The following is a 227390-nucleotide window of genomic DNA, read 5'->3' on the forward strand; positions in this document are numbered from 1 at the left end:
CCCTGGTACTCGGAAAAGCGGACCGAATACACCAACAAGTTCCTGTCCGCCTAAGGCCTCTCCGGCTTTCTCTATGGCGGGTGCCGGGCGCAATGCGTCCGGCGCCAGTCCGCCCTTTTTCCGTCCCCCTTTCCCGCCGTCCTTCTGAGAGCGCCATGGCCACAAAAGATATTGTTCTGGATCACGTTTCCATTCGTTTTGGGGCCTATACTGCGGTCGACAATGCACATCTCGTCATCAAGGGCGGTGAGTTCTTCTCCTTCCTGGGGCCGTCCGGCTGCGGCAAGACCACCTTGCTGCGGTGTATTTCCGGCTTCTCCGATCCGTCCGAAGGCCGGGTGCTGATCGGCGGACAGGACATGAAGGGCATCGGCCCGAACAAGCGCCCGACAGCGCTGATCTTCCAGAACCTTGCTCTCTTTCCGCTGATGAGCGTTGCCGACAACATCGCCTTTCCACTGGAGGTCCGGGGCATCGGCCGCAAGGACCGGCGCAAGCGGGCAGACGAACTTCTGGACATGATCGCGCTTCCCGGTGTCGGCGACAAAAAGGTGCACGAACTTTCCGGCGGTCAGCGACAGCGCGTGGCGATTGCCCGTGCGCTGGCGGTCGAGCCGGATATTCTGCTTCTTGATGAGCCGCTGTCCGCGCTCGATCTGAAGCTGCGCCACCACATGCGCACCGAATTGCGCGCGATCCAGCAGCGCGTCGGGCTGACCTTCATCTATATCACCCACGATCAGGGTGAGGCCCTGACGATGTCGGACCGTGTCGCGGTCATGAACTCCGGCGTTATCGAGCAGGTCGACCCGCCGGAAACCATCTACAATCGGCCGAAAACTTCGTTTGTCGCCTCATTCGTGGGCGAGACCAATGCCATCGAAGGCAAGGTTGCTCAGCAGTCGGAAGCGCTGGTTTCGGTTGAAACGCCACTCGGCCGCCTGCAGGGAAGGGCAGCAGGCGGGCGCCAATACAAGGCGGGCGAAGACTGCATCCTGTTCATTCGGCCCGAGCAACTGAGCCTTGGCGAAGGCGCTCCCAACAGCCTGACAGCGAACTGGGTGAAGGAAGAGTTCGAAGGCAATTCACGGCAGATGTTCCTGGAAGCGAACGGTGTCCAGCTTCGGCTCACCCGGGTGAACCTCGGTGGTGCGCCGGACAATCTCTCCGGTGGTGCCGTTTCGCTCGGCTTCACGCCTGAGCAGGCAATTGTCCTGCCGCATGGCGCACTTGCGGGAGCGTGAGGATGAAAGCGCTTCAAAACGTATTCAGGGAAATTTCCGGCAAGCATGGTCTTGGCGCTGCATCGTTCGTCGCCGTGGCGGTCCTCTTCTGGGTCATCTGCCTGATCACGCTGCCGCAGGTGGCAATGCTTGACTATTCCTTCCGGTTCAACCTGCCGGCAGCTGAAGTCGGTGGACCGCAAGATGTCTATACTCTTGAAAACTACTCTTATTTTTTCCAAGGCAATGACGGCACGGTCAACACGCTCGATATCGGTATCCTGTTCAAGACCCTGATCGCCGCAGTGTTCGTCACCTGTATCGACATTCTTCTGTGCTACCCGATCGCCTTCATCCTCGCTCATTCGGCCACTGGCGTGGCGGCGCGGATGATGGTCATCGGCCTGATCGTGCCTTTCTGGGTCAACGAGATCCTGCGTGCCTTCGCCTTCCGTGTCCTGTTCGGCTCCACGGGCCTCATCAACGGCATCGGCATGTCGGTGGGTCTGTGGGATCAGCCTGTCGATTTCATCCGGGCTGACGTCGCGCTCTATTCCGGGCTGACCTACGCCTACATCCTTCTGATGGTGTTCCCGATCTTCAATGCCGTCGAGGCGCTTGACCGCAACCAGATCGAAGCGGCACGGGACATGGGCGCAAGCTGGTGGCGGGTGCATTGGCGGGTGGTGCTACCGGTTGCCAAGCCGGGCATCGCCTCCGGGGCAACCATGGTGTTCATGCTGACGGCAGGTGCGCTTGCAGCACCCCAGATCCTCGGCGGTCCTTCCAATCTCTGGTTCACCCAGCTCATCTACCAGTGGTTCAACGAGAGCGCCAACTGGCAACGCGGTTCGGCCTATGCGGTGATCCTGCTGATTGTCTGCATCTCCTTCGTCATGATGCTGATGCGGATCTTCAAGGTCTCCATCGGGGAGATCGGCCGATGAACCGGGGCACAGGCGGCGGCGTGGTAGCGGCAGGCTTCTCCCTGCTTTTCTTCACCTTCCTGTTCGGGCCGCTGATCATCATGGTGATCACGGCGTTCAATTCGTCCTCTTTCCCGCGGATCACGCCATGGGAATGCTTCACGACGGATTGGTTTGGTGTCCTCTTCGCCAATGACCGTCTTATGAGCGGGCTGGCCAACAGCTTGGTGATCGCCATCAGTGTGGTGGTCATTGCCGTGCCGATCGGGCTGGCGGGAGCGCTTGCGCTATCGGAGCTCGGACCGCGCCTGCGTGCGGCGCTCTACACGGTGCTGATCACGCCTATCCTTATTCCGGGCGTCGTTCTCGGCATCTCGACCATTGTCTTCTGGGGGGCTTTCGGCAGGTCCGTCGGGGCGGACTACGGTTCGATCTTCTACAACGGCATGTTTCTGACGCTTGCCGGTCAGGTCACCTTCATTTCCGCCTATGCAATGCTGGTGTTTCTCGCAAGACTGCAACGCTTCGATCCGATCCTGACGGAAGCCGCGCTCGATCTCGGCGCGACGCCGGGACAGGCCTTCCGCAAGATCCTGTTGCCGTTCCTGTGGCCGGCCATCGGCTCTGCCGCGTTCCTGACCTTCCTGGCATCCTTCGAGAACTACAACACCACCGTCTTCACGATCCTCTCCGGCAATACGTTCACCACGGCACTGGCTTCCAAGGTCCGTCATGGGACAGACCCTTCCTTGTCGGCGCTCGCGGTCATCATCATCGGCATTACGCTGATCGGGGCAGTGGTCCACGAAGCCCACATGCGGCGGAAGGAAGTGATGCGGACCGGCACTGCTGCGCGTTCCCGCATTTACGGCAACCCGGTTCTGCGGACGCTCGTCCACCCGCTGACGATCTTCGTTATCCTACTGGGTGTTGCAGGCTTTGCCACCTATCAGGGTTCGCAGCACGATGCTGGCGTATGCAAACAGCAGATCCTCGACGACAAGCGCGCTCGTCAGCAGGAACTTCTGGAGGAACAGCGTCGGAAGATGGAAGCACAACAGCAGAACCAGGCACCTGCGTCCACGGCGCCGGTTGAAGCGCCGGTGAAAGCCAATCCGTCGCCCTTCGGCGGGGCCTTCAAGCCCAATGGTTTGAAACCAGGCGAGTAACAAGCGAACAGAAGCGTGCCGTCTATTGTCCGGAAAGCCGGGACAGCAGCACGGCAACGCTTTTGACCTGAAACTTCTTCAACAGCCGCGCGCGCACATCCTCAACGGTTCTTGGAGACAGGCTCAGGACGCGGCCCATTTCCTTGCTGGTCTGTCCCTGGGAAAGAAGCAGCAGGACATCGCGTTCGCGCGGTGTCAGCTTCGGCCCGGCGGCAGCATTGTCGATCAGGGCGAAACTCAGGACGATCCGTGCCAGCGGTGTTTCCGGCGTCAGGGTTCGCGCCCGAAACCGGCACCAGATTGGCGTTCCATCGGACCGGCGCATCAACCGCTCGTCCGTGTAGGGCAGGGAACGTCGCAAGGGCTCCAGGCCAATGTCGCGGATCTGGTGAAATTCCTGATCCGTGCCGTAGAGCAACCGGAAACTCTGCCCGATCAGCTGAGACTTCTTGAACCCGAACATCTCAAGGAATGTCTGATTGCAGGCACGAATGATCCGGTTTTCGGTCAGCGCCAAACCCATGGGCGCGTTTTCGAAGGCCAGTTGGTCGAGGTCTGTCATGTTCCACCGTGTTCCTACGGTATTGGCACCGTAGTTTGACGGTAGCATAGTTCTCGTTGCTTTTACCAAGGGGAGGCTGAGACGGGATGGCGCTAGCAGACGACCTGATCCGGGAGATCGACGGAAGGCGCGAGGATCTGATCGCGTTGACCCAGGACCTTCTGCGCATTCCCACGCTCAACCCGCCCGGCGAGAACTACCGCGATATCTGCGATTATCTGCAGAAGCGTCTGTCCAGGTCCGGCTTCGACATCGAACTGATCCGGGCGCATGGAACGCCCGGCGACAGCGACAAGTATCCGCGCTGGAACATCGTCGCGCGCCGGGATGGCGACCGGCCAGGCGAATGCGTGCATTTCAACAGTCATATCGACGTTGTCGACGTCGGCCACGGCTGGACAAAGGATCCGTTCGGCGGGGAACTGGTCGACGGCAAGATTTACGGCCGAGGCGCCTGCGACATGAAGGGCGGCCTTGCCGCCAGCATCGTTGCGGCCGAGGCTTTCCTTGCAGTCTGTCCGGACTTTGCCGGAGCTATCGAGATCAGCGGAACGGCCGACGAGGAATCGGGTGGCTACGGCGGCGTCGCCTATCTTGCAGGCAAGGGCTACTTCAGTCCGGACCGGGTTCAGCATGTCATCATTCCCGAGCCTCTGAACAAGGACCGGATCTGCCTCGGTCACCGAGGAGTGTGGTGGGCCGAGCTGGAGACATTCGGAGAGATCGCTCATGGCTCGATGCCGTTCCTCGGCGATTGTGCTGTCCGGCACATGGGAGCGGTGATCGACGAGATGGAGCAGAGCCTGTTTCCGGCGCTCGCGCAAAAGCGCACCGAAATGCCGGTGGTGCCGGAAGGCGCGAAACAGTCGACACTCAACATCAATTCCATCCACGGTGGTCAATCGGAAGGCGATGCGGACTTTACCGGTCTTCCGAGCCCCTGCGTGCCGGACAGTTGCCGGATGGTGATCGACCGCCGGTTCCTGCTGGAAGAGAATATCGACGACGTGCAGGCGGAAGTCCTGGAAGTTCTGAAGACGGTTGAAGGACGGCGCGACAAGTTCCGCTACGACTTGAGGGAACTGCACAGGGTGTTGCCCACCATGACCGAAAAGGATGCGCCCGTCGTGCGGACCGTCGCGAAGGCCATTGCCGAAACCATGGGCCGTGAAGCTGAATATGTCGTCAGCCCGGGTACCTACGACCAGAAGCATATCGATCGTATCGGCAAACTGAAAAATTGTATCGCCTATGGCCCGGGCATTCTGGATCTGGCACATAAACCGGACGAATATGTGGGAGTGGATGACATGCTCGATTCTGCGAAGGTCATGGGCCGTTCGCTGATCGAGCTGTTGGCAAGGCCTTGCGAAAGCAGCCTCAATAAAGGGGGAAGTCATGCGTTTGCGTAAGTTTGGATTGGGTCTGGTCAGTGCTTTGGCACTGGCAGCGAGCATGGGAATGGCCCATGCAAAGAGCGATATCGTGGTTGCCATGCAACTGGAACCGCCACATCTGGACCCGACTGGTGCCGCTGCAGGCGCGATTGATTCTGTCCTTTACTCCAACGTCTTCGAAGGCCTGACCCGCTTCGGTCCGGATGGTTCGGTCAATCCCGGGCTGGCCGAAAGCTGGGAGATTTCCGAGGACGGCAAGACCTATACCTTCAAGCTGCACGACGGCGTGAAATTTCACGATGGATCGGATCTTACGGCAGACGACGTCAAGTTCAGTCTCGATCGTGCCCGCGCAGACGACAGTCAGAACGCCCAGAAAGCGCTGTTTGCCGGTATCGAGAGCGTGGAAGTCGTGGATCCGCTGACCGTGAAGGTAACGCTCAAGGAGCCGAACGGCAGTTTCCTGTTCAACATGGCCTGGGGCGATGCGGTTATTGTCGCTCCGGAATCCATTGGCGATATCAAGAGCAAGCCGGTTGGAACGGGCGCGTTCAAGTTCACCGACTGGGTGCAGGGCGACCGGATCGATCTGGAAAAGAACGCAGACTACTGGGGTGAGCCGGCCAAGCTCGACAAGGTCACCTTCAAGTTCATTTCCGATCCGACGGCTGCCTTTGCGGCCGTGATGGCGGAAGACGTCAACGCCTTCGTCGGTTTTCCGGCGCCGGAAAACCTGCCGCAGTTCGAGGCCGACGCCCGCTTCCAGGTGCTGGTAGGCTCTACCGAAGGCGAGACCATTCTTGCAGCCAACAACAAGTTGCCGCCGCTCGACAACATCAAGGTGCGCGAAGCGATTGCCCACGCGGTTGACCGGCAGGCGATCATCGATGGCGCAATGTTCGGCTACGGCACGCCGATCGGAACGCATTTCGCGCCGCATAACCCTGATTACGTCGATCTGACGGGGAGCAGCCAGTACGATCCGGACCTCGCCAAGAAGCTGCTGGCCGAGGCCGGCTATGCGGATGGTTTCACCACCACACTCAAGCTGCCGCCGCCATCCTATGCCCGCCGGGGCGGGGAGATCATCGCCGCTCAGCTCCGTGCCGTCGGTATCGAAACGGAAATCACCAACCTGGAATGGGCGCAGTGGCTGGAGCAGGTCTTCAAGGGCAAGGATTTCGGCCTGACAATCGTCAGCCATACCGAGCCGATGGATATCGGCATCTATGCCCGGCCGGATTACTATTTCCAGTATGACAATGCGGACTTCCAGAAGCTCATTGCCGATCTGACGGCGGAGAACGATCCGGCAAAACGCTCCGACCTTCTGAAACAGGCTCAGGAGACGATCTCCAGGGACTACGTCAACACCTACCTGTTCCAGCTCGCATTCCCGACCATCGCCGACGCCAAGATCAAGGGGCTCTGGGAAAACCAGCCGACCCAGGCAACGGATCTGACGGCGGTCTACTGGGAAGACTGACCCATACCGCAAAGCGGATGCTCGCGCCCGGTGTGCGGGCATCCACCTTCACTCCTTTCCTTTTGCCGGTATCTGACTGCCGATAGGCACGCGACGCGTTCATGCTGCAATATTTCCTGAAACGCCTTCTGTCCCTGGGGCTCAGCCTCGTGGCCGCGTCGGTGATAATCTTCCTGGCGCTGGAAGTGGTGCCGGGTGATCCGGCGTCCTACATGCTTGGCCTCAACGCCCAGGAAGACACGCTTGCAGCCCTGCGCGAAGAACTGGGCCTTGGCGGCAGCATCCTAGAGCGCTATGCAGCCTGGGCAGGTGGTCTTCTGGTCGGCGATTTCGGCACGTCCTACACATATCGCACACCCGTTGCAGGCATGATCGCCGACAGGCTTTGGGTATCTCTGCCGCTGGCGGTCTATGCTCTGGTGCTGAGCACCTTGATCGCCTTTCCGGCCGGCATCTGGGCTGCCTCGCGCCGGGGCTCCCACGCCGATGGCGCTGTCATGGGCGTGACACAGCTCGGCATCGCCATCCCCAATTTCTGGTTCGCGATGCTGATGGTGCTGGTTTTTGCCATCAATCTGCGCTGGTTTTCCGCCGGCGGGTTTCCCGGGTGGGACGCAGGCTTCTTTGCCGCCATGAAGGCGCTGACGCTGCCGGCCATCGCCCTGGCCCTTCCGCAGGCGAGCATCCTGACACGGGTGATGCGCTCCAGCCTGCTGGACACGCTGGGAGAGGACTTCATCCGCACTGCCCGTGCCAAGGGCCTCAGCAAGGGACAGGCACTCTGGCGTCATGCGGTGCGCAATGCCCTTATTCCGGTGCTGACGATCCTCGGGCTGCAATTCTCCTTCCTGCTGGCGGGCGCAATCATCATTGAAAACGTCTTCTTCCTGCCGGGCCTCGGCAGGCTGGTCTTTCAGTCTATCAGCGCGCGCGACCTGATCGTGGTTGAAAGCGTCGTGATGCTGCTGGTCTTTGCGGTCATCGTCGTCAACTTCACTGTCGACATGGCATATGCCTGGGTCGATCCGAGACTGCGGAGGCGGCGTTGATGAGCATCCTGTTCCACAGCCGCACACTGCTGCCAGGCGCCATTCTGACGCTTCTGTTCACGGCCGCCGCGCTTATCAGCCTCGTCTGGGTTCCGTATGACACGACGGTGCTGGATATCGCCAACCGAATGAAGCCGCCAAGCTGGCTGCACCCCTTCGGTACCGATCAGTTCGGGCGGGACATTCTCAGCATGATCATGGTCGGTGCACGAACGTCCATTGCCGTTGCCCTGGTGGCTGTCGGCATCGGCATGGCTGTTGGTGTGCCGCTCGGTCTTGCTGCAGCTGCCAGGAAAGGCGGCCTGATGGACGAGATCATCATGCGCGCCAATGACCTTGTGTTTGCGTTTCCAAGCCTTCTGATCGCGGTCATGATCACTGCCGTCTTCGGGGCGTCGGCGCTCAACGCCATCATCGCCATCGGCATCTTCAATATCCCGGTCTTCGCCCGCCTGACGCGCGGCGCCGCGCTGTCGCTCTGGAACCGGGAATACATTCTGGCGGCGCGGGTCGCGGGCAAAGGCTCGGCGCGTATTTCGCTGGAACACATCCTGCCCAACGTCGCCAATCTCCTGATCGTTCAGGGCACGATCCAGTTCTCTCTGGGCATTCTCGCCGAAGCGGGGCTCAGCTATGTCGGTCTCGGAGCACAGCCGCCGACTGCCAGTTGGGGGCGGATGCTGGCAGACAGCCAGACGATGATATCGCTCGCGCCTCATCTGGCGCTGTTTCCGGGCCTTGCCATCCTTCTGACGGTGCTTGGACTGAACCTGCTTGGCGATGGCCTGCGGGACAGTCTCGATCCGAAACTCAGGAGGGCCCGGACATGAGCCTTCTGACCATAAGGAACCTGTCGCTTTCCATTCACGGTCTTCAGATCCTCCGGAATGTCTCAATGGAAGTGGCGCCGGGCCGTACTCTCGGGGTGATCGGTGAGAGTGGATCAGGCAAGTCGATCACGGCCTTTTCCGTTCTGCAGCTGTTACCGGGCGGCGCTTCCTGTACTGGTTCGATCAATCTGTCGGGCAAGGATATCCTGTCGCTCAGCGAAGCCGAAATGTGTGGCCTGCGCGGGCGGGACGTCGGCATGGTCTTCCAGGAGCCGATGACTGCGCTCAATCCGCTGAAGACCATCGGCGACCAGGTTGCCGAGACAATCCTGATCCACGAGCGCGTTTCGAAAGCCGAAGCAATGGTTCGCGCAGCGGATGCCCTGCAACGCGCGGAACTACCGCAGGAACGGTTTCCGTTAAGCCGGTATCCGCACGAACTCTCCGGCGGTCAGCGCCAGAGAGTGGTCATCGCCATGGCCATTGCTCTCAAGCCCAAGCTTCTGATTGCCGACGAACCGACCACTGCACTGGATGTCACGACCCAGGCACAGATCCTGGAACTTCTGAAGCGTCTCGTCGCCGAGGACGGCATGGGTCTGATGCTGATCAGCCACGACCTCGCGGTCGTGGCCGACCTTGCCGACGATCTGGTGATCATGCGGCAGGGCGAGGTGGTCGAAAGCGGTCCGGCCAAGACGCTCTTCGGCAATCTGCAGCATCCCTATTCGCGCGCGTTGCTGGAAGCCTCCGCCCATGTGCCCGAACGCGGCAACGAAACGCTGGAGCAGCCCCTGCTGCAGGTGCGTGATGTCGTGCGCGATTATACCGGACATACACACGGATGGTGGGGCAAGACCACGCAGTTTCGTGCTGTTGATGGCGTCAGCTTCGAGATCCGCAAGGGCGAGAGCCTCGGTCTTGTGGGTGAATCGGGTTGCGGCAAGTCCACACTGACGCGGGCTATCCTGGGTCTGGAAGAAGTGCAGGGCGGCGAAATTCTGTTCGACGGTCTGCCTGTCTTTACCCATCACCACGCCAACCAGATCGTGCGCCGGCGCATGCAGGTGGTCTTTCAGGACCCCTATGGAAGCTTTAATCCGCGCTGGCGGGTGGACAGGCTGATCACGGAGCCTTTCCATCTGCTCTCTGACCCGCCCAAAGGGGCCGAGCGAGACGCGGCAATTGCCGAAGCTCTTGAAAGCGTCGGTCTGAGCGCGTCGGATGCCCACAAATACATTCACGAGTTTTCCGGTGGGCAGCGTCAGCGCATCGCAATCGCACGTGCGCTCATCATCAAGCCGGACCTGATCATTCTCGACGAAGCAGTTTCAGCGCTCGATGTGTCCGTTCGCGCCCAGGTGCTCGACCTACTGGCGGACCTGGCCGACAGGTTTGGCCTGACCTACCTCTTCATCAGCCACGATCTCAGCGTGGTCCGTTCGATAACGGATCGGGTGCTGGTGATGAAATCCGGCAAGATTGTCGAGCAAGGCCCGACGGACACGGTCTTCGACCGGCCGAACCATCCATATACCCAACAACTTGTTGCTGCCGCACCGGTCCTTCCGGCCGGCATCCTTTAGGGGAGGAACCCATGACCCAGGAACTGGACCTTTGGTTCGATCCGGCCAAATGCCTGATCGGCGGAAAATGGGTGGAGCCGGCAGGAGGCGGAGAACTGCCGCTCAACGATCCTTCGACCGGGGCACGCATAGGTGCGATTGCCCGTGGCGGAGCGACTGATATCGATGCAGCGGTCGATGCGGCCGAAGCCGCCATGGCAGGCGAATGGGGGCGGACCAACGCCGCCGAGCGCGGCCGGTTCCTGTTTCGCCTGCGCGAGCTGGTGCTGGAAAAGGTCGACCATCTGGCGCGGATCGAATCCATCGACGTCGGCAAGCCGTTGAAACAGGCACGCGCAGACGCTGTCGCTCTTGCCCGCTATCTGGAATTTTATGGTGGGGCTGCAGACAAGCTCCATGGCGAGACAATTCCCTATCTCGATGGGTACACGGTCTACACATTGCGCGAACCGCATGGCGTTACCGGGCATATCGTGCCTTGGAACTACCCGATGCAGATCATCGGCCGGTCAGTTGGCGCGGCGTTGGCAACAGGCAATGCCTGTGTGCTGAAACCGGCGGAAGACGCCTGCCTGACGGCGCTCGCCTTTGCCGATCTCGCCCGCCAGGCCGGTTTGCCTGCCGGTGCGCTGAACGTGGTTCCGGGTCTCGGGTCGGAAGCCGGTGCGGCCTTGACCGCACATCCGCGTGTCCACCACATCTCTTTCACCGGTTCGGTTGCAACCGGTGTTCAGGTGCAGACGGCGGCAGCCCGGAATGTCGTGCCGGTAACGCTGGAGCTCGGCGGCAAGTCGCCTCAGCTTGTGTTCGAGGATGCCGATCTGGATGCTGCCCTGCCATTCCTGGTGAACGCAGGCATCCAGAACGCCGGGCAGACCTGCTCCGCTTCCTCACGCATTCTGGTGCACAGGTCCGTTCTCGATCAGGTGACCGAGCGCATGGCGGCTCGCTATGGGTCGCTGACGGTCGGGCCTGCACTGAACGATCTCGACGTCGGACCGCTGATCTCGGCCAAGCAGAAAGACATCGTCTCCGGTTTTCTGGATCGGGGAGCGGACCTGCAAAAGGTGGCGGAAGGTGTGTTGCAGGACGCACCGGAAGGCGGGAACTACGTCTGCCCGACCCTTTTTGCCGGCGTTTCACCCGGCCACGTGTTGGCACGGGACGAGATTTTCGGCCCGGTGCAGGTGATCATTCCCTTTGACGACGAGGAAGAAGCAATCTCGATTGCCAATGGCACGGACTATGGCCTTGTCGCGAGCCTGTGGACCCGCGACGGTGCCCGCCAGATGCGGCTCGCCAAAAAGATCCGGACCGGCCAGGTTTTCATCAACAACTACGGTGCCGGTGGCGGTGTCGAGTTGCCGTTCGGCGGTATGGGCAAGTCCGGTCACGGCCGGGAAAAGGGATTCGAGGCGCTTTACGGCTTCACCACGCTGAAGACCGTTGCGGCGTTTCACGGGTGAACGCCCGGTCGCTCAATTCGATGCGCGTACAAAGAACAATTGAATGTAGCTCCCCGATCCCGGCTCGCGCTTCGCTCAGCCGGGATGACGCTGGAGAGCAAGGAACCAAGATCGGGAGGTTTGCATGAGACTTGAAGGAAAGAAGGCGATTGTCACGGGTGGGGCCTCGGGCTTTGGTGCCGGCATCGTGCGCAAGTTCGCAGCAGAAGGCGCAAAGGTTATGGTCGCCGACCTGAACCTGGACCTTGCAGAGGAAATTGCCGCGGAAGTTGGCGGACTGGCCATCAAGACGGATGTCTCCAGCAATGACAGCGTCAGCCACTTGGCCGATGTTGCCTCCTCGCTGCTCGGCGGGGTCGATATCCTGGTCAACAATGCCGGTATCACGCATCTGCCCAAACTGATGCAGGACGTCACGGAAGAAGAGTTCGACCGGGTCCTCGCGGTCAATTGCAAGTCGGTCTATCTGACCGCGAAGCACTTCGTCCCGGCCATGACGGAAGCCGGCAAGGGGGCGATCCTGAATGTGGCGTCCACCGCAGGCCTCAGCCCGCGTCCCAGGCTCAACTGGTATAACGCCTCAAAAGGGTGGATGATCACCGCGACAAAGACGATGGCGGTCGAACTCGCCCCGTCGGGCGTACGGGTCAACGCAATTTGCCCGGTGGCCGGCGAAACGCCGCTTCTGAAAAGCTTCATGGGTGAAGACACGCCGGAAATGCGTGCCAAGTTCCTCTCCACCATTCCCATCGGCCGTTTTTCGACACCGGAAGACATGGGCAACGCAGCCTGTTTCCTGTGCTCGGATGAGGCGGGCATGATTACCGGAGTTGCGATGGAAGTTGACGGCGGACGCTGCATCTGAGGATTGATCAGCCTCGGCCGGATCATGTATCGACAGGTCCGAACAGATTTGCGCGACATCCAGACGGCCGAAGGAAGACGAGATCATGAAGCGATACACCGGTGGCTGCCTGTGCGGGAATGTCCGGTTCGTGGCAGAAGGCGAACCGTATCGGGTCGGCCTTTGCCATTGTCTTGACTGTCGCAAGCATCACGGGGCGCTGTTCCACGCCTCTGCTGTCTTTCCGCAGGATGCCGTAAGCCACGAAGGAGAAACGGGCGCGTATCGGGGGCGGTTTTTCTGTCCTCGGTGCGGGTCGTCCGTTTTTTCGCAAACGGGTGATGAAACCGAGGTGCATCTGGGAGCGCTGGACGCACCCGACCAAATGACCCCGACATACGAACTCTGGACCATCCGCCGCGAAGCCTGGCTGCCGGAATTTCCGATTTCCAGACACTACGAGCGCGATCGGGAAAACGAGGGCCGCGAGGAGTAGAGGCTGTCAAACCAGGGCCGCGGGTGCCAAGTGGATGGCGAGTAGGCCCTGCATTGCGCATCACGCCTTCGCGTTCCGGTCGCTGACGCCTCGAAACCTGTAAGACTGCGCGCTCTGTTATCCGGTTTGTGCATCTGCAACAGGTTGTGTCATTGCAGTCAGGCAGGAAGTCAGGGGGCTGGATTCGGCCCCCTTTTTGCTGCGCCATAACGTTCCCGAGTAAATTTTTTCACGTTTAAATTCAGGTGAAAGATCCTGAAATCACTCGCTATTTCTACGCATGAAATGAATGCATTCAAAAAAATGAAACGTTTCATATTGACGTTGTAATTCGGCCGTGCTTTCAATTGTGCAGCCTGATAGCGCCCTTGGAATGGCGTGAGAGGTGCAGCCTTTTTGGGAGGAAAATCATGAAGTTATTGAAAATCGCTGCCGCGGCAGCGACCGGCCTCGCTTTGCTTGGTGGAACCGCTCTTGCCGACGACAAGCCGGTGGTGGGCCTGATCATGAAATCACTGGCCAACGAGTTCTTTCAGAACATGATGGTTGGTGCCGAGGAGCACCAGAAGCGCCGTGGCGACTATGAGCTCAAGGCCGTCGGCATGCAGAACGAGACCGACTTTGAATCCCAGATCAATGCGGTCGAAAACTTCATCACGCAGGGCGTTGACGCCATCGTTGTCGCTCCCGCCGACAGCCGCGCCATGGTCCGTCCGCTGAAAAAGGCGATGGAAGCCGGTATCGTCGTGGTCAACTTCGATGTGGCGCTTGACGAGGAAGCCAAGAAGCAACAGGGCGTAGAACTCGCGTTCGTCGGCCCGGACAACCGGGGCGGTGCCAAGCTTGCCGGTGATGCACTGGGCAAGAAGCTGGGTGAGGGCGCAAAGGTTGTCATCATCGAGGGCAACCCGGGTGCGGACAATGCCACGCAGCGCCGCCTGGGCTTTGAAGACTCTGTTGCCGAGTACAAGCTGGACCTGCTCGACAGCCGGACAGCGCATTGGGAAACCGAAGAAGCCAACCAGGTCTTCGCCACAATGCTGACAGCGCATCCCGACGTTCAGGGCGTGATGGCGGCCAACGACTCCATGGCGATTGGCGTTGTAAAGGCACTGGAAAGCGCCGGCCGCACCGACATTGAAGTCATCGGTTTCGACAATATTCCTGCAGTCGGCCCGATGATCGAAGACGGCCGGATGCTGGCTACCGTCGACCAGTTCGGCACCGACATGGCGGCAAATGCCATCGATATGGCGCTCGATGTCGTTTCGACCGGTGAGCAGCTTCAGGGCTGGGTCAAGACGCCGATCGAATTGGTGACTGCGAAGTAAGCAGTCTCAAGAACGCTCCCGCCCGGTCAGCTTCAGGGCGGGAGCTGTTTATCCATCAAAAAACGACTGGACGCACCATGGCAGCAGCATCGCTTGCCGCAGCGCCCGCCGCTGCACCGGACCGTGCTTTCCTGACGGTCGAGGGTCTGAAAAAGCATTTCGGTGGCGTCAAGGCACTGGACGGGGTCAGTTTCTCCCTGGATGAAGGCGAGGTTCATGCGCTCGTCGGAGAAAACGGCGCCGGCAAATCCACCCTTATCAAGATCCTTTCAGGCGTGTTTCCCTACGACGCGGGTCAGATCGCCCTGGCAGGCGAACCTTACCGCCCCATGAGCCCGCATGACGCCAAGGATCATGGCGTTCAGGTGGTTCATCAGGAATTCAACCTGCTTGAACATCTCACCATCGCCGAAAATATCTCCATAGAACATCTGCCGAAGAACAGCCTCGGTCTGTTGGACCGCAAGGAAATGAACCGGCGCGCGCGCAACGCACTGGATGCAATCGGACTGACGGATGTGGACGTCACCGCTCCAGTCCGCTCTCTCGGAATTGCGCATCGCCAGCTGGTCGAAATTGCCCGGGCGTTGCAGTCGAAAAGCCGGATCCTGATCCTGGACGAGCCGACCGCAACCCTGACGGAACGCGAGACCAGACGCCTGTTTGACATCGTTGCCGGTATCAAGGCGGACGGGGTCACTGTGGTATTCGTCTCGCACCACCTCGATGAGGTGTTTGCCATCTGTGACCGTGTCACCGTGTTTCGAAACGGCAAGACCATTGCGACCGATCTGATCAGCGAGACCACTCCGGAAGGTGTTGTGCAGCGGATGGTGGGGCGCAAGCTTGCCGCCGAACAGGATGAACAGCCCGATGGCCATGCGCTTGGCGCAAGCGCACTGAGGCTGGAAGACCTTCTGACTGTTGCAAATCCCGGGACAAACGGGGTTTCACTTGATCTGCTTTACGGCGAGATTGTCGGGATATCCGGACTTGTCGGGGCAGGGCGTACCGAAATCCTGCGCGGCATCTTCGGGATCGATCCGCTCAAGTCCGGCAAGATCTACCGTGATAGCGTGGAAGTGCGCTTCAAGGGGCCGCGTGATGCCATTGCTGCGGGCATCGGTTTCGTCACCGAAGATCGCAAGGACGAAGGCCTCATTCTGGACATGCCCATTGCTGCCAACATATCGCTGGCCAACATGGGCTTGGTCTCGCGCAAGGGGCTTTTGAAGCTGGCCGAGGAAACGCGCCAGGCCATCGCAAGCGCCGCCCGGTTGACCCTCAAATACGGACGGGCCTCGGATCCTGCCTCGAGCCTTTCCGGCGGCAATCAGCAGAAGGTTGTTCTGGCCAAATGGCTGGCGCGCAATCCGAAGGTGTTGCTGCTCGACGAGCCGACACGCGGTGTGGACGTCGGCGCCAAGGCGGAAATCTACGCCATTCTGAAAGACCTGGCCCGAGAAGGGGTTGCCTTGCTTGTCGTCTCTTCGGAAATGCCGGAGCTGATGACACTGGCCGATCGCATTCTGGTGCTTGCCGAACATGAGATCCAGGGCGAAGTGAAACGACCGGATTTCTCTGAAGAAAACATTCTGAAACTGGCCTACGGGCAAACGCCGAGCGCCGGGGAAAACGACAAATGACAACCGAAACCTTGAGTGAAACGGCCGCCGCCGCACCGAAGTTCTCCATCCGGACGGTGTTGCACAACGCAGGCATCGGCCTGGCTCTGCTGGCGCTGATCGTCTTTTTCTCGCTCTTCACCGAGCACTTTCTGACGCCCAACAACATCACCAACATCCTGACCCAGATCACCATCAACCTTGTGCTGGCCGTCGGCATGACTTTCGTGATCCTGATCGGCGGCATTGATCTGTCTGTCGGCTCGGTGATGGCCTTTGCAGCCGTTGTTGCCGGCAAGGCGATCACCTTGCCCGGCTTTGGCCCGGCTGAGGCGATTGCGCTAGCCGTGGTCGCAGCCACCCTGACCGGCGTCTTCTGCGGCTTTCTCAACGGTGCCATCAGTGCCTACTGGTCGCTGCCGTCCTTCATCATCACGCTCGGTATGCTGAACATTGCCCGCGGCGCAGCGCTGCAGGTTTCCGAGGCACAGACCATCTATTCCTTCCCCTTCGCGTTCGAGGAATTCGGGTCCGCCATGGTCTACGGTGTGCCGGTAGTGTTCCTGGTGGCACTTTTACTGGTGTTCATTGCCTGGTTCGTGCTGAACTTCACGGTCTTCGGCCGTCTGATCTACGGTATCGGCAACAACGAGGAAGCTGTCCGGCTGGCCGGTCATTCGGTGGCTCGCTACAAGATCGCGGCCTTCACCATCTGCGGTCTGACCGCCGGAATTGCCGCGGTCGTCTATATGGCACGCCTCAACATCTCCAGCCCGATTGCCGGCATCGGCTTTGAACTCAATGCCATTGCTGCCGTCATCATCGGCGGCACCAGCCTCAGCGGCGGGCGCGGATCGGTCATCGGGACGCTGCTGGGGGCTTTCATCATCGGTGTCCTCGCCAACGGGCTCATCCTGATCGGCCTCAGCGATTTCATGCGCCAGATGATCACCGGTGTCGTCATCATCGTTGCCGTCATCCTCGACTACTACCGTGCAAAGTACGCATCCAAATGAAACGCACAGCCCTTTTGAACCGCCACCTGAGTTTGCTTGTTGCTTCTCTCGGGCACCTGGACGAAATCGTTGTTGCCGATGCCGGTCTGCCTGTCCCGGCCGGTGTGAAGGTGATCGACCTTGCCGTCACTGCAGGGGTGCCGAGCTTTCGCGAACTGCTGACCGCACTGAAGTCCGAACTCGTCATTGAAGGTGCCGTCTGGGCAGAGGAGGCATCTGCGGAACTGACCTCGTTGATGCAGCATGAAGTGGCTTCCTGGGCGGAGGAGACGGGTAAGGCGATTACCGTTTCAAGGCTTACGCACGAGGCTTTCAAGCACCGGACGCAAACGGCCAGGGCCGTGATCCGCACCGGCGAGGTGACCCCCTACGCCAACATCATTCTCATCAGCGGAGTTGCGTTTTGACGTCCGTTACCGTTGTCGGCAGCATCAATATCGATCTCACCAGCTATCTCGACCGCTGGCCGAAAATTGGCGAGACGATTTCCGTTCGCGAAACCGTCACCTCGCTGGGTGGGAAGGGGGCCAACCAGGCTGTCGCTGCCGCCCGTCTGGGAGCCAGTGTCAACTTCATCGGTGCCGTCGGCAAAGATGGCTTTGGCGCGGAAGCCGCCGCAGCCCTCAGGCCAGAAGGGGTTGCGATCCTTCTGGAGGAAATGACCAACACCGCAACCGGTCTTGCCTTCATTGATGTCGGCCCTGACGGGCAGAACATTATCCGTCTCTCCGCTGGTGCAAATGGCAGGCTGTCGCCGGAAAATGTCTCGAAATATGCAGATATCCTCCACAAGAGCCGCGTCCTGCTTCTGCAGAACGAGATCGGTCTGGAAACATCGCTGGCCGCCGCGCGGATTGCCCGTGAGGCGGGTGCGCTGGTCATCATGGATCCGGCACCCGCGCCGAACCCTGCCTGGCCCGCTGAAGTTCTGTCCAGCTTTGATATCCTGACGCCAAATGCGGGTGAGGCGGGCGGCCTGTTGGGAACAGAACCGCAAACACTGGCCGATGCGCGCGAGGCGGCAGGTGCGTTGCGCAGCTTGGGCTTGCGCGGGGCCGTCGTCACCATGGGGGCAGACGGAGTTGCCTGGTCAATCGACGGCAGTACCGGCGCCTTGCCTGCGCCCAGGGTTCGCAGCATCGATACGGTTGCCGCCGGTGACTGTTTCAACGGTGCTTTTGCAGCAAGAATAGCCTCGGGCAAGTCGATTGAGGATGCAATTTCGTTCGCCATGCAGGCGGCGGCCCTGGCAACAACCCGCAAGGGAGCGGCAACATCGTTGCCACGTCTGGACGAGATGGAGGCTTTCCCCGCCCAACGCATTGCCTGAATGCATTCATTTGCTTGATCAGATCACCGAGGAATGGTTCAAGGGGGGCATCGCCTGGGGCGCGGGGAGAAACGCAAAACATGCCAACAATCAAAGACGTCGCACGCAAAGCGGGTGTGTCCGTTGGTACTGTCTCCCGCGTTCTGTCCAAAAACGAGTCGGTCAAGCAGCCCCTGAAGGAGCGCGTGCTCGCGGCTATGAAGGAGCTGGACTACAAGCCCAACCTGGCTGCCAGGGCTTTGCGCACCAACAGCATCGACGTGATCGGCCTCGTGGTGCCGGATATCACCAACCCTTTCTTTTCCCAGCTCGCCAAGAATATCGAAATGGAAGCCGCCAAGCGGGGCCACTCCGTGATGCTCGCAAATTCCCATGACGACGCGGAAGCCGAACAGACCCAGATCGCGGCATTGCTGGACAGGGCCGTGTGCGGGGTCATCGTGGTGGCAACCTCCGACGGTGGCCAGACACACAAGGCCGACGTGCCGATCGTTTCGCTCGACCGCCGTTTCGGTCCCTATCCGCTGGTCGCAACTGACCATTTCGACGGCTCGGCGAAGATCGCCGATCACCTCGTCGGCCTGGGCCATCGCCGCATCGCCTATATCGCCGGCCCGCAGTCCATGGAAGTGGCCCGCCAGCGGCGGGAGGGCTTTGTTGCCCGGATTAAAGCCCTGTCAACGCCGGAAGATCCGATCACGCTTACTGTCCACGAAGGTCATTTCGATTACGACAGCGGCGAAGACATCGGCCGGTCAATCCTGAAAGACGCTTCCCAGGAGACGCGCCCGACAGCCATTGCCGCCGCAAGTGACCAGCAGGCCATCGGCGTCCTGCGCTGCGCTCGCGATCTGAAGATCGCCATTCCGGCGGATCTTTCCGTCACCGGCTTCGATGATATTGCACTGGCAGCTCTCGTGGTCCCGCGTCTCACCACCTTGCGTCAGCCCATTGAACAGCTGGCCGGGTCAGCGGTTGCAAGGATCTTTGCCGGGGAGGCTGCGGCCGACGAAGCGATTGCCGGGGAGATTGTGGTGCGGGAATCGACTGGCAATATCCCGAATTCCTGAGACGCATTGAACGGTTCCGGACCTGTATCCAGCCTGACATAAAAGACGATTTGCAGATCGATACCGTCATTTATTTCAAGCTTGAAATTTTAGGCTTGAAATAAATATCTCCCTGTGGTTCGCTGAGCATACCACAGCAGGGGAGGTTCGTATGCGGATTGCTTGTCTGGGCGGGGGGCCTGCCGGTCTCTATTTCGCCATCTCGATGAAACTGCGAGACCCATCCCACGAGATCGACGTGATCGAGCGCAACCGCGCCGACGATACGTTCGGTTGGGGCGTGGTGCTCTCCGATGAGACCCTTCAGAACCTTGCGGTGAACGACGCCGTCAGCGCCAAGGCCATCGGCGAGAATTTCGCTTATTGGGACGACATTGCCCTTCACATGCGTGGAGAGCGTCTCGTCTCCACCGGGCATGGTTTCTGCGGTATCGGTCGCATGAAATTGCTGCTGCTCCTCCAGGAGCGCGCCCGCGAGCTCGGCATCAACCTGAAGTTCGAAACCGAAGTCGACAGCGCCGAGGATTATCGCAAGGACTACGATCTCGTGGTGGCCAGCGACGGTCTGAATTCCAAGACCCGCACGCTCTATCAGGACACGTTCAAACCCGACATCGATCAGCGCCTGTGCCAGTTCGTCTGGCTCGGCACGCATCAGAAATTTGCCGATGCCTTCACCTTCATCTTCGAGGAAACCGAACACGGCTGGGTCTGGGCGCACGCCTACCAGTTCGATGATGAAACGGCGACCTTCATCGTGGAGTGCACGCAGGAAACCTTTGATGCTTTCGGCTTTGGCGAAATGAGCCAGGAAGACAGCATCCGGACCTGCGAGGAAATCTTCAAGGATCACCTTGGCGGCCATCCGCTGATGACCAACGCCAAGCATATCCGGGGCTCTGCCTGGATCCGCTTCCCGCGTGTCTTGTGCGAGAAGTGGAGCCACGAGAATGTGGTTCTGCTCGGCGATGCTGCCGCAACGGCGCATTTTTCCATCGGTTCCGGTACCAAGCTTGCCTTTGAATCGGCAATTGCGCTCGCGGAATACCTGCACACCGAAGCGGATATGGCCGCTGCTTTCAAGCGCTACGAGGAAGACCGGCGCCTGGAGGTGCTGCGTCTGCAGTCCGCAGCGCGCAATTCGCTGGAATGGTTCGAACACGTCGAGCGTTATCTCCATCTCGACCCGGTCCAGTTCAACTATTCCATGCTGACCCGTTCCCAGCGCATAAGTCACGAAAACCTGCGTCTGCGGGATCCGAAATGGCTGGAATCTGCCGAGCGCTGGTTCATGAACCAGGCCGGCGTTTCCCCGAATTCTCCCGTGCGCGCACCCATGTTCACGCCGTTCAAACTGCGCGAGATGGAGTTGAAGAACCGCATCGTCGTCTCGCCGATGGCGCAGTACAAGGCCGTTGATGGTTCGCCGACCGACTGGCACATGGTCCATTACGCCGAGCGTGCCAAGGGCGGGGCAGGTCTCGTCTTTGTCGAAATGACCTGCGTCAGTGCCGAGGGTCGGATCACGCCAGGCTGTCCGGGGCTCTATGCGCCTGAACACGAGGCGGCCTGGAAACGGTTGACCGATTTCGTGCATGCCGAAACAGATGCCAAGATCTGTTGCCAGATCGGCCATTCCGGCCGCAAGGGGTCCACGCGGATCGGCTGGGAAGGCATGGACAAGCCGCTTCACGACGGCAACTGGGAGCTTGTTTCCGCGTCCGCGATCCCCTGGTCCGACGGCAATGCCGTGCCGCGCGAGATCACACTTGCCGAGATGGATGCGATCAAGGCGGAGTTCGTTGCCGCAGCCGAAATGGCTGAGCGCGCCGGCTTCGACATGATCGAGCTTCATGCGGCTCACGGCTATCTGCTGTCGTCTTTCATTTCGCCGGTGTCCAACGCACGGAACGACGAATACGGCGGGTCATTGGATAACCGCATGCGCTGGCCATTGGAGGTCTTCAACGCCGTGCGCGCTGTCTGGCCTGATCACAAGCCGATGTCTGTTCGAATTTCTGCCTGCGACTGGGTGGGCGAGGAAGGCATCACGCCGGACGACGCGGTCGAGATAGCGCGCCGCTTCCGTGATGCCGGCGTCGATCTGGTCGACGTCTCCGCAGGTCAGACAACCCCGAAGGCGCGTCCGGTCTATGGCCGCATGTTCCAGACGCCGTTCTCAGACCGTATCCGCAACGAGGGCGGGCTGCCGACCATGGCTGTCGGCAACATCTACGAGGCAGACCACGCCAACTCGATCCTTATGGCGGGCCGGGCGGATCTTGTTGCCGTCGGCCGTCCGCATCTGGCGGATCCGTATTGGACGCTGCATGAAGCAGCCAAGATCGGTGACCGGAACGCCACCGACTGGCCGTTGCCATATCTCGCGGGCCGCGACCAGATGTGGCGTCTGGCCGATCGGGAAGCGGAGATGTTGAAGGTATGAGTGTCGCTTGCCGCCATGTCCTTGTTACCGGTGGCGGCAGTGGCGTCGGTGCCGCCTGTGCCCACCTCTTCGCTGAAAAAGGCGCAAAGGTCACCATTCTCGGCAGGACGGAAGCAAGCCTTGCCGAACAGAAGCTGCCGTACCAGGTATGCGATGTAACCGATGCGCAGGCTGTCCAGGCAGCCGTTGCTGCCGCGCGGACGGTCAATGGTCCGGTTGATGTCGTGGTCGCCAACGCAGGCGCTGCCAGCAGCAAACCCTTTGCCCGCACCACCGCGGAAGACTTTCAGGCCATGCTGGCGGTCAATCTCTTCGGTGTGTCGAATGTCTGGCAGGCTGTTTTGCCGGACATGAAGGCGAGCGGCTGGGGCAGGATGATCGCAATTGCCTCCACCGCCGGTCTGCGTGGCTATCCCTATGTTAGTGCTTATAGCGCCGCCAAACATGCCGTCGTCGGGCTGACGCGCTCACTGGCGCGGGAACTGGCCAGAACCGGCATCACCGTCAATGCGATTTGCCCCGGCTTCATCGAGACACCGATGCTGCATCGCTCCATCGACACGATTGTCGAAAAGACCGGCATGAGCCGGGAAGCCGCGGCTGACAGCCTGAAAGCGGACAATCCACAAGGACGCTTCATCCAGGTGTCGGAAGTGGCCGAAGCTGCGCTTTATCTGTGTTCTGATGGCGCGGTGTCCATCAACGGTCACGCGCTGACACTTTCGGGAGGAGAGCTGTGATGGCGGAAACCGCAGCGAAACAGGAAGCCCTGTCCAAGACGCGTTTGCGCCTGTGGCTGAAGCTGTTGAAATCCGTCAATGGCATTGAAGCCGAGATCCGCCGGAACCTGCGTGACCAGCATGGCACGACGCTGCCGCGGTTCGACGTCATGTCGGCGCTCGCCCGCTTTCCCGACGGATTGAAAATGTCGGAATTGTCCACGTTCCTGAAGGTGTCGAACGGCAATGTCACCGGCATTGTCGACAAGCTGACCGAGGAAGGTCTGGCCCTGCGTGTCGCCGTTCCAGGTGACCGGCGAGCCCAGGTGGCCCGGCTGACGCCGAAGGGCAGATCCGCCTTCGAGGAACTTGCAACCCATCACGAAACCTGGATCGACGAACTGCTGGACGGCTGGTCGGCGGAAGATATCGCGGCGCTTTCGAGCCGCCTCGATCTGGTCCTGAAACGTCAAAGCCAAGAGGAGAGCGGCAATGCGAAGTGACGTGACGCATTTCAAGTGTGAGATCGCGAACGGCATTGCGCGGATCGCGCTCGACCGCCCTGAACGCAAGAACCCGCTGACGTTCGAAAGCTACGCCGAGCTGCGCGACTGGTTCAGGGATCTCGTTTATTCGGACGATGTCCATGCAGTGGTGATCCTGCCGAACGGCGGCAACTTCAGCTCCGGTGGCGACGTGCATGATATCATCGGCCCGCTGACGAAGATGAACATGAAGGAACTTCTGGCCTTCACCCGCATGACCGGTGATCTGGTGAAAGCCATGCTCAACTGCGGCAAGCCGATCATATCCGCGGTCGACGGCATTTGCGCCGGTGCTGGTGCCATCATGGCCATGGCGTCCGATCTGCGCGTTGCGACACCGGAGGCCAAGGTTGCCTTCCTGTTCAACAAGGTCGGCCTTGCCGGCTGCGACATGGGGGCTTGCGCGATCCTGCCACGTATCATCGGGCAGGGCCGTGCGGCGGAACTGCTTTATCTCGGCCGCTCGATGAAGGCCGAGGAAGGTCATGCGTGGGGGTTCTTCAACGCGGTGGTGCCGGCGGGTGAGCTGGACCAGACGGCCATGGACATGGCCGGCCGTATTGTTGCCGGACCGACCTTCTCCAACTCCATGACCAAGACCATGCTGGCGCAGGAGTGGTCCATGGGCCTGGATCAGGCCATCGAGGCGGAAGCCCAGGCGCAAGCAATCTGTATGCAGGGCAACGACTTCCGCCGGGCTTACGAAGCCTTCGTGAAAAAAGAAAAGCCGGTGTTCGAGGGCGACTGATGTCGGATAAATCTTTCCTCCACTGGCCGTTCTTCGAAGAAAAGCACTGGCGTCTCGCTGAAGAACTGGAGATCTGGGCAGGATCGCATCTGGCTCATGTTGACCATTCGGACACGGACGCAGCCTGCCGTCATCTGGTGACAGCGCTCGGCGATGCAGGCTTCCTGCAGCACAGCGGTGCCCCGGACGGCAAGCTGGATGTGCGCAGCCTCTGCCTCATTCGCGAAACGCTGGCCCGTCATGACGGCCTGGCGGATTTCGCCTTTGCCATGCAAGGCCTCGGAACCGGTGCAATTTCCCTGTTCGGAACGGACGAGCAGAAAGCCGAATGGCTTCCGCAGACGCGCACCGGCAAGGCAATCTCCGCCTTCGCGTTGACCGAACCTCAGTCCGGTTCCGACGTTGCCAATTCGACCATGACCGCCACCGACGATGGTGATGCCTATGTGCTCGACGGTGAAAAGACCTGGATTTCCAACGGTGGTATCGCCGACGTCTACACGCTTTTTGCAAGAACCGGCGAAGCACCCGGCGCAAAGGGTTTGTCGGCCTTCATCGTGACCCCTGACCTTGAAGGTTTCGAGGTTGTCGAACGCCTGGAAACAATTGCGCCCCATCCGCTTGCCACACTGCGTTTCACCGGCTGCCGCATTCCGAAAAAAAACATGATCGGCACGCCGGGCGCGGGGTTCAGGATTGCGATGTCTGTCCTGGACATTTTCCGCTCGACGGTTGCCGCCGCCGCCCTGGGCTTTGCCCGCCGGGCGCTGGATGAAGCGCTTTCACGGGTGACGACACGCGAAATCCAGGGTTCGCCGCTGTTCGATCTGCAGCTGGTGCAGGGGCATATCGCGGACATGGCGCTGGATGTCGATGCCGCAGCCCTGCTGATTTACCGTGCCGCCTGGACCAAGGACAGCGGCGCCCCCCGCGTGACGCGGGAAGCGGCCATGGCAAAACTCTTTGCCACCGACCAGGCACAGAAGGTCATCGACAAGGCCGTGCAGCTTCACGGTGGCGATGGTGTTCGCTCGGGCATGCAGGTCGAAAAGCTCTATCGAGAAATCCGTGCCTTGCGCATCTACGAGGGTGCGTCGGACGTTCAGAAGATCATCATCGCGCGCCAGACCCTTGGCGCCTTTCAGGGAGACTGATCCATGCTTGGTCCCTCCGCACACGTCGATACCTTTACCCGGGACAACCTGCCGCCGGAAGACAGCTGGCCCGATTTCCTGCTCGATGGGTTTCAGTATCCCGAACGTCTCAATGCAGGCGTTGAGCTTACTGACAGGATGGTGGAACAGGGACTGGGGGATCACACCGCTCTGATCGGGAATGGCCGCCGCCGAACCTACAAGGAACTTGCGGACTGGACCAACCGGCTGGCGCATGCACTCACCGAAGATCTTGGTGTGAAGCCGGGCAACCGGGTGCTTATCCGTTCCGCCAACAACCCGGCAATGGTCGCCTGCTGGCTCGCCGCAACCAAGGCCGGTGCCGTTGTCGTCAACACGATGCCCATGCTGCGCGCGGGCGAACTTTCCAAGATCGTCGACAAGGCGGAAATCGAGTTCGCACTGTGCGACACGCGTCTCATGGACGAGATGGTCGCCTGTGCCAAGACATCATCCTTCCTGAAGAAGGTGATCGGCTTCGACGGCACGTCGAACCATGATGCGGAGCTGGACCGGCTCGCGCTGGAAAAATCCGTGCTCTATGACGCTGTCCCGACCGGACGCGATGACGTCGCCCTGCTGGGCTTCACGTCCGGCTCCACTGGCACGCCCAAGGCCACGATGCACTTCCACCGGGATTTGCTGATCATTGCCGACGGCTATGCCAAGGAAGTTCTGGGTGTCACACCGGACGATGTCTTCGTCGGCTCACCACCCTTGGCCTTCACTTTCGGACTTGGGGGGCTTGCAATCTTCCCGCTGCGGTTCGGCGCAGCAGCCACGCTACTGGAAAGCGCGACGCCGCCGAACATGATCGAGATCATCGAGAAATATAAGGCGACCGTCTGCTTCACTGCACCGACCGCCTATCGCGTGATGCTGCAGGCCATGGAGGAGGGGGCTGACCTTTCCTCGCTGCGCGCCGCGGTCTCCGCCGGTGAAACTCTACCGGGTCCCGTTTATGACGCCTGGATGGCCAAGACCGGCAAGCCCATGCTGGACGGGATCGGCGCTACGGAGATGTTGCATATCTTCATTTCCAACCGCTTCGACGACCACAAGCCTGCCTGCACCGGAAAACCCGTTTCCGGATACGAAGTCAGGATCCTCGATCAGGACGGCAAGGACGTCGCTCCCGGTGAAGTGGGGCGTCTTGCAGTGCGCGGTCCCACCGGATGTCGCTATCTGGCGGATGATCGCCAAGGGCAGTACGTGGTGGATGGCTGGAACATCACCGGTGACAGCTTTTCCATGAGCGAGGACGGCCATCTGCACTTTGCCGCCCGCAATGACGACATGATCATCTCCGCCGGCTACAACATTGCAGGCCCGGAAGTGGAGGCGGCACTGCTTGCGCACCCTGCTGTCCAGGAATGTGCCGTCATCGGTGCGCCGGATGAGGAGCGCGGCTCCATCGTGCAGGCCCATGTGGTTCTTGCTGCTGGGCACGAAGCCTCAGACGACCTTTCCAAGGCATTGAAAGATCACGTTAAAGCGACGATTGCGCCGTACAAGTATCCACGCTCGATCATCTTTGCAGACGCCTTGCCGAAAACTGAAACCGGCAAGATCCAGCGCTTCCGGCTGCGTCCGGACGCCTGACCAGACCCTCGCGTGGGGCACGCGGGACACTAAAAAGACAAGCCCCTTGCTGACCGTGCCGCAATAACGAAGCACGGCGGTCCAAACTAAAAAAAACGAATGGGAATAGCAGGTCACAAGACCAAGAGGAGCAGCATATGAAATTTGTAACAATGGCGGCCGCAGCCGCTCTCGCACTCGGCCTTTCCAGCGCCAACGCGGAACCGGTGAAGGTCGGCATGATTACCACTCTGTCTGGTGGTGGTGCAGGCCTTGGCATCGATGTGCGCGATGGCTTCATGCTGGCTGTTAAGCAGGCCGGCAACTCGGATCTGGAAGTGGTGATCGAGGACGATCAGCAGAAGCCGGACATCGCCGTGCAGCTGGCCGACAAGATGATCCAGTCGGAAAAGGTGGACGTCCTGACCGGTATCATCTGGTCGAACCTCGCCATGGCCGTGGTGCCGTCCGCAACCGCGCAGGGCAAGTTCTACCTGTCGCCGAACGCAGGCCCCTCCGCGCTGGCCGGCAAGGGCTGCCACCCGAACTATTTCAACGTCGCCTGGCAGAACGACAACCTGCATGAAGCTGCCGGCGCCTATGCCAATTTCGAAGGCCTGAAGAACAGCTTCCTGCTTGCGCCGAACTACCCGGCCGGCAAGGACGCGCTGACCGGCTACAAGCGCATGTACAAGGGCGAGTTCGCGGGCGAAATCTACACCAAGCTGGGTCAGACCGACTACGCGGCTGAAATCGCGCAGATCCGTGCTTCCGGTGCAGACAGTGTCTATTTCTTCCTGCCGGGCGGCATGGGGATCTCCTTCCTGAAGCAGTACAAGGACTCCGGTGTCGACCTGCCGGTAATCGGACCCGCATTCTCCTTTGATCAGGGCATTCTGCAGGCCGTTGGCGATGCGGCGCTCGGTGTCAAGAACACCAGCCAGTGGAGCAAGGACATCGAGTCCCCGGCCAACAAGGCCTTTGTTGAGAGCTTCCAGGCCGAGTACGGCCGCCTGCCGTCGCTTTACGCTTCGCAGGGCTTCGATACCGCCAATTTGCTCCTGTCGGCCATGGCCAAGGCGGACGTGAAGGATGCTGATGCGTTCCGCGCGGCGCTGGAAGAAGCTGATTTCGCTTCCACTCGTGGTGGCTTCAAGTTCGGTCCGAACCATCACCCGATTCAGGACATCTACGTCCGCGAAGTCATCAAGGAAGGTGACGTCTACACCAACAAGATCATCGGCAAGGCGCTGACCAGCCATGCGGATGCCTACTGGTCCGAGTGCAACATGTAAGGTATTGACCCAAAAGCCGGTGCGGGAAACCGCGCCGGCCAAAGGGGCGGGGTACTCATGTCACTGATATTGCTCATAGAGCAGGTTCTGAACGGCCTGCAATTCGGCATCATGCTGTTTCTGATGGCCGCCGGGCTGACCTTGATCTTCGGCGTCATGGGTTTGATCAACCTTGCCCATGGTTCGCTGTACATGATCGGGGCGTTCTGCGCGGCGGCTGTTGCGGCTGCAACCGGATCGTTTCTGCTGGGCCTCGTGGCGGCACTTGCCGGTGCTGCCATCGCGGGCGCCTTGGTCGAGTTGGTGGTCATCCGCCGGCTTTACGCCAAGGATCATCTGGATCAGGTGCTGGCGACATTTGCGCTGATCCTGATCTTCTCCGAAGGAACGCGCTGGATCTTCGGTTCCTTTCCGCTGTTTCTCGACGTGCCGGAATTCCTGTCCGGCCCGGTCACGTTGCCGGGCGGCATCGAATATCCTCTCTACCGGCTGACGCTGATAGCCGTCGGCCTTGCCGTTGCGCTCGGTCTCTGGATGCTGATTTCCAGGACGCGTCTCGGTGTGCAGATCAGGGCAGGGGAAAATGACCGCGAGATGATCGCGGCCCTCGGCATCGACATTGCGCGGCTCTATACCATCGTCTTCGCGCTTGGCGCCGCACTGGCAGGACTTGCCGGCGCCCTGGTCGGTGCCATCCAGTCGGTGCAGGTCGGCATGGGGGAACCGGTGTTGATCCTGGCTTTCGTCGTCATCGTCATTGGCGGCATCGGCTCCATCAAGGGGGCGCTTGTGGGCGCGATCCTGGTCGGATTGACCGATACGCTCGGCGGCATCTTCCTGCCGGAAATCCTGAAGCTGTTCCTTGATCCGTCGACAGCCACGTCCGTCGGATCCTCGCTCGCCTCCATGGCGATCTATATCCTCATGGCTGCGGTGCTGATCCTGCGTCCTGCCGGTCTGTTCGGAGCGCGCGCATGATCCGGGAACGCTATCTCAATGCGCTGACGCTGGCGCTCTTCGTCGCGATCCCTTTTTGGGCGATCTCGGCGGATGAACCCTTCACCATTACGCTGATGACGCGTGCCGTCGTCTTTGCGATCGCGGCCGTTGGCCTCAACATCGCGCTCGGCCTTGGCGGGCTGGTCAGTCTCGGTCACGCGGTCTTCTTCGGCCTCGGCGGTTATGCCATGGGTATCCTCGCCTACCATGCCCAGAACTATACCGCGCTCACCGAGTGGCCATTCCTGATCGAAGGCACGAAGTCAATGCCGGTGATCTGGCTTGTGGCCGTCGTGGTGTCTTCCCTGGCTGCGCTGGTGATCGGGATTCTGTCCTTGAGAACGGCAGGGGTCTACTTCATCATGATCACGCTGGCCTTTGGCCAGATGTTCTTCTTCTTTGCCATTTCCTGGGCGGAATATGGCGGAGAGGACGGACTGTCGATCTATGTCCGCAACGGATTTCCGGGGCTCAATACGCTGGACCCAATCCAGTTCTACGGGCTTTGCCTGGGGCTTTTGTGCCTTGTGCTGCTGTTTGCATGGCGGCTGTCCGGGTCTCCATTTGGTCTTGCTCTCAATGCTGCCCGGCAGGTTCCCGTTCGTGTGGAGACCGCGGGACTGGACCCGGTGCGACTGAAGCTCGTTGCCTTCGTTGTGTCCGGCGCCATCACGGGTCTCGCGGGGGCGCTGTTCGCCGACCTGAACCGTTTCGTCAGTCCGACGATGTTCAGCTGGCAAACCAGTGGCGAGATCATGATCTTCATCATCATCGGTGGGGTCGGACGGCTTTTCGGGCCTGTGGTCGGTGCGCTGGTCTTTGTTGCGCTGGAGCACTGGCTCGGAGCCTTGAGCGACTTCTGGCACATCTACCTGGGGCTGTTGCTTCTGGTCATCGTGCTCTTCGGCAAGGGCGGTGTGATTGGCATGATTTGCGGACGGGAGGCTGTTCATGACTGATGCTGTCCTGCAAACAAACGGCATTTCCAAGAGCTTTGGTGCCTTGCGAGCCAGCCGTGACATCTCCATCGACCTGAAGCCTGGCGAGATACACGCGATCATCGGTCCCAATGGTGCCGGCAAGTCCACCCTGATCGGGCAGATTTGCGGAACACTGCGGCCTGATGCCGGGTCGGTTCGCCTGCTGGGCAGGGACGTCACGCATCAGCCGACACGCGCCCGCGCGCGTGCCGGCCTGGGGCGTACCTTCCAGATCTCCTCGCTGGCCATGGAAGACACGGTTCTCCAGAACGTTCTGCTCGGGGCACTGGGCGCCAGCGGTCGGCCCTGGAGGTTCTTCTCCAACGTGACCAGGGACACCTCCTTGCGTGAAACCGCCGAAGAAGCGCTCGCCCGTGTCGGCCTGTTGGACCAGGCACGCATGCGCACGGCGGAGCTCAGTCACGGTCAGCGCCGTCAGCTGGAAGTGGCCGTTGCGCTGACGCAGAAACCAAAGGCGCTTGTGATGGATGAACCCATGGCAGGCATGGGCTCTGAAGGCTCGAAGCTGCTTACCGGATTTCTCGATCAGCTCCGGCACGAAGCGCCGATCCTTCTCGTCGAACACGACATGGACGCGGTCTTCTCGCTGGCAGACCGTATCAGTGTGCTGGTGTACGGCGAGGTGATTGCCACCGGCACGGTCGATGAAATCCGGTCCAACGCCGCCGTCAAGGAAGCTTACCTGGGAGACGAAGCATGAGCAGTCTTCTGACACTGTCCAACGTGACGGCCTCCTATGGCGCCAGTCAGGCGCTTTTCGGCGTGGATCTGGAAATCGGCGAGGGCGAAGTGCTGGCACTGCTCGGCCGCAACGGCATGGGCAAGTCGACCACGGTCAAATGCATTTGCCGGATGCTCTCCGCGCAAGGCTCGCTGACATTTGCCGGTCATGACCTTGCCCGCCTGCCGAGCCACAAGGCTGCCCGGTTGGGACTGGGCCTTGTTCCTGAAGGCCGTCGCTGTTTCAGCACCTTGAGCGTTCAGGAAAACCTGATCGCGGCGGCTCGGCGCGGCGACTGGACCTTCGAACGCGTCATCGGCATGTTTCCGCGGCTTGGTGAACGGCGCGGCCAGCGGGCGGGTTCGCTGTCGGGTGGCGAACAGCAGATGCTCGCCATTGGCCGAGCCCTGATGACCAACCCGAAGCTGCTGATCCTGGACGAAGCGACCGAAGGTCTGGCCCCTGTCATCCGTCAGGAAATCTGGGCCGTGATCCGTCAGTTGAAGGCGGAAACGGGGCTCGCGATCCTCGTCATCGACAAGTCGATCAAGGAACTGCGCCAGGTTTGCGACCGGGCGACGATCCTGGAGCGCGGCACATCCGTCTGGACTGGCGGTATTGATGCTCTGACCGACGACGTCACTGCCAAGTACATCGGAGTTTGAGTGATGTTCCGGTTCGAGCAACCCATCTTGTTCAAGCATTGCGATCCGGCGGGGATTGTCTTCTATCCCCGCTATTTCGAGATGATGAACGATTGTGTCGAAGCCTTTTTCGACAAGGTCGTCGAATGGCCGTTCAAGGACATTCACAAGGTGGGAGCCGTACCGACTGCGGAAATCCGTACGCGTTTCATGGCTCCGAGCAAACTGGGCGATCTTCTGGTGCTCGGCTTGAACGTGACCAAGGTTGGCCGGACCAGTTGCGGCATCGCAATCAGCGCGCAATGCGAAGGCGAGGTGCGTTTCCAGACCGAGCTGACCATCGTCAACGTGGACAGCAGCGGCAAACCGGAGCCATGGCCGGAACAGGTAAAACAACGATTTCTGGACCAGTCGGCACTCGCTTGAGCGCCGACCGGTTCAACAGGTAGGGAGCGATCAGCCTTGAGAGTTCAATCCAGTCGGATTGATTTTCAGCTGATCCGGAAGACAAGGAAAGTCAGGATCAATGACGGTCAAAAGCATTCAACCCGACGGCTGGGCCCCGGCAAAAGGCTATGCAAACGGCATGTTGACGGAGGGCAAGACGCTCCATATCGGCGGCCAGATCGGCTGGAACAAGGACCAGGTCTTTGAAACCAGTGACTTCGTCGGCCAGATGGAACAGACGCTCGCCAACATTGTGGCTATCGTCGAGGCCGCCGGTGGAGCCGCGACCGATATCGCTCGCCTGACATGGTTCATTACGGACAAACGCGAATATCTTGCCCGGCAGAGAGAAGTCGGTGAAGCCTACCGTCGGGTGATGGGGCGGCATTTCCCGGCCATGTCGGTCGTCGTGGTGGCCGGCCTCATCGAGGACGATGCATTGATCGAAATCGAGGCAACCGCCCAGGTCGGCTGACCCTCAAAACTGTCTTGTTGGAACCATCAGCAGCCCGGCACCGTGTGCCGGGCTTTTTGCGTTGGCAGCGGGCAATGCAGATCGGATGCCATTCCCGACAGAACGCAAAGGAGAGCCAGGAAAAGGGAACAGACGTCGCGATGGAGGACTGTATCTCCAACCGGCTTTCAGGCTCTCCGATCCCGGCGCCCGGCTTGCTCCACGGAGGCGCCTATATGAGGCAGAACGCCCTTTGTTCCATTCCGTGAGTGGTTGGTGCATCTGAGTTGTATGAAAGAAATCAATGTTTTGCAGTGATTCATGCTTGGCTCAAAAATTATGTCAGACAAAGTGTTTACAATGTCAGACAAAGTGGTAACGTGAGATGGCAAACAAAGAAGGTCGACATCTGTCCATGCCGGAAAATGCACAACAGCCGAAACCGGAAACGGGGTCTGCAGCAGCGAGTGAGCCGCGGGATGTGCCGCGAGCCCTGATCAGCCTCATCGAGCAGGAAGGCCTCAAGATCGGGGATCGTCTGCCGCCGGAACTGGAGCTTGTGCGCCGTCTGGGCTTTGGCAGGTCGACCATTCGCGAGACGCTCAAGACCTGGGAAAGCATGGGTGTCGTCAGCCGCAACAAAGGAGCCGGCACAAGGCTCATCGCGGAAATATCAACCAATACACTGCGCGTGGCCCTCACCATCAAACATGAAGCCGAGAGCCTGTTGCGAATGCAGCAGGTTCGACGGCCTCTGGAAATCGAGTCGGTGCGTATCGCAACGAGATCCGCAACGCCGGAACAGCGCCGCATCATCAATGCCCGGGCGGCGGAACTGATGGCTGTGTTCGAAGCCGGTGAAGACTGGCGCCCGGCCGACCATCGGTTTCACAACGCCGTTCACGATGCGACCGGCAATCCCCTGTTCAGGCAGTTCATCGAACAGATACAGAAAGCCTTTCACGACATTTACGAAACACCGTTCGGCAAGCCGCATCTCGGCCAGGACACCATCCCGCTGCACCGCCCGCTTGCCGACGCGATCATCGCCGGTGACGAGGACAAGGCAGCGGAACTGACCGAGATGATCATCGATATGGTCTGTGCCGAAACCCAGAAAATTTCAGAGGAACACGATGGCTGACGCTGTGCCGGGTGGATATTCGATCGAGACGCTGCTGGCGGCTGCTGCCGAGACAGGAGGCGCTGTGGCGCCGCCGATCGTGCAGACGTCTCTCTTCACCTTCGACAACTACAAGGCCTTCGAAGACCGGATGGCGGGCCGCTCCAACGAGCCGCTCTATACACGGGTTCAGAACCCCACTGTGGCTGCCTTTGAAAAGCTGATGGCCCAGGCGGAAGAGGGCGAAGCTGCTGTCGGTTTTGCGTCCGGCATGGCAGCGGTCTCCTCCACCGTTCTTGCCTTCGTCAAGCCGGGTGACCGAATTGCCTGCATCGAGCATGTCTATCCGGATGCCTATCGCCTGTTCGAGCGTATGCTGCGCCCGTTTGGCGTCGGGGTTACCTATCATTCAATTGAGGAGTTCCAGTCGGATCCGGATCTGCTCAAGGGCGTGAAGCTCGCCTATCTGGAAAGCCCGACCTCCGTCGTCTTCAAGACGCTGGATCTCGGACTTGTCGCCTCACATGCGAAAAAGCACGGCACGATCACCGTAATCGACAACTCCTGGGCAACACCGCTCTTCCAGCGCCCACTGACCCTCGGCATCGACATCGTTCTGCATTCTGCCTCCAAGTACCTGTCCGGCCATTCCGACACGGTTGCCGGCGTGGTGGTGGCTCGCCAGGACCTGATCGACCGGATCCGGGACCTGACCCTGCCATTGCTCGGCGGCAAGCTTGCCCCATTCGAGGCTTTTCTGCTGACCCGGGGACTGCGCACCCTCGGTCCGCGCATGCGCCAGCACCAGGCGACCGCGAACCTGTTTGTTGACCGGCTGGCGAGCCACCCGCATGTCAGTGCGGTGCATTCGCCCGGTCCGAACATCGTGCCCGGTCTGACCGGCCGCTCGGGTCTGTTGTCCGTCGCGCTGAACGACAACGTCGACATTCCGAACCTTGCCGACAGCCTGAAGCTGTTCCGCCTTGGCGTCAGCTGGGGTGGTTTCGAAAGCCTGATCCTGCCGACACGCATCGGCCTCAACCAGGCGGGCGAGCAGAATTCAATGCAACGCTTTGGCGTGTCCGACCGGATCGTACGCCTCAGCCTGGGGTTGGAAGACCCCAACGATCTTTGGGCCGACTTCGAGGCGGCCCTGAGCAAAAGCGCCCGGACATAAGACGGCGCAATTCAAACCAAACCTGAAAGAAGCGGAGTTGAACCATGAGGGGACTGATAGGAGCAATTAGCGCATTGGCGTTTCTGGCAGGCTCGGCAGCGAGCGCGGAAACCCTGAAGCTGGTGGAAGTGATCACCAGCCCGGAGCGCACGGAAGTACTGCAGAAGCAAGTGGACGCCTTCGAGGCTGCCAACCCGGGCACGGAAGTTGAAATCGTCTCGCTGCCCTGGGGCCAGGCCTTTGAAAAGCTGGCAACCATGGTGGCCGGTGGCGACATTCCCGATGTCGTTGAAATGCCGGACCGTTGGGCAGGCATCTACAAGGACAGGCTGGTCGATCTGAACGACAAGATCGCAGGTTGGGAATATGGTGGAACGCTGACCCAGAAAACTCTGGACATGGGCCGCCAGACCGACGGCAAGACGGCACGGATGATCCCTTACGGCTTCTATCTGCGTGCCATGTTCTACAACAAGAAGCTGCTGGCGGAAGCCGGTGTCGAAAATCCGCCGAGCACGATGGCGGAATTCATGGATGCGGCCAAGGCCGTTTCCGAACTGGACGGAAAATACGGATATTGTCTCCGGGGCGGACCTGGTGGGCTCAACGGCTGGATCATGATGGCCGCCACCATGAACGGGGACAACACCTTCTTTGACGCGGATGGCAAGAGCACGCTCAACCAGCCGGGTTCCGTCGAAGGCATCCAGTTCCTGATCGACATGTACCAGAACGGCTATGCCCCGAAGGATTCCGTCAGCTGGGGCTTCAACGAGATCGTGGCCGGCTTCTATTCGGGAACCTGTGCGTTCCTTGATCAGGACCCGGATGCGCTGATCGCGGTTGCCGAGCGTATGGCGCCGGAAGACTTCGCTGTGGTTCCGATGCCTGTCGGTCCGGCCGGCAAGGCCTTCCCGACCATCGGTTTCGCCGGTTGGGCGATGTTCGACACGACCAGCAACGAAGACCTTTCCTGGAAGCTGATTGCGCATCTGTCCAGCCCGGAAACCAACAAGGAATGGGCGAAGCGCGTTGGCGTCATTCCGATCCATGAAGGTGCAGAGCAGGATCCGTACTTCAAGACCGAGCAGTTCAAGGGCTGGTTCGACACCCTGAACGGCGACCAGTACATCCCGACGGTCATGCCGACCTATCTGGAGCAGTTCGGTTACTTCGCGGACTCCATCGCCCTGGAATCCAGCCAGGAAGCTCTCCTGGGTGAAATCTCCGCGCAGGAAGTGGCCGACAAATGGGCCGAGTTCCTGACGGAAGAATATGGCCGCTGGAAAGCCGCGCAATGACCACGATCGACACTGCCGTGCCCGGGAAAAAATCCCGGGCTCGGCCCACCTTTTACTTCCGTTACATGGTGGAGCCTTATCTCTACCTGACCCCGGCAATCGTGCTGATTGCCCTGGTGATGCTGGTGCCGCTGGTGATCGGCGTTTCCTATGCCTTCCAGGCCGTCAACCTGCTGCGCCCGTTCCAGTCGGGCTGGGTCGGCTTCGCCAACTTCGAGGCCCTGTGGTCTGACCGGAAGTTCTGGCTGGCGCTCACCAACACGTTCTGGTGGACGCTCGGGTCGATTTTCTTCCAGTTCTTCCTGGGACTTGGCCTCGCGATGCTGCTGAACACACAGTTCCACGGCAAGCGCATTGTTCAGGCACTGGTCTTTCTGCCCTGGGCCGTACCGACGTTCCTGTCGGCTCTCACCTGGGCCTGGCTCTTCAACCCGACCATCGGACCGCTGCCGCACTGGCTGGCTGCTCTCGGGATCCTTTCTGAGCCGTTCAACATCCTGGGTGACAAGGACCTGGCCATGTGGGGACCTGTGACCGCAAACGTCTGGTTCGGCATTCCCTTCTTCGCCATCACACTGCTGGCTGCGCTGCAGTCCATCCCGGGCGAACTTTACGAGGCTGCGGAAATTGATGGCGCGACCGCCTGGCAGACCTTCACCAAGATCACGCTGCCGTTTCTGGCACCGATGATCGCAATCACTGTCATGCTGAGGACGATCTGGATCGCGAATTTCGCCGATCTCATCTTCGTCATGACCGGCGGCGGACCTGCAAACTCGACGCAGATCCTGTCGACCTACATTTTCACAACAGCCTTCCGGAAACTCGATTTCGGCTATGCCTCCGCAATCGCGGTCGCGCTCCTGGGTCTGCTGCTGATCTATGCGGCAATCCTGCTGGTGCTGCGCCGGAAACTGGTCAAGATCTGAGGTGCTTCGATGAGTGCGCTTCGTAATAGCTCGCCTCTGGCGGTCACGGGAAAATATCTGGCTCTGGCGTTTTATGTCGCCTTTGCGCTTTTCCCGCTCTACTGGCTCGTCAAGATCGCGATCACGCCGGACAAGCTGATCTTCACGGAAGGGACGGCGCTCTTTCCGAGCGAGTTTACCTTCGAGAACTTCCAGACCGTTCTGATCGCAACGGATTTCCTGTCCTATTTCAAGAACAGTGTGATCGTGTCCATTGGCACCGCGGCCATCACCACGGCGATTGCCGCGGCTGCCGGATACGCTTTCTCGCGGTTCGATTTTCGCGGCAAACGGCTGATCATCGCCCTGATGCTGATCACCCAGATGTTTCCGCTTCTGATGATCATTGCCCCGATTTACAAGATCGTTGCAGCGATTGGCCTGCTGAACTCGCTTACCAGCCTGATCATCGTCTACACGGCATTCAACATTCCCTTCGCCACCTTCCTGATGCAGTCCTTCTTTGACGGCATACCGAAAGATCTGGAGGAGGCCGGCATGATTGACGGTTGCAGCCGCTTCGAAGCGCTCAGGAAAATCATTCTGCCGCTGACGCTTCCGGGGCTTGGGGCGACGCTGGGCTTCGTCTTTACCGCTGCCTGGAGCGAGCTGCTCTTCGCACTCATGCTGATCAACTCCAACGACACCATGACCTTCCCCGTCGGGCTTCTGACTTTCGTTTCGAAGTTCTCTGTCGACTGGGGGCAGATGATGGCCGCCGGCGTGCTCGCACTGGTGCCGTCCTGCCTGTTCTTCATCTTCATCCAGCGCTATCTGGTCCAGGGGCTTACCTCTGGCGCCGTCAAGGGGTAGGAGACCCAGACCATGGCTCGTATCGAACTCAAGAACATCGCCAAGGCCTATGGCTCCGTCGAGGTGATGCGCGATATCAACCTCTCCATCGATGATGGCGAATTCATCGTACTGGTCGGCCCGTCCGGCTGCGGCAAGTCCACGCTGCTGCGCATGATCGCCGGCCTGGAACCGATTTCCGGAGGCGATTTCACGGTAGACGGCAAACGCATGAACGAAGTGCCGCCCCGTGATCGTGACATGGCCATGGTTTTCCAGTCCTATGCGCTTTATCCGCATATGGATGTGGCACGGAACATGGGCTTCTCGCTGGAAATCCGCAAAGCGGCCAACGAGGAGCGGGTAAGCAAGGTGCAGGAAGCTGCCAGGACACTTGGCCTGAGCAATTTGACAGCACGCCTGCCGAAACAGCTTTCAGGCGGGCAACGCCAGCGTGTCGCCATGGGCCGAGCAATCGTCCGTGATCCAAGCGCCTTCCTGTTCGATGAGCCGCTATCCAATCTCGATGCGGCACTGCGTGTCGAAATGCGCCTTGAAATCGCCCGGCTCCACCAGCGTCTGAAGTCGACGATGATTTATGTGACCCACGACCAGGTGGAAGCCCTGACGCTGGCCGACAGGATCGTGGTCCTGAATGCGGGCGACATCCAGCAGGTCGGCACGCCGCTGGAGCTCTACGACACCCCTGCCAACAAGTTCGTTGCCCAGTTCATCGGGTCTCCGACCATGAACATCCTCGATATCGAACCGAAGGACGGTGGCGTTGCACTGAAGAACGGCGCCAGCCTAGGCCTTGGATTGAGCAACGGGCAAGCAGCTGCAAGGGAGTTGGGGGTCCGTCCGGAACATCTCAACATCGTCGCCCAAGACGTCGCTCATATTTCCGGAACGGCCGAACTGGTCGAGCATCTGGGCTCGGACACCAACATTCACGCAAGTGTGCCGGGCATCGGTCAGGTCCTGGTGCGCGAGCACGGGCATTTCGCGCTGAAATCCGGTGATCCGGTCGGCATCGCGCTGGATCTGGACAAGACACATCTGTTCGATGCTGAAGGCCGACGCCTGGCAGCCTGAGTGCGTGGGGAGCTCAACCTCCCACTTGCTCAGGCTGACTAAAAAGTGCGCGCACGGTCAGTTGCTGCTGCAGAGGCAGGTTTTGTAGGCGTCCAGGCTGGTGGCATCGAGCGCGCAGCCATATGCCTGCCAATTGACGGGATCGATTTCCGGGGTCGCTGATTGAACGGCATAGAGATTACTGAACCGCTGGCGCAATGGCTCGTCGTTCTGAAGCGTCTTGGCGAGTGAAGCCCGGCTGGCGGCGGAAAGGTCCGGAACCGCATAGGTGGAGCGGTAGTCATATTCGAGCTGCCAGTCCGGCTTTGCTCCGGCGGCGGCAGCTTCGAGGTTCGTCAGATAGAAGGTCGCCGAGTCCTTCACCGCGCCGCTGGTCTTGTCGTATAGAAAGACCGCAAAGGCCGGGTTGTTGCCGAAAACAGGGCTGACCGATGCCGTTATCTGGTTCGCAATCAACGGTTCACCCGAAGCATCATTGATGACAGTGAAGCCGTCCATATGCGTGTGGCCGGAAAACGTGTAGTCGACGGTGCCGGCATATTTGTACATCAGCTCCAGAAAGTCCGTGAGGTAATGCTCCTGCCAGAAGAGGTGGATACTGGCCTCACACGTCTCCTTGTCTGCATGGCGCGCCGTATCGCGAGCATCGGCGCCTGGTGGAACATGCATCAGTAGCTGCGCCTTGCGGCCGGCCTGCTGCGTTTCGGCAAGCTGCTCATCCAGCCAGGTCATGACGTCCTTTCCGGGATCGCCGCCATTGGTATTGCAGGCATCCGAATAGTGTTTTGCCCAGTAGACGTTGCTGAGGGCGATGATGTCCTGATCCGGCACCGTTGGATGCGTAACCTTGTAGAAACCGTCGTGCTTGAACGCCTGGAACCCGCCCGGTTGACGGCTGAGCTTCGCCCACTGCTCGCCGACACCTTCAAGAAATGCACTGTCGGGAGCGAGCTGATAGTCACCGCAGGCTGAATCTTCGTTGCCCAGAACGCCGTAGACCGGGATGTTGCCGAACGTATCGCCCAGAAGCTGGGAAACATATTGCGTGGTCTTGATGGCAAACGAGGTCACGCCCTGCGGATTGTCGCCCGCTGTCTTCTGGTAGGTGTCATTGAAGTGGTGGCTCAGGTAGTCGCCTGTATAAAGCACGTAGTCGTAGGTCATGCCTTGGGCTGCCGCCGCATCCAGGGCGGAGACCATCAGCGAGTAGGTGGCATCATTGCCGTAACTCTTGATGCTTTCGGCGGCCCCCTTGAAAATGTCTGTCCACCCGGAGACTGGGCTCTTGTCCAGTACTGGCACGAGGGCCGGATCACTGAACGGGTCGAAGTGGATGTCGGTGACGATCAGAAACAGACCCTCGTTCGTACCCGGGTAGAACACCGGTTCCGTGGACTGTGCCTGGGCGCCTGTGAGCGGCAAGGACGCAGCTGCAAGCGTCGCAAAAGCAATGGCTAACCTGTCGAACATTCCGGCCCCCTAGCTGTGCCAAAAATTCCCTTGCGGAATATTGGCACAGTCAAACACGGCACCGGTAAATGGATGTGAACCGCACTTTCGAAAATTGAGCCGATTTGCGCCTACCGGTAGACCAGTGTCGGCAGCCACATCGAAAAGGCCGGAACGAAGGTCAGCAACAGCAGCACCGTGATCAGCGGGACGAGGAAGGGAGCCGTTGCCGTCACGCATCGCTCGAAAGGCACTTGCGCCACTTTTGAAAGCACGTAAAGCACCATGCCGACCGGGGGCGTCAGAAGGCCGATCATCAGGTTCAGGATCATGATGATCCCGAAATGGACTGGATCAATACCCAGGCCGACGGCCACCGGAAGCAGCACCGGCGTCAGAATGGTGATGGCGGCAATTGTTTCCATGAACAGGCCGATCACCAGCACGATCAGCGTGATGATCAGTAGCAGAACGACCTTGTTGTCCGTCAATGCCACCATCAGCTCGGAAAAATGGCGTGCGGTCTGGTTGGCCGTCAGGATCCAGGCGAAAATCGTGGAAGCGGCCACGATCAGCATGATGGCTGCGGTCGTCTCCACCGTCTCGAAGGAAACCTTGAGGATCTTTCTGAAATTCAGCGTCCGATAGACGCCGACACCCAGAAAAATGCACCAGGCGACGGCAGCGATCGCTGCTTCCGTCGGAGTGAAAATACCGAACATGATGCCGCCGATGATGATCGTCGGTGTCATGAGGGGAAGCAGGGCGTCGAGAAAGGTCTGCCCAAGCCGCGAAAAGCGGAAATTGAGATCCCGCGGATAATTCCTCTGCCGGGAGTACCAGGCAACCATCACCATCAGGGCCAGTGCCATCATGAGGCCGGGAACGATGCCGGCCATGAAAAGCTGGCCGATTGAAGCGTCCGCGATGACGCCGTAGATAACCAGCGGCAAAGACGGAGGAATGATCGGCCCGATAGTGGAAGAGGCAGCTGTGATGCCGACCGCGAAATCCGTATCGTAGCCACTGTCCCGCATGGCCTTGATCTCGATGTTGCCGAGACCTCCCGCATCCGCCACGGCGGCCCCTGACATGCCGGCAAAGATGACACTCGCGCCGACATTCACATGACCCAGTCCGCCGTGCATCCAGCCGACCGCCGCGCGGGCGAAGGCGAAGATGCGGGTCGTGATGCCTGCGGAGTTCATCAGGTTGCCGGCAAGGATGAAGAAGGGAACCGCGATGAGCGGAAACGAATTAATGCCGTTGACCATGTTTGCCAGCACGATCATCGGCGGCAGGCCATCCATCAGCACGAAGGCGAGCGAGGCGAGGGCAAGGGCGGCTGCGACCGGCACCCCGATGATCATCAGGGCGAACAGCAGCATCATCATGAACAGGACGGCCATCGGCGAAAACTCTTCAATCGGTTGGCAGGTGGTCGTCCAGCGAGCGGACGAGGTCTTCGGGGCTTTGGCGAAGGCGGCGCCACAGCCAGATGGCCGAGTAGAACGCCATCAGTCCGAGAGCGACGACGCAGATCGTGTAGATCCAGGCTTTCGGGATCGGCAGGGAAATCATCTTCTGCCGGGTTTTCTGGGTCAGTTCGATACCGATCCAGGTCATGGAGGCGAAAAAACCGAGCGTGATCGTCTGGGACAGAACGGTCAAACCTTTCGCAAGACGCGGTGGCACCATGCGCATCAGAAACTCGAGCGTGATATGCGCACCACGCCGCGTCGCGGTGATTGCGCCAAGAAAGCAGACCAGGATCAGCAGATAACGGGCCACTTCCTCGGTCCACGCGAGGGAATCGTTCAGCACATAGCGAGTGAAGAACTGGAGGAAAACGACCACGGCAAGGACCCAGAAGACCAGAATGCCGGGGGCATCGATCCATTTCAGCGCGCTGAGGTCGGTTTCGGTTTCGTCAAAGTGAAGCAGTTCGGGCGCGCCGTCCGCGCGCCCTTGCTCCGTTTGTGCGGTGGCCTGTTTCGTTTGGTCAGCCACGGCATCGTTGCTTTGCGTCATTGAGCGAGAGCCTGCATCCGCTCGTAGTGTTCCTGGGTATAGGGAACCTTGGATTCATCGGTCAGGATCGGCTCGACAGCAGCCTGGAAAGCAGCCTTGTCGACTTCGTTTATCTGGATGCCCTGATCAACGAACCACTGCACAAGGTCCTGTTCCGACTGATAGATCTCGTCCGCATTCTGGGCGGCGGCTTCCTTCAGAACTGCGTCCACGGTGGCCGCATCGTCCCCCAGCTGCCCCATCGCGTTTTCGGAAACGACGATGATCAGCGAATTGCCGATATGGCCGGTCAGATTGATGTTGGACTGGACCTCGTAGAACTTCTTGAACTTGATCGTCGGCAGAGGGTTTTCCTGGGCGTCGACAACGCCCTGCTGCAACGCCAGATACACTTCGGAAAAGGCGATCGGTGTCGGGTTGGCGCCAACCGCATTCGGGAACAGCACCATCAGCGGTGAATCCGGCACACGGATCTTCAGACCCTTCATGTCGTCCGGTTTGGTGATCGGGAACTTTGAAGTTACATGGCGGTAGCCGTACCAGGTGATGGCCATCACCGTGTGTCCGGTCGCTTCCTTGTAGCCATTGGAAAGGTCGCTGAAGAGGTCACTGTCCCGGTAGGCCTTCCAGTGATCATAGTTCTTCAGCATGAAGGGATAGTCGGAAATGGCGATCGGACCGTAATCGCGTTCGGCGAAGTTGGGCCCGGTATAGATCATGTCGACGGACCCGATGGTCAGGCCTTCGTTGATCTCTGCTTCCTTGCCGAGTGACGAGGCCGGGTAGACCGAGATGGTCACGCGGCCATCCGTTTTTTCCTTGATCTGGTCTGCGGCCCACAGCGCCCATTTGTGGTAGCTGGATCCTTCCTCATAGACATGCGCCCATTTCAGGTCCGCGGCCCAGGACTGCCCAGCCAGGGCAAGTGTCATCGCGGCGGCCAGAAGGCCGCGCTTCATCGTTCTTCCAATCATGTCTGTCCTCCCGTCGGCCGGGGTCGAGCTCCTCCACTCAATCGGCCTATCTTGTATAACTGGTATACAAGTTATTTTACGTATATGACATATTGTAAGAATGCAAACGAATTCGGCTGGTCATCCCTTTGCTGGATTGCTAGTAAACCGGAAAAGAGGGGGAGAAACTGTAGGGATTCGAAGCAGATAGGCTCAGTTCAGCTGCATCTTCGAACCTCTTGGTTTCAGGAAAGACGATGGCCGTATCACTGGATGAAACGCCTTCTGCCGGAGGCAAGACGCGCAAGCCGAGAGCGAAAAATGCACCCCCACGCGGTGCTGCTTCCGGGACCGCCAGACGGGCGGCCCGCAACTCGGAAATCGTCTACCAGGACCTGCGCAACGCGATCATAAATGTCACGCTGCCACCCGGTTCGCCGCTGGCGGAAAAAGACCTGACCGAAAAATACGGCATCAGCCGAACGCCGGTTCGCGAGGCGATCTTGCGGCTGGCGGAAGAGAACCTTGTCGACGTATTCCCGAAGTCCGGCACCTTCGTTGCCAGGATTCCCGTTTCCGAATTGCGCGAGGCCATCGTCGCGAGGAAAGCGCTGGAGGAAGTCTGCGTTCGCGAAGCCACGATGAAGGCGAGCAAGAGCCAGTTGATGGGGCTGCGGGCGATAGTCCAGCGCGAGCAGGAGCTGGCCGACAAAGGCGACGAACAGGCTTTCCACGAGGCGGACAATGCCTTTCATTCCGGTATCGCCGCAGCCAGCGGTTACCCGGGCATCTGGAACATGATCGAGAAGATCAGGCTGCAGGTGGAGCGCTACCGCAGGCTGACGCTGCCGCAGGAAGGCCGGATGCAACTGATCGTCGGCGAACATGCCGCTGTTCTGGAAGCGATCGAAAAGGGCGATGCAGATGCAGCGGTTGCCAATATGAACAACCACCTCAACAAGCTTCAGATCGATATCGGCACCTTTCAGGATCTGTGGCCCGACTATTTCCTGTTCGACAAGGATTAGGCCTGCCCGGTTGTGGCGCTGCCCTGATCGGAAAAGGCGGGCAGTTGAGGCAGGTGGTAACGAGGTGGCGTGAGCCGGCGCGACTGTTGCGCTTCAGGAAGAGCGAGTTTTTGGGGCTGTACTGTGGAAGACGCAGCGGCACAGGCGGCATCCGCCATTTCTTTTTCAATCGCAACCATTCAAGTGCGCTGTTGCCCGGGTCGGTTTCGGAAAACGGGTCTGGGTGTGGAGGCCTGTTTCAAGCGGCTGGTTCTTATTTCTTTTAGAAAACAGATTGTTATGCCTGATCTCTGAAGCGGGACCTCGACTGAACAGCTCCCGCGACCGTGCAGGACAGGCCTGTGCAGAAACCAGCTCGCAAGAGGGCCAAAGCATTTGTTCCGGCTGGAGTAATGCCAGTTATTTACAAGACACCACCGGACAGGCGGAAATCCGCCGGATTTCGGTGTTTGCTGAACGTGGCGAAACAATACCTCTGAGCCTGAAAGGCTGAAAAAACAAATCCAATATAATACCAATAAGCTGCGTGAATGGTCGATTCGGCCTATGAAAAATGATTTTCACGATTTCAAACTAATAGGTCGACAAGTGGTATCAAATAGGTATTATATGAAATGAGCAGGAGGGCTGATGCTCTCCGGCGCATATTGTTCTGTATCTGGCGGTAAAACAAAAACGCGAATGGCAACGGAAGATCCCATTAGGGCCGGCCGCGCCGGGAAGCGGGACGGGCTCCAACGCCGTGAGCAGACAATTTTGAACGTCCAGCAATGGATGGAACTTTTCGGAGGTGTCTTATGAAACGCAATATTCTAGCTCTGGCGATGGCCAGCACTGCGCTCTTTACGTCGACGGCTTTTGCTGAAGATGTCACGCTGACGATCGAAAGCTGGCGCAACGACGATCTGGCGCTGTGGCAGGAAAAGATCATTCCGGCTTTTGAAGCCTCGCATCCGGGCATCAAGGTGAAATTCACCCCGTCCGCACCGACAGAATACAATGCCGTACTGAACTCCAAGCTTGATGCCGGTTCCGCGGGAGACCTGATCACCTGCCGTCCGTTCGACGCCTCGCTGGCGCTTTATGATGCCGGACACCTGGCGGACTTGTCCGACATGGACGCCATGAACAACTTCTCTGATGTTGCCAAGGCCGCCTGGCAGACGGACGACGGTTCGGCAAGTTTTTGCGTGCCGATGGCTGCCGTGATCCACGGCTTCATCTACAACAAGGATGCTTTCAACGAGCTGGGCATCGAAGTCCCGACGACCGAGGAAGAGTTCTTCGCCGCTCTCGACAAGATCAAGGAAGACGGCACCTATATCCCGATGGCCATGGGCACCAATGACCAGTGGGAAGCGGCCACCATGGGCTACAACAACATCGGTCCGAACTACTGGAAGGGTGAGGAAGGCCGCAAGGCTCTGATCGCCGGCGAGCAGAAGCTTACCGACGAGCAGTGGGTTGCCCCTTACGCCACGCTGGCAAAGTGGGCACCTTACCTGGGCGATGGCTATGAGGCCCAGACCTATCCGGACAGCCAGAACATTTTCACGCTTGGCCGTGCCGCGGTCTATCCGGCCGGCAGCTGGGAAATTTCGGGCTTCAACACACAGGCCGATTTTGAAATGGGCGCTTTCAAGCCGCCGCTCCGCAACGCTGGCGACAAGTGCTACATCTCCGATCATACCGACATCGGCATCGGCATGAACGCCAAGACCGAGCATCCCGAACAGGCCAAGGAATTCCTGGCTTGGGTGGCGTCTCCTGAATTCGCCACCATCTTCGGCAACGCTCTGCCGGGCTTCTTCCCGCTGTCCAAGACGCCGGTTGAACTGGAAGATCCGCTTGCGAAGGAATTCGCCAGCTGGCGCGGCGAGTGCGAAAGCACCATCAGGTCCACCTACCAGATCCTGTCCCGTGGCACGCCGAACCTGGAAAACGAAACCTGGGGCGCATCTGCTGCCGCTATCAAGGGTACGGAAACGCCTGAAGCACTCGGCAAGAAGCTGCAAGACGGTCTGGCGAGCTGGTACGAGCCGCAGAAGTAATCTGCACGAATGACAAACGGTTCCCTGGCGGTGTTCGCATCGTCCGGGAACTCTAGACCTGGACAGGCCTTTGTCTGCCCAAGGGAAGTTTGTGTCCCGGGCAGGCTACTGCCTGCCCAAGGAGAGTCTATATCCCGGGCAGGCTACTGCCTGCCCCAGGGACGTCTATATCCCGGGCAGGCGTCTGCCTGCCCGGGGCATTTGACCGGAGCTTTTTATGAGCAGGCCTCGCTTCCGCTGGCATATCGTCGTGTTCCTGGCCCCAGCGGTCCTTGTTTACACGGCCGTGATGATCTTTCCCCTCTTCAACACGCTTCGTCTTGCCCTCTACAGCAAGATTGACCAGGAGCGCGTCTTCGTGGGGCTGCAGAATTTCACCACGCTTCTTGGCGATCCGCTCTGGTCGGATCAGTTCTGGAACGCGCTGGGGAACAATTTCTGGTTCTTCATCATTCATATGCTGGTTCAGAACCCGATCGGCATCGCCCTGGCGGCCATCCTCAGCCATCCGCGACTGCGGTTTGCGGCCTTCTACCGCTCGGCGATCTTCATTCCCACAATTCTGTCCTTCGTGATTGTCGGTTTCGCCTGGAAACTGATCCTGTCGCCGATCTGGGGCATTGCTCCGTCCATGCTGGATGCCGTCGGTCTGAAGTTCCTGTTCGCGCCCTGGCTCGGCAAGGAAGAGTACGCACTGACCACGTTGTCGCTCATTTCGGTCTGGCAGTTCGTGGGCATCCCGATGATGCTCATCTATGCCGCGCTGCTGTCCATTCCCGAAGAGATACTGGAAGCTGGCGAAATTGACGGCATCACCGGCATGTCGGCCTTCTGGAAGATCAAGCTGCCGCTGATCCTGCCGTCCATCGGCATCATTTCGATCCTGACCTTCGTCGGCAATTTCAACGCCTTCGACCTGATCTACACGGCACAGGGGGCGCTGGCCGGGCCGGACTTCTCGACCGATATTCTCGGCACCTTCATGTACCGCACGTTCTTCGGATTCCAGCTTCAGCTGGGCGATCCCTACATGGGCTCGGCAATCGCAAGCGCCATGTTTGCGATCATCCTGATCGGCGTCTGTCTCTACCTCTTCGGCATCCAGACCCGGATGCGCAGATATCAGCTGTAAGGGAGGTCGTCACATGAACAAGGCGCGTACCAACCCGCTCAACACCGCCGCCATGCACGGCGCCCTGATCCTCTATACGCTGATCGCGCTGTTCCCGGTCTTCGTGATCCTGGTCAACAGCTTCAAGACCCGCAAGGCGATCTTCAGGGAACCGCTGGCACTGCCGGATGCCGAAAGCTTCTCGATGATCGGCTACCAGACGGTCATGAAGCAGGGGGATTTTTTCCTCTACTTCCAGAACTCCATGATTGTCACTGTGGTGTCCTTGACCTTCATCCTGCTGTTCGGGGCGATGGCGGCCTTTGCCCTTAGCGAATACCGCTTCAAGGGCAACATGCTGATGGGCCTTTATCTGGCACTCGGTATCATGATCCCGATCCGGATCGGCACCGTGGCCATTCTGGAAATGATGGTTGCCACCGGTCTGGTCAACTCGCTGATGGCGCTGATCCTGGTCTATACGGCGCAGGGGCTGCCGCTGGCTGTCTTTATCCTGAGCGAGTTCATGCGGCAGGTGTCAGACGATCTGAAGAACGCCGGACGTATCGACGGGCTTTCGGAATACACGATCTTCTTCCGCCTTGTGCTGCCGCTCGTGCGCCCGGCGATGGCGACGGTCGCAGTCTTCAACATGATCCCGATCTGGAATGATCTGTGGTTCCCGCTAATCCTGGCGCCTGCTGAAGAAACCAAGACCCTGACCCTGGGCAGTCAGGTGTTCATCGGCCAGTTCGTTACCGACTGGAACGCGGTCCTGTCCGCGCTTTCGATGGCGATCCTGCCGGTGCTCGTCCTTTACGTCATCTTCTCACGCCAGCTCATTCGCGGCATCACCTCGGGAGCTGTCAAATGATCCGGGTTCTGATCGTCGGCCTTGGCAACATGGGACTTTCCCACGCCCTGGCTCACCACAAGCATGCGGACGCCGAGATTGTCGGTCTCGTCAACCGTTCCGGACGGGTGACCCATCCGGATCTTGCCGGCTATCCGGTGTTCACGGATTACGCGCAGGCACTGGACACCTCCAAACCGGACCTGGTGGTGATCTCCACCTATTCCGATACCCATGCGGATTATGCGGTTGCGGCGATGCAGGCAGGCGCTCATGTATTTGTCGAAAAACCTCTGGCGACAACCGTGGCCGATGCAAAGCGGGTGGTCGCTTGTGCCGGGGAAACCGGCCGCAAACTCGCGGTCGGCTATATCCTGCAGCATCATCCGTCCTGGGTACGGCTGATTGAGGAGGCGCGGGGGCTCGGCGGACCATATGTCTTCCGCATGAACCTCAATCAGCAGAGCTCGGGAGCGGAGTGGGAAACCCACAAGGCCCTTATGCAGACGACTGCTCCCATCGTCGATTGCGGTGTGCATTATGTCGATGTCTGGTGCCAGATTACCGACGCCGAACCCGTGAAGGTGCACGGCATGGGGCTGCGGCTTTCCGACGAAATCGGCCCGGACATGTACAACTACGGCCAGTTTCAGGTCTTCTTCGACGATGGCTCGGTCGGCTGGTACGAAGCCGGGTGGGGGCCGATGATGTCCGAGACCGCCTTCTTCGTGAAGGATGTCGTTTCGCCCGCAGGCTCCGTTTCGATAGTCGAGGACGACAAGGGTGCATCGGCCGATGTTGACGGCCACACCAGGGTCGGCGGGCTTCTGGTCCATCGCCCGGAAGGTGACCGGCGCATCGATCTGCCGGGTGAACCCGGCCATCAGGAACTTTGCGACGCCGAGCAGGCTTTCATGCTTCGTGCGATTTCGGAAAACATCGATCTCAACCGGCACATGCTGGATGCCGTCCGGTCGCTGGCAATTTGCCTTGCCGCCGACGAGAGTATCCGCACCGGTCACTCAGTCATGCTAAAGGAGCTAACGCCATGACGGCGCTAACCCTGACCAACGTCAACAAGTCGTTCGGCAACGTCCATGTCCTGAGGGACATCAATCTCGAAGTGGAAGACGGCGAGTTTGTCGTCTTCGTCGGACCGTCAGGGTGTGGCAAGTCCACCTTGTTGCGGGTCATCGCAGGTCTTGAAGACGTCTCCTCCGGTGAGGTCAGCATCGGCGGGGAGATCGTGAACACGACGCCGCCGTCCAAACGCGGCATTGCCATGGTGTTCCAGAGCTACGCGCTTTATCCGCATTTGAACGTGCGCAACAACATGACACTGGCGCTCAAGCAGGAAAAGCAGAGCAAGCAGGTGATCGACCAGCGCGTTGCCGAGGCGACCCGCATGCTGAACCTGGAGGACTATCTCGATCGCTATCCGTCGGAACTCTCCGGTGGCCAGCGCCAGCGTGTCGCGATCGGCCGGGCCATCGTGCGCCATCCGAAACTGTTTCTGTTCGACGAGCCGCTGTCGAACCTTGATGCAGCGCTGCGCATGAACACAAGGCTGGAAATCGCCAACCTGCATCAGCAACTCAAGACCTCAATGATCTATGTGACCCACGACCAGTCCGAAGCCATGACGCTGGCCGACAAGATCGTGGTCCTGCGCGCTGGCCGCGTCGAGCAGATCGGCAGCCCGATGGAGCTTTACAACAACCCGGTCAACCAGTTCGTGGCGGGTTTCCTCGGTTCGCCGGCTATGAATTTCATGTCTGCAAGCCTGGTCAGTGAAGGCGATGCCCGCACGTTGGGAGTGCGCCCGGAAGACCTGTTCCTGAGTGACCAGGGGCAACTGAAAGCGTCTGTGCAGCATGTGGAACAGCTCGGCGGCGACACCAACGTGATCGCGAAGGTGCAAGACCAGCAGATCACTGCACGGCTCTTCGGCCAGCACGAGATCAAGCCGGGTGCTGAGTTGAGCTTCGGCATCGCGGAAGGCAAGTCGTTCTATTTCGACAAGGACGGCGCCCGGCTTCGCGGATAGGGCACTTCTTTTAGAAACAACACAAAGGCCACCTGGAAGTGATCCCGGTGGCCTTTGTTTTTTGGGGCCGTCATTCCGGACAAGTAAGGCGAAGCCGAACGCCGATCCGGAATCCAGACATACTCGTGCCAACGGTACACCGAGCTTGAAAAAGCAACGGTGTTCGCTGCGCTCACGCTGATATCTGGGTTCCGGAGCGGAGCGCAACTTGTGTTGCGCTTGTCCGGAATGACGGTGGAGGGGGCGTGGCTCTGCCATCAAAAAAGCCGCCCCGGTCTCCCGGGACGGCTTCTCGATATCTCGTCACTCAGACTTAGCCGATCTGGGTCAGCAGCTTGTCGAGGCTGGCCTTGGCGTCGCCGTAGAACATGCGCGTGTTCTCCTTGTAGAACAGCGGGTTCTCGATGCCGGAGTAACCGGTGCCCTGGCCGCGCTTGGAAACGAAGACCTGCTTCGCTTTCCAGACTTCCAGAACCGGCATGCCGGCGATAGGCGAGTTCGGGTCTTCCTGGGCAGCCGGATTGACGATGTCGTTGGAACCAATGACGATCACGACATCCGTTGACGGGAAGTCCTCGTTGATCTCGTCCATTTCCAGAACGATGTCATACGGCACCTTGGCTTCGGCCAGGAGCACGTTCATGTGGCCGGGAAGACGACCTGCGACCGGGTGGATCGCGAAACGCACTTCCTTGCCCTTGGAGCGCAGGCGCTTGGTCAGTTCGCTGACCGACTGCTGTGCCTGGGCAACTGCCATGCCATAGCCCGGAACGATGATGACGCTGTCGGCATCTTCAAGCGCCGCAACAACACCATCGCTGTCGATGGCGATCTGTTCGCCTTCCACTTCCATGGCCGGACCGGTGGTGTTGCCGAAGCCGCCGAGGATAACGGAAACGAACGAGCGGTTCATCGCCTTGCACATGATGTAGGACAGGATCGCACCGGAAGAACCGACGAGCGCGCCGACGACGATCAACAGATCGTTGCCAAGCGAGAAGCCGATGGCGGCCGCGGCCCAGCCCGAATAGGAGTTCAGCATCGACACCACAACGGGCATGTCGGCGCCGCCGATGCCCATGATCAGGTGGTAACCGATGAAGAACGCCAGAAGCGTCATCAGAACCAGCGTCCAGATGCCGGCCCCGTTCAGGAACATCAGCAACAGGATGACGCTGAGTGCGGCCGCACCTGCGTTCAGCATGTGGCCACCAGGCAGTTTTTCCGCCTTGGAGGTCAGCTTGCCGGCCAGCTTGCCGAAAGCGACGACAGAGCCGGTGAAGGTGACGGCACCGATGAAGACGCCAAGGAACACTTCAACCTTCAGGATCGACTGTTCGATCGGGGTCTTGTGCGCCAGGATGGCGGCGAAGCCCTCAAGCGCATTGCGTTCTTCCTCGCCCATCGCCAGTACGTTGCCGAGCTCGATATAGGCATTGTAGCCGACGAAGACGGCTGCCAGACCCACGAGAGAGTGCATGGCGGCGACCAGCTGGGGCATTTCGGTCATCTGGACGCGCTGTGCCACGAAATAACCAATGATGCCGCCGGCAGCGATCAGGATGAGAGACAGGAGCCACAGGCCGGAGCCCGGACCCATCAGGGTGGCGACAACGGCCAGTCCCATGCCGGCGATACCGTACCAGATGGCGCGCTTGGCGCTTTCCTGGCCGGAAAGGCCTCCCAGAGACAGGATGAACAGAACAGCCGCAACAACGTAAACGGCGGTCGTGAAACCGAATTCCATCTGCCGGCCTCCTTAGGATTTCTGGAACATGGCGAGCATGCGCCGGGTGACGAGGAAACCGCCGAAGATGTTGATCCCGGCCATGAAGACGGACAGGCCTGCCAGCAGGATTACCAGGAACGATCCGGATCCGATCTGCATCAGCGCACCGAGAATGATGATCGACGAAATGGCGTTGGTGACAGCCATCAGCGGCGTGTGCAGCGAGTGACTGACGTTCCAGATCACCTGGAAACCGACGAATACCGAGAGCACGAAAACGATGAAATGCTGCATGAAGCTGGCCGGGGCGATGAGGCCCACCAGCAGCAGAAGCAGGCCGCCGACCGCCAGCAGGGTCACCTGCTGCTTGGTCTGTGCCTTGAAGGCGGCAGTTTCCTGCGCACGCTTTTCTTCCGCCGTCAGTTCCTTCGGCTTTTCCTTCGATTTCGCCGCGATTGCCTGCACCTTGGGAGGCGGCGGCGGGAAGGTGATCTCGCCTTCATGGGTCACGGTCGCGCCACGGATGACGTCGTCTTCCATGTTGTGAACGATCTGACCATCCTTCTCGGGCGTCAGGTCGGTCAGCATATGGCGGATGTTGGTGGCATAAAGCGTGGAGGATTGAGCGGCCATGCGCGAGGGGAAGTCGGTATAGCCGATGATCGTGACACCATTCTCGGTGACGACCTTCTCGTCCTTGACCGTTCCTTCCGCGTTGCCGCCGCGTTCGGCGGCAAGATCGACGATGACCGAGCCCGGCTTCATGGCCTTGACCATGTCTTCCAGCCACAGCTTCGGTGCATCCCTGTTCGGGATCAGTGCCGTGGTGATGACAATGTCCATCTCCGGAGCCAGTTCCCGGAATTTTGCAAGCTGGGCTTCGCGGAACTCTGGTGAGGAAACGCTGGCATAACCGCCGGTCGCAGCGCCATCCTGCTGTTCTTCTTCAAAATCCAGATAAACGAATTCAGCGCCCATCGATTCGACCTGCTCGGCCACTTCCGGGCGCACGTCGAATGCATAGGTGATCGCGCCGAGCGACGTGGATGTGCCGATGGCCGCAAGACCCGCGACGCCTGCTCCCACGACCAGTACCTTCGCAGGCGGTACCTTGCCTGCAGCAGTGATCTGGCCGGTGAAGAAGCGGCCGAAATTGTTGCCCGCCTCGATAACGGCACGATATCCGGCGATGTTGGCCATGGAGCTGAGAGCATCCATCTTCTGGGCACGCGAGATACGCGGCACCATCTCCATGGCAATGACGCTGGCGCCCGATTCCTTCGCCTTTTCCAGCCCGTCGGTGTTCCCACCCGGGTTGAAGAAGGAAATCAGGGTTTTGTCCTTTGTCAGATAGCCCAATTCCTTGTCATCGGGCTGCCGGACCTTGGTTACGATGTCCGATTTCTTCCAAAGACTTGCGGCAGTCTTGACGATTTCAACGCCGGCTTCTTCATAAGCCTGGTCGGAAAATCCTGCGGCGGTCCCGGCTCCGCTTTGCACAAGGCAGGTGAAGCCAAGCTTCTGCAGCTGCTTTGCGGATTCGGGTGTCATCGCCACACGGTTCTCCCCGGGGAAGGTTTCCTTTGGTGTGCCGATCTTTAGGGCTTCTGGCATACGTCTCTCCAGCAAGTGTCGAGGAATTGGCCTTTGGTAAGGGCAAGTTGGCCGGATTGGCTAACAAACTCCCCCCGTGCGTCCTGTCCCTCACAAACGTGCTGCGAATTTAGAAACGAAAATATTACTTATGACAAGGTGTCTTGCGATTGAATTTGGAGGGTATTACCGCACTGCACAGTGAGAGCAGCGCGATATAAATTTCACGGGATTTACAAAATAGGGGTATCGGAAACTGTGGGCGAGGGCATTCGGCAGTCGGAATACTCAAATAGGGCCCGGAATTAGTAAATTTTCCCGGCCCTATACACATATCAAGGCAAAATGACCAAAGACTGGTCGTGCGTAAAACCCCGGCAGCGGTTCCTGGGGAAAGAGCCGCTGCCGGACGAAAATTTATTCTGCAGCAGGGTCCAGCGCGGCTTTTGCGTCCAGATCCGCGGCATCATGACGCTCCGGAAGCTGCTCGTGATCTTCTCCCCAGGTCCGGTTCACCTTGCGCCCGCGAACAACCGCCGGGCGGGCGTCGATCTTCTGGGCCCAGGCCAGGAGATTCTTGTATTCGTGAACGGAGAGGAATTCCGCCGCATCATAGGCGCGGCCAAGAACCATTCCGCCATACCAGGGGAAGATCGCCATGTCGGCGATGGTGTAGTCGTCACCGGCGATGTAGGGGCGATCAGCCAGCGCCTTGTCGAGGACGTCAAGCTGGCGCTTGGCTTCCATTGCGAAGCGATCGATGGGGTATTGGTACTTCTCCGGCGCATAGGCGTAGAAATGGCCGAAGCCGCCGCCAAGATAAGGGGCGGATCCCATCTGCCAGAACAGCCAGTTCAGCGTTTCGGTGCGCTTCGCCGGATCCTTGGGCAGGAATTCACCGAATTTCTCTGCCAGATACAGCAGAATGGAACCGGATTCGAACACGCGCGTCGGGGTTTCGGTCGAGTGGTCGACAAGGGCCGGGATCTTGGAATTGGGATTGGCTTCCACGAAACCGCTGGAGAATTGGTCGCCTTCGTTGATCTTGATCAGCCAGGCATCATATTCAGCACCCTTGTGACCGAGTGCGAGCAACTCCTCGAGCATCACCGTCACCTTGACGCCGTTCGGGGTCGCCAGAGAATAAAGCTGAAGCGGATGCTTGCCGACAGGCCGGTCCTTTTCGTGGGTTGAACCGGAAATCGGCCGATTGATATTGGCGAACTGGCCGCCGCTCGGCTGTTCCCAGGTCCAGACTTTGGGCGGGGTGTAGGTCGGGTCACTCATGTGAAAGGGTCTCCGGAACGGGTCGGGCAGTAAAGGAAGGCGTCGATCGGAGCCAAGGTTGGTTCGATCCATCGCAATCTTACGATTAAATAGGCGGCAATGGCAGGATTGCCTAGGGTCGATTTTTGTTCTGAGGCATATTATTGCGCAAAATCGAGCCTGGTTGAAACCGGGTCGCGATAAGTTCCCGTTTCGAGGTTTTCTGTTCTTTCCTCCTTGTCAAAGTTAGGATGCGTTTTCGCCATCGACCCCTGATCGTATTTCGGGCATTGTACTAAAGTCGCATTTGGAAATGCCAATGGTCGGCACCGTGATCATTGGCGCGGCCCGGCTGCAAAATGCAGGACAAGCAGCATAGGAGACGAATTCGGGAGGTCGGTAACAACAAGAAAAGGAATGCGGACATCCCGTCTTGAATGTCATCACGTTTAGGGAGGACGACATGAATTTAAGGCCCGATCCGAGTTTTTATCCGACGCCGCGCATGGCTATGGAAGCGCCGGTTGAGAAGCTGGCTTTCACCTTGATGCTCAGTCCAGATTTCTCTCAACCCGATGGTCTGGCTGTCGTCAATGTCGATCCGCAAAGTCCTGACTACGGCAAGATCGTGCATACCGTCTTCATGCCGAACAAGGGAGACGAATTCCATCATTTCGGGTGGAACGCCTGTTCCTCGGCGCTGTCGCCACTGACAGGGCATGCCTTTCTCGAGCGCCGTTACCTGATCATCCCGGGCATCCGGTCGTCGCGCATCTACGTCATTGACGTGAAAGAGCCGCTTCAGGCGAAAATTCACAAGATCATCGAACCGGAAGAAGTCTTCGCCAAGACAGGCTATTCCCGGCCGCACACCATTCATTGCGGGCCGGAAGGCATCTATGTCTCGACCCTTGGGGGAGGCGGTGCGGATGGCACCGACGGGCCTCCGGGCATCTTCATCATGGACTGCGAGACCTTCGACATTCTCGGCCGGTATGAAATGGATCGTGGCATCCAGGACAAACACTATGATTTCTGGTGGAACCTGCCGCGCGACTACATGGTGTCGTCGGAGTGGGGACTGCCGCCGCAGTTCGAGAACGGTCTCGTTGCAGAAGACCTTCTGTCCAACAAATACGGCCACAGCCTGCATTTCTGGGATCTGCGCGGGCGAAAGAACATCCAGACCATCGATCTGGGCGAAAACCACCAGATGGCGCTCGAGGTTCGCCCTGCCCACGATCCCGCCAAACAATACGGCTTTTGTGGCGTTGTCGTCGACACAACCAACCTGCAAGGGGCGATCTTCACCTGGTGGCGCAAGGACGATGGCACGTTTGAAGCCAGGAAGACCATCACCATCGACCCGCAGCCGGCCGATCCCGCAGACCTGCCTGAAATGCTGAAGGGGTTTTCCGCTGTTCCACCGCTGGTGACCGACATCGACCTGAGTCTCGATGACAAATATCTCTATGTCGCATGCTGGGGCACCGGTGAAATGCATCAGTATGATGTCTCCGACCCAATGAACCCGACGCTCGCCGGCAAGGTCGAGATCGGCGGGATCGTGAAGAAGACGAAACATCCGAACGGCAAGGACTTCGGTTACGGACCGCAAATGGTCGAGATCAGCCGGGATGGTCAGCGCGTCTATTGGACCAACTCGCTCTATTCCACCTGGGACGAACAGTTCTATCCGGGCGAGCGCGGCGCCGCGATGGTGATGGCCCGTGTTGGAGCCGGTGGCGGACTGACGCTCGATCCGGATTTCTGGGTCGAATTCCCGGCGGGCTACAGGTCGCACCAGATCCGGCTTGAAGGCGGGGACTGCTCTACCGACAGTTTCTGCTTCCCGTCGGTCTAGGTTTTGGAAGAGGCGAGTTTGTCGGCTCTCTGGTGGGCCGTCATTGCGTCTGGTCTCTATCACGGCGTGAACCCGGGCATGGGTTGGCCGCTGGCGGTGTCGGCTGCCTTGATGGAACAACGCGCGTTGGCCCTGCCGCGTGCGTTGTTGCTGCTGGCGGTCGGGCATCTGGCGGCAATGCTGGTTATTCTCTTGCCTTTTTCGGCAATGATCACGCTGGTTTCCCTGGAACGGGAAATCCGCATTGGCGCCGCCTGTCTGGTGATCGGCATGGGGCTGTACCTGCTGATCGCTGATCGCCATCCGCGCTTTCTGGCCCGTATTTCACCGGCGAAGCTCGGCCTGTGGTCTTTTCTGGTTGCGATCGCTCATGGGGCAGGGCTCATGCTGGTGCCGATCTACCTGGGCATCTGCGCAATGGAGCAGGAGGCCGGCCACGCGGCGGCCGGTACTCTCATGGGGGCAGATTTGAGGATGGCGTTGCTCGTGGCCGCGGTCCACACGCTCGCCATGGCGCTTGCCGGTGGCCTGCTGGCCATCGGCGTCTATTTCTGGCTGGGCCTGCGGTTCCTGCAAAAGGCGTGGTTCAACCTGGACAGGGTCTGGGCAGCCAGCCTCGTTTTCGTCGGTTTGTTTGCCCTGGTTCTGGCGCTCCGGAGCTGAGTTGCTCATCAGGTCAGCAGATGTGCCTCGAACGGAAACCTCGACAGGGTCTCGATGCCGGTTTCGGTGATCAGGACCTGCTGCTCCAGCTTGACGCCTTCCTTGGCACCATCCTCGCCAATGTAGCTTTCGACACACAGTGTCATGCCCGGTTCCACGACACCGTCATAACCGGCGTTCGGAAAGTCGCCATGGTGATAGAGGTAGGGGTATTCGCCGGTCATGCCGCAGCCATGGGCAGACAGATAGTAACGGTTTGCATAGTAGCGGTCGGGGATGTTCCACGCCCGGTCGGCATATTCCCGGAAGCTCATTCCGGGCTTCAGAATGCCCATGTTGTAGTGAACCTGTTCGTAGGCGACCTTGTAAAGTTCGCGCTGGGTCTCCGTCGGCCGGTCCGGGCCGGAGTGGAAGGTGCGTGAAAAGTCGGCATAATAACCGTGGCAGCCGACAACATCCGTATCGAGGGCTATCAGCTCGTTCGCGCCGATGACGTTGTCAGATGTTTCCTGGAACCATGGATTGGTGCGCGCGCCAGCATTCAGCAGCCTCGTTTCGACATAGTCGCCGTTCTGCGCGATGATCGACTTGTGCAGCACTGACCAGAGTTCGGCTTCGGTAAGCCCCGGGCGAATTGCTTCACGCAGCTTGCCGACGCCTGTTTCCGTAGAGCGCAACGAAGCAATCACGCATTTCATTTCTTCCGGCGATTTGATCGCGCGCGCCATCTCCACGGGTTGTTGCGCGTCGACCACGTTGAGCCCGGCTTCTTTCAGCGCGATGGCCGTTCCTGCATTAAGCCGTTCCAACCCCACCGTGGCGTCCTTCAAGCCTGTCAGCTCACGAATGGTATCGGCCATCTCCGCCGCCCAGGCGCGTTCGCGCTCTGCAATATGAGGACCGGCAGCGACAAAGCTCGCGGTTTTAGAGGGGCGGACCTCATCGACGGTTTCATAGCCCTCTCCAAGATGAAGACAGCCGGTGAACTCGAAAAGAATGGAGCGGTTCTGGGTCAGCAGCAGGTAGCGCGACGGGGCATTGCGCATGGAAAAAACCTGCATGTTCCGCGTGCCGGTCGTATAGCGGATGTTGACCGGGTCGGAGAGGATTACCGCATCAACACCATATTCGGCCATCTTCTGCCGCACACGCTGCTGCCGGTATGTGCGCACGGCCACCAGATCGATCCCTTCCACTTCGGGTGCGCGGTCAAGCTGCGCCAGTCCCTGAAGGTCGCTGCGCTCCGCGTGCCAGTCCAGTTCCGCCATTTGTCATCGTCTCCAATTCAACTGAATGGAATATCGGGCGAGCTTCGATTCTTTAAAAGACTGGAAAAAATCGGGTCATTGGATAACCTGAAGTAATGCAGGCCTATCGAAAATCACTCCCGCCGCTCGACACATTGGTCTTCTTTGAAGCCGCCATGCGTCATTTGAACTTTACAGAGGCTGCCGAAGAACTCTTCGTGACCCAGGCCGCCGTTTCCAAACGCATTCGGCAGCTGGAAGACTGGCTGGGCGTCGACCTGTTCGAGCGGTCCGGTCGCAGGCTTCTGCCGACAGAAGCAGGAACATATCTTGCCGAGAAGACCGGCATGACGCTGGATTATCTGACGCAGGCGCTGAGCGCACTGAAAGTGCCGGAGAGGCCCGTCGTGCGGATTGCGTCTGTGACGGCACTTGCTGCCTTCTGGCTCCAGCCTAAGCTCAAGGAATTTGCACTGTCAGACGAAGCCTGCCTGTTCAATCTGGCAACAGCAGACGATCTGGGAGACCTGCTCAAACCAGAGCACGACCTTGTCATCCTGCACGGGGACGGCCGGTTTCCGGGCTGGCAGTCGGAATTGTTGTTTCAGGAGGTCCTGACACCTGTCGGGATGCCGGAGATTATTGACGCCCTGCGGTCAGGAGGTGGTGGGAAACAGCCGGCGCTTCTCAACTACCCGCGTCTTGCTCCGAACTGGATCGATTGGACAGGCTGGATCCAGCGGACAGGGAGATTGGATCTGAAAGATTGGCCTGTACAGTCATGTGCAAGCTATAACCAATCTATTGGGCGGGCCTTGAAGGGGCTCGGCATTGCGCTTGGCGCCTTGCCATTGTTGCGAGTAGAGATTTCTTCGGGAAGGCTCGTGCCGCTGGAAGGCGCTTCGCTCAAGACGGGAATGGGCTATTACATCGCCTGGCCGAACATGCGGCCGCTCGGCACAGAGGCCGAGCGATTGAAATCCGCGCTGCTGGAAGCCGACTGAGGCGTCAGTTCCTCACCACATAGACCGAACATTTCGAGTGACGGACGACCCGAGCTGCGTTTGGTCCGAGCAGGAATTCGCTCAGATGCGGCTGGTGGGCGCCAATGACAATAAGGTCTGCCCCGGTCTTTTTCGCAACTTCCAGGATTTCCTCGTAAATGGAGCCGGTGGCGACCAGATGCCGGATTTCGCTGTTTCTTTCCGCCCCGAGGACGCTTGAGACCTTCTCGACCAGCTTTTTCTGGGTTTCCGCCACCATCTGACCCTGGAAGTTCTCGTCGAAATAGGAAGCGACAAGATTGATGCCGGCGCTCGGGACGACCGTGATCACATCGAGTTGGGCACCGTCCAGACGGGCGAGCTTGTCGGCCGTTTCCAGAACCTTGGTGTCGTCGACCTGCTGGACGTCGACGGCGCACAAGATGGATTTCGTCATGCCGCTACTCCTTCTTCACGGTTGGTCCGGCCTGCGCGGGCGCGCTGGAGCATGAAGACAAGGGCCAGAAGCAGAAGCCCCGGGATATAGATCAGCTCCTTCGGCAACTGATCCGCCTCGAGGCGAGCTTCTTTAACGACCACGGGTTCGTCGCCGTAGAAGTCGAACGTTCCGAGCTGTTCGAAGTAGGGCGTCCCCGGGAAGGGTTCCTCCAGCTTCAGAACACCGTCTTCTTCGAGGGGCGTCAGGCCAAGCGCCTGCAATCTGGCTTCGCCCCCGTCTTCGCTTCCGGGCGTGATCGCAATGCGCGTTTCCATCGTGTTGCCGGTGTCGAAATCCGGACCACTCAGCACCAGACGGATCTCGCTGCCTGCAGGTGCATCGCCAACTGCCTGGACGAAACGGTCCGGCGAGACGATCTCGAACGGAGGCTGGATCCGGTTCATGAAGAAATCCGGACGGAACAGCACGAAGGCGACCAGCACCAGGGCAACACTCTCGTAGATCCTGTTCTTGGTCAGGAAATAGCCCATGGTGCCTGCGGTAAACACAAGGATGGCAATCGTCGCCATGATGAAGACGAGTATGCCCTGGGTCACCGTGACGTCGATCAGGAGAAGATCGGTGTTGAAGATGAAGACGAAGGGCAGGGCGACCGTCCGCAGAGAATAGAAGAATGCCGTGAACCCGGTTTTTATGGCATCGCCTCCTGACACCGCCGCCGCGGCAAAGGAGGCTAGACCCACGGGTGGCGTTACGTCCGCCATGATGCCGAAATAGAAGACGAACAGGTGCACGGCAATGAGCGGAACTATCAGTCCGGATTGCGCGCCGAGTTCGACCACGACCCCGGCCATCAGTGAAGACACCACGATGTAGTTGGCCGTTGTCGGCAGACCCATGCCAAGTATCAGCGACAGGACGCCGACGAAGACCAGCATCAGCACCAGATTGCCACCGGATACGAACTCGACGAGATCTGCCATCACCTGGCCGATGCCGGTCAGGGTGACAGTGCCGACGATGATGCCGGCTGTTGCGGTCGCAAGGCCGATGCCGATCATGTTGCGGGCACCGTCGATCATGCCGTGGACGAGGTCGTTGACGCCCTCCTTGAAGGCTTCGACTGTCTCGTTCTCGCCCCGGAAGATCGCCTTGATCGGACGTTGGGTCAGAAGGATCGCGAAGAGCAGAGCCGTTGCCCAGAAGGCTGAAAGGCCCGGTGACTTCTGCTCGATCATCAGGAAGTAGACGAGCACGACGATCGGGAGCAGGTAGTAGAGACCAGCCTTGTAGATCTGGGAAATATCCGGAAGCGTGATCTCCTTGGCATTGGGGTCGTCCGGATGAAGGTCATCGACGCTGGCAGCCAGTTTCAACAGAGCGATATAGGCAAGGAAAACCAGTAGCGCGAGGATCCACGACGCGCCTTCCGGTACCAGGGCGACAACCCAGCCGACCGGGTATTGCACACCATAGCAAAGAGCGGCAAAGGCCGCGAAAAACACGAACATGCCGATGATCGTGCGCAGGGTTGAAACGGTCTTGTGCCCGATGGTTGGCATGTTCCGCTTAACGGCTTCAAGGTGCACGATATAGACCAGCGCGATGTAGGAAATCACGGCCGGCAGAAAGGCGTGAGTGATCACGTCGACATAGGAAATGCCGACATATTCGACCATCAGAAAGGCGGCGGCGCCCATCACCGGCGGCATGATCTGGCCGTTCACGGAGGATGCGACCTCGACCGATCCGGCTTGTTCAGAGGTAAAGCCGACGCGCTTCATCAGCGGAATGGTGAATGTGCCCGTGGTAACGACGTTTGCGATGGATGAGCCGGAGATGAGGCCGGTGGCTGCAGAGCCGACAACGGCTGCCTTGGCCGGGCCACCTTTCAGGTGACCGAGCGCGCCGAAGGCCATCTTGATGAAGTAGTTGCCCGCACCAGCCTTGTCCAGCAAGGCGCCAAAGAGCACGAACAGGAAGACGAACTTGGTGGAGACACCGAGCGCGATACCGAAGACACCTTCCGACGTGATCCACATGTGGCTCATCGCCTTTTGCAGCGAAGCGCCCTTCCAGCGGATGACCTCCGGGACCCATTCTGAGGAGCCGAAGAAGACGTAGAGCAGGAATACCGTTGCGACGATGGCCATGGCAGGGCCGAGTGCCCGGCGCGCGGCTTCAAACAGGACCACGATACCTGCAAGGGCGAACCACTTGTCGGTGTCGTCGGCCAGACCGCCGTTGGCAACGATCTTGTCGTAGAAGAAGAAGCCGTAAAGCGAAATGAACGCGCCGAAAAAAGCCAGGGCCCAGTCCTGGATCGGGACTCGGTGTCTTGGACTGCTCGAAAGTGCGGGGTAGGCCATGAATGCTAGGAACATCGCAAACGCCAGATGCACCTGTCGGCTGTTGTTGATGATGTCCGACGGCAGGACGTAGTAGACGATGGGGGAGGCGAGCAGAACCTGGAAGCAGGACCAGATCAGGGCCACGGTGGCGATCATCATCCCGACGGACCCGGCAGGGTTCCTGGACCCGGAATCGGAGGAGGCGACGAGTTCCTGAAGTTCTTCTTCGGATAGTCCCTGTCGTTGGTCCCGTCCGTTCGGCTGGTTCTGTTCAGACATGAAGTTCCCCCGGTCTTCCGGCTGAAGCGCAACGTCGGCATTGCGCTCGGCTGGCACCCGACAGCCACGCAGCCCGTGGCATCTGTTAATTCATTCAAGAAATGCCTTGGCCAAAGTGTCGTTCAATGGGCCGCAGCAGAGAAACGGGCCCGGACATGGTCCGGACCCGAAATGTTGGCAAGGATTAGTTGATCCAGCCCTGTTCCTGGTAGTACTTCGCAGCACCCGGATGAAGCGGTGCGGACAGGCCGTCCTTCACCATTTCTTCCGGCTTCAGGTTGGCAAAGGCAGGATGCAGCTTCTTGAAGGCATCGAAGTTCTCGAACACTGACTTGACCAGCGTGTAGACGACTTCATCGTCCACCTTGGCGGACGTGATGAAGGTCGCGCCGACACCGAAGGTGGTGACGTCTTCGTCATTGCCGCGATACATGCCGCCCGGGATGGTGGCCTTGCGGTAGTAGCTGTTGTCTTCGATCAGCTTTCCGACAACCGGGCCGTCAACGTTCACGAGTTTGGAATCGCACGCCGTGGTTGCTTCCTGAATGGAACCGGACGGGTGACCGACCGTGTAAACCATGGCATCGATCTGGTTGTCGCAGAGGGCGGCAGACTGTTCTGCGGCCTTCAGCTCGGTCGCCTGCGCGAAGTCATCCGTGGACCAGCCCATCGCTTCCATCAGAACTTCCATGGTGCCGCGCTGACCGGAACCCGGGTTGCCGATGTTGACCCGCTTGCCTTTCAGGTCCTCGAAGGACGTGACGCCGCTATCGGCGCGGGCAACGACGGTGAACGGCTCGGGGTGCACGGAGAAGACGGCTCGCAGGTCTTCGAACGGGCCTTTTTCCTCGAACTGCGAGGTGCCGTTGTAAGCGTGATACTGCCAATCGGACTGCGCAACACCAAACTCCAGTTCGCCTTCACGCACCGTGTTGATGTTGTAGACGGACCCGCCGGTAGATTCCACGGAGCAACGAATGCCATGGTCCTTGCGGCCCTTGTTGACGAGCCGGCAAATGGCTCCGCCGGTCGGATAGTAAACGCCAGTCACACCACCAGTGCCGATGGTGATGAATTGCTCTGCAGAGGCTGCGCCGGTGAATGCGATGCTGGTCGCCATGACGGCGCCCGCAAGGTTCAGTTTCATCATCATTTGACTTGGCTTCCCTTTGTTTGAATTCTTGTGTCCGGCATGGCGATCCACGCTAGACGTTTTCAAATTCGTCGAGCAGACGATTGTGTCTGTCGACCTCCTGGATCCGGGCTTCCGCCTCGGCTCCGGCCCGCGCAACCAGCATGCCTGTAATGGTTTCGATAAGCACAAGCGTGGCTGCGTAAGACGAGAAAAAGTGTGGACTTTCAGTGCGTTGTATGAAGTGGTAATTTGCGAATTGCAACCCTGGAAAGGCGTGGCTGTCGGTCAGGACGATCACCTGTGCACCATTTCCTGCCGCCACTTTTGCCGCGCGTACCGAACGGTGGGCATAAGGGTGCTTGGATAGGACGATGACCGTGTCGGCCGATGTAATGCCGGCAAGCGTGCTGCCCAGAGTGGCACCATTGCGCCCGGCTACGACCCACCTGTCATCGAACCACTTGGCCAGATAGGCGAAATAGTCCGTGAAACCTGCTGAGGCGAGGGCACCTATCAGGATGATCTTGCGGGACTGGCTGAGCCGGTCGACGGCAGCATCCAGAACGGCCGGATCAATGTCGTCCACCAGTGCCTTGATGTTGTCGATGCAAGCGGAGACCTGGCGTGGCAGCAAAGGCAGGTCGGCATCCGAGCGCAGCTTCCTGGCCTTGTCCTGAAACGTGTCTCGCCCACGGTGGCTCAACTCGTTTCGGGCCTGTTCGCGCAACGCTTCGTAATCAGAAAAACCCAGTGCCCTTGCAAGTCGGGTGTAGCTCGCCGGCGAAACACCACTGGCCGATGCGACCGACCTCAGGCTGCGGGTGGCGATTTCCACCTGGTTTTCCGCAATGTAATCCGCTGCCGTACGCAATGCATCGCTCAGGTCGGCATAATTGGCCGAAATTGCGGTGCGAAGATGGGGCGGCGAAATGGTTTCCATCCGGTTACTGTTCCATTTGTTTTTTACATTGTCAATTTGTGAAACAAATGTTTCGCGTTGAAAACGATCCCTCCCTTTCTACCGGAAATCCCTACGGTTTTGCCCGTCCTGCCCGCACTCGCAAGGCAGTAAAATGTCCCTGTCCAAGTGGTTTGGCGCGGTGATGACGGTTCTCGGAACCTGCTCAAAACGTCACTGATAAAAATACACGCATAAATTGATTTTTGAAATTTTAGTACACGTTAAGGTTTTGTTAATGATATAATCCCTTGGGGGCATTGCGCTTTTCCTGTGACCATAAGGGGAGAGAGACATGACTGACTACACATCGAGAACTTTGGCCACATGTGCCCGGTCGGTGCTGTTGACACTTGCAATGGCAGCTCCGGCAATTGCCGGTGACTTCTTTGAAGTCGAGCCCGGGGTCGATCTCTATTACGAGGATCACGGATCGGGACTTCCGATCGTGTTTGTTCCCGGTTGGACCTTCACCACACAGGTTTTCGAACATCAGATCGAAGCCTTTGCGAAAGACCACCGGGTCATCACCTTCGATCCTCGAAGCCACGGCCGCTCGACGCTGACACTGGAAGGCAATAACTACGTTACCCAGGGGGCGGACCTTGCAAAGTTGCTTGATCATCTCAAGGTCGAAAAGCCGGTGCTGGTGGGGTGGTCATTCGGTTGCCTGACCACTTGGGCATTCATCAAGACAAGGTCTGTGGATGCTGCGTCCGCCCATATGTGCATCGATCTTTCGCCGACACCGCTAACCGGCAATGACGGCGACTGGGCTGAGGGAAGTGTTGCGGAAATTGCGGAACTTTACAGCGGCATTCAGTCAGCTGAAGGCCAACGCAACGTCATCAACTGGTATGCCGACGAGGTCATGATCGAACAGGACTACACGCCGGAACTATCACGCTGGATTGTTGACCAGTCGACCAAGTCGCCACCATTCGTGGCCGCGGCTTATCTGGCGGCTGGAAATTTCAGCAATTACCTCGAGACGGCCAAAGAAGTCGATGCGAAGCTGCCGTCGGCCTTCGTGATCGCCGATCACTGGTCCGACAGTGCCAAGGCCTACCTTGCCGTCCATACGCCCAACAGCTCGGTGCAGGCCTTTGGTGGCCATATGATGTTCTGGGAGTATCCGGACCGGTTCAACAGGGTGCTGGCCGGATTCATCGCACAGATCGAATAAGCTTCAGGCTGAACCTTTGAGTAAGTGGCGGGTGAGGCCTTGAAACTCTGCCTCACCCGCATCTGTTAGGTGACCCAAGTCGAAGGGCTTTAGGCAGCCTGCAACGTATAGACCGAGAACCAGTTGTTCTCGTCGCTGTCGACGTCCGTGATCTGCCATCCACCCTCGCGGGCGATGCCTTCGAACGCTTCCTCGCTGTATTTGTGCGAGTTTTCCGTGTGGATTGTCTCGCCCTTTGCGAATGCGACGGTTTCACTGGCGATGGAGACCTGCTGCTGAACCAGGCTTTCCAGGTGCATCTCGATACGGCTTTCGACCTCGTTCCAGATGGCTTTGTGTGCGAAGGTGGCGAGGTCGAAATCGCCATCCAGTTCCCTGTTGATCCGCTGCAAAAGGTTCTGGTTGAAGGCTGCTGTGATCCCGGCTGGATCGTCATAGGCTTCCTGCAGGACTTTTGCATCCTTTGGTCGGTCCACACCGATAACCAGGCTGGCCTCCGGCATGGCTGAGCGAATATTCGCCAGGAGTGCCGCTGCCTCGGTTTTCTCGAAGTTTCCGATCGTGGAACCGGGAAAGAAGATCAGCACTGGCAACTCGGGCAGCAACGGCAGTTGTCCGAAGGGCTGTGTGAAATCGGCAGCAACCGGGATTACAGCCAATGACGGGTATGCGCGGCGCACCCGTTCGGCAGCAGCTTTCAGGTGATTGGCTGAAATGTCGATCGGCATGTAGACGGACAGGTCCGGAAAGGCATTCAGCAACAGGTCTGTCTTGCGGCTGGACCCGCTGCCCAGTTCGACCATCGCTCCGCGCGCGCCCGGTAGACGGCGATATTTCCTGGCATTCTGGGCGAGGATCGAGATCTCCGTTCGGGTCGGGTAATAGGCATCCAGTTCGGTGATCGCTTCGAACAGATGTGACCCGACATCGTCGTAGAGCCATTTGCTGCTGATCGCCTTCTGATCCTTGAGGAGACCGGAGAGGATGTCGTCGCGAAACATATCCGACTGGTTCTCGTCCGTTTGGTTCTCGGGAGAAACATGCTTGGTCATCATTGATCTCCCGCCAGCCTCAGGCCGAGCATCTGCCAGCGTTGGTGTGGATAGAAGAAGGTGCGGTAGGACGACCGCAACTGTTCCTTCGGGGTCGCGCAGGACCCGCCGCGCAGCACCATCTGGTTGACCATGAACTTGCCATTGTATTCGCCAATGGCCCCCTCGGGTGGTCTGAAGCCCGGATAGGGGCTGAAAGCGCTGCTGGTCCATTGCCAGACATCGCCCCAAAGGCCGGGCCTGCGGCCAACAGGCTGAAAGGCTCCGCTTTCCAGGAAATTGCCTTCGATCGGGGTCGGCTCTGCAGCTGCTTCCCACTCTGCTTCCGTCGGCAACCGGCGACCTGCCCAGCGGGCAAAGGCTTCTGCTTCATAGTAACTGACGTGGACAACCGGTGCCGCAAGATCAACCGGTCGTGGTCCCTGCAAGGTATAGGTCCACCATTGACCGTCCTGCTGCCACCAGTAGAGGGGGCTGTCCCAACCGTTCTTCTCTCGCACGGCCCAGCCTTCCATCAGCCAGAGCGTTTGGGTTGAGTAACCACCATCTTCCATGAAGGCGATCCACTCGCCGTTTGTTACGGGACGGTCCGCAAGACGATAGGGCTCCAGCCAGACCTTGTGACGTGGCCCTTCGCAGTCATAAGCAAAGCTGGGCCCGTCGTGGCCGATTTCGAGAAGTCCGCCGTCGTAAGAAACCCGTTCGGCGGTTTCAACCGCGCTTACCGATGCCGGTTTTGGCTCGACATAGGCAGGCAGCAGCGGATTGAAGGAAAAAGCATGGAGTAGATCGGTGACCAGCAGTTCCTGATGCTGCATCTCATGATGACAGCCGAGGGTAATCAGCTCTTCAAGCTTGTCCTGTTCGAGCGAAAAGGCGTTTCGGGCAACTCCTTCACGCAGGGCGTCTTCGACATGTGAGCGGTAGTCAAGCACGTCGGTGGCGCTGGGCCGCGAAAGCAGGCCCCGTCTCGACCGGGTATGCCTCGGGCCGGCTTGTACGTAGTACGAATTGAAGAGCACGGCGAAACGATCATCGCGTGGCTGATAGCCAGGCAGCGAAGGCTTCAGGATGAATTCTTCGAAGAACCAAGTGGTATGTGCCATGTGCCACTTGGGCGGGCTGGCATCCTCCATGGATTGCAGCCCCATATCCTCCGGATTGAGGGGGGCGGCGAGAGCAAGTGTCTGTGCCCTGACCCGATCGAACAGGTCGGTAACGGCGGAAAGAGGCGCTTCATGCGTCCGCTCATCCAGCAATGTCATGTCAATCCCTCCACGCGGGAACCGGCTGCTGTGCCTCCAGCCGGACCTGTGTCTGCCACCAAGCGACTTCTAGGTAGGCAGCGAACGGGGCATTCCAATGTCGGAAATTGCACCGGTCCTGTGCACAAATGCGCGATCAAGGCACTTGGTTGCGTATTGTTGATAAAAAGGAACATTGTTGAGAATGGTCTTCAATCGGTTGGGTTGGATGCGGAAAGTCACCAAGTCGTTGAGAGTGATGGAAGTTTTGCGTTTTGCCTTCCCGCAGATCAGGTGTGACCGTCGAAACCCATCCTAAAAAACAGCTACTGACAGGGTGTGTCAGGAGTTGCTGCAACCAGAGTTCACATTGATGTGAGGGAAGCGAAAATCGCTTCACGTCAGCTTGAAATGACCCTTCGCAGCAGTGACGCACTGGCTGTCTCGGGCGGCCTCCGTGTTTTCCTGATGAACTTCACTTGACTTATTCGGACGGCCGTCCTAATTCGTCAATAGGTCACTTGTCCTAATGAATGATGCGGAAATACGAAGGGAGATGGATATGGTTGCGGCAGGCGAGACACGGCGTCAGATCGTGGATGCGGCGGACAGCCTTTTCTATGCCCAGGGTTTTACGCAGACGTCCTTCGCGGACATTGCCGCAGCGGTCAAAATCTCGCGCGGCAACTTCTATTACCATTTCAAGACCAAGGACGAGATCCTCGATGCCGTGATCGACAAGCGTTTGTCGGATCGAAAAGAGCTGCTCGCCAAATGGGACGAGACGGCGGATGAAGCACGGAAACGGATTGAATGTTTTATCCGGATTGTCATCGTCAACCAGACGAAGATCATGGCTTACGGCTGTCCCGTCGGTACGCTGACGACGGAGCTGGCAAAGATCGATCACCCCTCACGGGACAAGGCCAACGAGATCATGGCCCTGTTCGGCGACTGGCTTGAAACACAGTTTCGCGAACTCGGCTGTGGTGAGAATTCGCGGGACAATGCCATGCATGTTCTTGGCTGGAGCCAGGGTGTCGCGACACTCGCCCAGGCATTCAAGGACAAGGCCTATGTCGAGCGTGAAGTCTCGAAAATCCTGAGCTGGCTGGACGGCGTCATCGCCGGGACACAGCAGAACAAGACCCAGTAACTCGCCTTTGCCTTTCGTAAAAACCTACATGGAGAATGACATGTTTGTCGTGACACTCACCTTTGCTGACAAATCCCGGGCAGGCGAACTCATGGAAGGCCACAAGGCCTGGATCCAACGCGGGTTCGAGCAAGGATATTTCCTGATGGTTGGCAGCCTGCAGCCGAACCGCGGCGGCGGGATCCTTGCGCACGGCGCTAGCCTGGAAAAACTTGAAGGATTTGTTGCCGAAGACCCTTTCGTTGCTGAAGGTGTCGTGACGGCCGAAATTCTGGAAATAACACCTGCGCGGTTCGATGATCGCCTGGAGTTTTTGGCTGCCTGATCGCGGATCATGATGCAGTAAGATGTTCATGAGGGACGGGGCAGGTTGCCAGTGACGGGTTTTTGGTGGCACATCGATCTGGAATGACTATCGATGGACATGGGACCGTGCTTTCAGACAGCGCGGATCCGGGAGGACGCCACATGCTCGAACTCAAGGGATCCATTCCCGCCCTTGTCACACCGTTCAGGGACGGAAGCGTTGACATCGAAGCGCTGGAACGTCTCGTTGAGTGGCACATTGCCCAGGGCAGCGACGGGCTGGTTGCTGTCGGTACGACGGGCGAAAGCCCGACCGTCTCCAAGATCGAGCATAAGGACGTCATCAAGCGGGTCGTCGATCTTGTGGCCGGCCGCATTCCGGTTGTTGCCGGCACTGGCTCCAACGCAACGGCGCAATCCCTCGACATGCTTCAGCACGCTGAAGCCGTTGGCGCAGATGCGGCGCTGGTCGTGACGCCCTATTACAACAAGCCCAACCAGGCAGGCCTGCTCAGCCACTACAAGGTTCTCCACGACAACAGCGCGATCCCGATCATCCTCTACAATATTCCGGGCCGGTGTGTGATCGACATATTGCCGGAAACCATGGCCGAGATGGCACGCTGGCCGCGGATTATCGGCGTGAAGGATGCCACCGGCAGCATGGAGCGGGTCAGCAAGCAAAGGGCACTTTGCGGTAAGGCTTTCATGCAGTTCAGTGCAGAGGATGCCGCCGCACTGGGTTTCAACGCCCATGGTGGGCAGGGGTGCATTTCAGTGACCGCCAACGTGGCTCCAGGCCTTTGTGCCGAGTTCCAGAGCGCATCACTTGCAGAAAACCTCGAACTTGCCCGGGAGTATCAGGACCGCCTGTTGCCGCTCCACTCCGCGATGTTCCTCGAGCCACCCGCAGCCTGCGCCAAATACGGCCTGTCCAGACTGGGGCTTTGCCACGAAGATGTCCGCTTGCCGCTGACACCGGTGACTGAGGCAACCCGTCGCGAGATCGACAAAGCCATGGAAATCGCAGGTCTGCTCTAGAGCCTCTGCTCGTTCGCCGTACACTTTGTGGCTGGAAATCGCTTTCCGCGCGACTGGCTATATGAAGCGCCCCGAGCAGGGGCGCTTCATTTTTTTGATCAAGCCGTGACGGGCTTACTGAACCCGCGGATAAAGCGTCTCGATTTCGCCGAGATCGCTATTGCCTTCCAGCCGGTCAAGTTCCGGCTTCCACGGGCAGGCGACAGCCGGTGCGTTCAGCATGGCAAGAGCCTTGCCGGCAGATGCAGGGATGACCTGTGTCAGCGCTTCCATCACGACGCGCAGGCAGTCCAGTGTCACGTAGATCACCGTCTGGCAACGCTCGCGGGTCTCCTCGTTCTTGATGAGATCCCAGGGAGCCTGCTCGGCGAAGTAGTTGTTCATCTCGTCGGCGACGGTGATGATCGACTGCATGCGAGCTGGGATTTCAGCAAGGTTGACCCATTCGCCCATGCCCTTGGTGGCTTCAAGCACGGACTTGCGGATCGCTTCGTCCTCGGCTGACAGCGGACCCGGTGCTGGCAGTTTGCCGTCAAAACGGGCCTTGGAGAACTTGGCTGCGCGCGACAGCAGGTTGCCGATCTTGTTGCCCAGTTCCGTGTTGTAGGACTGGGTGATGAAGTCGACCGAAATCTGGCTGTCGCTGTCCGCACGCATGTGCCGGGCGAGGTACCAGCGCAAGGCGTCGACGCCCAGCTTCTCGATGACCTCGATCGGATCAACAACGTTGCCGATGGACTTCGACATCTTGACGCCGCCCGCACCCACCCAGTGGCTGTGAACGGACAGCTTCTTCGGCAACGGCAGTCCGGCGGCCATCAGCATGATCGGCCAGTAAACGCCATGCGGCTTGAGGATATCCTTGCCGATAAGGTGCTCGCATTCCGCCCACCAGCTCTCGTAGCCTGCTTCCGGCCAGTTGATGTTGGTGAGGTAATTCGCCAGCGCATCGAACCAGACATAGGTGACGAAGTCGGTGTCGAAAGGCAGTTCGATACCCAGGGTTACACGGGCCTTCGGCCGGGAGATGCAGAGATCTTCCAGCGGTTCGGACAGCATCTGCTTCAGTTCGTTCTTGAACGCTTCGGGCTGGACGAAGTCCGGATTTTCGGCGATGTGCTGCAGAAGGCGCTCGCGGAACGGTTCCATCTTCAGGAAGTAGTTGGTTTCCTCCGTCTGCTCCACCTTCATTGTCGGGTGCAGCGGGCACTGGCCCTCTTCGGTCAGATCGGATTCCTTCTTGAACTCCTCGCAGCCCTTGCAGTAGGTGCCGGTGTAGTTCTTCTTGACGATCAGATCCTTGTCGAAGATCGACTGCTCCATTCCAGCGACGGCCGTCTTGTGGCCCTCGCGGCTGGTGCGCACGAAATAGTCGTAAGCCACGTCCAGACGATCGAAGACATCGCGGAATTCTGCACAGCGCATGTTGAGGTAGTCTTCAACCGACATTCCCTCTTTTTCCGCTGCTTCCTGGTTCTTCTGTCCGTGCTCGTCCACGCCGGTGGACAGCATCATGTCATACCCCAGCGCCTGTCGGTTGCGTTTCAGGATATCGGCCATCACGGACGTGAAGGCGTGACCGATATGCGGAGAACCGTTGACGTAGTAGATCGGGGTGGTGATGTAGCTTTTCATCCAAACGCTTTCGAAATGTTTGGGCGGAAACAAGTCCGGTCCGGCCTGTTGCGGCGCATCTGCCGTTCCGCCTAAAGAGGTGCGAGCTATATTCCATACTCGCCCGCACAAGAAAAGCCCCGGCCTTTGAAAAGACCGGGGTTCTGCTTCGTTATATGGGGTGCGGCAAGGCCGATTGAAAGGTCAGCCGATCAGCCAGATGCCACCCAGAACGAAGAGCGCCAGAAACGCTGTCTGCGTGACCAGCATCCAGATGGCCGGGCCGCCGACTTCCAGCAGTTTCGGGATTGAGGTTTTCATGCCCACTGCCGCAATTGCGGCCAGCAACGCCCAGCGGGAAACGTGTCCGGCCGCCTCCTTGGCAACGTCCGGAATAAGGCCGAAGGAATTGAGTGCGGCAAGCACCAGGAAGGCGACAACAAACGCCGGCATGATCGGAGGACGGGCGCTGCCCGGCTCCGAACTCTTGCGCAGGATGAGCGCCGCGACCAGAACGATGGGCGCCAGCATGGTGACGCGGATCAGTTTCACCAGCGTCGAAAGGTCTCCGGTTTCCTCGGAGATCGAAAAACCGGCCCCGACAACCTGGGCAACATCGTGGATCGTGCCGCCAAGGAAGACACCGGTCGCGTCCATGGAAAGGCCGAGGGAGGAGGTGAGGATCGGGTAGAAGATCATCGCCAGTGTGGACAGGACGGTCACGGTAATCACCGTGAAGGCGAGATCGCGTTCGGCATGTTCGCGTTTCGGCAGGATAGAGCCGATGGCCATGGCCGCGGAGGCTCCGCAAATGGCGACTGCGCCGCCGGTCAGAAACGAAAACAACCTGTCTCGTCCGAACAACCCGCCGATCAAGAGGGAAAAGCCGATGGTAACCAGGACGCCGAGGATCACCAGAAGCAGAAACGGCAGACCCAGCTGCTGCACCATTTCCACACTGATGCGGACACCGAGCAGGGCAACGCCGACACGAAGCAGCGTGCGGGCTGCAAAGGCGATGCCTTCGCCCGTGCGCTGTTCCTCCGACAGAAAGTTCATCGGCATGCCAAGCAGGATGGCCATCAACATGGCCGGTGCTCCGTAGTGCTCGTTGAGGAATTGCGCAGCAATGGCGACAAGCCCGGCAATCGCAATACCCGGGAACAGCCGGTTAGCCCGGTCTTTCAATGGAGCAACCATGAAACGTTCTTAGTCCTTGTTGATGTTTACCGGTCGACGGGAAGGCCGCTCGGGACAGTGGCAGGGATGCCGAAGGGCGGGGCCGTGACGGACTGCGTGCCGGTCAGGCTTTTCAGAAAAGCCTCCAGATCGGCAATCTCCGCATCCGAAAGGGGGAGAGGTTCAATATCCCTGAAACGGGCCTGACGCGCCATCTCACGAGCGTCATTCCAGACCACAAAATCGATCGCCTGCAGCCAGGGCGCTTGTGGAAGGGCTGCGGTTTCCGGTGTCCAGGCTTTCAGCATTCCCTTGGGGTCGAGATGATGCCGGATGATCCCCTCCAGCGTAGGGTAAGCGCCGTTGTGGCCGTAAGGGGCGGTCAGCTCGACATTGCGCAGCATCGGGGTCCGGAACCGGTAGGCATCTTCCAGGCGGTCGGTTTCTCCCATCACGCCGACATCGCGCACCATCGGATCGAAACTGCGGGTGCGACCCGGACCGAAGGGGGGCAGGCCCAGGGCGTGGAACTTCTGATCGCTTAGCAGTTTGCCCGAATGACACGAGGAGCACCCGGCCTTGCCGTAGAAGAGATCGAGACCCCGCTTCTGGGCCGGATCCAGAGCGCTTTCGTCGCCGGCGAGATACGCGTCGAACGGGCTGTCGAAGCTCTGCCATTCAATTGCCTGGAAAGCTGCCAGCGCATTTGCGATTTCAACGATCGTGACCGCTTCAGGCGCGTCGATATGATCGAACGCCTCGACAAACAGGCGGCCATATTCCGGAATGATGCGGACGCGTTTGGCAAGGATCGGCCAGGCGTTGTCGATGCGATCGTAAATGGCCCCGGCGATCTCGTTTTCCTTCGGATTGCCCGCCATCTCGAACTGGGCCGTCACCGGAAAGACAGCCTGGGCGGCGAGCAGAGAATTGAAGCCCGTGGGCAGCCATTCTTCCGCCGGCGAATTGAAGCCGTTTTCGAAGGTGTCGGCAATCGACAGGCGGCCGTCATGAAACAGGACGTGGAGCTCTTTTGCTCCCAAATTCCAAAGACCTGGAGCGTTTCGCGGAATCCGTTTCTTAATGCGGCTGTCACCGGTTCCGGCAATCCGCATGAGCCCCAACCCTTCGCCACCTTCGCCGATGCCGAGCGACAACCGGTCCCCGGTGCCAAGGGTCGGGTGGTGGCATGTGGCGCAAGCAATATTCCTGTTGCCGGAGAGGATCTTGTCGTAAAAAAGCAACTGGCCGAGGGCTGCCTGCTTTCTTTCGAAGGCGATGAAATCGTCTTCCTTCAAGGGCGGTGGCAATTCGGAAGCAATCGCCGGTGCCGACAAGCCGAAGACCAGAGGGAGCAACCGCAACACATGAAAACCACGCTGACCGCCGCTCTTTTTGCTCTTGTGTTGTGCACGAGTTCTGCTCAGGCCGAAATCGAAGCCGCGCGCGACCTGATGGAGGCCAATCGCTACGAAGAGGCGATGAAGGAACTTTGGCCGGCGGCCCGCTCCGGCAACGCGGATGCGGAAGAACTGATCGGTGTAATGTATGCAATGGGTCTGGGCGTCGAGCGCGACGACCAGCGGGCGTTCGAGTGGTATCTCAGAAGCGCGATGAAGGGGCATCCGGGTGCCCAGTCCGGTGTCGGCTGGTACTATGAGGTGGGCCGGGGCATGCCGGCTCCGGATCTCGTGCGGGCTTACATGTGGTACACGCTCTCTGCCATCGGGGGGGACCCCGACGCTGCGATCTCTCTGGAAGAGGTGGTCAAGAAGATGACCAAAGACGAGATTGAGAAGGCGCATATCCTGGTCGGTGATTACAAGGTCTGGATGTATCCGTTCAATTGAAAGCCGGCGGTTCGTTCCTGATCGGCGCAGAACTCGCGTGATCGAGTGCTGGGCGGACCGGACCATTGAACTCTTGCTCTCCCGGGTCTTCCACGGCTTCACCATGGGGCGCGTGCCGATCTCTGTCCAGTTTACGGCAGGCACGATTCCGGATCGGTGCATGTGCTGGGATATGTCACGCCCTGCAGTGGCAAGGCGTGACACGGTGTTTCGTCAGTTCAGATCGGCAGAGCGATTGGCGTTGATGTCGGCTTCGGCCGCAGCCACGGCTTCTTCCAGAGCGCCGAAGATCTCGCCGCCGCGTCCGACATTGCCCTTGAACCAGTCATAGACCGGAGCGGCTGCTTCCTTGAAGGCTGCCTTTTCTTCCGGAGTCGGGACGTAGAGATCGCCGCCACCGGCCACGAAGTCTTCATACGCCTTGATCGACTTGCGCTTCGGTGAGGCGAAGGTTGCCTGCTGCAGGGCGTAGAAACCATCCACCACGACACGGCGAAGGTCTTCCGGCATCGACAGGAACTTCTCGTTGTTCATCCACCACAAGGCGCCCATGTAAGCATGCCCGTCGAGGGTGACATACTGAAGACCGGCATCGGGGAACTTCATGCCCATGATGTCGGTGATGCCGTTCTTGGAACCTTCGACAACGCCGGTCTGAAGCGAGGTGAACAGTTCCGGCCACGGGATCGGCGTCGGAGCAGCACCAAGTGCCTTGACCAGTTCCTGCGGCAGGTCGGCCACCACGGTGCGGATCTTCAGGCCCTTGAGGTCTTCCGGCTTGGCCACACGATGCTTGGTGTTGGCGAAGTTGCGCCAGCCGCCGGTGTTGCCAATGGTCATCAGGCGGATGGTGTCACCGGAATCTTCCAGTGCCATCGTGCGCATGGTGCGGGTGAATTCACCCGACAGGACATGCTCCGCAATCCGGTCGTCGCTCATCATGTAGGGCAGGTCGAGAACCTGGACATACGGGAAAATTCCCGCCGCGCCGCCGGAGGTGGAGATGTAGATGTCGATCGCACCGTCGGAAATACCCTGAAGGCATTCAGCGCCGTTGGAGCAAAGCTGCGTGCCGATGAACAGTTCGACCTCGATGGCACCGTTGGAAGCGGCCTCAACGAAGTTCTTGAAAACGACAAGACCGTCGTAGTCTTCGTCGTTTTCGTTGGAGTTGGCGGTTGCGCGCAGCGTGTAGTCCGCGGCAAGCGCGCTCAGCGACGATCCGGCAAGCATCGCCGCGACGGTGAGCGTTTTCAGTGCAGTTTTGAGCATTAGGTTCCTCCCTTAGAAAGCTCAGGATCAGTTGGCAAATCCGGTCAGACGCGGGATCGTCATCGAAAGTGCCGGAATGTAGGTGATCAGGAAGATCACCGCGATTTCCACCGCCAGAAACGGCAGGATGGCTTTGGCAATGGTTTCAACCCGTTCCCTTGAAACCGAAGCCGCAACGAAGAGCACCAGTCCCATGGGCGGCGTTGCCAGGCCGATGGTCAGGTTGACGCTCATGATGATGGCGAAATGGATCGGATCGACGCCCAGGTTGACGAAGATCGGTCCAAGAATGGGGCCGAGAATGATGATGGCAGGGCCTGCATCCAGGAACATGCCGACAACGAAGAGCAGCAGGTTGATCAGGAACAGCAGGATCAGCGGGTTCTCCGACAGTGTGAGAACGAACTCCGCCATGATTTCGGGAGCGTGGCTGAGGCTGACGACGGTCTTGAAGGCCATCGCCGCACCGACCAGGAGAAGCACCACTGCAGAGGTTATGCCAGCCCTGTTCAGGACACCCGGGATCTCGGAGACCTTGATGGAGTGCAGAACGAAGAAGCCGATAACCAACGCGTAGGCAACTGCGATCGCGGCCGCTTCCGTTGGCGTGAAGACCCCCAGCAGAATGCCGCCGAGAATGATGATCGGCGTCTGAAGCGGAGCAACTGCTTTCTTGCACACGACCCGAAAATCTTCCGAGACAGCACTTCTGAGCTTCCACAAGAGCACATGGGAAACCGCCAGGAAGACCGCGAACAGGATGAAGGAAGTCGTCGTTGAAAGGGAAGCGAACCCGGTCAGGTTGACCACAAGGTCCGCGATCACCGTGAACAGGGCAGCCAGGTTTGCCCTCAGCACAATGAAGGAGAACCAGTATTCCACCGGTGCCATGGTTTGGCCGGGGTTGACGATCCTCTGTGCTTTGGGAAGGTCGTACTTGTTGGCCATGACCTTGACCATCAGCATCAGGCCGATGCCGACCATGATGCCGGGTACGATACCGGCCAGGAACAGCGCGGCAACGCTCTCGCCCATCACATAGGCATAGATGATCATGATGCCCGACGGCGGAATGATCGGCCCGATGACGGAACTCGCCGCGGTGATTGCCGCAGCAAAGCGCCTTGTGTAACCCTGCTTCTCCATTGCCGGGATCAGCATGGATCCGAGTGCGGAGGTATCGGCAACAGCGGAACCGGATAGGCCTGCAAACAGCATCGACGACAGGATGTTCACATGAGCAAGGCCGCCGCGCAGATGTCCCATCAGGGCCTGGCTGAACTCGACCAGCCGCATGGTGATGCCGCCCTTGTTCATCAGCTCGCCTGCGAGCATGAAAAACGGAATCGCCATCAGAGGAAAACTGTCCATGCCGTTGTAGACGTTGCGGTAAAGCAGCGTGATGTCTTTTTCCTGGCCGTTCAGCCAGAGCAACAGGCCAGGGGCCGCCAGAAGGCCGAAGAAGACAGGCAGCCCGATCAGCAGGAAGACGAGGAAGACGGGAAGGAACCAGATCAGCATCAGTCAGCTCCTGCCATGTCAGGATCGGGAATGACCGGCATGCGGTCGGCGCCACCGAAGCTGGCGATGATGTTGCGCAGGATCAGCTCGATGTTGACGAGCGTCAGCAGGAATACACCGACGAGGATGGAAGCCATCATCCAGCTGCGCGGCACGCGGATCCATTCGCTGAAGGAAAGGTTGCCCGGAACATAAAGCGAGGCGGTTGCGAAACGGCCTCCGAAACCGGTGACTTCAGAAAAGCCGATCTTCAGGGCAACGACGAGCACCACAAGTGAAATAAGCAGAAGGAGCAGGGATATGGCGCTTCCCAGGAGGCGAGGCAGGGAATGGGTGAACATGTCGATGGCAACGAAACCGCCTCTGCGGAACGCTGTTGGTGCCATAAGACCTGTCATCCAGAGCATGCAGAAACGGGCTGCTTCGTCCGGCCAGGGCAGGGCATTGTTGAAGACATAGCGGAACACGACCTGAACCAGGATCGCGATCACCATCAGGGCAACGGCAAAGATGCCGATGCCCCGGCCAATTCGCAACAGCAGCGAATTGACGAAGTCGAGCGGTGCAAGAACCGCCAGCAAAATGCCCATTCGGGCTCCTCCCTGGATCAACCGGTCTTCATGTGCGTGAACATGAGAACCGCGAAGCTGATCATGTTAAAAGTGGCGAAGCGGTCTTCTGCGTTCTCCTGAGACAGAAGGCTTCTCACTTTCCTCCAGAACGGGCCGATCACCGCCCCGTTTTCCGCCCTTATTTTGGAGCGATTTGTCCGAGTTTGCCTGCATAAAACGTCAGGGCCTCGCCTGAACGCATCTCGGCCTGCAACACCTGCCCAAGAACGATCAGGTGATCGCCGCCCTCATAGGCGGTGAAGCGCTTGCACTCGAAGCGGGCGAGACAGTTCTCGATCAGGGGCACGCCGTTGTCATCGATCGTATAGGTGAGCTGATCGAAAGCATGGGCATTGCGCACGAAACCGTTGCAGACTTCAGCCTGTTCGTTGCTGAGAACATGAATGGCGTAATGTTCGGCCGTTTCGAAGTACCTGAACCTGCGCGATCCCTTGTCCGGCATCCACAGGACCAGCGCCGGTTCCAGGGAGACGGATGAGAAGCTGTTGGCTGTAATGCCGACGGGGCCGTCGGCCGAGCCGGTGGTCACCACCGTAACACCGGTGGCAAATCGACCGAACGCATCCCGCAAGAGGCGGGTGTTGTCGGCGTCCGGTTCGAAGGTCACGGTATGATTGGCATTCTGCATGGTCATCAGGGCACCTCTGTTCCAAGTGCCGCTTCGTAAAGACGGTACCAGGTTTCGCGATCCAGGCTGACTTTCAGCGCGTCGGAGATCTGGGCAATGCGCTCCAGATTATTCGTGCCCATGACCGGCAAAAGTTGCGCCGGATGAGCCAGAAGGAAGGCGACCGCGACTGCGGACCGGTCGACACCGGCCTCTGCAGCGATTTCGTCCATTACGGTGCCAAGCTTGCCACTTTCGGAAATCAGCGAGCCGCCGCCGAGAGGGGACCATGCCATCAACCGGGTGCCGAGGCGTTGGTGGAACGCGAGGTCGCCATTGGTGAACGGCGCGATTTCCTTCAGGGAGATCTCGATCTGGTTGGTCACAAGCCGGTTCGACATCGCCGACTGCAGCAGCTCCCAGTCCCAGGGGCGGAAGTTGGAGACACCGACATTCCGCACCTTGCCGCTCTTGACCAGGTCATCGAGCGCGGCGCCGGTCTCGTGATGATCCATCAGCGGGTCCGGGCGATGGATCAGCAGCAGGTCGATGGTCTCGATGCCCATCTCCGTGAGGGAGAACTCGACCGACTTCTCGATGTGTGATCGGGACGTGTCGTAGTATTTCACCCTGGCATCCGAATACCGTCCCATCGGCGCGACAATGTCGCATTTGGTGACGATTTCCATCTGACCACGCAGGGCCGGATTGGCCTTCAGCGCCCCGCCAAGCACGGCTTCCGCGGCATAACCGCCGTAAATGTCAGCCTGATCGAAGGTCGTGATGCCCTGGTCGAGACAGGTCTGGATCTTGCGTTCCACGTAAGCGGGGGACGTGTCGCTGTCGTCGCCGATGCGCCACATGCCATAGATCAGCCGGGAGAATTCCAGGGTTTCAGAAAGTTTCACGCGGTCCATTAGCGGCGCACTCCTTGGCCAAGCGGGGTTGCCGGCGTTTGAGCCGGTACACGACCATAGGCGTGCGGAAGGGAACATGTCTTCAGATTCGGCAGGACCCTGGACCCGAAATGCCTGGCTTCTTCCAGGTGCGGATAGCCTGAGAAGATGAAGGCACGAATGCCCATCTTCTGATAGGCCTCGATCTTGGACATCACCTGATCGGTTGACCCGACCAGCGCTGCCCCGCAACCGGACCGCGCCCGGCCGACACCCGTCCACAGGTTCGGTTCGATATAACCGAATTCATCGGCGATCTCGCGGTTCTTTGCCTGGTGGCTCACTCCCAGCGACTTGGCATCCAGTGCCCGTTCGCGAATGGCGGTTCCCTGGGTCTCGTCAAGTTTGGAGACGATATAGTCCGCGTATTCCTGCGCTTCTTTTTCCGTGTCGCGCACGATCATGTGCACGCGCAGGCCATAGTCGAGGGTGCGGTCGTATTTCTCGGCGACTGCGTTGACCGCCTTCATGCGGCCTTCCAGTTCCTCGATCTTTTCCGGCCACATCAGGTAGACGTCGCAATGCTGACCGCAAAGGTCCAGCGCATCCGGAGAATAACCTCCGAAATAGAGCAGGGGCCCACCGGTCTGGTACGGCCGGGCGGGGTCCGTGGTCAGGCCCTTGAAGTTATAGACCTGGCCTTCGTAATTGATTTCGTCCTGCGTCCAGGCCTGCTTCAGGATCTCCACCACTTCCCGCGAACGCTGGTAGCGATAGCTACTGTCGGCCTGCTCGCCCGGAAAGTCGGACGAGATGATGTTGACCGTCAACCGGCCCTCGAGCATGTGGTCCAGCGTGGCAATGGTCCGCGCCAGCATGATCGGCTGCATCTCGCCGCAGCGAACCGCTGCCAGCAGGTTGATCTTGTCGGTGATCGGCGCGCAGCCGGCGACGAAGGACAGGGTGTCCTGGCCCACCTGGTAGGACGACGGGCACAGGATGTTGCGGAAGCCCTGCTGCTCGGCTGTTTTCACGATCGAAGAGCAATGCTCCCAGGAGGAACGCAGATGGCCTTCGGGTACGCCCAGAAACTGATAGTCGTCGGAACACAATGCGGCGAACCAGGATACCTCCGCTGCATCAAGATCCGGTGACGTGACTGGGACTACGGTCATGAAGTGCCTCCCTTGGACCATCTTGTCGAATACCGAAACCCGCATGCGCCGACATGGGTGCGATTGAGGTTTCGCTATTTTCGTTTGTTTTCGAATGGCTTCATTCTGCCTTCGATTTCTTCTTGCATATCACCCGTTTTGATGTAAATCAATAGTGTATCAATTTTGAAAACGAGACCTTCGAACCGCCATGCCAACCGCCTCGCAAACCTCTACCGCGCTGCCGTTATACGTGCAGATAAGCGAGCTTTTGATCAGGGATATCGCGGCCGGGCGGCTGATCGACGGGGAGCGGCTGCCACCTGAAAGGGACATGGCAGAGGAGCTTGGCATCTCCATCGGAACCCTTCGCAAGGCACTCGCCGACCTTACGCAAAAAGGCTTACTCGAGCGGATCCAGGGGTCGGGAAACTACATACGGCAGGGCGGCACGCATGAGAGCGTCTACGCCATGTTCCGTCTGGAACTCCTGACCGGAGGTGGTCTGCCACGCGCCGATATTCTGGACGTTCAGCGCCTGGACAAGCCGGACGATCTGCCGCTTTTCGGTACCAGCGCCGAAGGCACCCGTATCCGCCGGCTGAGGTTTCTCAACGATGTGATGATCGCGGTGGAGGAAATCTGGCTCGACGGTGACGCGGGATTCGTGCGGCGCGAGCTTTTGTCGGACTCGCTTTACCGCTTTTACCAGAAACACCTCGGGTTCTGGATCGTGCGTGCAGAAGACCGGGTGACCATCCGTGCGCTGCCGGACTGGACGCCGAAACTCTTTCAGAAGACGCCGGGCACTCTCACAGGCTTTGTCGAACGGTTCAGCTGGGCGGATCGCCCCAAGCCGGTCGAATATTCGCGAACCTGGTTCGACACGGACCGGGCGCATTACGTGCAGCGCTTGAAATAGGTGGACGAGAAATGCCACCGCGCATGGAGGACTGAATGCCTGCAAAGGTAAGATATGGTGTCATTGGCTGCGGGATGATGGGGCAGGAGCACCTGCGCAACATCGCACTCCTGCCGGACACCGAAGTAACGGTGATCTTCGAGCCGGACGCCGGAATGGCGGAAGCGGCCGCAAGATTTGCGCCTCTTGCGCGATTTGCCAATTCCGTTTCGGAACTGCTGGAAGTGGACGAACTGGACTGCATCCTGATTGCCAGTCCGAACCACTGCCATGTGCCGCAGATGGAAGAAATCCGCCGCAAGCGCCCGTTGCCGCTTCTCGTCGAAAAACCTCTCTTCACCGATCCCAAGGATGTTGCCGAGCTGGAGGCTTTCAAGGCGTCCTATCCGGCGCCCGTGTGGGTGGCGATGGAGTACCGCTACATGCCGCCGATCGCGGCGTTGATCGAGCAGGCGGAAACAGCCACTGGCGGCATCAAGATGCTGACCATCCGCGAGCACCGTTTTCCGTTCCTCGACAAGGTCGGCGCATGGAACCGATTTAACCGCTACTCCGGTGGTACATTCGTTGAAAAGTGTTGCCATTTCTTCGATCTCATGCGGCTGATCATGCAATGCGAACCAGTCCGCGTGATGGCGTCGGCCGGCCAGGATGCCAACCACAAGGACGAGGTCTACAATGGCGAGCAGCCGGACATACTCGACAACGGCTATGTGATCGTCGACTTCGAAAACGGTGCACGGGCCATGCTGGAACTTTGCATGTTTGCCGAAGGCTCCCGCTACCAGGAAGAAGTGTCGGCCGTTGGGCCGGAAGGCAAGATCGAAGCCTTCGTGCCGGGTCCCGGACGCTTCTGGCCAGAACACCTCGGCGAGCCGCCGGTGCCTCAGCTTGTCGTGTCGCCCAGGTACCCGAAGGGGCCGCGTCAGATCGATATTCCGGTTGATCCGATGATCCTCGATGCAGGCGACCACAACGGCTCGACATTCTATCAGCACGAAGGCTTCGTGGCTGTCGTACGCGGTGAAAAGCCGGCACCTGAAGTGACGCTTGAAGACGGATGGCGGGCTGTGGAAATGGGGCTGGCGGCACAGCAGTCTGCCCGTACGGGTCAGTCCGTGATGCTACGATCTCAGGCGCTTTCCTCCGTCGCCTGCTGACAAGACGATTTTCCTCTGGAAACCTGGCCGGTACGACATTTGTCGTGCCGGCTTTTTTCGTGCCAGTCCGGCAGACGAGAAAGGGCTACCAGCGTTCCTTCGGCAACAGGGACTGCACGTTGTTGGAACTGAAGCCATCCCGTCCGCGCCGCAGGTTGATGGCGCGGATCGGCACCTGGTATTCTCGGCCCGTGTCCGACTTCTTGCACTGCTGTTTCCGGTAGGCGAAATTGTCCGGCACGTTCCTGTGGTTTTGAACAAGAACGCAGAAGACGTCGTAGCGGCCGTTCACGGCCACGTCACGCCGCGCGCCCTGGGCAACGATCACCTGCATGTGGCGGGTGAAGGCCTTGTCGAAAAGCATAAAGTTGCAGTAGGGCTCGCTGCCGTTGGGTGTGCGCGTGCTCTGGCAATAAAATATCTCTGCCCAGGCTTTCTGCGGAGCAGCGAACGGGAAAGAGCCGATCGAGACCAAGCCCGCCAATACGGCTGCCAGAGCGTAACGCTTCACCATTCCCTTAAACTCCTGGTCGAAATGCAGTTTTTTTCAACGTGATCTTGCGGATAGAATATCACTCCACGTAAGATTTACCCGTGACGCCCCTCACAGGGAATAGGCGTGACAACGAAATTTAGCTTGCCTCGGGAACGCACAGGTTCCCGTCACGTGCACAGACACTTGCACCGACATCGACAGGGTTGGTTGAACCGGCCCCCGGGAGGTCCCAATGCGTAAGTCTCTTTCCGTTCTTTTGTCTTCCACTTTGATTTTGCAAACGGTTTTCGTAAACGGCGTGCTTGCCGCGCCGGCCCTGACGACCGCCAACGTGAATTTCCGACAAGGCCCGGGAACGAACTTCGGCTCACTGGGAACGGTGCCGTCCGGTACGCAGGTCGAAATGGAGAACTGCGATGACAGCGGGGCCTGGTGTTCAATCAGCTACAACGGCCAGAACGGGTTTGTCAGCGGGCAGTATCTTCAGCTTAGCGAACCGGAACAGACGACCGGCTGGCCGCGGTCTTTCCAAACTGACGCCGGGGCGACGCTGGTGCTCTACCAGCCGCAATTCACCGAGTGGGACAACTTCAAGACCCTGAAGGCGATGGTGGCAGCGGAATACATCAAGGACAAGGATGCCAAGCCTGTCTTTGGTGTGATCGGTGTCAGCGGCGCGACCGTGGCCGACACCGACAAGAGCGAAGTTGACATCAACCAGATCCAGGTAACGGAACTGAACTTTTCGGCTTTGGACCGGGAATCCCTCACTGACCTGTCGCTTCAGGTCGGCAAGATCATGCCGACCGGTACGATCACCGTGAAAGAGGATCGGATCACCGCAGGCCTTGCCGAATACCAGCGCATGGAGGATGTCCAGGGCCTGAGTTCGGAAGCACCGCCTATCTATGTCTCGACCGAGCCGTCCATTCTCGTGCAGACCGAAGGCACGCCGATCTTTGCGCCAGTCAAGGGTGACCAGGGGCTCAGCTTCGTGGTCAACAGCAACTGGGACATTCTGAAAATCGACGAGAGCGGCGAACTCTATCTGCGCGATGAAAAATCCTGGATGAAAACCAAGGACGTCTCGGCAGGGTGGGAAGCGGTCGACAAGCTGCCGGATCTGATCGGGTCTCTTCCGGATGACGATAACTGGAAGGAAACCCGGGAAGCGATTCCGGGGGAACCGTTCGCGGACAATACTCCGCCGAAGGTGATCTATTCAGACACACCGGCCGAAATGATCGTCTTTGACGGCGAACCGGCTCTGGAACCGGTGGATGGCACCGATCTGGAATGGGCGTCCAACACCGAAAGCGACGTGTTCTTCCTGAAATCCACGTCCACCTGGTACATTCTGGTATCCGGCCGCTGGTTCAAGTCCACCTCGCTCGACGGGCCGTGGACTTTCACCACTCCGGACATGCCCTCCGATTTTCAGAACCTGCCGGAAGACGCGCCTTACTATTCGGTCCGTTCGTCCATTCCAGGCACTTCTGAAGCCTCGCAGGCACGGCTGAAAGCCAGCATTCCGACAACGGCTCGCGTTGAGGTCGGTTCCGTCAGTGCGGATGTCTCCTATGCCGGTGATCCGGAATTCGAGAAGATCGACGGCACGTCGATGTCCTACGCGGTCAATACCAGCGACCAGGTGATCCAGGTCGGCGCGAAATACTACGTGCTGCAGGACGGTGTCTGGTTTGTCGGAGACAGCCCGGAAGGACCATTTACGGTTGCCACGGCGGTTCCTGACGAGATCTACACCATTCCGCCGTCTTCCCCGGTCTACAACACCACCTATGTGCGCATCTACGACAGCGAACCGGGAGCGGTCTGGTACGGCTACACGATGGGCTATCTGGCTGGGTTCCTGTCCTGGGGCGTCTTCGTTTACGGCACAGGCTATTATTATCGGCCCTGGTACCGTCCGGGGCTGCGCCCGATCTACTTCCCGCGTCCGGTGAGCTACGGGATCGGCGCCTTCTACAATCCGGTCCGTGGCACTTTCGGACGCTATGGCTATGCCTACGGTCCGCTGCGCGGCATCGCCGGCGGCGGCATCTATAATCCGCGTACGGGCGGCTACATTCGCGGTGCCGCCATCAGCGGCCCGCGCGGCAGTGCAGGCTTCATCAGCGCCTATAATCCGCGGACCGGCAATCGTGTCGTGGTTGGCGGAGCCCGGGGCATTTACGGCTCCTGGGGCGGCAAGGTCGTAAGCGGGCCGGAATGGTCACGCACGCGCGATATCCAGGCTGGTGCCGTGCAGCGCTGGAAGCAGGACGGCAATCTGGGCCGTGTAGCGAACCTTGATCGCCGTGGTGACGTCTTTGCCGGCCGAGATGGTAGCGTCTATCGCCGCGATGGCGAGAAATGGCAGAAATTCGAGGGTGGTCGTTGGGGCGAAGTCGCTGCGCCCTCCCGCGAGGCAATCCAGGACCGCATGGGTGACATTGGTGCCGGACTGGCCGGGGGAGCGATCGGCGCCGGCGCAGGAGCAGCCCTTGCCAACCGCCCCCTTGGCGACAAAATCCAGAACCGGCCGAATGTTCAACGCCCGACCAACCTGCCTGCCGGCCAGCGTCCGAATATCGAGCGTCCCAACGTCCAACGCCCGAATGTTCAAAAGCCGAATGTGGAGCGCCCCAACGTCCAACGCCCGGCGCAGCGTCCCAACGTTCAGCGCCCCAATGTGCAACGACCGAATATCCAGAAGCCGAATGTGCAGCGACCGGCGACCCGCCCTGCCACACGTCCGGCGGCACGACCCCAGGCGCCTGCACACCTGAGCAGGGACAACCGGGCGAGAACGGCAGGCAACCGTCAGGTCAATCGGCAGCGCAACGTTCAGCGCTCACGTCCGCAGGCACGCCCGCAACGTCATGGCGGCGGTGGCGGTGCGCGCAGGGGAGGTGGCGGACGCCGCCGCTGAGAAAACCTAGATTGGAAGGTCGCGGGCATCCGCGATCGATTCCATGGTCATGTACGACGTGACCGTATCCAGATCGACTTTCTCGATCAGGCGCTGATAGACGCGGTCGAAGGCATTCATGTCTTCGGCCACCACTTTCAGCATGTAGTCGTAGTCTCCGGCAATCCGGTAGAAATCGATCACGTTCGGAATGGCCACCACTTCGCCCCTGAACCTTTCCAGCCACTCCTTGGAATGGTGCCGGGTCCGGATCATCACGAAGACCGTGAGATTCAACCCGAGCTGCGCCGGGTCCAGCCGGATCGTATGTCCTTCAATCAATCCACTGTCGTACAGCGTTTTCAACCGGCGCCAGCAGGCGTTCTGGGAAAGACCGACCTTGTCGGCAAGGTCTCTTTGCGAAAGACGTGCGTCGCGTTGCAGGGCGCGCAGCAGCGAGCGATCAATATGATCGAATTTTTTCTCCATGTTCGATCAATTGACACGATCTGGCGCGTAAAACAATCGAATGAGGTGAAGATATCCCCGTGAAAGGGGTCGTATGATCCGAAAAAGACGTTTCGGAGCACAAGATGACCCAAAAAACAGGCACGGCACTCGATCATTTCATCGAGGAACTGAAATCTCCGGACCTGATTTCCCGCCTTCGCGCAGGATTGATCGGCGAGGGGGCAACCATTTCAGGTCCGTTCGGCGAGCGCGAGCTTATTTATGCCGACTACGTCGCCTCCGGGCGAGCTCTGCGTCAGGTTGAGGATTTCGTTCTGGAAGAAATCCTGCCGGTCTACGCGAACAGCCACACCGAGGCTTCCTACTGCGGAAGCGCAATGACACGAATGCGCGAGGCCGCGCGATCTGAAATCGCCCGAATTTGTGGGGCTGACCAGGGCTACGCGACGGTCTTTTGCGGCTCGGGGGCAACCGCAGGCCTTAACCGGCTTGTACATCTTCTTGGTGTTTCGGCCGCCGCAGAGCGGGGCGAACAGCCACTTGTTGTGATCGGTCCCTATGAACATCACTCAGACATTCTGCCCTGGCGCGAGAGCGGAGCGGAGGTGATCGAGATAGACGAAGCGGAAACTGGTGGTCCTGATCTTGCGGAGCTGGAGGTTGTCTTGCGCAAGGCGGGGGCCGGCCGGCTGATTGTTGGAGCATTCTCGCTGATGTCCAACGTAACCGGCATCGTTACCGACGACGTGGCGGTCACACGCATTCTGAAGCGTTACGGCGCGCTCAGCGTTTGGGATTGCGCGGGTTCCGGCCCTTACCTCCCGGTAGATATGAAAGCCGGCACGGATGCCCAGAAAGATGCGGTTGTTGTCTCGCCGCACAAGTTCATCGGTGGGCCAGCCGCGTCAGGCGTCATGATCGTGCGTAAGGAAGCTGTCAGCAAGGCGACACCGGTCTTTCCGGGCGGAGGAACGGTACGCTTCGTCTCGCCCTGGGCTCACGATTATTCAGACAATCTTTCAGCCCGCGAGGAAGCCGGTACACCGAACGTGATCGGCGATATCCGGGCGGCGCTCGCCTTTCTGGTCAAGGAAGCCATCGGGCAGCGGCTCATGGACGAGCGGAACGCCGCCTGGCGCGCCAAGGCGCTGGCGGTCTGGCGTGACAATCCGGCGATCGAGATCCTCGGAAACGACAAGGCCCGTCACGTGCTACCCGTGTTCTCGTTCCGTGTGAAGGATCTGGAACGCGGAGGCTATGTGCACCAGCAGCTCGTCACCCGCATGCTATCGGACATCTATGGCATCCAGGCCCGTGGCGGCTGCGCCTGTGCCGGGCCCTATGCCCATCGGTTGCTGGATATCGGTCCGGAACAGTCCGAAGCGTTGAGGGCCGGTATTCTTTCCGGTGAAGAACTGAAGAAACCCGGCTGGACACGGCTCAATTTTTCAGTGCTCATGACAGTAGACAAGGCGGACAGGATCATTGCCGCCGTCGAAGATCTGGCGCTGCATCCTTATCCGGCCGCGGATTACTACGCGTGCGATGAAACCACGGCCCGGTTCAAGGCCATGCAAGACGCTGCTTGAAGGACACCAAGTCGACATGTGCCGCTGGGCTGCCTGGAGCGGAGCTCCCAAATACCTGGAAGAAGTCATTTGCGATCCGGCGCATTCGCTGATCGACCAGAGCCGCAATGCGCTGTCCTGCAAGACATCGGTCAATGCCGACGGGTTCGGCGTTGCCTGGTACGGCGACCGGGACACCCCTTGTGTCTACAAGGACGTCCGGCCCGCCTGGTCGGATCCAAACCTGTTGCAGATCTCCAAGCACATCCGGTCTCGCCACTTCCTGGCACATGTGCGCGCCTCAACCGGAACGGCGACCACGCGGGACAACTGCCATCCTTTCACGTTCCAGCGCTGGACCTTCATGCATAACGGTCAGGTCGGCGGCTACGACAAGGTGAAGCGTCGCCTCGACAACATGATCCCGGACGACCTTTACCGCGACCGCATTGGCGGCACCGACAGCGAAAGCCTTTTTCTGGTCGCGCTCGCCTATGGACTCAATCTCCACCCGCGCGCGGCCATGGCGAGAGCTGTGTTCGAAGCGGAAGCCCTGTCCAAATACGCCGGAACGACGCCGCACATGCGTTTTGCTGCAGGCTGGTCGGATGGTGAAACGCTCTATGCCGCCCGCTATGCTTCTGACAATCTGGCGCCGACGCTCTATTACCGGGTGTATGACGACGGTGTGATGGTGGTGTCCGAACCGCTGGATGAAGCCCGCGGATGCTGGATGGAAGTGCCTCAGGGCCAGATGATCGAGGTCAGGGACGGGAAAGTGAACCAGGTTGCCTTCCTGAGTGATGAACAGCTCGCCGACGCCTGAGTTTCCGCACTGACCTGCCAGAACTGAATTGCCAGATGAGGCTGGACGGCAGCCTCAGTGGCAGAAATCGCCAACGGCTTGACCTCAGACTGGCGTTTCGATCCAGTGCCAGGCGATATCGATTTCATCCCGGTCGAAGTGCTTTTCCTGAATGCCGACCATCCGTGCAAACGTGGCGTCGATCGCAACGAGGGCGGCAAGCAGCTTGCTGTCCGTAACGATGGCGATCTTGTTGAGATGCTGCATGTTGGCAAGCACCCACCGGATGTCCGCCTTGGCGGCCTCGAAAGAAACGCCGACATGATCGCCAAGAACCACCAGAACGCTGATCTTGCCCTGATCTTCAATCATCTCCTCGGCCTTGGCGATCAGTTTCTTTTCCTGATCAATATCGATTTTTCCGGAAATCTCGACACCGAGAACGGCACCCTGGCTGCGGGGCAGAATGGTGTACATGCTGGTTCCTCCGGCAGTGACTCGACGGCACAACCAGAAGGGTAAACCCAAACACGAAAAATAAGAACCTGCATGACCTTTTTTGCTGACCACCCGGCAAGGCACCAGGCACCCTTGAGCGGCAAAGTCTCTGGTGCAATCAGGCGATTTCCCGTCCGGCGCCCGTCATAATGGTGCGGGTCAGCTCATCGACTTCGTCCCGCAACTGGCGCGTGAGAGCACTGCAATCGGTGCGATCACGGCCGTAACCGAGGTTGAACTCATAAAATGAAGGCGCTTGCCTTGGCATCAGAACGTGCTGAAGCATGGTCTCCAGCTTGTCGAACGCCTTGGCAAGTCGGGCTTCGACGGTTCGTGCCGCTGCATACTCATCCCAGAGGGAGGTTAGCTCCCCAGCCACGTCACCCGGCAGCGGTTCACACAAGGTCAGGAAGTCCCGCCTTTCGCGTTCCTGCCGGTCGTCACCCGGCGTCTGGAGTGGAGCGGGGACATCTCCGGAGATGGCTTCGCCCAGGTCATGCACAAGCGTCAGCTTCAGGAGTTTGAGCAAGTCGACTTCTTTCAGCTCTGGTTCGAACAACAGAACCATCAAGGCCAGTCGCCAGCTATGTTCGGCAGTGCTCTCCGGCCTGCCGCCGGATGTCGATCCCGAGCGAAGCGTGTCCTTCAGCTGCTCTGCAGCCTGAAGGAAGTCCAGCAGGCCTCTCAGTCTGGTGTGGGAAATTTCAGGAAGATCGAGGGAAGGGGGCGTCTTTGTCATGGTGGCCAGATTATTGCGGGCCACCGCGCCAGACGAGTTACCGCATAATTTATGCGGCATCCTGTTCTTCACGGACCAGCCGCGCAAACCGTCCGTCTGACAGCGGCAGGCGCGAAATCCGGATGATGCTCTCCGGGATGGTCATTTCCGGGAAATCGACGTGTTCCGTTCGGTAGACAATGTCAGGAGCATCCGGCTCGAACCAGCCATAGTCGGTCAGTCTGTGCTCTGTTGCGCGGATGCCTTCGGACGCAAAACGCCACAAGGGCCGGTTCAGAAACTCGTTCACCGGTGCGCGCCATTCGCAGGCACGCGGTACGGATATGGCCAGCAGCCTGTGTGTGAGGTCGCAGACCAGATGCACGGGAACTGCGGACCGGGAGACAAGATCAAGCAGGGCCTTGTCGGCGGCGCTCTCCGGACGTGCCCTCAGCAGACGGGTGATCTTCGTCCTGTTGCTGTCGTCCGGCTGCAACTTGCCACTCTCCCAGCGCGATATCCTCGTCTGCGAGACGCCGAGTTCATACGCCAGAGCTTCCTGCTTGACCCGGTTCAGTACGCGCCAGCGCCGCAGCGACGGTCCAAGACTGCTTTCAAGAACGGCGGTTTCTGTTTGCATGGTGCAAGTGTAACGCGTCCCGGGAATTTTGTGCAGCGGGAAAAGAAGGCACGGCTCACCTGAGCAGGTGTCCGCGCCACCAGCGGGATCAGCGGTACTTCTCGATGAATGCGTCGATCGACAACTTGCGAAAATCTGGCAGCCGCTGCTTCAGCTCTTCATGGGACCAGTCCCACCAGGAGATATCGATCAGCGCCCGTTCCTGCTGTTCGGTGAAACGCCGTTTGATTTCCCTGGCGGCCACACCGCCAACAACGGTGTAGGGGGCGACATCCTTGGAAACGACTGCCCCGGCTGCAACAATAGCTCCGGTGCCGATCGAGACGCCGGCAAGCACCGTGACATTGTGGCCGATCCACACATCATGTCCAATGGTGACCCAGTCGTCCTTGCGCCACTGGAAGAAATCCGCGTCGTCTTCGCCAAGGTCATAGGCAGCAGCGCGGTAGGTGAAGTGGTGCTGGGAGGCGCGCCAGGTTGCGTGGTTTCCCGGATTGATGCGGACGCGACGGGCGATGGAACAGAACTTGCCGATGGTCGACCAGACGACATCGCCTTCCTGCACGATATAGGAATAGTCCCCCATGCTGCTTTCGCGCATTTCCGTGCGTGCGCCAACCTCGGTCCAGATGCCGAGATCACAATTCAGCACCCTGGCCTCCGGATGAATGTTCGGGGCTTCGGTCAGGGAAGGCTTCTGGGTCGGGGCGGACATGGATGCTCCATATAGCGTTGGAAGGAGTGCGGAAACGGTTTGTAGCCGTGTTGCTGGCACCGGTCGTGACGCTTTGATGACACTGGCGTGACTCCCGTTACTTTTTTTGCATGCATCCACAGCGGTGAAAACGGCATTTGGCGGGTAGAAGCCTTGTATTTGAGCACTGATTTCCGAGTAAATTTCAGCCAGGCATGTGTGACGCCAAGGGGGCTCGGAAAGCGCTGAGAGCGCTGCGGAATTCCCGCCGGAGATGGTTGTTCTGCCGATGCTTCAGGCAGGGATGTCATTGATTTGTCATAAAATTTTGGGCTCCCCGACAAAGGAATGTCATTTTTCTGTAATGGTCCGGTGGCTCTTGTCGCGCAGCACGACGAACACAACGGACAGGGCTGGCGCGTGATTCAATTTCAGGAAGTCACCAAGACCTTCGGGTCTCGGACCGCGGTCAACAAAGTAAGTTTTAATATCGAAAAACCGCAGATGGTCGGGATCATCGGTCGCTCCGGTGCCGGCAAGTCAACCTTGCTGCGCATGATCAACCGGCTGACCCCCGCCAGCGCCGGACAGATCCTGTTCGATGGCCGGGACATTCTCAGCCTGAAAGGCGGCATGATGCGCCGCTGGCAGCGCGACTGCGCCATGGTGTTCCAGCAGTTCAACCTGGTGCCGCGCCTGGATGTTGTCACCAACGTCATGTTGGGGCGCCTCAACGGTCACGGCACCTTGAAGAGCCTCTTCAACATCTTCAGCCAGGAAGACGTCAATTCCGCGCTTGGTGCGCTCGACAGACTGGGCATTGCCCAGGAAGCCACCAAGAGGGCCGAGGAGTTGTCCGGTGGTCAGCAGCAGCGTGTTGCGATTGCCCGCGCTCTTATGCAGGACCCGCACATGATCCTGGCGGACGAGCCGATTGCCTCGCTCGATCCGATGAATGCCAAGATCGTCATGGATGCGCTGCGTGAGATTCACGAGCGCGACAACAAGATCGTCATCTGCAACCTGCACACGCTCGACACCGCCCGGACCTATTGCGACCGGGTGATAGGCATGCGCGACGGTTTCCTCGTGTTCGACGGGGCGCCGGAAGCGCTGACCACGGCTGTCGCACGCGAAATCTACGGTGCCGATGAGAGCTTTAACGAGGCGGCGACATCCACCGCCATCGATGCCGGCCAGTCCGGTTCCAGAGAATCCGCCGGTGCGATGACCCCGGCGGCAGCAGCGGTCTGATCCGGCTGCGCACCCGCTTAACGTCATCAAAATTGAGAACTCTCGGGGAGTGTCCCAAATGAAACTCGTTGCTAAAGTTGCTGCGCTTGCTGCTGTCAGCATGATCGCTCTGAACGCTTCTGTTGCCGGTGCAGCGGAAATCACGGAATTCCGTATCGGCCTGCTCGGCGGCGAAAATGCTTCCGACCGTCTGCGTGCCAACGAATGCCTGCGCGAAAAGACCGAGGAACTGCTCGGCGTTCCGACAAAGCTGTTTGCTCCGGCAGACTACAACGGCGTTATCGAAGGCCTGCTCGGCGGTAACCTCGACATGGCCTGGCTCGGTGCTTCCGGCTACGCAAAAGTCTTCCTGACCGACCCGGAAGCCGTTGAGCCGGTTCTGGTCAAGGTCAACAACGACGGCAGCTATGGCTACTACTCCATCGGTTTTGCCCGCGTCGACAGCGAGATCAACTCCCTGGAAGACATGAAGGGCAAGACCTTCGGCTTTGGTGACCCGAACTCCACGTCCGGTTACCTGATCCCGTCCATCGAAATCCCGAAACTCGGCTACTCCATGAAGCCGGGTGAGTATTTCTCCGACGTCGTCTTCACCGGTGGTCACGAGCAGACCATCGTTGCCGTATTCAACGGCGACATTGCCGGCGGCGTGACCTGGGCTGACGGTCTTGGCGAATGGGAAGACGGCTACAATTCCGGCGCTCTGCGCAAGGCAACCGATGCGGGTCTGGTCGACATGACCGAGATCAAGGAAATCTGGCGTTCGCCGGTGATCCCGGAAGGCCCGGTTGTCCTGTCCAAGAAGCTGCCGGACGACATCAAGGCAAAGATGACCGAGCTGATGGCCAACCTCGTCAAGGAAGACAAGGAATGTGGTTACGGCGTGATGGCCGGTGAAGCACGCGGCTTCGAACCGATCACCCATGCGGCTTACGAATCCATCGTCGCTGCCCGCAAGGCAAAGAGCGAGTAATCGGAATTTCCGATCTCCGCGCGGGCCGGTCTCCGGCCCGCGTTTTCTCAAGTATCGGCCAGCGGAATCGACTTTCCGCCAGAAGTGGCTCCACAGGGCCAGGATCGCCAGGTTTCGAAGGGTTGATCCAGCTAAGCCACCCCGCTTCGGATGAAGTGAGCATCAAGTAAAGGTCCCAAACAATGGCTGTTGCCGCACTCGAGCAGGAAATCCTGTCCATGCGCAAACGCCGCCAGCTCTATTCGTTGATAGGGTTGCTGCTGGTCGTAGCGGTTCTGGTCTCCGGTTATTCGAAATCCAATTCGATGAATTCCGGCGGATTTATTCAGGGTCTTTCCAAATTCTTCGACTATCCGGGCGAGATCGTCGTTGAAGCCTTTGAAGCCGGCCCGGCCTTTTTCTCGCTGATGCTGCAGTTCGTTCCGGCCATGCTGGAAACCTTGAACATTGCCGCGGTTGCGACCCTTCTGGGCGGCGCGATGGCGGTGGTGCTGGCGATGGCCTCCACACGCAATGTCGACAGCTGGGGACCGTTGATCCCGGTAGTCCGCCGCATCATGGACATCACACGTGCCTTTCCCGAACTGATCATTGCGCTGTTCCTGATCTTCGTACTCGGCTCCAGCCCTGTACCAGCCATGATCGCTGTTGCGTTTCATACCGCAGGTGCGCTCGGCAAACTCTTTTCCGAAGTGAACGAGAACATCGACCGCAAGCCCATCGAGGGCCTGTCGGCCTGTGGGGCCAGCTGGCTGCAACGCATCCGGTTTGCGGTGCTGCCCCAGGTGGCGCCAAACTATCTCAGTTATTTCCTGCTGCGCCTTGAAATCAATGTGCGTGCTTCTGCCATTCTCGGCTTCGTTGGCGCTGGCGGCATCGGCCAGGAACTTCGCCGCACGATCGGCTGGGGCAAGGGTGCAGGCGATGAAACCGCCGCTATCTTCGTCCTTCTGTTCATAACCATCATGGCCATCGACCAACTGTCGTCCTATCTGCGCGGCAAGCTGGTCGGGTCCGGCCGGGCGCATTGAGGGGAAATCTCATGACCGTCGATACGCTCGAAACACCCGTCACCCAGGCACTCGTCTGGAACCAGGTCCGCCGGCGCGCATGGCTCACTGTCGTCGTACCGCTCGCGATCTTCACCTACCTTCTTTACACGTGGTTCGCCTTCGGGGTGCCGGAACTGCTCTCTCGTGCCCAGCCGGAACGGGCGGTGATCCTGGCAACGGATAGCGTCGCCTACAAAGTTCACGTCACAAAGAGCTTCCGGGACAACGAGTTCGAAGTTGCGATCGAAGGCGAGCGCACCGCTACCTACGACAACGCCAAGGTGCCTGACTGGGTGCAGCTCAGCGGCGAAAATGGTGTGGTTGACCTCGGCGATGGCTACAAGGTCGAGATCGATGGCAGGACAGCCCTGTTCACCATCCCGGGCTATGGCGTGGTGGAAGGCACCGCGACTGCCGATGGTGTCGAAACGGTTCTGCCGGCAGGGTCGGCACCGGACTGGATCAAGATCGACCCGCGAAAGCTCGATGTGCGCCCGACCCTTGATCGGCGCCTTCAGGTCACCAAGACGAAGATCGAGGTTCACAACTATTTCGGCGGTTGGGAAAACTTCTGGTTTCCGTTCCGCTCACCACTTTACGGCATGTCCTTCAGCCAGCTTTATGCGTTGGCGTTGAACTCGGACCGAATGGATCCGGAAACGTCGAACATCTGGTTCATCGTGAACGAGTTTCTGGAAAACCCTGACTGGCAGCACGGCAAGGTTCTTACCGCCTTGTTCGAAACCATCATGATGGCTGTTCTCGGCACTCTCACGGCCGCATTCTTCGGATTGCCGCTGGCGTTTCTTGCAGCTCGCAACTTCACGCCGTCGAAGCTGCTTCGGTTCGGAACACGCCGCCTCTTCGATTTCCTGCGCGGCATCGACATGCTGATCTGGTCGCTGATCTTCATTCGCGCCTTCGGTCTCGGGCCGCTGACAGGAGCTCTGGCAATTGCCTTCACCGATACCGGTTCGCTCGGCAAACTGTTTTCCGAAGCGCTGGAGAACATCGACAACAAGCAGGTCGAGGGCGTGAGGGCGACCGGCGCCAATCAGATCCAGCGGTATCGCTACGGTGTGATCCCGCAGATCCTGCCGGTCTTCGTCTCCCAGGTCCTTTACTACCTGGAATCGAACACCCGGTCAGCCACGGTCATCGGTGCTCTCGGGGCAGGGGGGATCGGTCTCTTGCTGGTGGAAACCATGAAGACCTCGCGCGATTGGGAAAACACCAGCTACATCATCATCCTGACAATCATTGTCGTGATCCTGATGGATCAGACCTCAGGTTGGCTGCGCCGGAAGCTCATTGAAGGCAAATAGGTCCGTCTGACCTGAAAGTGATAAACCCGGCGCGGTAACGGCACCGGGTTTATCTTGATAACTGCAGGTACCCCCTTTTTGCCGCATTTATGTCGCGCTAGCGTGTCAGCGTTCGGAAATTGCTTCGAAGCTGCGGAGGGGGCTGTGCGCCAGGGCATGCGAAATCATCTTGTGAATGTTGCGTTCGGAACCGGTCTGTCCATGATGGCCATGGCAGGATCGGCCTTTGCGATCGAAAGCTGTGTTGCATCCCTGAAGAAACAGGCTGTTGCCGCAGGCGTCCGGCCGGACATTGCCGAGCGCATGCTGTCAGGTGCAACCTTTGACGAGAAGGTCATCCGGTTCTCGACGTCCCAGCCCGAGCACAAAACCGAAATCTGGGATTACATGGCCTTTCTGGTTGACGCACAGCGGATCCAGGACGGCAAGGCAAACCTGAAAAAACACAACAGCACACTAACCTCCATCGAAAAGCGGTACGGTGTCGACCGGCACGTGGTTCTGGCGGTCTGGGGCATCGAGAGTGACTACGGCAACTTCCGCGGCGATTTCTACACCCCACATGCTTTGGCCAATCTGGTTTGCGCCGGCAAACGGCGCCAGAAATACTTCCAGGGCGAACTGATCAAGACCATGCAGATTGCTTCGCGAGGGGATGTACCGGCCAAAGACTTCGTCGGCTCCTGGGCAGGGGCTTTCGGGCAAACCCAGTTCATGCCAAGCACCTACAACAGTCTCGCGGTCGACTTTGACGGCGATGGCCGCAAGGATCTGGTGAATTCCGTCCCCGATGCCCTGGCTTCAACGGCAAACTTTCTGAAAAATGCCGGATGGAGCAACAGCCGGCCCTGGGGGTACGAGGTCAAGGCACCGAAGAGTTACAGTGGGCCGTCGGGTCTGAAGAACTATTCGTCCCTGTCGACCTGGGCCAAAAGAGGCTTCACCAAAATCGACGGCGGCGGTCTTTCCGGCAATCTGGATGCAGCGCTGATCCAGCCGGCAGGAGCGGGCGGCCCGTCCTTCCTGGTGACCCGCAACTTCCGGGCCCTGCGCTCCTACAACGCATCAACGTCCTACGGTCTGGCGATCGCCCTTTTGTCGGAACTCGTATCAGGCGGCGATCCGTTCAAGACACCCTGGCCGACGGACAACCCCGGTCTTTCCCGTGCTCAGCGTGTGGAGCTGCAGAAGCTCCTCAACCGCAACGGCTTCAACGTCGGTGAACCGGACGGGAAGGTCGGCCCGGCCACACGTGAAGGCATCCGCAAGGCCGAGGCACGCCACGGCCTCCCGGTAACAGGACGTCCGTCCTGGAATGTGTACTCGGTGCTGGGGGGGAAATAGCCCACGGGCAACCGGCTGAAATAGGGTGAACCTTGCTTGACAGGTGCCGATCAGGAAGCGTTCTGGGGAATGGAAAGCGGCACACTGGAATGGAGGCAGCTTCTGTTTCGGCCCGTTTTCTTGGCTTGGTACATGGCCTCGTCCGCGGTCCTGAGAAGCTCATATTCGAGGTCCGGGCCGTTCGCCTGAACCGAGACCCCGACGCTTGCGCCGACTGTCCTGTCCACCGCCCCTTTGATCGGGATCGGCAGGTTGATGTCGTAAACGATCCTGTCTGCCAGGGCAGATAGACTGTCCGCGTCAGTGCGCCGTGTCGACAGGATCAGGAATTCGTCGCCGCCCATCCGGATGATCGTCTCATCTTGTTGCAGCAAATCCGACAACCGTTCCGCCACTGCCTTGATGACCTGATCTCCGACCGAATGGCCATGGTGATCGTTGACGGTCTTGAACCGGTCCAGATCGATCAGAATGGCGGCAACCTTGACGCCAGGGCCCACGCTGAGCCGGGTCGTTTCGAAGAATTTGGACATCATGCGCCGATTGCCGACACCTGTCAGCGCGTCGTGCAGTGCGTTGAATTCGATCTGGGCGTTGAGTTCAAGAAGGCTCGTGTTCGCCTCCTGCAATTCCGTGTTCAAGGTTTCGGTTCTGGTGCGCAATTCCCTCTCGTAATCGGCCTTGCTGTGTGCAAGCCGGAATTCCAGACGGTTCCGGAAATCGTTGCTCTGGCGTTCCGTTTCCTCGGTGAACATCTTCTTCTGAAGTTTCACATAGGCCTTCAGATAGTCGAGTGCACTGCGGTGCTCTTCCAGGGCTTCGTGGGTCTGGGAGAGCTTGAGGTAGAAGTTTCGCGTCCAGTGGTGATAGTCGGCACCGGCAGCGTTCAGCAGACCGTTTTCCAGTTCGACGCGCGCTTCGTCATAGCGTTTCTCTTCGAAAAGGCTCAATCCGAGCACGTAGTAAAGGTGGCAGGCGACCCGGTGATCCTGGCTGAACTGTGCCGCTGCCAGGCCCTTGGCGGCGCAGGCGCGTGCCTCCTTCAATGCCCCGGTTTCCACCAGCGCCGCTCCCAGCACTTCATAGGCATAAGGCAGGTTCACGGCGTTGCGATGCTCCAGGGCATCTTCCAGGCACGCCTTTGCCGCTTCGACGGCTGCGTCGGGGCTACCGCATCGCAATTCGGTGCGCGATAGGGTTTGCAGGATGTGCGAACGCTCGTAAACAAGGCTCAGCCGATCGGCGATGTCCATGGCTTCCTGAAGCTTGGACTGAGCCTTTTCGTAGTCATGATAATAGGCGCACATGTTGGCGAGCACGGTCAGCGGCTCGATACCGGCGCGCCCGTGAGTTGCCGCCCCGAGGATCTCCAGGCTTTCTCCCAGAATGGCATCGGCCTGGCTGAGTTCACCGAGGCTGTAGACGCAAACCGACTTGATGACCAGAAGCTCGGACCAGCCTTCCGGATCCTGCCTCGGATCCATCATCGAGAAGGCTTTGTCTGCAAGCTTTGCCGCCGCATCGAAATGACCGGACCAACGCTCCAGCCATGCAAGATTGAACTGAAGGGGACGGTTGCCGGGATCCGGTTCCGGCTGCCGTTTCAGCGCGTCATACAAAAGGCGTTTGCAGAACGCCGGATTGCGCCATCGCAAGGCCCAGCTTCGCTCTTGCAGTTCCTTCAGGTGCGCCTCCCTTGACGGCAGTTATTAAAAAATACCACTGGTGATCATAGCCATAATTCCGGAAACGCAACGTAAATTCATTTGGATAAGACATAGATTTGTTGCGTTGCGAAAAACATCAGCGCAATATATTGGCGAAATTCTGGAGGTTTAGGCATGTCCGGGCGGATTCTGACGGTTGCACAGCAAAAAGGCGGGTCGGGGAAGACAACCCTTGCGGCCCATCTTGCCGTTGCGCTTGCCAAAAAGTCCGGTGAACCGGTGGCAATCCTCGACGTGGATCCGCAAGGCTCTTTGGGGACCTGGTTCGAGGCACGCGAAGACAACTTTGGCGAAGACAATACCGGTCTTGAATTCCGCACCGCGTCAGGCTGGGGCGCAAGGCGTGAGGCGCGTTCGCTCGCAAAGTCCCATGGGTACGTTGTCATCGATACACCGCCCAAGACCGACAGTGATGCCAAGCCGGCAATCGACGCCGCTGACTTCGTGATCGTTCCGATCCAGCCGACGCCGGTCGATCTCTGGGCAACCTCGCAGACGATCGAGATGGCTGCGCGTGAAGATACCCCCGCACTTCTGGTGCTCAACCGCGTGCCGCCCCGCGCGTCCCTGACAGGCGAGATGGCGGACGCCATTGCCGCTTCGGGATATGACGCGCTCAATGCCCGCCTGGGCAACCGGACCGTCTTTGCCTCTGCAATGGGCAGAGGCCGCGCCGTGACCGAGGATGCACCATCCAGCAAGGCGGCCCAGGAAGTTGCGCTGCTTATCGAGGAACTGGTCAGCAGGATCGGCTGAGCTCTCAGACCATCTCGTCTGCATTTGCGCGACCACGCCCTTGTGTCAGGAGAGTTCACTCTAAAAACTATTTTGCCTTGTCCTTGTCACGATCCAGTGACTTGATAGGGGAAATTATAGGCCCCGGAGGATTGGCCATGTTCGTTTTTTCGTTTGTTTCCCAAAAGCTTTCCCTCAATTTCAAGCATCGTTTCAAGAAGGTTGCCAAAAGCACGCTGCTTCTTGTGGCGAGCGCAGGTTGCGCCGGTATCATGGCCACCGCAGCAGGCGCGCAGGACCGGCGTATTGTCACCATCGATGATGCGGATTTCTTCGGTGGTGACTATCGCACCGTGAAAGACGTGGATCTGGACGGGTGCAAATCCGTCTGCCTCAGCGACAATCAGTGCCGCGCTTTCACCTTCAACACTTCTGCGGGCTGGTGTTTTCTGAAGACCGACTATGGCGAACTGCAGAGTTTTGCCGGTGCGATCGCCGGACGGGTCGTTGAAATCAAGGCGCCACGCGCCGACCAGAGCGCAGACCGAAAGGCAGAGCTGGTTTTTATTCCCAAATCCCAGCTGGAAAGCGCACAGACCTATTCCCTCAGCATTGCAAATTCGGTACGCCCGAACGGTCAGACTGCGGATCAGCTGCGCCGGAACGGTCAGGACGCACTCGGCGAGCGTAACGGTGCACTGGCAGAAGCCGACTTCCTGCAGCTGATCAAGCTGGAACCTGGTGAATTTGATGCCTGGACCCAGCTCACCACCGCCCTGCTGCTGCAGGATCCAGACAACTGGCAGGACAGGGAAACCAAGCGCAAGAACGCGATATCAGCCTCGATCAATGCCTATCTGCGGTCGGTCAGCGCACCTGAGCGCGCCTTGGCGCTTGAACTTGTGGGCCGCGCGATGACCCGCAGCAGCGAATACAAGACCGCGATCAAGGCCTTGCGGGCATCGTTGGCGGTCGAGGAAAATTCCAGCGTCCGTCGGCAATACGCGGATCTGGTTGCCGAGCACGGCTTCCGGATCGTTGATCACGAAGTCGATTCCGACAGCGCGTCGCCACGGATCTGTCTGGTCTTCTCGCAAAAACTGCCGCTTGGCGAAGACATGAGCCCTTATGTCAGCGTAAGCGGCGAGGGTACTTTCGCGATCGAGGCGGAAGGCAGCCAAATCTGTGCGGATGGTCTCAAGCATGGCGGCCGCTATCAGATCACCGCACGCAGTGGTTTGCCGGCAGCCGATGGCGAGAAGCTGGAAAAGACCGCGGATCTGACTGTCTATGTGAAGGACCGGTCTCCGTCCGTCAGCTTTCTGAGCCGTTCCTACGTTCTTCCAGCTGGTGGCGACCCCACCATTCCGATCGTTTCCGTGAACACCTCCGAAGTCGAGACCTCGATCTACCGCATCGGCAACCGCTCCATCGCCGATATTCTGCGTGACAACCGCTTCCTGCGGCAGCTCGACAGCTGGCGGGCAGACCAGATCGAGGACGAACTGGGTCAGAAGGTCTGGTCCGGAATTGTCGAGACCGGTAACGACCTGAACCAGGACATCACGACCGCCATACCGATTTCGGAAACCGGCATCGAGCTGAAACCGGGCGTCTATGCCATGACTGCGCGGTCAAAGCTCGATCAGAAGAACCGCTGGGGCACGCTGGCAACGCAATGGTTCCTTGTGTCCGATCTGGGCCTGACGGCCCTTTCAGGCGATAACGGCATTGCCGCCAATATCCGCTCTCTCACAAGCGCTGAGGCATTGGAGGGCGTGACCGTACGCCTGTTGGCCGTCAACAACGACATTCTCGGTGAAGCTGTCAGCAACGCGGAAGGCTTTGCGGAATTTGCCGTCGGCCTGACCCGCGGCAGAGGCGGTCAGGCCCCCGGTATCCTCGTTGCTGAAACGTCCGAGGGCGACTATTCCTTCCTCGACCTGCGCAAACCGGCGTTCGATCTGTCCGACCGGGGTGTCGAAGGACGTGCAGCACCGGGACCGCTAGACGTTTTTGCCTGGACGGATCGCGGTATCTACAAGGCCGGCGAAACCGTTCACGCACAGGCTCTGCTGCGCAATGCAAGTGCAACCGCACAGGAAGATTTTCCGCTCACCTTCATCTTCAATCGGCCTGACGGTGTGGAGCACGCCCGCTTTACCGTGAACGACGGCGGGCTCGGTGGCCACCTTCAGGATGTGACGCTGGCGGCGTCGGCTCAGCAGGGTATCTGGTCCTGGCAGGTTTTTGCCGATCCGAAGGGCAGGGCTCTCACCGAGCAGACCTTCCTGGTGGAGGACTATCAGCCCGAGCGAGTCGATTTCGAACTTGAAACAGATGCAAAGGCCTTCAACCGTACCGGACCGACAGCAGTATCGCTGGACGCCAAGTATCTCTACGGCTCTCCGGCCAGCGGCCAGACGCTGGAAGGTGATGTCATCGTGCGGCCCATCCGCACGCTTGAAGCCCACCCGGGCTATCAGTTCGGCATTGCCGATGCGGATGCCTACACACAGCGTGGCTCCCTGTCGTCGGGCCTGAAGACCGATGAAGATGGCAAGCTTACCTTCGACGTCTTCATGCCCGAACTTCCCGAGACCACCATGCTTTATACCGGCGAGCTGATCGCACGCCTGGTGGAAGCGGGTGGCCGCTACGTTGAACGGGACATGGACCTGCCTGTTGCCATCGACGGACCACGCATTGGCGTGAAACCCGCCTTCGACGGCGGTGTCGATGAAGGCGGTCCGGCAAATTTCTCCGTAATCGTCATCGATGAAGACGGCAAGGAAGTCGACGGAGCGGACATCGGCTGGACCCTGTCCAAGGTCGATCGTCGGTATCAATGGTACCGCTATGACGGCAACTGGTCCTATGAGCCGATCACCACCACCCGCCGTGTTGCCACCGGCACCGTGCAGGTGACTGCTGGACAGCCGGCACAGCTATCCCTTCCGGTCGAATGGGGTGAGTACCGTCTCGACGTTGAAGGCAGCGGAACGCTGCAGACCTCGACGCGCGTCACCTTCAATGCCGGCTGGTATTCTGCCGATGCGTCCTCAGATACGCCTGATTATCTGGACGTTGGCCTCGACAAGACCAGCTACCGGCCCGGCGACACCGCCAAGCTGCGCCTCAAGCCGCAGATGGCCGGTATTGCCGTGGTCAATGTTGTTTCCGGCGGATTGCTGGCCAGCAAGACCGTTGAAGTGACTGCCGAGGAAACCGAGGTCGAGATCCCTGTCAGCGACGATTGGGGGGCAGGGGCCTATATCACGGCCAGCCTCTACCGGCCGATGGACCTGGACCAGAAGCGAATGCCGTCACGGGCAGTCGGTCTGTCCTGGCTGCAGGTCGACCCGGGTGACCGGGCGCTTGACGTGCAGTTGTCTGCGCCTGACCGGATCCTGCCCGAGACGACACTGGACGTTCCGGTGAAACTCGCGAACCTGAAAGCGGGAGACCAGGCATATCTGACGATTGCCGCGGTTGACGTCGGCATTTTGAACCTGACCGGCTTCAAGACACCGGATCCGGAGAAATGGTACTTCGGCCAGCGGCGTCTCGGCACCGACTTCCGTGATCTTTATGGCCAGTTGATCGACCGGATGGCTGGAACCCGCGGGCGCGTCCGTTCCGGAGGAGATGCCGCAGGCATGCGGCTCGATGCACCTCCGCCGGATGAAGAACCGCTTGCCCTGTTCTCGGGACTTGTAACCGTGGGCGATACTGGCGAAGCTACCGTCTCCTTCGATATCCCGGCCTTCAACGGCGCCGTCAAACTGATGGCGGTTGCCTGGACAAGGGATGGCGTCGGTCATGCCGACCAGGAAGTGGAAGTGCGTTCACCAGTCGTGATGACGGCAAGCGCACCCGCCTTCCTTGCACCGGGAGACCAGTCGCGAATTTCCCTGGAAATCGACAACGTCGATGGCCCTTCCGGCTCTTATGCGCTGGAAGTTTCGGTCGCTGACGGCCTTCGGCTGGAAAGTGGAAGCACGGATCAGTCGCGTACGCTGGATCTGGAAAACGGCAAGAAGGCCCTGGTGCTGCTCTCGGTTTCGGCAGAAGACATGCTGACGAAGTCGGAAGTAGTGGCGTCGCTGACCGGGCCGCAGGGCGAAGTTTTCGTCAAGCGTTTCAGCCTCGAGGTTGAAGATACCCAGCCTGAAGTTGTCCGTCAGTCCAGCTTCTCACTGGCATCCGGAGACAGCCTCTCGCTGGATGCGGACACCTTCGACGGCCTGCGGGCGGATACGGTTGACATCACCTTGTCTGCCGGTGGTGCTGCAAGCATCGATGTCGCCGGCCTGCTGGCGGCACTTGACCGCTATCCTTATGGCTGCACCGAGCAGACGACCAGTCGTGCCTTGCCGCTGCTTTATCTCAGCGAAGTTGCCGAGGCTGCGGGGCTTGGCGGCGATAGTGCCATTCGGGAACGGGTGGTCAAGGCCATTGCCAAGATCCTGTCGAACCAGTCCTCTTCCGGCGATTTCGGTCTCTGGAACAGCTACGGCGGCGGTGATACCTGGTTGGATGCCTATGTTACCGACTTCCTGACCCGTGCACGCGAAAAGGGATATCTGGTGCCTGATCTTGCGTTCACTTCGGCACTGGACAATCTGGAAAACAGGTTGGCCTATTCCTCCGACTTCCAGGATGGCGGCGAAGACATCGCCTATGCGCTCTACGTGCTGGCCCGCAACGGCCGCGCCTCCATGGGCGATCTTCGCTACTACCTGGATGCCAAGCTGCAGAACTTCGCAACACCGCTTGCCAAGGCACAGGTTGCTGCCGGGCTTGCCCTTTATGGCGAGCTTGACCGGGCGGTCACCGGTTTCCGGGCGGCTCTTGCCGCTCTGCCGAAGGAGGCTCCGAAGTACTATCGCGACGACTACGGCTCCGTCCTGCGCGACAGCGCGGGCGTGACGGACTATGTCGTTTCGGCGTCCATGGAAGACAGTCTGAAGACGGAAGCCATCGACTTCCTGAAAACGGCCCAGGCCAACAAGCCATACCGGTCGACACAAGATATGGCCTGGATGCTCCTGGCAGCGAATGCGCTCAACGAATCCGCGCAAGACGCCCGGATCTCCGTTCGTGGTGAAGTAACGCCCGGACGGCTCGCCTGGTCGCTGGCCGGACGCGAGGTTGCCGACTTCCCGGTGGAGGTGAAGAACAACGGGGACGCTGGAACGGAGCTTCTTGTCTCCGTGGCCGGCCAGCCGCTGGTTCCCGAGCCCGCAGGTGGCAAGGACTATGCGGTGGAACGTACGGTCTACGACCTTGACGGAAATCCGATCGATCCGGCCGCGGTACCGGTCAACACCCGGCTTGCGGTTGTCGTCACCGTACGGGCCCTGACGGATCATCCGGGCCGGTTGATGGTCGTTGACCGCCTGCCTGCCGGCCTGGTGATCGACAATCCGCGGCTTGTGCGTTCCGGCGATATCGGTGGCCTGTCGTTCCTCGATACGGTTGATCAGCCGGAACATTCGGCGTTCTACAGGGACCGTTTCGAAGTGGCCGTGGACCAGACCCGTTGGAGCAGCAAGGAACTGACCTTTGCCTATCTTGCACGGGCTGCAACCCCGGGCGACTATTCGCATCCGCCGGCGTCGGTAGAGGATATGTACCGTCCGGACCGTCGCGCCATCACGGCAACCGGCAGGTTGGTTGTTCTCGGCCCGACGCGGTAAGGCGACCGTACGATGAAAACGTTGGCGCGGCGGAATTGGCTCATGATCCGGCGGTGGTTCGCTGCCGCCGGTCTTGGTGCCGCCGCGCTGTCTGTCTGCCTGATTACAAAGGTCGGGCACGACTATGCGTCGCTGTCCGCGCCGCCCCGTGTCGGCGACCTGCCTCTGTCGGTTGTCGTTCTGGACCGGAACGACCGCCTTCTGCGGGCTTTCACCAGCCAGGACGACAAATGGCGCTTGCCGGTGGAGCTGGCGGAAATCGATCCGCTTTATTTCCGGATGTTGCTGGCGTTCGAGGACAAGCGGTTTTACGAACACGGCGGGTTTGACGCGCTGGCGCTTGCTCGCTCTGCCCTGCAAAGTCTCAGGAACGGCCGCATAGTTTCCGGCGGTTCGACGCTGACCATGCAGGTTGCGCGTTTGCTGGAAGAGCAGCCGACGAAGTCGCTTGAGCGTAAATACGAGCAGCTTCTCAGGGCCGTTCAGCTGGAAGCGGAGTTTTCGAAAGAAGATATCCTGCGGCTTTATGCTCTCAGGGCGCCGTTTGGCGGCAACCTGGAGGGGGTTCGGGCGGCAAGCCTTACCTGGTTCGGCAAGGAACCTGGGCGTCTCACGCCGGCGGAAGCCGCGCTGCTGGTGGCATTGCCGCAAAGCCCGGAGGCGCGGCGGCCGGACCGTTTTCCAGCGCAGGCGCGCAAGGCCCGCAACCGTGTCTTGCGCCGCGCAGCAGTGGCTGGTGTCCTCGGTAAAGAGGATGCGGCTTCGGCTGCAAATGAACCGGTCCGGACGATACGTTATGCAATGCCATTCCTGGCACCGCACGAAAGCCGGCAGGCGCGTGCCGGTGCGCCTCTCTTGCCTGTCCACCGGTTGACGATCGACCTTGAGCTTCAGCGTGCGATCGAATCCCTGGCGAGACGGAAGAGCGAGACGATGCCATCGCCAGTTTCCCTGGCCATTCTGGTCGCCGATCACCAGAGCGGAGAAATTCTGGCAAGCGTTGGCGCGCCGAACCTTCTGGACACGCGCCGCCAGGGTCATGTCGACATGACCCGCGCCACACGTTCGCCCGGATCAACGCTGAAGCCGTTCATCTATGGTCTTGCCTTTGAAGAAGGTGTCGGTCTGCCGGAAAGTTTCATTGAAGACCGGGCGACCAACATTGGTGGCTACCAGCCGACGAACTTCGACCAGTCCTACCAGGGCACGGTCACCCTGCGCGAAGCCCTTCAGTTGTCGCTCAATACACCGGCTGTGAAGTTGCTGGAAGCGGTCGGGCCGGCGCGGCTGATTGCCCGGCTGAAACGTGCCGGTGCCAATCCCGTCATGGAGAAAGGCATCGCACCGGGGCTTGCCATCAGCCTTGGCGGTCTCGGCATGTCCTTGCGGGACCTGACCCAGGCCTACGCGGCAATGGCTCGAGGTGGCGAGCCGGTTGCCCTGTCCGTGTGCCGCAAAGACTGCGAAGAGGGGACGGCGCCGGTGTCTTCAGCCCGTGTCCTTTCGGAAAAGGCCTCCTGGATGGTGGGCGATATTCTTTCCGGATTGCCGCAGCCGCAAAGTGCAGAAACACACCACGTCGCCTACAAGACAGGCACAGCCTACGGCTATCGTGACGCTTGGGCTGTCGGTTATGACGGTCGTCATGTGGTGGCGATCTGGTCGGGGCGCCCGGATGGCACGCCAGTGCCCGGGGCGACGGGAGCTTCGGTCGCCGTACCTGTTCTCTTCGAGGCGTTTCAGATCCTGGGACCCGACAGGGTTCCGCTTCCGGACGGTCCGGCGGAAGCCATGAGTGTCGCTGGGCAACAGGTTCCCGAACCGCTTCGCTTTGCCCGCTTGCCACAAAACCGCGGCACGGTTCGCACGGGTGACACCTTGCAGATATCCTATCCGCCGGACGGAGCCGAGCTGGATCTCGGATTCGCACGGGACAGTTCGTTGGAACAGTCGGCGCAGCCGCTGGTCGTCAAGTTCAAGGGCGGTGCAGGGCCGTTCTCCTTCCTTGTGAACGGACGCCCCCTCCACACAGGGCAGCGGGAAAGGCAACTTGTCTGGCAGCCGGACACGCCCGGTTTTGCGGATGTGACGGTGCTGGATGCCAACGGCAACAGTGCAGGAATAACGGTACTCTTGCGCTAATCGAACAACAGCGCGTCAAATCGAACCCTTTCATTGTCGGCATCACATAAAGGCCTGCCGACCGGTCTGCATCAAAGATGCGGATCGACAAACCCCGCCTGCGCATCCGCTTGTTTTGCGAGAGTTCGCATGGAATGAGCGAATCTTCCGAAAAACATGCGGTTTTCATCGCCGTGGGGCGAATCTTTCAGCATCGAATCCCGCGGCAAAGTATGTGGAAGACAAGAAACACCTACCTTGGCGAGGTTTTAGCGGATTTTCTCCACTCGTCTGAGTGGTGTCGTATTTTCCTTAAGGGAAGGGTGTTGAAATTCTCCATTGAACTTGTTTTCAGGTGTTAATAAAGTATAAATTAAGAAAATATCTTAAATAAGAAAGACATGTATATTCTATTTTAGAAGTATGATCTATTTTTTGATTGAGTATTATCTTTTTAGATAGAAGTTCTTTGTTTTTCTGTGTTGTGTTTCGGAGGGGTGGGGTTGGGGTGTCTCATCGCGAAATAGTGATTTTCCCGGGATTTTCCGCGAATTTTTGTTTGATGGTTCCCTTGGGTAATGGAAAACTGGTTGCAAAACAGCATGTTGCAGAAAAAACACACAGCTGCCTGACAGTGCTGCCAGTCAGCAGTTTGGACTTGCTGTGCCAACTCGAGTTTGGTTCTTAAGCCCTGCGACGGCGAGTAATCGCCAGAAAAAATAGTTCGGACTTTTTCGACTGAATTGTTTTTGTACGAAATCGCGGGGATGGAGCCCGCCAGGTCCTTGAGGGTCAGGTTCGGTTCCAATGAAAATTGACTTTTGGAGGTCAGATATGAAACTCAAGAGCTTGATGCTCGGCGCTGCAGCTGCTGCTGCTGCCACCACCGCACAGGCAGCCGATCTTCCGGTTGCTCCGGAGCCGGTTGATTACGTTCGCGTCTGTGACGCTTACGGCGCACGCTTCTACTACATCCCGGGCACCGAAACCTGCCTCCGCGTTGGCGGCCGTGTTCGTACCCAGGTAATCGTCAACAACACGCTGGACAACGGCGCTTGGGGCAACCGTGATTCTGACGGCTACTCCTGGCTGTCTCGCGGCTACCTGTACCTGGACGCTCGCACTGCAACCGAATTCGGTACCCTGCGTGCATACGTCTCCATGTACTCCACCGTCACCAACGGTGCGAACTCTGCTAGCCTCGATAACGCCTACATCCAGTGGGGCGGCCTGACCGCAGGTCTTCTGACCTCGAACTTCGACATCTTCACCGGTCAGACCTTCATGGGTGTTGTTAGCCGTAACTGGTCCGACCAGACGGTCAACCAGATCGCTTACACCGCAGCTTTCGGCAACGGCTTCTCCGCTACGATCGCTCTGGAAGATCGTTCGCATCGTGAAGTTGGCACCTACGGCGGCACTCGTGCACCGGACCTGGTCGCTGCTCTCGGCGTTTCCCAGGGCTGGGGTTCTGCACAGCTGTCCGGTGCTCTGCACCAGGTTTACCCGGATCGTGCAAACGCACACCAGACCGGCGCAACCAACAACGGTGCTGACGATTCCCTCGGTTGGGCAATCGGCGGTGGTGTTGCTGTCAACATCCCGATGGCTTCCCCGGGCTCCAACATCTTCTTCCAGGGCTTCTACGCAGACGGCGCTCTGTCCTACATCGGCGCAGGCAGCACCGTTGGCGGCGTAGCAGTCTCCGATTACGGCCCGACCAGCGGCACCTCCACCGGCTACTCCCTGTCGGCTGGTGCTTACATCCAGGCAACTTCCACGATCGGTCTTGCTCTCGACGGTTCCTACATGGACATCGATCAGCCGAACGGCGCAACCGACCTGTCCCGTTGGGCAATCGACGGTTCCGTACAGTGGGAGCCGGTCTCTGGCTTCGTAATGGGTGCTGACGTTGGTTACGCCAACACCGACCCGGACAACGCATCTGACGTTGACGAACTCCTCTTCGGTGTTCGTATGCAGCGCACTTTCTAATCATCTGATTAGATTTCTGGCTGTGATCCTCTGAACTCCAGTCAGTCACGCGGCCCGGCAGGCTTCAATCTGCCGGGCCGTCCCCATTTTGATTCCCCGAGAACCCGCATGGGGCGAGGCCTCTAGCCTCCCGGTCAAGTGCCGGTCAAACCGGCGATTTTGCCGAGTTTCCTAACAGTTTCTAAATTTCCGATCTGATTTTGTGACATTCGCGCAACACCGGTTTTTGAAAACAGCCGCTGCGGTAGGTGCAAACCGTATTCTGTATTGAACCGGGAAATTGGATGCGTATGGTCATCCTTGCGAGCGGCTTCGAGCCGCACTGATTTGTCTGCCTCGGACGTCCAACCTCCGGTCGGTGGCAAACTCAGAAACAATTCGCGGGGACAATGGCGCTTTTCTTTGGTGCCAATTGAAATGACTGATTGGAGGTCAGATATGAAACTCAAGAGCTTGATGCTCGGCGCTGCAGCTGCTGCTGCTGCCACCACCGCACAGGCAGCCGATCTTCCGGTTGCTCCGGAGCCGGTTGATTACGTTCGCGTCTGTGACGCTTACGGCGCACGCTTCTACTACATCCCGGGCACCGAAACCTGCCTCCGCGTTGGCGGCCGTGTTCGTACCCAGGTAATCGTCAACAACACGCTGGACAACGGCGCTTGGGGCAACCGTGATTCCGACGGCTACTCCTGGCTGTCTCGCGGCTACCTGTACCTGGACGCTCGCACTGCAACCGAATTCGGTACCCTGCGTGCATACGTCTCCATGTACTCGACCGTTACGAACGCAGTTAACTCTGCCAGCCTCGATAACGCCTACATCCAGTGGGGCGGCCTGACCGCAGGTCTTCTGACCTCGAACTTCGACATCTTCACCGGTCAGACCTTCATGGGTGTTGTCAGCCGTAACTGGTCCGACCAGACGGTCAACCAGATCGCTTACACCGCAGCTTTCGGCAACGGCTTCTCCGCTACGATCGCTCTGGAAGATCGTTCGCATCGTGAAGTTGGCACCTACGGCGGCACTCGTGCACCGGACCTGGTCGCTGCTCTCGGCGTTTCCCAGGGCTGGGGTTCTGCACAGCTGTCCGGTGCTCTGCACCAGGTTTACCCGGATCGTGCAAACGCACACCAGACCGGCGCAACCAACAACGGTGCTGACGATTCCTTCGGTTGGGCAATCGGCGGTGGTGTTGCTGTCAACATCCCGATGGCTTCCCCGGGCTCCAACATCTTCTTCCAGGGCTTCTACGCAGACGGCGCTCTGTCCTACATCGGCGCAGGCAGCACCGTTGGCGGCGTAGCAGTCTCCGATTACGGCCCGACCAGCGGCACCTCCACCGGCTACTCCCTGTCGGCTGGTGCTTACATCCAGGCAACTTCCACGATCGGTCTTGCTCTCGACGGTTCCTACATGGACATCGATCAGCCGAACGGCGCAACCGACCTGTCCCGTTGGGCAATCGACGGTTCCGTACAGTGGGAGCCGGTCTCTGGCTTCGTGATGGGTGCTGACGTTGGTTACGCCAACACCGACCCGGACAACGCATCTGACGTTGACGAACTCCTCTTCGGTGTTCGTATGCAGCGTACCTTCTAATCAACCCTCACTCGAGGTTTGATGGAAAACCCGGCGGAAACGCCGGGTTTTCTTTTGTCTTGTCGGGCAAAAAGAACTGTAAAAGACGACGCACAGAGTGTCGCTGCAGCTCAGAAGCTCAGAAGCTCAGAAGCTCAGAAGCTCAGAAGAGCTAAGCGGAACAAGGCCAGGTGGCCGCCAGATTCAAACGCTTTTCAGAAAATCCGAAATCGTCTTGTGCGTCTCGCCATCCCACAGAACAGGGGCATGCCCTTGGCCGGGAATGGTTTTTGCTGTGGCATTCGGGTGGTTGTCCGTCATCCGCCGACATGTTTCCGGGCTCAGCAGATCCGAATGTTCGCCGCGAAGCACCAGAACCGGTCTGTCGGTCAGCTTTTCGTAAAGAGGCCAGAGGTCGGGTGTGGGCGTGGCATCATCGAGACTTGCCAATTGATGGGCGAGGGCGGGGTCGTAGTCCATCATCACATGTCCGTCCTGCTCGCTCGCAAGCTGGCCGGCCAGCTTGAGCCAGTCAGCCTTTACGAAGGCAGGGAATTGATATCCGAGCGTGTGTTCCAGGTTGGCTGCGACGTCTTCATGGGAGGCGCATTTCATGTGGTGGCCGAGTGTTGCGGCTATCCGGTGGATCGCGCGCATCTCGATATGCGGACCAATGTCATTGAAGATCACGGCCGCCATTCGGGATGCGGGATAACGCAAGCCCATTGCCAGGGCATGCAAGCCACCCCGTGAAGTTCCAAGAACGGCAAAACGGTCCAGTCCAAGTTCCGCAATGGCAGCATCGATGTCCTTGTCTTCAACGGTCAAGGCGTAATTGCGCCAATCGGGATCCCAGTCGCTCTTGCCTCGTCCCCTGTAGTCGAGGGCGATGACCCTGTGGCCGCAAGTTTGAAGGAAACGCGCGATCTCATTGAAATCTCGTGTATTTCTGGAAAGCCCCGGCAGGCAGAGAACGGGAATTGGCGACGCTGCCCCTTCCGAATCCGGTTTGGCAGACGGCCACTCGCAGCCTGACAAGGTAAGGCCATCCGGGCTTTTCCAGGTAAAGTCTACTACTGGGGGCATCGGGGCGGTGCTGGAGTTGACAAGCGCTTCTTGCGGCGCAGAAGTCATGGGTGTCTCCCGTAACGTTTCCATCCAAAAGTTGTTTTTTTCAAAGATAGAGTGGATTGCGGGCGGGTGCCAATAGGAAGACTTCGTATCAGGCATTGAAAAGATGAGGCCAGGTGTCGCTGGAAGAGCGCAGTTAAGGCAAGAAAAGTCGAAAAGCAGCAGTTCTATAGCATTGGAACCATTGCTCCTTGTTCGGCAGATGAGTATGTTGCGCCTCCATCTGAAACAGATGCCCTTCCGCCCGTCGGAACCACGACAGTCATCCAAGAGGAAACCGAGATGTTTAAAGGTTCAATTCCAGCGCTGATTACCCCGTTTAAGGACGGAGCGCTTGATGAGAAACGGTTTCAGGAGTTCGTGGACTGGCAGATCGCTGAAGGTTCCTCCGGTCTCGTGCCCGTGGGCACGACCGGCGAAAGCCCGACGCTGACCCATGATGAACACAAGCGGGTTGTCGAACTGTGTGTAGAAGCGGCCGCGGGCCGCGTTCCCGTCATGGCGGGCGCAGGTTCCAACAATACGATCGAAGCAATCGACTTCGCGCAACACGCCGAAAAGGCCGGCGCCAATGCCCTGTTGGTCGTGACGCCTTACTACAACAAGCCGAACCAGGCTGGCATGAAGGCCCATTTCAAGGCCGTCAACGATGCCGTCGGCATCCCGATCTTCATCTACAACATTCCTGGCCGGTCGATTGTCGACATGCTGCCGGAAACGATGGCAGAGCTGTTTGAAACCTGCGAGAACATCAAGGGTGTCAAGGATGCAACGGCTGACATGGCAAAGGCCAGCCGTCAGCGCCATCTGTGTGGACCGGATTTCGTCCAGCTGTCCGGTGAAGATATCTCCGCACTTGCTTTCAATGCTCACGGCGGTGTCGGGTGCATTTCGGTGACCGCAAACGTTGCGCCGCGCCTGTGTGCCGAATTCCAGGCTGCCACGCTTGCCGGTGACTACAAAAAGGCGCTGGAATACCAGGACCGGCTTGCGCCGCTACACCGGGCCATGTTCCTGGAGCCGAGCCCGGGCGGCGCAAAATATGCGCTTTCCCTGCTTGGCAAGGTGGACGAAGAGCTGCGGCTGCCTCTTCTGCCGGTGACAGAGGCAGCACAAGCCGAGATCCGAACTGCAATGGCACACGCAGGGCTGATCAACTGACCGGAAAAGGAATGGCACTGGCTGCCGGGAACTGACGTTCGTCTCGATTGTTTGGCTTTTCGAGACGAACCGAACTTCAAGGCGCTGGCGCCGGAAGGAAAAAAATGGCTCCGAGAAAAGGGGGCGATCCGGGGCGGACAATCATTTCCGACAACCGGAAAGCCCGGTTCAATTTCGAAATCGAAGATACGCTGGAAGCAGGCATCGAGCTGAAAGGCACCGAGGTCAAATCGCTGCGCAACGGCAAGGCGAATATTGCAGAATCCTACGCCGCCGAACATAAGGGCGAGATCTGGATCTACAACGTCTATATTCCGGAATACCTGCAGGCCAATCGGTTCAATCACGAACCGCGCCGTCCGCGAAAATTGCTGTTGCACAAGCGCGAGATCGGCAAGTTGGCTGGTGCCGTCCAGAAGGACGGCAAGACGATTGTCCCACTCAAGCTCTATTTCAATGAGCAGGGCCGGGCAAAGCTGGAATTGGCCCTTGCCCGGGGTAAAAAGCTGCATGACAAGCGCGAGACTGAGAAGAAACGCGATTGGCAGCGCGAAAAGTCCCGCTTGATGAAGAACTTCAGCTGATTTTCGCTATCCACAGCGGCGCTGCGTGACAATTCCATGACTGTGCGTAACCTGTTGAAAGCTTGCGCATAACGTGTGGAAGAGCTGTGCAGTGCCTGTGGGTAGTGAAAACGCCATCCCTGACTTTTCCCGTGGATTGCCTGTGAGCATTCGCAGTGTAACCGTCTCGACGGACTTGTCCGGTATCTAAGCCGTCAAACCTTCCAGGATTTCCCGTTTCCAGTCTGGAATAGGGCAGGGTCTGCGTGTTTCACGGGCCACGTGGACATGGACAAAGCGGCCGTGAGCTGCTGTCGTCTGGCTTTCGCCGGCAAACAATCCAACCCTGAAAATTACAGAAGTTGAGCCAAGTTTTTCAACCTTCAGTCCTGCGGATATGATGGCGGGAAAGGTTAGTTCGGCGAAGTAATGGCAGCCGGTTTCCACCACCAGAAAGATCTCGGGGCTCTTTAGCGGGTCGAGCAGTTTCTTATCAACGTACCAGCTGTTAACAGCCGTATCGAAAAAGCTCAAATACTGAACGTTGTTGACGTGCCCGTAGATGTCCACATCCATCCACCTTGTGGGGATATGTTGAAAAGCTTTGAATTCGGACCTGTTTAAAGGTTCCGGCCTCGCCGCTTGTGGATGAGATGTGATGTTCATAGCGCCGCCCTGTAGATTTCAAGCGCGTCCGTTTCGCCAAGCTCCCGCGGGTTGTTGACCACCAGGCGGGTTTGCTTCATGGCGTCGCTCGCCATTTTGGGCAGATCAGTCTCGCTGATACCGACATCGCGCAGGCGTGTTTGAAGGCCCAGTTTTGCAGCCAGGTCTGCCAGGTTGTCTGCAAACAGGTCAGAGCGCGCCCTGACATCGTTTACCTCGGCAAGTCCAGGGAAAACAATTGGCGCAATCTCGGCATAAGTTTCTGAAGCAACAGCGTTATTGAACTTCAGGACATGTGGCAGAACCAGCGCGTTGGATAGCCCGTGAGGGACGTGAAACGTGCCACCGATGGGATAGGCAAGCGCATGAACCGCGGCCACCGGTGAATTGGCAAAGGCCATGCCGGCAAGCATGGAGCCGAGCAACATCGCGCCACGTGCGTCCCTGTCGTCCGGTGTGAACACGGCCTTTTCAATGTTGGCGCCAAGCAGCTTCAAGGCTTCAACGGCAAGCGTTCGGGAGACGGGGTTGTTGTTTACGGATTTCGAGGCGTATCCCTCGATCGCGTGGACCATGGCATCTATCCCCGTTGCCGCAGTGACCGGGCCCGGCAGGCCAAGCGTCAGCAGCGGGTCGAGGATCGCGAGATCGGGAAGAAGGAAAGGAGACACGACGCCGCGCTTTTCCTCATCCCCGACTGTAATGATCGAGATCGGAGTGACCTCGGAGCCGGTTCCTGCTGTGGTCGGAACGAGGATGAGCGGCAGCCGTGGCCCCTTGGCGTTTCCTATGCCCCAGGCTTCGTCCAGGTCCTCGTTGCTGCCCAGCAGCAGCGCGACAAGCTTTGCGACATCCAGGGAGGAACCTCCGCCGTACCCGATGATCGACGTTGCGCCATGCGAGCGAGCCGCGTCCACGGCGGCATCGACCAGGGACCGCGGCGGATCGGCGACGACGTCACTGAACCGGGCGATGTCATGCCCCGCTCCGACCAGGGATGCCTCGCAGGACGCCTGCAGGCCGAGGGAAACAATGCCGGGATCCGTTACCAGAAAGGGGCGCGGCCCCAGAAAGGAAGCCGCGTGGTTTGCCAGGTTCGCAGCTGCTCCATTTTCGAAGACGATGCGCTGACTGGTATTGAACGTGAACGCCCCTATCATAAGTCCTCCCGGGTTTTCTTTGCCCCACAGTGCCCGGAAAAGACATGCGCAGTCGAGTGAAGATTGATCCGACTTTTGAAGAAGGCGGGAGGGGGGTAATTTTCGAGGCCTGCAAAGTCTGAAGTTGTTCAGGCATGCATCTTCGCGCCCTTGGAAATTTTGTCTGCGACCTTCTTGTCCGCATGAAAGGCAATGCCGACCACCTTCGCATCATCCGGGCCAAAGCGCGAAAAGACCTCCCGGTTCGCACTGTCATGGCCCGTGGTGAACATTTCCTCGATGTAAAGACTTGCCGGAACCGAACGGTCCAGCGTCCGCTTGTGGATCTTGCCGAGTGTTTCTGCGTCGGCACTCAGGACGATGATCGGCTGGACACTCATCGGGTGATAGACATTGGTCGCCGCATCGCTATAGGGTTCGCCGATTATGCCGGGCTTTGCAGCGGCAACGCCGGTTGACAGGAAAGCAGTCACATTCAGCTTCTGCCAGACAGCGAGATCTTCTCGGACAACAACGACGAACTTGGTTTCGAACATGACTTTCAACTCCACGCGGGGATTTCATCTTAAAGGCGAAAGCAAGGAACTAGCGGAGCCGAAGCCGAGTGGTCTTGAACGTTTGTGCGAAGTGGAAGCGGACAGGATCCAGGTAGCGCCACCGGAAGAAGGGATCGAGCGCATTGACGCCCGGTTTCACGGCAACGGCTTTACACCTCACCGGCACGACACCTACGCCATCGGTTTGACCATGAGTGGCGTACAGACCTTCAGTTATCGCGGTGAGAGACGTGCTTCGCTGCCGGGGCAGGTGATCGTCATTCATCCGGACGAGCTGCATGATGGTGGTGCAGGGACTGAACGCGGGCTCCGCTACCGCATGATCTACATTCCGCCGGAGCTGATTTGTGAAACCCTGGCTGCCTCGGGCAACGCGCGCCTGCCGTTTATCGGCTCACCCGTCATCTCCGACGCAGGCTTCAGGAAAGATCTGGCGGACGCCCTGACCGATATCGATCACGAAATGGGTCCTTTCCGGCGCGACTGCCTGATTGCGGATCTGGCAGCTTGCCTGGCTCGTCATGCCGATGACCGCATGGCAGGTGTCTCCTCATTGAACTGGCCGTCCCTCAAGGCCTGCGCCGAGTACCTGAGGGAGGGCTGTGCAGACCGTATAGCCATGGAGGAACTGGAGGACCTGGCGCAGATGGACAGGTTTTTCCTGTCGCGACAGTTTCGAAAGGTCTTTGGAACGAGCCCGCACCGGTATCTCGTCATGCGGCGTCTTGAGAAGGCCAAGACCGAGCTGCATCAGGGAGCGTCACTTGCCGACGCGGCCTTTGCCAGCGGCTTTGCGGATCAAAGTCATCTGACACGTCACTTCAAGCGAACATTCGGGATGACACCCGGTCACTGGCGGCAGCTTTGCGCCGCCAGTATGGCTTAGCCCGATCGGAAAACGACCGGGAGCTTTGCCTTAAAGCTTGCTCGGCCCGAACTTGTTCGACCGGGGGAAACCCGTGGGCGGCAGGCGACCGGCCTGACCGCGTTCGCCGCGCCAGTCCGCAAGCTCTTCCATTGTCCGGGTAAAACTGCGGCCGGAACTGTCGGTCCAGGTCAGGCCGTCTTCGCCCTTGAAGACCCGAATGTCCGAGATGTTGCCGTCCCGGTAGCGCTGCAGGCGGACGCCGCGGCCGCGACCCATTTGCGGGATCTGTGCCATCGGGAATACCAGCAGTTTCCGGTTTTCACCGATGATGGCCACCTGGTCACCCGATGCCTCGACACAGATCGAGGCTTCCGCCGGAGCGCTGAGATTGAGAACCTGCTTGCCCTTGCGCGTATTCGCAACGACGTCGTCCTCGCTGACGACAAAACCACGCGCTTCGGTGGTCGCCAGGAGCAGGTTTCGGCCAGGCTTGTGAACAAAGGCGTTGACCACGTCCTGTGCTTCGTCCATTTCCACCATCAGACGTATCGGCTCGCCATGGCCGCGTCCACCAGGCAGGCGGTCGGCGCCAAGCGTGAAGAACTTGCCTCCGGTGGAGAACAGCAGGATCTTGTCCGTCGTCTCCGCATGCAGCGACAGTTTCAGTTTGTCGCCTTGCTTGAACGCAACACCGGAAAGGTCCGTCTGGTGACCTTTCATCGCCCGGATCCAGCCCTTTTCGGAAATGATGACGGTGATCGGTTCCTTTTCGATCATCGCCTGCTGGATGTCGATCAGGTCCGTTTCCGGAGCTTCGGACTTGTCGGTCCGGCGCTTGCCAATTTCGGTTTCAGGGCCATAGACCTTGGAGATTTCCGCAATTTCCTTGGAGATCTTGGTCCACTGACGCGCATCGGAACCGAGCAGTTTGGTCAGGTCGTCCTTCTCGGCCGACAACTTGTCGTGTTCCTTGCGGATTTCCATTTCTTCCAGCTTGCGCAAGGAGCGCAGGCGCATGTTGAGGATGGCTTCCGCCTGAACGTCCGACAGCTCGAAAGTCCGCATCAGTTCGGCTTTGGGTTCGTCCTCTTCGCGGATGATGCGGATGACCTCGTCCAGGTTCAGATAGGCAACAAGATAGCCTTCCAGAACTTCCAGACGGTGGTTGATCTGGCCGAGACGGTACTCGGAACGGCGGATCAGCACTTCCTTGCGGTGATCCAGCCATTCGCGCAGGACCTGTTTCAGGCCCATGACCATCGGCACCTTGCCCATGGAAAGGACGTTCATGTTCAAGGAGAACCGGTTTTCCAGGTCCGTCAGCTTGAACAGGGATTCCATGAGGATATTTGCGTCGACATTGCGCGAACGCGGCACCAGGACGATGCGGATGTCTTCGGCAGATTCATCGCGGATATCGTCCAGAAGCGGCAGCTTGCGCGCCGTCAGCAGTTCGGCGATCTTTTCGATCAGGCGTGACTTCTGCACCTGGTAGGGGATCTCGGTGACGACGATCGCCCATTGCCCGCGGCCGAGATCTTCCACTTCCCAGCGGGCACGAACGCGGAAACTGCCGCGTCCGGTTTCATAGGCCTCGCGAATGGACCCCTGGTCCGACACCAGAAGGCCGCCGGTCGGGAAATCCGGGCCCTTGATGTACTCCAGCAGCTCGCCGGTTTCCGCATTCGGGTTCTTGATCAGGTGTTGGCAGGCTTCACAGAGCTCGAACGCATTGTGCGGCGGAATGGAGGTCGCCATGCCAACGGCAATGCCCGACGAACCGTTGCCGAGAAGGTTCGGGAAACCGCCCGGCAGAACGATCGGCTCCTTGTCCTCACCGTCATAGGTCTCACGGAAATCGACGGCATTCTCGTCCAGGCCGTCCAGCAGCCGTTTGGCCGTGTCGGTCATGCGCGCTTCGGTGTAACGCATGGCAGCCGCGTTATCGCCGTCAACGTTGCCGAAGTTGCCCTGTCCGTCGATCAGCGGATAGCGCTGCGCGAAGTCCTGGGCGAGACGAACGAGGGCATCGTAGACCGCCTGGTCGCCGTGCGGGTGGTATTTACCGATCACGTCACCAACAACACGGGCACATTTCTTGAAGCCGGACCCAGGGTCCAGTTTCAAAAGGCGCATTGCGTAAAGCAGGCGCCTGTGCACGGGTTTCAAACCGTCGCGCACATCCGGCAAGGCCCGGTGCATGATGGTCGACAGTGCATAGGCCAGATAGCGCTCTTCCAGCGCATTCTTGAGATTGATGCTCTCAATGCCGCTTGGCGGCGGTGTCGTCTCTTTTCCCATACTTGCTTGCTAGCTGTTTCAGGCACGAGGTGCAATTCGCTAACTGCCTCGAATGGCCGGGAACAGCGGATTTTCAACGGATTTCACACGTCTGTGGGTGAATTCCTATCCGCCACAGGCGAAGGCAGGAGAGTGCGGAAGGCGTGCGAGCAAGAAGTCCATTCAAAGAAAAACTCGAAGTAAAATATCGAAAACTGCGAAGCTTCCTTAATGTCATGTCAAGGAGAGAGCGGTATTAATCCAAGAAAGGCTGCGGATTTTACCGATGCCGGGTTAAACTTTGGAACATGCCTGAATGGGTTCAAACTGGTTGACGTCGGCCTTGACGGCTTTCAAAACGTGGGTTGCTGGTGATAGTGGCGACCCGGACGTTGCCCTTGCGCAATATCAGTTCATCCAGCGCCAGACACCGTTCCTCTACATGATGAGCCTGGCTGGCGGTTGGGGTTTGTCGGTGACGCACTGGTCGGTTGCTCCAATCGCTCTGACGCTTGTGGTGCCGCTACTCGTGACCGCCTTCGCCGTGCAGCGGATCGTGACGGTTCGCAGGCGCCAGAAAGAAACGCCGAGCCACGCTGAAATTCTTGCCTGGCAGAAGCAGGCCAAGGTCTTAGCGGTGGTTTCGCCTGCGATTTTCTCGATCTGGGTTCTGTCGCTTTTTCCCTATGGCGGGCCATACCTGCAGGTTCAGGTGGTCTTCACGATTGCCGTCGCCAATCTGGTGCTGCTTTTCTGCCTGATCCATTTTCGCGCGGTTGCCCTCATCAACGCCTTCTGCGCCAACACCTTGTATTTTATATACTTTGCCATCGCAGGCGAGCATGTCTTCACCTATTTCGCGCTCTATGGAATAGCGGCTTCCATGGGGGCCTTCTTCATCCTGAACAACCACTATCGCGGCTTCATCAAACTGATCCGCACGGGCAGGGATCTGAAACGTCATTCCGAGGAACTGGAACACAAGCAGGATGAAACCCAGAAACTGAGTGATCTGAACTACTACATCGCGAACCACGATCACATGACCGGTCTGCCCAACCGGCGTTGCTTTCTTCTGGAACTGGACCAAAGCTTCAGGTCGGCTCGCCAGTCGGGAGAATCGCTGTCGTTATGTGTATTCGATCTGGGAGGCCTCAGGGCCATCAACAACATCTATGGGCTCAACACCGGAGATCAGATCCTTCTTGAGGTCGTGCGGCGGCTGAAATCCAAACTTGCACCGCAAATGTTCGTGGCCCGGATTGCCGGTGACGAGTTCGCTCTATTAGCCGTTGGGGACGAAGCTGCCTTTTCGGACGTCAGCAGTTTCTTTGACGAACTGTTTGCGGAGAGTTGCCAACTGCCGGAAGCCAGCATGAAGCTGAACTATGCCGCCGGTATAGCTCATCTGGATGAAAGCGTTCTGTCACCGACGGACCTGCTGGAACACGCCGTCTACGTTCTCCAGGAAGCAAAGCTTAATCGGAACGAGCCGGTTGCCGTGTTCGGACCGCGCCACAGCGAACAGATGCTGTCCCACGCCAGAGTTACCCAGGCGCTGCAGTCGGCGGACATTGAAGCCGAATTGTCGGTTGCCTTTCAACCGATCGTGGATGTGGCACACAACCGGATTACGGGTGTGGAATGTCTTGCCCGTTGGAACAGTCCGTTGCTGGGCAATGTGCCGCCAGGTGAGTTCATCCCCATTGCCGAACGTTGCGGAGTGATCAACAGGCTGACGCTGGTCTTGTTGCGCAAGGCGCTTGAAGCCGCTCGTCACTGGCCAGCCGATCTGAAGCTGTCTTTCAACCTGTCGGCAAGCAACCTGTCGTCCCGTGGTTTCGTGCAGGAGATACTCGACCTGTTGGAGAGCTTCGGATTTGAGCCAGGGCGACTGCATTGCGAAGTGACGGAAACTTCCGTGATGTGGGATTTCAAGGAAGCGAGCCGGGCGATCCTGGCCTTGAAGGAAACCGGGATCCGTCTGTCACTCGACGATTTCGGCACCGGTTATTCGAGCCTTTCCCATGTTCACAAGCTGCCCCTCGACTGCATCAAGGTCGATCGAAGTTTCGTCCACGGAATTCGGCCGGATACAGCCGGATATGGCATCGTCAAGTCGCTGTTGGCCCTCAGCCGCGACATGGGCATTGCCTGCGTTGTCGAAGGCGTTGAAACGGAAGAAGAACTGTCCGTTCTAAAAAGTCTCGGCACAAGCGAAGTGCAGGGCTACCTGTTTTCCAGGCCGCTTTCCGAAGCGGATCTTGGACGCCTGTTTGCCACGGGCATGACCCTTTCCAGCGGCACTATGCAATCGGACGACCCTCCGGTTGCTTTGGAGGCTGCCCAGGCAGGATGAAGGCGCGTCGTCTAGATACCTTTGGTTGCAGGAAAGGATTGTAGGAATTAGCACCGTCCCTTAGACCGTCGAAAGGTTTATTCAGCCGCACTGCCAATCGTGTGGTTCCTTTGCTGGGGGGGGCATGGCTTCCAAACGCAAATCTTTTCGCTGGCTCTTGGTCGGTTTGGTAGCGCTGGTTCTGGTTGCGGTCGCGGTGTCCTGGAACGATTTTTACCTGCTGCGCCTGAAAACCTATTCCAATCTTTCAAGCAACATGCGTCCGACCCTGGAGGTCGATGAAGTTGTTCTTGCGACAAAAATCTTCCCCTCAATGGGCGAGCACTATGAGCCAGTCCGCGGAGACGTAATCGTTTTCACTATCGCCGCCAAAAGAGCGAACGATTATATGAAAAGGGTCATCGGCTTGCCTGGCGAGCGCATACGGCTTCAGGACGGCGTGGTGCTGATCAATGATGTGCCTGTTCCACGTCAGGCCCTTGCAGACTATCGCTACGAGGATCGAGACGGCTCAGAGATCTCTGCTCCGCGATTCAGGGAAACTTTGCCGAACGGCAGAAGTTACGAAGTTCTGGATCTCGATCCGCAAGGAGAAATGGACACGACAAGAGAATATGTCGTGCCCGACGGTCATCTGTTTGTAATGGGCGACAATCGAGACAACTCCGTCGATAGTCGTTTTACAGACTACATCGGGTATGTACCGCTGAGTGGGGTCTTCGGTGTCGTTGAGATGATCCTTCTTCCGAAAGGCGAGGGCAGTTCGCTTTGGCAGCCGCGGCAGCCGGAGTCAAATTAGCATGTGACCCTGAACGGTCAGAAATTCCAGGGAAATTCGGTTCGGTAACGCTTCTCAAGGGCGGAGAGTACCTGGCTTCGCGTGCCGCCGTCCCTGGTGCCATGTTCCTGCAGGTATCTGTTCAGAAAAAAGCTTGTCAGGTCGAACCCCTGGGTGACATCAGCCCAGGTCAGCTCACTGCCGGCCTGCCGTTGCCCCTCAAGAAGAAAGCCGGGCAGGGGCTGCAGACGGTCATGATAGGGCGTGCCGGCTTCCCGGCAGACCGCACGGGCGGATTTCGGCGACACGTAAGCCAGGTCTTCGTTGCTGCCTGTGGCGGCGCAGGACGAAAGATCGAGACCGATGCCGAGGTCGCGCAATACCTCAAGCTCGAAACGGACCAGAAGCGCGGCTGCCGCGTCCGAAGCCTCCAGATGGTCCAGAACCACCGTTAGCGCATTGAACAGTCTCGGGTAGGCGTGGCGTTCGGGCAGGAGACGGAGCAAAAAGGCCAGATGCTGAAGCGCGGCCAGACCGAGGCTGCTGGTCATGAGGTCACCCGCCCGCAGGGTTTCCGGCTCTATGTGAAATTGACCGAGATGGTCGGAAAGGCGCGCCTTCCAGGTGAGGGTAAGCTCGTTGCCGGGCTGCAGAACAGGCCGGTGCCGCCGAGAGCGGCCACCACGGACAAGACCGAGGTGGCGGCCATGATCCAGCGTCATGGCCTCCAGAATGACATCGTTTTCGCCGTGTTTGCGGGTGGTCAGCACCACGCCGCGTCCGCTCCATTCCAAGGGCCGTTTCCCGTTTCATGTCAGGCCGGGAGTTTGGCGGATTCGGCGATCCGCGCAAATTATTTCGGAAATTCCAGTCCCATTTCCCGGTAACGCTCCGGATCGTCGGCCCAGTTCTCCCGAACCTTCACGAACAGGAACAGGTGGACGGGAGCTTCGATGATTTCCGAGAGCTCTTCGCGCGCTGCCTGTGAAATCGCCTTGATCGTCTGTCCGCGTTTGCCGAGCACAATGGACTTCTGGCTGTCCCGTTCCACGTAGATGGTCTGTTCGATCCGGGCCGACCCATCCTTGCGGGCCTGCCACTGTTCCGTCTCCACGGTGGAGATATAGGGCAGTTCCTCATGCAGGCGCTCGAACAGCTTTTCGCGGGTGATTTCGGCGGCAAGAATGCGCAGGGGCAGGTCCGACGGCTGGTCTTCCGGAAAGAGCCAGGGGCCGTCCGGAACCTTGGACGCGAAATAGTCGAGGATGGTTTCGGTGCCGTCGCCGGTCAGAGCCGATACCATGAAGGTTTCTTCAAAAGAGACGAATTCGTTGATCTTCTGCGCCAGCTGCAGAAGTTTTTCACGCTTGGCGACATCGGTCTTGTTGAGGATCAGAACCTTCGGTGCCTGCTGGCTGGACAGGCGCTTGAGGATGTTCTCCACTTCCTCGGTCAGGCCTTTGCGGGCATCGACCAGAAGCGCGATCAGGTCGGCATCGCGCGCACCGCCCCAGGCGGTGTCGACCATGGCGCGATCGAGCCGGCGCTTGGGTTTGAAGATGCCCGGCGTGTCGATGAACACCAGCTGTGCCGCGCCGTGCATGGCCACGCCGCGCACAATCGTGCGTGTTGTCTGCACCTTGTGCGTAACGATGGAGACCTTGGTGCCGACAAGCTGATTGATCAGCGTCGATTTGCCGGCATTGGGCGCGCCTATCAGGGCAATGAAACCCGCCTTGGTATCAGCAGGCATCTCCGGCAGCGGCTCAGGCAGCGGCATGTCGAAACGGCCGGTGGGGGCCTGAAAGCCGTTGTCGTCATCTTCGTCCATCGGACCATCGTTGGTCGTGTTATCGTTCAAGCTGTCTTATTCCTTCCAGACGCCTTCCCGGCGCAATACGGCCTCTGCCGCATTCTGTTCCGCAATCCGTTTGGAGCCACCCTTGCCTTCGCCTGGCGGCAGCCCCTGAACGGTCACCGACACGGTGAAATTCGGTGCGTGGTCCGGTCCGTCCCGGCCTGTTACCTCATATCGCGGTGTCGGCAGGCTCTTCGATTGTGCCCATTCCTGCAGCGTTGTCTTGGCGTCGCGCAGTGGACCCGACCAGGATAGCATACGCGGCTCCCAAAGGCGCGTAATGAAGCTTTCAGCTGCCTCAAACCCGCCGTCCAGGTAAATCGCGGCAATGACGGACTCGCAAATATCGGCGAGCAGGGCGGTTTTCTTCCGGCCCCCGGTCTGTGCTTCTGCAAGCCCGATGCGCATCGCATCGCCGACACCAAGTTCCTGGGCAATTTCCGCGCAGGTTTCGCGCTTGACCATGTGGTTGAAACGCCGCGCCAACTCACCTTCATCAGCCTTGGGAAAATGCTTGTGCAGCATGGAAGCTATCACGAGGCCGAGAACCCGGTCGCCAAGGAACTCCAGACGCTGATAACTGCCCGATACTGTTTCAGACGGTGCAAGGGCACTGGCATGGGTCAGCGCGACCCGCAGGAGTTCCAGGTCCTGAAACTCATATTGCAGTGCCGTTTTCAGGGCCGAAATCGGACCTGGTTGATGCAGTTGTCTTTTCATGCAGCCTGCTTCGGCGGCGTTCCGCCAAAGCCCCGGTTAGAGTGTCCGGCCAATCCGTTCCCATCGAACGCTCCACGGCCAGGACCAGATATGCCAGGCAGGAGTTCCGTCCTTGACGGAGAAGAACAGGATTTCGGCACGGCCCATGAAGTTTTCGAACGGAACGTAGCCGACCCTGTTCAGATAACGGCTGTCGACGGAGTTGTCGCGGTTGTCGCCCATCATGAAGTAATGGCCTTCGGGCACCTTGTACTCGCGGGTGTTGTCCACCTCTCCGCGTGTTGTCAGGTCCAGGGTTTCATAAGAAACGCCGTTCGGCAGGGTTTCCCGATAGCGCGGCACCCGACGTACGATGCCGGACGGAGACTGTTCGATAAAATCATCGATCTTTTCGCGTTTGACCGGTTCGCCATTGATATGCACCACGCCGTCGATCACCTGGATGGTATCGCCAGGCAGGCCGATCACGCGCTTGATGTAGTCAACGGACGTGTCGGTCGGCAGCTTGAAAACAGCGACGTCACCGCGTTCCGGTTCGGAAGACCAGATGCGGCCGCTGAACGGGCCGAGGCCGAAAGGGAAGGAAAAGCGGGAATATCCATAGCTGAATTTGGAGACGAACAGATAGTCGCCAATCAACAAGGTATCCTTCATCGAGCCGGATGGAATGTTAAACGGCTGGAACAGGAATGTTCGCACGATCAGGGCAAGCAACAGCGCCTGGACAATAACCTTGATGGTTTCGGCGAGGCCGCTGTCCTTATCCTTCTTGTTTTCCGTCACGCTCATTTTGTCCCTTGATCAAATTTGTCCGGCGTTCTGGTCTGCAACGCCGCGTACAGCCGGACTCTTATCCGCTAGCGCCTGCCAACGCAATGAGAGGAAGGCCCCTGAGGCTGGGCTTTCAGGGGGAATCCGCCCCTGGCGGCTCGGGCCAGTCGGTCGGCCACGCCGAAATGACGACAAATGCCTGTGCAAGCGGATAATCATCCGTAATGGTCAGATCAATCGTGGTCCTGAAACCGGCAGGCGCCATTGCCTGCAATCGTTCGGCAGCGCCACCGGTCAGGGCAATGGTGGGTTTGCCGGAAGGAAGGTTGACGACGCCCATTTCCCGCCAGGCGACCCCCATGCGAATGCCGCTGCCAAGTGCCTTCGAGCAGGCTTCCTTGGCCGCAAACCGTTTTGCATAGGATGCGGCGCGCTCGGCGCGTTTGTCAGATTTTGTCCGCTCGATTTCGGTGAAGACCCGGTTGGTAAAGCGCTCGCCGAATCTTTCGAGTGTTTTCTCGATCCGGCGGATATCGATCAGATCGCTGCCAATTCCAAGGATCATGGCCTTGCTTTCCAGGTTGCGGCGGGATGGGTTCTTGGTCCCGGTCTTAGTTGGACAGGTCGTCCACGAAAATCAAGCGCTGCCGTCTTCTTCGACAGTGTTGCCCGGGGCAGGGAACAAACGGCCATGTTTGCCGGCGCCCTTGTCGGCCAGCTTGTTTCTGCGGCGGCGCTGGTAGACCTCGACGCTCTTGTAAACGACCACATAGGAGACCGTTCCAACGATCAATCCAAGAGGAACCGCACCGATGAACATCGGTTTGAGCATTGGCCAGAGCGCGTCGAGAGATTTTTCGAAAAGACCTTGCTGAAACTGCTGGTGAACCTGATGCGGGTCCGCCTTTGGAGCGCGCCCGTGGATGATCCACTGTCCGATTTTGAAGGTGAAGGCCCAAATGAACGGGAACGTCAGTGGATTGCCGACGGACGTTCCAAGCGCTGCTGCTATCATGTTGCCGCGCACCAGGTAGGCAAGTGCGAAAGCGGTCAGGAAATGGAAGCCGACAAGAGGTGTGCATGAGGCGAAGGCGCCCGCGGCAAAGCCAAGGGCAATCGCGTGGGGTGTCGCCGTGAGGCGCAAGACGCGCTTGCCGAAATAGCGGGTCGACCGCGCCCAGCTGTTCCGGGGCCAGACGGCAACGCGCAGTCGCTCAATCCGTGTTGGCCTATTTCTCCGGCGAAACAGCATGGTCTAAGGTTCGTTCCCGTCTTTTATCGTTCAGCTCAGTCCGCGGCTGCCAGGTTTGACAGCTGGCAAGGCGGCAAGTTCCGGCGGCAGGTTGTCAGGTTCATAGGCCGGAACCTTGTATTCTGCCAGAGCAATCACCGGAACCGAGGCGTCAGCCTCGCCGCCGGAGCGGTCGATCAGGCAGGCAACACCGAGGACTTCAGCACCAAGAGCTTTCAACGAGGTTACCGTTTCCCGACTCGATAGGCCGGTCGTGACAATATCCTCTACAACAATGACACGGGCGCCTTGCGGCATTTCGAAGCGGCGCAGTCGAAACTCCCCGTCCTCACGCTCCACCCACATGGCGGGAACGCCAAGATGGCGGGCGGTTTCGTAGCCCGGAATAAGACCACCGAGCGCCGGCGATACGATGTAGTCGATCTGGCCCAGGCCGGAGGCGCGGATCTTGTCGGCGAGTGCCTTGCAGAGCTTTTCCGTCTTGTCCGGATACATGAACACGCGGGCCTTCTGCAGAAATACCGGGCTGCGCAGTCCGGAGGTCAGAATGAAGTGACCTTCCAGAAAGGCGCCGGCCTCGCGGAATACGGCCAGAACTTCATCGCGTGTCATTATCAGATCCCCTCAAATTCTTTGGCGGCGGCAGGTCTTCCATGGTCAAGCGGCTGTGTCACTCACCGGCAAGCCGCCTTGTCCTTATGTGCCTGCTACCGTTTGTAATCTAGCCGTTCACACGGCTGACGCTGGAAACATTAGGCTTGGTTCGCAGCTGATTTATGATCCTGTTCAGGTGTTTCAGGTCCCAGACTTCAAGATCGATGATCATCTGATGGAAGTCCGAGGCTCGCTGCATCATCTTGACGTTGTCGATGTTGCCGCTGTTTTCGCCGATCACCTGCGCGATGGTTGCCAGGGAACCAGGTTCGTTTGCAGCCGAAATGTCCAGACGTGCTGGGAAACGTTCCGGATTGTTGACGTCGATGTCCCAGCGAACGTCGACCCAGCGCTCCGTCTGGTCGTCGAATTCCTTCAGGGACGGCGATTGTATTGGATAGATGGTCAGTCCTTCGGACGGGGTCAAGATGCCGACGATACGGTCGCCGGGAACAGCACCGCCATCGGGAGCAAAAGTAACCGGGATGTCGCCGGACAGACCACGAATGGGAAGGGCCGGGCCTTCTTCAGGCTCGCCACTCTCGCCGGCGGCTGCCTTGTCTGCATCCAGTTCGCCGGGCGGAATGCGGAACTTCAGTCCGTGGCCCTGTTTCAGGCCGAACCAGCCTTCTTCCAGTGGCGGGCCGGAAATGGCAACGCGCTCGTCCTGATAGTCCGGGTGAGCCGATTTCAGAACCAGTTGGGCGGAAAGATCCCCGCGTCCGACGGCAGCCAGCAAGTCGGCGACGCTGGCCTGGTGCAGGAGATCGAGGATCGCTTCCAGCAGGTCTTCCGAATAGGCTTTTTCGGCTCTGGCGAATGCGCGCTTCAGAATATGTTCGCCAAGGGCTCCATATTGCTTGCGCACGGATTCCCTGGTGGCGCGGCGGATCGCGGCGCGGGCCTTGCCGGTAACGGCAATCGCTTCCCAGGCCGGTGGCGGGGTCTGCGCGGGCGAACGGATGATTTCAACCTCGTCGCCGTTATGCAGCTCGGTCACCAGCGGCATGATCTTGCCGTTGATCTTGCAGCCGACACATGTGTTGCCGATACCGGTATGAACCGCATAGGCGAAATCGATCGGCGTCGCGCCTCGGGGCAGGGCGATCAGACGGCCCTTTGGGCTGAAGCAGAAGACCTGGTCATGGAAAAGTTCCAGCTTGGTGTTTTCCAGGAATTCTTCCGGCGTGTCGCCCTGCGCCAGCAGTTCGGTCGTGCGGCGGAGCCATTCGAAGGCGCGGCAGTCTTCCGTATGCCGGGCGATATTGCGTCCGCCGAATTCGCCGTCCTTGTAAAGCGCGTGTGCGGCGATACCGTATTCGGCCACCCGATCCATGGAAATGGTCCGGATCTGCAGTTCCACACGCTGGCGGGACGGTCCGACAATCGTGGTGTGGATCGACTTGTAGTCGTTCTGCTTGGGCGTGGAAATATAGTCCTTGAACCGGCCGGGAACGGTCGGCCAGGTCGTGTGAATGACACCCAGCACGCGGTAGCAGGCTTCCACGGTGCCGACAGTGACGCGGAACCCGTAGATATCGGACAGCTGCTCGAAGCCGATAGCCTTTCGCTGCATCTTGCGAAAGATGGAGTAGGGGCGTTTTTCTCGGCCCTTCACGAGGGCGGCCATTCCCCGTTCGCTAAGGCGTTCGGTCAGCGTTGTCTCGATGTCCAGGATCAGATCGCGGTTGCGTTCGCGCAGATCGACCAGACGATCGGTGATGGTTTCATAAGCTTCGGGGTTGAGCGTATGGAAGGCAATGTCTTCCAGCTCTTCGCGCATGTCGTGCATGCCCATGCGTCCGGCGAGCGGCGCATAGATTTCCATCGTTTCTTCCGCGATCCGTCCACGCTTGTGCTCCGGCATGTGGTGGAGCGTGCGCATGTTGTGCAGACGGTCAGCCAGCTTGACCAGAAGCACGCGGACGTCATCGGCAATCGCAAGCAGAAGCTTGCGGAAGTTTTCTGCCTGCTTGGCCTTCTGGGAAACCAGGTCCAGGCGCTTGATCTTTGTCAGGCCTTCGACCAGCTTGCCGATTTCCTCGCCGAACAGGGAGTCGATCTCGGCCCGGGTCGCGTCGGTGTCCTCGATCGTGTCATGCAGCAAGGCAACGGCAATGGTGGCGTCGTCCAGGCGCAGGTCCGTGAGGATCGCGGCAACTTCAAGCGGATGGGAGAAATAGGGGTCGCCAGACGCACGCGTCTGGGTACCATGCTTTTGCATGGCATAGACGTAAGCCTTGTTGAGCAAGGCTTCGTCGGCGTCCGGATTGTAGCGCGTAACTCGTTCAACGAGTTCGTATTGACGCATCATGGCCGCAACCGACCCTGGCAAACGGCTGAGACATCAGCGGGACAGACAAAAATCGCCCGAAGCGCCGGGGAAACCCCGTCGCGCTTCAGACGAACTTGTGAACTCAAATCAGACGTCGTCGGTCCGCTCCGGCGGAACGAGGCCTTCGAGGCCGCGCAGAAGGTCTTCTTCCGACATGCGGTCGAATTCGACCGCGCTGTCGTCAACGTTGTTGACCTGCGTCATCTGATGCTGGTTCGAGGACGGAACCATCGGCACGGCTTCGGCCTCGGGCTCATCCACTTCCACATATTTCTGCAGCGAGTGGATCAGGTCCTCTTTCATGTCTTCCGGGCTGACGGTCTGCTCGGCAATCTCGCGCAGCGCAACAACGGGGTTCTTGTCGTTGTCACGGTCAATGGTCAGCGGCGAGCCGCTCGAGATCATGCGAGCGCGATGCGCAGCAAGCAGCACCAGCTCAAACCGGTTTTCGACCTTGTCGATGCAGTCCTCGACGGTCACGCGCGCCATTCGACGTCTCCATAGGCTTAAGGAACTTGAAGAACCAGCGTATAGTGTTCACGTTTCCAAAAAGCAACCCCTTGTCAAATTTGAGAGGAGGAGGTCAGATCCCGGAACGCATAGGCAAAGAATCCGCGGTTTTTTTGCCTGATTTGGCGCACGCTACTCGCTTTTGCATTGCGGCACTCCAATATTATGGTGTAGGCCACTAGTAACGGCCCTTTTCAGAATCAGAAGGCCGTTGACAAAACAAAACGATAAGCTGTGTGACGCCACGGAATACGCGGTAAACTTACAGCAAAATATACGTCGCCTTATAGAGTGTGCGTGGAATTGGTCGCGGGAAGCCAGTTCCTTCTACGCCAAATTGCAAGAGCGACGTGTATGACTCGGAAAGGTTTCAAATAAGATGTTTGACGCTCGAGAAAAAGTTGCTTTGTTCATTGATGGAGCGAACTTGTACTCAACGGCCAAAGCAATTGGTTTTGACATCGACTACAAACGTTTGCTGAAAGAGTTCCAGGGACAGGCGTATCTCCTGCGGGCGTACTATTACACCGCACTGATCGAAGATCAGGAGTATTCCTCCATCCGTCCGCTGATCGATTGGCTTGACTATAACGGCTACAAGGTCATCACCAAACCGGTGAAGGAATTTGTCGACAGTGCCGGCCGCCGCAAGGTGAAAGGCAACATGGACATTGAACTTGCCGTCGATGCCATGGAACTGGTCGAGTCCGTTGATCACGTGGTGCTGTTCTCAGGCGACGGCGATTTCCGCTCTCTGGTTGAGGCGCTGCAGCGCAAGGGCCGTAAGGTGAGCGTGGTTTCGACCTTGAAGACCCAGCCGCCGATGATCGCTGACGACCTGCGTCGCCAGGCCGACCACTTCATCGATCTGGCCAGCCTTGCCAACAAGATCGGCCGTGATCCGTCCGAACGTCCCGCCCGTCCGCAGACCCCCGCGCAAGTCGATGAAGACGACGAGGACGACGACTACTGAGGCTTGATCGGGCAATGTCCGACTATATCGCAGACCATGGGCCAGTCGATCCCCCATCAGATTGTCCGGCCTGTCCCCGCCTTGTTGCCCTGCGTGAAGAGCTGAAAGCTGCCTATCCCGACTGGCACAACGCGCCGGTTCCGTCATTCGGAGCCGACGCGCCGCGTCTTCTGATCATCGGCCTGGCCCCGGGCATGAAAGGGGCGAACTGCACGGGCCGCCCCTTTACAGGGGACTATGCGGGAGATCTCCTCTACCAGACCATGATCGAATTCGGTTTTGCTGAAGGGGCCTATAAGGCCCGGCCGGACGACGGTCTGCAGTTGAAGGATGCGATGATCACCAACGCGGTGCGCTGCCTGCCGCCGCAGAACAAGCCAACCGGCGCGGAAATCAAGACCTGCCGCCCGTATCTTTTGTCGACGCTGGATGCCAATCCGTCGATTAAGGCTGTGCTTGCTCTCGGCCGGATCGCGCATGAGACTTTTCTGTCGGCCCTGGATCAGCGTCGGGCATCTTTCACCTTTGCCCACGGGGCAAGGCATGAGCTTCCCGGAACGGGACTGACGCTTTTTGACAGTTATCACTGCTCTCGCTACAACACCAACACAGGCCGCCTCACCGAGGAAATGTTCCACTCGGTCTTCAGGCAGATCCGCTCGTTTATTCCTTAGGAACACGACGGTTTAACGCTCTCGTCGCAGTTCGGTGATGTCGATAAAAATATCAGCCGTTTCCCGAGCGCAGCACCCCCTTCCAACCTCATCCTGAGGAGGACCGTCAGGTCCGTCTCGAAGAATGGGCCACTTGCTCAAGAGTGTGTCGCCCATCCTTCGAGACGGCGCTGACGCGCTTCCTCAGGATGAGGTGATGGGGTGGGGGAGCTGCCGCAATTTAGAGGAGAGGGCAGGCGTGCGCCGCCTTCCACACGGTCATTCCTCTGAGTGCGGTTCCGTTTGATAGGCCTCAGCGTCGACAACGAGCCAGCCGTTGGGGCCAAGATGTTCCTGCGGTTTGAAGCGGGCCTTGTAGGCCATCTTCTGGGAGCCGTTGACCCAATAGCCAAGATAAACGTAGGGCAGGTTCATTTTCCGGGCCCGCTCTATATGATCCAGGATCATGTAGGTGCCGAGCGGGGTCTTGGTGTAGTCGGGGTCGTAGAAGGAATAGACCATCGACAGCCCGTCCGAGAGCTGGTCGGAAAGGGCAACGCCCAACAACGGGCCTTCGCCGGCTCCGGTGATGAAGCTGTTCGGACCGCGTTGGCGATACTCCAGGACAATCGTTTCGACATGTGTGTCTTCGACCATCATAGCGTAGTCGAGGACACTCATTTCCGTCATGCCGCCGTTCTCGTGTCGGGCCTGAAGATAATCGCGGAAGAGATCGTATTGTTCGGCAGACGGGCTGGGCGGCAGACGGGCGCCGACGATGTCCGATCCGGATTTCCAGACCCGCTTGAACGACTTGCTCCACTTGAAATCGTCGACACGGACGCGAACCGAGATGCAGGCCTGGCACCGTTCGCAGGCAGGGCGGTAGGCGATATTCTGACTGCGCCGGAAACCGCCCTGCGTCAGCACTTCATTGAGGGCGGGAGCACCATGGCCGACAAGATGGGTAAAGACCTTGCGCTCTTGTTTTCCCTCAAGATATGGGCAGGGCGCTGGCGCCGTAAGGTAGAACTGCGGATGATCTGTGGGGTGCCGTGTCACCGTTTTGTCCCGCGAAACCTTTAGATTTGTTCTCTATTCCCGGTCCTATAGTCCGTAATACCATGGCGCGACCAGAGAGAAGGTCAACCATAAAATGAGCGCAAGCGGTGTGCCAGCCCGCACAAAGTCGTTGAACTTGTAGTGACCCGGACCCATCACGATCAGGTTGGTCTGATAGCCGATCGGCGTCGCAAACGATGAGTTGGCCGCAATAATCAGGCAGACGACGAAGGCTTCGGGGCTCGCACCGATCTGATTTGCCAGATTGATCGCAATCGGTGTGAACAGGACAGCCGCCGCGTTGTTCGACAGGAAGTTCGTCAGGATCATCACGATGAAGAACAGGGCCGACAGCATCACGGTCGGCGATGCCCCGGCGAGCAAATGAACCAGTCCGGTGGCAATCGCATTCGCACCGCCGGTTCCCTCCAGTGCAACGGCAGCCGCAAGCGAGGCGCCCACCAGCATGAAGATGCGGCTGTCGATGGCGCGCATGGCCTGGCGGATGTTGAGACATCCCGACACAATCATGGCGAAGGTCCCGGCCACGGCGGTGGTGACAATGGGAACAAGGCCGCTGGCGGCCAGCGCGACAACAAGAGCGAAAATGACAAGTGCCCGTGGCGCGTAGCGTTTGCGCGGCACTTCGGCCATCGACCAGTCCAGCAGCAGCACGTCGCGATTACCGCGCAGGCGCGCGATCGCCTCTTCGCTGCCGGCCACAAGTAGCACGTCACCCGCTTCCAGGCGAATGTCGTTCATCGCCATGCGCGGCATGCGGCTGCGGCGCTGGATGCCCATCACCAGGCAACCGGTGTCGGTGTAAAAGCCCGACTGGGGCAAGGTGCGTCCCATCAGCCGGGACGCGGGGGCCACCACCACTTCCGCCAGGCTGATCGTACCGGCAGGTGCCTGAGCCTCGCGGCCGGAGTTGCTGGTATCTGAATCTGCTTCCATCAGTGGCTGCCGGCGAGCCAGAGCATTGGCAAGGGCTGCACGAGTTGCCGCCACGATCACCGTATCGCCAGGAGAGAGCACCACGTTTTCAAACGGGGGCAGGATTGGCTTCTGGCCTCGCTGAACCAGTCTTACCGTCATGTCCTTCAATTGCGGGAACATGCCGGATACGGATTCCACGCCCACCAGCGGATGACCATAGGTGATTTCGATCTGGGCGATAAACTGCTTGCCGGAGGAGCTCTGGAACTCTTCCGCCATGGTTTTGCGCACCGGAAGCAGCTTCGGCATGATGAACAGCACATAGATCGAGCCGACACCGGCGATGATCAGTCCGATTGGCGTGAAGCTGAAAAAGGTCAGTTTGAGATCGGAACTTTGCGCCGCGAAATTTGCTACCAGCAGGTTGGTCGACGAGCCGATCAACGTTGTCATGCCGCCAAGGATCGCGAGGAAAGACAGGGGCATCAGAACACGGGCCGGCGATTGGCCGACCGTGGCGGCAACAGCAGTCAGGATCGGCAGAAACATCACCACAACAGGGGTGTTGTTCAAGAATGCGCTGAGCGCCGCGACAGTCAGGAGAACAGGGATCGCAGCCCGAAGCGACCGTCCGCGCGTCATCTTGACGATCGCCTTTGCCGGTGCTTCCAGCGCGTCGGTCTGGAACAGTCCCTGTCCGATGATCAGGAGACAGATGACCGTTATCAGCGCCGGATTTGAGAAGCCGGACAGGAAGTCGCCAGTGGTGATAAGCGAACCGTCCGGTCTCTCGACCGGAAAAACCGAAAAGATGACAATGAAGGCGGAAACGGACCCGAGAGCTATTGTTTCAATCGCGTACCGCTCGACGGCGTACAGGACGACAGTGGACGCGATCACCACGAAGGTCAGCGCCATTGCAATATCAACTGAGTCCATTCACCTGCCCAAAGCCACCTTGGCCGATTTCACGAACCTGCACTTTAAAGCAGGCGGTCCCGGCAATGGAAGAGCCTTAAGATAATATTGCCGTTGATATATTCTTTTGAGGCTTTGACACTGTCAAAGTTCATGTGCCGTTACCGCGATTTGATCCGATTAATGGGAACCCGGACTGGCGATCCGCGTTGAAGAAGTCATGAAATCAGATAACCCAATTTCGCCTTCGTTCCCGAAAGACCTGCCCTCGCTCGTCTTGTTTCTGGCAGTTGTTTTGGGTGTCGGCATCACGATCGGCGTTTTGAACACCCCTGGTGCCTGGTACGAGGGCTTGCAGAAGCCGCCGTTCAATCCACCCAACTGGGTGTTCGCGCCTGCCTGGACCATTCTTTACATTCTGATAGCGATTGCCGGCTGGCGGACATTCCTTCGGGCACCCGATAGCCGCGTGATGAAAATCTGGTACGGGCAGATGGTTCTCAACTGGATCTGGTCGCCACTCTTCTTCACGCTCCACTTCATGTGGACGGCTTTTGCCGTGATCGCGGTGATGCTCTACCTGATCCTGAACTTTATCGGTGGAAGCTGGCAAACCGATCGTTTGTCCGCGCAGCTGTTCATTCCCTATGCGCTCTGGACCTGCTTTGCCGGAGTATTGAACCTGTCGCTGGCTCTCTTGAACTGAACCTTACACCTGACCGCGCACATAGCCTTGATGGGAGGCCGAGTTGATCACCACCGTTCCCAGTACGAGGTCGTGCAGCAGGCGTTTACGGTCGGAAAACAGTGACACCAGCAAAACAAGCGGCGTCAGCAAAGAGACCGAAAACCAGAACAGGATGACATGGACGGCTGCCAGAAGCGGGTAGGGCTTTGCGCCATACCAGAGGCGCATTTCCAGTCCCATCGCACGCATGCCCAGGGTTGACGCCTGCGGTCCGCCAAGGGTGAAGGCGACATAGAGCAGCGCAACCGCCGTCGGCAGGATGCCGTAAAGCAGGAAGCCGAGACCCAGCGTAAAGACACCCAGGAAGAACACCACGATGCCGGCACCAAAGGTGAAAAGCGTGATCACGATCAGATCGATGAAGAACGCAAAGATGCGCCGGCTGCGCACGCCGGAAAACAGCTCCGGATTGCTCACAGGATCGAAAACGTCCTGACGGGCATAATCGGAGGTGGTTTCAGCTGACATGGTTCGGCTCCCTTGGGGTTCGATGCCCCTGATGTGGGGATTGGGGCCGGGTTTCGCAAATCATTTGCCGGGTGAAACCGAACCGTTCCGGGGGTAATCCACACCAACCCCTCATCCTGAGGAAGCACGGAGCGCTGTCTCGAAGGACGGGCGGCATACTCCGGAGCAAGGAGCCCATCCTTCGAGACGGTCCTCCTCAGGATGAGGTCGGTGTGTGGAGTGTCCGCATCAATACCCGTGTAATGAAGGACTGAGGTGGCAGCCCTTCAGTCCATCCGCTCGCCGATTTCCAGGTAGCGCACCACGAAGGCGCGTTCGCGCAGAGCGGCGACGATACGCTCGCCATGCGGGCGGTCAAAGGCCTCGAAGGTCACGTCCAGCGTTGCGCCTTTTGCGGGAACATTGAGGAACAGGCGATGGTGTTCAACGTCGACCACGTTGCCCTGCATGTCACCGATCACGGTTGCGATTTCACCCAGAACGCCGGGGCGGTCAGGCGTGTCGATCCGGATCGAGACCAGTTTGCCATCGCGTGCAAGTTCGCGGACCACGATCTTTGAGAGCAGTCTCGGGTCGATGTTGCCGCCGCAAAGAACCAGCCCAACCCTCTTGCCGGCAAATCGCTCGGGTTCGGTCAGCAAGGCCGCGAGACCGGCGGCGCCTGCGCCTTCCGCAATGGTCCGTTGCAAGGTCAGATAGGCGTTGATCGCCCGCTCGATGCTGCTTTCCGAAACAAGCAGGATGTCATCGACGACCCTTTTGACGACTTCGGTCGTAAGGACACCGATGTCGCGCACAGCGATACCTTCTGCAATGGTCGCGCCTTCGCAGCGCACGTCCTTGCCATAGAAGGCGCCCCACATGCCGGGGTAAAGCGTCGTTTCAACGCCAATCACTTCGACGGAAGGCTTGAGAGCCTTCGCCGACGTGGCGATGCCGGCGATAAGGCCGCCGCCGCCGATCGGCACGACGAGCACATCGAGATCCGGCTGCTGTGCCAGCATCTCGATGCCGATCGTGCCCTGGCCGTGAATGACATGGGCATCGTCATAGGGATGCACCCAGACGAGATTGTTCTGTTCGGCCAGCCTGTCGGCTTCTTCTTTCGCCTCGGCCAGCGTGTTTCCCGCCAGGACCACCTCTGCACCATGGTTGCGGGTCGCGGAGATCTTCACGAATGGCGTCAGAACCGGCATGACGATGGTTGCCGGTATGCCAAGCCGTCCGGCATGATAGGCAACGCCCTGGGCGTGGTTGCCGGCCGAAACCGCAATCACGCCGCGCATCTTTTCATCCGCCGTCAGGCTGGAGAGCTTCACCAGCGCACCACGTTCCTTGAAGGCGCCGGTGACCTGCATGTTTTCGTATTTCACAAAGACATCCGCCCCTGTGAGTTGCGAAAGCCGCGGAGCGGGCAGGCACGGGGTCTCGATTACGGCGCCCTTCAAAAGTGCAGCCGCTTCCTGAACCTTGTCGAATGTGACGTTGTCAGCGGTGGTCGCCCCGGCGGAGGTCATTTCCCGGCTGCCAGCATTTCGGCCACCTTCGGTGCAAAATAGGTCAGAATGCCGTCGGCGCCGGCGCGCTTGAAGGCGAGCAGACTTTCCAGCATCGCCTTGTCACCGTCCAGCCAGCCGTTTCCGGCCGCAGCCTTGATCATCGCGTATTCGCCAGACACCTGATACGCGTAGGTCGGCACCTGGAACTCGTCCTTAATCCGCCGGACAATGTCGAGGTAGGGCATGCCTGGCTTGACCATCACCATGTCGGCGCCTTCAGCAATGTCCAGTTCGGCTTCCCGCAGGGCTTCGTCCGTATTGGCCGGATCCATCTGGTAAGTGCGCTTGTCGCCAACCAGGGTCCCCGATGAGCCGACAGCGTCCCGGAACGGACCATAGAAGGCGGAGGCGTATTTCGCCGAATAGGCCATGATCTGGGTTCCGCGATGACCTTGAGAATCGAGTGCCTGTCGAATGGCGCCGATACGTCCGTCCATCATGTCGGACGGGGCGATCACGTCTGAACCGGCTTCCGCCTGCACCAGGGCCTGCCGGCAGAGCTGATCCACGGTCTCGTCGTTGAGGATCGTCTCGCCTTCCATCAATCCGTCATGACCGTGGCTGGTGTAGGGATCAAGGGCGACGTCCGTCATCAGGCCCAGGTTCAGGCCTTCCGCCTTGATGGCGCGCAAGGCGCGACAGGTCAGGTTTTCTGGATTGAGAGCCTCGGAACCTGTTTCATCGCGAAGACCGGGATCGGTGTAGGGAAACAGTGCCAGTGCCGGAATGTTCAACTTGGCCGCCTTCTCGGCGTCGCGGACGGCTTCATCCACGGACAGGCGAACAACATCCGGCATGGACGGAACAGACTGACGGATATTCTCGCCGTCCACCAGGAAAATCGGCCAGATCAGGTCATCGACCGTGAGATTGTTTTCGCGCACCAGGCGGCGCGACCAGTCGCTCTGGCGGTTGCGGCGCATGCGCGTGCCGGCCAGCAGTGTGTCCATGTGGTCTGAGGTTATCGGCGGGAGGGGAGATTTTGACGGCATCGGTCCTGACTGTTCGCTAGGAGATGTTGGAAAGCGTATTCTGATCGAAGTGAGCCGCCAATCTATCACGCAGATTGACGCAATCCAACATTCTGTAAAATAACTGAATTTAATAAAGAAAAAGAGATTGTTTGACGTTCGCGTCAAATGTGCTTTAGTGCTGCCGCGAAGACAGGGCGCAGACCTTTCCGGAGGAGGAAGTGCGCCGCCACCGCTTGAGGGAGGATAACCCGTGGACTTTTCACTGAACGAAGATCAGCGCGCCTTTCAGGACATGGCGGCAAGTTTTTCGCGGGATGAACTGGCGCCATTTGCCAAGGAATGGGACGAGGAAAGCCACTTCCCGATTCCCACCCTGCGCAAGGCAGCCGAGCTTGGGTTCGGTGGCATCTACGTGAAGGAGGATGTCGGCGGTTCCGCGCTCACCCGGCTGGATGCAACGCTGATCTTCGAGGAACTGTCCAAGGGCTGTACGTCGACGGCGGCCTATATATCCATTCACAACATGGTCGCCTGGATCATCGATACATATGGCTCGGAGGACCTGCGTCAGAAGTATCTGCCCAGGCTCTGCACCATGGATCTTCTCACCAGCTACTGTCTCACCGAACCGGGCTCGGGTTCTGATGCTGCGAGCCTGCGCACCAGCGCCAAGGATGATGGTGACCATTATGTCCTCAACGGCTCCAAGGCATTCATCTCCGGCGGCGGCGTAAGCGATCTGTATGCGGTAATGGTCCGCACAGGTGGTGAGGGCCCGTCCGGCGTTTCCTGTCTTCTGGTCGAAAAAGGGACACCCGGTCTCAGCTTTGGTGCCAACGAGGTGAAGCTCGGCTGGAAGAGCCAGCCGACGGCCCAGGTCAATTTTCAGGATTGCCGGGTGCCGAAGTCGAATCTGATCGGATCGGAAGGGCAGGGCTTCAAGATCGCGATGGCGGCGCTCGATGGCGGTCGGCTCAACATCGGCGCCTGCTCGATGGGGGCTGCACAGGCCTGTCTCGATCACGCCCTGGCCTATGTGCAGGAACGCAAGCAGTTTGGTCGACCGATTGCCGACTTCCAGGCACTTCAGTTCCGCCTGGCGGATATGGCAACCGAATTGGAAGCAGCCCGTCTGCTCTTGCACAAGGCTGCTTCGGCGGTGGATGCGAAATCGCATGACGCCACCAAGCTTGCGGCCATGGCCAAGCGGCTTGCTACCGACACCGGCTTCAAGGTGGTCAACGAAGCACTGCAGCTTCATGGCGGCTACGGCTATCTGCGCGACTATCCTATCGAGCGTTATTTCCGCGATGTGCGGGTGCATCAGATCCTGGAAGGCACCAACGAGATCATGCGGCTGATCATTGCACGGCAGCTGCTGAAGGACTGATCGAGTTTTCCGTCCCATTCCGTTGAAACGACTCTTCTTTTTGCGAGGCGCCAGTGAGCGACGAGATTCTTTTCCAGAAGCGCGGCAAGGCCGGGTTTGTCATATTGAACCGGCCGAAGGCACTGAACGCGATCAACCACGCAATGGTCTTGGCAATGGCCGAGCAATTGTCGCGCTGGGCGGAAGATCCGGAAATCGCACACATCGTCGTTACGGGTGCTGGCGACAAGGCGTTCTGCGCAGGTGGCGACATTCGCAGCATCTATGATGCCCGAATGAACGGGCAGACCGACGGCCTGAGTGCCTTCTTCCGTGACGAGTACATACTCAATGCACAGATCAAGGCCTATCCGAAGCCATACATCGCTCTCGTCAACGGGATTGTCATGGGTGGCGGTGTCGGGGTGTCGGTTCATGGCAGCTATCGCATCGGCACGGAAAAGACGTTGTTTGCAATGCCTGAGACCGGAATTGGCTTCTTTCCGGATGTCGGCGGGACATTCTTCCTGCCGCGCATGCCCAGGAACAGCGGCGTCTACTGTGCACTTAGCTCCGGCAGGCTGAAACAGGGCGATGCTCTGGCTACCGGCGTTCTGACCCACGCGGTTTCGGAAGAAAACCTTGCTGACCTGGAACAGGACCTTGAAACAGCAGACGATATCGGCGCAGTGCTTGCGCCGTATCTGATGACGCCGGAGAAGGGGCCCGTCTGCGAAAGTCTCGACGTTATCGACGAGATCTTTTCGGCTGCATCGGTGGAAGACATTCTGTCGCGCCTGGATGCTTCGCAGAGTGAATTTGCGGGGAAGGCCGCTGCCGCCATCCGGCAAAAATCACCAACAAGCGTTCTGATTGCTTTCGAGCAAATGAAGCGAGGCCGCAAGCTTTCCTTCAATGAATGCATGAAGCTTGAATATCGCATCGTCTCGCGCATTCTGCAGGGGACGGAGTTCTACGAAGGCATTCGTGCTGTGCTGGTCGACAAGGATCAAGCGCCAAAATGGTCGCCTGCCCAGTTTGGCCAAGTGGACAGCGCCGAGCTGGCGTCGTATTTCGAGGAACCTGCTGACGGAGATCTGCCGCTCAGCTGAGCTCAACCTGACCCGGACAGCACATGATTACCAGCTTTCAGGACCTGATCGATTCCCGCCCACCCTGGAGCACGCTGCTGATCTGGTATCTGCGCGGCATTGCGATCATTCTCATCGGCGGCGGCGTCATCTACTGGGCCCGCATTATCGGCATCGTCGAATGGCGTGGATTGTGGTTCTGGGACATGCCCGTGGCGCTGCAGGGAGCCATCGTCTTTTTTGCCGTCCTGGATCTGGTGGCCGCGACCGGCCTCTGGCTGACCGTGTCCTGGGGCACGGTGATGTGGATATTCCGCTGCTTCTGCCAGATCGTCATGCACACAGCCTTTTCCGATCTCTACGGCCGGCGGCCATATGAAATCGCCTTCTACCTGCTGACAATCGCAATCTATGCCGGACTGGCCTTCCTGATGGACAGGGAAAACAAGGCCAATGCCGGCTGACGGCGGTTGAATCAGTTTTTGAAGTGCCTGGAACGGCAGTTCAAGACGGCCAGCCAACAGATTCAAAATCAACATGAAATCTCTTTGGGAGGAAACCATCATGAGCATTATCGGATTTATCGGTCTTGGCAACATGGGCGGACCGATGGCGATCAATCTCGTCAAGGCAGGGCACAAGGTACTCGGATTTGATCTGTCCGATGCGGCCATGGCGGCACACGAAGCGGAGGGTGGTGAAAAGGCAGGCAGTGTCGCCGACCTGGCTGCTGCTGCCGACGTGATCGTCACCATGCTGCCCGCCGGAAAGCATGTCCGCCAGATCTATGAAGGCGAGGGCGGCATTCTCGACAACGCCAAGCCCGGCACTCTCATGATCGATTCCTCGACTATCGACGTCGACAGCGCCCGTGCGGTCAGCGCTGCGGCAGAGGCAAGAGGCATGAAAATGGTCGACGCGCCGGTCTCCGGCGGTGTTGCCGGCGCAGCGGGTGGAACGCTGACTTTCATGGTCGGTGGATCCGCCGAGGCATTCGAAGCGGCGAAAACCTATCTCGACATCATGGGCAAGACCATCGTGCATGCAGGCGACGCCGGAACCGGTCAGGCGGCGAAGATCTGCAACAACATGATCCTCGGCATTTCCATGATCGCCGTGTCGGAGGCATTCGTGCTTGCCGAGAAGCTGGGTCTGGACAAGCAGAAGTTGTTTGACATCTCCTCGACGGCGTCCGGTCAGTGCTGGTCCCTGACCTCCTACTGCCCGGTGCCGGGTCCGCTGCCGTCGTCTCCGGCGAACCGGGATTATCAACCTGGGTTTGCAGCCGCGATGATGCTCAAGGATCTGAAACTTGCTCAGGAAGCAGCAAATTCGGCCGGCGCGGCAACGCCGTTGGGCGCGGAAGCGGCAGCGCTCTACTCGCTGTTCTGTAATACAGGTGGCGAAGCCCAGGATTTCTCAGGGATTGTGAAGTTCCTCCGCGGAACATCGTAAACAACTTGTTAAAGGGAAGTCTAAAACGCCCCTTGGAAGTTAACGGATGATTCAGCGTGTCTCTTAAGCGGATTTTAGAATCGCTCGGTTAGATTGCGAAACAAGGCGGGAAAAATATCCGTCCAACGACAGGTACTAAAAGAGGCGCAATCACATGATCACCGCAAGTAGGGCAGTCGACGCTGTTGCACAGAGTGAAGGGGAAGAGCTTGAGATCAAGCCGCTTTACCTAGAGGCTCTTACGCTCGTTGAGCGACTGCATCGGCGTCTGCTCGACGTCATCAAGGACGAATTCGACCGCATGGGCCGGTCCGACGTAAACAGCGTGCAGGCACTGCTGCTGTTCAACATCGGCGACAGCGAACTGACCGCCGGTGAACTGCGGACACGCGGTTACTACCTGGGGTCGAATGTCTCCTACAACCTGAAGAAGCTGGTCGAGACCGGTTACATCCACCATCAGCGTTCGCGTATGGACCGCCGGTCTGTCCGTGTCAGCCTGACGGAAAAGGGACGGGAAGTGGCCAAGATCGTGAACGATCTTTACGAGCGTCACATGCTGTCCGTGGAACAGGTCGGCGAAATCGGTCCGCAGGACTTTGTGGCACTGAACAAGTCCCTGCGCCGTCTGGAGCGGTTCTGGACCGACCAGATCCTTTACCGCCTGTAAGGCATTCGCGGAACATTCAGATGACAAGGCACCGCCCATTGGGCGGTGCTTTCTGTTTTTCAGCCTCAAGTTGCCGACCTCACGCAAATTTGCACAGCCAGAATTCTCGAACGGCGGAGAAACAAAGCTATGGTGCAGGCAGTTTTAACTGCTGAGGCAAAGTTGACATCTTGTGGTCACATTGGAATGGCTTTGTGCAGTGCTCCTGAATCCGAGATGGTTAAAAAATCAAGCGATTTGTTAACTCCCTTCCGTTAGGACTGGGAGCAGGAACCGCCGGGGTGGCCTGTTTTGTTGGTCTGAACCTCGCGTATTTGAAGAACATTTGCGCCGAATGGCGCTGCAACATGGGGTCGGCGATGAACCTTTTATCCGGACCGTTCGGGATAAAGCGTCACTGGAAGTGGACTGCTGGAAAAACGCTCAAGAGCATGATGATGCTGGGCGTGGTAACTCCAGTCATGATCGCAACTGGTGCGCAGGCACAGACGGCCCCGATGACATTCGCACAGAACCAGCAGGTTGAATGGGCGGATAACTTTGACATCGCGACGGATCACATCACGGAAGTGAAATCCTCTGCTCCGACGTTGTCGCCGCAGACGGCCGACTATATCGCGGCAGCGATCGATCGTTATCAGCGCATTGTCCAGGCCGGTGGCTGGGGAACAGTGTCTGCTGGTGGCAAGGCGCTTCGCATCGGTGCCAAGGATCCGCGCGTCGTGGAACTTCGCCGCCGCTTGATCGTTTCCGGCGATCTTGAACAGCAGGCTGGCCTCTCCGACACCTTCGATTCTTACGTGGATGCAGGCCTGCGTCGTTTTCAGCTTCGTCACGGTCTTATTCCGGACGGTGTGATGGGCGACGGCACCGTGACCGCGCTGAACATTTCGGCCGACGTGCGTCTGCGCCAGCTCGAAACCAACATGATCCGTATGCGGTCCATGTCCGGTTTCCTGGGCGACCGCTACGTGATGGTCAACATTCCGGCAGCAGAGATCGAGGCGGTTGAAAACGGCATGGTCCGTTCGCGCCACACGGCCGTTGTGGGCAAGATCGACCGCCAGACGCCGATCCTCAACAGCAAGATCTACGAGTTGAACTTCAATCCGTACTGGACGGTGCCGAAGTCGATCATCCGCAAGGACCTGATCCCGAAGATGAAAGAGGATCCGCAGTATCTTGCGAAGAACAATATCCGCATCTTCGACTGGAGCAACAACGAGCTGAACTGGCAACAGATCGACTGGAACACGGATGAGGCGACCCAGTATCGCTTCACCCAGGATCCGGGCTCGGAAAACTCGCTCGGGTCGGTGCGCATCAACTTCCACAACAAACACCAGGTCTATCTGCACGATACGCCGTCCAAGACCCTGTTTGGCGAAGCCAACCGGTTCCATTCTTCGGGCTGCGTGCGCGTACAGAATGTGCGAGAGCTGGTGACCTGGCTGTTGCAGTCGACAACTCCTGACTGGGATCGGGGGCGCGTCGATGGTGTCATCCGCACCGGTGATCGTGAAGACGTGAAACTGAAGTCGCAGATTCCGCTTTATCTCACCTACATCACCGCCTGGGCAAACGCCGACGGTGTGGTGCATTTCCGTGATGATATCTACGACCGGGACGATCTCTACGGAACGGGTGAGCAAGCACGCCTGTAGGTGTCGCCAAGCGTCAAACAATTGTTTCCTATCCAGAAACGTCGGCCTTGATCAGGCCGGCGTTTCATGGATTCTAGCTCCATTCGCATGCTTGTTCGACAACGGGGTGCTGGATCAGGAGAACGGCAATGAGTCGCGAAGAGCGGCCTGGTGAAATTTATCTTGAGTTTCGGCCGATCGGTCAGCAGGTCAAGGTCACTGCCATTGACGCGGCGACCGGTTTTGAAGTGTCGGTCTTCGGGCCGGCTTCAGCAGCTCAGGAAGATCTGAAGCGGATTGCCGTTCGAAAACTTCGCCGCCGCCTTGAACAGGAAGGCTTCACTGCGCAGAACAGACCTGACCCGACCCTTTATTGATGGTTTGTCTTAAGTCTCTGCTTCCGCAATAGTTTTCGATAAAACAACAAGCAATTTAAATCGTTTTGAGAAGAACGGCGCACCAGATCGGTTTGCGAGAGCAGATTTGAATTGTGCCCGGGTATTGTTTTGGTGCCGGTCAAATGATCGGTGCTGAAGGTCGGATCTGTTGCAAGTGTAACTTGTTGGGTTGCCAGTTTAGATTTGGCCCAAGGTTGCGAAAACTTGTTTTGTTCAAGATTTGGCGGCTGTGTCGTTTTCCAAACTGGACGCGTCGGTATGCCCCTTGGTTCTGGTCGGGGGGTGTGTTAATTCCTCGCCTCACACAGGCATGACGGTCGAAAGCGTCCTTCCGGACATTGGCCGCCGATGCTCCTGATCTATCAAAAGAACACAAGGATGGCGCTATGTCTTTGATGGAAAGCTCCGATCAGTCCCTGCAGTCCGGTTTCTTCACCCGCAGCCTTGCTGAAGCCGATCCGGATATCTTCGACACGATCGGCAAGGAACTCGGCCGTCAGCAGCATGAAATCGAGCTGATTGCTTCGGAAAACATCGTTTCCCGCGCAGTGCTGGAAGCACAGGGCTCGATCTTCACCAACAAATATGCCGAAGGTTATCCGGGCAAGCGCTACTATGGCGGTTGTGAGTTCGCCGACATTGCCGAAACGCTGGCAATCGAGCGCGCGAAGGAACTGTTCGGCTGCCAGTTTGCCAACGTTCAGCCGAACTCCGGCAGCCAGATGAACCAGGCGGTGTTCCTGGCTCTTCTGCAGCCTGGCGACACCTTCATGGGCCTGGATCTCAACTCCGGTGGTCACCTGACCCACGGTTCCCCGGTGAATATGTCCGGCAAGTGGTTCAACGTCGTCTCCTATGGCGTGCGTGAGGACGACCATCTTCTCGACATGGATGAGGTCGAGCGCCTTGCCAACGAACACAAGCCCAAGCTGATCCTGGCCGGCGGCACCGCCTATTCCCGTATCTGGGACTGGAAGCGGTTCCGCGAAATCGCCGACAGCATTGGTGCCTATCTCATGGTCGACATGGCGCATATCGCCGGTCTGGTTGCAGGTGGGGTCCACCCGTCGCCGGTTCCGCACGCCCACGTCGTCACCACCACCACCCACAAGTCCCTGCGCGGTCCGCGCGGCGGCATGATCCTGAGCAACGACGAAGCGATCGCCAAGAAGATCAATTCGGCCGTCTTCCCGGGTCTTCAGGGTGGCCCGCTGATGCACGTCATTGCTGCCAAGGCCGTTGCCTTCAAGGAAGCACTGCAGCCGGAATTCAAGGCTTATGCCCGCGCCGTTCAGGAAAATGCCAAGGTTCTGGCTGAAGTCCTGAAGGAACAGGGTCTGGATATCGTTTCCGGCGGCACCGACAACCACCTGATGCTGGTGGATCTGCGTCCGAAGAACGCCACCGGCAAGGTGGCTGAAAAATCTCTCGGCCGCGCCAACATCACCTGCAACAAGAACGGTATCCCGTTCGACCCGGAAAAGCCGTTTGTCACGTCTGGCGTTCGTCTCGGCACCCCGGCAGCGACCACACGCGGCTTCGGTGTTGCGGAATTCCGCGAAGTCGGTCTGCTGATCACGGAAGTGTTGGACGGTTTGAAGGCCGCAAACAGTGAAGAGGGCAACGCGGCAGTTGAAGCGGCGGTCAAAGCCAAGGTAGAAGCACTGACGGCCCGGTTCCCGATCTACGGGGGCTAATCGCGGGCTCGCTCAGGAGCTTTAAGACATGAGATGTCCGTTTTGCGGGGGTGAGGAAACCCAGGTCAAGGATTCCCGCCCGACCGAGGACAATACAGCCATCCGCCGCCGCAGGATCTGCAATACCTGCGGCGGCCGGTTCACCACCTTCGAGCGCGTGCAGCTTCGCGAACTCCTGGTGCTCAAACGCTCCGGTCGCCGCGTTCCCTTCGACAGGGAAAAACTGATGCGGTCCGTGCAGATCGCGGTGCGCAAGCGTCCCGTGGATCCTGACAAGATCGAACGCATGGTCTCCGGCATCGTTCGCCAGCTCGAAAGTTCGGGCGAAACCGAAATCACCGCGGAAACCATCGGCAACCACGTCATGGAAGGCCTGAAGGGCATCGATGACGTTGCCTATGTCCGCTTTGCCTCCGTTTACAAGAATTTCCGAGAGGCGAAGGATTTCGAAGCCCTTCTGGATGAGCTGAGCGATCCGGACGGACAGCCGCTCAAAAACTCCTGACCTGCAGTATCCGGTTCTTGATGTCCGAGTTTTCCAATCTTGATGCCCGTTTCATGGCGGCCGCCGAACGCCTTGCCCGTCGTGGTCTCGGCCGTGTGTGGCCCAATCCTTCCGTGGCTGCGCTCATCGTCCGTTTCGACGCAGGGGCCGCTGTTCTCGTGGGCAGAGGCGTCACGTCCCGTCCCGGCATGGCGCATGCGGAAGTCAATGCCTTGAACCAGGCGGGGGACAGGGCGAAAGGGGCGACCTGTTACGTCACCCTGGAGCCATGTTCCCACTACGGCCGAACCCCGCCTTGCGCCAAGGCTCTGATCGAGGCGGGCGTGAAACGCGTGGTCGTCGGCATGCTGGACCCGAACCCGCGTGTCGCTGGCCGTGGTGTCGCCATGCTGCGCGATGCGGGCATCGAGGTGGAAGTGGGTGTGCGCGAAAAGGCCATGCATGCGCTGTACCGAGGGTTCACTTACAGGCAACTGAAACAGCGTCCGGTGGTGTTCCTGAAGCTAGCTGTTTCCAGGGATGGATTTATCGGCCGGGCAGGCGAAGGTCAGATCAAGATCTCCGGTGCCCTGTCGATGCGCAAGGTCCATGGGTTTCGCGCCGAATGCGACGCCATCCTGGTCGGTTCAGGCACGGCGCTTGCCGATGACCCGCAACTGACCTGCAGACTTCCGGGCCTCGCTGATCGCTCTCCTGTGCGGGTCATCATCGACCGGTGTGCCCGGCTGCCATTGACTTCCAAACTGGTGCAAACCTGCGTTGACGTGCCTGTCTGGCTTGTGTGTGGCAATGCGGCGGATGCTGACAAGCTGGCGGACCTGGCGGCTGCTGGCGTCAATGTCATCCGGGTGCCCGCTGAAGAAACCGGCATCAAGCCCTCTGTCATTCTGAGTGCGCTGGCAACACGCGGCATAACGCGGGTGATGGTTGAAGGTGGTTCCCGTCTGGCGTCGTCATTCCTGGCGGCGGACCTGGTGGATGATCTTTGTGTCGTTACCGGGGATATCGTAATCGGCGAAGGCGGCATACCTGCTCTGCACGGTCTTGACCTTGCAGATGTTCTCAAAGACCCCAAATTCGAGCGGGTCGATGCGGGCCGTTTCGGTCCGGACAGTTTTGTTTATCTCAGACGGCGCGGAGCCTGACATGTTCACCGGAATTGTGACCGACCTCGGCGAGATCCTCGCTATCGACAAGATCCCTGCCGGAATGCGGACGCGGATCCGCACCGCCTACGATACGAATGGCTTCGACATCGGGGCTTCGATTTCCTGTTCTGGCGTCTGCCACACGGTGACAGCCAAGGACAACGGCTCCAATGGCAACTGGTTCGAAGTGGAATCGGCCGCCGAAACCCTGGCTCTGACCAACGTCGCATCCTGGAAAGTAGGGCAGAAACTCAATCTGGAACGCTCGCTGACGATGGGTGCGGAGCTGGGCGGGCACCTGGTGCTTGGCCATGTCGATGGACTTGCAACGGTGACAAAGCGTGAAGACCATCCGGATTCGGTCTATTTCCAGTTCGAAGCACCGGCGGAAGCCGCCCCCTTCATTGCCAAGAAGGGTTCGGTTGCGCTCGATGGCACGTCCCTAACGGTGAACGAGGTCGACGGGTTGCTCTTCTCCGTCTTCCTGATCCCGCATACGCTCGAGGTCACGACCTGGTCCGATCGGCAGGTCGGTGACAAGATCAACCTGGAAGTGGATATGATGGCCCGCTACGCCGCCCGTCTTGCGGAATTCTCCAAGACCGGGTAGGGGACGGTCCCAACACCTTCGAAAAGAGCTAATATCATTTACCGCCTTAACCACGGGACGAACTCGTCACCGGGATATCGTGGTCCTTTACGAATGAGACTGGACAAACCGGGGCAGACGTGGTTCCTGTCGCGGCCTTACATAGGAACGAAAACCCATGAGCGCTGCACCGAAACTTCTGATCATCGAAGCCCGTTTCTACGAAGATCTGGCCGATGCTCTCGCAGAAGGCGCGATCAAGACCATTGAGGCTGCCGGCGCAAGCTATGACCGGATCGCTGTACCGGGCGTCCTGGAAATTCCGGCTGCCCTGTCCATGGCTCTGACGGCAATGGAAAACGACGGCGAGCTTTACGACGGCTTCGTTCTGCTGGGTGTCGTCATTCGCGGCGAGACCACTCATTACGATATTGTTGCCAATGAATCGAACCGGGTGATCATGGATTTGATCGTCGATGCGGATCTGGCTGTCGGAAATGGTATCCTGACCGTTGAAAACGGTGAGCAGGCATGGGCCCGCGCGAAGGTGGACGACAAGGACAAAGGCGGCGCGGCTGCCCGTGCTGCCCTCGACATGATCGCCCTGCGCGAGCGGCTTGGAGTATAAGAAGAATGACCGGAAAGGCCGACCCGGAAAAACCGGCTGGAAAAACTGTGCGCCCTGCAAACAAACGCGGCGTGGCTCGCCTTGCTGCTGTTCAGGCCCTTTATCAGATGGACGTCGGCGGTGCGCCGCTGACCAGTGTCGTCAGCGAATTCACTGCCTTTCGCCTCGGCAAGGAAATCGACGGTGCGCAGTACCGCGAAGCCGACGAACAATGGTTCAAGCAGATCCTTGCCGGCGTTGTGGAGGACCAGAAGTTTCTGGATCCCTACATTCACACTGCGTTGGCCGAAGACTGGCCCCTGAAGCGTATCGACAGCCTGCTGCGGGCTATCCTCCGCTCCGGCTCCTACGAGCTTCTGCGCCGCAAGGATGTTCCGGCCAAGGTGATCATTTCCGAGTATATCGACGTTACCAAGGCCTTCTTCGATGATGATGAGCCCGGCCTTGTCAACGGCGTGCTCGACCGTCTTGCGCATGAACTGCGCAGCGGCGAACTCGAGGAAAAGAAAACGGACGGCGCCTCCTGATCATGGGCGCTGACCGGCCAGGCGAATTCGAGCTGATCCGGCGTTTCTTTGCCCCTTTGGCAAAAGACCCGGGCAGCCTCGGTCTGACCGACGATGCCGCGGTGCTGACACCACGGGAAGGCCATGACCTCGTTCTGACCAAGGACGTGCTGGCGGCCGATATTCATTTCTTTGCTGAAGATGCACCGGAAGCGATTGCCGCCAAGGCACTGAGGGTCAACCTCTCGGACCTTGCGGCGAAGGGCGCACGTCCGCGTGGCTATCTGATGGGCCTGTCTTTGCCGTCCGACTGGACGGTCGACTGGCTTGAGCGGTTCTGCAACGGCCTGGCGGCTGACCAGGCGGCCTATGATTTCCATCTTCTGGGCGGCGACACGGTCCGTTCCGGCAATGGTCTGCAGGTGTCGATCACGGCAATAGGCGAGGTTGAAACCGGCAGCGCAGTTCGGCGGTCCGGGGCACGGCCGGGCGATCTTCTGTTTGTCACCGGAACCATTGGCGACGCCGCCGCCGGTCTTCAGGCGCGCCTCAATCCCGACTTCTGCCGCGATCATGATCTGACAGAGAGCGAAGAAGCCCATATTCTCGACCGTTACCTGCTGCCGAGGCCGCGCACGAGGCTTGCCGGGGCGGTGACCGATTATGCTTCGGCAGCCATGGACGTGTCAGATGGCCTGTTCGCCGACTGCGCGCATATGGCCAGCGCTTCGGCGTTGGACCTCACGATTGACCTGGATCAGGTGCCGCTTTCACAGGCGCTCGCCCATCTCAAGATCAAGTCACCAGAGGACTTTGCCCGGTGCCTGAACGGTGGCGACGATTATGAAATCCTGATGGCGGTGCCGGAAGACGTTTCTGGTACCTTCTGCCGGGTTGCTCATCTTGCCGGCTGTCCTGTCACGCAAATCGGTCATGCCCGGGCAGGTGAGGGCCGAATTCGGCTTGAGGAAGCCGGGCAACCTGTCGACTACGGTCGCTTTGCGGGCTTCAGTCACTTTTAGCTATTGCAAAGGACAGGTGCCGGGATTTTACCAGGCCGGATCCATCGCCCGAATGCCTGCTTCCGATGGTGTTGCGCTTTCGTGCCGCTTGGCCGCGACGTGCCGCACGTTACAGCTCTCGGCTGGTCTCCAGTTGCAAATGAAACTTCTGGTCTTTCGCGGTCGGCTGTTGGCGTGTTATGTGCCATGCAAACTTCTGCCTTCCTGAAAGTATCCAAATGACCGTGACGACCCCCGATAGCTTTGTCGACGACAGTCTGGCAAAACGAAACGCGCTGCTATTGGCTCTGGCGCAGGCAATTGGTGGGGCTTCGGCGTCGATCGTGATCGCAACGGCGCCGCTGGTCGGGTATTCGATGCTGGATACGGACAAGTCTCTGGCAACCTTGCCCGTGTCGGCGATGGTTCTGGGAACAGCTTTCGGGACCATTCCCGCCGGCATGATCATGCGCCGCTACGGCCGCAGGACCGGTTTCATGGGGGCAGCTTTGCTTGGCGCCATCGCCGGGCTGCTGGCGGCATTCGCGGTTTTCCAGGACGAGTTTCTGATGTTTGCCCTCGGGTGCTGCATCAGCGGTTTTGCAGGCGCATTCGTGCAGCAATACCGCTTTGCGGCAGCGGACACGGCAAGTGACGCCTTCAAGCCGAAGGCCATCTCATGGGTGCTTGCCGGTGGTGTTCTGGCAGGAGTGGTTGGTCCGCAAACGGTTATCGCCACCAAGGACCTGTTCTCGCCAATCCTGTTCGCCGGAACCTATCTGGCGCAGGCTGGCTTGTCCCTGATTGCCTTTTTCCTCGTGGCTTTTCTCCGAATTCCAAAGCCGCAGCGGCACAGCCATACCCAGGCGGGTGGACGTCCACTGCGCCAGATCATGTCGCAACGCCGTTTCATCGTCGCGGCAGCCTGCGGTATCTGTTCCTATGCGCTCATGAGCATGGTGATGACGGCCACGCCGCTGGCCATGATCGGCTGCGGCCTGTCGCAGAATGACGCCACGCTTGGCATTCAGTGGCATGTGCTCGCCATGTTCGGTCCGAGTTTTTTCACGGGTAATCTCATCGGTCGCTTCGGCAAGGAGCGGATCGTCTCGATTGGCCTGCTGCTGCTGGCCGGATGTTCCGTGGTCGCGTTGATGGGGGTCGACCTTGCCAACTTCTGGATCGCACTGATCCTGCTCGGCCTTGGCTGGAACTTCGGCTTCATCGGAGCCACCGCCATGCTGACGGATACCTACCGGCCCGAAGAGCGGAACCTGGTGCAGGCGGTCAACGATTTCCTGGTGTTCGGCTTCGTTGCTGCCGCATCGTTCTCGTCCGGTGCTTTGCTGAACGTCTACGGCTGGAATACGGTCACCCTTCTGGTGTTTCCCTTTGTGGTGCTCTGCATCGGCTTGCTTATCTGGCTTTCAGTTGCGGAAAGAAGAGCGGATACAACCGCTTAAAGTACCTTCGAAATTCCATTTCGTCAGCGCAGCATAATTACTGCGCTGCATCAAACAATACCGTAACGGAAGTTTTGAATTAAACAATGTGAGAGCTTGACGAGGCGCGCCGCTTTGCTGCTATCGTTACCCTCCCTCACGTCGAGGAATTGATGTGAAGGGCCGTCAGGCGGCAAAAAACGACAAGAAAATCAGTCCGCCGCAGCTTTGGGAGGAAGTATGATCGAGCTTGTCGTCATCATTTGTGGCCTCTTGTCCATTGCCTATGGGGCGTGGGCCATCCAGTCCGTTATGGCAGCGGATGCAGGGAACGCGCGCATGCAGGAGATCGCCGAGGCGATCCAGGAAGGGGCTAGCGCTTATCTCAATCGTCAATATACGACTATTGCCATTGTGGGGGCCGTTGTTTTCGTGCTCGCCTGGCTATTGCTTTCCGGTACCGCGGCAATCGGATTTGCCATCGGCGCCGTCCTCTCGGGAGCTGCCGGTTACATCGGCATGATGGTTTCCGTCCGGGCCAATGTGCGCACCGCCCAGGCCGCCAGCCAAAGCCTCGGGGCAGGGCTGGAAATCGCGTTCAAGGCCGGTGCCGTCACCGGCCTTTTGGTTGCCGGGCTCGCGTTGCTTGGCGTGGCAGTCTATTTTGCCATCCTCACCGGAATGATGGGGTACGACCCGACGGACCGTACAGTGATCGACGCGCTGGTCGCGCTCGGCTTCGGTGCCTCCCTCATATCGATCTTCGCCCGTCTCGGCGGCGGTATCTTCACCAAGGGGGCTGACGTTGGCGGTGACCTGGTCGGCAAGGTTGAAGCCGGAATTCCGGAGGATGATCCACGCAACCCGGCGACTATCGCCGACAACGTCGGCGACAATGTCGGCGACTGTGCGGGCATGGCGGCCGATTTGTTCGAAACCTACGCAGTGACGGTCGTCGCCACGATGGTTCTGGCCTCGATCTTCTTCACGAGCAGCCAGGCCATCGACCTGATGCACCTGCCGTTGCTGATCGGAGCTAGCTGCGTGGTGACGTCCATCATCGGCACGTTCTTCGTCAAGCTCGGCAGCAACAACTCGATCATGGGGGCGCTCTACAAGGGCTTCATTGCCACGGCGGTTCTGTCCGCGGTAGCCCTCGCGATCATCATCTTCGGCTGGATCGGTGCCGGCACCGAGTTCACGACATCGGGCGGCACGACCTTTACCGGGTTCGATCTGTTCGTCTGTGGTCTCGTAGGTCTCGTGGTGACCGGGCTGATCATCTGGGTGACCGAATATTACACCGGCACGGAGTATCGTCCGGTGCGATCCATCGCCCAGGCGTCGGTGACCGGTCATGGCACCAACGTGATCCAGGGTCTGGCCGTGTCACTGGAAGCAACGGCCCTGCCGGCGCTGATCATCATCGCGGGCATTCTGGTCACCTACGCTTTCGCGGGCCTCTTCGGGATTGCGATTGCGGTAACGACCATGCTGGCGCTCGCAGGTATGGTGGTAGCGCTCGACGCCTTTGGCCCGGTGACCGATAACGCCGGGGGGATTGCCGAAATGGCGGATCTTCCGGCGGAAGTGCGTACCACGACGGACGCCCTCGATGCGGTGGGGAACACCACCAAGGCGGTCACCAAGGGCTATGCCATCGGGTCCGCAGGGCTAGGTGCGCTGGTGCTCTTTGCCGCCTATACGGAAGACCTGAAGTTCTTCTCCAGCAATGCTGCGGAAGGGTCGATCTTCTACGGCATCGACGTCGGCACCCTGTTCACATTGTCCAACCCCTATGTGGTAGCAGGTCTCCTGTTCGGCGGTCTGTTGCCCTATCTCTTCGGCGGCATTTCAATGACCGCCGTCGGCAGGGCTGCCGGAGCGGTGGTGGAGGAAGTCCGCCGCCAGTTCAAGGAAAAGCCGGGCATCATGCAGGGCACGGAACGGCCGGATTACGGCCGTGCGGTGGACATGCTCACAAAGGCGGCAATCCGGGAGATGATCATCCCCTCGCTGCTGCCGGTTCTGTCGCCCATCGTGGTGTTCTTCCTGGTCAAGGCCGTGGCAACTCCGGCCGACGCCTTCGCGGCGCTTGGTGCGATGCTGCTGGGCGTGATCGTGACAGGGCTCTTCGTGGCCATTTCCATGACCGCCGGTGGCGGTGCCTGGGATAACGCCAAGAAGTCCTTCGAGGACGGTTTCACCGACAAGGACGGTGTGACCCACCAGAAAGGCAGCGAGGCGCACAAGGCCTCGGTGACAGGCGATACGGTTGGAGATCCCTACAAGGATACCGCCGGTCCGGCCGTGAACCCGATGATCAAGATCACCAACATCGTGGCCTTGCTGCTGTTGGCGATCCTGGCGCACTGACGCCCCGGAAAAAGAAAGCCCCGGCCGATGGCCGGGGCTTTTGCATGGGGTTGAGACTTTTGCCTCAGAGACCAAGGCTCGGGTTGGTCGCACCGCGCAGGATCTGCGTCAGGAAGCCATAGTCGGCACCGCCCGTACGGGTCTTGCGGGTGACGATGTCGACGATCTTGCCGTCTTCAAGCGAGTAGTTGCCGAGGTCCTGGACGTAGCCGTCCTTGTCGAAGTAAACCGCTACGACGCGCTGCTCGACGATATCCGGAGCCATGAAGGCGGTCGTGGCGGTTTTCTGCGAGATGTAATAGTAGGCATCGCCGTTGAGGCTGGACGTTGTCGACGGGGTTCCCAGGACCAGCTCAACCTGTTCGCGGCTGGAGCCGACCTGAACCTGGTTCAGCATGTCGCTGGTGATCACGTGCCCGTGCGTATAGGTGGAGGTAAAACAGCCGCCGAGCGGTAAGGTGACCAGAAGCGGAAGGATCAGGGCGCTTGCCTTGAAGTTCATCTAAGAATTCCCGTTTCGCCAGACCGGTCTGGCTGCTCTTGAATTTCGTTGCTTGGCAAAGTCACTATCGTGGGATAGGGCACAAGGCAACACCTGACTTAAAAGGAGATGCCATGCTGTTTGGCCTGTTCCGCCGTCGGACCCGCGATGCCGAGCACAAGGTCTATTGTGAAATCGTGGCTCAAGCACGGCAGCCAGTCTTTTACACCGACTTTCACGTGCCCGATAGTGTCGACGGCCGTTTTGACATGATCGTGGCCCATGCAGTGCTGTATTTCCGCCGGATGCGCGGGGAGGGGAAGTCGGTCTCGGAGTTTACGCAGAACGTCTTTGACCTGTTCTTTCTGGACATGGATGCATCGCTGCGTGAAATGGGTGTCAGCGACACGCGCGTGCCCAAGAAGGTGAAAGTCATGGGCGAAGCCTTTTATGGTCGTGCCGATGCCTATATTCCGGCGATTGAATCAAAAAACGTTGAGGAGCTGGCAGAGGCGCTCGGCCGCAACATCTATCCGGATGCATCGGAGCCGGTCGCACAGAAGCGTTTGGCGTACTATATGCTGGAAGCTGCCGAAAGCCTCGAGGGGCAGACGGTGGAAGCACTGATGAACGGGAGCATCGTCTGGTCCGACCCTGAAAAATTCAAGGCATTGCCGGTCTGAGAGCCAAGCCGGCGGTGCAAGAGGCCGCGACAAAGGTGCCAAGGTAAAAACAAAAATGACAAAAGAAACTTTCCCCTATTCGTACAAGGTCAACGCCGCCCGCGTTGTCGACAAGGACGAACGCGTCACCGTCAGTCCGGACGAAGCCGCGCTCAAGGCCATAGCCAAGACCTATGAACTCGATGGTATTCTTGACCTCAAGGCGGATTTTCTTCTGAAACCGTATCGCAAGGCGGGACTGCGTGTGGTCGGTCCGCTGACGGCAACGCTGGAACAGACCTGTGTGGTGTCGCTGGAACCTTTCGAAAGCCAGCTGAAGATCGATGTCGATCGCACCTTCGAGCCCCAGTCCAGCCGGCCGCGCAAGGTCAGCGATCTCAATGAGGACGGCGAGATTGAAATCGACCTGGAAACCCTCGACCCGCCCGATGTCATTCTGGACGGCGTTCTCGACCTTGGTGCCGTGATCTGCGAGGAACTTGCACTTACGCTCGACCCGTTCCCCCGCAAGCCGGGAGTGGAGTTCGAGGGTGGCGATGGCGACGACGACAGCGCCGATGAAGAGCCCGAGGCCAAACCGTCCCCCTTCGCCGCCTTGAAGGCACTCAAGGATCAGCCGGATAACTGATATCCATTGTATTCACAGGTGCCGGAACGATTTGGACTGGGTCTTCATGCAGGTTTTCAACGTCAGAACTCTCCGCGATCAGGAAAACGGTTGTCAGTCTTGCCAAAACCGTTATGTTCGCGCCCGTTCTAGGCCCTTGCCGGACCTGCAGGACTTTGTCTGGAAGCACCACTCGGTGCTGTTCTTGGTAGCGAAACGTCAAAAGACCTTCTAGATGGCGAAAACTATTCCGATTTCTCTGGATGCCATGGGCGGCGATCATGGGGCTGACGTCGTCATTCCCGGGGCGGAAATTGCGCTTGTCCGCCATCCTGACATCCGTTTCCTGCTGTTCGGCAATGAAAAGGTCGTGCTGCCGCTCCTGGAAAAGTATCCAAGGGTTCGCGATGCTTCGACGTTCCATCATTGCGATGTCTCCATTGCGATGGACACCAAGCCCAGTCAGGCACTGCGCCAGGGCCGCTGGCGCTCGTCCATGTGGCGGTCCATCGAGGCGGTAAAGACAGGCGATGCATCCGTTGCGGTCTCTGCCGGCAACACGGGCGCGCTCATGGCCATGTCCAAGTTCTGCCTGCGGACAATGGCAAATATCGAACGTCCGGCGATCGCGGCCATCTGGCCGACCATGCGCGGCGAGTCCGTGGTGCTTGATGTCGGTGCAACGATTGGCGCCGACGCACAGCAGCTTATCGATTTCGCCATTCTCGGTGGCGCCATGGCGCGGGCCCTGTTCGGTGTCCAGAAGCCGAGCGTTGGCCTGCTGAACATCGGCGTGGAAGAGGTCAAGGGACTGGAAGAGGTTCGCACCGCCGGCCGGCTTCTGCGCGAAACGCCGCTGCGCTCGCTGCATTACGCCGGTTTCGTCGAGGGTGACGACCTTGGAAAAGGCACTGTCGATGTCGTCGTGACCGAAGGCTTTGCCGGTAACATTGCGCTCAAAACCGCGGAAGGCACAGCCAAGCAGATCGGCAGTTACTTGCGTTCGGCCATGAATCGGACCTTTATGTCCAAAATCGGCTATCTCTTCGCCAAGGGCGCCTTTGATCTGCTGCGCGAGAAAATGGATCCGCGCAAGGTCAACGGCGGCGTGTTCCTGGGACTGAATGGCATTGTGATCAAAAGTCACGGCGGGACGGATGCTGAAGGCTATGCCTCGGCGATCGACCTTGCCTACGACATGGTCAAAAACGAACTGACACACAAGATCGCCCAGGATCTTGTGCATTATCATCGTGGCCGCTTCGCAGAAGCCGCGCCGACATCGGAAGGTGATTTGTGAGCGTAATCCGTTCGACCGTAACCGGCTGCGGAAGTTTCCTGCCGGAAAAAATCCTGACCAACGACGATCTCTCCAAGATGGTCGACACGTCTGACGAATGGATCGTTCAGCGCACCGGCATCCAGCAGCGCCATGTTGCAGCCGAAGGCCAGATGACCTCGGACCTTGCTCTGGAAGCTGCCAAGCGCGCGCTGGGAAGCGCCGGCCGGGATGCTCAGGAAATCGACACCATCATTCTGGCGACCGCCACACCGGACAACACCTTTCCGGCAACGGCTGTCACGGTCCAGGCCAACCTGGGCATCTATCACGGTGCCGCATTCGATGTGCACGCCGTATGCTCGGGCTTTGTCTATGCCCTGACGACGGCCGATGCCTATATTCGGGCAGGCTTGTCGAAGCGCTGCCTGGTTATCGGTGCTGAGACGTTCTCACGCATTCTGGACTGGACCGACCGGACGACCTGCGTTCTCTTCGGAGACGGCGCTGGTGCTGTCGTGGTGGAAGCATCGGAAGGCGAAGGCACGACGGCTGACCGAGGTGTTCTCACATCGCACCTTCGCTCCGACGGCCGACACAAGGAAAAGCTCTTCGTCGACGGTGGACCGTCCTCGACCGGGACCGTTGGGCATCTCCGGATGGAAGGCCGTGAAGTTTACAAGCATGCAGTCGGCATGATCACCGACGTGATTGAAGATGCCTACAAGGCAACGGGCACCACATCGGAAGATCTCGACTGGTTCATTCCGCATCAGGCCAACAAGCGCATCATCGATGCCAGCGCCAAGAAACTCGGTATCGCTCCTGAGAAGGTCGTGACCACGGTCCAGCATCACGGCAACACCTCTGCCGCGTCCATTCCGCTTGCGCTGGATACGGCCGTCAGGGACAGACGTGTCAAAAAGAACGATCTCGTGATGCTGGAAGCAATGGGCGGCGGATTCACCTGGGGCTCCGTTCTGCTGCGCTGGTAAGACCTGTCTAACTTCCTACGACAAATCTGATTTCCACCAAGAGTTCCGGTTGACCGGCTCGCCGCAAGGCCGTACCGTATGGCCTTGCATCGGAGTTCTTGTGCAAAATCAGCCAGATGATGGCGTCGTTGAGGAGGGGTTATGGGCAATCGGACTATTACCCGCGCTGATCTGTGTGAGGCCGTTTATCAGAAAGTTGGTCTGTCCCGGACCGAGTCTTCTGAATTGGTCGAACGCGTACTTTCTGAAATTTCCGACTGTCTTGTGACCGGAGAATCAGTAAAATTATCAAGCTTCGGGTCTTTCGTGGTCCGCTCCAAGGGGGAGCGCATCGGCCGCAATCCGAAGACCGGCGAGGAAGTACCTATTTCACCGCGCCGGGTGATGGTGTTCAAACCGTCTAACGTATTGAAACAGCGGATCAATGATGCGCTGACAGGACAGGCCAGCAAATAGCCAGAAAATTATAAAACCGGATGAGCTCGCAGGAAAAAAGCCCCGACGCCTTTCGTACTATCAGCGAAGTCGCAGAAGACCTTGACCTGCCGCAGCACGTGCTGCGGTTCTGGGAAACACGCTTCTCGCAGATCAAGCCGCTGAAGCGTGGGGGAGGTCGCCGGTACTACCGGCCGGACGATGTCGAGCTTCTGAAGGGCATCCGTCATCTGCTCTACGGTGAAGGCTACACGATCAAGGGTGTACAGCGGATCCTGAAAGAGCAGGGGCCACGCTTCGTCATGCAGATCCGGCATGAAGACATGTCGGCCCTGCAGGCCGTTGCCACTGCAGAACCGGCACAGGCGGAACCTGCGCCTGCCCCTGCGATGATTTCCCAAAATGGCCAGCATGAAATCCATAACGGCCCGTTGCCAAGCGGCGTTCTGGCGGACAATGCACCGGAACCGGCACCAGCCCAGGGTCATGGGCATTTCAGTATTCTTGGTCGCCTGCGCGGTGAGAAACCGGCTCAGGGCACAGGGTCCCATTCGTCCGTGACGAAGGAGGATATCCGCCGCCTGCAGGCAACCCTCTTCGAGTTGCTGGAATGCAAGCGAACGCTGGATCAGGCGCGCTGACCTTCATACCTCGCCTTACTGGTCTGCCTTGCGTTTGAAAAGTTTCGCCAGGAAGCCAGGTTTTTTACCGGCCTTTTCCGAAGTTTCGTTCGAAACCTGAGCCTGCTTGACGAAGTCTCGCAATTCGGCAACCGACATCCTTTTTGATGACGGGGAAGTCTTTCCAGCAATGCGGGTATCATCCAGCCGTCGGGCTGCGGTGGCGATCGTCTGATGAAATTGCGATGCGGTTGGTGGTGAATCGGGTTTAGCAGTTTCAGGGTAAGCTGGTGTAGCTGGCTGGTCTGGCCGGTCCAGTGCCGACATCTCCTGCTCGAAATCCTCCTCGCTCCGAACTTCTGAAGGCTCTTGAGAGGCAGGCTCTTCTTTCAGTTCCTGTAAACGTTCCAGGATGGCTGCGTCCACTGGGTCGTGCGGATCCAGTTCTGCGTCCTCGTTCCCGTCCATATAGCTCCCGGTTTCATTCAGGTCTTCATCGTAGCGAACGTATTTTGTCGGCACATCTTCACGGAGGATACCGAATTTGGGATTGTGGACGACCTTGAGTTCAATCGTACCCAACCCATCATCGTCTTCCTCATGGTAGATCACCTGGATCTTTTCGTTCTCCTCACGGCCAAAAACGTCTCCATCATCGATCAGGCGACTACTCTTGTTCGTGAACTTTGAAAACGCGACGAGGATCTCGGCAAGGTACTCTGGCGGCAACCTGCAGGGCAGCACCTCCACCCTGTACCCGGTTAGCCACTGGGAGCCGATCCCCATCATGCCGATCAATTGCTCGCCGGTTTCGGGATCCTGTTGTCCGTAAGGATTGGGCAAGAGGTACAGGTCGTCGTGGTTTGAGGCGCGAGCCAGCGCCGAGAAGGCATCCGGCTTCAGCAGGAAGCTGCTTGGAGCCCAAAAGACGGCGTCCGGCCGGGATCTTTCCACGATGATCGCCGTGATCAACCTTGCGATCTCCATGGCTTGCAAGGTTTCTGCAGCCTCGCAGAAAGCAAGACTTTCCACTCCGGAAAGTGTCTTCAGGTTCTCTGGCAGCGAATCCGTGGGAATGAGGCTTTTTCTGACCGAAATCTGCGTGCAGGCCGCAATCTCGTTCAAAAGGTCGGCCGCTTCCGGAAAAGCGGTCCGGGCATAGATCGTTTCAAGCGCAGCATCTATCAGTGGCGTGTGTTCGAAGAGGCCTGACTGTGTGACAAGGACATGGAACTTGCCGCACAGAAAACGCTTGTTGACCTCGTCGGACGTGTTCAACAGCTGGCAGGCGCTGCGCGGAACGCCTGCCTTTTCCGCGACAGCTACAATGACAGCCATGATCGCGTCTCCGTCAAGCGGCTGATAGCGCTTGTAGAGGATCTGGGAATCGACGCTTGGAAGCGGATGCGTTTTCAACGGTAAGACCACACCTGATTTGCGGAATGATGCGGGAGGTTAGGCAACTTTGGTGAAAAAGGCCTTATCACCTCTCACCTTGGTTGCCAAAACCGGTTCCTGCACGTCACTCCAATCCGAGGCAGGACGCATAAAAGCTCGTGGTTGCCGGCCAGTCCGAAAAGATGCCCTTGACGCCAACCTGGCGCGCCAGAACATCCACAACCTCATAAAGCTTGCCGTCGCCGTCGATGGCATCGTTGACGGTCTGATAATACCAGCCGCCGCCGGACGACAGCGGTCCCGACCTTTCAAGCGTCCAGGCAATCAGCTCGATGCCGGCTTCCTTTGCTGCGATCGCATAAGCCGAGGGAACGATCTTGCCGTCTTCCTGCGCAAGAAGGACAAACAGCGGCGGTGCGAGGTAGTTGACGCCCATGTCCTTCAATTCGGTCATGGAAGGGGAGAATGTTTCCGGATCCATGGGATCAACATCGCGGCGGCTTTCAAGGAAGACTGCCTGCTTGCCGAAGTCCGGTTCGTTTTCGATCCAGTAGAGAACGTCATCAAGGTTGAAGGATTGCGGGTAGACGTCTTCTGCCGGAATGCCTGCCGCCTTGTATTCGTCAATCAGTTTCTGGGCGTAGTCGGCCTGGGTAAAGCCATCAAATGGCATCTCGACTTCAGGGGCCTTCAACTCCGGAGTGAATTTTACGCCGAGGTCCTTGAAAAGGCGGATCGAGGCGTCGTGTGTCAGCAGCGTTCCCGTGCCCGCGTAGAGATCCGTGCGCCAGGGAGCGGTCCCATTCTGGTAAGCTTCAGGTGTTGTTGCCGTTTTGTCTGCGCTGTCCATCTTGCCCTGCAAAGACGAGAACTCAGCCAGGGTCAGATCACTCGTCCGGCATTCGGCCGCAGCCGGCGTCTCACCCGAGGCCGGAGTGAAGCCCGTGGTGCATTTGTCGGCGAGATCGGTCGTCAGAATGTTCGTGGTCGTGTGCAGATCGTTCTGGGAATGCCGGCATACCAGTTCCTTGTCCTTGGTAAAGGTGACGTCGCATTCCAGGATGCCCGCTCCCATGAGTGCCGCAGCCCGGTAGCCTTCCTCCGTATGTTCTGGAAACTGCAATGGGGCCCCACGATGGCTGATGGAAAACAGGGTGCGTTTTGCCGGCTTGCCGATGCAGGCTTCCAAGGTGTCCTTCAGCGGGCCGTCAGTCATCTGGGACACAAGGTAGGCGGGGCGGGGCCCAAGCTCGACAGTGCCTGCTTGTGCAGGCAAGACGGCACACAGCCCGGTCAGGCAAAGAACAACTTGTTTGAGGTGCATGAGGTATCCAATGGCTTTCGTGGCAAGAAGGGCAATAATTAGCGGCACGCATGCCGGGAGCAAGTGCAATAGCTGCAACTAGGCGGGTTGCCAGGCAAGTCTGAGTGCTTCCGGGCCTCTCACGGACAGGCCACGCTTGTAGGTGACGTTGTTGTCAAACAGCTCAATCGTGCTGAACCTTTTCAGCAGTGTTGAAAAAATGATGTCCATGTCCAGACGTGCAAGATGGTTGCCGAGGCAGAAATGTGCGCCACGGCCAAAGGCAATGTGCCAATTCGGCGTTCTGCCAACATCGAAGCGGTCAGCGTCGGGAAATTGGGCCGGGTCGCGGTTGGCTGCTCCATAGAGGACGCCGAACTTCGTCCCACGCGGATACGCGTCGCCGCAAACCGTCATGTCCTCGGTTGAATAGCGGTGGAAGAACGGCAACGGAGATTCATAGCGGAACATTTCCTGCACGGCCGTTTTCATCAGCGAGGGATCTTCGCGCAGACGCTGCAGCTCATTCGGAAACTTCAGCAGCGCATGCATGCCACTGCCGAGAACGTCGATGGTTGAACCGTGACCGGCCATCAGGATCAGCATGGCGGTGGAGATGAATTCGTCCTCGTTCATCTGGCCGGCCCGTTCAGCTTCGATCATGAGCGACAGAAGGTCGTCCTGCGGTGCGCGTTCGCGCTTTGCTTTAAGCGTTTGCAGGTAGTGATAGAATTCTGTCGTGTTGCGTTCAGCCAGTTCCTTGCGCTCATTCGTCCGGTCGATGTCGAAATACTGAACGATGTTTTCCGACCAGATGCGCAACTGCGGGCAGTCCTCATCGGGAACGCCCAGAACACGGCCGATGATGTGACCTGGAACATGGGCGGCCAGATCTTCGATAAAGTCGATTTCGGTGCGGTCTGACAGACTGTCGAAAAGGCGGTCGACATAGGCCTGTATGTCATCGCGCAGCTTGCCGACCATCACCGGCGTGAACAGTCTGAACACCTGCTTGCGCAGCCGGTCATGAATGTCCCCGTCGCTGTCCAGCAGAGAGAACTGCACGAACCGGGAATGATGCGGCATGTCATGCCAGTTCTGGGCACGTTTCATGTCCGCGATTTCTTCCGCGCTCGCGATGTGGTCCATGGAGCGCACCATCTTGCCGTTCTGCACGATTTCCGAAACGTCATCGAACGTCGCTGCCAGCCAGATATCGAAATCCTCGAAGTAAGTCAGACCTTTGCGGTCACGCAGTGCGGCGTAGAACGGGTAGGGGTCTTGTGCAAAGGCATCGGACAAAGGCGCGAAGGAAAGGTCTGTGGACGGGCTCATGAAGGGCTCTTGAGGTCGGGTTGGATGGGGTAGAATTGTGATTCTTGGCAGGGTCGAAGATTTGGCTGGCCAAGTGCAAGCGAAAAGCGGGAGCTATGGGGCATTTTTGACGTGTTTGGGTGAGTTATCCCAAGCCAGGCCTTCAGCTCTTGGGGATTGTGAGGAAATGACATTTCTGACGATATCGGCAGAGGTTCGGAAATCTTAACAATTCCTAAACGCGGGCTGGAAGGCCTGCTTGCACAGACCAGCAGAACCGTGAGTGCGTGAGGCCGAAATGCGTGTGCCAAAGGCTTTCAGTGACGAGTACCAAACCTTCTTGCGGGAGACGGGCTTGGACAACCCCAATCCGCAAGCCCTCCTCATGGAACTTGCCTCGCTCTCCATGGAAGTCTACCTGAAGGAAATCGCCTGGCTTTCCGAGTTCATCGGCAAGATCGAGCGCGCGAAAAAGGCTGCAGCCTGAAGGTAAGCTGTTGACTGGATTGCGCCATTTCTGGCGGAAGACATGTTTCTCCGGAATTTGGTCTCGTGCCTATCGAAGATTGTGAACCAAGTCGTTGCAATTAAGATGACGAATGACGCTACGTGAAGCATACTCGGATGATATAATGTCCGGAGCAGCTGTTTCATGTCCATCAGTCAGTTCTCCACCACCAAGGAAATTCTGAGGTTCGAGGGCGCCAACAAAGCGGCCTATTGGCGCAAATTCGCTTTACTGCTGTCGCTTGCCGTGATCATCGCGACGATGGGCCTGTTGCGAAATTCCGGTGCTGTCGTGATCGCGGCCATGCTGGTGGCCCCTCTTATGACCCCCATCCTTGGCATCGCCTCATCGATCGTCATGGGATGGGTTGGAAGAGCGCTCGTCCTGATGCTGACTGTCTGGGTCGCCGCCGGCTGCAGCATCGTGATCTCGTGGTTGATTGTCTGGATAGCGGATGCGCCTTCAACGCTGCTGCTGCCGGATGAAGTCCTCAGCCGGAGCAATCCCGGGGCGGAAGACATGGTCGTTGCGCTCGCCGCGGGCATTGCCGGTGCCTATGTGCAGATCAGGAAATCGGAAATCAGCCTTTTGCCTGGAGCGGCGATAGGCGTGTCCCTGGTTCCGCCGCTCGCGGCAGCAGGGATCCTGTTGTACTTCGGAGAACAGGAGGCGGCCTATGAGGCCACATTGCTCTTTGCCACCAATTTCGGGGCGATCATCTTCTCTGCAAGCCTGGTCTACATCATCCTGGGCCCACGGGAGCGGCTCTTCCGCAAAGCACATCGGGGCGTCAAGTTCACGCTCGGCATGACGGTCACGCTTGCCTTCCTGTCGGTCGTTCTGGTCCAGCTTCTGGCGGCAACTTACCTGCGCTACATCGAAACCGGGACAGAGGCCGTTCTGGCACAGCGCACCAAGGAGTGGGCGGGCGACACGCCTGTCGAGATCATAAGGGTCGACGTTCATGCCCGCACCAGGATTGCGGAAATCTGGGTACTTCTCGATCTGCCATCGGACGCGCAGTACAAGATCGGCTCACTCGACGATTTTCTGCCGGTCGCCATGAAGGAACATCCGTTCAGAGAGGCCGCCCGTGAAGTTCTGGGAGAGGATTACAAGGTGGTCGTCAGATACCAGACACGCATTGCCTGGCTTGTGGATCTCGCCACGGAAACGATCGATGTAGCTCCTTCTGTCGATACCGTCAGAGAGGACTGACAGGTCAGGCAAAAACAAACCCCGCCATAGCGGCGGGGTTACGAGAGACTGCGTGTGCTATTCCGTCCTAGGAGGCGGTCGACAGCGACTGGCTTGCCAGATAGGCAGCCTTGGCCGGAACCGAGAGCCAGGCCTGTGCCTGAGCGACGCGTTCCGGCGTGTAGTGATGTTCTTCGTGAAGCATGTTGACTGTACCAACCAGCGTATCGCCGAGAACAACGGGCAGGTTGATGACGGAGCCGCAGCCAAGTCGGCCTATCAGTTCGTAATCGGGAAAGACGGTCGCAATATCGGCAAGCGTGTTTGCGACAAAGCTTTTCCGGTCCTTGTGTACGGTTTCAAACCAGCGGTCATAAGTGATCGGTTTGGTTCCGGAGACCGGGTAGTCTTCCGGATGCGAAGTGTAGGAGCGCTGCGCCAGCTCGGTTTTCATGTCGGCTGTCATGAACGTGAACAGCTTCACGCCAATGGTTTCCTGCGTCAGCTTCAGAAGGGCATCAAAAGGCGCATCCGGTGTGGTCGCGGTGGAAAGGGCATGGTCAAACGTGGCCAAAGGGCCTGTGAAATCGGTCATGTGTCGAAATCTCGAGCAATTCTGGTTGACGTTAGGCAGGGTGCAAGATGCCGCCGCTGGCGGCATAGAGTTCGCGGGAATAAGGATCTGAGAGCTGACCCGACTTGAGAGCGTCGACACCGGCAATTTCCACCACGCGGCCATAGCGCATGACAGCCAGGCGGTCGCACAGGAACGAGACAACCGGAAGGTTATGCGTGACCATAAGATAGGTCAGCCCCTGTTCCCGCCGCAGCTTTTTCAGAAGGTTCAGGATTTCCGCCTGTACCGAAACGTCCAGTGCGGATGTCGGCTCGTCCAGCAGTAGAACGCGCGGTTCCAGCATCAACGCGCGCGCGATCGCCACTCGTTGGCGCTGACCACCGGAAAGCTGATGAGGAAAGCGGAAGCGGAATCGCTGGTCCAGACCGACGGCGGCAAGCATGTCTTTCACTCGGCCGTCCCGACCGCCAATACCATGAATGGCGAGCGGCTCTGCAAGGCAGGTATCGATGGTCTTGCGTGGATGAAGCGAGCCGTAAGGGTCCTGAAACACCATCTGGCAGGTTTCGGCAAAGGTCCTGTCCGGTGAATGTCCGCGAGGTTTTCCTTCAACGGCAATGGTGCCGGTCCAGTCCGGGGCCAGTCCGGAGATTGCCTTCAGGATTGTCGATTTGCCTGAGCCGGATTCCCCGACCAGCGCAAAACTTTCCCCTTCAGCAACATCGAAGGTGACGTTGTGAACCACAGCCGTGTCGCCATAGCTGATGGTGAGGTTTTCAAGATGGATGGCGGCGTCGGTCATGTTCCGGCTCCCGTGGTCCAGGTACTGCGGTCGAGAACGGGCAGCTCATCACGGTCTTCATTCATGCGCGGCATCGCGGCAATCAGGCCACGAGTGTAGGGATGCTGCGCGTTGTGCAGATCGCTCGCCTTGCACTGCTCGACGATCTCGCCGCTATTCATCACCAGAATACGGTCGCAATAGCGGGACACCAGGTTGAGGTCATGACTGATCAGGATCAGACCCATGCCCTTACCGGTGACCAGATCGTCGATAATGTCCAGGACCTGTGCCTGCACGGAAACATCAAGCGCGGAGGTTGGTTCATCTGCGATCAGGAGATCAGGTTCCGGGATCAGCATCATGGCGATCATGATACGCTGGCCCATGCCGCCGGAAACCTCGTGCGGATAAAGACCCGCAACGCGTGCCGGATCGTTGATGCGCACAGCTTCCAGCATGGCAAGCACCCGTTCCTTCAGCTCCCGGCGTGGCAGCTTCTTGTGAGTGACGAGGGCTTCTGCAATCTGCTCGCCTACGGTCATCACCGGGTTGAGCGAGAATTTGGGGTCCTGCATGACCATGGAAATGCGGGCGCCGCGCAGATCGCGCATCTGGCGTTCGCTTCGGCTGAGGAGGTCTATGCCGTCGAAGGTCATGCGCCGGGCGGTGACCTTTCCGGGTTTCCGGATCAGGCGCAGGATCGACCGGCCGGTCATTGATTTGCCGGAACCGGATTCGCCGACAATTCCAAGCCGTTCCCGCCCAAGCGTGAACGAAATGCCCTTGACGACATCCACCGGGCCGCGGGCCGTCGGGAAGGTGACGGTGAGGCCGTCAACCTCGAGAAGCGGGGCGCTCATTGCTTGTCTCCCTGCTTGGGATCGAGCACGTCGCGCAGGCCGTCACCGAGGAAACAGAAACCGAGGCTCACCAGGATGATGGCAAAGCCCGGCATGGTGGCGACCCACCACTGGTCGAGAATGAAATTCCGTCCGCGCGAGATCATCGCCCCCCATTCCGGCAGAGGCGGCTGAGCGCCGAGACCGAGAAAGCCGAGACCGGCGGCCGTCAGGATGATGCCGGCCATATCCAGCGTCACGCGAATGATCGTGGAAGAAGCGCAAAGCGGCAGAACGTGACGGAGGATAACGCGGGCGGAAGACGCGCCCTGCAGGCGCACCGCCGCGATGAACTCTGCATCGCGGAAGGTAATCGTTTCCGCACGGGCGATACGCGCATAGGCAGGCCAGGCGGTGATCGCAATGGCGATGATGGCGTTCTCGATGCCGGGTCCGAGGGCTGCCACAAAGGCAAGCGCGAGGATCAGCTTCGGCATGGACAGGAAGATATCCGTCACGCCCATCAGCACCCGATCGGTCCAGCCGCCGAAATATCCGGAGACCGCACCGACGATGAGGCCGATTGGAGCGGCGATGACGGCCACCATGGTAACGATCATCAGCGTGATGCGCGCACCGTAGACAACGCGGGAGTAGATGTCCCGGCCAAGCTCGTCGGTGCCCATCCAGTGGGCCGCGGACGGCGGCATCAGGCGGTTTGCGAGATCCTGGCCGATGGGAGAGTAAGGGGCGATCAGCGGAGCGAAGATCGCCATCACGATCAGGACCAGGATGATGAAGCCGCCCACCACGGCAAGCGGATTGCGAAGCAGTGCTGCAAAGACACGCCAGGCGCGGCCAAGATTGGCCTGCAGGCGCGAAGCGGGGCTATCGTCGAGAAGCCAGTCGATCATTTGCGGGCCCTCGGATCGAGAATGCGGTAGAGCACATCGGAAATCTTGTTGATGAGGATGAACACGGCACCGATGACGAGCGTCGCGCCCAGCACGGCGTTCATGTCGGCATTGAGAAGGGCACTGGTCAGGTAGTTGCCGATACCGGGCCAGGAGAACACGGTCTCGATCATCACGGAGCCTTCCAGAAGAGCGGCATAGGACAGGCCGATCACGGTGATCAGCTGGATACGGATCGGGTAGAACGCGTGGCGCCAGATGACACGGCGCTCGGGCACACCTTTCACCCGCGCGGTCGTCACATACTCGTGCCCAAGCTGGTCCAGCATGAACGACCGGGTCATGCGGGCGATGTAGGCAAGGCTGAAGAAACCGAGGATCGATGCCGGCAGCATGAGGTGATCGAGCGCGTTCCAGAAGATGTCCCATTCGCCTGCGACAACACTGTCGATCAGGTAAAGCCCGGTAACGGGATCAACGATGCCATCGTAGAAGATGTCGATACGGCCCGGACCGGCAACCCAGCCGAGGCCGGCGTAGAAGACCGCAAGGCCAACCAGCCCAAGCCAGAACGCGGGGACGGAATAGCCGAGAAGGCCGAGGACGCGGATCAATTGATCGATCCAGGTTCCCTGGCGGGTGGCGGCCAATACGCCCATAGGTACGCCGAGCAGCACGCCGATCAGGATGCCGATCGTGGCCATTTCCAGGGTGGCTGGGAAGAACCGCCCCAGGTCTTCAGCGACCGGCCGACCGGTGGAAATCGACATGCCGAGATTGCCGGTGAAGACGTCGCCCACGTAGGAGAAAAACTGGATGACCAGCGGCCTGTCCAGTCCCATCGCCTGACGGGCAGTTTCATAGACTTCGTTCGAGGCCCTGTCTCCGACTACTGCCAGAACCGGATCGATCGGCACCACGCGGCCGATGAAAAACGTGATTGCAAGCAGGCCAAGGAACGTTCCGGCCGTTACAAGACAGAAGCGCAACAGCGCCGCCGCACTGCCCAGCAGTTGGCTCGTCAACAGGCCCTCTCGTGCGTCGGTTACGCTCTCGGAAGGCTCAAAAGACATGCCGGTAGCGGCCTGTCGCCGTTCCCTGTTCAACCGGATTCTTCAAGTCCGTTCTCCACACTCGTATGACTCATTTTCTGAATTAGAGTCTTCAGGTTGTTGTTTTTAAACAGCTTTCAGAAAGCACTCGTAAGGCGCTTTTTTCAAAGGTGTCTAAAAAAGTTCTTGGAGCATACAAAAAAATCTGGTTACATCAAAAAAATTTTGATGGGAGTAAAAATCTTTGAGCAGTTCGACAGCACGTGCCGCTTCCGATGTCGATACAAAGGTTGGCGCGCTGATCCGTGCGCGGCGCCGGCAGCTGGGGTTCACCCTGCAACAGCTCAGCGATGCTTCGAACCTCTCGGTCGGGTATCTCAGTCAGGTCGAGCGCGATCACGCGACACCGACACTCGGATCTCTGGCGGGAATCGCCCGGGCACTCGGCGTCGGGCTGGATTATTTCGTGGCCCAGCCACGGGCCCAGGATGCACTGACCCGTGCCGCCACGCGGCCCAATTTCTCCATTTCCGGTTCCGCCGTAAGCTATGAGCGGCTGGCAACCGAGTTTCCAGGCAATCAGCTTTCTTCGTTCATTCTTACCGTGCCACCGGGATATGCCTCGGAAACGGTGAGCCACGAGGGCGAGGAGCTGATCTACATCCTGGAAGGGTCCATCACCCAGTACCTCGACGGCGAGGCGATGGTGATGACAGCTGGCGACAGCCTGCATTATCGGGGCAACACCCCGCATGCCTGGTCAAACCCGAACGATGCTCCGGCAAAGATTCTGTGGACCGGCACCCTCACGATTTTCAACGCCGGCGACGAGAAAACCAGCCGCATCGAGCTGGTGTCGCCTGACAAGAACGCGGTGAAGCCGAGCCGCGCCAAAAACAAGAACAAATCCTAACCCCTGACAGACGGAGACGAAGAAATGAAACTTTTAAGGACCGCGCTTCTGGCGGCCGCCCTGGCAATGCCGATGGCAATGCCTGCCGGTGCCGCGACACCGGACAACATTCTGGTGGTGGCGCAGAACATCGACGATATCGTCGCGATCGATCCTGCCCAGGCTTACGAGTTTTCCTCCGGCGAACTCGTGACCAATGTCTACGACCGACTTGTGCAATATGACGCCGAAGACCCAACAGTTCTGGCACCGGGCCTTGCTGCCGAATGGCAGGCTGACGCTGATGCCAAGACCATCACCTTCACCCTGCGCGACGGTGCGACGTTCCATTCCGGCAATCCGGTTCGCGCTGAAGACGTGGTGTTCTCCTTTGCCCGTGTCATCAAGCTGAACCTCACCCCGGCCTTCATCCTTGCCCAGCTTGGCTGGACGGCGGAAAATGTTGAGGACATGGTCACGGCCGACGGCAACAAGGTCGTTGTCAAATACGAAGGTGACTTCTCTCCGGCGTTCGCCCTCAACGTCCTGGCTGCCCGTCCGGCTTCCATCGTCGACGAAAAGACGGTGATGGAGCACGAGGAAGATGGCGACATGGGCAACAAGTGGCTCAATGCCAATTCCGCCGGTTCCGGTCCGTTCGAACTGCAAACCTACCGCGCTGGCGAACTGGTGCGTTACAAGTCCAATGCCGACTACTTCAAGGGCGCGCCGAAGGTTGAAGGCGTGATCATCCGTCACGTGGCCGAAGCCGCAACCCAGCAACTGCTGCTGCAGTCCGGTGATGTCGACATGGCCCGCAATCTGACGCCGGACCAGATCGCCGGCATGGAAGGCGACACCATCAAGGTGGAAACCTATCCGCAGGCAGCCGTCCACTTCCTGTCCTTTAACCAGAAGAAGGACGTGCTGCAGCCTGAAGCGGTGTGGGACGCGGCGCGTTACCTCGTCAATTACAAGGGTATGACCGACAGCTTCCTGAAGGGCCAGATGGAAATCCATCAGGCTTTCTGGCCGAAGGGCTTCCCGGGCTCCTATGACGAGACGCCTTACACCTACGATCCGGAAAAGGCCAAGCAGATCCTGGCGGATGCCGGCATCGAGACGCCGATCACGGTAACCCTAGACGTGATCAACTCCACCCCGTTCACGGACATGGCCCAGTCGCTGCAGGCAAGCTTTGCCGAAGCCGGGATCAATTTCGACATCATCCCGGGCACCGGTTCGCAGGTTATCACCAAGTACCGCGAGCGCAGCCATGAAGCGATGTTGCTCTATTGGGGCCCGGACTTCATGGACCCGCACTCCAACGCAAAGGCCTTTGCCTATAACAGCGACAACTCCGACGACAACTACCAGGCAACCACCACATGGCGGAATGCCTGGGCTGTTCCGGCCGAGATGAACGACATGACCAAGGCTGCCCTGGCCGAGAGCGATGCGGAAAAACGCAACGGGATGTATGTCGAACTGCAGAAGGAAGTTCAGGCCAAGTCGCCGATCGTGATCATGTTCCAGGCGGCCTATCAGGTCGCGATGGACCAGAAGGTCGAAGGTTACGTCAACGGTGCGACGTCCGACTTCGTCTACTATCGTCTGGTAACGAAAAACTGACGCCAGAAACCAGGCCGTCCCGGTTTCCGGGGCGGCTTTTTTGTTTGCTGACACAGCACACTGACTGACCAACCCCTCCGGAGTTTCCTGAAATGTCTTCCCTTTCCGATCAGCGCCTTGCTGCTCTGCGCGAGCGGATGTCTGCGACCGGGACCGACCTTGTGGCCATCGGTCCGTCCAGTCACATGATGTATCTGGCTGGTCTCGATCCTCATGGCGACGAACGGCCGGTGATGCTTCTGGTTTCCAGGAGCCATGCGGGCTTTCTGATGCCGGCGCTCAATGTCGACAGCTCACGCCAGAAGACGCACTTGCCCTTCTTCCCCTGGCGTGACGACGACGGACCGGACGCCGCGCTTGCCACATTGCTGGAAGCCTCCGGACTTCCGCAATCGCCAAGTGTCGTCATCGACGAAACCATGCGTGCCGATTTTGCCCTTCTGTTGCTGGACGCGCTCCCGGGGGCTTCTCGCCGGTTTACGGATGACACGGTCGGCTTCCTGCGCGCTCGAAAGGAAGAGGACGAATACCGCCGTCTTAAAGCCAGTGCCGTTCTGAACGACACTGCCGCCATGGCGGGCTTCGACGCCCTGACACCCGGCATCACGGAACTTGAGATCGCTGCCGTCATCCGGGACGTTTACAAACAGGCAGGCGCGACCCCGGTATTCACCTCGGTCTGTTTCGGTGGGAACGGCGCCTTTCCGCACCATCACACTGGCGAAACTCAGCTGAAATCCGGGGATGCCGTGCTGATCGACACCGGTGGACGTCTCGAGGGTTACCCGTCCGACATGACCCGTGTTGGCTTCTTCGGAACGCCTACGGCGGAATTTGAGAAGGTCCACGCCATCGTTAACAAGGCTGTGGAAGCAGCGCTTGCCGCTGCAAAGCCTGGGGTCTTGGCAAAATCGATCGACAAGGCGGCTCGGGATGTCATTGCAGATGCGGGCTATGGTGACTTTTTCACACACCGGACCGGCCACGGCCTCGGAATAGACATACATGAACCGCCATATTTGACGGCGACCTCCGAAACCGTACTGGACGAGGGCATGGTGTTCTCGATCGAACCCGGCATCTATCTCCCCGGCCAATTCGGCCTGCGTCTTGAGGAAATCGTCATCTTGCGGAAAGACGGCGCGGAAATCCTCTCGGACCTGCCACGTGCGGCGGTTGTAAGGTGAGGGTGCTCCAGTAAACGGACACGAAGCCGTTTTGGGAAACGAGGTCGGATTGTGGTTCCTTCGCCCTTGAAGGAACCTGAAAATCTTATACAGATTCGCGGCAAGACCTGCCTTGAAGCGGGGCTTGCCACGAAACGTGACCGCGAGACCCGAAACGGATTCATGCTCGAAGTAATTGAACTGGACATTCCCGAGGTCAAGATTCTCCGGCCGAAGAGGCATGGTGACAGCCGTGGTTTCTTCTCCGAAACCTACAACAAAGCGCTTCTTTCCGACGCCGGAATAGACATCGATTTCGTCCAGGACAATCATGCCTACTCTGCGGAAAAGGGAACGGTCCGCGGTCTGCATTACCAGACGCCGCCGTTCGCGCAGGACAAGCTGGTGCGTGTCGTGCGCGGAGCGATACTGGATATCGCTGTGGATCTGCGGCAAGGGTCTCCGACTTACGGCAAACACGTCTCGTCCGTCATTTCCGCGGAAAACGGCGATCAGATCCTGGTTCCGATCGGATTTGCCCACGGGCTGGTGACCCTGGAGGCGCACACGGAGGTTCTCTACAAGGTCTCGCATTATTATGCTCCAGAGCATGACCGGGGCATCGTGTGGAACGATCACGATCTGGACATTGATTGGCGAATACCCGAAGCCAATGCCATCCTGTCGCAAAAGGATCAGAAACTCCCACCATTTGCCGATGCTGCCAGCTGTTTCACGTACCCGGAGGCCAGAGAACGATGAAGGTTCTTGTCACGGGGGGCGCCGGCTTTATCGGTTCGGCGCTCGTGCGAAAGCTGGTGTTGCAAGGCCTGGCGGAAGTCGTCACAGTGGATGCCCTCACATATGCCGGTAACCTGGCGTCCCTGGCTCCGGTCATGGAAGATCGCCGCCACCGGTTCGTGCAGGCAGACATCCGGGACGGGGAGGCAATGGCCAGTCTGCTGGAGGCAGAGGCACCCGACGCTGTCATGCATCTGGCGGCTGAAAGTCACGTCGACCGGTCGATTGATGGCCCGGCTGCCTTTATCGATACAAATATCGTGGGCACCTACACCTTGCTGGAGGCAGTGAGGGGGTATTGGTCCGGCTTGCCAGTGTCTCGAAAGGAAGCCTTTCGCTTTCATCATGTGTCCACCGATGAAGTCTATGGCAGTCTCGGTCCAACAGGGGCCTTCAAGGAAACGACCGCATACGCGCCGAATTCTCCTTATTCCGCATCAAAGGCGGCGTCGGATCACTTGGTCAGGGCTTGGCACCATACGTATGGATTGCCGGTGGTCACCACCAATTGTTCCAACAATTACGGGCCTTACCAGTTTCCGGAAAAACTGATCCCGTTGATGATCCTGAACGGCCTGGAGGAAAAGCCTCTGCCGGTCTATGGCGCGGGAGCAAATATCCGTGACTGGCTACATGTCGAAGATCATGCGGATGCGCTGTGGCTGGTCTTGATGCGCGGCACACCGGGCCAAGTTTACAATATCGGCGGTGACGCAGAGCGTCGAAACATCGATGTAGTCCATCTGATCTGCGATCTGCTGGACGAAACGGTGCCCGCAGGAAAACCCCGCCGAGAATTGATCGCGTTCGTGACAGACCGTCCTGGCCACGATGTGCGCTATGCGATGGACATTTCGCGGATCGCTGCCGAACTCGACTGGCGACCCAGTTATTCCTTCGAAAGCGGGTTGCGCCAGACGTTGGACTGGTACCTTGCCAATCGCAGCTGGTGGGAGGCAATCCGTAGCGGTCAATATAGAGGGGACAGGCTGGGACTGGGTGCAAATGGTTTTTCAAGTGCATCTGCCGGTGTTCCATGAGCCGTGTTCTACTTACGGGAGCGAACGGTCAACTCGGTTATGAAGTCATTCGGCAAGCCCGGGCGCTGGCTCTTGATGTTGTGGCTCTCGACAGATCGACACTTGACATAACCGATCGCAAAGCCGTTGCGGATGTCGTCCAGAACTTGGCACCCGACCTGATCATCAATGCGGCTGCATACACTGCCGTTGACCGTGCCGAGACCGACCGGCAGGCCGCCTTTGCGGTCAACCGCGACGGAGCGCGCAATCTTGCGGAAGTGGCCGAACGGCGCGGTGCCGTCTTGATACATTTCTCCACAGACTACGTGTTCGACGGGGCAAAGCCGCAGCCTTATGTGGAAGAAGATACAGTCGGCCCGTTAGGCGTATATGGCGAAAGCAAGGAGGCCGGGGAGGCTGCCGTCCGCACAGTCTCAGAACGTCACCTGATCCTGCGCACGTCCTGGGTATACGGCGTGCATGGTGCGAACTTTGTTCGGACGATGCTGAGGCTCGCACGGGAGAAGGATGAAATTCGGGTGGTCACCGACCAGACAGGATGCCCGACATATGCCGCCGACCTGGCTGAAATCGCATTGCAGCTATCCGTGCAGGTCCTGAAGGGCGATTTTCCGAAGGGTGGATACGGAACATTTCATTGTGCCGGACAGGGGCAGGTGAGCTGGCATGGGTTTGCATCCAAGATATTCGAACTGGCCGGGGAACGATTATGCAAACAGCCGGAGCTAATTGGCATTCCGGCGTCGGAATTTCCAACGCTTTCAAATCGGCCGGCGAACTCGGCGCTTGACTGCTCTAAACTGTCACGTGTCCACGGCCTTTCCGCCAGGGACTGGCCATTGGCACTGTCCGACATGCTTGACCGCCTGTATCTAAACGCCTGATATCTTGCGGGCAAGCAATTGGAATTGGAGTTGGACAATGAAAGGCATCGTGCTGGCGGGCGGAAGCGGAACGCGTCTCTTCCCGGTAACAAGGTGTATTTCCAAGCAATTGCTGCCTGTCTACGACAAGCCGATGATCTACTATCCGTTGAGTGTTCTGATGCTTGCCGGGATAAGAGATCTCCTGATCATAACTACACCACGCGATGCCATGGCTTTTCAGAGCCTTCTGGAAGACGGCGCGCGCTGGGGCATCAATATCAGCTATGCAGTGCAACCTGAACCGGTCGGCATCGCGCAGGCGTTCCTGATCGGAGAGGAGTTCCTTGCTGGCCAGGAATGTGCGCTGATCCTGGGAGACAACCTTTATTACGGACATGGTCTGACGGAAATTCTTGCGAGAGCTTCAGCGCGCAAGTCCGGCGCGACTCTGCTCGGATACGAGGTGGCGGAGCCGGAACGATATGGTGTCATCTCGTTCGACCCGTCAGGCGCGCCGGTTTCAATCGAAGAGAAGCCAAAGTCCCCCCGGTCGTCCTGGGCGGTAACAGGGCTTTACTTCTATGACAAGGACGTCGCCGCCATCGCTTCCGATATCCGTCCGAGTGCGCGCGGTGAACTTGAAATCACGGATGTGAACGCCCGGTACCTGGAGCGTGGAGACCTGCATGTTGAACAGCTGGGGCGGGGATTTGCCTGGTTCGACATGGGGACACATGACAGTCTCATAGAATCCGCGACATTCGTGCAGGCCATCGAGAAAAGACAGGGCCACCGCATCGCCGTTCCGGAAGAAATTGCGTTCAAGAACGGTTGGATTACTGTGAATGATCTGGAACGGCTGAGCGAAGAATATTCCAGCAACGGATATGGGAAATACTTGGCGAAATTGGCGCAAGGAGCCTAGGGCCAGTTGTAGTATTTACCTGCTGGCAATTCAATGCATGTGTTGGATGTATTTTTGAATTTTGAATGGAAAATAGACTATGACAGCCCTTCGCGGGATTAAGCAGGTTTTCAGTTCACCTTTTACTTTTTGTGCCGCATGCTGGTGGTTTGTTCTAGGCAAGAAAGTTCGCGCGCAGAATAGATTTCGCGCAATATTTAGCAGCAATAATGTCCAAGTTCAGAATAATCGTATTGCGAATGCGGTGTGCGAGGCGCATGCAAAGCTTTCAGATGAGGAAATTGTAAACATTCATCAGGAAATTGAAGGCTGGAAAGATAAGCCTCTCATTTCCATTGTAATGCCTGTCTACAATACCGATGAAAACCAACTTCTGGCCGCGATTGCGTCCGTCAGGCAGCAGATTTATCAAGAATGGGAACTCTGCATTGCGGATGACTGTTCGACATCCCCTCATGTATGTGCGATCCTGGAAACTGTCGCCGCGCAGGATCAGCGTATCAAGCTGGTCTTCAGGGCGACAAACGGACATATCTGCGCAGCGTCAAATTCCGCTCTCGAGATTGCCGAAGGTCCTTTCGTCGCATTTATGGACCATGACGATCTTCTGCCAATCCACGCTCTCTTTTATATTGCGAAAGAAATCCTACTGCATCCAGATGTGGATCTTATCTACTCGGACGAAGACAAGATAAGGGAAGATGGAAGGCTTGATGGACCTCATTTCAAACCAGACTGGAATGAGGAACTGTTCCTCGCACAAAACTATCTGAACCATCTCAGTGTTTATAGAAGATCGCTGCTTCAGCAAGTTGGCGGACTACGGGAAGGTTTTGAAGGCAGTCAGGACCATGACCTTGCACTTCGGGTCGTCGCGAAAACGGATGCCGAACGCATTCGGCACATTCCGAAAATTCTGTACCACTGGCGCGCTTTTCGTGGTTCGGGATCCTTCTCGGATCGGGCCTTGGCACAGGCGATCGATGCACGTCAGCGCGCCGTTCGTGATTACCTGGCATCGAATTACCCGGAGAATAAGGTTGCAGTTGTTGGCGGACCATATGGGTGTAACAGGCTGTATCGCGAACTTCCTGCCCCTCCGCCCCATGTCACTCTAATAATACCGACACGAGACCGGCTATCTTTTTTGAAAAGTTGTCTCGAGACTATTTTCAATAAGACAGCTTACCCATCATTCGACGTACTTGTTGTCGACAACGAGAGCGTCGAGACGGAAACGCTCAACTATCTTAAAGAGGTATCAAAACGGCATCCTGTCTCCGTCATACCAGCACCCGGAGAATTCAACTATTCGGCATTGAATAATCTTGCAGTTTCACAGGCAAAAGGGGATGTCATTGCGCTCTTGAACAATGATGTCGAGGTGATTTCATCCGAATGGCTTCGTGAAATGGTGTGCTACGCAGTAATGCCGCACATAGGAGCTGTAGGTGCCAGGTTGCTTTACGATAACGGCCTGGTTCAGCATGCAGGTATTATCCTTGGCACTGGCGGCATAGCCAATCACGCATTTCACGGCTATCCGGCGGCAGATAGTGGCTATCAGGCAAGACTGCAGCTACCTCAATACGTTTCAGCGGTGACGGGAGCGTGCCTTGTGGTTGAGAAGAAGAAGTATCTTTCGGTCGGCGGACTCGACGAAAAGGATCTTAGGGTAGCTTACAACGATGTTGATCTTTGTTTGAAGCTTTCCGCCTCTGGCCTACACAACGTGTACACACCTTACGCCAACCTTATTCATCACGAGTCAGTTTCAAGAGGTAGGGATATCTCCGGCGAAAATGCTGCAAGACTAGAGCGAGAAGGAAATATTATGCGGGATCGGTGGGGTCGCCTGATTGTCTCTGACAAGTATTACAACGTTAATTTTTCCAGAGATAATGCGTGTTTCAAATATAAATTAAATAGAAACTATTCTTGACCATGTTGTTCATTTATAGTCTTAAGCAGAGTAAAGTTGGAAGGTAAAAAACGAACGGTTGCCGACGGGCTTGCAGCAACGCTTTGATTTTGATTGGTGCTCTGATTCTTCCAATTTAATACGGCGTCGTTACAACGAAAAATCGTACAAGTCGCACTTTCAGCTAGCTTAGAAATTTCTAATTCTAGTGATCATCAAGATCAGGGGTAAAGATATGAGATGCTGATAGAGATTATGTATATTTTTTGGAAAGCTGTTAGAAGTGAAATATTTGAATGTTCGGTGAAGTCATATGAATCTCTTTGAATTTGGAGTTTCTATAAACAGTGAAAAACTGGAAATAATTAACTCAAAGGCAAAGAGATTATACATTGTTTCTGGTTCAAGCCGAGGGGGAACTTCAGCGTTAGCATACGCATTGAGGCGTGCATCCGTTCACTTTGGTAAAGTTGACGCGAATAATCACGAGTTGCCGGAATTGATGTCTCCTGAATTGACTGAAGACAAAATGAAATTGGCAATCGACGGTTTATTAGATGAAAAAAACATTTCTGGAGTTAAACTTCCAAATTTTTCATTTTACTTAAAATGGCTCTCAAAGCAGTATCCAGATTCTATTTTTATGTATATTTTGAGAAATCCATTGGATATTTCAACTACCATTATGACAAGAAGTCCATCCCATAGTATTAATAAATCAGACTTGCGTATTGGTGTTCAGCACGCATTTCGTTTCTACTCGGCTATGGTCAACGTCGTCGATGAGATCGAGCAGCCATTCTACCTCATTTCTTTTGAAAAGATGAAAACGCGACCTGAGCGGTTTGTTGATTGGCTTGAACAGGTGGGAATTAACTTTTCAGATGATGTTAAGTCTCAACTGGCCAAAGAACTGGCGGCGCCAGGCTATAAGAAACTTCCAATGGATAATATCTGATAGGCCGCACTATTTGCTTTGAACTCAACTAATGCTGCGAATTATCCAAACACGTCGACCAGAAGGCTTTCTGTTCTCTTCCGGCAATTTCATTTCGCTCATGAACGGGTGCGAGCGATCCGACGAGATCCTGAAAGTTCCGTTCAATCGACAGCGACAGCAGGTTGTCCACCCAGGTTCGAACGCTGTTTTTCCAGACCAGGCCCACGCGGTTGACACGAACGAAGTCAGCATAGGCCCAGCTGTCGCTGTACACACCAACGCCTCCACAAACGGCATGTTCTGCCAGCTTGTTCGCGGATCGGGCATCGTTGAAGCTGGAAGGTATTACCGGGTAGAGAAGAACGTCAAACCTGTGTTTGAAAAGGCGCTTGCGATAGAAATACCAGTCGAGGTGCCTCAAAACTCGTAGCTTGGGGTGCGTTGAAAGCTGCGGCGGTACATCGTGATCTCCAACGATTGTCAGTTCGGCATTTGCGCCTGTCGCCAACAGGTTTTCAAATACCTCAAGGACGAATTTTCGATCGGCGGCGTGGCTGGCAGTTCCCAGGTAGCCGATCCTGAGCGGTGCATCTGCCGGCAGGTCTTGATAACACCAGTCCGTCGAAAGTGCTTCTGACCAAAACGGATCGAGCATTTTGACCTGAAATCCTTGTTGCTCGTAGACCTCGAACAAGGCAGGCGAAGGGACAACAATCGTGTCGGCTGCAGTTACCAGCTTGTTGTGCTGTCCATTGCGAAGGCTCAGCAAACGTTGCCGGTAAATTTCAGGCAGTGACACATCGTGGTCGGCTGCCCATAAATTGTCATCGATCACGTAATAGAGCCGTTTTGTCTTTTCATTCAAAAGACGCTCGACGACGCCCGGATGATCACGACGGCAGACGACAACTGCATCACGGGTGGAAAACGAATTGACACCTTCGCGCTGCAAGCTCCGCTCGCGGTTGGAATTCAGAAAATAGATGTCTGTTGTTGGAATGGTTTTGAACGAAGAACACAGATTACGCGCGAGGACGCTGTAGCAATAGTAAAAATCATCAGACGACTTTCTCGAAAATTTTGTCGCTATTCTCATCAAAAAAATACTCGGAATATTCGAATACGAACTGGTAGCTATGATTACTCGGAATACAGCATAATCAGGTGCCAGTTCCGTGCCGTGGCCGCAAGCTGCCATACGTTGTCACGGTAGGTAAGTTTACGCATAGCGTGCATCCGACGGCAAGCAACTGCGGGAAGCGAAAATGGCAGACTGTGATACTTCTGGGTGAAACGTTGGAATGCTGAACGGCAAACGCAATGCGGCGCTGGATGGAGTTCCAGCCGCATACTCGTTCAAAATCTGCAAAATATTTGGGGAAGTTTGTGTTGGTCGGGCAGGCCGGATTTGAACCGACGACCCCTTCACCCCCAGTGAAGTGCGCTACCAGGCTGCGCTACTGCCCGAACGGACCCTACCTAGCTTGTTCGCATGCCAAGCGCAAGCAGGTTGTTGCGCTTCTTTGGAGGCTTTTCCAGACATCTGTTACTTGCGGTAGGGGAAGTCGGGAACCGGTCGTGCAGGGCGGCCATGGCCGAGCTTTTCAGCGGCAATCAGGCCCCAGGCCAGGCCGTAAAGCATATACATGTGCCGCCAGTGGTCGGTGTCGATGATCACCGACAGTATAAGATGCGCGGTAAACACCGCGAAGACGGATTGGGTGAAGGCAGTCCACGGGCGGGATTTGAACAGGAGCGGCACCAGCGCGCAGAACGTCCATAGCGCCATCAGAATGTAGATCGAGCCGCCGAGCCAGCCGTAGGTCGTGTAGCCTTTCAGATAGACGTTGTGTTCGTCTTCCGGGAAATACTTGTTGAACTCCAGCGGGCCGAGCCCGAGCGGGTGTTCCATCACCAGCTGAAAGCCGAGCGAGTAGCGGGCGAAACGGCCAAGGCGGGCACCGTCGTAGGATTGTACGAGCTTTGCCCGTTCTGCGAACATGTCGGCGACCGTATCGACCGAAAGCGCCGCGCCGATCAGTGCGAAGACCGCAAGAATGCCGATTACGCCGAGCAGCACCAGGCGTGCCCGGCGGGCAGCGGCCTTTTCGGTGACGAGCGCCAGGAAATAGACCAGCAGCACCGATGCCGACAGCACACCCCACGCACCGCGTGAAAAACTCAGGAAGACACCGAGCAGCAGGACGGCAAGCGGCACCAAAAGGTGCAGGTTACGCAGCACCGATTGCCGGAGCAGCTTCTGGACCAGAAGTACCGTAGGCAGCACAAGGAACGGACCGAACACGTTGGGGTCTTGGAAAGTGCCACGGGCTCGATCGTAGAGCGTGAAATAGGACGCGCCGGGGAAAAGCTGAAAGTAACCGGCAACGCCTATGGCAGCCACAAGCACGGCGCTGGCGATATAGCCGCTCTGGATGACCCTGAACCTGCCGGGGTCTTCCGCGATAATCGCAGCATAGAAGATTGCAGTGATTGCCAGAAAGCCGGAAACGGCGATGTACATGATGGCATCGCCCATCTCCTTGGCCATAGGAATGGAGGCGACACCACCTGCAATGTAAAGCATCAGGCAGATGATCAGCGGACCGAATTCACGACGAAGTTTCAGGCCGCAGGCAAGCCAGACGACCGAAAGCAGTGCCATGTAGAGTTCGTAAGGTGCCGGCTCCTCGATTACGAACCCGGACAGAAAGGCTGCAAGCCACAGTGCGCCGTTGCCCAGGCTCCTGGCCTGAAGACCGATAGGCGCGCGTGCATGAGGCGTGCCGCCAAAATGGTCGGTCGCAAGGCTCAATAAGCGTTCTCCGTATTGAGCAACCGGAAGGGCGTCTGGATCAGGATTTTCAGGTCGAACAGGATCGACCAGTTCTCGATGTAGTAGACATCGCACTCCACGCGCTTCTGGATCTTTTCCGGTGTATCGACTTCACCGCGCCAGCCGTTGATCTGCGCATAGCCGGTCACGCCCGGCTTGACCTTGTGCCGCGCGAAGTAACCGTCAACGACGTCGTCCCAGGTCTTGTTGTTGGTATGGGCGTTGACAGCATGCGGGCGAGGTCCGACGAGCGACAGGCTGCCGCCGAGAACGTTGAAAAGCTGCGGTAATTCATCGATCGAAGTCTTGCGGATGAAGCGACCGACCCTGGTCACGCGGGGATCGCCCTTGGTTACCACCTTCTTGGCGTCCGGATCGGCCATTTCCGTGTACATGGACCGGAATTTCAGAACTTCGATGATCTCGTTGTTGAAGCCGTAGCGTTTCTGCCTGAACAGGATCGGCCCCTTGCTGTCCAGCTTCACGGCGATGGCAGCGGCGATCATGACCGGCAGCAGCGTGATGATGGCGAGCGAAGCGAAGACAAGGTCGAAGATCCGCTTGGCTACCATGTCCCAATCGGCTATCGGCTTTTCGACCACGTCGACAAATGGGACCGTACCGATGAAGCTCGATCCGCGGTTACGAAAGCGAACCTTGTCGGTGTGGGCAGAAAGCCGGATGTCGACCGGCAGAACCCAGAGTTTTTTCAAAAGCTCCAGCACCCTTTGCTCTGCACGCAAGGGAATGCAGACAATGAGCATGTCGATGCGTGCCAGACGGGCGAATTCCACCAGCGCACTGATGTTGCCGAGCTTCGGATAGCCGGCCACCACTGGCGGCGAACGTTCGTTGTTCCGGTCATCGAAAATACCGCAAATGCGGATGTCGTTGTCCGCCTGGGCTTCCAGGTCGTGGATCAGTTCCTGGGCGGCGGTGCCGCCACCGACGATGATCGCGCGCCGTTCCAGGCGACCGGATTTCATCCAGTGACGCACCAGCCGATAGACAATGAAGCGTGACAGGCAAAGGCCGGTCAGGCTTATCGCGAACCAGGCGCCGATCCAGGCATCTGACAGTTCCGTACCGATGCCTGTTGTGGTGCGCAGAAGCGCGAACATGGCGAACACGAGCGTCCAGCCGGCGGCAACGCGTCCGATCTGCGACAGACCCTGGCGCATGACCGGAACCTGATAGACGTCTGCGGCCTGGAAAAAGGCGAGCGCAAACAGGATGGCGGCGCCAGTAACAAACAGGTTGCCAAGTCCGAAACCAGCCGCTTCGGGACTGGTAAAGACTGCGAACAGGGCGGTGCCAGCGATCAGAAGTACATCCGTCAGACGCACCATACCGGTGAGAACGGTGACGGAAACGCCCTTGCCACCTAAGCCTTGAGCAATTTCAAAGGCATCGGCCGAAAGGCTGGTGTTGGCGGCGGACAGAACCTCGACGTTGCTTTGGCCCGTCGCGCCATGAACGGTATGTCTGAAATGCTTTTCCAATCTGTGCCCCAAAGCGGATGTCCCGCCTGGAACAGGCTTCGGTTCGGCCGCATCAGAGGGTTTTAAAAATGGGGTATTCATTATCGGTTGCTCGATCTGGCAAGAACAGTCTGCGCACGCGGCACGGCTGATACACTATCAGCTTGGACCGGTGTCGAGCTATCGGTCGGGGCGATGCCCTGGATTTCCTGGTAGAGGGTGGTGATTCTGTCGTTCATGAGGTCGACCGAGAAAGTCTCTGCAAGGCAGCTGCGCAGGTTTTTTGCCTGCTGAGCCATCTTGGCGGGGTCTGCAAGTGCTTCTTCCATGGCCGTGGTCAATTTGCCGATATGGCCTGGTTCCACCAGCCGATTGGCATAGCGGCCAAATATTTCCGGAATGCCGCCGACGCGTGTCGCAATCAGCGGACGTTCTGCCGCCACGGTCTCCAGGATGATATAGGGCATGGCTTCGGCGCGTGAGGGAACAACGACGTTCCTGGCAAGCTTGAAGGCTTCACGAGCGGGAAGGGCACCATGGAACGTGATTGCGCCGTCGAGCCCCAGCTTCCTCACCATGTTCCGATACCGCTCTTCGTCCGGGCCTTCACCAACGATGTGAGCCTTGGGCGCGCTGCCGTTCTTCAGGCGAATGTTGTAAAGCGCTTCAATGAAAAGGTCCGGTCCCTTCAGGTCACGCAACATTCCGATATAAAGGAAATCGGCGGCTGCTTCATCCACCTGAACGGGGGTGAATTCGTCTGGTGTCAGCCCGTTGTAGACAATGCGCGATCGGGCTTTCGTGTGACCGACCTTGCTTTCGTAGGCTGCGGCTTCATAGTCGGACACAAAGATCAGCCCGTCGGTCAGGCGGCCAAGGAGCCGTTCCAGCGTGTGGTAGACCCGGCCTTCGAAGCGATTGGGATCATAGTGCAGGCTGCCGCCATGGGGGCAATAGACGCGGGCGGCTTTCTGGCCGCGCAGGCGCAGAACGCTGCCGATCAGGCGCGCATAGGCGCCACCTTTTGCCCCGTGTCCATGCAGGATGTCGGGTTTCAGGTCCCGGATGTGCTTGTAAAGGGAAACAGTTGCCGTCAGATCCTGTACGGTCAGCTGACGTTGCATGGGAAAGCGTGCAATGCCAAGAGCTAGCCTCGGCTTCAGCTCTTCAAGAAGCTGATTGTCGAAAGCACTGCCCGTGTTGCTGTCACATACGAGGCCGACATCGTGTCCCGCTTCCGACTGGCAGATGGCCAGATCCCGGATATGGCGGAAAATGCCGCCAATGGGCGAGCGCACGCAATGCACGATCCGCATGGGGGTCGTTGTCATGATGCAGTATCCCTGTTGCTACCCCCAGGTTTCTTGTCGAACCTGTGGGGCACTGAAACTGCACCCTAACAAAGGGAGGTGAGTCCACAGTTAACTTGGCGGGACCCTAAAAATAACGCTCACGGACGTAAATTGTATCACCGGGACGCACCGGGTCCGAAATGGGCACACGGCCGTTTAGAATTTCACCGTTGAGCTGTCGGGTGATATCCACATCTGACTGCAGCGCCCGCGAACTGAAACCACCCGCTGTTGCGATGGCGTTTTGAACGGTCATGCCGGCAACGTAATTATATTGGCCTGCATTTTGCACTTCACCCATGACGAAGATCGGACGATAGGTATCGACCTCCACCGAGACGTCCGGATCGCGGATATAGCCCTGACGCAGCTTGGCCGAAATTTCGGATGCCAGGCCTTGCTGGGTCTTGCCGCGCGCAGCGACGCTGCCGACCAGCGGGAAGGAAATATATCCTGCTTGATCAACGACATAAGTATTGGACAGGTCATCCTGGCCGAACACGATAATGCGCAACTTATCGCTTGAGTCCAAACGATAAGGCTGGGTCAGTGTTTCGTGAAACGCTGTCGGCGGCTGTCTGTACCCGCTGCATGCAGCAAGGCCCAGGCACAAGCCCAGGACAACAAGCGCTCTCGTTCGCATCAACGACTCTCCTACAATTCGGAGACAGGATCGCGCTTTATGGTTAATTGAGGGTGAAGAGGAAAAAAGACCTGTCCGGCACCCTGTCAAATTTGCGCATGCATTAATTAACAGGGCGACCCCGGAGACTGTAACCAGCTTAACCGAACGCTTACCATAATTCGACATAGTTTGCCGGTATCTTGGAGTTTCAAAAGATGAATGCTGAGCGGCAGACACATTCCGAAGACGATATGGCGCTGGATCTGGGTGGTCTGTTGCGGACGATCGGTCGATCCCTGGGCTGGCTTGTGCCACTCACGCTCTTCGTCACCGTTGTCGTCTTTCTGGGGCTCCAGTTCGTAGCGCCCAAATACAAGGGCGAAGCGCGCCTTATCATCGAGAGCACGGACAATCTGCCCGGTGCATCGCGAGGGCAGGAAGAAGAGCGAGCCCTGCTCGACAGCGAAGGTGTTGTTAGCCAGGTTCAACTGCTCAAGTCCGCTGATCTGGCGCGGCGTGTCGCGAACAAGCTCAACCTTGCTGCGATCCCGGAATTCGATGCCAACGACGATGGCAGCCTCGTCAATCTCCTGCTGTCTCTGGTCGGGTTCGGAAACGAGACCGAAGGCAATAGCGAGGAAGAGCGGGTCCTCAAGCATTATTACGAGAACCTGGAAATCTACCGGCTGGAAGGATCCCGCGTGATCGCGGTGGACTACACCGCCGAAAATCCGGTTCTGGCGGCCAAGGTCGCCAATACGATTGTTGATGAGTATCTCTCGGTTCAATCCAGCGCAAAACGGCAGACGACCGAGCAGGCCTCCGCTGCGCTGGAGCCTCAGATTGTCGAATTGCGCCGGGAAGTTCAGGCAGCCCGGCAGGCGGTGTCGGATTTTCGCGCCCGCGCCGACCTTTTGATCGGCGCTGACAATATCCCGCTCAATCAGCAGCAACTTGCCGAAACGAGTACCGCTTACTCCGACGCCCAGTCCTCCAAGGCCGAGGCGCAGGCCAAAGCCGACCTCATTCGCGAGTTGCTGAATTCTGGCGGTTCTCTCGAGACTGCCAGCGATGTGCTGAATTCCGCACTCATTCAGCGTCTGCGGGAGCGTCAGGTCGAAATTCAGTCCAATATTGCCGAACTCTCAATCACACTGTTGCCCAACCACCCGCAACTGAAGGCGCTTCAATCTCAGCTTGGTGATTACGACCGGCAAATCCGATCGGAAGCACGCAAGATCCTGCAGGGGCTGGAAAACGATGCGAAGGTGCAAGACCAGCGCGCAAAAGCACTAGGGGCACGCCTTGAGGAGCTGAAGACGGCTGCGGCAAAATCCAACGCCGATCAGGCACGGCTCGCGGAACTGGAGCGCGAAGCCAATGCCAAGGCGGCGCAACTTGACCAGCTTCTGCTGAGTTTCCAGGAAGCTGATTCCCGCTTGCGTGCACAGGTTCTGCCTGCCGATGCCAGGATCATCTCTCGTGCCAGCGTGCCGGTAGAACCGGATTCGCCCAAAATCATTGCCAGCACTATCATTGCTGCGCTTGTCACCTTTATTCTCGGATGTGCCTTTGTGCTCATGCGCGAATTTCTGAACGGCAATGCGCTCTACCGGATGCAGGATGGTTCGTCTGAAGGGCCGCGCGTCGCACCGCGCATGGATGAGCGGCCGCAGTCAGGTCCTCAGGATACCGTGCGGGCTGAAAACCCAGGCTGGGGCGGCGGCTACGGTCAGACCGTTGCCAGCTACAGGATCGATCCTGGCGAGTGGAGCAAAGCCGACACGCTTCGCGACGCTAAACCAAGCGTCCCTGAAACAGCCGTTAGCATTGATGAACCTACCGAAGAAACGGTTCCTGAGCAGACCCCGGAACCCCAACCCCAACCCCAACCCCAGGCCTCGGAAAAGACACAGCGGCCAAAGGGACGCATCGGGATCCTGTCCGGCAAGCTTCGTGGTCGCAAAAAGAAGACCGGCTACGATCACGATGTCAGCCCGGACTGGGTGGGGGACATGCGGGGTTCGAAGGAAGCCGAAGCAGAGGTGCCAGGCGCGGAAGTCGCTCCTGTTCCTGTGGTTTCAGCCAGCAAGACAAGTAGGCAAGCAAAGCGGGAAGAGCAGCTCAAGACAACGCACGCGGACGATGTCGAAGCGGCGGGACGCGTTGTAGTGCTCAGCGTCGATGATGAGGCCCTGTCTCACGAGCTCGCTTTCGACCTGATCCGGAAGGCGGCCGGACGTGGCAAGTCTTCTCTCATCATGGAAGTCTTTCCCGATCAGACCAACCTGAAGGGGGCCGAAGGGTTCTCCGACATCGTGGCCGGAACGGCGCCTTTCGCCAAAGTGGTCTATCGCGATGCCGGATCAAAGGCGCATATCATTGAGGCCGGGCGGGTTGAGATCACGGACGAAATGGTGAACTCGGAACGTTTCAAGCTCGCTCTTGAAGCAATCAAGTCGACCTATGAAACTGTGGTTGTCGATCTTGGCGCCATCGATGGGTCGCTGGCGAGTGCCCGTATGTTGAGTTTCGCGGACAGGGTATTGATTGCAGCATCGGCGCCAGACCACGGCCACGAACTGCAAAGTGCGGCCAATCTTCTGGCACATAACACAGGCGCGAAGGTCGAAGTCGTGATTTCTGGTGGAACCGGACCGGGGCCGCGCAGAAACGGCGACGGGCACGCCGCCTGAGGAAGATGTTGGCGACAGTTGGTCGCCAACTGTCTAACTGTTGCCGGAAAAACCAGCTTTCATCCTGCGCAAATGCCGGATCAGCGGCCACAGGACCGATGAATTCCGGATGCAGGATTTGGCTTTCAGCCTCGCGGCTTCCTGACGCATGCGGAGAGCCCCTTTCCAGGTCATCGCCAAAAGGCTGTCCTTCAAAGGCACTGGTTCCGCCCACGTGGTCTTGTAGCGCTCCTCGCCAAGGCCGAGGTCCAGTGTGTCGATGGTCGGATCACCGCACGCCCGTTCGATGATTTCCTTGATCAGGACCAGCCCTGGACTGTTGGGCAGCATGTCGTCATGAGCAACGCTGTTGCTGTAGGCATAAAGCGTCTTGCCATGCTGGGCGCACAGATAGGTGGCCCTGATCCGGTCTCCCGCTTCCAGGTACCAGAGATCCAGGGGACGAGCGCCGTGATCTTGCGCGCTGCCCGTTGCATCCAGTCCAATCACGCTGGACAGGAACGTCTTCGCTGGGGGCGCCGAAAAAACATTCGGAATGCCCGCTTCCCTTGCCCTGACAGAGCGTTGTTCAAGAAAGGCATCAAAGCCACGTTGTCTGTCGACAGGGGAGGTGGCTTTGGCAATCGTGTAATTACCGGCTGCCTGAAGATGTCGTTCCTTGCGAAGCAGGTTCTTGCGTGAGGACTTGCTGTGTGTGTCGTTGAACAACTGTCCGAAATCGGAGGGCAGAGCGCGGGCGAAAACAGGGCTCGGGCTTGACGTTGCTCCTTTGAAAACCAGCGGATGGTCTCGCCCTAGCCAGGTCTCCGGAACGTTTTCAAGCTTGAGGAGATCAGCACCGACCTGTTTGCAGACGGCAGACAGGTGGCTTTTCATCTCGTCTGCCGTGGCACCTCGGTAGAAATCGGCATGCCAGAGGCCCGTATTCTGGTTGCCGTTCTGGTGGCCGAGAAACGTCAGCGCAGAGGTTCCAGCAGACCGTTCAAGTTGCAGTGGCAGCAGAAAAACCGCCTGACCGCGACACCGTCCGACAACGATCACCGGCGTGCAATTCAGGCTCTGGCCGACTGTCTCGAACCAGCTGCAAAGCCAGCCAGGAGACTGGTATGGATTACTGTGCAGCACATCCTTTAGTTGTTGCCAGTCAGCCTGTGCTTCGCTAAGCCTCGTGAATATGGACAATTCAAGGTCTGTTGAGGACACGGTGCTCACCTCGCACCAGAGCGCGTGAAAGACAGGCTGAAACGGTTATTGAAAATCGGATAAACCATTTTGAACGAACATGAAGGAAAGACAGGACGTCGCGCTGGCAGATCAAGCTAAGTCTCGATAGATTTAGCAATAATTGTTAAAGAAACCGTGCCTAACTGGCACATTCTAGCAAGGTGGGCATTTCGGCCACATGGGCATGCGGCACAAGACGGTAACACGTGCATTCAGTGTACTTAAGGGAACGGGGCTTGGCCGTATGCTGGCACCGTTTACCCAGGGCTGTGGTGCTGTGTTTATGATGCACCATGTCCGGTCGGCCCGCTCCGATGCTTTCCAGCCGAACCGTCACCTCGAAATCACGCCCGAATTTCTGAAGCTCGCGGTCGAGCGAATTAGGGCAAACGGCTATGAAATCATATCGATGGATGAAGCCGTCGATCTGCTCAAGTCCGGTTACGGGCACCGCCGTTATGCAGTGCTGACCTTCGATGACGGGTACCGGGACAATCTGTCTGTCGCCTATCCGATTCTGAAGGAACTGGAAGCTCCTTTCACCGTGTTCGTCACAACCGGGCTGATCGACCGGACCAGCGAACTGTGGTGGCTGGCCCTTGAGAAGATCATCGCAGACAACGATGAAGTTGTCTTCACAGCTGCAGGCAATTCAGCCGGCATCCCGTGCAGAACACTTGCAGAAAAAAACGCGTGTTTCGAAAAGATCGTCGATCATCTGACACTGGAGGTCGGCGAAGGAGATCAGCGCAAGATCATCCGGGCGCTTGCTGAAAGATACGGCGTCGACCTGAAAGCCCTGGCGGACGGGCAGATGATGACGTGGGACGAGACCCGCCAACTGGCTGGTGATCCGCTGGTTACCATCGGTGCCCACACCCACGATCATTTTGCCATGGCGCGGTTGAACGCAGATGCCGCCTGTGAAGATGTGACCAGGGGCCTTGAGCGGCTGGAGAAAGAACTCGGCCGCAGGCCGAAGCACTTTGCCTATCCGTATGGAAAATCACACGCGGTTACACCGCGCGATGCGGATATCTTGCGGGAGATCGGCTTTGCCTCGTCTGTGACGACGCTGCCCGGTGTGCTTCAATCCGTCAACGCGCGCGACCCGATGATGCTGCCACGCGTCTCCCTGAACGGCCGGTTTCAAGACCCGGCTGTCGTCGACCAGTACCTGACGGGGGCGCCCTTTGCGCTTTACCGGGTTGCCCGGTGGGCTGCCAACGGGTTTGGTGTCAGGTCCGGCTTTTCCCGCCTCTTTCCATCCACCAGATAATCGCGCCTGCCGGGATGACCCAGGCCAGACCTGCGATGCCGAAGTAGATGAAGCGGACCAGGTTCGAGGACTGCTGCAATGTCAGGTCGCCGATCACCATCGCGGTGAGGGCGTAGACCACCACAAAAACAACCAGCAGCACCATGCCGATAAACTTGCGAAACGAGGGAACCATTGTCGGGCGTGTCCGTTGACCGTGTGTGAATCCGCGCGATGAGGGACCTTTTGCCGCAAAACGTCCCGGACCGCTTGCCGTCTTGCTCCTGCACCTATATCTCCGCAAGCCAAAGGTCAAACTCACGATAAGAATTTCCGGAAGCGGCTCATGATTGCGATTGCAGAAGGTGTGAAGAACGAACAGATGCTTCCGGCCAAATTGCAGAGATTGCGACAGAACAGGGCCCTGATCCGATGGTGGCTCTACTTCGTTTGTGCGCTGATCCTGGCCATGGTCGTCGTCGGCGGAGCGACGCGTCTGACCGAATCCGGGCTGTCAATCACCGAGTGGAAACCCATCCACGGCGTCATTCCCCCGCTCAGCGAAGCGGAGTGGGAAGAGGAGCTGGAGAAATATCGCCAGATTCCGGAATATCAGCTCATCAACAAAGGCATGAGCCTTGACGAGTTCAAGTTCATCTTCTGGTGGGAATGGGCGCACCGGCTGCTGGGGCGCTTCATTGGTGTTGCGTTTTTTGTTCCCATGGTGGCGTTCTGGGCAACTGGCAGGATAGAGCCCTGGCTGAAGCCGAGATTGCTTGTCGGCCTGGCACTTGGCGGTTTGCAGGGCTTTGTCGGCTGGTGGATGGTGGCATCCGGTCTGGTGGACAGGGTGGATGTCAGTCAGTACCGGCTGGCCACACACCTGACGCTCGCACTCTTCATTTTTGCCTATCTTTTCTGGATTGCCCGGCGGCTGAGCCCCTTGCCCGAACCCGAAATTCAGGAGCAGGAGCGGCTCGCAGGGCTGGGCAAACTGGTTCTTTTCCTTGTCTTTGTTCAGATGTTCCTGGGAGGTCTCGTCGCCGGGCTGAACGCCGGCTTGACCTTCAATACATGGCCACTCATGGATGGCCAGTTCATTCCGCGCGGCATGCTTGCCATCCAGCCTATCTGGCTGAATTTCTTTGAAAACGTGATGACGGTTCAATTTCAGCATCGCATGACGGCCTATGTGCTGGTGTTCACCGGTGTGGCGCTGGCCTGGAGTACCTTCCGCGTGAGCCGCCGCAAGGAGCTGCGCCGGGCAGGCGCCCATGTTGGGGGCTTCCTGTTGCTGCAGGCGATCTTCGGCATTCTGACGTTGCTGTGGCACGTGCCGCTGTCCATCGCTCTGGTGCATCAGGGCTTCGCGGTTATCGTCCTGGCGGCTGCGGTTGACTATGTGGCCATGCTGAAAGGGCCTTTCGCCATTCGCAGCTAGGCTCCGGAAATCGCAACTGTTGGGGAAACGGGCAGCCGCGTGGAAGCACTTCGCTCCGAACGCTGCGGCTCTCCGATCCAGGGTTTCCGCTGCGCTTACGGCCTCGGGGCCCGAACGGAAGTACAGGCAAAAAAGCCCGCCGATTGGCGGGCTTTTCGTTTGTTCAGCTGGTGCCTCTTAGCCGGAAAGGGCCTGATCGAGATCGGCGATGATGTCATCGACATCTTCCAGCCCGACCGAAATACGCACCACATCCGGGCCCGCACCGGCCGCGGTCTTCTGTTCATCCGAAAGCTGCCGGTGTGTGGTGGACGCGGGATGGATGATCAGACTGCGCGTGTCACCGATGTTGGCCAGGTGTGAGAACAGTTCCACTTTGCTGACCAAGGCGACGCCTGTGTCATAACCGCCCTCAACGCCGAAGGTGAACACGGCACCGGCGCCTTTTGGCATGTACTTCTGTTGCAGGGCGTGGTGCTTGTCTTCCGGCAGGGCTGCGTAGGACACCCATTTGACCTTGTCGTGGGCCGCGAGGTGAAGCGCGACTTTCTTGGCATTGTCCGAGTGACGCTGCATGCGCAGCGGCAGGGTTTCGATGCCGGTCAGGATCATGAAAGCGTTGAAGGGCGAGATGGCCGGTCCGAGGTCGCGCAGACCAAGCACACGGCAGGCAATCGCAAAAGCGAAGTTGCCGAAGGTCTCGTGCAGGACGATACCCTGATATTCCGGCCGGGGCTGGGACAGCAGCGGATAGTTGCCGCTGGCAGACCAGTCAAAGCTGCCGCCGTCGACGATGATGCCGCCCATGGAATTGCCGTGACCGCCCATGAATTTGGTCAGCGAGTGCAGAACGATATCAGCACCGTGTTCGATCGGCCGGCACAGGTATGGTGTTGCCATGGTGTTATCGACCACCAGCGGCACACCCTTTGCCTTTGCAATTGCCGCAATCGCCTCGATGTCGACAACGATTCCGCCGGGATTGGCCAGGCTCTCGATGAAGATCGCGCGTGTGCGGTCGTCAATCGCCGCTTCGAAGGACGACATGTCCGCAGGGTCGGCCCACTTCACGCCCCAACCGAAGCTCTTGAAGGAGTGGTTCAGCTGGTTGATGGAACCGCCATAGAGCTTGTTTGCGGCCACGATGTTGTCGCCGGGCTGCATCAAGGTATGGAAGCACAGAAGCTGAGCCGAATGACCGGAAGCTGTCGCAAGTGCGGCGGTACCGCCTTCAAGCGCTGCAACGCGCTCCTCCAGAACAGCCGTCGTCGGATTGGTGATGCGTGTGTAAATGTTGCCGAAGGCCTGCAGCCCGAATAGGGAAGCGGCATGATCGACATCGTCGAAAACGAACGAGGTCGTCTGGTAAATCGGTGTCGCCCGCGCGCCTGTCGAAGGATCCGGCGCTGCGCCAGCGTGAATCGCGAGAGTGGAAAAACCTGGAATATTTTCGCTCATTAAAAGACCTCCCTGTTGGATTGGCGGCCAGTTTGACCGAAGGAGCAGGGCAGGTCAAAGAACGATTTTGCGGTTTTGTGATCTAAAGGAAATTATGTATGTCAAAGCGTTAGGCAGGATTGGTGGCCTTTGCCTCCTGCCAGGGTGGGGCATGTCTGCCTATTGGTCGGAAGGGTCCTTCCGGTTCTCCAGCTTCACACCGAAATAGACACCAAAAAGCAGTGCCGCCGCCAGCAGTGGCAGGCTCCATGCCAGAAATGTCGTATCTCCGAAGACTGCAAACACAGCGGCCTTCCTCCCGGTTCGAAAACTTGGATGCGAGGCAAAAGGTTAACGATATCTTATGGAGAAAGTGGAAAGAAATTCATCGGCATTCGGAGCAAATTGAGCGAAAGCTCTTATAAATTGAACTTAAAATTGTCAGCTTTTGTCGGTTGCATCATCTTTCGTGCGCCTGGTTGCGCGCGGGCCGTTTGCAGATGGTTTCTGCAGATGAATCAGTACCGCGATACAGACGACGAACGCGACAGTCGCGAGCGCGAATATCATTAGTATTGCCCCCATGTATCTGTCGTCAAAGGCGCAAATTCGCCTGAACGCAGATCAAAACCCCATCCCTGAAGTCCCGAAGTATAGCAGAAACACGCAGGGGTAGAAGTGGGGGTGTATACATTGATTTCGGTTCAGCTGCCCTTCTGTTCCCGCTCGCCGGACTGGGCCTGCTCTCGTGCCCAGGTCTCGTCACGGTGGGCGAAGGGGGATCCGTGTTCGGCCTTGTGCACGAATGCGAACAGCAGCAAGGCAACCAGAGCTGCCATAGCCATGAGAACCCATTCAAATGCGGTAAACAGGGTCGGGTCCTGGGTCATGCTGCCTCACGCTACTGATGGCATCCGGTTGGCTTCCGGACGGCGGTATCTCGACTAACGAGCTATCCGGCGAGCATTGTGCGAAGCTGATGCAATGGGGAAAATTAGCTGTCTTTTTCCCCAGAAAGCCCGCGATGCTGAAACCCTGCTTTCAGAGCAGGGCGCTTGGAGGAAAGCGTACGCGAGTTGACACCTGCCCATCCGATTTCACCTGACAGTCGACCATACTCTATCTTGGGGCAGCGGTTCATCACCATCTTGATACCGGCAGCTTCGGCTCTTGCTGCCGCTTCGTCGTGGCGCACGGTCAATTGCATCCAGATGACCTTGGGCAACTTGCCGCTGGCAATAACTTCGTCGACGATTACGCCTGCCGCTTCGGAATTGCGAAAGATGTCGATCATGTCGGGAACCGCAGGCAATTCGTCGAGCGAGGAATAGACCTTCTGTCCCAGGATCTCCTTGCCTGCCTGACCGGGATTGATGGGCCAGACCTCGTATCCCTTGGACAAAAGGTATTTCAGCACGAAATAGGACGGCCGGACATTGTTGGCACTCGCGCCGATCATGGCGACGGTTTTCACCTCGTCGAGAATACCCTTGATGTAGGCGTCCGGATAAGTGTCGTGATTCATGGAATGGAGATCCTCAGATTTGTCGCGCTATCCAATGCGAAATGACACCTGCCTGCAAGGGGCCTTCTGCCGCAGACCGGTCCGCCTCGAAGAATTGTGACACTGCGCAGGGACGGTCAGGCGCGATAAGCGGCTCACCGGTAAACGGGAGAGGCTAAACAGGCATACGGAAGGCGGCGTTTTATGAGTGAGTTGAAAAAGCGGTTCCAAAAGGTGCTGGAAACGATCGACCGGTCGCTGGACGATCCGCTTGATGTTCCTGCGCTTGCGGGGGTGGCCGCCTATTCGAAGTTTCACTTTCAGCGCCAGTTCTCGGCCTTCTTTGGCCTCGGAGTTGCAGAATACCGGCGGCTCCTGAAGCTGAAACGCGCAGGACAGCAGCTCGCTTTCAGGGTGGAGCTGCCGGTCACTGAGATTGCCTACGATGCGGGCTACGAAAATCTCGAGAGCTTCTCACGTGCGTTCAAACGAGATTTTGGGCAAAGCCCTTCGGCTTTCCGATCAACGCCCGACTGGTCTGTCTGGCACAGAACCTATGACCCATTGCTGAATTTGAAAGGACAGTTCATGTCGGATCAGCATCTTGATGTCTCGGCCGTCCGGATCATCGATTTTCCTGAAACACCCGTCGCCCTGCTTGAGCATCGCGGGTCACCGCAAGAGGTGCCCGCATCCGTCAGACGCTTCATTGCCTGGCGCAAGGCAAATGCAAGCCCTCCCTCCAGTAGCGCGACGTTCAATATACTCTTTGACGATCCCAGAACGGCGCTGCCTGAAGAATACCGGTTCGGCATTTGCTGCGCTGTAGCAGGACAGTTCAAAGAGAATGCGGAGGGCGTGGTAGCCGCAACGTTGCCCGCAGGACGCTGCGCCGTAATCAGGCATTCCGGTCCGCTCGACTTGGCTGAAGAAACAATCCGCGCCCTTTATCGCGACTGGCTGCCACGAAGTGGCGAGGAGCTGCGGGACTTTCCGCTGTTCGTTCAACGCCTCAGCTTCTTTCCGGATGTTCCGGAGCATGAAGCGCAAACCGATATCTTCCTGCCGCTGAAATGATACGGAACCGCAGTGGTAATACGGTGAGTTGACAGGAGACACTCAGGCCTGCTTTGCCGCCTGTTCTTTCCTGAATTCCTTGCGGATCATCAGTTTCAAACCGGACCAGATGCCGTCAACGGCACAAACCTTTACGTCCACAAGCCCCATCGGCAGGCAAAGCTCGCGGATGGTGTCTTCGGTGACGTCGGTCGGTAACTTGCTGGCCTTCTTGGGCCAGGAAACCCAGATCATGCCGTCCGGGGCCAGCAGGACCCGCAAGGTTTCCAGTAGTCCAGTCAGCTCAACCCGTTCGGTAACAAACACATGAGCGCACTCAACACCCGGTTCCGGCGCGGCACGAATGACCGCGCCAGGGGCCTGTGTCTGCAGCAAGGCTGAAATGTCTTCCGGCATCCGGTGACGCCAGCAGATCATTCCCGGTTTCAGCCCCAGTTTTGCGTATAGCGGACGTCCGGAATAACCGGCTTCAGGCATGTCTTATCCTTGTTGCCTCCAAACGGCAGGGCGGATCAGCTGTCCGTCCATTCTGGTTTGCGTTTTTGCAGAAAGGCGTTGATGCCTTCTTCCGCATCCCGGGCCATCATGTTCTCGACCATTGTTTGTGCCGCGAAATCATAGGCTTCCGACAACGGCATTTCCAGCTGACGGTAAAAGGCTTCCTTGCCGATCTTCACGGTCTTGGCAGACTTGGAGGCAATCGATTCCGCGTATTTCTGGACGACCTGCTCCAGGTAGTCACGCGGGACGATGCGGTTGATCAGGCCGAAATCCTTCGCGGTGGATGCATCGATGCTTTCACCGGTCAGAAGCATCTCCATGGCCTGCTTAGGCGCAACATTGCGCGAGAGCGCAACCATTGGTGTGGAGCAGAAGAGGCCGATATTGACGCCTGGCGTGCAGAAGGTGGCCGTGTCGGTAGCGATGGCAAGGTCGCAGGAGGCAACCAGTTGGCAACCGGCTGCGGTCGCAACACCTGTTACCACGGCGATCACAGGCTTGGGCAGGCGCACAATCTGCTGCATCAGGTCCGAACACTGGCGCATGATCCGCTCGTAGGTGGCTTTCCCGCCGTCCGCTTCACCGCGCGCAGCGGTTAGTTCCTTCAGGTCGTGGCCAGCGCAGAAGACCTTGCCTTCCGCACCAAGCAGGACAACACGTACTGCAGGATCCTCGGCCGCCTTCCGAAGTTCACCGGCTAGAGCGGTCATCATCTCGCTCGAAAGAGCGTTCATCCGCTCCGGTCGCTGCATCACGATCCGGTAAACGCCTTCATGAAGAAGCGTTGCGAGCATCGGTTTCTGGATCTCGTCATTTGCGGCGGTTTCAGACATGGAACGCTCCCTCAAGATTTGCTTTGCCGACGTTATAGCCGACGCGGGCAGGGCGGCGAAAGTGTCCGATCGGCTGGTGGCTGCCGCCGATCACAGATGGTTTATCTGACGAAGCGTCAAGTCGCTGGCGGTTCTTTCGGTTTCGGTTATCCTTTCGGCATGTGGAGGCTTTCCGAAGTCCGCTCACTTGCAGGTGCAGTCGCCTTGCTGCTGGCACCTCTCGGTCCCGCGCTTGCGCAGGAACAGGTCGATGTCGCTCTGGTCCTTGCTGTCGATGTCTCCCGCTCCATGTCGCCTGAAGAACTCCAGATCCAGCGCCGCGGATATGCTGCCGCCATCGCCAGCCCGGAAGTGGTGCGGGCGATCGGGTATGGGGCTCACGGCCGGATCGCTCTCATGATGTTCGAATGGGCCAACGAAAGCCATGCGCGCGAAATTGTCGGGTGGTCGGTGATCGAGGGCGTGGAAGATGCTCAGGAGTTCGCCGACAAGGTTCTGGCGGACAGCACCTACGGTCAGCGCCGAACCTCGATTTCCGGCGCAATCTGGCATGCTTCGGCCCTCCTCGCCGATGCACCTTTCAAGGCAGACCGCCGCGTGATCGACATCTCAGGGGATGGTCCCAACAACCAGGGAGCACCTGTGGTCCAGGCACGCGATGCCGCCGTGGAGGCCGGTCTGGTGATCAATGGATTACCGCTGATGACAACTGGTGGCATGGGCTTCCAGTTCAACATTCCGGACCTGGACGTCTATTATCAGCGCTGCGTCATCGGCGGGCCCGCCAGCTTCGTCATACCGGTGAACGACTGGGAACAGTTTCCCGAAGCCGTTCGTCGCAAGCTGATCCTCGAGATCGGCGGCGTCAAGCCGCCCGAACCACAAGTCACCCCGGCCCAATTCACCTTCGAAGAGCCATATGACTGCCTCGTGGGAGAAAAGATCTGGCGGCGTATGCGCGAGCAGTATTTCTGGGATCAGTAGCGGCAGAGCAAATCTGCCGCCCGTTCATGCTTGCTAGCCGAAGGAACGACACCGTCAACCTCGGCGGCGTCTCCGCCTGCGCTCTCCGCCGGCTGCATCCGACCCCGCGTCAGCCTCCTTGCGTACCGGCAATTCGACGGCAGCTCGAAGGTGGGGGAATTGATCGACCTTGTTGGGCAAGGCCATTGCATTGACGAAATGCTCCTGGAACTTGGGCTCCAGAGCGGTCTCGATCTTTTCGATATCGCGCACCGTCTGCTCGATCTCGCGCCTGTAGCCGCGGTTGAGCAAAGCCATCCGGGCGCCTGTCCCGGCAGCGTTGCCGACGCCGGAGACACCTTCCAGCGGGCAATCCGGTATAAGGCCAAGGATCATCGCGTACTTTGGGTCGATGTAGCTGCCGAAGGCCCCCGCAAGGCGAATCCGGTCCAGATCATAGGTGCCGAGCTTGTCCTGCAGAAGTTTGACGCCGGCATAAAGCGCACCCTTGGCGAGCTGGATCGCGCGAATGTCCGTCTGAAGGATCGATATTTCGACCCCGTCGTCAGCAATCAGATAGGAGAAGGTCCGGCCGGTGGATTTGACGCGCGATGTCCGTTCCGCCATCGAGCCGTCGATAACACCGTCTTCCGTGATGAGGCCCGCCAGATACATCTCGGCAACGGCCTCGATAATGCCGGAGCCGCAAATGCCGGTAACGCCGACAGTGTCGACCTTTTCGGCAAAGCCTTCTTCATCCGACCATTCGTCGACACCAATCACCTTGAAGCGAGGCTCAAGCGTTTCCTTGTCGATGCGGATGCGCTCGATTGCACCGGGTGCCGCGCGCTGGCCGGACGAGATTTCGGCGCCTTCGAATGCAGGGCCGGTTGGAGAGGACGCTGCCAACAGCCGGTTCCGGTTACCCAGCACGATTTCCGCATTGGTACCGACATCGACAAGCAGCGTTATCTCGTCGAGCTTGTAAGGGCTTTCTGCAAGCGTTGCAGCAGCAGCATCGGCACCCACATGGCCGGCGATGCAGGGCAGCATGTAGACACGTGCACCCGGGTTCAGTTCCAGATCCAGATCGCGCGCGTTCAAAACCATGGCGTCGGAGGCTGCGAGCGCGAAGGGAGCGCCGCCAAGTTCCACCGGATCGATACCGAGGAACAGATGATGCATGACCGGGTTGCCGACAAAGGTCGCATCAAGCACATCCGTGCGTTCTGCGCCGACATCGCCGACCAGTTTGCCGATCAGCGCGTTGATGGCATCGCGCACGGCCTTTGTGAGATCCGGCAGCTTGGACGGGTTCATCTGCACATAGGACACCCGCGACATCAGATCCTCACCAAAGCGGATCTGCGGGTTGGAGGTGCCTGCGGACGAGACTGTGCGCCCGTTCTGAAGGTTGCAAAGGTGGGCTGCGATGGTGGTGGAGCCAATGTCGACGGCAAGGCCGTAGACGGCAGGTTTTTCTCCGGGCCAGAGCGCCACGAGTGTCGGCAGCACGCCTCTGTCTTCGTGGATTGCCGCGGTTACCTGCCAATTGCCCTTGCGCAGGATTGTCTGGACTCGTGGCAGCAGAGCCGGGTCGATCGTGAGGTCGGCGATGCCGGTCTCGGCAATCAGCGCCTCACGCAGGCGGTCGATATCGCCGCGCGGCGTTTCCATGTCCGGTTCGGCGATCGAGACGGATACCAGCGAGATCGGGCTGTCGGCTTCGATGTTGCGGGCTTCCGCGCGCTTGCGCACAACCTGACGGTTGGTCTGGGCATCGGTCGGGACATCGATAACCAGATCGCCCAGGATTTTTGCCTGACAGGAAAGGCGCCGGTCGGCGGGCAGTTTGCGCAAGGTCGCGTAGCGGGTTTCCGCTTCGGTGGCCCCTTCCAGGTTTTCAGCTACGCTGGTCAGGTTTTCCTTCGCGAAAGTGCCTTCCGAGATGGAAATCTGGCAGCGCCCGCAAATGCCGCGCCCGCCACATACCGACTCCACATAGACACCGAGCGAGCGGGCAGCGTCGAGCAGGGGCGTACCGACAGGAAAGGTTCCACGGCGCCCACTGGGTTGGAAAACGACTTTGGCTTGTTTGACGGTCTCGGTCATGTCTGCGATCTGCCACTACCGGTTTTGAAACACTGCGGGGACGAAGCCCAACCTTGACCCTTCACTCACAAGGAGGAGGGAGTTTTATCTGAACCTGCGAAAGCCGGAGCCATCGTGAAAACGACGCGGATCCCGCGATTTGAAACGTGCCCCTCGACACGCAAAACCCCTCCCTATTAAAGGGAGGGGATTGGGGTGGAGATTCCATCCTGAAACTGGTGAAAAGCCACCCTGTTTGCGGAAGGGGAGAGAACCGCAAACGTGTTATGACATCTGGGCTCAGCCGGCGGACCGACGCGCCGCGCGTCCACCGCGGCGGCGACCGCCTGCAGACGCACCACCTTCACCAGGTGCTGCAACCGCACCTGCAGCAGCAGGCTGGTGATCACGGTAGGTCATGATCCATTCCGAGCAGTTCGGATCAGTGCCGTTGAGCACGTTCGCCGCACGTACGGCTTCCATTTCCTGCGGGCGGCACGGGTTCATGATCGCGGAGGTCATGCCGGCACCGATGACCATCGGAATGAAACCGGCATTGATGCCGTGGCGATGCGGCAGGCCGAAGGAGATGTTGGAAAGGCCGCAGGTCGTGTTGACCTTCAGCTCTTCACGCAGACGGCGCAGCAACCGGAACACCTGCTGACCTGCGGTGCCCATGGCGCCGATCGGCATCACCAGCGGATCCACGACAATATCGTGTGCGGGAATGCCATAGTCGGCAGCATGCTGAACGATCTTCCTGGCGACTTCGAAACGAACGTCCGGATCTTCGGAGATACCGGTCTCATCGTTCGAGATCGCCACCACCGGCACGTTGTATTTCTTGATCAGCGGAAGGATCGCTTCCAGCTTCTCTTCTTCACCGGTCACGGAGTTGACCAGCGGACGGCCCTTGGCAACCGCAAGGCCTGCCTCGATGGCGGCGGTCACGGATGAATCGATAGACAAGGGAACGTCGACAAGTTCTTGAACTATCTCAAGAGTTTTGACGAGGAGTGGCGGTTCGGTCTCGTTCGGGTTGACCGCTGTCACGCCTGCGTTGACGTCAAGCATGGTCGCGCCTGCAGCCACCTGGGCCAGCGCATCGGCCTTGACGGTTTCGAAGTTGCCTTCGGCCATTTCCGCCGCCAGCTTCTTGCGGCCGGTCGGGTTGATCCGCTCGCCGATCACACAGAACGGCTGATCGAAACCGATAACGATTTCCTTGGTGGCGGACGCGACAACAGTGCGGGTCATTTATGCGCTCTCATTGGCAGTCAGGATTGAAGACGAGGTTTGAAAAGACCAGCTCCCGCGGCTGTGCAGCCACTCGGCGGTTTTCTGGATACCGCCGAAGGGATAGGCGTGAATCTGGGCCAACTGGGTGTTCGGCTGGCTGGTGACGCGGGTCTCCAGCGGATCGACCATCGTGTCAGGATCGTAGCCCGACAGCATGGAGACGACGGCACCGCCGCGCTTCTTCAAGAAGTTGAAGGAATTTTCAACACCGGCAAAAGCGGCATATTTCAGCAGGGTCGTCATCTTTGCCGGACCGGCAACGCCGACATGGACCGGGAACTCGTTGCCCCATTCGCGCAGCTCGTCCAGCCACAGGCTGACGCGGTGCGGATCGAAACCGAACTGGGTGACAATGCGGAATTCCGCATCGCTTTCGCGGGCAAGTTCGTGCTTGCGCTGCAGGAAGCTCTTGATGACGTCCGGCTTGATGTCCGGTGCGCCTTCCGGGTGACCTGCAACGGCGATCTTCTTGATGCCGAGCTTGTCGAAGAGGCCCGTCTCCAGAAGAGCGACGGATGAGGTGAGGGGGCCGGCTTTTTCTGCTTCACCGGCAATGGCCAGAACCTCGGTCGCACCTGCTTCCTGGGTCAGACGCGTGATGCGGCGCTCGAAGTCCTCGCGGCTGGCGTACCGGCGGGCCGCCATATGCGGAACGGCGGTCAGCTTGTTGTCGCGCAGGATGCGGGCGGCATCGACGATCATGTCTTCCGAGCAGTTGCCCAGATCCGTGACATAGACCTGCGTGCCCGCCGGAATAAATTCCAGAAGCTCGGTCTTTTCGACCACCTGCTTGGGAGACATTTCGGTAGAGGCGGGAAGCCGCCCATTGGCCAACAGGCGCTGATCAGTCATGTTCCGAGCCTCCATTTGCGAGCAGGGTTTTCAGTCTCTCTTTCGGATAGGCCGAGACCAGGTCGGTCAGGGCTGCGTCCGCTTCCGTTTCCAGGTCGTCCGTGACGGAGACCGGGTCTGTCCGGCGCCACTCCGCCATGTAGGCGTCGCTGTCCTTCGCACCGATCCGCATCGCGCAGGCATCAATGGCTTCCATGAACATGGCCGGCAGTTCCCGTCGGGCGGATTTGCGCCCCTGTTTCACCAGGATCTGTGCCGGGATGTCCCGCCAATAAACGATGATTTTCTGCGCCATTCTCGGACTTTCCTCCTGAGAAACATGTTTGCCGGAAGCTGGCTGATCCAGGACGCCTGATAGCGGCATCATCACGTGAAAAACCGACTTGTCCGGATGCTATTTTGCGACGCTCAGTCCGCCTGGCCCTTGTCCAGAAACGGCTGAAGCAATCCATACCCGGTTCGGCGCATTTCAAACGGCAGACCCAGCCGGTCTGCCGCGCGCCGCGCCGCATCCTCAAGGGCAGGGTCATCGGTCTGCGCAAGGTAAAGAACACGGGTGTAATGAGCGAAATACATGTCCCGCAAATGCGGGTGCCAGTCGAGGCCGAGCGGTTCGATGACCATGGTCTGGAAGTGACGGGCCAGGAAGTCGGTCAGGTAGAAGGTGCCGAGCTGGTCGTCTTCCATCTGGTCGAATTCGTCTATCCCCGTGAAGAAGGCATAGCAGTGTGCGCCATCGATGCGTCTCGCGCCGGTTTCTTCCAGCACCTTGTCGAGCAGGCCACCGGTTCCGCAATCGCCGTAGGCAATCAGAATGTCGGAATAGGTGTCCGCATTCTTGAGGATGGCCCGGCGGACTTCATCAGGGATCTTTTCCGGCGAGTTGTGAAGCTTCGCCGGAAGGCAGGTGATGTCGAGATGATCGAGGCGGTTCTTTTCGCGGATGGCAACGATTTCGCGTGCCAGAGCCCCGCAGGCAATAACAAGAACGCGGCCGGCCTTGTCGTCCGCGCTCCCATCCGTTTCAACCGGAAAGAGAGGCTCGCCCACCAACATTTCGGCAGCCTCCTTGAACATTGCCGTCAGCCCTTGTTGGCCAGCATGTTGTGGCGGCGAGCGATCAGATCTTTCGCCATTTCCACAGCAACGGCCGCGTCGCGGCAATAACCGTCAGCACCGACGGCTTCGCCGAATTCCTCGTTCAGCGGTGCACCGCCAACGAGCACGATATAATCGTCCCGGATGCCCTTGGCCTTCATTTCGTCGATCACGACTTTCATGTAGGGCATGGTGGTGGTCAGTAGAGCTGACATGCCGAGAATGTCCGGCTGATGCTCTTCAATGGCCGCAAGGTAGTTTTCGACAGGGTTGTTGATGCCGATGTCGATCACTTCAAAGCCGGCGCCTTCCATCATCATCGAGACAAGGTTCTTGCCGATGTCGTGGATGTCGCCCTTCACGGTGCCAATGACCATCTTGCCAACCTTCGGCGCACCGGTTTCCGCCAGCAGCGGACGCAGGATGCCCATGCCGGCTTTCATGGCGTTGGCGGAAAGCAGCACTTCGGGAACGAACAGGATGCCATCGCGGAAGTCGACGCCGACGATCCGCATGCCTTCGACAAGGGCCTTGGTCAGGATGTCGTAAGGTACCCAGCCACGTTCCAGAAGGATGTTAACGGCATCCGTGATTTCTTCCTGAAGACCGTCGTAGAGGTCGTCATGCATCTGCTCGACAAGTTCGTCGTCAGAAAGGGAGGCGAGATCAATATCGTCTTCGTCAGACATGGGCAGCTCCAACCAGGCACAACGGCCATCAACTTAGTGCAAAACCTTATGCCTCAAGCCGGATTCGCCGATATCTCCAAAGCGACACGGCTAGTCGTTTACGCGACAGGGAAATCAAGCCAGGCCGTTCAATGTCAATTTTGTACGGTGACGGGAAATGTTTGTAGCTGTCTAAACTTACGAGAAGGCAGTGGCGCTGCCTGCCGAAAGAAGCTTCACGCCCTGCCAGGCGGTTTCCGCACGGGCGTCGATGTCGTTTTCCGACCATTCAGCCACGGCGCGTGTCACCAGCCGGATTTGAAGATCGCCGATCAGCAGGGACAGATAGATTTCTACCGCGGTTTCCGTTTCAAGGCCTGTCAGCAGTCCGTCGCCCTGAACCTTCGCGACAAGGTCGGTTACGAGCGGCCTGATCGCGTCGCGACCGCTTTGCGCGAGGGCAGTTCCAAGCGCGCCGGTCGTGTCGGCGGCAGCTGCACGGTTGAGAGCGATTGCGGCCGGGTTCGAAAGAACGCCCAGGAGACGTCGGCCGAAGTTCCGCAGTGCCTGGGTGGGAGACGGGTTGTTTTCGATACACTCTCGAAGTGACTGGCGAATGTTTTCTGCATTGCGATCCACCAGGGCGCTGAACAACCCGGTCTTGTCTCCATACCAACGGTAGAGCGTTTCGTTGGAGGCCTTTGCTTTTTTGGCGACTGCCAGCATCGACAGATTGTCATAGCCCTGATCCAGCAGCAATTCGATCGCCGCCGCTTCTATGGCTGCTTTCCGTCGTTCCCTGGCTTCCGCCCGCATGTCGTTCTCTCCGTCGCTTGCTCAAAACCGTAATCGATGTTACGGAAATTACAATCCGTACACCTAATTACGGTTTGGAGTTTGGGATGTATCGACTTGCACTTGGAACCGGTCTCCTGGCGCTTGTTTTTGCCGGGGCCATCTTCGGTTTCTTCTATGCCTGGGTCTGCTCAACCATGTGGGGCTTGGATGCCACTGATCCTCGCATTGCGATAGCAGCCATGCAGGCCATGAACGCGTCTGTCCGGAACGCCGTTTTTGCGCCCGCTTTCTTCGGCACGCCTTTCGTTGTTGCTCTTGCCGGGGTCTTCAGCCTGTTGTCTGGCCGGCGCGCAGCCGGGGTCGCCTTTGTAGGTGGAGCAATCGTTTATGTGCTGGGTGGCATCATGCTGACGTTCCTGGTCAACGTGCCGATGAACCTCGAGCTTGCTGAGGCAGCGATCCCGAAAAACCTGAATGAAGCGGCAATGCTCTGGCGGTCCTATTCCGAGCCTTGGCAGGTGTGGAACCAGACACGGACCGTCTTCTCGGGCATTTCCCTGTTGTTGGCTGCGATCGGGCTCGTACTGCTCGGCCGAAACCCACACCGCGCTGACTAGCCAAAATCTCAACTTTCTTCATGCGTGGCTCGACCATCGCATCCACGCTGTTTGACTTACGCAAGTGCGGCCTTCGTTCGAGGCGATGTTTCGGTATGGATTGCAGGGTCGAGCCCTGCAATGACGGAGGAAGTGACGGATTGGTACTTTCTTTGATGGATTATGCAATTTGTTGGCAGGCAAACCGCTCCATCTTTTCCTTGTCTTCGTCATGCCATGGCTCGACCGTGGCATCCATGCCGTTTCAGTTCCTCTTGTGTAGCGTTTGAAGCGATGTCATTCCGCCGCAGGCTGAGAGACCGTTGGCCACACGCCACACAAAAAAAGGCAGGTCCTGAGACCCGCCTTTTCTGGTATTCGGCATCAATTCCGAATGCTCAGAACAGACCTTCGATCTGACCTTTTTCGTCCAGTTTGATGTGGTTAGCTGACGGCACGCGCGGCAGGCCGGGCATGGTCATGATTTCCCCGCAGATCACCACGATGAAGCCAGCCCCTGCCGACAGGCGGACTTCACGAACCGGCAGGCTGTGGCCGGTCGGGGCGCCTCGGCGCTGCGGGTCTGTCGTGAAGGAATACTGGGTCTTGGCCATACAGACCGGCAGATGACCGAACCCGTCGGCTTCCCAACGCTTGAGCTGGTCGCGCACAGACTTGTCTGCCAGAACTTCGTCTGCCCGGTAGATCCGTTTTGCGATGGTTTCGATCTTCTCGAACAGGGACAGGCTGTCGTCGTAGAGCGGTGCGAACTGCGCCGCGCCGCTTTCGGCAAGGGCTGCCACACGGGTGGCAAGTTCTTCGGTGCCTGCGGAGCCGTTGGCCCAATGGGTCGCCAGGATCGCTTCAACGCCGAATTCGGCGCAGTAATCCCGCACGGCCTGAACTTCCGCTTCCGTATCTGCTGTGAAGTGGTTGATGGCCACAACTGCCGGAACACCAAACTGTTTGACGTTCTCGATGTGGCGACCAAGGTTGGCGCAGCCTTTTTTCACGGCTTCGACGTTCTCGTTGCCGAGGTCTTCCTTGGCAACGCCGCCATTCATCTTCAAGGCCTTGATGGTTGCGACGATGACAACCGCATCCGGGCTGAGGCCTGCCTTGCGGCATTTGATGTCGAAGAACTTCTCGGCACCGAGATCTGCGCCAAAGCCAGCTTCCGTCACCACATAGTCGGCCAGCTTCAGGGCTGTCTGGGTAGCAACTACGGAGTTGCAGCCGTGTGCGATGTTGGCGAAAGGGCCACCGTGAATGAATGCGGGATTGTTTTCCAGCGTCTGCACCAGGTTCGGCTGCATTGCTTCTTTCAGCAGCACGGTCATGGCGCCGTCTGCTTCCAGTTCGCGCGCGGTGATCGCCGTGCGGTCGCGCCGGTAGGCAACGATGATGTCGCCGAGCCGCTTCTGCAGATCTTCGAGATCGGTGGCCAGGCAGAGGATGGCCATGATTTCGGAGGCGACGGTGATGTCGAACCCTGCTTCACGCGGAAAGCCGTTGGCAATGCCACCAAGCGAACAGACGATGGAACGCAGTGCGCGATCGTTCATGTCCATCACCCGGCGCCAGACCACGCGGCGAATGTCGATGCCCAGTTCGTTGCCCCAGTAGATGTGGTTCTCGATCAGGGCGGCGAGCAGGTTGTGGGCCGAGGTGATGGCGTGGAAGTCGCCGGTGAAATGCAGGTTGATGTCTTCCATCGGGACGACCTGCGCATAGCCGCCGCCGGCTGCGCCGCCCTTCATGCCGAAACAGGGGCCGAGCGAAGGTTCGCGCAGGCAGATCATCGCGTTCTTGCCGATCCTGTTGAGACCGTCGCCAAGACCGACCGTTGTGGTCGTCTTGCCTTCGCCGGCCGGGGTCGGGTTGATCGCCGTCACCAGAATCAGCTTGCCGTTCTTGCGGCCATTGAGGTTGGCAATGTAGTCGGCGGAAATCTTGGCCTTGGTGCGCCCATAGGGCAGGAGAGAGTCTTCGGGAATATTCAGCCGTGTGCCGATCTCCTGAATGGGTTTCATCTTGGCTGCACGGGCAATTTCAATATCGCTGGCCATGGGTTCTCTCTCCGAAGCGTTTCCGATTTCTTGTTTTCCGGATGCGGTTTTGCACCGCCCCGACTTGTGCCGGAACGCTATGGGAGAGGGCGGTGCAGCAAATGTTCCGAAAGCGACAGGATGCGCCCCGGAAGCGACGGCAATTCAATCGGCGCGGTTGCGCAGCACAGTTGCGAGAAAAACCAGCATGGTCAGAACCGCCAGAACAGAGCCGGCCTTGGCCATGATTTCCCCTTCGGCGTTGATCGCAAATACGATCCCGGGCACCAGTACGATGACGGTGAGAACCGACAATCCGTAGTGGATGAGCGCAAGGCGCGAGGCAGCTGCCTTTGGTGCAAGGGCGTAGTAGGCACCAAAGACGGCCATCATCACGAAGCCGATCAGGTTGAGATGCCCGTGTGCTGGCGCAAGCGTGTGATCAGTGGTCGCGGACATGTGGATGCCCCAGGCCATGCCGATCAGGGCAAAGAGTGCGGCGGTGGCAAAATAAAGACGTGGTATCGCTTTCATGTGTTCCCCCCGGAAGACGATGGCCATTCCTGTTTTCAGGTCCTGGCCGAGAGAAAGCTTACATGATTTGTGACAGTTGGATGACGGGAAAAGTAAATTGCAATATCTGGCGAAACGGATTTTAGTTCCGCAATGACAGATTCAGACATTCTCTCCCGTTTGCCGGCCCGCCTCAAGAAAGCGCGGCGTGCCCAGGGGCTCTCGCTTGAGGCCGTTGAAAAGCTTTCCGGCGTTTCCCGCTCCATGGTCAGCCAGATCGAGCGCGGGGAGTCCAACCCGACTGTCGCGACCCTGCTCAATCTGACCAGGGCCCTGAATGTCGACTTTGCAGGTCTTCTGGGGGAGGAGGCAGCCGAGGATCGGGTCGAGATCGTGCACGAACATCAGACCCCGGCGCTCGACAGGGCGGGAGACGGCTGCAAGATCCGCATCCTGTCACCGCCTCAGGACACAGGCCGGTTCGAAATCTATGAGCTGATATTCGCGGCAGATGGCAAGCTCGACAGCAAGCCGCACGAACGTGGAACGCGGGAGCAACTGATAGCCGAAGACGGCCGGCTTGAAGTCACGTCCGGTGTGGCCAAAGGTGTCATCGGAAAAGGGGACACGGCTCGCTACGCCGCCGACGTGCCCCATTGCATTGCAGCCGTTGGCGGCCCGGCCCGGGCGATCCTGATGGTGATTAAGTTCTGAAGGCCGCGAGCGCTTCCTTGACCTTCACACAGCCGGCAGCGGCACATCAGGCCAGGTTTCCGTGACTTCCGCCTGCACCGGCCGGTCGAGATACGTCGTCAGCACCACATAACTTCTGGTCGCCCTTACGCCCGGCAGGGCATAGACCTGTGCAAGGAAGCGTTCCATCGCGTCGGCATTGGCCGTTCGCACCTTCAGGATGACACAACAGTCGCCCGTGACGGAATGGAGTTCTTCCACTTCCGGAAAGTCCCGCAGCTTCATCATCCGCTCGCTCTTGCCCCATCCGCTGGCATCCACATGCACGAAAGCCAGAAACGGTTTGCCGACAGACATGGGATCAATGGCGGCGTTGGTGGAGGAGATGGTGCCGGACGCGATCATCCGCTTTACCCGGTCATGCACCGCTGGTGCGGACAGCCCGACCTTGGTCCCGATCTCGGCATAGGTCTGCCGGGCATTGCGCACCAGCTCGCTTAATATTCTTCGGTCGAATGCGTCCACGGGGCGGCCGGGGGTGCTGTTTTTCTGAATGGTCTCTTTATTTGATTTCATTCGGCCAGATCCTTGTTGCGGTGAATCGTGTTCGTCTGAACAGTCATATCCGAAACAGATTTCGGAAGAAGGATCTTCGACTTGATGGAGCGGACAATCAACCCGGACAAGGGCATTTACCCGGCAACACCGGATTATGTGCATGCCCTGGAAGTGACCGATGCAGGGCGGTTGCTCTTCGTCAGCGGCACCATGGGGCTTGATGTAATCGGCCGGGCTCCAGAGAGCCTGGAAGAGCAGCTCGATCTGGTTTGGGCGAACCTGCGCCGGATCCTGGCTGAAGCGGACATGACGACCGACAATATCGTCCGCGTCACCAGTTATCTTTCAGATCCCGACCATGCCGAAAAGAACCAGGCCGCACGACTGGAAGCGCTGGGCGCCCGGCGCGTCCCGACCACGGCCATTGTGGTTCGAACGCTGACACCCGAGTGGATGATCGAAATCGAAATTGTCGCGGCCGCTTAGGCGAAGCAGCAGTTCTCGGCAAATCTGGCGAGCGCAGGAGAAAGCAATGCAGTTCGAGACCTATCTGATCTTTCTTGTCACGACAGCTGTCGTGGTTTTCTCTCCCGGTGCGGCGGCCGTGGCCGTTGCGTCGCAAGGGGCGGCGAATGGTGGGCGTCGCGCACTTGGTGGCGTTTTTGGTATTGCGTCTGCCAATGCCGTTTATTTTGCGCTTTCGGCAACCGGCATTGCCTCACTGATCATTGCTTCCAACCTGGTGTTCTCGGTTATCAAATGGGCTGGTGTAGGATATCTCGTCTGGTTGGGTCTGACCGCACTCTTCACGCCGGCAGGCGCAATCCGTGTCAAGCGGTCCGGGCGGCAGTCCAGCCTGAAGGCGTTGTTCGCCCAGGGCTTCGTGATCGAGTTCGCCAATCCGAAGGCACTGCTCTATTTCGCAGCCATTTTGCCCCAGTTTCTCGACATCAATGCACCCATTGTTCCGCAGATCCTCATCATGGGCATGACGACTTTCCTGATCGACCTGACATCCTACACGGCATATGCCTTTCTGGGGGACCGCCTGACTCGTGGCGAGATGAAGAACTGGGTTGTAGGTCTCGTCAACAAATGCGCCGGGGTTGCCTTGCTCTATGCAGGTTTTCGAATGGCGGGTGTCACTGTAATGCGTTAGTATCTGCGGATATTTCCTGGCCGGAAAGGCTGATGCGATCGCCTGGATCTTACAGAAGGGCAGTTGCAAGAATCCGTGATACCGGAAATCGAATCTTTTATTCCGGACAAATATCCGGCATAGTGGAGGAAATATCCATTTTGCCGGAGGAAGCCCTGTGTCCGATGCCTTTCTGTCGCATATTTCCGAGACGCTAAAAGAAATCGAGGCCGAAGGGCTCTACAAACGCGAGCGGTTGATCACCTCGCCGCAGGGCGGTGTGATCACGGTTGGCGGGCGCGAGGTTATCAACCTTTGCGCAAACAATTACCTGGGTCTGGCCGATCATCCGGCTCTTGAGGAAGCTGCCCGCAAGGCACTTGAGCCAAAGGGTTACGGCATGGCGTCCGTGCGCTTCATTTGCGGAACGCAGGACATTCACCGGCAACTTGAGCAACGCTTGGCTGAATTTCTCGGCAAGGACGATTCCATTCTGTTCGCGGCCTGTTTTGACGCAAATGGCGGCTTGTTCGAGCCTTTGCTTGGCCCTGAGGACGCGATCATATCGGACGCGCTCAATCACGCATCGATCATAGACGGTATTCGCCTGTGCAAGGCCCGGCGCTATCGCTACGCCAATTCCGATATGGCGGATCTGGAAGCGAAGCTGAAGGAAGCTCGGGCCGCCGGTGCCCGCCACATCATGATCGCGACCGACGGTGTCTTCTCGATGGACGGCTATCTGGCCAACCTGCCGGGGGTGACCGAACTGGCCAGGCAATATGATGCCGTGGTGATGGTCGACGATTGCCACGCGACCGGTTTCATGGGGCCGAAGGGCGAGGGTACACCGGCGCATTTTGGGGTTGATGTCGATATTTTGACGGGAACGCTCGGCAAGGCGCTGGGCGGCGGCATTGGTGGTTACATTGCCGGGCCTCAGCCGGTTATTGACCTGCTGCGCCAGCGGGCAAGGCCCTATCTCTTCTCCAACTCCCTGCCACCGGCAGTGGTCATGAGCGGTCTTGAGGCCATCCGCCTGGTGGAAGAGGGTGACGATCTGCGCAAGAACCTTTTCAACAATGCCGGCTATTGGCGTGCAGGCCTTGAAGCGCTCGGCTTCACGCTTCTGCCGGGTGAGCATCCCATCATTCCGGTGATGCTGGGCGAGGCAAAGTTGGCCCAGGAAATGGCGGCAAAGTTGTTTGAGGAAGGCGTCTATGTCTCCGGTTTCTTCTTTCCTGTGGTGCCGCGCGGTCAGGCCCGCATTCGCACGCAGATGAACGCGGCTTTGACCCGGTCCGACCTGGACCGCGCACTGGAAGCCTTCGAAAAGGCCGGCAAGGCGACGGGGGTTCTGTCATGACCAGCAACCAAATGAAGGCGCTGTCCAAGTCCGAACCGAAGGAGGGCCTCTGGATGACCCGCGCGCCGGTGCCGGAAATCGGTCCGGACGACGTTCTGATCAAGATCCATAAAACCGGCATTTGCGGCACGGATATTCACATCTGGAACTGGGACGACTGGGCGTCGAAGACCGTGCCGGTGCCGATGATCACCGGTCACGAATTCGCCGGCGAAATTGTCGAACTCGGCAAGAACGTCACCGACCTTGAAATCGGCCAGCGATGCTCAGGCGAGGGGCACCTGATCGGACGGCACTCACGCCAGTCTCGCGCGGGCAAGTTTCATCTGGATCCGGAAACCCGCGGCATAGGCGTCAACGAGCAGGGTGCCTTTGCAGAATATCTGCGCTTGCCGGCCTTCAATGTTGTGCCTTTGCCGGACGAGATCGACGATGAGATCGGCGCCATTCTCGATCCGCTCGGCAATGCGGTTCATACCGCACTCAGTTTCGATCTGGTTGGAGAGGATGTTCTGATCACCGGAGCTGGTCCGATCGGCATCATGGCCGCTGCTGTTGCCCGTCATGTTGGCGCGCGCAATGTCGTTATCACCGATATCAGTCAGGCGCGTCTCGACCTTGCAACGAAGGTGGCCGACGTGGTGCCGGTCAATGTCGCCCGGGAAGATCTGAAAGGCATCGAGAAGAAACTCGGCATGAAGGAAGGCTTCGACGTTGGCCTGGAAATGTCCGGCAGTCAGGTAGCGCTCGATCAGATGGTCGAGAACCTCGTGATGGGCGGGCGGATCGCACTGCTTGGTATCCCACCCGGAAAGTCGCCAGTCGACTGGTCACGCATCGTGTTCAAGGCCATCACGATCAAGGGCGTTTACGGCCGGGAAATTTTCGAGACCTGGTACAAGATGATTGCCATGCTGCAGAACGGTCTGGACGTGCGCAATGTCATCACGCACCGGTTTGGTGTCGATGATTTCGAAAAAGGTTTTGCTGCCATGAAGTCAGGCGAAGCCGGCAAGGTAGTCCTCAGCTGGACCTGAGCCGGCTGAATGGCGAAGGGAACTTCAGCAGCTACATCAACAATCAAGTGACGCAAGATCGCTCTCGATCAGATCGAAGGCGATCTTTTCGCGCGCGTTTCTTTCCTGGCGGCGTTGCACCGTTTCAGGCAAAGCCGGATTTCTGCGGCAAACCCAGCTTTTTCAGGACCATCACCACCGGGCAAAGTCCGGTAAAGGACGCCTGGACGAGATGCGCGCCGAGAATTCCGGTGAGCCAAAGCCAGTTGAGATTGACGTAGACAGCCAGCAATACCGACGCAAGTATCAGCAGGCCGACCACGAGAAGAATGGCGCGTTCGACGGTCATCGTATTCTCCCAAGTTTCATTCATTCGAAACAGAGAAATTATGCGCCCATTTTACCGCGTTGAACAGGTCCTTGGTTCCGGCAGGACACATCGCCAGGCAGGGATCTCACCGGCGTAATCGCGGCAATTTCCGGATCGACAAGAGAATAATACTCATTTTGAGCATTATTCTCTTGCTAATGCTCAAAATGAGTATTAGATGAGATGCAGCCGAGGAGTTCGGCTGTATTCCAAAAATTCGAGGGAGGCTCGAATGTCCAAATTTCACTACGGCGTTTTTGTCGGCCGCTTTCAGCCGTTGCATGCCGGCCATGAGGCCGTCATCAGATCTGCGCTGGAACAAGTCGATACGCTGATCGTGCTGATCGGGTCTTCCGGTCAGGCGCGCACCCCGCGAAATCCCTTCACTTGCGCCGAACGCGAAGAAATGTTCGCAAAGGTGTTCAAGCACGAGCTGACCACCGGCCGTCTGATCCTGAAGCCTGTTTCGGATCATCCCTATTCGGATGCTGCCTGGTGCGCCGAGGTTCAGCGAGCCGTCAATGAAACCGTGCTTGCCGATTACAACAAGGGCGGTGTCGTTCTGCATGGCTTGCAGGATATCGAGATCGCGCTTGCAGGCTATGGCAAGGACCGCACGAGCTACTATCTCAAGCTGTTTCCCGAATGGGGCAATGTGCAGTTGGCCAGCCAATACGGCACCTTCTCGTCGACAGACGTGCGCAGGCAGTTGTTCCAGCGCATCCCGGTCATATCGCGGTCGGTTCTGTCAGCCGGCGTGGTGGAGTGGCTGGAAGCCTTCGTTCTGACGGAGACCTTTCGTGCACTTCTGGAAGAGGCCGAATACCTGGATGCTTATCCCGGGCAATGGGGAAGAGGACCGTTCGTGACGGTGGATGCCGTCGTCATCCAGTCCGGAAACATTCTTCTGGTCGAGCGCGGCCAGGCTCCCGGCAAGGGGTTGCTGGCTCTGCCCGGCGGTTTCCTTGATCCCAGTGAAAGCATAAAGGACGCCGCGATCCGCGAGTTGAAGGAAGAAACCGCCATCAGCGACCACAAGGGAGAAATTCCCCCGGCGATGCTGGCGTCTTTCATAGACGGAACCAAGACAAGGGTCTTCGACCATCCTGACCGGTCGTTGCGTGGCCGCATCATCACCCACGCGTTTCTGTTTCGCCTGCCTGAACGGCGCGAACTGTTTTCAGTCACGGGTGGTGACGATGCCAGGTCAGCCAATTGGCATCGCCTTGGCGATCTGAAGTCCGAGCAGTTCTTCGAAGATCACTGGTCCATCATCCAGCTGATGGCGGACCTGTAACAGCGCCCGCGGGGGAGGCCCGCAGGCAATCGCACCTGTCACGTGAGGAGTTCACAATGACAAATCCACTTCTGGCGACTGACAGCTACAAGCAGTCGCATTTCAAGCAATACCCTCCGGAAGCCCGCAGGATTTCTGCTTACCTGGAAGCAAGGCCAAATCCGTTTTCGGACAGCGTCCTGTTCTTCGGGCTGCAAACCTACCTGAAGGACGTGCTTCTCAAGCCGATCACGGCATCGGACATTGCGGCGGCTGATCGGATCTGTGCCGCCCATGGCGTTCCCTTCAACCGGGAAGGTTGGGAACAGATCCTGACAGATTACGGTGGCCTGTTTCCGCTGGAGATCAAGGCGCTGCCGGAAGGAACACTGGCACCGAGTGGTGTGCCGCTTGTTCAGGTGGAAAACACCGACGAGCGCATGCCCTGGCTGACGACCTGGGTGGAAACCGCCTTGTTGCGGTCGGTCTGGTACCCGTCGACGGTTGCCACGTTGTCTTTCAAGTGCAAGGAGATCCTGTATCGCGGTCTTCTGGACACGTCCGATGATCCGGACAGCCAGATCCCGTTCAAGCTGCACGATTTTGGCGCGCGCGGTGTATCTTCTGCCGAAAGCGCCGCTCTTGGCGGCATGGCCCATCTGGTCAACTTTGCCGGCACCGACACCATGGAAGCTCTGGAAGCGGCCATGACCTGGTACGGCGCGGATGTGGTGGGCTTTTCGATCCCGGCAGCTGAACACTCGACTATGACAAGTTGGGGCCGTGAGCGGGAAGTCGACGCGTACCGGAACATGCTGGTGCAGTTTGGCCGTCCCAATGCTCTGGTGGCGGTCGTTTCAGACAGCTACGATCTCGGCAATGCTGTCGAGAACCTGTGGTGCGGCCGGTTGAAGGACGAGGTGCTGAAATCGGGGGCAACGGTCGTCATCCGCCCGGATTCCGGCGACCCTGTCGAAATGCCGTTGAAGGTTATGGAAACCCTTTGGCAGCACTACGGCGGTTCGGAAAACAGCAAGGGTGCGCGCGTGTTGCATCCGTCGGTTCGCGTCATTCAGGGTGACGGCATGAAGCTCGACACCATCAGGCAACTGGTGGAAGAGCTGGTGCGTCGCAATTGGTCAGTCGACAACATCGCCGTCGGAATGGGCGGGGGACTGTTGCAGCAAGTCAACCGGGACACGATGCGCTTTGCCATGAAGGCAAATGCGATGAAAACCGCTGATGGCACCTGGCGCGATGTCTCCAAGAACCCGGCGACCGATCCCGGCAAGGCCTCCAAGGCCGGTCGGCAGGCGACGGTCCTGGAAAACGGAGTGCTGAGCGCGGTTCGTCTCGAAGCGGTTGGCGGCAGAACCGATCAGTTGCAGACGGTCTACCGCAATGGCGTGCTGGTGAAGGACTGGACTTTCGAAGAGGTACGCGCTCTGGCCCGTAAGCACCTGTTGGAAAGGGTGGCGAGCTGACCACATGATTGACCCATGGTGTTGGCCGGATGACCGGCCAGCACTGGAAAGAGTGGTGCGGACGGCTAAAGGGCCGTCCGTTGCCAATCCGGTTGGTAGGTGATGTCGGAAACGCCGGCAAAGCGGGCGGTGCGTTCCAGCTCCGCCTGTAGTTTGGCCTCCCGGCCCTTTGAGGCTCTGATGCCTTGTTCCGGCCAGTAGGCCCGCACATGAAGCCTGTTCTCGCTCCTGAGTGCCTTCATGTCGATGCGGCCGATCAAACGGTCGCCTTCCATGACAGGGAAGACGTAGTAGCCGTATTGGCGCTTCGGCTCGGGAACGAAGATCTCGATCCGGTAGTAGAAACCGAACAGGCGCTCAGCCCTTTTGCGGTCGCGAAGTGCAGGATCGAACGGCGACAGGATCCGTACCCGCGAAGGCGGTTCGGGAAGCTCGGAAAGCGTATCCAGCGTTTCCGGATAGGCGAACACCTTCCGCCAGGATCCATCGACACACTCAACTTCAATCTCGGTAATCGTGCCCGCAGCCTTTGCTGCGGTGCACCAGTCCTTGGCTTCCTGTGGCGTGATCAGGTCCCAGAAGGCAGCAATCTCGCCGGAGGTCGCAAAGCCCAGCCGGTCGAGCGCGGAGCGGGCTGCCCAATCTGTCGTTTCTTCAAAGTCATGAGCAGCATTGAGATGTTGCGCCGGAATGACCCGTTCCGTCAGGTCGTAGACTTTCTGAAACCCGTTCCGGCCGGTTACCGACAATTCGCCGGTGCGCCACAGAAACTCGAGTGCTGCCTTCGAGGGGTGCCATTCCCACCAGCCGCCATTGCTGCGTTGCTCGTCTTCTCCGACAGATGCCGACGTGACCGGACCATGGTCGCTGATCCTGTTCAAAATCTCGTCGAATTTCCGTTCGAACGCGTTCTGGTGCCAGTTGCGCCACCTGTTGATGAGGTTTTCCTTGTCCCGGCTGAAGCGCAGGCGCCAATGCCGGAAAAACTCTGTCGGTATGACCGACGCATCGTGCGTCCAATGCTCGAACAGATGCCGGTCACGCTCGGCAAGAAGCTTGAGGTTCTTTTCCTTGTAGGCTGGTCGCCGGGCAGCCAGGATCATATGGTGCGCGCGGGCGACAGTGTTGATGCTGTCGAGCTGCACGAAGCCGATCTGGTCTATGACCGCAGCAAGATCATCGCCTTTTCCGGTTCCCTTGGGGGCGGATGCAAGGCCGTGTCTTTCGAGGAACAGGTGCCGAGCAATACGATTCGGCAGCCGGGGCAGGGGGGAGGCACTCATGCGGCAAGGCTAGCATCTTCCAGGTTTCAAAGAAAATGATCGCAGTGATCTTATTGTAATTTTTTGCAAGAGCGACAGATGCCGTTGTCAAAATGAAACCGCAAATACAACGCATGTACACGTAAAACGTGTTTTTTTTGATTGACCGATTAGTCAAAAGAAGTTTCACTGATTTGTCTGACTTCATTCATGGCTTTGTTTGAGCGGTATAAAATGAGTGTTTTCAATCATTTGAGAAAGAGAATACTGGTTTCGGGTCTTGCTTGCCTGGCTTTGACGCTGTCCTCTACTACCCGTGCCGACACGAATGACTGTTCCTCCGTCAAGTTGAACGGTTCCAGTGTCTGGTACCCGATTTCCATGCGCCAGGAAGCCGATGTCAGCCTCAACGGTGTGTTTCCTGACCTCGCAATTGAAATCTTTTCAGCATTGGATTTGCCTTTAGTCATGGGGCCGGATCTACCGTGGAAACGGCTTTTGACATTGCTTGAGCATGGTCAGATCGACGTCCTGGCGGGGGCCTATCTGACTGACGAAAGGCTCGCCAAGTTCGGCGTCAGTCTGCCGGTCATGCGCGAAGATGTCGGTGTCTTTGTCCGCACCAGCCTGGATATCCGCCCTGCATCTCTTGAAGACCTTGCGGGACTGAGGGGCGTTGCACCGTTCGGGGCATCGTTTGGAGAAGAATTCGAGACCTATGCGGCTGCCAAACTGTCCATCGATCGGCAACCCTTCGACGACTTCAAGACCAACATGTACCTGCTGGCAGAGGATAAGGCCGACTATCTGGTCATTGCCCGCCGGGACGGCGAGATGATGATCCAGGAAGCCGGGGTCGAAGGAAAGGTCGAAGTCCTGCCGTGGTCTGCGGCTGTCAACACGGTTCATTTCCTGTTCTCCCGCGCGACACCGTGTATAAGAATGCTGGAGTCCTTTGACGAGGAACTGCAGCGTCGCCGTGAATCCGGTGAGCTGAACAAGCTGATCGAAGGCTACACTCTGCCCACGGGCGACGGATAGAAGAAGCAAGAGACCCCATGCAGCAACAGGTGAAGGCGTGACGGATTTAGGCGCAGCCGGTCCGGGACTGATACTGATTGCCGTGCTGGTGTTTCTGAGCGCAGGGTTCATCAAGGGGCTTGTGGGCTTCGGATTGCCGACAATCGGGCTTGGCCTGATGACTGTGTTTGTCGGTGTCGAAAAGGCGATGGTCCTTATCCTCTGGCCGGCATTCCTGACCAACCTCTGGCAAAGCCTGTCCGGTGGTTACCTGCGCGTTCTCTTGCCCCGTCTCTGGCCCTTTCTGGTGTCAGCCGTGGTGATGCTCGCCGCCGGAACCTTCATCCTCACCCAGTTGCCGGAAGGTGCCGCCGATCTGCTTCTGGGGATACTGATGGTTTCCTACGCGGTGCCGATGCTTGCAGGGCTGGTGCTGCATATTCCGGAAAACCGGGTCGTCCCGGTTGGAGTGGTCGTCGGGCTGGTCAACGGTGTCCTTTCGGGACTGACGGGGTCCTACACGGTGCCCGGTGTCATGTATCTGCAGGCGCTGGGGCTCACGCGAGACGAACTTATCCAGGCAATGGGTCTCTTGTTCCTGCTGTCGACGACGGCGCTCGGCATTTCACTTGGCGGTTTCGGACTGATGGGAGGCCAGGAAGCAGTGGCCTCTGCTGCGCTGGTCGTACCGGCCCTGTCCGGCGTCTGGTTTGGACAGCACACGCGCAAGAAAGTGTCGGAGGCCGGTTTCCGCCGGCTCGTGCTGGCAGCCATCCTCGCCCTTGGCCTTTACCTCATTCCACTGGGGCTTTGGCGCCTGCTCTAGCTTTTCCGGCAGAATTCATGGCGGGAAATCGTGGCGCTTGGGAGCGCAGCCAAGGACTTGCGTTTCCAACGTCATTCCGGCCAAGCGAAGCGCGAGCCGGGACAGAGACAACGTTGTGTTCGCTGTCTTCTTCGGCTTGTTTCGCCAGATCTCGGCACACCGATCACGGATCTTCGCTACGCTACGTCCTGGTTGACCATGGCGGGCTACAAAAAAACGCCGCGAAGACCGCGGCGTTCGAGGACTGGTTTTTCAGGCCGCGTCTTACTTGGCGATCAGCCGCATGGGGGTGGCGGTGCCGACCCCGGATGTCGTCTTGGTGTTGGCCCACTGGTAGGACTGACGTTCCTCCGTCGGTGTGCACAAGAAGCGCTCGCGGTAGCATTTGGTGAAATGCGAGGTGGAGGCAAAGCCGCAGGCCAAAGCGACATCCAGCACCGGGCGGCTGGTCCGGCGCAACAGGTCGCGCGCGGTTTCAAGGCGCAGGCGCAAGTAGTACTGGCCGGGCGTGCAGTTGAAATGACGCCGGAACAGGCGCTCCAGCTGGCGCGGCGACAGGTTGACCGTCATCGCAAGTTGCTGGCAGCTCAGCGGGTCTTCGATATGCAAATCCATGATCCGGATCGCGTCGAGGATCTTGGCATTCGAAATGCCGGTCCGGGCCTCGATGTCATGGCGCTGCGCAGATTCGCCGGAACGCATGTTCTGGTAGAGCGCGACTTCGGCAACTTCATGGGCAAGATAGGCACCATGCTGGATCGCAATCAGGCGCAGCATCATGTCGAGCGACGCCATGCCGCCGGCACAGGTGATACAGTTGCGGTCGATCGCAAAGATATCGGACGTTACTTCGACATCCGGAAATTCCTCCCGCAGGGATCTCAGGTTTTCCCAATGGATGGTGCAGCGGCGACCGTCGAGAAGATGATACCGGGCAAGCAGATAGGCACCGGTGCAGATGGCGCCAAAGGTGCGGCCCATTGCGTTCAGACGGCGCAGCTTGTTGCCGAGTTCCGTGTCCAGCGGCAGGCGCTCGACGTCGATGCCGGTGCACAAAAGTGTAATGTCTGCATCGTGCAGGTCGCGAATAGATTTTTTGACCGCGACTTCGCAGCCGTTGCTCGCCGTGACGGGATTCCCGTCAAGCGAATAAGTTGTCCATTGGTAGTACTCTCTTCCCAAAAGGCGATTTGCTATTCTGACAGGTTCGATAACGCTGGCGAAAGCGTTCATGGAAAATCGCTCCATGAGCACGAATGCTATCTTCTGGCCTGATTCATCGTGCGCGCGTCCGGACATTTACTGTGCCTCTATGGAAGGTATTATTGCCATTTGTCTTTGGCTTTCAGCAAGTTTTGCAGTTTGTATTTATCTGTCAAATAAAAAACGCTTACAGACCTGATATTCTCGTAAATGTCACAAACGAATTGGCAGCGTTGCCCAGCCCGTCATCCAGGTGCGGAACATTTCATCGGCAAATGCTGTCTTTTTCACCGCGATGCCGACGCTGCGCCGCTCCAGGCCTTCATGGTCGAGCGGGACGCCCGTCAAAGTATCCTTCATCTTCAAATGACCGGCTGGAAGGATGGCAGCGCCAAAGCCTAATCCGGCCAATTCCAGTACCTGCTGATCGTTGACCGCTTCAGCTGAAACATTCAACGGCAGGCCCGCCAGGGCGAATTCAGCCAGCAGGGCATCATAATTCGGGCAATACCTGCGGGAGATCAGGGAAACGGACTGAAGGTCGTCCATCGAAATCCTGTTGCGCCCGGCCAGCGGATGAGACCTTGCAACGACAAGTACATAAGGCTCGCTGTAGAGTTCCCGGTACTTGTGGCTCTTGGGGGAGCAGGCCTTGTCGACCAGAGAAAGTTCCGCGTCCGCCGCTGCCTGCTCGAAACGCATCTCCAGTGTCGGATAAGTGGTGCGCAGGGCATGGAACGCCCCCTGAAACGCTGGAAGCAGAATATCGGGCGCCGTATATAGGCTCAGGCGAAGCGGGGGTTCTTTCAGGAAGCGGTTCTCGGCCTCTCCGACAGCCCGCAGGATAGACTGGGCATGGTGATACAAATCGCGACCAGCCGGTGTCGGGCGTAACCCGGTACGGGAACGGACAAACAGCGACGTTCCAATTGCGTCTTCAAGTTTCTGCAAGGCCTGGGACAAGGACGGTTGAGAAATGCCGTGTCCCGAGGCTGCCGCGCTGATCGTTCCCAATTCGAAGGCGCTGACGAAATAGCGAAGCGGGGTCACTTCAAGCATAGGAATTACCTATATCAATGATAGAAAGCATAGGAGTATACTGCGAAATAAGCTGAGGGCACAACTCGGGCGGTCAATTGCAACGCCGTACCGAAGGAACTCCCGAATGAATTCCGCAATACCCGTGTCTCCGTCAGAAACCTTTCCGCTGCCTCGAACCGAACCGATCGCCATTCATCGTGTGCTTGATCTGTTTGAAAAAGGGTCACCGGAACTCTTCGGCGAACTGTCGGAACAACTGTACTTCCGTATCGACCACTACCGCGATGAAACCGACGTTGCCTGGCAGGTGGCCTCCGGGCTGGAGGAAATGGCTGGTGTCCTGCAGCGCCTTGCACAGGACGTTTTTCCGAAGGGAACACATATTCTGGCTCTCGCCTCCCAGGCATTGGGGCAGGGATGGTTCCTGACCCGTTTCGAGCAAAGGTTCTTCTATCCTGTCAGGAACTGCGAATGCGAAAGCATCACCTTTATCCTCAGCCACGAAGACAACGGAAAGCTCGATTTCTTCCGGGAAACCGTGACGACAATTGAAGAAAGACGCTGACGTGTAATGCAGGTGGCGTGGCCGTCCGGCATCGCCGGATGGCCCGTCAGGAGAGGCCTGCGAATGCCTGCAGGCCGGAATCTTGAACATTTTTAGAATGATTTTTTTGAACTAAGTGCGTTTAGTGGATCGCAGTTGCTTCAAGTCAAGGCTGGACTAATGTTACATGAGGCACAATCTAATACGAGCGCTGACATACGGACCAAGATTGACATGAACGTACTTGCCAAACCCGCCGACCTCGAAGCTGCCGCCCCGGCTGGCGCTTTCGTCGAGGAAGTGAAATCCGTCCAGCATTACACGGACCGCCTGTTCCGCTTTCGCATGACACGCCCGGCGAGCTTCCGCTTCCGGTCCGGGGAATTCGTGATGATCGGTCTGATGATCGACGGCAAGCCGCTCTATCGCGCTTATTCCATCGCCAGCCCGGCATGGGACGAAGAGCTCGAGTTCTTCTCCATCAAGGTTCCAGACGGCCCGCTGACGTCTCATCTTCAGAAGATCCAGCCGGGTGATGCCGTGCTGATGAAGAAGAAGCCGACCGGCACGCTGGTGAACGATGCGCTCATCCCCGGCAAGCGCGTCTACATGTTCTCCACCGGAACCGGCATCGCACCGTTTGCGAGCCTGATCCGTGACCCGGACACCTACGAAAAATTCGACCAGGTGATCCTGACCCATACCTGCCGTGAAGTTTCCGAGCTGAAATACGGCGAGGACCTTGTGCAGGAAACCATCAACGATCCGCTGATCGGTGAGTTCGCAAAGGACAAGCTGGTCCACTACACCTCCGTGACTCGTGAAGACTTTACGCGTCAGGGCCGTATCACCGATCTGATCAAGTCCGGCAAACTGTTTGAAGACCTCGGCGTGCCGCCGCTCGATCCCGCCGTTGACCGCGGCATGATCTGCGGTTCCATGGACATGTTGAAGGACACCAAGGCGCTTCTGGAAGAAGCAGGCCTCACCGAAGGTGCAAACAACAAGCCGGCAGAGTTCGTTGTCGAGCGTGCATTTGTCGGCTGAGTCGGCAACGGCTTAATCTGTTATTAATGCTTAGATCTTTGGCCGGGGGCGCGTGTTTAACACGTGCCCCCGCGGCTTTATTAATGATCTATTTTGGGTTTTCCAAAGAAAGCAGGGTCGATACACCCTAATATGGGGTTCGCGGGTGGACAGACATTGCCTGCAGTGGCAAGAATCTGTCTTAAAAATGGCAAGTCAGCAGGGCCACTTGAACGCTGCAGGCCAAACATCAAGGTACTGAGCCATGATCTCCGACAGTCGAACCTATGTGATTGCCGAAATCGGTATCAACCATAATGGCGATATCGACCAGGCACTCGAAATGATCCGCAAGTCGAAGGAGGCCGGGTGCGACGCAGTCAAGTTTCAAAAGCGTACGATCGACGTCGTCTATTCCGCTGAAGAGCTGGCGCGTCCCCGTGAAAACGTCTTCGGCGCAACGAACGGCGATCTGAAGCGCGGCTTGGAATTCGGCAAGGCCGACTACGACCGCATCGACAAGCTGTCGAAGGAACTGGGCATCGACTGGTTTGCCTCGCCATGGGACGAAGGTTCCGTCGATTTCCTGCTGGACTACGACACGCCCTATATCAAGGTCGCTTCCGCGATGGTGACCGACCGGGATTTCCTGGAGTATTGCGCTCGCAGTGGCCGGCCCTTGCTGGTTTCCACCGGCATGAGCGACATGGCTATGGTGAAGAGCTTCGTTGACGTGATCGAGCGCTCCGGCGGCGAGATCGCCTGCCTGTACCACTGCACCTCCACCTATCCGACGCGCGATGACGAGATCAATCTGCTCGGCATTTCGACCCTGAAGGACGCTTTCCCTCATCTGAAGATCGGTTTTTCCGGTCACGAAGAAGGTATCCTGCCAAGCGTCTGTGCCGCCGCTCTTGGGGCGTGTTCCATTGAACGGCATGTCACGCTGGATCGCTCGGACTGGGGGTCCGACCAGAAGGCGTCGCTTGAAATGCCGGAAGTCGCTGAGCTGGTTTCGCAGGTGCGCCGGGTGGAAGTGGTCCGGGGCGACGGGGTTCTGCGCTTCTATGAAGACGAGAAGCCGATCGCGGAAAAGCTTCGCCGGAAAGTCACGCTGCAGGCGGCGTGAGACGATTGAGGTATTGGTGGGCTGACCGGAACCGGTCGGCCCTTTTTTTGTTCAAGAGCCATTTATGTCCATCATTGACCGCTGCCTGAATCTGTACCGGGGGGAGAGCTATTATGTGGCTTATCCAGCCCGGCCGCTTCCACAGGACTATTGGGAAGCAAAGACGGATCCGGACGGCAAGGTCAGGGACATTGAAGCCGAGCGTGGTCAGCGCAAGGAAGATGTTCGCTATATCGCGGACTACGTCAACGCACGGTCGCCGGGACGAGTGCTTGATATCGGCTTCGGCCTTGGCGAATTGCTTGAGCAGCTCACTGGCAAAAACGAGTGTTTCGGCCTGGATCCTTCCGAGAAGGCGGTAGAGGTCGCTCACCAATGGTGTTCGGCAGAGCTTCGGCACGGTGTTCTGGAGAAGGGGACGTTTCCTTCAAGCACGTTCGATGTGGTGACCGCCAACCATGTCATCGAGCATGTCGACGAGCCGATCCCCTTTGTTGAAACCATCTTCGAGATCCTGAAACCGGGTGGTGACTTCATTTGTGGCACGCCGAAT

At 58.5% G+C, this 227390-nt stretch carries 214 protein-coding genes and 1 tRNA gene (2 of these 215 cut by a window edge); 127 read left to right on the top strand and 88 right to left on the bottom strand.

Annotated elements, in window-relative coordinates; all coding sequences use genetic code 11:
• From ACVDG9_RS08305 to ACVDG9_RS08320, 4 genes are all read left to right on the top strand, one after another.
• Nucleotides 1-54, top strand: partial view of an ABC transporter substrate-binding protein gene (locus tag ACVDG9_RS08305; protein ID WP_447237725.1) — the end only. It extends 1086 nt beyond the left edge of the window; only the last 54 of its 1140 coding nucleotides appear in the window; its start codon lies off the left edge, out of view; it ends in the stop codon at nucleotides 52-54.
• A gap of 101 nt (nucleotides 55-155) precedes the next feature.
• Nucleotides 156-1244 (top strand): ABC transporter ATP-binding protein, encoded by a 1089-nt coding sequence (locus ACVDG9_RS08310; RefSeq protein WP_062489280.1) that lies wholly within the window; start codon nucleotides 156-158, stop codon nucleotides 1242-1244.
• Nucleotides 1245-1246: 2 nt separating this feature from the next.
• A complete protein-coding gene (locus tag ACVDG9_RS08315) occupies nucleotides 1247-2170 on the top strand; it encodes an ABC transporter permease (protein ID WP_022997679.1) in 924 nt (307 codons plus the stop codon).
• Entirely contained in the window at nucleotides 2167-3318 is a 1152-nt protein-coding gene (locus tag ACVDG9_RS08320; RefSeq protein ID WP_022997678.1) for an ABC transporter permease, read from the top strand. The genes ACVDG9_RS08315 and ACVDG9_RS08320 overlap by 4 nt, the downstream gene beginning before the upstream one ends.
• A gap of 22 nt (nucleotides 3319-3340) precedes the next feature.
• Here the strand turns inward: ACVDG9_RS08320 and ACVDG9_RS08325 are convergent, their stop codons facing one another.
• Complete coding sequence (locus tag ACVDG9_RS08325; protein WP_055659566.1) at nucleotides 3341-3880, bottom strand: PAS and helix-turn-helix domain-containing protein; 540 nt, start codon at nucleotides 3878-3880, stop codon at nucleotides 3341-3343.
• An 86-nt stretch (nucleotides 3881-3966) separates the two neighbouring features.
• Here ACVDG9_RS08325 and ACVDG9_RS08330 point away from each other — a divergent pair, with 86 nt between their 5' ends.
• From ACVDG9_RS08330 to ACVDG9_RS08360, 7 genes are all read left to right on the top strand, one after another.
• Complete coding sequence (locus tag ACVDG9_RS08330; RefSeq protein WP_022997676.1) at nucleotides 3967-5292, top strand: acetylornithine deacetylase/succinyl-diaminopimelate desuccinylase family protein; 1326 nt, start codon at nucleotides 3967-3969, stop codon at nucleotides 5290-5292.
• Nucleotides 5279-6763, top strand: coding sequence for an ABC transporter substrate-binding protein (locus ACVDG9_RS08335; protein WP_077290326.1), 1485 nt, complete (start codon nucleotides 5279-5281; stop codon nucleotides 6761-6763). The genes ACVDG9_RS08330 and ACVDG9_RS08335 overlap by 14 nt, the downstream gene beginning before the upstream one ends.
• Before the next feature lie 101 nt (nucleotides 6764-6864).
• Nucleotides 6865-7812, top strand: a complete 948-nt coding sequence (locus ACVDG9_RS08340) for an ABC transporter permease (protein ID WP_022997674.1) — start codon at nucleotides 6865-6867, stop codon at nucleotides 7810-7812.
• Nucleotides 7812-8642, top strand: coding sequence for an ABC transporter permease (locus tag ACVDG9_RS08345; protein ID WP_296601384.1), 831 nt, complete (start codon nucleotides 7812-7814; stop codon nucleotides 8640-8642). The genes ACVDG9_RS08340 and ACVDG9_RS08345 overlap by 1 nt, the downstream gene beginning before the upstream one ends.
• Entirely contained in the window at nucleotides 8639-10228 is a 1590-nt protein-coding gene (locus ACVDG9_RS08350; RefSeq protein WP_447237726.1) for an ABC transporter ATP-binding protein, read from the top strand. The genes ACVDG9_RS08345 and ACVDG9_RS08350 overlap by 4 nt, the downstream gene beginning before the upstream one ends.
• Before the next feature lie 11 nt (nucleotides 10229-10239).
• On the top strand, nucleotides 10240-11694 hold the full coding sequence (locus ACVDG9_RS08355) for an aldehyde dehydrogenase family protein (RefSeq protein WP_447237727.1): 1455 nt from the start codon (nucleotides 10240-10242) through the stop codon (nucleotides 11692-11694).
• 124 nt (nucleotides 11695-11818) lie between these two features.
• Complete coding sequence (locus ACVDG9_RS08360) at nucleotides 11819-12559, top strand: SDR family oxidoreductase (RefSeq protein WP_022997670.1); 741 nt, start codon at nucleotides 11819-11821, stop codon at nucleotides 12557-12559.
• Nucleotides 12560-12581: 22 nt separating this feature from the next.
• Here the strand turns inward: ACVDG9_RS08360 and ACVDG9_RS08365 are convergent, their stop codons facing one another.
• Nucleotides 12582-12752: a hypothetical protein gene (locus ACVDG9_RS08365; protein WP_447238318.1), complete on the bottom strand. Its 171-nt coding sequence runs from the start codon at nucleotides 12750-12752 to the stop codon at nucleotides 12582-12584.
• On the opposite strand from ACVDG9_RS08365, the gene ACVDG9_RS08370 reads away from it, so the two are divergent.
• From ACVDG9_RS08370 to ACVDG9_RS08495, 26 genes are all read left to right on the top strand, one after another.
• Nucleotides 12690-13034, top strand: coding sequence for a GFA family protein (locus tag ACVDG9_RS08370; RefSeq protein ID WP_228866678.1), 345 nt, complete (start codon nucleotides 12690-12692; stop codon nucleotides 13032-13034). The genes ACVDG9_RS08365 and ACVDG9_RS08370 overlap by 63 nt on opposite strands.
• 410 nt (nucleotides 13035-13444) lie before the next feature.
• Nucleotides 13445-14365 carry a sugar ABC transporter substrate-binding protein gene (locus ACVDG9_RS08375; protein ID WP_022997667.1) on the top strand — a complete coding sequence of 307 codons (921 nt, stop codon included), beginning with the start codon at nucleotides 13445-13447 and terminating at the stop codon, nucleotides 14363-14365.
• A 77-nt stretch (nucleotides 14366-14442) separates the two neighbouring features.
• Nucleotides 14443-16011 (top strand): sugar ABC transporter ATP-binding protein, encoded by a 1569-nt coding sequence (locus ACVDG9_RS08380; protein ID WP_447237728.1) that lies wholly within the window; start codon nucleotides 14443-14445, stop codon nucleotides 16009-16011.
• Nucleotides 16008-17006 carry an ABC transporter permease gene (locus tag ACVDG9_RS08385; protein WP_055659123.1) on the top strand — a complete coding sequence of 333 codons (999 nt, stop codon included), beginning with the start codon at nucleotides 16008-16010 and terminating at the stop codon, nucleotides 17004-17006. Before ACVDG9_RS08380 ends, ACVDG9_RS08385 begins: the two co-directional genes overlap by 4 nt.
• Nucleotides 17003-17413, top strand: coding sequence for a D-ribose pyranase (gene rbsD / locus ACVDG9_RS08390; protein ID WP_296601372.1), 411 nt, complete (start codon nucleotides 17003-17005; stop codon nucleotides 17411-17413). Before ACVDG9_RS08385 ends, rbsD begins: the two co-directional genes overlap by 4 nt.
• Nucleotides 17410-18336 (top strand): ribokinase, encoded by a 927-nt coding sequence (gene rbsK / locus ACVDG9_RS08395; protein WP_447237729.1) that lies wholly within the window; start codon nucleotides 17410-17412, stop codon nucleotides 18334-18336. Before rbsD ends, rbsK begins: the two co-directional genes overlap by 4 nt.
• Before the next feature lie 80 nt (nucleotides 18337-18416).
• Nucleotides 18417-19406: a LacI family DNA-binding transcriptional regulator gene (locus ACVDG9_RS08400; RefSeq protein WP_075284489.1), complete on the top strand. Its 990-nt coding sequence runs from the start codon at nucleotides 18417-18419 to the stop codon at nucleotides 19404-19406.
• A 151-nt stretch (nucleotides 19407-19557) separates the two neighbouring features.
• Nucleotides 19558-21852, top strand: coding sequence for a bifunctional salicylyl-CoA 5-hydroxylase/oxidoreductase (locus tag ACVDG9_RS08405; protein WP_447237730.1), 2295 nt, complete (start codon nucleotides 19558-19560; stop codon nucleotides 21850-21852).
• Nucleotides 21849-22592 carry an SDR family NAD(P)-dependent oxidoreductase gene (locus ACVDG9_RS08410; RefSeq protein WP_447237731.1) on the top strand — a complete coding sequence of 248 codons (744 nt, stop codon included), beginning with the start codon at nucleotides 21849-21851 and terminating at the stop codon, nucleotides 22590-22592. Before ACVDG9_RS08405 ends, ACVDG9_RS08410 begins: the two co-directional genes overlap by 4 nt.
• Nucleotides 22592-23074, top strand: coding sequence for a MarR family winged helix-turn-helix transcriptional regulator (locus tag ACVDG9_RS08415; protein ID WP_447237732.1), 483 nt, complete (start codon nucleotides 22592-22594; stop codon nucleotides 23072-23074). Before ACVDG9_RS08410 ends, ACVDG9_RS08415 begins: the two co-directional genes overlap by 1 nt.
• Complete coding sequence (locus ACVDG9_RS08420; RefSeq protein ID WP_075284482.1) at nucleotides 23064-23864, top strand: enoyl-CoA hydratase family protein; 801 nt, start codon at nucleotides 23064-23066, stop codon at nucleotides 23862-23864. Before ACVDG9_RS08415 ends, ACVDG9_RS08420 begins: the two co-directional genes overlap by 11 nt.
• The gene (locus ACVDG9_RS08425; RefSeq protein WP_152511336.1) at nucleotides 23864-25018 is read left to right on the top strand and encodes an acyl-CoA dehydrogenase family protein; all 1155 of its coding nucleotides are present in this window, start codon (nucleotides 23864-23866) and stop codon (nucleotides 25016-25018) included. Before ACVDG9_RS08420 ends, ACVDG9_RS08425 begins: the two co-directional genes overlap by 1 nt.
• Nucleotides 25019-25021: 3 nt before the next feature.
• Complete coding sequence (locus tag ACVDG9_RS08430) at nucleotides 25022-26641, top strand: AMP-binding protein (protein WP_209168905.1); 1620 nt, start codon at nucleotides 25022-25024, stop codon at nucleotides 26639-26641.
• 137 nt (nucleotides 26642-26778) lie between these two features.
• Complete coding sequence (locus ACVDG9_RS08435) at nucleotides 26779-27915, top strand: ABC transporter substrate-binding protein (protein ID WP_447237733.1); 1137 nt, start codon at nucleotides 26779-26781, stop codon at nucleotides 27913-27915.
• 57 nt (nucleotides 27916-27972) lie between these two features.
• Nucleotides 27973-28893 carry a branched-chain amino acid ABC transporter permease gene (locus ACVDG9_RS08440; RefSeq protein WP_022997654.1) on the top strand — a complete coding sequence of 307 codons (921 nt, stop codon included), beginning with the start codon at nucleotides 27973-27975 and terminating at the stop codon, nucleotides 28891-28893.
• Nucleotides 28890-29873, top strand: a complete 984-nt coding sequence (locus ACVDG9_RS08445; RefSeq protein WP_168693374.1) for a branched-chain amino acid ABC transporter permease — start codon at nucleotides 28890-28892, stop codon at nucleotides 29871-29873. The genes ACVDG9_RS08440 and ACVDG9_RS08445 overlap by 4 nt, the downstream gene beginning before the upstream one ends.
• Entirely contained in the window at nucleotides 29866-30615 is a 750-nt protein-coding gene (locus ACVDG9_RS08450) for an ABC transporter ATP-binding protein (protein WP_022997652.1), read from the top strand. The genes ACVDG9_RS08445 and ACVDG9_RS08450 overlap by 8 nt, the downstream gene beginning before the upstream one ends.
• Entirely contained in the window at nucleotides 30612-31301 is a 690-nt protein-coding gene (locus tag ACVDG9_RS08455; RefSeq protein WP_055659143.1) for an ABC transporter ATP-binding protein, read from the top strand. Before ACVDG9_RS08450 ends, ACVDG9_RS08455 begins: the two co-directional genes overlap by 4 nt.
• 3 nt (nucleotides 31302-31304) lie before the next feature.
• Nucleotides 31305-31706, top strand: coding sequence for an acyl-CoA thioesterase (locus ACVDG9_RS08460; RefSeq protein ID WP_370199733.1), 402 nt, complete (start codon nucleotides 31305-31307; stop codon nucleotides 31704-31706).
• Nucleotides 31707-31806: 100 nt separating this feature from the next.
• On the top strand, nucleotides 31807-32202 hold the full coding sequence (locus ACVDG9_RS08465) for a RidA family protein (RefSeq protein ID WP_370199731.1): 396 nt from the start codon (nucleotides 31807-31809) through the stop codon (nucleotides 32200-32202).
• A 364-nt stretch (nucleotides 32203-32566) separates the two neighbouring features.
• Entirely contained in the window at nucleotides 32567-33325 is a 759-nt protein-coding gene (locus ACVDG9_RS08470; RefSeq protein WP_022997647.1) for a FadR/GntR family transcriptional regulator, read from the top strand.
• Nucleotides 33318-34481, top strand: coding sequence for an aminotransferase class I/II-fold pyridoxal phosphate-dependent enzyme (locus ACVDG9_RS08475; RefSeq protein WP_022997646.1), 1164 nt, complete (start codon nucleotides 33318-33320; stop codon nucleotides 34479-34481). Before ACVDG9_RS08470 ends, ACVDG9_RS08475 begins: the two co-directional genes overlap by 8 nt.
• A 44-nt stretch (nucleotides 34482-34525) precedes the next feature.
• Nucleotides 34526-35782 carry an ABC transporter substrate-binding protein gene (locus ACVDG9_RS08480; RefSeq protein WP_031268042.1) on the top strand — a complete coding sequence of 419 codons (1257 nt, stop codon included), beginning with the start codon at nucleotides 34526-34528 and terminating at the stop codon, nucleotides 35780-35782.
• Entirely contained in the window at nucleotides 35779-36711 is a 933-nt protein-coding gene (locus tag ACVDG9_RS08485; RefSeq protein ID WP_055659150.1) for a carbohydrate ABC transporter permease, read from the top strand. The genes ACVDG9_RS08480 and ACVDG9_RS08485 overlap by 4 nt, the downstream gene beginning before the upstream one ends.
• Nucleotides 36712-36720: 9 nt before the next feature.
• Nucleotides 36721-37563, top strand: a complete 843-nt coding sequence (locus ACVDG9_RS08490; RefSeq protein WP_022997643.1) for a carbohydrate ABC transporter permease — start codon at nucleotides 36721-36723, stop codon at nucleotides 37561-37563.
• A gap of 12 nt (nucleotides 37564-37575) precedes the next feature.
• Nucleotides 37576-38637: an ABC transporter ATP-binding protein gene (locus tag ACVDG9_RS08495; protein ID WP_022997642.1), complete on the top strand. Its 1062-nt coding sequence runs from the start codon at nucleotides 37576-37578 to the stop codon at nucleotides 38635-38637.
• Nucleotides 38638-38694: 57 nt separating this feature from the next.
• Here the strand turns inward: ACVDG9_RS08495 and ACVDG9_RS08500 are convergent, their stop codons facing one another.
• From ACVDG9_RS08500 to ACVDG9_RS08515, 4 genes are all read right to left on the bottom strand, one after another.
• The gene (locus ACVDG9_RS08500) at nucleotides 38695-40107 is read right to left on the bottom strand and encodes a metallophosphoesterase (RefSeq protein WP_447237734.1); all 1413 of its coding nucleotides are present in this window, start codon (nucleotides 40105-40107) and stop codon (nucleotides 38695-38697) included.
• A 110-nt stretch (nucleotides 40108-40217) separates the two neighbouring features.
• Nucleotides 40218-41495 carry a TRAP transporter large permease gene (locus tag ACVDG9_RS08505; RefSeq protein ID WP_447237735.1) on the bottom strand — a complete coding sequence of 426 codons (1278 nt, stop codon included), beginning with the start codon at nucleotides 41493-41495 and terminating at the stop codon, nucleotides 40218-40220.
• 13 nt (nucleotides 41496-41508) lie between these two features.
• Entirely contained in the window at nucleotides 41509-42096 is a 588-nt protein-coding gene (locus tag ACVDG9_RS08510; protein ID WP_167579479.1) for a TRAP transporter small permease, read from the bottom strand.
• 17 nt (nucleotides 42097-42113) lie between these two features.
• Nucleotides 42114-43091, bottom strand: coding sequence for a sialic acid TRAP transporter substrate-binding protein SiaP (locus ACVDG9_RS08515; protein ID WP_031268038.1), 978 nt, complete (start codon nucleotides 43089-43091; stop codon nucleotides 42114-42116).
• A gap of 236 nt (nucleotides 43092-43327) precedes the next feature.
• Here ACVDG9_RS08515 and ACVDG9_RS08520 point away from each other — a divergent pair, with 236 nt between their 5' ends.
• The 6 genes from ACVDG9_RS08520 (at nucleotide 43328) to ACVDG9_RS08545 (ending at nucleotide 50160) form a co-directional block, all read left to right on the top strand.
• Nucleotides 43328-44098: a GntR family transcriptional regulator gene (locus tag ACVDG9_RS08520; RefSeq protein ID WP_022997637.1), complete on the top strand. Its 771-nt coding sequence runs from the start codon at nucleotides 43328-43330 to the stop codon at nucleotides 44096-44098.
• A 797-nt stretch (nucleotides 44099-44895) separates the two neighbouring features.
• Nucleotides 44896-46149 carry an ABC transporter substrate-binding protein gene (locus ACVDG9_RS08525; protein ID WP_022997635.1) on the top strand — a complete coding sequence of 418 codons (1254 nt, stop codon included), beginning with the start codon at nucleotides 44896-44898 and terminating at the stop codon, nucleotides 46147-46149.
• A gap of 217 nt (nucleotides 46150-46366) precedes the next feature.
• Nucleotides 46367-47281 (top strand): carbohydrate ABC transporter permease, encoded by a 915-nt coding sequence (locus tag ACVDG9_RS08530; protein WP_023000238.1) that lies wholly within the window; start codon nucleotides 46367-46369, stop codon nucleotides 47279-47281.
• A 13-nt stretch (nucleotides 47282-47294) separates the two neighbouring features.
• Entirely contained in the window at nucleotides 47295-48134 is an 840-nt protein-coding gene (locus tag ACVDG9_RS08535; protein ID WP_023000237.1) for a carbohydrate ABC transporter permease, read from the top strand.
• Nucleotides 48131-49165 carry a Gfo/Idh/MocA family protein gene (locus tag ACVDG9_RS08540; RefSeq protein WP_447237736.1) on the top strand — a complete coding sequence of 345 codons (1035 nt, stop codon included), beginning with the start codon at nucleotides 48131-48133 and terminating at the stop codon, nucleotides 49163-49165. The genes ACVDG9_RS08535 and ACVDG9_RS08540 overlap by 4 nt, the downstream gene beginning before the upstream one ends.
• Nucleotides 49162-50160, top strand: a complete 999-nt coding sequence (locus ACVDG9_RS08545; protein ID WP_447237737.1) for an ABC transporter ATP-binding protein — start codon at nucleotides 49162-49164, stop codon at nucleotides 50158-50160. Before ACVDG9_RS08540 ends, ACVDG9_RS08545 begins: the two co-directional genes overlap by 4 nt.
• Before the next feature lie 313 nt (nucleotides 50161-50473).
• On the opposite strand, the gene ACVDG9_RS08550 is transcribed toward ACVDG9_RS08545, so the two are convergent.
• From ACVDG9_RS08550 to yghU, 3 genes are all read right to left on the bottom strand, one after another.
• On the bottom strand, nucleotides 50474-51907 hold the full coding sequence (locus ACVDG9_RS08550; protein WP_447237738.1) for an NAD(P)(+) transhydrogenase (Re/Si-specific) subunit beta: 1434 nt from the start codon (nucleotides 51905-51907) through the stop codon (nucleotides 50474-50476).
• A gap of 12 nt (nucleotides 51908-51919) precedes the next feature.
• A complete protein-coding gene (locus tag ACVDG9_RS08555; protein ID WP_075283653.1) occupies nucleotides 51920-53503 on the bottom strand; it encodes a Re/Si-specific NAD(P)(+) transhydrogenase subunit alpha in 1584 nt (527 codons plus the stop codon).
• Nucleotides 53504-53899: 396 nt separating this feature from the next.
• Nucleotides 53900-54769, bottom strand: a complete 870-nt coding sequence (gene yghU, locus ACVDG9_RS08560) for a glutathione-dependent disulfide-bond oxidoreductase (protein ID WP_062489222.1) — start codon at nucleotides 54767-54769, stop codon at nucleotides 53900-53902.
• Nucleotides 54770-55211: 442 nt separating this feature from the next.
• Between yghU and ACVDG9_RS08565 the strand changes: the two genes are divergently transcribed.
• Together ACVDG9_RS08565 and ACVDG9_RS08570 are read left to right on the top strand one after the other, a co-directional pair.
• Nucleotides 55212-56612, top strand: a complete 1401-nt coding sequence (locus ACVDG9_RS08565) for a selenium-binding protein SBP56-related protein (RefSeq protein ID WP_370198112.1) — start codon at nucleotides 55212-55214, stop codon at nucleotides 56610-56612.
• Between the two features lie 78 nt (nucleotides 56613-56690).
• Entirely contained in the window at nucleotides 56691-57275 is a 585-nt protein-coding gene (locus tag ACVDG9_RS08570) for a hypothetical protein (RefSeq protein WP_228866677.1), read from the top strand.
• A gap of 8 nt (nucleotides 57276-57283) precedes the next feature.
• Here the strand turns inward: ACVDG9_RS08570 and ACVDG9_RS08575 are convergent, their stop codons facing one another.
• On the bottom strand, nucleotides 57284-58543 hold the full coding sequence (locus tag ACVDG9_RS08575) for a M24 family metallopeptidase (protein WP_447237739.1): 1260 nt from the start codon (nucleotides 58541-58543) through the stop codon (nucleotides 57284-57286).
• A gap of 95 nt (nucleotides 58544-58638) precedes the next feature.
• On the opposite strand from ACVDG9_RS08575, the gene ACVDG9_RS08580 reads away from it, so the two are divergent.
• Nucleotides 58639-59526, top strand: a complete 888-nt coding sequence (locus tag ACVDG9_RS08580) for a LysR family transcriptional regulator (protein ID WP_447237740.1) — start codon at nucleotides 58639-58641, stop codon at nucleotides 59524-59526.
• Between the two features lie 4 nt (nucleotides 59527-59530).
• On the opposite strand, the gene ACVDG9_RS08585 is transcribed toward ACVDG9_RS08580, so the two are convergent.
• From ACVDG9_RS08585 to ACVDG9_RS08600, 4 genes are all read right to left on the bottom strand, one after another.
• Complete coding sequence (locus ACVDG9_RS08585; protein ID WP_023000227.1) at nucleotides 59531-59962, bottom strand: universal stress protein; 432 nt, start codon at nucleotides 59960-59962, stop codon at nucleotides 59531-59533.
• Complete coding sequence (locus ACVDG9_RS08590) at nucleotides 59959-62595, bottom strand: TRAP transporter permease (RefSeq protein ID WP_447237741.1); 2637 nt, start codon at nucleotides 62593-62595, stop codon at nucleotides 59959-59961. The genes ACVDG9_RS08585 and ACVDG9_RS08590 overlap by 4 nt, the downstream gene beginning before the upstream one ends.
• 184 nt (nucleotides 62596-62779) lie before the next feature.
• Nucleotides 62780-63748, bottom strand: a complete 969-nt coding sequence (locus ACVDG9_RS08595; protein ID WP_023000225.1) for a TAXI family TRAP transporter solute-binding subunit — start codon at nucleotides 63746-63748, stop codon at nucleotides 62780-62782.
• A 52-nt stretch (nucleotides 63749-63800) separates the two neighbouring features.
• Nucleotides 63801-64670, bottom strand: a complete 870-nt coding sequence (locus ACVDG9_RS08600; RefSeq protein ID WP_055659167.1) for a MurR/RpiR family transcriptional regulator — start codon at nucleotides 64668-64670, stop codon at nucleotides 63801-63803.
• Nucleotides 64671-64983: 313 nt separating this feature from the next.
• On the opposite strand from ACVDG9_RS08600, the gene ACVDG9_RS08605 reads away from it, so the two are divergent.
• Nucleotides 64984-65874: an alpha/beta fold hydrolase gene (locus ACVDG9_RS08605; protein ID WP_447237742.1), complete on the top strand. Its 891-nt coding sequence runs from the start codon at nucleotides 64984-64986 to the stop codon at nucleotides 65872-65874.
• A gap of 89 nt (nucleotides 65875-65963) precedes the next feature.
• Here ACVDG9_RS08605 and egtD read toward each other — a convergent pair whose 3' ends face one another.
• Both egtD and egtB read right to left on the bottom strand, forming a co-directional pair.
• On the bottom strand, nucleotides 65964-66926 hold the full coding sequence (gene egtD, locus ACVDG9_RS08610) for an L-histidine N(alpha)-methyltransferase (protein WP_447237743.1): 963 nt from the start codon (nucleotides 66924-66926) through the stop codon (nucleotides 65964-65966).
• On the bottom strand, nucleotides 66926-68191 hold the full coding sequence (gene egtB, locus ACVDG9_RS08615; RefSeq protein ID WP_447237744.1) for an ergothioneine biosynthesis protein EgtB: 1266 nt from the start codon (nucleotides 68189-68191) through the stop codon (nucleotides 66926-66928). Before egtB ends, egtD begins: the two co-directional genes overlap by 1 nt.
• Nucleotides 68192-68732: 541 nt before the next feature.
• Here egtB and ACVDG9_RS08620 point away from each other — a divergent pair.
• From ACVDG9_RS08620 to dapA (ACVDG9_RS08630), 3 genes are all read left to right on the top strand, one after another.
• A complete protein-coding gene (locus ACVDG9_RS08620) occupies nucleotides 68733-69326 on the top strand; it encodes a TetR/AcrR family transcriptional regulator (protein ID WP_447237745.1) in 594 nt (197 codons plus the stop codon).
• A gap of 40 nt (nucleotides 69327-69366) precedes the next feature.
• Nucleotides 69367-69651 (top strand): YciI family protein, encoded by a 285-nt coding sequence (locus ACVDG9_RS08625; RefSeq protein ID WP_367020665.1) that lies wholly within the window; start codon nucleotides 69367-69369, stop codon nucleotides 69649-69651.
• A 143-nt stretch (nucleotides 69652-69794) separates the two neighbouring features.
• On the top strand, nucleotides 69795-70673 hold the full coding sequence (gene dapA, locus ACVDG9_RS08630; RefSeq protein ID WP_077290297.1) for a 4-hydroxy-tetrahydrodipicolinate synthase: 879 nt from the start codon (nucleotides 69795-69797) through the stop codon (nucleotides 70671-70673).
• 114 nt (nucleotides 70674-70787) lie between these two features.
• Here dapA (ACVDG9_RS08630) and metG read toward each other — a convergent pair whose 3' ends face one another.
• The 3 genes from metG to ACVDG9_RS08645 all read right to left on the bottom strand — a co-directional run bounded on the left by metG (nucleotide 70788) and on the right by ACVDG9_RS08645 (nucleotide 74833).
• Entirely contained in the window at nucleotides 70788-72308 is a 1521-nt protein-coding gene (gene metG / locus ACVDG9_RS08635; protein WP_075283644.1) for a methionine--tRNA ligase, read from the bottom strand.
• 183 nt (nucleotides 72309-72491) lie between these two features.
• A complete protein-coding gene (locus ACVDG9_RS08640) occupies nucleotides 72492-73487 on the bottom strand; it encodes a YeiH family protein (RefSeq protein ID WP_447237746.1) in 996 nt (331 codons plus the stop codon).
• 26 nt (nucleotides 73488-73513) lie between these two features.
• On the bottom strand, nucleotides 73514-74833 hold the full coding sequence (locus ACVDG9_RS08645; RefSeq protein WP_447237747.1) for a cytochrome-c peroxidase: 1320 nt from the start codon (nucleotides 74831-74833) through the stop codon (nucleotides 73514-73516).
• Here ACVDG9_RS08645 and ACVDG9_RS08650 point away from each other — a divergent pair, their 5' ends adjacent.
• Nucleotides 74834-75316 (top strand): tetratricopeptide repeat protein, encoded by a 483-nt coding sequence (locus ACVDG9_RS08650; protein ID WP_023000214.1) that lies wholly within the window; start codon nucleotides 74834-74836, stop codon nucleotides 75314-75316.
• A 213-nt stretch (nucleotides 75317-75529) separates the two neighbouring features.
• On the opposite strand, the gene ACVDG9_RS08655 is transcribed toward ACVDG9_RS08650, so the two are convergent.
• From ACVDG9_RS08655 to ACVDG9_RS08680, 6 genes are all read right to left on the bottom strand, one after another.
• A complete protein-coding gene (locus ACVDG9_RS08655) occupies nucleotides 75530-76588 on the bottom strand; it encodes a TRAP transporter substrate-binding protein (protein WP_055659181.1) in 1059 nt (352 codons plus the stop codon).
• Nucleotides 76589-76615: 27 nt separating this feature from the next.
• Nucleotides 76616-78109, bottom strand: a complete 1494-nt coding sequence (locus tag ACVDG9_RS08660) for a TRAP transporter large permease (RefSeq protein ID WP_447237748.1) — start codon at nucleotides 78107-78109, stop codon at nucleotides 76616-76618.
• A complete protein-coding gene (locus ACVDG9_RS08665) occupies nucleotides 78109-78699 on the bottom strand; it encodes a TRAP transporter small permease (RefSeq protein WP_055659185.1) in 591 nt (196 codons plus the stop codon). Before ACVDG9_RS08665 ends, ACVDG9_RS08660 begins: the two co-directional genes overlap by 1 nt.
• A gap of 160 nt (nucleotides 78700-78859) precedes the next feature.
• A complete protein-coding gene (locus ACVDG9_RS08670; RefSeq protein ID WP_055659187.1) occupies nucleotides 78860-79375 on the bottom strand; it encodes a flavin reductase family protein in 516 nt (171 codons plus the stop codon).
• The gene (locus ACVDG9_RS08675; protein ID WP_228868889.1) at nucleotides 79375-80265 is read right to left on the bottom strand and encodes an aldo/keto reductase; all 891 of its coding nucleotides are present in this window, start codon (nucleotides 80263-80265) and stop codon (nucleotides 79375-79377) included. Before ACVDG9_RS08675 ends, ACVDG9_RS08670 begins: the two co-directional genes overlap by 1 nt.
• Nucleotides 80265-81419, bottom strand: a complete 1155-nt coding sequence (locus tag ACVDG9_RS08680; RefSeq protein ID WP_055659188.1) for an LLM class flavin-dependent oxidoreductase — start codon at nucleotides 81417-81419, stop codon at nucleotides 80265-80267. Before ACVDG9_RS08680 ends, ACVDG9_RS08675 begins: the two co-directional genes overlap by 1 nt.
• Before the next feature lie 190 nt (nucleotides 81420-81609).
• Here ACVDG9_RS08680 and ACVDG9_RS08685 point away from each other — a divergent pair, with 190 nt between their 5' ends.
• Entirely contained in the window at nucleotides 81610-82320 is a 711-nt protein-coding gene (locus ACVDG9_RS08685) for a GntR family transcriptional regulator (RefSeq protein WP_447237749.1), read from the top strand.
• Nucleotides 82321-82355: 35 nt separating this feature from the next.
• A complete protein-coding gene (locus tag ACVDG9_RS08690; RefSeq protein WP_447237750.1) occupies nucleotides 82356-83480 on the top strand; it encodes a Gfo/Idh/MocA family protein in 1125 nt (374 codons plus the stop codon).
• Between the two features lie 85 nt (nucleotides 83481-83565).
• Here ACVDG9_RS08690 and ACVDG9_RS08695 read toward each other — a convergent pair whose 3' ends face one another.
• Complete coding sequence (locus ACVDG9_RS08695; RefSeq protein ID WP_055659195.1) at nucleotides 83566-83994, bottom strand: hypothetical protein; 429 nt, start codon at nucleotides 83992-83994, stop codon at nucleotides 83566-83568.
• A 214-nt stretch (nucleotides 83995-84208) separates the two neighbouring features.
• Between ACVDG9_RS08695 and ACVDG9_RS08700 the strand changes: the two genes are divergently transcribed.
• Nucleotides 84209-86908, top strand: coding sequence for an SH3 domain-containing protein (locus tag ACVDG9_RS08700; protein ID WP_447237751.1), 2700 nt, complete (start codon nucleotides 84209-84211; stop codon nucleotides 86906-86908).
• A 6-nt stretch (nucleotides 86909-86914) separates the two neighbouring features.
• Here the strand turns inward: ACVDG9_RS08700 and ACVDG9_RS08705 are convergent, their stop codons facing one another.
• Nucleotides 86915-87376 (bottom strand): Lrp/AsnC family transcriptional regulator, encoded by a 462-nt coding sequence (locus ACVDG9_RS08705; protein WP_447237752.1) that lies wholly within the window; start codon nucleotides 87374-87376, stop codon nucleotides 86915-86917.
• 104 nt (nucleotides 87377-87480) lie between these two features.
• Between ACVDG9_RS08705 and ACVDG9_RS08710 the strand changes: the two genes are divergently transcribed.
• A complete protein-coding gene (locus tag ACVDG9_RS08710; RefSeq protein WP_447237753.1) occupies nucleotides 87481-88947 on the top strand; it encodes an aminotransferase class V-fold PLP-dependent enzyme in 1467 nt (488 codons plus the stop codon).
• Nucleotides 88948-88963: 16 nt separating this feature from the next.
• The gene (locus ACVDG9_RS08715; protein WP_023000199.1) at nucleotides 88964-89752 is read left to right on the top strand and encodes a class II glutamine amidotransferase; all 789 of its coding nucleotides are present in this window, start codon (nucleotides 88964-88966) and stop codon (nucleotides 89750-89752) included.
• A gap of 84 nt (nucleotides 89753-89836) precedes the next feature.
• Here ACVDG9_RS08715 and ACVDG9_RS08720 read toward each other — a convergent pair whose 3' ends face one another.
• The 4 genes from ACVDG9_RS08720 to ACVDG9_RS08735 form a co-directional block, all read right to left on the bottom strand.
• The gene (locus ACVDG9_RS08720) at nucleotides 89837-90208 is read right to left on the bottom strand and encodes a SpoIIAA family protein (protein WP_447237754.1); all 372 of its coding nucleotides are present in this window, start codon (nucleotides 90206-90208) and stop codon (nucleotides 89837-89839) included.
• A gap of 139 nt (nucleotides 90209-90347) precedes the next feature.
• A complete protein-coding gene (locus tag ACVDG9_RS08725) occupies nucleotides 90348-90968 on the bottom strand; it encodes an HD domain-containing protein (protein ID WP_447238297.1) in 621 nt (206 codons plus the stop codon).
• A 49-nt stretch (nucleotides 90969-91017) separates the two neighbouring features.
• Nucleotides 91018-91587 (bottom strand): helix-turn-helix transcriptional regulator, encoded by a 570-nt coding sequence (locus tag ACVDG9_RS08730; protein ID WP_447237755.1) that lies wholly within the window; start codon nucleotides 91585-91587, stop codon nucleotides 91018-91020.
• A gap of 88 nt (nucleotides 91588-91675) precedes the next feature.
• Nucleotides 91676-92302: a DapH/DapD/GlmU-related protein gene (locus tag ACVDG9_RS08735; protein WP_447237756.1), complete on the bottom strand. Its 627-nt coding sequence runs from the start codon at nucleotides 92300-92302 to the stop codon at nucleotides 91676-91678.
• Nucleotides 92303-92701: 399 nt separating this feature from the next.
• Here ACVDG9_RS08735 and phnC point away from each other — a divergent pair, with 399 nt between their 5' ends.
• From phnC to ACVDG9_RS08760, 5 genes are all read left to right on the top strand, one after another.
• On the top strand, nucleotides 92702-93535 hold the full coding sequence (gene phnC, locus ACVDG9_RS08740; RefSeq protein ID WP_055659582.1) for a phosphonate ABC transporter ATP-binding protein: 834 nt from the start codon (nucleotides 92702-92704) through the stop codon (nucleotides 93533-93535).
• 58 nt (nucleotides 93536-93593) lie between these two features.
• Nucleotides 93594-94508, top strand: a complete 915-nt coding sequence (phnD, locus tag ACVDG9_RS08745) for a phosphonate ABC transporter substrate-binding protein (protein WP_023000193.1) — start codon at nucleotides 93594-93596, stop codon at nucleotides 94506-94508.
• Nucleotides 94509-94690: 182 nt separating this feature from the next.
• Nucleotides 94691-95539 (top strand): phosphonate ABC transporter, permease protein PhnE, encoded by an 849-nt coding sequence (gene phnE / locus ACVDG9_RS08750; RefSeq protein WP_023000192.1) that lies wholly within the window; start codon nucleotides 94691-94693, stop codon nucleotides 95537-95539.
• Between the two features lie 11 nt (nucleotides 95540-95550).
• Nucleotides 95551-96885 carry a phosphonate ABC transporter, permease protein PhnE gene (phnE, locus tag ACVDG9_RS08755; RefSeq protein ID WP_447237757.1) on the top strand — a complete coding sequence of 445 codons (1335 nt, stop codon included), beginning with the start codon at nucleotides 95551-95553 and terminating at the stop codon, nucleotides 96883-96885.
• A 156-nt stretch (nucleotides 96886-97041) separates the two neighbouring features.
• Nucleotides 97042-98229: a lytic murein transglycosylase gene (locus tag ACVDG9_RS08760; protein ID WP_055659212.1), complete on the top strand. Its 1188-nt coding sequence runs from the start codon at nucleotides 97042-97044 to the stop codon at nucleotides 98227-98229.
• A gap of 50 nt (nucleotides 98230-98279) precedes the next feature.
• Here ACVDG9_RS08760 and ACVDG9_RS08765 read toward each other — a convergent pair whose 3' ends face one another.
• Nucleotides 98280-99884, bottom strand: a complete 1605-nt coding sequence (locus ACVDG9_RS08765) for a diguanylate cyclase domain-containing protein (protein WP_447237758.1) — start codon at nucleotides 99882-99884, stop codon at nucleotides 98280-98282.
• Between the two features lie 186 nt (nucleotides 99885-100070).
• On the opposite strand from ACVDG9_RS08765, the gene parA reads away from it, so the two are divergent.
• The 5 genes from parA to ACVDG9_RS08790 all read left to right on the top strand — a co-directional run bounded on the left by parA (nucleotide 100071) and on the right by ACVDG9_RS08790 (nucleotide 112108).
• Entirely contained in the window at nucleotides 100071-100712 is a 642-nt protein-coding gene (gene parA, locus ACVDG9_RS08770; protein ID WP_023000188.1) for a ParA family partition ATPase, read from the top strand.
• 137 nt (nucleotides 100713-100849) lie between these two features.
• A complete protein-coding gene (locus ACVDG9_RS08775) occupies nucleotides 100850-106393 on the top strand; it encodes an alpha-2-macroglobulin family protein (protein WP_447237759.1) in 5544 nt (1847 codons plus the stop codon).
• A 42-nt stretch (nucleotides 106394-106435) separates the two neighbouring features.
• A complete protein-coding gene (pbpC, locus tag ACVDG9_RS08780) occupies nucleotides 106436-108535 on the top strand; it encodes a penicillin-binding protein 1C (protein ID WP_447237760.1) in 2100 nt (699 codons plus the stop codon).
• A gap of 813 nt (nucleotides 108536-109348) precedes the next feature.
• A complete protein-coding gene (locus tag ACVDG9_RS08785; RefSeq protein WP_077290282.1) occupies nucleotides 109349-110509 on the top strand; it encodes a porin in 1161 nt (386 codons plus the stop codon).
• A gap of 438 nt (nucleotides 110510-110947) precedes the next feature.
• Entirely contained in the window at nucleotides 110948-112108 is a 1161-nt protein-coding gene (locus tag ACVDG9_RS08790) for a porin (RefSeq protein ID WP_077290281.1), read from the top strand.
• Between the two features lie 183 nt (nucleotides 112109-112291).
• Here ACVDG9_RS08790 and ACVDG9_RS08795 read toward each other — a convergent pair whose 3' ends face one another.
• Nucleotides 112292-113221 (bottom strand): alpha/beta fold hydrolase, encoded by a 930-nt coding sequence (locus ACVDG9_RS08795; protein ID WP_447237761.1) that lies wholly within the window; start codon nucleotides 113219-113221, stop codon nucleotides 112292-112294.
• Between the two features lie 279 nt (nucleotides 113222-113500).
• Here ACVDG9_RS08795 and dapA (ACVDG9_RS08800) point away from each other — a divergent pair, with 279 nt between their 5' ends.
• Both dapA (ACVDG9_RS08800) and smpB read left to right on the top strand, forming a co-directional pair.
• The gene (dapA, locus tag ACVDG9_RS08800; protein ID WP_447237762.1) at nucleotides 113501-114379 is read left to right on the top strand and encodes a 4-hydroxy-tetrahydrodipicolinate synthase; all 879 of its coding nucleotides are present in this window, start codon (nucleotides 113501-113503) and stop codon (nucleotides 114377-114379) included.
• Between the two features lie 104 nt (nucleotides 114380-114483).
• Complete coding sequence (gene smpB / locus ACVDG9_RS08805) at nucleotides 114484-114963, top strand: SsrA-binding protein SmpB (protein ID WP_023003773.1); 480 nt, start codon at nucleotides 114484-114486, stop codon at nucleotides 114961-114963.
• A gap of 186 nt (nucleotides 114964-115149) precedes the next feature.
• Here the strand turns inward: smpB and ACVDG9_RS08810 are convergent, their stop codons facing one another.
• The 3 genes from ACVDG9_RS08810 to ACVDG9_RS08820 form a co-directional block, all read right to left on the bottom strand.
• Nucleotides 115150-115608, bottom strand: coding sequence for an acyl-CoA thioesterase (locus ACVDG9_RS08810; protein ID WP_447237763.1), 459 nt, complete (start codon nucleotides 115606-115608; stop codon nucleotides 115150-115152).
• Nucleotides 115605-116768: an iron-containing alcohol dehydrogenase gene (locus ACVDG9_RS08815; RefSeq protein ID WP_447237764.1), complete on the bottom strand. Its 1164-nt coding sequence runs from the start codon at nucleotides 116766-116768 to the stop codon at nucleotides 115605-115607. Before ACVDG9_RS08815 ends, ACVDG9_RS08810 begins: the two co-directional genes overlap by 4 nt.
• A gap of 128 nt (nucleotides 116769-116896) precedes the next feature.
• A complete protein-coding gene (locus tag ACVDG9_RS08820) occupies nucleotides 116897-117304 on the bottom strand; it encodes a PTH2-like family protein (protein WP_077290276.1) in 408 nt (135 codons plus the stop codon).
• On the opposite strand from ACVDG9_RS08820, the gene ACVDG9_RS08825 reads away from it, so the two are divergent.
• Entirely contained in the window at nucleotides 117303-118211 is a 909-nt protein-coding gene (locus tag ACVDG9_RS08825; protein WP_447237765.1) for an AraC family transcriptional regulator, read from the top strand. The genes ACVDG9_RS08820 and ACVDG9_RS08825 overlap by 2 nt on opposite strands.
• Before the next feature lie 30 nt (nucleotides 118212-118241).
• On the opposite strand, the gene parC is transcribed toward ACVDG9_RS08825, so the two are convergent.
• Nucleotides 118242-120494: a DNA topoisomerase IV subunit A gene (gene parC / locus ACVDG9_RS08830; RefSeq protein ID WP_062489170.1), complete on the bottom strand. Its 2253-nt coding sequence runs from the start codon at nucleotides 120492-120494 to the stop codon at nucleotides 118242-118244.
• Between the two features lie 322 nt (nucleotides 120495-120816).
• On the opposite strand from parC, the gene ACVDG9_RS08835 reads away from it, so the two are divergent.
• Together ACVDG9_RS08835 and lepB (ACVDG9_RS08840) are read left to right on the top strand one after the other, a co-directional pair.
• Complete coding sequence (locus ACVDG9_RS08835) at nucleotides 120817-122832, top strand: putative bifunctional diguanylate cyclase/phosphodiesterase (RefSeq protein WP_447237766.1); 2016 nt, start codon at nucleotides 120817-120819, stop codon at nucleotides 122830-122832.
• 124 nt (nucleotides 122833-122956) lie between these two features.
• The gene (gene lepB / locus ACVDG9_RS08840; protein WP_447237767.1) at nucleotides 122957-123631 is read left to right on the top strand and encodes a signal peptidase I; all 675 of its coding nucleotides are present in this window, start codon (nucleotides 122957-122959) and stop codon (nucleotides 123629-123631) included.
• A gap of 17 nt (nucleotides 123632-123648) precedes the next feature.
• Here lepB (ACVDG9_RS08840) and recO read toward each other — a convergent pair whose 3' ends face one another.
• From recO to rpoZ, 9 genes are all read right to left on the bottom strand, one after another.
• Complete coding sequence (gene recO / locus ACVDG9_RS08845; RefSeq protein ID WP_447237768.1) at nucleotides 123649-124404, bottom strand: DNA repair protein RecO; 756 nt, start codon at nucleotides 124402-124404, stop codon at nucleotides 123649-123651.
• 59 nt (nucleotides 124405-124463) lie between these two features.
• The gene (gene era / locus ACVDG9_RS08850) at nucleotides 124464-125390 is read right to left on the bottom strand and encodes a GTPase Era (protein WP_187306554.1); all 927 of its coding nucleotides are present in this window, start codon (nucleotides 125388-125390) and stop codon (nucleotides 124464-124466) included.
• A gap of 87 nt (nucleotides 125391-125477) precedes the next feature.
• Nucleotides 125478-126188 (bottom strand): ribonuclease III, encoded by a 711-nt coding sequence (rnc, locus tag ACVDG9_RS08855; protein WP_447237769.1) that lies wholly within the window; start codon nucleotides 126186-126188, stop codon nucleotides 125478-125480.
• 36 nt (nucleotides 126189-126224) lie between these two features.
• On the bottom strand, nucleotides 126225-126977 hold the full coding sequence (gene lepB / locus ACVDG9_RS08860; protein WP_447237770.1) for a signal peptidase I: 753 nt from the start codon (nucleotides 126975-126977) through the stop codon (nucleotides 126225-126227).
• 115 nt (nucleotides 126978-127092) lie between these two features.
• Nucleotides 127093-127524 (bottom strand): holo-ACP synthase, encoded by a 432-nt coding sequence (acpS, locus tag ACVDG9_RS08865; RefSeq protein WP_447237771.1) that lies wholly within the window; start codon nucleotides 127522-127524, stop codon nucleotides 127093-127095.
• Between the two features lie 72 nt (nucleotides 127525-127596).
• Nucleotides 127597-128211, bottom strand: a complete 615-nt coding sequence (locus tag ACVDG9_RS08870) for a DUF2062 domain-containing protein (protein WP_031270631.1) — start codon at nucleotides 128209-128211, stop codon at nucleotides 127597-127599.
• 30 nt (nucleotides 128212-128241) lie between these two features.
• The gene (gene pyrE / locus ACVDG9_RS08875) at nucleotides 128242-128823 is read right to left on the bottom strand and encodes an orotate phosphoribosyltransferase (protein WP_023003787.1); all 582 of its coding nucleotides are present in this window, start codon (nucleotides 128821-128823) and stop codon (nucleotides 128242-128244) included.
• 109 nt (nucleotides 128824-128932) lie between these two features.
• On the bottom strand, nucleotides 128933-131179 hold the full coding sequence (locus ACVDG9_RS08880) for a RelA/SpoT family protein (protein ID WP_023003788.1): 2247 nt from the start codon (nucleotides 131177-131179) through the stop codon (nucleotides 128933-128935).
• 108 nt (nucleotides 131180-131287) lie between these two features.
• Nucleotides 131288-131689 (bottom strand): DNA-directed RNA polymerase subunit omega, encoded by a 402-nt coding sequence (gene rpoZ, locus ACVDG9_RS08885; protein WP_023003789.1) that lies wholly within the window; start codon nucleotides 131687-131689, stop codon nucleotides 131288-131290.
• A 400-nt stretch (nucleotides 131690-132089) separates the two neighbouring features.
• Between rpoZ and ACVDG9_RS08890 the strand changes: the two genes are divergently transcribed.
• Nucleotides 132090-132683, top strand: coding sequence for a LabA-like NYN domain-containing protein (locus tag ACVDG9_RS08890; RefSeq protein ID WP_023003790.1), 594 nt, complete (start codon nucleotides 132090-132092; stop codon nucleotides 132681-132683).
• A 14-nt stretch (nucleotides 132684-132697) separates the two neighbouring features.
• Nucleotides 132698-133357 (top strand): uracil-DNA glycosylase, encoded by a 660-nt coding sequence (locus ACVDG9_RS08895; protein WP_447237772.1) that lies wholly within the window; start codon nucleotides 132698-132700, stop codon nucleotides 133355-133357.
• Between the two features lie 258 nt (nucleotides 133358-133615).
• On the opposite strand, the gene ACVDG9_RS08900 is transcribed toward ACVDG9_RS08895, so the two are convergent.
• Both ACVDG9_RS08900 and ACVDG9_RS08905 read right to left on the bottom strand, forming a co-directional pair.
• Nucleotides 133616-134398: an arginyltransferase gene (locus ACVDG9_RS08900; RefSeq protein WP_023014479.1), complete on the bottom strand. Its 783-nt coding sequence runs from the start codon at nucleotides 134396-134398 to the stop codon at nucleotides 133616-133618.
• Between the two features lie 45 nt (nucleotides 134399-134443).
• Nucleotides 134444-136276 (bottom strand): SLC13 family permease, encoded by a 1833-nt coding sequence (locus tag ACVDG9_RS08905; protein ID WP_023003793.1) that lies wholly within the window; start codon nucleotides 136274-136276, stop codon nucleotides 134444-134446.
• A gap of 199 nt (nucleotides 136277-136475) precedes the next feature.
• Between ACVDG9_RS08905 and ACVDG9_RS08910 the strand changes: the two genes are divergently transcribed.
• Nucleotides 136476-136961 (top strand): TspO/MBR family protein, encoded by a 486-nt coding sequence (locus tag ACVDG9_RS08910; protein WP_447237773.1) that lies wholly within the window; start codon nucleotides 136476-136478, stop codon nucleotides 136959-136961.
• Between the two features lie 3 nt (nucleotides 136962-136964).
• Here ACVDG9_RS08910 and ACVDG9_RS08915 read toward each other — a convergent pair whose 3' ends face one another.
• The 3 genes from ACVDG9_RS08915 to hemB form a co-directional block, all read right to left on the bottom strand.
• On the bottom strand, nucleotides 136965-137471 hold the full coding sequence (locus tag ACVDG9_RS08915; protein WP_023003795.1) for an RDD family protein: 507 nt from the start codon (nucleotides 137469-137471) through the stop codon (nucleotides 136965-136967).
• Between the two features lie 266 nt (nucleotides 137472-137737).
• Nucleotides 137738-138988, bottom strand: coding sequence for a threonine ammonia-lyase (locus tag ACVDG9_RS08920; protein ID WP_447237774.1), 1251 nt, complete (start codon nucleotides 138986-138988; stop codon nucleotides 137738-137740).
• Complete coding sequence (gene hemB / locus ACVDG9_RS08925; protein WP_023003797.1) at nucleotides 138985-139980, bottom strand: porphobilinogen synthase; 996 nt, start codon at nucleotides 139978-139980, stop codon at nucleotides 138985-138987. The genes ACVDG9_RS08920 and hemB overlap by 4 nt, the downstream gene beginning before the upstream one ends.
• A 274-nt stretch (nucleotides 139981-140254) precedes the next feature.
• Here hemB and ACVDG9_RS08930 point away from each other — a divergent pair, with 274 nt between their 5' ends.
• From ACVDG9_RS08930 to ACVDG9_RS09005, 16 genes are all read left to right on the top strand, one after another.
• Nucleotides 140255-141394: an isobutyryl-CoA dehydrogenase gene (locus ACVDG9_RS08930; protein WP_168687167.1), complete on the top strand. Its 1140-nt coding sequence runs from the start codon at nucleotides 140255-140257 to the stop codon at nucleotides 141392-141394.
• A gap of 53 nt (nucleotides 141395-141447) precedes the next feature.
• Nucleotides 141448-142485, top strand: coding sequence for an enoyl-CoA hydratase/isomerase family protein (locus ACVDG9_RS08935; RefSeq protein WP_447237775.1), 1038 nt, complete (start codon nucleotides 141448-141450; stop codon nucleotides 142483-142485).
• Nucleotides 142486-142508: 23 nt separating this feature from the next.
• The gene (locus ACVDG9_RS08940; RefSeq protein ID WP_023003800.1) at nucleotides 142509-142928 is read left to right on the top strand and encodes a DUF6163 family protein; all 420 of its coding nucleotides are present in this window, start codon (nucleotides 142509-142511) and stop codon (nucleotides 142926-142928) included.
• A gap of 100 nt (nucleotides 142929-143028) precedes the next feature.
• Nucleotides 143029-143919 (top strand): 3-hydroxyisobutyrate dehydrogenase, encoded by an 891-nt coding sequence (gene mmsB / locus ACVDG9_RS08945; protein ID WP_447237776.1) that lies wholly within the window; start codon nucleotides 143029-143031, stop codon nucleotides 143917-143919.
• A gap of 154 nt (nucleotides 143920-144073) precedes the next feature.
• The gene (gene ldtR, locus ACVDG9_RS08950) at nucleotides 144074-144589 is read left to right on the top strand and encodes a transcriptional regulator LdtR (protein ID WP_023003802.1); all 516 of its coding nucleotides are present in this window, start codon (nucleotides 144074-144076) and stop codon (nucleotides 144587-144589) included.
• Nucleotides 144590-144948: 359 nt separating this feature from the next.
• Nucleotides 144949-146253 (top strand): L,D-transpeptidase family protein, encoded by a 1305-nt coding sequence (locus ACVDG9_RS08955; RefSeq protein ID WP_023003803.1) that lies wholly within the window; start codon nucleotides 144949-144951, stop codon nucleotides 146251-146253.
• 128 nt (nucleotides 146254-146381) lie between these two features.
• Nucleotides 146382-146609 carry a DUF6898 family protein gene (locus ACVDG9_RS08960; protein WP_447237777.1) on the top strand — a complete coding sequence of 76 codons (228 nt, stop codon included), beginning with the start codon at nucleotides 146382-146384 and terminating at the stop codon, nucleotides 146607-146609.
• A 407-nt stretch (nucleotides 146610-147016) separates the two neighbouring features.
• Complete coding sequence (glyA, locus tag ACVDG9_RS08965; protein ID WP_031270645.1) at nucleotides 147017-148327, top strand: serine hydroxymethyltransferase; 1311 nt, start codon at nucleotides 147017-147019, stop codon at nucleotides 148325-148327.
• 28 nt (nucleotides 148328-148355) lie between these two features.
• Nucleotides 148356-148832 (top strand): transcriptional regulator NrdR, encoded by a 477-nt coding sequence (nrdR, locus tag ACVDG9_RS08970; protein ID WP_023003806.1) that lies wholly within the window; start codon nucleotides 148356-148358, stop codon nucleotides 148830-148832.
• A 20-nt stretch (nucleotides 148833-148852) separates the two neighbouring features.
• Nucleotides 148853-149977: a bifunctional diaminohydroxyphosphoribosylaminopyrimidine deaminase/5-amino-6-(5-phosphoribosylamino)uracil reductase RibD gene (ribD, locus tag ACVDG9_RS08975; protein WP_447237778.1), complete on the top strand. Its 1125-nt coding sequence runs from the start codon at nucleotides 148853-148855 to the stop codon at nucleotides 149975-149977.
• Between the two features lies 1 nt (nucleotide 149978).
• Entirely contained in the window at nucleotides 149979-150590 is a 612-nt protein-coding gene (locus ACVDG9_RS08980; RefSeq protein WP_055653455.1) for a riboflavin synthase, read from the top strand.
• A 157-nt stretch (nucleotides 150591-150747) separates the two neighbouring features.
• Nucleotides 150748-151197: a 6,7-dimethyl-8-ribityllumazine synthase gene (gene ribH, locus ACVDG9_RS08985; protein ID WP_023003809.1), complete on the top strand. Its 450-nt coding sequence runs from the start codon at nucleotides 150748-150750 to the stop codon at nucleotides 151195-151197.
• A gap of 5 nt (nucleotides 151198-151202) precedes the next feature.
• Nucleotides 151203-151724: a transcription antitermination factor NusB gene (gene nusB / locus ACVDG9_RS08990; protein ID WP_023003810.1), complete on the top strand. Its 522-nt coding sequence runs from the start codon at nucleotides 151203-151205 to the stop codon at nucleotides 151722-151724.
• A 2-nt stretch (nucleotides 151725-151726) separates the two neighbouring features.
• Nucleotides 151727-152725, top strand: coding sequence for a thiamine-phosphate kinase (gene thiL / locus ACVDG9_RS08995; RefSeq protein ID WP_023003811.1), 999 nt, complete (start codon nucleotides 151727-151729; stop codon nucleotides 152723-152725).
• 218 nt (nucleotides 152726-152943) lie between these two features.
• Entirely contained in the window at nucleotides 152944-154167 is a 1224-nt protein-coding gene (locus ACVDG9_RS09000) for an MFS transporter (protein ID WP_447237779.1), read from the top strand.
• A gap of 219 nt (nucleotides 154168-154386) precedes the next feature.
• Entirely contained in the window at nucleotides 154387-156522 is a 2136-nt protein-coding gene (locus ACVDG9_RS09005) for a sodium-translocating pyrophosphatase (protein ID WP_023003813.1), read from the top strand.
• Between the two features lie 64 nt (nucleotides 156523-156586).
• Here the strand turns inward: ACVDG9_RS09005 and ACVDG9_RS09010 are convergent, their stop codons facing one another.
• A complete protein-coding gene (locus tag ACVDG9_RS09010) occupies nucleotides 156587-157024 on the bottom strand; it encodes an outer membrane protein assembly factor BamE (RefSeq protein WP_006931570.1) in 438 nt (145 codons plus the stop codon).
• A gap of 38 nt (nucleotides 157025-157062) precedes the next feature.
• Here ACVDG9_RS09010 and ACVDG9_RS09015 point away from each other — a divergent pair, with 38 nt between their 5' ends.
• From ACVDG9_RS09015 to ACVDG9_RS09040, 6 genes are all read left to right on the top strand, one after another.
• The gene (locus ACVDG9_RS09015; RefSeq protein WP_447237781.1) at nucleotides 157063-157686 is read left to right on the top strand and encodes a ubiquinol-cytochrome C chaperone family protein; all 624 of its coding nucleotides are present in this window, start codon (nucleotides 157063-157065) and stop codon (nucleotides 157684-157686) included.
• A 55-nt stretch (nucleotides 157687-157741) separates the two neighbouring features.
• Entirely contained in the window at nucleotides 157742-158314 is a 573-nt protein-coding gene (locus tag ACVDG9_RS09020; RefSeq protein ID WP_447237782.1) for a YceD family protein, read from the top strand.
• Between the two features lie 214 nt (nucleotides 158315-158528).
• Nucleotides 158529-159593, top strand: coding sequence for a phosphate acyltransferase PlsX (plsX, locus tag ACVDG9_RS09025; RefSeq protein ID WP_023003817.1), 1065 nt, complete (start codon nucleotides 158529-158531; stop codon nucleotides 159591-159593).
• Nucleotides 159590-160567 (top strand): beta-ketoacyl-ACP synthase III, encoded by a 978-nt coding sequence (locus ACVDG9_RS09030; protein WP_447237783.1) that lies wholly within the window; start codon nucleotides 159590-159592, stop codon nucleotides 160565-160567. Before plsX ends, ACVDG9_RS09030 begins: the two co-directional genes overlap by 4 nt.
• Before the next feature lie 141 nt (nucleotides 160568-160708).
• A complete protein-coding gene (locus ACVDG9_RS09035) occupies nucleotides 160709-161023 on the top strand; it encodes an integration host factor subunit alpha (protein WP_023003819.1) in 315 nt (104 codons plus the stop codon).
• A gap of 20 nt (nucleotides 161024-161043) precedes the next feature.
• Nucleotides 161044-161643, top strand: coding sequence for a MerR family transcriptional regulator (locus tag ACVDG9_RS09040; RefSeq protein ID WP_023003820.1), 600 nt, complete (start codon nucleotides 161044-161046; stop codon nucleotides 161641-161643).
• 15 nt (nucleotides 161644-161658) lie between these two features.
• Here the strand turns inward: ACVDG9_RS09040 and ACVDG9_RS09045 are convergent, their stop codons facing one another.
• On the bottom strand, nucleotides 161659-162747 hold the full coding sequence (locus ACVDG9_RS09045) for a hypothetical protein (RefSeq protein WP_447237784.1): 1089 nt from the start codon (nucleotides 162745-162747) through the stop codon (nucleotides 161659-161661).
• A 102-nt stretch (nucleotides 162748-162849) separates the two neighbouring features.
• Between ACVDG9_RS09045 and ACVDG9_RS09050 the strand changes: the two genes are divergently transcribed.
• Nucleotides 162850-163044, top strand: a complete 195-nt coding sequence (locus ACVDG9_RS09050; RefSeq protein WP_447237785.1) for a hypothetical protein — start codon at nucleotides 162850-162852, stop codon at nucleotides 163042-163044.
• 100 nt (nucleotides 163045-163144) lie between these two features.
• On the opposite strand, the gene ACVDG9_RS09055 is transcribed toward ACVDG9_RS09050, so the two are convergent.
• Nucleotides 163145-164344: a glycerophosphodiester phosphodiesterase family protein gene (locus tag ACVDG9_RS09055; RefSeq protein ID WP_447237786.1), complete on the bottom strand. Its 1200-nt coding sequence runs from the start codon at nucleotides 164342-164344 to the stop codon at nucleotides 163145-163147.
• 78 nt (nucleotides 164345-164422) lie between these two features.
• The gene (locus tag ACVDG9_RS09060) at nucleotides 164423-165658 is read right to left on the bottom strand and encodes a cytochrome P450 (protein WP_447237787.1); all 1236 of its coding nucleotides are present in this window, start codon (nucleotides 165656-165658) and stop codon (nucleotides 164423-164425) included.
• A 334-nt stretch (nucleotides 165659-165992) separates the two neighbouring features.
• Between ACVDG9_RS09060 and ACVDG9_RS09065 the strand changes: the two genes are divergently transcribed.
• Together ACVDG9_RS09065 and ACVDG9_RS09070 are read left to right on the top strand one after the other, a co-directional pair.
• Nucleotides 165993-166124: a hypothetical protein gene (locus ACVDG9_RS09065; protein ID WP_447237788.1), complete on the top strand. Its 132-nt coding sequence runs from the start codon at nucleotides 165993-165995 to the stop codon at nucleotides 166122-166124.
• Nucleotides 166125-166289: 165 nt separating this feature from the next.
• Nucleotides 166290-167363 (top strand): DUF389 domain-containing protein, encoded by a 1074-nt coding sequence (locus ACVDG9_RS09070; RefSeq protein ID WP_447237789.1) that lies wholly within the window; start codon nucleotides 166290-166292, stop codon nucleotides 167361-167363.
• Between the two features lie 67 nt (nucleotides 167364-167430).
• On the opposite strand, the gene ACVDG9_RS09075 is transcribed toward ACVDG9_RS09070, so the two are convergent.
• From ACVDG9_RS09075 to ACVDG9_RS09095, 5 genes are read right to left on the bottom strand one after another with little or no spacing between them, the layout of a single operon-like run.
• Nucleotides 167431-167937 (bottom strand): GAF domain-containing protein, encoded by a 507-nt coding sequence (locus ACVDG9_RS09075; protein WP_370199243.1) that lies wholly within the window; start codon nucleotides 167935-167937, stop codon nucleotides 167431-167433.
• Between the two features lie 31 nt (nucleotides 167938-167968).
• Nucleotides 167969-168721: an ABC transporter ATP-binding protein gene (locus ACVDG9_RS09080; RefSeq protein ID WP_296603085.1), complete on the bottom strand. Its 753-nt coding sequence runs from the start codon at nucleotides 168719-168721 to the stop codon at nucleotides 167969-167971.
• The gene (locus tag ACVDG9_RS09085; RefSeq protein ID WP_023003828.1) at nucleotides 168718-169563 is read right to left on the bottom strand and encodes an ABC transporter ATP-binding protein; all 846 of its coding nucleotides are present in this window, start codon (nucleotides 169561-169563) and stop codon (nucleotides 168718-168720) included. Before ACVDG9_RS09085 ends, ACVDG9_RS09080 begins: the two co-directional genes overlap by 4 nt.
• Complete coding sequence (locus tag ACVDG9_RS09090) at nucleotides 169560-170456, bottom strand: ABC transporter permease (RefSeq protein WP_023003829.1); 897 nt, start codon at nucleotides 170454-170456, stop codon at nucleotides 169560-169562. The genes ACVDG9_RS09085 and ACVDG9_RS09090 overlap by 4 nt, the downstream gene beginning before the upstream one ends.
• Nucleotides 170453-171529, bottom strand: a complete 1077-nt coding sequence (locus tag ACVDG9_RS09095; protein ID WP_447237790.1) for an ABC transporter permease — start codon at nucleotides 171527-171529, stop codon at nucleotides 170453-170455. The genes ACVDG9_RS09090 and ACVDG9_RS09095 overlap by 4 nt, the downstream gene beginning before the upstream one ends.
• 223 nt (nucleotides 171530-171752) lie before the next feature.
• Between ACVDG9_RS09095 and ACVDG9_RS09100 the strand changes: the two genes are divergently transcribed.
• The 9 genes from ACVDG9_RS09100 (at nucleotide 171753) to ACVDG9_RS09140 (ending at nucleotide 181712) form a co-directional block, all read left to right on the top strand.
• On the top strand, nucleotides 171753-172421 hold the full coding sequence (locus ACVDG9_RS09100) for a cupin domain-containing protein (protein ID WP_370199242.1): 669 nt from the start codon (nucleotides 171753-171755) through the stop codon (nucleotides 172419-172421).
• Nucleotides 172422-172445: 24 nt separating this feature from the next.
• Complete coding sequence (locus ACVDG9_RS09105; RefSeq protein WP_077290250.1) at nucleotides 172446-174032, top strand: ABC transporter substrate-binding protein; 1587 nt, start codon at nucleotides 172446-172448, stop codon at nucleotides 174030-174032.
• A 92-nt stretch (nucleotides 174033-174124) separates the two neighbouring features.
• On the top strand, nucleotides 174125-175219 hold the full coding sequence (locus ACVDG9_RS09110; RefSeq protein WP_447237791.1) for a M24 family metallopeptidase: 1095 nt from the start codon (nucleotides 174125-174127) through the stop codon (nucleotides 175217-175219).
• Between the two features lie 162 nt (nucleotides 175220-175381).
• Nucleotides 175382-175960: a dTDP-4-dehydrorhamnose 3,5-epimerase gene (rfbC, locus tag ACVDG9_RS09115; RefSeq protein WP_075281641.1), complete on the top strand. Its 579-nt coding sequence runs from the start codon at nucleotides 175382-175384 to the stop codon at nucleotides 175958-175960.
• Nucleotides 175957-177039, top strand: a complete 1083-nt coding sequence (rfbB, locus tag ACVDG9_RS09120; protein WP_447237792.1) for a dTDP-glucose 4,6-dehydratase — start codon at nucleotides 175957-175959, stop codon at nucleotides 177037-177039. The genes rfbC and rfbB overlap by 4 nt, the downstream gene beginning before the upstream one ends.
• On the top strand, nucleotides 177036-177926 hold the full coding sequence (gene rfbD / locus ACVDG9_RS09125; RefSeq protein ID WP_447237793.1) for a dTDP-4-dehydrorhamnose reductase: 891 nt from the start codon (nucleotides 177036-177038) through the stop codon (nucleotides 177924-177926). The genes rfbB and rfbD overlap by 4 nt, the downstream gene beginning before the upstream one ends.
• Before the next feature lie 37 nt (nucleotides 177927-177963).
• A complete protein-coding gene (gene rfbA, locus ACVDG9_RS09130; RefSeq protein ID WP_075281485.1) occupies nucleotides 177964-178833 on the top strand; it encodes a glucose-1-phosphate thymidylyltransferase RfbA in 870 nt (289 codons plus the stop codon).
• Between the two features lie 79 nt (nucleotides 178834-178912).
• Nucleotides 178913-180775, top strand: a complete 1863-nt coding sequence (locus tag ACVDG9_RS09135; protein WP_447237794.1) for a glycosyltransferase — start codon at nucleotides 178913-178915, stop codon at nucleotides 180773-180775.
• Between the two features lie 292 nt (nucleotides 180776-181067).
• Nucleotides 181068-181712 (top strand): sulfotransferase, encoded by a 645-nt coding sequence (locus ACVDG9_RS09140; protein ID WP_296600957.1) that lies wholly within the window; start codon nucleotides 181068-181070, stop codon nucleotides 181710-181712.
• 28 nt (nucleotides 181713-181740) lie between these two features.
• On the opposite strand, the gene ACVDG9_RS09145 is transcribed toward ACVDG9_RS09140, so the two are convergent.
• The 6 genes from ACVDG9_RS09145 to ACVDG9_RS09170 all read right to left on the bottom strand — a co-directional run bounded on the left by ACVDG9_RS09145 (nucleotide 181741) and on the right by ACVDG9_RS09170 (nucleotide 188006).
• Nucleotides 181741-182790 (bottom strand): glycosyltransferase family protein, encoded by a 1050-nt coding sequence (locus ACVDG9_RS09145; protein ID WP_447237795.1) that lies wholly within the window; start codon nucleotides 182788-182790, stop codon nucleotides 181741-181743.
• Nucleotides 182791-183084: 294 nt separating this feature from the next.
• A tRNA-Pro gene (locus ACVDG9_RS09150) sits at nucleotides 183085-183161 on the bottom strand.
• A 79-nt stretch (nucleotides 183162-183240) separates the two neighbouring features.
• On the bottom strand, nucleotides 183241-184509 hold the full coding sequence (locus ACVDG9_RS09155; protein WP_447237796.1) for an O-antigen ligase family protein: 1269 nt from the start codon (nucleotides 184507-184509) through the stop codon (nucleotides 183241-183243).
• The gene (locus tag ACVDG9_RS09160) at nucleotides 184506-186113 is read right to left on the bottom strand and encodes an undecaprenyl-phosphate glucose phosphotransferase (protein ID WP_447237797.1); all 1608 of its coding nucleotides are present in this window, start codon (nucleotides 186111-186113) and stop codon (nucleotides 184506-184508) included. The genes ACVDG9_RS09155 and ACVDG9_RS09160 overlap by 4 nt, the downstream gene beginning before the upstream one ends.
• Complete coding sequence (locus tag ACVDG9_RS09165) at nucleotides 186113-187342, bottom strand: glycosyltransferase family 4 protein (protein ID WP_447237798.1); 1230 nt, start codon at nucleotides 187340-187342, stop codon at nucleotides 186113-186115. Before ACVDG9_RS09165 ends, ACVDG9_RS09160 begins: the two co-directional genes overlap by 1 nt.
• Nucleotides 187343-187448: 106 nt before the next feature.
• On the bottom strand, nucleotides 187449-188006 hold the full coding sequence (locus ACVDG9_RS09170) for a polysaccharide biosynthesis/export family protein (protein ID WP_023003844.1): 558 nt from the start codon (nucleotides 188004-188006) through the stop codon (nucleotides 187449-187451).
• A gap of 197 nt (nucleotides 188007-188203) precedes the next feature.
• Between ACVDG9_RS09170 and ACVDG9_RS09175 the strand changes: the two genes are divergently transcribed.
• Nucleotides 188204-190684, top strand: coding sequence for a GumC family protein (locus ACVDG9_RS09175; protein WP_447237799.1), 2481 nt, complete (start codon nucleotides 188204-188206; stop codon nucleotides 190682-190684).
• A gap of 33 nt (nucleotides 190685-190717) precedes the next feature.
• Here ACVDG9_RS09175 and ACVDG9_RS09180 read toward each other — a convergent pair whose 3' ends face one another.
• On the bottom strand, nucleotides 190718-191887 hold the full coding sequence (locus ACVDG9_RS09180; protein ID WP_447237800.1) for a GNAT family N-acetyltransferase: 1170 nt from the start codon (nucleotides 191885-191887) through the stop codon (nucleotides 190718-190720).
• 205 nt (nucleotides 191888-192092) lie between these two features.
• On the opposite strand from ACVDG9_RS09180, the gene ACVDG9_RS09185 reads away from it, so the two are divergent.
• Complete coding sequence (locus tag ACVDG9_RS09185) at nucleotides 192093-193187, top strand: polysaccharide deacetylase family protein (RefSeq protein ID WP_228866014.1); 1095 nt, start codon at nucleotides 192093-192095, stop codon at nucleotides 193185-193187.
• On the opposite strand, the gene ACVDG9_RS09190 is transcribed toward ACVDG9_RS09185, so the two are convergent.
• Entirely contained in the window at nucleotides 193147-193362 is a 216-nt protein-coding gene (locus tag ACVDG9_RS09190; RefSeq protein ID WP_023003848.1) for a DUF2842 domain-containing protein, read from the bottom strand. The genes ACVDG9_RS09185 and ACVDG9_RS09190 overlap by 41 nt on opposite strands.
• 150 nt (nucleotides 193363-193512) lie before the next feature.
• Between ACVDG9_RS09190 and ACVDG9_RS09195 the strand changes: the two genes are divergently transcribed.
• The gene (locus tag ACVDG9_RS09195) at nucleotides 193513-194607 is read left to right on the top strand and encodes a COX15/CtaA family protein (protein WP_075281493.1); all 1095 of its coding nucleotides are present in this window, start codon (nucleotides 193513-193515) and stop codon (nucleotides 194605-194607) included.
• A 177-nt stretch (nucleotides 194608-194784) separates the two neighbouring features.
• Here ACVDG9_RS09195 and ACVDG9_RS09200 read toward each other — a convergent pair whose 3' ends face one another.
• From ACVDG9_RS09200 to ACVDG9_RS09215, 4 genes are all read right to left on the bottom strand, one after another.
• Nucleotides 194785-196065, bottom strand: coding sequence for an O-acetylhomoserine aminocarboxypropyltransferase (locus tag ACVDG9_RS09200; protein WP_023003850.1), 1281 nt, complete (start codon nucleotides 196063-196065; stop codon nucleotides 194785-194787).
• Nucleotides 196066-196224: 159 nt separating this feature from the next.
• Nucleotides 196225-196350 (bottom strand): hypothetical protein, encoded by a 126-nt coding sequence (locus tag ACVDG9_RS09205; protein WP_023003851.1) that lies wholly within the window; start codon nucleotides 196348-196350, stop codon nucleotides 196225-196227.
• Between the two features lie 398 nt (nucleotides 196351-196748).
• A complete protein-coding gene (locus ACVDG9_RS09210) occupies nucleotides 196749-196934 on the bottom strand; it encodes a hypothetical protein (protein ID WP_447237801.1) in 186 nt (61 codons plus the stop codon).
• A gap of 104 nt (nucleotides 196935-197038) precedes the next feature.
• On the bottom strand, nucleotides 197039-197569 hold the full coding sequence (locus ACVDG9_RS09215; protein ID WP_447237802.1) for a CoA-binding protein: 531 nt from the start codon (nucleotides 197567-197569) through the stop codon (nucleotides 197039-197041).
• Nucleotides 197570-197752: 183 nt separating this feature from the next.
• Between ACVDG9_RS09215 and ACVDG9_RS09220 the strand changes: the two genes are divergently transcribed.
• On the top strand, nucleotides 197753-198625 hold the full coding sequence (locus ACVDG9_RS09220; protein WP_447237803.1) for an AraC family transcriptional regulator: 873 nt from the start codon (nucleotides 197753-197755) through the stop codon (nucleotides 198623-198625).
• Between the two features lie 42 nt (nucleotides 198626-198667).
• On the opposite strand, the gene ACVDG9_RS09225 is transcribed toward ACVDG9_RS09220, so the two are convergent.
• On the bottom strand, nucleotides 198668-199102 hold the full coding sequence (locus ACVDG9_RS09225) for a hypothetical protein (protein WP_447237804.1): 435 nt from the start codon (nucleotides 199100-199102) through the stop codon (nucleotides 198668-198670).
• 35 nt (nucleotides 199103-199137) lie between these two features.
• Nucleotides 199138-199959 carry an enoyl-CoA hydratase gene (locus ACVDG9_RS09230; RefSeq protein WP_152506998.1) on the bottom strand — a complete coding sequence of 274 codons (822 nt, stop codon included), beginning with the start codon at nucleotides 199957-199959 and terminating at the stop codon, nucleotides 199138-199140.
• A 96-nt stretch (nucleotides 199960-200055) separates the two neighbouring features.
• Here ACVDG9_RS09230 and ACVDG9_RS09235 point away from each other — a divergent pair, with 96 nt between their 5' ends.
• Nucleotides 200056-200943 (top strand): DUF1194 domain-containing protein, encoded by an 888-nt coding sequence (locus ACVDG9_RS09235; protein ID WP_447237805.1) that lies wholly within the window; start codon nucleotides 200056-200058, stop codon nucleotides 200941-200943.
• A gap of 54 nt (nucleotides 200944-200997) precedes the next feature.
• Here the strand turns inward: ACVDG9_RS09235 and ACVDG9_RS09240 are convergent, their stop codons facing one another.
• From ACVDG9_RS09240 to ACVDG9_RS09270, 7 genes are all read right to left on the bottom strand, one after another.
• On the bottom strand, nucleotides 200998-203034 hold the full coding sequence (locus ACVDG9_RS09240; RefSeq protein ID WP_447237806.1) for an ASKHA domain-containing protein: 2037 nt from the start codon (nucleotides 203032-203034) through the stop codon (nucleotides 200998-201000).
• Nucleotides 203035-203313: 279 nt separating this feature from the next.
• The gene (locus tag ACVDG9_RS09245) at nucleotides 203314-204270 is read right to left on the bottom strand and encodes a methyltetrahydrofolate cobalamin methyltransferase (protein ID WP_023003861.1); all 957 of its coding nucleotides are present in this window, start codon (nucleotides 204268-204270) and stop codon (nucleotides 203314-203316) included.
• Nucleotides 204271-205164 carry a methylenetetrahydrofolate reductase gene (locus tag ACVDG9_RS09250; RefSeq protein ID WP_023003862.1) on the bottom strand — a complete coding sequence of 298 codons (894 nt, stop codon included), beginning with the start codon at nucleotides 205162-205164 and terminating at the stop codon, nucleotides 204271-204273. It abuts the gene before it with no gap.
• Nucleotides 205157-205459 (bottom strand): virulence factor, encoded by a 303-nt coding sequence (locus ACVDG9_RS09255; protein ID WP_031270670.1) that lies wholly within the window; start codon nucleotides 205457-205459, stop codon nucleotides 205157-205159. The genes ACVDG9_RS09250 and ACVDG9_RS09255 overlap by 8 nt, the downstream gene beginning before the upstream one ends.
• A gap of 113 nt (nucleotides 205460-205572) precedes the next feature.
• Complete coding sequence (locus ACVDG9_RS09260; protein ID WP_082444373.1) at nucleotides 205573-206241, bottom strand: DUF1638 domain-containing protein; 669 nt, start codon at nucleotides 206239-206241, stop codon at nucleotides 205573-205575.
• 5 nt (nucleotides 206242-206246) lie between these two features.
• Nucleotides 206247-206951 (bottom strand): cobalamin B12-binding domain-containing protein, encoded by a 705-nt coding sequence (locus tag ACVDG9_RS09265; protein WP_031270674.1) that lies wholly within the window; start codon nucleotides 206949-206951, stop codon nucleotides 206247-206249.
• 177 nt (nucleotides 206952-207128) lie between these two features.
• On the bottom strand, nucleotides 207129-207746 hold the full coding sequence (locus tag ACVDG9_RS09270; protein WP_447237807.1) for a TetR/AcrR family transcriptional regulator: 618 nt from the start codon (nucleotides 207744-207746) through the stop codon (nucleotides 207129-207131).
• Between the two features lie 86 nt (nucleotides 207747-207832).
• On the opposite strand from ACVDG9_RS09270, the gene ACVDG9_RS09275 reads away from it, so the two are divergent.
• Nucleotides 207833-208345 (top strand): anthrone oxygenase family protein, encoded by a 513-nt coding sequence (locus ACVDG9_RS09275; protein ID WP_447237808.1) that lies wholly within the window; start codon nucleotides 207833-207835, stop codon nucleotides 208343-208345.
• A 377-nt stretch (nucleotides 208346-208722) separates the two neighbouring features.
• Here the strand turns inward: ACVDG9_RS09275 and ACVDG9_RS09280 are convergent, their stop codons facing one another.
• Nucleotides 208723-210393 (bottom strand): formate--tetrahydrofolate ligase, encoded by a 1671-nt coding sequence (locus ACVDG9_RS09280; protein ID WP_168693310.1) that lies wholly within the window; start codon nucleotides 210391-210393, stop codon nucleotides 208723-208725.
• Nucleotides 210394-210537: 144 nt separating this feature from the next.
• Nucleotides 210538-210906 carry a hypothetical protein gene (locus ACVDG9_RS09285; RefSeq protein WP_062491737.1) on the bottom strand — a complete coding sequence of 123 codons (369 nt, stop codon included), beginning with the start codon at nucleotides 210904-210906 and terminating at the stop codon, nucleotides 210538-210540.
• Nucleotides 210907-211038: 132 nt separating this feature from the next.
• Between ACVDG9_RS09285 and relB the strand changes: the two genes are divergently transcribed.
• Nucleotides 211039-211599, top strand: coding sequence for a type II toxin-antitoxin system RelB family anti-toxin (gene relB / locus ACVDG9_RS09290; protein WP_075281503.1), 561 nt, complete (start codon nucleotides 211039-211041; stop codon nucleotides 211597-211599).
• Nucleotides 211600-211623: 24 nt separating this feature from the next.
• On the opposite strand, the gene ACVDG9_RS09295 is transcribed toward relB, so the two are convergent.
• Nucleotides 211624-212154: an Lrp/AsnC family transcriptional regulator gene (locus ACVDG9_RS09295; protein ID WP_229003534.1), complete on the bottom strand. Its 531-nt coding sequence runs from the start codon at nucleotides 212152-212154 to the stop codon at nucleotides 211624-211626.
• A gap of 84 nt (nucleotides 212155-212238) precedes the next feature.
• On the opposite strand from ACVDG9_RS09295, the gene ACVDG9_RS09300 reads away from it, so the two are divergent.
• The 4 genes from ACVDG9_RS09300 (at nucleotide 212239) to tdh (ending at nucleotide 215677) form a co-directional block, all read left to right on the top strand.
• Nucleotides 212239-212622 (top strand): RidA family protein, encoded by a 384-nt coding sequence (locus ACVDG9_RS09300; RefSeq protein ID WP_447237809.1) that lies wholly within the window; start codon nucleotides 212239-212241, stop codon nucleotides 212620-212622.
• A 46-nt stretch (nucleotides 212623-212668) separates the two neighbouring features.
• Complete coding sequence (locus tag ACVDG9_RS09305) at nucleotides 212669-213295, top strand: LysE family translocator (protein WP_075281506.1); 627 nt, start codon at nucleotides 212669-212671, stop codon at nucleotides 213293-213295.
• A 157-nt stretch (nucleotides 213296-213452) separates the two neighbouring features.
• Nucleotides 213453-214640, top strand: coding sequence for a glycine C-acetyltransferase (locus ACVDG9_RS09310; RefSeq protein ID WP_447237810.1), 1188 nt, complete (start codon nucleotides 213453-213455; stop codon nucleotides 214638-214640).
• Nucleotides 214637-215677 carry an L-threonine 3-dehydrogenase gene (gene tdh / locus ACVDG9_RS09315; RefSeq protein WP_075281508.1) on the top strand — a complete coding sequence of 347 codons (1041 nt, stop codon included), beginning with the start codon at nucleotides 214637-214639 and terminating at the stop codon, nucleotides 215675-215677. The genes ACVDG9_RS09310 and tdh overlap by 4 nt, the downstream gene beginning before the upstream one ends.
• 124 nt (nucleotides 215678-215801) lie before the next feature.
• Here the strand turns inward: tdh and ACVDG9_RS09320 are convergent, their stop codons facing one another.
• Complete coding sequence (locus tag ACVDG9_RS09320; protein ID WP_031270681.1) at nucleotides 215802-216005, bottom strand: YgaP-like transmembrane domain; 204 nt, start codon at nucleotides 216003-216005, stop codon at nucleotides 215802-215804.
• 253 nt (nucleotides 216006-216258) lie between these two features.
• On the opposite strand from ACVDG9_RS09320, the gene ACVDG9_RS09325 reads away from it, so the two are divergent.
• Entirely contained in the window at nucleotides 216259-217323 is a 1065-nt protein-coding gene (locus tag ACVDG9_RS09325) for an NUDIX domain-containing protein (protein WP_055653537.1), read from the top strand.
• A 56-nt stretch (nucleotides 217324-217379) separates the two neighbouring features.
• The gene (locus ACVDG9_RS09330; RefSeq protein ID WP_447237811.1) at nucleotides 217380-218786 is read left to right on the top strand and encodes a nicotinate phosphoribosyltransferase; all 1407 of its coding nucleotides are present in this window, start codon (nucleotides 217380-217382) and stop codon (nucleotides 218784-218786) included.
• Between the two features lie 65 nt (nucleotides 218787-218851).
• Here the strand turns inward: ACVDG9_RS09330 and ACVDG9_RS09335 are convergent, their stop codons facing one another.
• Complete coding sequence (locus ACVDG9_RS09335) at nucleotides 218852-220069, bottom strand: winged helix-turn-helix domain-containing protein (protein ID WP_447237812.1); 1218 nt, start codon at nucleotides 220067-220069, stop codon at nucleotides 218852-218854.
• A gap of 213 nt (nucleotides 220070-220282) precedes the next feature.
• On the opposite strand from ACVDG9_RS09335, the gene ACVDG9_RS09340 reads away from it, so the two are divergent.
• Both ACVDG9_RS09340 and ACVDG9_RS09345 read left to right on the top strand, forming a co-directional pair.
• The gene (locus tag ACVDG9_RS09340) at nucleotides 220283-221089 is read left to right on the top strand and encodes a substrate-binding periplasmic protein (protein ID WP_447237813.1); all 807 of its coding nucleotides are present in this window, start codon (nucleotides 220283-220285) and stop codon (nucleotides 221087-221089) included.
• A gap of 37 nt (nucleotides 221090-221126) precedes the next feature.
• Nucleotides 221127-221894: a sulfite exporter TauE/SafE family protein gene (locus tag ACVDG9_RS09345; protein ID WP_077290147.1), complete on the top strand. Its 768-nt coding sequence runs from the start codon at nucleotides 221127-221129 to the stop codon at nucleotides 221892-221894.
• A gap of 264 nt (nucleotides 221895-222158) precedes the next feature.
• Here ACVDG9_RS09345 and ACVDG9_RS09350 read toward each other — a convergent pair whose 3' ends face one another.
• Together ACVDG9_RS09350 and ACVDG9_RS09355 are read right to left on the bottom strand one after the other, a co-directional pair.
• On the bottom strand, nucleotides 222159-223193 hold the full coding sequence (locus tag ACVDG9_RS09350; protein WP_023003882.1) for a GlxA family transcriptional regulator: 1035 nt from the start codon (nucleotides 223191-223193) through the stop codon (nucleotides 222159-222161).
• A gap of 117 nt (nucleotides 223194-223310) precedes the next feature.
• Nucleotides 223311-224156 (bottom strand): LysR family transcriptional regulator, encoded by an 846-nt coding sequence (locus ACVDG9_RS09355; protein WP_447237814.1) that lies wholly within the window; start codon nucleotides 224154-224156, stop codon nucleotides 223311-223313.
• Nucleotides 224157-224262: 106 nt separating this feature from the next.
• On the opposite strand from ACVDG9_RS09355, the gene ACVDG9_RS09360 reads away from it, so the two are divergent.
• The 4 genes from ACVDG9_RS09360 to ACVDG9_RS09375 all read left to right on the top strand — a co-directional run.
• Nucleotides 224263-224703 carry a hypothetical protein gene (locus ACVDG9_RS09360; protein ID WP_447237815.1) on the top strand — a complete coding sequence of 147 codons (441 nt, stop codon included), beginning with the start codon at nucleotides 224263-224265 and terminating at the stop codon, nucleotides 224701-224703.
• Between the two features lie 213 nt (nucleotides 224704-224916).
• Nucleotides 224917-225729 carry a ferredoxin--NADP reductase gene (locus tag ACVDG9_RS09365; RefSeq protein WP_447237816.1) on the top strand — a complete coding sequence of 271 codons (813 nt, stop codon included), beginning with the start codon at nucleotides 224917-224919 and terminating at the stop codon, nucleotides 225727-225729.
• A 244-nt stretch (nucleotides 225730-225973) separates the two neighbouring features.
• Entirely contained in the window at nucleotides 225974-226837 is an 864-nt protein-coding gene (locus ACVDG9_RS09370) for an N-acetylneuraminate synthase family protein (protein ID WP_023003886.1), read from the top strand.
• A gap of 64 nt (nucleotides 226838-226901) precedes the next feature.
• Nucleotides 226902-227390 carry the 5' portion of a class I SAM-dependent methyltransferase gene (locus ACVDG9_RS09375; RefSeq protein WP_447237817.1) on the top strand. It continues 261 nt past the right edge of the window, so 489 of the gene's 750 nt are visible here — the first part of the coding sequence; it begins with the start codon at nucleotides 226902-226904; the stop codon falls past the right edge of the window.

This window comes from Roseibium sp. RP-7 (assembly GCF_053005225.1).

Excerpts from the sequence above, each read along its gene's own strand:
- ACVDG9_RS08310 (WP_062489280.1), top strand. The coding sequence starts at position 156 with ATGGCCACAAAAGATATTGTTCTGGATCACGTTTCCATTCGTTTTGGG.
- ACVDG9_RS08315 (WP_022997679.1), top strand. The coding sequence starts at position 1,247 with ATGAAAGCGCTTCAAAACGTATTCAGGGAAATTTCCGGCAAGCATGGT.
- ACVDG9_RS08320 (WP_022997678.1), top strand. The coding sequence starts at position 2,167 with ATGAACCGGGGCACAGGCGGCGGCGTGGTAGCGGCAGGCTTCTCCCTG.
- ACVDG9_RS08325 (WP_055659566.1), bottom strand. The coding sequence starts at position 3,880 with ATGACAGACCTCGACCAACTGGCCTTCGAAAACGCGCCCATGGGTTTG.
- ACVDG9_RS08330 (WP_022997676.1), top strand. The coding sequence starts at position 3,967 with ATGGCGCTAGCAGACGACCTGATCCGGGAGATCGACGGAAGGCGCGAG.
- ACVDG9_RS08335 (WP_077290326.1), top strand. The coding sequence starts at position 5,279 with ATGCGTTTGCGTAAGTTTGGATTGGGTCTGGTCAGTGCTTTGGCACTG.
- ACVDG9_RS08340 (WP_022997674.1), top strand. The coding sequence starts at position 6,865 with ATGCTGCAATATTTCCTGAAACGCCTTCTGTCCCTGGGGCTCAGCCTC.
- ACVDG9_RS08345 (WP_296601384.1), top strand. The coding sequence starts at position 7,812 with ATGAGCATCCTGTTCCACAGCCGCACACTGCTGCCAGGCGCCATTCTG.
- ACVDG9_RS08350 (WP_447237726.1), top strand. The coding sequence starts at position 8,639 with ATGAGCCTTCTGACCATAAGGAACCTGTCGCTTTCCATTCACGGTCTT.
- ACVDG9_RS08355 (WP_447237727.1), top strand. The coding sequence starts at position 10,240 with ATGACCCAGGAACTGGACCTTTGGTTCGATCCGGCCAAATGCCTGATC.
- ACVDG9_RS08360 (WP_022997670.1), top strand. The coding sequence starts at position 11,819 with ATGAGACTTGAAGGAAAGAAGGCGATTGTCACGGGTGGGGCCTCGGGC.
- ACVDG9_RS08375 (WP_022997667.1), top strand. The coding sequence starts at position 13,445 with ATGAAGTTATTGAAAATCGCTGCCGCGGCAGCGACCGGCCTCGCTTTG.
- ACVDG9_RS08380 (WP_447237728.1), top strand. The coding sequence starts at position 14,443 with ATGGCAGCAGCATCGCTTGCCGCAGCGCCCGCCGCTGCACCGGACCGT.
- ACVDG9_RS08385 (WP_055659123.1), top strand. The coding sequence starts at position 16,008 with ATGACAACCGAAACCTTGAGTGAAACGGCCGCCGCCGCACCGAAGTTC.
- rbsD (WP_296601372.1), top strand. The coding sequence starts at position 17,003 with ATGAAACGCACAGCCCTTTTGAACCGCCACCTGAGTTTGCTTGTTGCT.
- ACVDG9_RS08400 (WP_075284489.1), top strand. The coding sequence starts at position 18,417 with ATGCCAACAATCAAAGACGTCGCACGCAAAGCGGGTGTGTCCGTTGGT.
- ACVDG9_RS08405 (WP_447237730.1), top strand. The coding sequence starts at position 19,558 with ATGCGGATTGCTTGTCTGGGCGGGGGGCCTGCCGGTCTCTATTTCGCC.
- ACVDG9_RS08410 (WP_447237731.1), top strand. The coding sequence starts at position 21,849 with ATGAGTGTCGCTTGCCGCCATGTCCTTGTTACCGGTGGCGGCAGTGGC.
- ACVDG9_RS08415 (WP_447237732.1), top strand. The coding sequence starts at position 22,592 with ATGGCGGAAACCGCAGCGAAACAGGAAGCCCTGTCCAAGACGCGTTTG.
- ACVDG9_RS08420 (WP_075284482.1), top strand. The coding sequence starts at position 23,064 with ATGCGAAGTGACGTGACGCATTTCAAGTGTGAGATCGCGAACGGCATT.
- ACVDG9_RS08425 (WP_152511336.1), top strand. The coding sequence starts at position 23,864 with ATGTCGGATAAATCTTTCCTCCACTGGCCGTTCTTCGAAGAAAAGCAC.
- ACVDG9_RS08430 (WP_209168905.1), top strand. The coding sequence starts at position 25,022 with ATGCTTGGTCCCTCCGCACACGTCGATACCTTTACCCGGGACAACCTG.
- ACVDG9_RS08435 (WP_447237733.1), top strand. The coding sequence starts at position 26,779 with ATGAAATTTGTAACAATGGCGGCCGCAGCCGCTCTCGCACTCGGCCTT.
- ACVDG9_RS08440 (WP_022997654.1), top strand. The coding sequence starts at position 27,973 with ATGTCACTGATATTGCTCATAGAGCAGGTTCTGAACGGCCTGCAATTC.
- ACVDG9_RS08445 (WP_168693374.1), top strand. The coding sequence starts at position 28,890 with ATGATCCGGGAACGCTATCTCAATGCGCTGACGCTGGCGCTCTTCGTC.
- ACVDG9_RS08450 (WP_022997652.1), top strand. The coding sequence starts at position 29,866 with ATGACTGATGCTGTCCTGCAAACAAACGGCATTTCCAAGAGCTTTGGT.
- ACVDG9_RS08455 (WP_055659143.1), top strand. The coding sequence starts at position 30,612 with ATGAGCAGTCTTCTGACACTGTCCAACGTGACGGCCTCCTATGGCGCC.
- ACVDG9_RS08460 (WP_370199733.1), top strand. The coding sequence starts at position 31,305 with ATGTTCCGGTTCGAGCAACCCATCTTGTTCAAGCATTGCGATCCGGCG.
- ACVDG9_RS08465 (WP_370199731.1), top strand. The coding sequence starts at position 31,807 with ATGACGGTCAAAAGCATTCAACCCGACGGCTGGGCCCCGGCAAAAGGC.
- ACVDG9_RS08470 (WP_022997647.1), top strand. The coding sequence starts at position 32,567 with ATGGCAAACAAAGAAGGTCGACATCTGTCCATGCCGGAAAATGCACAA.
- ACVDG9_RS08475 (WP_022997646.1), top strand. The coding sequence starts at position 33,318 with ATGGCTGACGCTGTGCCGGGTGGATATTCGATCGAGACGCTGCTGGCG.
- ACVDG9_RS08480 (WP_031268042.1), top strand. The coding sequence starts at position 34,526 with ATGAGGGGACTGATAGGAGCAATTAGCGCATTGGCGTTTCTGGCAGGC.
- ACVDG9_RS08485 (WP_055659150.1), top strand. The coding sequence starts at position 35,779 with ATGACCACGATCGACACTGCCGTGCCCGGGAAAAAATCCCGGGCTCGG.
- ACVDG9_RS08490 (WP_022997643.1), top strand. The coding sequence starts at position 36,721 with ATGAGTGCGCTTCGTAATAGCTCGCCTCTGGCGGTCACGGGAAAATAT.
- ACVDG9_RS08495 (WP_022997642.1), top strand. The coding sequence starts at position 37,576 with ATGGCTCGTATCGAACTCAAGAACATCGCCAAGGCCTATGGCTCCGTC.
- ACVDG9_RS08500 (WP_447237734.1), bottom strand. The coding sequence starts at position 40,107 with ATGTTCGACAGGTTAGCCATTGCTTTTGCGACGCTTGCAGCTGCGTCC.
- ACVDG9_RS08505 (WP_447237735.1), bottom strand. The coding sequence starts at position 41,495 with ATGGCCGTCCTGTTCATGATGATGCTGCTGTTCGCCCTGATGATCATC.
- ACVDG9_RS08515 (WP_031268038.1), bottom strand. The coding sequence starts at position 43,091 with ATGATTGGAAGAACGATGAAGCGCGGCCTTCTGGCCGCCGCGATGACA.
- ACVDG9_RS08520 (WP_022997637.1), top strand. The coding sequence starts at position 43,328 with ATGGCCGTATCACTGGATGAAACGCCTTCTGCCGGAGGCAAGACGCGC.
- ACVDG9_RS08525 (WP_022997635.1), top strand. The coding sequence starts at position 44,896 with ATGAAACGCAATATTCTAGCTCTGGCGATGGCCAGCACTGCGCTCTTT.
- ACVDG9_RS08530 (WP_023000238.1), top strand. The coding sequence starts at position 46,367 with ATGAGCAGGCCTCGCTTCCGCTGGCATATCGTCGTGTTCCTGGCCCCA.
- ACVDG9_RS08535 (WP_023000237.1), top strand. The coding sequence starts at position 47,295 with ATGAACAAGGCGCGTACCAACCCGCTCAACACCGCCGCCATGCACGGC.
- ACVDG9_RS08540 (WP_447237736.1), top strand. The coding sequence starts at position 48,131 with ATGATCCGGGTTCTGATCGTCGGCCTTGGCAACATGGGACTTTCCCAC.
- ACVDG9_RS08545 (WP_447237737.1), top strand. The coding sequence starts at position 49,162 with ATGACGGCGCTAACCCTGACCAACGTCAACAAGTCGTTCGGCAACGTC.
- ACVDG9_RS08550 (WP_447237738.1), bottom strand. The coding sequence starts at position 51,907 with ATGGAATTCGGTTTCACGACCGCCGTTTACGTTGTTGCGGCTGTTCTG.
- ACVDG9_RS08555 (WP_075283653.1), bottom strand. The coding sequence starts at position 53,503 with ATGCCAGAAGCCCTAAAGATCGGCACACCAAAGGAAACCTTCCCCGGG.
- yghU (WP_062489222.1), bottom strand. The coding sequence starts at position 54,769 with ATGAGTGACCCGACCTACACCCCGCCCAAAGTCTGGACCTGGGAACAG.
- ACVDG9_RS08565 (WP_370198112.1), top strand. The coding sequence starts at position 55,212 with ATGAATTTAAGGCCCGATCCGAGTTTTTATCCGACGCCGCGCATGGCT.
- ACVDG9_RS08570 (WP_228866677.1), top strand. The coding sequence starts at position 56,691 with ATGGGTTGGCCGCTGGCGGTGTCGGCTGCCTTGATGGAACAACGCGCG.
- ACVDG9_RS08575 (WP_447237739.1), bottom strand. The coding sequence starts at position 58,543 with ATGGCGGAACTGGACTGGCACGCGGAGCGCAGCGACCTTCAGGGACTG.
- ACVDG9_RS08580 (WP_447237740.1), top strand. The coding sequence starts at position 58,639 with ATGCAGGCCTATCGAAAATCACTCCCGCCGCTCGACACATTGGTCTTC.
- ACVDG9_RS08585 (WP_023000227.1), bottom strand. The coding sequence starts at position 59,962 with ATGACGAAATCCATCTTGTGCGCCGTCGACGTCCAGCAGGTCGACGAC.
- ACVDG9_RS08590 (WP_447237741.1), bottom strand. The coding sequence starts at position 62,595 with ATGTCTGAACAGAACCAGCCGAACGGACGGGACCAACGACAGGGACTA.
- ACVDG9_RS08595 (WP_023000225.1), bottom strand. The coding sequence starts at position 63,748 with ATGATGATGAAACTGAACCTTGCGGGCGCCGTCATGGCGACCAGCATC.
- ACVDG9_RS08600 (WP_055659167.1), bottom strand. The coding sequence starts at position 64,670 with ATGGAAACCATTTCGCCGCCCCATCTTCGCACCGCAATTTCGGCCAAT.
- ACVDG9_RS08605 (WP_447237742.1), top strand. The coding sequence starts at position 64,984 with ATGACTGACTACACATCGAGAACTTTGGCCACATGTGCCCGGTCGGTG.
- egtD (WP_447237743.1), bottom strand. The coding sequence starts at position 66,926 with ATGACCAAGCATGTTTCTCCCGAGAACCAAACGGACGAGAACCAGTCG.
- egtB (WP_447237744.1), bottom strand. The coding sequence starts at position 68,191 with ATGACATTGCTGGATGAGCGGACGCATGAAGCGCCTCTTTCCGCCGTT.
- ACVDG9_RS08620 (WP_447237745.1), top strand. The coding sequence starts at position 68,733 with ATGGTTGCGGCAGGCGAGACACGGCGTCAGATCGTGGATGCGGCGGAC.
- ACVDG9_RS08625 (WP_367020665.1), top strand. The coding sequence starts at position 69,367 with ATGTTTGTCGTGACACTCACCTTTGCTGACAAATCCCGGGCAGGCGAA.
- dapA (WP_077290297.1), top strand. The coding sequence starts at position 69,795 with ATGCTCGAACTCAAGGGATCCATTCCCGCCCTTGTCACACCGTTCAGG.
- metG (WP_075283644.1), bottom strand. The coding sequence starts at position 72,308 with ATGAAAAGCTACATCACCACCCCGATCTACTACGTCAACGGTTCTCCG.
- ACVDG9_RS08640 (WP_447237746.1), bottom strand. The coding sequence starts at position 73,487 with ATGGTTGCTCCATTGAAAGACCGGGCTAACCGGCTGTTCCCGGGTATT.
- ACVDG9_RS08650 (WP_023000214.1), top strand. The coding sequence starts at position 74,834 with ATGAAAACCACGCTGACCGCCGCTCTTTTTGCTCTTGTGTTGTGCACG.
- ACVDG9_RS08655 (WP_055659181.1), bottom strand. The coding sequence starts at position 76,588 with ATGCTCAAAACTGCACTGAAAACGCTCACCGTCGCGGCGATGCTTGCC.
- ACVDG9_RS08660 (WP_447237748.1), bottom strand. The coding sequence starts at position 78,109 with ATGCTGATCTGGTTCCTTCCCGTCTTCCTCGTCTTCCTGCTGATCGGG.
- ACVDG9_RS08665 (WP_055659185.1), bottom strand. The coding sequence starts at position 78,699 with ATGGGCATTTTGCTGGCGGTTCTTGCACCGCTCGACTTCGTCAATTCG.
- ACVDG9_RS08670 (WP_055659187.1), bottom strand. The coding sequence starts at position 79,375 with ATGACCATGCAGAATGCCAATCATACCGTGACCTTCGAACCGGACGCC.
- ACVDG9_RS08675 (WP_228868889.1), bottom strand. The coding sequence starts at position 80,265 with ATGGACCGCGTGAAACTTTCTGAAACCCTGGAATTCTCCCGGCTGATC.
- ACVDG9_RS08680 (WP_055659188.1), bottom strand. The coding sequence starts at position 81,419 with ATGACCGTAGTCCCAGTCACGTCACCGGATCTTGATGCAGCGGAGGTA.
- ACVDG9_RS08685 (WP_447237749.1), top strand. The coding sequence starts at position 81,610 with ATGCCAACCGCCTCGCAAACCTCTACCGCGCTGCCGTTATACGTGCAG.
- ACVDG9_RS08690 (WP_447237750.1), top strand. The coding sequence starts at position 82,356 with ATGCCTGCAAAGGTAAGATATGGTGTCATTGGCTGCGGGATGATGGGG.
- ACVDG9_RS08695 (WP_055659195.1), bottom strand. The coding sequence starts at position 83,994 with ATGGTGAAGCGTTACGCTCTGGCAGCCGTATTGGCGGGCTTGGTCTCG.
- ACVDG9_RS08700 (WP_447237751.1), top strand. The coding sequence starts at position 84,209 with ATGCGTAAGTCTCTTTCCGTTCTTTTGTCTTCCACTTTGATTTTGCAA.
- ACVDG9_RS08705 (WP_447237752.1), bottom strand. The coding sequence starts at position 87,376 with ATGGAGAAAAAATTCGATCATATTGATCGCTCGCTGCTGCGCGCCCTG.
- ACVDG9_RS08710 (WP_447237753.1), top strand. The coding sequence starts at position 87,481 with ATGACCCAAAAAACAGGCACGGCACTCGATCATTTCATCGAGGAACTG.
- ACVDG9_RS08715 (WP_023000199.1), top strand. The coding sequence starts at position 88,964 with ATGTGCCGCTGGGCTGCCTGGAGCGGAGCTCCCAAATACCTGGAAGAA.
- ACVDG9_RS08720 (WP_447237754.1), bottom strand. The coding sequence starts at position 90,208 with ATGTACACCATTCTGCCCCGCAGCCAGGGTGCCGTTCTCGGTGTCGAG.
- ACVDG9_RS08725 (WP_447238297.1), bottom strand. The coding sequence starts at position 90,968 with ATGACAAAGACGCCCCCTTCCCTCGATCTTCCTGAAATTTCCCACACC.
- ACVDG9_RS08730 (WP_447237755.1), bottom strand. The coding sequence starts at position 91,587 with ATGCAAACAGAAACCGCCGTTCTTGAAAGCAGTCTTGGACCGTCGCTG.
- ACVDG9_RS08735 (WP_447237756.1), bottom strand. The coding sequence starts at position 92,302 with ATGTCCGCCCCGACCCAGAAGCCTTCCCTGACCGAAGCCCCGAACATT.
- phnD (WP_023000193.1), top strand. The coding sequence starts at position 93,594 with ATGAAACTCGTTGCTAAAGTTGCTGCGCTTGCTGCTGTCAGCATGATC.
- phnE (WP_023000192.1), top strand. The coding sequence starts at position 94,691 with ATGGCTGTTGCCGCACTCGAGCAGGAAATCCTGTCCATGCGCAAACGC.
- phnE (WP_447237757.1), top strand. The coding sequence starts at position 95,551 with ATGACCGTCGATACGCTCGAAACACCCGTCACCCAGGCACTCGTCTGG.
- ACVDG9_RS08760 (WP_055659212.1), top strand. The coding sequence starts at position 97,042 with ATGCGAAATCATCTTGTGAATGTTGCGTTCGGAACCGGTCTGTCCATG.
- parA (WP_023000188.1), top strand. The coding sequence starts at position 100,071 with ATGTCCGGGCGGATTCTGACGGTTGCACAGCAAAAAGGCGGGTCGGGG.
- ACVDG9_RS08775 (WP_447237759.1), top strand. The coding sequence starts at position 100,850 with ATGTTCGTTTTTTCGTTTGTTTCCCAAAAGCTTTCCCTCAATTTCAAG.
- pbpC (WP_447237760.1), top strand. The coding sequence starts at position 106,436 with ATGATCCGGCGGTGGTTCGCTGCCGCCGGTCTTGGTGCCGCCGCGCTG.
- ACVDG9_RS08785 (WP_077290282.1), top strand. The coding sequence starts at position 109,349 with ATGAAACTCAAGAGCTTGATGCTCGGCGCTGCAGCTGCTGCTGCTGCC.
- ACVDG9_RS08790 (WP_077290281.1), top strand. The coding sequence starts at position 110,948 with ATGAAACTCAAGAGCTTGATGCTCGGCGCTGCAGCTGCTGCTGCTGCC.
- ACVDG9_RS08795 (WP_447237761.1), bottom strand. The coding sequence starts at position 113,221 with ATGACTTCTGCGCCGCAAGAAGCGCTTGTCAACTCCAGCACCGCCCCG.
- dapA (WP_447237762.1), top strand. The coding sequence starts at position 113,501 with ATGTTTAAAGGTTCAATTCCAGCGCTGATTACCCCGTTTAAGGACGGA.
- smpB (WP_023003773.1), top strand. The coding sequence starts at position 114,484 with ATGGCTCCGAGAAAAGGGGGCGATCCGGGGCGGACAATCATTTCCGAC.
- ACVDG9_RS08810 (WP_447237763.1), bottom strand. The coding sequence starts at position 115,608 with ATGAACATCACATCTCATCCACAAGCGGCGAGGCCGGAACCTTTAAAC.
- ACVDG9_RS08815 (WP_447237764.1), bottom strand. The coding sequence starts at position 116,768 with ATGATAGGGGCGTTCACGTTCAATACCAGTCAGCGCATCGTCTTCGAA.
- ACVDG9_RS08825 (WP_447237765.1), top strand. The coding sequence starts at position 117,303 with ATGACTTTCAACTCCACGCGGGGATTTCATCTTAAAGGCGAAAGCAAG.
- ACVDG9_RS08820 (WP_077290276.1), bottom strand. The coding sequence starts at position 117,304 with ATGTTCGAAACCAAGTTCGTCGTTGTTGTCCGAGAAGATCTCGCTGTC.
- parC (WP_062489170.1), bottom strand. The coding sequence starts at position 120,494 with ATGGGAAAAGAGACGACACCGCCGCCAAGCGGCATTGAGAGCATCAAT.
- lepB (WP_447237767.1), top strand. The coding sequence starts at position 122,957 with ATGGCTTCCAAACGCAAATCTTTTCGCTGGCTCTTGGTCGGTTTGGTA.
- era (WP_187306554.1), bottom strand. The coding sequence starts at position 125,390 with ATGCCGCTGCCTGAGCCGCTGCCGGAGATGCCTGCTGATACCAAGGCG.
- rnc (WP_447237769.1), bottom strand. The coding sequence starts at position 126,188 with ATGAAAAGACAACTGCATCAACCAGGTCCGATTTCGGCCCTGAAAACG.
- lepB (WP_447237770.1), bottom strand. The coding sequence starts at position 126,977 with ATGAGCGTGACGGAAAACAAGAAGGATAAGGACAGCGGCCTCGCCGAA.
- acpS (WP_447237771.1), bottom strand. The coding sequence starts at position 127,524 with ATGATCCTTGGAATTGGCAGCGATCTGATCGATATCCGCCGGATCGAG.
- ACVDG9_RS08870 (WP_031270631.1), bottom strand. The coding sequence starts at position 128,211 with ATGCTGTTTCGCCGGAGAAATAGGCCAACACGGATTGAGCGACTGCGC.
- pyrE (WP_023003787.1), bottom strand. The coding sequence starts at position 128,823 with ATGACACGCGATGAAGTTCTGGCCGTATTCCGCGAGGCCGGCGCCTTT.
- ACVDG9_RS08880 (WP_023003788.1), bottom strand. The coding sequence starts at position 131,179 with ATGATGCGTCAATACGAACTCGTTGAACGAGTTACGCGCTACAATCCG.
- rpoZ (WP_023003789.1), bottom strand. The coding sequence starts at position 131,689 with ATGGCGCGCGTGACCGTCGAGGACTGCATCGACAAGGTCGAAAACCGG.
- ACVDG9_RS08890 (WP_023003790.1), top strand. The coding sequence starts at position 132,090 with ATGTTTGACGCTCGAGAAAAAGTTGCTTTGTTCATTGATGGAGCGAAC.
- ACVDG9_RS08895 (WP_447237772.1), top strand. The coding sequence starts at position 132,698 with ATGTCCGACTATATCGCAGACCATGGGCCAGTCGATCCCCCATCAGAT.
- ACVDG9_RS08905 (WP_023003793.1), bottom strand. The coding sequence starts at position 136,276 with ATGGACTCAGTTGATATTGCAATGGCGCTGACCTTCGTGGTGATCGCG.
- ACVDG9_RS08910 (WP_447237773.1), top strand. The coding sequence starts at position 136,476 with ATGAAATCAGATAACCCAATTTCGCCTTCGTTCCCGAAAGACCTGCCC.
- ACVDG9_RS08915 (WP_023003795.1), bottom strand. The coding sequence starts at position 137,471 with ATGTCAGCTGAAACCACCTCCGATTATGCCCGTCAGGACGTTTTCGAT.
- ACVDG9_RS08920 (WP_447237774.1), bottom strand. The coding sequence starts at position 138,988 with ATGACCTCCGCCGGGGCGACCACCGCTGACAACGTCACATTCGACAAG.
- hemB (WP_023003797.1), bottom strand. The coding sequence starts at position 139,980 with ATGGACACACTGCTGGCCGGCACGCGCATGCGCCGCAACCGCCAGAGC.
- ACVDG9_RS08940 (WP_023003800.1), top strand. The coding sequence starts at position 142,509 with ATGATTACCAGCTTTCAGGACCTGATCGATTCCCGCCCACCCTGGAGC.
- mmsB (WP_447237776.1), top strand. The coding sequence starts at position 143,029 with ATGAGCATTATCGGATTTATCGGTCTTGGCAACATGGGCGGACCGATG.
- ldtR (WP_023003802.1), top strand. The coding sequence starts at position 144,074 with ATGATCACCGCAAGTAGGGCAGTCGACGCTGTTGCACAGAGTGAAGGG.
- ACVDG9_RS08955 (WP_023003803.1), top strand. The coding sequence starts at position 144,949 with ATGAACCTTTTATCCGGACCGTTCGGGATAAAGCGTCACTGGAAGTGG.
- ACVDG9_RS08960 (WP_447237777.1), top strand. The coding sequence starts at position 146,382 with ATGAGTCGCGAAGAGCGGCCTGGTGAAATTTATCTTGAGTTTCGGCCG.
- glyA (WP_031270645.1), top strand. The coding sequence starts at position 147,017 with ATGTCTTTGATGGAAAGCTCCGATCAGTCCCTGCAGTCCGGTTTCTTC.
- nrdR (WP_023003806.1), top strand. The coding sequence starts at position 148,356 with ATGAGATGTCCGTTTTGCGGGGGTGAGGAAACCCAGGTCAAGGATTCC.
- ribD (WP_447237778.1), top strand. The coding sequence starts at position 148,853 with ATGTCCGAGTTTTCCAATCTTGATGCCCGTTTCATGGCGGCCGCCGAA.
- ACVDG9_RS08980 (WP_055653455.1), top strand. The coding sequence starts at position 149,979 with ATGTTCACCGGAATTGTGACCGACCTCGGCGAGATCCTCGCTATCGAC.
- ribH (WP_023003809.1), top strand. The coding sequence starts at position 150,748 with ATGAGCGCTGCACCGAAACTTCTGATCATCGAAGCCCGTTTCTACGAA.
- nusB (WP_023003810.1), top strand. The coding sequence starts at position 151,203 with ATGACCGGAAAGGCCGACCCGGAAAAACCGGCTGGAAAAACTGTGCGC.
- thiL (WP_023003811.1), top strand. The coding sequence starts at position 151,727 with ATGGGCGCTGACCGGCCAGGCGAATTCGAGCTGATCCGGCGTTTCTTT.
- ACVDG9_RS09000 (WP_447237779.1), top strand. The coding sequence starts at position 152,944 with ATGACCGTGACGACCCCCGATAGCTTTGTCGACGACAGTCTGGCAAAA.
- ACVDG9_RS09005 (WP_023003813.1), top strand. The coding sequence starts at position 154,387 with ATGATCGAGCTTGTCGTCATCATTTGTGGCCTCTTGTCCATTGCCTAT.
- ACVDG9_RS09010 (WP_006931570.1), bottom strand. The coding sequence starts at position 157,024 with ATGAACTTCAAGGCAAGCGCCCTGATCCTTCCGCTTCTGGTCACCTTA.
- ACVDG9_RS09020 (WP_447237782.1), top strand. The coding sequence starts at position 157,742 with ATGACAAAAGAAACTTTCCCCTATTCGTACAAGGTCAACGCCGCCCGC.
- plsX (WP_023003817.1), top strand. The coding sequence starts at position 158,529 with ATGGCGAAAACTATTCCGATTTCTCTGGATGCCATGGGCGGCGATCAT.
- ACVDG9_RS09035 (WP_023003819.1), top strand. The coding sequence starts at position 160,709 with ATGGGCAATCGGACTATTACCCGCGCTGATCTGTGTGAGGCCGTTTAT.
- ACVDG9_RS09040 (WP_023003820.1), top strand. The coding sequence starts at position 161,044 with ATGAGCTCGCAGGAAAAAAGCCCCGACGCCTTTCGTACTATCAGCGAA.
- ACVDG9_RS09050 (WP_447237785.1), top strand. The coding sequence starts at position 162,850 with ATGGAACTTGCCGCACAGAAAACGCTTGTTGACCTCGTCGGACGTGTT.
- ACVDG9_RS09055 (WP_447237786.1), bottom strand. The coding sequence starts at position 164,344 with ATGCACCTCAAACAAGTTGTTCTTTGCCTGACCGGGCTGTGTGCCGTC.
- ACVDG9_RS09060 (WP_447237787.1), bottom strand. The coding sequence starts at position 165,658 with ATGAGCCCGTCCACAGACCTTTCCTTCGCGCCTTTGTCCGATGCCTTT.
- ACVDG9_RS09070 (WP_447237789.1), top strand. The coding sequence starts at position 166,290 with ATGTCCATCAGTCAGTTCTCCACCACCAAGGAAATTCTGAGGTTCGAG.
- ACVDG9_RS09075 (WP_370199243.1), bottom strand. The coding sequence starts at position 167,937 with ATGACCGATTTCACAGGCCCTTTGGCCACGTTTGACCATGCCCTTTCC.
- ACVDG9_RS09080 (WP_296603085.1), bottom strand. The coding sequence starts at position 168,721 with ATGACCGACGCCGCCATCCATCTTGAAAACCTCACCATCAGCTATGGC.
- ACVDG9_RS09085 (WP_023003828.1), bottom strand. The coding sequence starts at position 169,563 with ATGAGCGCCCCGCTTCTCGAGGTTGACGGCCTCACCGTCACCTTCCCG.
- ACVDG9_RS09090 (WP_023003829.1), bottom strand. The coding sequence starts at position 170,456 with ATGATCGACTGGCTTCTCGACGATAGCCCCGCTTCGCGCCTGCAGGCC.
- ACVDG9_RS09095 (WP_447237790.1), bottom strand. The coding sequence starts at position 171,529 with ATGTCTTTTGAGCCTTCCGAGAGCGTAACCGACGCACGAGAGGGCCTG.
- ACVDG9_RS09105 (WP_077290250.1), top strand. The coding sequence starts at position 172,446 with ATGAAACTTTTAAGGACCGCGCTTCTGGCGGCCGCCCTGGCAATGCCG.
- ACVDG9_RS09110 (WP_447237791.1), top strand. The coding sequence starts at position 174,125 with ATGTCTTCCCTTTCCGATCAGCGCCTTGCTGCTCTGCGCGAGCGGATG.
- rfbC (WP_075281641.1), top strand. The coding sequence starts at position 175,382 with ATGCTCGAAGTAATTGAACTGGACATTCCCGAGGTCAAGATTCTCCGG.
- rfbB (WP_447237792.1), top strand. The coding sequence starts at position 175,957 with ATGAAGGTTCTTGTCACGGGGGGCGCCGGCTTTATCGGTTCGGCGCTC.
- rfbD (WP_447237793.1), top strand. The coding sequence starts at position 177,036 with ATGAGCCGTGTTCTACTTACGGGAGCGAACGGTCAACTCGGTTATGAA.
- rfbA (WP_075281485.1), top strand. The coding sequence starts at position 177,964 with ATGAAAGGCATCGTGCTGGCGGGCGGAAGCGGAACGCGTCTCTTCCCG.
- ACVDG9_RS09135 (WP_447237794.1), top strand. The coding sequence starts at position 178,913 with ATGACAGCCCTTCGCGGGATTAAGCAGGTTTTCAGTTCACCTTTTACT.
- ACVDG9_RS09140 (WP_296600957.1), top strand. The coding sequence starts at position 181,068 with ATGAATCTCTTTGAATTTGGAGTTTCTATAAACAGTGAAAAACTGGAA.
- ACVDG9_RS09145 (WP_447237795.1), bottom strand. The coding sequence starts at position 182,790 with ATGAGAATAGCGACAAAATTTTCGAGAAAGTCGTCTGATGATTTTTAC.
- ACVDG9_RS09160 (WP_447237797.1), bottom strand. The coding sequence starts at position 186,113 with ATGAATACCCCATTTTTAAAACCCTCTGATGCGGCCGAACCGAAGCCT.
- ACVDG9_RS09165 (WP_447237798.1), bottom strand. The coding sequence starts at position 187,342 with ATGACAACGACCCCCATGCGGATCGTGCATTGCGTGCGCTCGCCCATT.
- ACVDG9_RS09170 (WP_023003844.1), bottom strand. The coding sequence starts at position 188,006 with ATGCGAACGAGAGCGCTTGTTGTCCTGGGCTTGTGCCTGGGCCTTGCT.
- ACVDG9_RS09175 (WP_447237799.1), top strand. The coding sequence starts at position 188,204 with ATGAATGCTGAGCGGCAGACACATTCCGAAGACGATATGGCGCTGGAT.
- ACVDG9_RS09185 (WP_228866014.1), top strand. The coding sequence starts at position 192,093 with ATGCGGCACAAGACGGTAACACGTGCATTCAGTGTACTTAAGGGAACG.
- ACVDG9_RS09190 (WP_023003848.1), bottom strand. The coding sequence starts at position 193,362 with ATGGTTCCCTCGTTTCGCAAGTTTATCGGCATGGTGCTGCTGGTTGTT.
- ACVDG9_RS09195 (WP_075281493.1), top strand. The coding sequence starts at position 193,513 with ATGATTGCGATTGCAGAAGGTGTGAAGAACGAACAGATGCTTCCGGCC.
- ACVDG9_RS09200 (WP_023003850.1), bottom strand. The coding sequence starts at position 196,065 with ATGAGCGAAAATATTCCAGGTTTTTCCACTCTCGCGATTCACGCTGGC.
- ACVDG9_RS09210 (WP_447237801.1), bottom strand. The coding sequence starts at position 196,934 with ATGACCCAGGACCCGACCCTGTTTACCGCATTTGAATGGGTTCTCATG.
- ACVDG9_RS09215 (WP_447237802.1), bottom strand. The coding sequence starts at position 197,569 with ATGAATCACGACACTTATCCGGACGCCTACATCAAGGGTATTCTCGAC.
- ACVDG9_RS09220 (WP_447237803.1), top strand. The coding sequence starts at position 197,753 with ATGAGTGAGTTGAAAAAGCGGTTCCAAAAGGTGCTGGAAACGATCGAC.
- ACVDG9_RS09225 (WP_447237804.1), bottom strand. The coding sequence starts at position 199,102 with ATGCCTGAAGCCGGTTATTCCGGACGTCCGCTATACGCAAAACTGGGG.
- ACVDG9_RS09230 (WP_152506998.1), bottom strand. The coding sequence starts at position 199,959 with ATGTCTGAAACCGCCGCAAATGACGAGATCCAGAAACCGATGCTCGCA.
- ACVDG9_RS09235 (WP_447237805.1), top strand. The coding sequence starts at position 200,056 with ATGGTTTATCTGACGAAGCGTCAAGTCGCTGGCGGTTCTTTCGGTTTC.
- ACVDG9_RS09240 (WP_447237806.1), bottom strand. The coding sequence starts at position 203,034 with ATGACCGAGACCGTCAAACAAGCCAAAGTCGTTTTCCAACCCAGTGGG.
- ACVDG9_RS09245 (WP_023003861.1), bottom strand. The coding sequence starts at position 204,270 with ATGACCCGCACTGTTGTCGCGTCCGCCACCAAGGAAATCGTTATCGGT.
- ACVDG9_RS09250 (WP_023003862.1), bottom strand. The coding sequence starts at position 205,164 with ATGACTGATCAGCGCCTGTTGGCCAATGGGCGGCTTCCCGCCTCTACC.
- ACVDG9_RS09255 (WP_031270670.1), bottom strand. The coding sequence starts at position 205,459 with ATGGCGCAGAAAATCATCGTTTATTGGCGGGACATCCCGGCACAGATC.
- ACVDG9_RS09260 (WP_082444373.1), bottom strand. The coding sequence starts at position 206,241 with ATGTTCAAGGAGGCTGCCGAAATGTTGGTGGGCGAGCCTCTCTTTCCG.
- ACVDG9_RS09265 (WP_031270674.1), bottom strand. The coding sequence starts at position 206,951 with ATGTCTGACGAAGACGATATTGATCTCGCCTCCCTTTCTGACGACGAA.
- ACVDG9_RS09270 (WP_447237807.1), bottom strand. The coding sequence starts at position 207,746 with ATGCGGGCGGAAGCCAGGGAACGACGGAAAGCAGCCATAGAAGCGGCG.
- ACVDG9_RS09275 (WP_447237808.1), top strand. The coding sequence starts at position 207,833 with ATGTATCGACTTGCACTTGGAACCGGTCTCCTGGCGCTTGTTTTTGCC.
- ACVDG9_RS09280 (WP_168693310.1), bottom strand. The coding sequence starts at position 210,393 with ATGGCCAGCGATATTGAAATTGCCCGTGCAGCCAAGATGAAACCCATT.
- ACVDG9_RS09285 (WP_062491737.1), bottom strand. The coding sequence starts at position 210,906 with ATGAAAGCGATACCACGTCTTTATTTTGCCACCGCCGCACTCTTTGCC.
- relB (WP_075281503.1), top strand. The coding sequence starts at position 211,039 with ATGACAGATTCAGACATTCTCTCCCGTTTGCCGGCCCGCCTCAAGAAA.
- ACVDG9_RS09295 (WP_229003534.1), bottom strand. The coding sequence starts at position 212,154 with ATGAAATCAAATAAAGAGACCATTCAGAAAAACAGCACCCCCGGCCGC.
- ACVDG9_RS09300 (WP_447237809.1), top strand. The coding sequence starts at position 212,239 with ATGGAGCGGACAATCAACCCGGACAAGGGCATTTACCCGGCAACACCG.
- ACVDG9_RS09305 (WP_075281506.1), top strand. The coding sequence starts at position 212,669 with ATGCAGTTCGAGACCTATCTGATCTTTCTTGTCACGACAGCTGTCGTG.
- tdh (WP_075281508.1), top strand. The coding sequence starts at position 214,637 with ATGACCAGCAACCAAATGAAGGCGCTGTCCAAGTCCGAACCGAAGGAG.
- ACVDG9_RS09320 (WP_031270681.1), bottom strand. The coding sequence starts at position 216,005 with ATGACCGTCGAACGCGCCATTCTTCTCGTGGTCGGCCTGCTGATACTT.
- ACVDG9_RS09325 (WP_055653537.1), top strand. The coding sequence starts at position 216,259 with ATGTCCAAATTTCACTACGGCGTTTTTGTCGGCCGCTTTCAGCCGTTG.
- ACVDG9_RS09330 (WP_447237811.1), top strand. The coding sequence starts at position 217,380 with ATGACAAATCCACTTCTGGCGACTGACAGCTACAAGCAGTCGCATTTC.
- ACVDG9_RS09335 (WP_447237812.1), bottom strand. The coding sequence starts at position 220,069 with ATGAGTGCCTCCCCCCTGCCCCGGCTGCCGAATCGTATTGCTCGGCAC.
- ACVDG9_RS09340 (WP_447237813.1), top strand. The coding sequence starts at position 220,283 with ATGAGTGTTTTCAATCATTTGAGAAAGAGAATACTGGTTTCGGGTCTT.
- ACVDG9_RS09350 (WP_023003882.1), bottom strand. The coding sequence starts at position 223,193 with ATGTCCGGACGCGCGCACGATGAATCAGGCCAGAAGATAGCATTCGTG.
- ACVDG9_RS09355 (WP_447237814.1), bottom strand. The coding sequence starts at position 224,156 with ATGCTTGAAGTGACCCCGCTTCGCTATTTCGTCAGCGCCTTCGAATTG.
- ACVDG9_RS09360 (WP_447237815.1), top strand. The coding sequence starts at position 224,263 with ATGAATTCCGCAATACCCGTGTCTCCGTCAGAAACCTTTCCGCTGCCT.
- ACVDG9_RS09365 (WP_447237816.1), top strand. The coding sequence starts at position 224,917 with ATGAACGTACTTGCCAAACCCGCCGACCTCGAAGCTGCCGCCCCGGCT.
- ACVDG9_RS09370 (WP_023003886.1), top strand. The coding sequence starts at position 225,974 with ATGATCTCCGACAGTCGAACCTATGTGATTGCCGAAATCGGTATCAAC.